212 protein-coding genes and 1 tRNA gene (1 of these 213 running past the window's edge) are annotated in these 225,652 nt (G+C 65.2%); 89 read left to right on the top strand and 124 right to left on the bottom strand.

Annotated features, from left to right (window positions below):
* The 6 genes in view from OEW28_RS05150 to OEW28_RS05125 are tightly spaced (at most 4 nt apart) and all read left to right on the top strand, a layout consistent with a single transcriptional unit that may run on beyond the window.
* Positions 1-1,593: the 3' portion of a molybdopterin-dependent oxidoreductase gene (locus tag OEW28_RS05150; protein WP_263733631.1), read on the top strand. Its footprint begins 1,137 nt before the window's first position; 1,593 of the gene's 2,730 nt are visible here — the last part of the coding sequence; its start codon lies beyond the left edge, outside the window; it ends in the stop codon at positions 1,591-1,593.
* A complete protein-coding gene (locus OEW28_RS05145) occupies positions 1,590-3,062 on the top strand; it encodes a 6-hydroxynicotinate reductase (protein ID WP_263733630.1) in 1,473 nt (490 codons plus the stop codon). The genes OEW28_RS05150 and OEW28_RS05145 overlap by 4 nt, the downstream gene beginning before the upstream one ends.
* Positions 3,063-3,066: 4 nt before the next feature.
* Positions 3,067-3,912, top strand: a complete 846-nt coding sequence (locus tag OEW28_RS05140) for a UPF0280 family protein (RefSeq protein WP_263733629.1) — start codon at positions 3,067-3,069, stop codon at positions 3,910-3,912.
* Positions 3,905-4,489: an amino acid synthesis family protein gene (locus OEW28_RS05135; RefSeq protein ID WP_263733628.1), complete on the top strand. Its 585-nt coding sequence runs from the start codon at positions 3,905-3,907 to the stop codon at positions 4,487-4,489. The genes OEW28_RS05140 and OEW28_RS05135 overlap by 8 nt, the downstream gene beginning before the upstream one ends.
* Positions 4,486-5,070 (top strand): amino acid synthesis family protein, encoded by a 585-nt coding sequence (locus OEW28_RS05130; protein ID WP_263733627.1) that lies wholly within the window; start codon positions 4,486-4,488, stop codon positions 5,068-5,070. Before OEW28_RS05135 ends, OEW28_RS05130 begins: the two co-directional genes overlap by 4 nt.
* The gene (locus tag OEW28_RS05125) at positions 5,067-5,492 is read left to right on the top strand and encodes a MarR family winged helix-turn-helix transcriptional regulator (RefSeq protein ID WP_263733626.1); all 426 of its coding nucleotides are present in this window, start codon (positions 5,067-5,069) and stop codon (positions 5,490-5,492) included. Before OEW28_RS05130 ends, OEW28_RS05125 begins: the two co-directional genes overlap by 4 nt.
* 3 nt (positions 5,493-5,495) lie before the next feature.
* Here the strand turns inward: OEW28_RS05125 and OEW28_RS05120 are convergent, their stop codons facing one another.
* From OEW28_RS05120 to OEW28_RS05100, 5 genes are all read right to left on the bottom strand, one after another.
* Complete coding sequence (locus tag OEW28_RS05120) at positions 5,496-6,674, bottom strand: amidohydrolase family protein (protein WP_263733625.1); 1,179 nt, start codon at positions 6,672-6,674, stop codon at positions 5,496-5,498.
* A gap of 79 nt (positions 6,675-6,753) precedes the next feature.
* Complete coding sequence (locus OEW28_RS05115) at positions 6,754-7,572, bottom strand: ABC transporter permease (protein WP_263733624.1); 819 nt, start codon at positions 7,570-7,572, stop codon at positions 6,754-6,756.
* Positions 7,569-8,459 (bottom strand): ABC transporter permease subunit, encoded by an 891-nt coding sequence (locus OEW28_RS05110; protein ID WP_263734378.1) that lies wholly within the window; start codon positions 8,457-8,459, stop codon positions 7,569-7,571. The genes OEW28_RS05115 and OEW28_RS05110 overlap by 4 nt, the downstream gene beginning before the upstream one ends.
* A gap of 16 nt (positions 8,460-8,475) precedes the next feature.
* Positions 8,476-9,615, bottom strand: a complete 1,140-nt coding sequence (locus OEW28_RS05105; RefSeq protein ID WP_263733623.1) for an ABC transporter ATP-binding protein — start codon at positions 9,613-9,615, stop codon at positions 8,476-8,478.
* 72 nt (positions 9,616-9,687) lie between these two features.
* Positions 9,688-10,773 carry a polyamine ABC transporter substrate-binding protein gene (locus tag OEW28_RS05100; protein WP_263733622.1) on the bottom strand — a complete coding sequence of 362 codons (1,086 nt, stop codon included), beginning with the start codon at positions 10,771-10,773 and terminating at the stop codon, positions 9,688-9,690.
* Between the two features lie 15 nt (positions 10,774-10,788).
* Between OEW28_RS05100 and OEW28_RS05095 the strand changes: the two genes are divergently transcribed.
* Both OEW28_RS05095 and OEW28_RS05090 read left to right on the top strand, forming a co-directional pair.
* Positions 10,789-11,598, top strand: coding sequence for a GntR family transcriptional regulator (locus tag OEW28_RS05095; protein ID WP_263733621.1), 810 nt, complete (start codon positions 10,789-10,791; stop codon positions 11,596-11,598).
* A gap of 134 nt (positions 11,599-11,732) precedes the next feature.
* A complete protein-coding gene (locus OEW28_RS05090; protein WP_263733620.1) occupies positions 11,733-13,133 on the top strand; it encodes an aspartate aminotransferase family protein in 1,401 nt (466 codons plus the stop codon).
* A 61-nt stretch (positions 13,134-13,194) separates the two neighbouring features.
* Here the strand turns inward: OEW28_RS05090 and OEW28_RS05085 are convergent, their stop codons facing one another.
* The 12 genes from OEW28_RS05085 to OEW28_RS05030 all read right to left on the bottom strand — a co-directional run bounded on the left by OEW28_RS05085 (position 13,195) and on the right by OEW28_RS05030 (position 24,485).
* Positions 13,195-13,686, bottom strand: coding sequence for an A24 family peptidase (locus OEW28_RS05085; RefSeq protein ID WP_263733619.1), 492 nt, complete (start codon positions 13,684-13,686; stop codon positions 13,195-13,197).
* A 3-nt stretch (positions 13,687-13,689) separates the two neighbouring features.
* On the bottom strand, positions 13,690-14,490 hold the full coding sequence (locus tag OEW28_RS05080) for a helix-turn-helix domain-containing protein (RefSeq protein ID WP_263733618.1): 801 nt from the start codon (positions 14,488-14,490) through the stop codon (positions 13,690-13,692).
* A gap of 309 nt (positions 14,491-14,799) precedes the next feature.
* Positions 14,800-15,807, bottom strand: coding sequence for a type II secretion system F family protein (locus tag OEW28_RS05075; protein WP_263733617.1), 1,008 nt, complete (start codon positions 15,805-15,807; stop codon positions 14,800-14,802).
* A 12-nt stretch (positions 15,808-15,819) separates the two neighbouring features.
* Complete coding sequence (locus OEW28_RS05070; RefSeq protein WP_263733616.1) at positions 15,820-16,788, bottom strand: type II secretion system F family protein; 969 nt, start codon at positions 16,786-16,788, stop codon at positions 15,820-15,822.
* On the bottom strand, positions 16,775-18,178 hold the full coding sequence (locus OEW28_RS05065) for a CpaF family protein (protein WP_263733615.1): 1,404 nt from the start codon (positions 18,176-18,178) through the stop codon (positions 16,775-16,777). The genes OEW28_RS05070 and OEW28_RS05065 overlap by 14 nt, the downstream gene beginning before the upstream one ends.
* Positions 18,179-18,189: 11 nt before the next feature.
* The gene (locus OEW28_RS05060) at positions 18,190-19,395 is read right to left on the bottom strand and encodes an AAA family ATPase (RefSeq protein WP_263733614.1); all 1,206 of its coding nucleotides are present in this window, start codon (positions 19,393-19,395) and stop codon (positions 18,190-18,192) included.
* Positions 19,396-19,435: 40 nt separating this feature from the next.
* Positions 19,436-20,119 (bottom strand): TadE/TadG family type IV pilus assembly protein, encoded by a 684-nt coding sequence (locus OEW28_RS05055; RefSeq protein ID WP_263733613.1) that lies wholly within the window; start codon positions 20,117-20,119, stop codon positions 19,436-19,438.
* Positions 20,116-20,625 (bottom strand): TadE/TadG family type IV pilus assembly protein, encoded by a 510-nt coding sequence (locus OEW28_RS05050; protein ID WP_263733612.1) that lies wholly within the window; start codon positions 20,623-20,625, stop codon positions 20,116-20,118. The genes OEW28_RS05055 and OEW28_RS05050 overlap by 4 nt, the downstream gene beginning before the upstream one ends.
* 4 nt (positions 20,626-20,629) lie before the next feature.
* Positions 20,630-22,099, bottom strand: a complete 1,470-nt coding sequence (locus OEW28_RS05045; protein ID WP_263733611.1) for a pilus assembly protein TadG-related protein — start codon at positions 22,097-22,099, stop codon at positions 20,630-20,632.
* Between the two features lie 78 nt (positions 22,100-22,177).
* Positions 22,178-22,984 carry a Flp pilus assembly protein CpaB gene (gene cpaB, locus OEW28_RS05040; protein ID WP_263733610.1) on the bottom strand — a complete coding sequence of 269 codons (807 nt, stop codon included), beginning with the start codon at positions 22,982-22,984 and terminating at the stop codon, positions 22,178-22,180.
* A gap of 113 nt (positions 22,985-23,097) precedes the next feature.
* On the bottom strand, positions 23,098-23,310 hold the full coding sequence (locus tag OEW28_RS05035) for a Flp family type IVb pilin (RefSeq protein WP_263733609.1): 213 nt from the start codon (positions 23,308-23,310) through the stop codon (positions 23,098-23,100).
* A gap of 419 nt (positions 23,311-23,729) precedes the next feature.
* Entirely contained in the window at positions 23,730-24,485 is a 756-nt protein-coding gene (locus OEW28_RS05030; protein ID WP_263733608.1) for a sulfite exporter TauE/SafE family protein, read from the bottom strand.
* A gap of 161 nt (positions 24,486-24,646) precedes the next feature.
* Between OEW28_RS05030 and OEW28_RS05025 the strand changes: the two genes are divergently transcribed.
* Positions 24,647-26,311 (top strand): acyl-CoA dehydrogenase family protein, encoded by a 1,665-nt coding sequence (locus OEW28_RS05025; RefSeq protein ID WP_263733607.1) that lies wholly within the window; start codon positions 24,647-24,649, stop codon positions 26,309-26,311.
* A gap of 11 nt (positions 26,312-26,322) precedes the next feature.
* Here OEW28_RS05025 and OEW28_RS05020 read toward each other — a convergent pair whose 3' ends face one another.
* Positions 26,323-27,525, bottom strand: coding sequence for an MFS transporter (locus OEW28_RS05020; protein WP_263733606.1), 1,203 nt, complete (start codon positions 27,523-27,525; stop codon positions 26,323-26,325).
* 133 nt (positions 27,526-27,658) lie between these two features.
* On the opposite strand from OEW28_RS05020, the gene OEW28_RS05015 reads away from it, so the two are divergent.
* Positions 27,659-28,060, top strand: a complete 402-nt coding sequence (locus OEW28_RS05015; protein WP_263733605.1) for an META domain-containing protein — start codon at positions 27,659-27,661, stop codon at positions 28,058-28,060.
* Here OEW28_RS05015 and recO read toward each other — a convergent pair.
* The 3 genes from recO to OEW28_RS05000 form a co-directional block, all read right to left on the bottom strand.
* Positions 28,051-28,773 (bottom strand): DNA repair protein RecO, encoded by a 723-nt coding sequence (gene recO, locus OEW28_RS05010; RefSeq protein WP_263733604.1) that lies wholly within the window; start codon positions 28,771-28,773, stop codon positions 28,051-28,053. The genes OEW28_RS05015 and recO overlap by 10 nt on opposite strands.
* 77 nt (positions 28,774-28,850) lie before the next feature.
* Positions 28,851-29,735: a cation diffusion facilitator family transporter gene (locus OEW28_RS05005; protein ID WP_263733603.1), complete on the bottom strand. Its 885-nt coding sequence runs from the start codon at positions 29,733-29,735 to the stop codon at positions 28,851-28,853.
* Positions 29,736-29,805: 70 nt separating this feature from the next.
* Entirely contained in the window at positions 29,806-30,276 is a 471-nt protein-coding gene (locus tag OEW28_RS05000; RefSeq protein ID WP_263733602.1) for an SH3 domain-containing protein, read from the bottom strand.
* Between the two features lie 160 nt (positions 30,277-30,436).
* On the opposite strand from OEW28_RS05000, the gene OEW28_RS04995 reads away from it, so the two are divergent.
* From OEW28_RS04995 to rfbB, 4 genes are all read left to right on the top strand, one after another.
* Positions 30,437-31,423: a 2-hydroxyacid dehydrogenase gene (locus tag OEW28_RS04995; protein WP_263733601.1), complete on the top strand. Its 987-nt coding sequence runs from the start codon at positions 30,437-30,439 to the stop codon at positions 31,421-31,423.
* Positions 31,424-31,427: 4 nt separating this feature from the next.
* A complete protein-coding gene (locus OEW28_RS04990) occupies positions 31,428-31,871 on the top strand; it encodes a DMT family transporter (protein WP_263733600.1) in 444 nt (147 codons plus the stop codon).
* A gap of 79 nt (positions 31,872-31,950) precedes the next feature.
* Positions 31,951-32,520, top strand: coding sequence for a dTDP-4-dehydrorhamnose 3,5-epimerase (rfbC, locus tag OEW28_RS04985; protein ID WP_263733599.1), 570 nt, complete (start codon positions 31,951-31,953; stop codon positions 32,518-32,520).
* On the top strand, positions 32,517-33,557 hold the full coding sequence (rfbB, locus tag OEW28_RS04980) for a dTDP-glucose 4,6-dehydratase (RefSeq protein WP_263733598.1): 1,041 nt from the start codon (positions 32,517-32,519) through the stop codon (positions 33,555-33,557). The genes rfbC and rfbB overlap by 4 nt, the downstream gene beginning before the upstream one ends.
* A 37-nt stretch (positions 33,558-33,594) precedes the next feature.
* Here the strand turns inward: rfbB and OEW28_RS04975 are convergent, their stop codons facing one another.
* A complete protein-coding gene (locus tag OEW28_RS04975) occupies positions 33,595-35,106 on the bottom strand; it encodes a DegQ family serine endoprotease (protein ID WP_263733597.1) in 1,512 nt (503 codons plus the stop codon).
* 262 nt (positions 35,107-35,368) lie between these two features.
* On the opposite strand from OEW28_RS04975, the gene rfbD reads away from it, so the two are divergent.
* Both rfbD and rfbA read left to right on the top strand, forming a co-directional pair.
* Entirely contained in the window at positions 35,369-36,238 is an 870-nt protein-coding gene (gene rfbD / locus OEW28_RS04970) for a dTDP-4-dehydrorhamnose reductase (protein ID WP_263733596.1), read from the top strand.
* Positions 36,235-37,128 carry a glucose-1-phosphate thymidylyltransferase RfbA gene (gene rfbA, locus OEW28_RS04965; RefSeq protein ID WP_263733595.1) on the top strand — a complete coding sequence of 298 codons (894 nt, stop codon included), beginning with the start codon at positions 36,235-36,237 and terminating at the stop codon, positions 37,126-37,128. Before rfbD ends, rfbA begins: the two co-directional genes overlap by 4 nt.
* Before the next feature lie 16 nt (positions 37,129-37,144).
* Here the strand turns inward: rfbA and OEW28_RS04960 are convergent, their stop codons facing one another.
* The 19 genes from OEW28_RS04960 to ruvC all read right to left on the bottom strand — a co-directional run bounded on the left by OEW28_RS04960 (position 37,145) and on the right by ruvC (position 54,673).
* The gene (locus tag OEW28_RS04960; protein WP_263733594.1) at positions 37,145-37,432 is read right to left on the bottom strand and encodes a DUF1330 domain-containing protein; all 288 of its coding nucleotides are present in this window, start codon (positions 37,430-37,432) and stop codon (positions 37,145-37,147) included.
* 169 nt (positions 37,433-37,601) lie between these two features.
* Positions 37,602-38,492, bottom strand: coding sequence for a bifunctional methylenetetrahydrofolate dehydrogenase/methenyltetrahydrofolate cyclohydrolase FolD (gene folD, locus OEW28_RS04955; protein ID WP_263733593.1), 891 nt, complete (start codon positions 38,490-38,492; stop codon positions 37,602-37,604).
* Between the two features lie 3 nt (positions 38,493-38,495).
* The gene (locus tag OEW28_RS04950; protein ID WP_263733592.1) at positions 38,496-38,807 is read right to left on the bottom strand and encodes a chorismate mutase; all 312 of its coding nucleotides are present in this window, start codon (positions 38,805-38,807) and stop codon (positions 38,496-38,498) included.
* Between the two features lie 74 nt (positions 38,808-38,881).
* Positions 38,882-40,558 carry a formate--tetrahydrofolate ligase gene (locus tag OEW28_RS04945; protein WP_263733591.1) on the bottom strand — a complete coding sequence of 559 codons (1,677 nt, stop codon included), beginning with the start codon at positions 40,556-40,558 and terminating at the stop codon, positions 38,882-38,884.
* A 194-nt stretch (positions 40,559-40,752) separates the two neighbouring features.
* Positions 40,753-41,535: a methyltransferase domain-containing protein gene (locus tag OEW28_RS04940; protein WP_263733590.1), complete on the bottom strand. Its 783-nt coding sequence runs from the start codon at positions 41,533-41,535 to the stop codon at positions 40,753-40,755.
* A 209-nt stretch (positions 41,536-41,744) separates the two neighbouring features.
* On the bottom strand, positions 41,745-43,655 hold the full coding sequence (gene ftsH, locus OEW28_RS04935; protein WP_263733589.1) for an ATP-dependent zinc metalloprotease FtsH: 1,911 nt from the start codon (positions 43,653-43,655) through the stop codon (positions 41,745-41,747).
* Positions 43,656-43,729: 74 nt separating this feature from the next.
* A complete protein-coding gene (gene tilS, locus OEW28_RS04930; protein ID WP_263733588.1) occupies positions 43,730-44,980 on the bottom strand; it encodes a tRNA lysidine(34) synthetase TilS in 1,251 nt (416 codons plus the stop codon).
* Positions 44,977-45,825: a tol-pal system protein YbgF gene (gene ybgF, locus OEW28_RS04925; RefSeq protein WP_263733587.1), complete on the bottom strand. Its 849-nt coding sequence runs from the start codon at positions 45,823-45,825 to the stop codon at positions 44,977-44,979. Before ybgF ends, tilS begins: the two co-directional genes overlap by 4 nt.
* A 13-nt stretch (positions 45,826-45,838) precedes the next feature.
* On the bottom strand, positions 45,839-46,363 hold the full coding sequence (pal, locus tag OEW28_RS04920; RefSeq protein ID WP_263733586.1) for a peptidoglycan-associated lipoprotein Pal: 525 nt from the start codon (positions 46,361-46,363) through the stop codon (positions 45,839-45,841).
* An 87-nt stretch (positions 46,364-46,450) separates the two neighbouring features.
* The gene (tolB, locus tag OEW28_RS04915; RefSeq protein WP_263733585.1) at positions 46,451-47,782 is read right to left on the bottom strand and encodes a Tol-Pal system beta propeller repeat protein TolB; all 1,332 of its coding nucleotides are present in this window, start codon (positions 47,780-47,782) and stop codon (positions 46,451-46,453) included.
* 128 nt (positions 47,783-47,910) lie between these two features.
* Positions 47,911-49,107, bottom strand: a complete 1,197-nt coding sequence (locus OEW28_RS04910) for a hypothetical protein (protein ID WP_263733584.1) — start codon at positions 49,105-49,107, stop codon at positions 47,911-47,913.
* 5 nt (positions 49,108-49,112) lie between these two features.
* Positions 49,113-49,595: an ExbD/TolR family protein gene (locus tag OEW28_RS04905; protein WP_263733583.1), complete on the bottom strand. Its 483-nt coding sequence runs from the start codon at positions 49,593-49,595 to the stop codon at positions 49,113-49,115.
* 3 nt (positions 49,596-49,598) lie between these two features.
* Complete coding sequence (tolQ, locus tag OEW28_RS04900) at positions 49,599-50,294, bottom strand: protein TolQ (protein WP_263733582.1); 696 nt, start codon at positions 50,292-50,294, stop codon at positions 49,599-49,601.
* Between the two features lie 129 nt (positions 50,295-50,423).
* On the bottom strand, positions 50,424-50,825 hold the full coding sequence (gene ybgC / locus OEW28_RS04895; protein WP_263733581.1) for a tol-pal system-associated acyl-CoA thioesterase: 402 nt from the start codon (positions 50,823-50,825) through the stop codon (positions 50,424-50,426).
* Positions 50,826-50,838: 13 nt separating this feature from the next.
* Positions 50,839-51,753: an N-acetyl-gamma-glutamyl-phosphate reductase gene (argC, locus tag OEW28_RS04890; protein WP_263733580.1), complete on the bottom strand. Its 915-nt coding sequence runs from the start codon at positions 51,751-51,753 to the stop codon at positions 50,839-50,841.
* 3 nt (positions 51,754-51,756) lie between these two features.
* Positions 51,757-52,374 carry a DUF2927 domain-containing protein gene (locus OEW28_RS04885; protein WP_263733579.1) on the bottom strand — a complete coding sequence of 206 codons (618 nt, stop codon included), beginning with the start codon at positions 52,372-52,374 and terminating at the stop codon, positions 51,757-51,759.
* Positions 52,375-52,475: 101 nt separating this feature from the next.
* Positions 52,476-53,501 (bottom strand): Holliday junction branch migration DNA helicase RuvB, encoded by a 1,026-nt coding sequence (gene ruvB, locus OEW28_RS04880; RefSeq protein WP_263733578.1) that lies wholly within the window; start codon positions 53,499-53,501, stop codon positions 52,476-52,478.
* A gap of 3 nt (positions 53,502-53,504) precedes the next feature.
* Entirely contained in the window at positions 53,505-54,173 is a 669-nt protein-coding gene (gene ruvA / locus OEW28_RS04875; RefSeq protein WP_263733577.1) for a Holliday junction branch migration protein RuvA, read from the bottom strand.
* Complete coding sequence (gene ruvC / locus OEW28_RS04870; RefSeq protein WP_263733576.1) at positions 54,170-54,673, bottom strand: crossover junction endodeoxyribonuclease RuvC; 504 nt, start codon at positions 54,671-54,673, stop codon at positions 54,170-54,172. The genes ruvA and ruvC overlap by 4 nt, the downstream gene beginning before the upstream one ends.
* Before the next feature lie 350 nt (positions 54,674-55,023).
* On the opposite strand from ruvC, the gene OEW28_RS04865 reads away from it, so the two are divergent.
* Complete coding sequence (locus OEW28_RS04865; protein ID WP_412174790.1) at positions 55,024-55,176, top strand: DUF1127 domain-containing protein; 153 nt, start codon at positions 55,024-55,026, stop codon at positions 55,174-55,176.
* A gap of 76 nt (positions 55,177-55,252) precedes the next feature.
* Here OEW28_RS04865 and OEW28_RS04860 read toward each other — a convergent pair whose 3' ends face one another.
* On the bottom strand, positions 55,253-55,600 hold the full coding sequence (locus tag OEW28_RS04860) for a hypothetical protein (RefSeq protein WP_263733574.1): 348 nt from the start codon (positions 55,598-55,600) through the stop codon (positions 55,253-55,255).
* Positions 55,601-55,698: 98 nt separating this feature from the next.
* A complete protein-coding gene (locus tag OEW28_RS04855; protein ID WP_263733573.1) occupies positions 55,699-56,568 on the bottom strand; it encodes a 50S ribosomal protein L11 methyltransferase in 870 nt (289 codons plus the stop codon).
* A gap of 195 nt (positions 56,569-56,763) precedes the next feature.
* Between OEW28_RS04855 and OEW28_RS04850 the strand changes: the two genes are divergently transcribed.
* Together OEW28_RS04850 and OEW28_RS04845 are read left to right on the top strand one after the other, a co-directional pair.
* Entirely contained in the window at positions 56,764-57,198 is a 435-nt protein-coding gene (locus OEW28_RS04850; RefSeq protein ID WP_263722741.1) for a carboxymuconolactone decarboxylase family protein, read from the top strand.
* Between the two features lie 72 nt (positions 57,199-57,270).
* Positions 57,271-57,945, top strand: a complete 675-nt coding sequence (locus OEW28_RS04845; protein WP_263733572.1) for a TetR/AcrR family transcriptional regulator — start codon at positions 57,271-57,273, stop codon at positions 57,943-57,945.
* A gap of 3 nt (positions 57,946-57,948) precedes the next feature.
* On the opposite strand, the gene msrA is transcribed toward OEW28_RS04845, so the two are convergent.
* The 3 genes from msrA to OEW28_RS04830 form a co-directional block, all read right to left on the bottom strand.
* Complete coding sequence (gene msrA, locus OEW28_RS04840) at positions 57,949-58,611, bottom strand: peptide-methionine (S)-S-oxide reductase MsrA (protein ID WP_263733571.1); 663 nt, start codon at positions 58,609-58,611, stop codon at positions 57,949-57,951.
* A gap of 99 nt (positions 58,612-58,710) precedes the next feature.
* A complete protein-coding gene (locus OEW28_RS04835; protein ID WP_263733570.1) occupies positions 58,711-59,946 on the bottom strand; it encodes an MFS transporter in 1,236 nt (411 codons plus the stop codon).
* Positions 59,947-60,001: 55 nt separating this feature from the next.
* On the bottom strand, positions 60,002-62,197 hold the full coding sequence (locus OEW28_RS04830) for a primosomal protein N' (protein ID WP_263733569.1): 2,196 nt from the start codon (positions 62,195-62,197) through the stop codon (positions 60,002-60,004).
* An 87-nt stretch (positions 62,198-62,284) separates the two neighbouring features.
* Between OEW28_RS04830 and fsa the strand changes: the two genes are divergently transcribed.
* Genes fsa through OEW28_RS04810 form a run of 4 tightly spaced genes read left to right on the top strand, consistent with a single transcriptional unit; the run spans position 62,285 to position 65,362 of the window.
* On the top strand, positions 62,285-62,938 hold the full coding sequence (gene fsa / locus OEW28_RS04825) for a fructose-6-phosphate aldolase (protein WP_263733568.1): 654 nt from the start codon (positions 62,285-62,287) through the stop codon (positions 62,936-62,938).
* Between the two features lie 55 nt (positions 62,939-62,993).
* On the top strand, positions 62,994-63,701 hold the full coding sequence (locus OEW28_RS04820; RefSeq protein ID WP_263733567.1) for a DUF484 family protein: 708 nt from the start codon (positions 62,994-62,996) through the stop codon (positions 63,699-63,701).
* Positions 63,701-64,630, top strand: a complete 930-nt coding sequence (locus OEW28_RS04815; RefSeq protein ID WP_263733566.1) for a tyrosine recombinase XerC — start codon at positions 63,701-63,703, stop codon at positions 64,628-64,630. Before OEW28_RS04820 ends, OEW28_RS04815 begins: the two co-directional genes overlap by 1 nt.
* A gap of 39 nt (positions 64,631-64,669) precedes the next feature.
* Positions 64,670-65,362 (top strand): CDP-alcohol phosphatidyltransferase family protein, encoded by a 693-nt coding sequence (locus tag OEW28_RS04810; protein ID WP_263733565.1) that lies wholly within the window; start codon positions 64,670-64,672, stop codon positions 65,360-65,362.
* A 26-nt stretch (positions 65,363-65,388) separates the two neighbouring features.
* On the opposite strand, the gene OEW28_RS04805 is transcribed toward OEW28_RS04810, so the two are convergent.
* Together OEW28_RS04805 and ileS are read right to left on the bottom strand one after the other, a co-directional pair.
* Positions 65,389-65,847, bottom strand: coding sequence for a methylated-DNA--[protein]-cysteine S-methyltransferase (locus OEW28_RS04805; RefSeq protein WP_263733564.1), 459 nt, complete (start codon positions 65,845-65,847; stop codon positions 65,389-65,391).
* Positions 65,844-68,783 (bottom strand): isoleucine--tRNA ligase, encoded by a 2,940-nt coding sequence (gene ileS / locus OEW28_RS04800; protein ID WP_263733563.1) that lies wholly within the window; start codon positions 68,781-68,783, stop codon positions 65,844-65,846. The genes OEW28_RS04805 and ileS overlap by 4 nt, the downstream gene beginning before the upstream one ends.
* A gap of 233 nt (positions 68,784-69,016) precedes the next feature.
* On the opposite strand from ileS, the gene OEW28_RS04795 reads away from it, so the two are divergent.
* Positions 69,017-69,433, top strand: a complete 417-nt coding sequence (locus OEW28_RS04795) for a group III truncated hemoglobin (protein ID WP_263733562.1) — start codon at positions 69,017-69,019, stop codon at positions 69,431-69,433.
* Here OEW28_RS04795 and OEW28_RS04790 read toward each other — a convergent pair.
* From OEW28_RS04790 to OEW28_RS04780, 3 genes are all read right to left on the bottom strand, one after another.
* Positions 69,430-72,204 carry a DUF2339 domain-containing protein gene (locus tag OEW28_RS04790; protein WP_263733561.1) on the bottom strand — a complete coding sequence of 925 codons (2,775 nt, stop codon included), beginning with the start codon at positions 72,202-72,204 and terminating at the stop codon, positions 69,430-69,432. The genes OEW28_RS04795 and OEW28_RS04790 overlap by 4 nt on opposite strands.
* Positions 72,205-72,275: 71 nt before the next feature.
* Positions 72,276-73,271 (bottom strand): YcjF family protein, encoded by a 996-nt coding sequence (locus OEW28_RS04785; protein ID WP_263733560.1) that lies wholly within the window; start codon positions 73,269-73,271, stop codon positions 72,276-72,278.
* Between the two features lie 58 nt (positions 73,272-73,329).
* The gene (locus OEW28_RS04780) at positions 73,330-74,745 is read right to left on the bottom strand and encodes a YcjX family GTP-binding protein (RefSeq protein WP_263733559.1); all 1,416 of its coding nucleotides are present in this window, start codon (positions 74,743-74,745) and stop codon (positions 73,330-73,332) included.
* A 94-nt stretch (positions 74,746-74,839) separates the two neighbouring features.
* On the opposite strand from OEW28_RS04780, the gene truA reads away from it, so the two are divergent.
* Entirely contained in the window at positions 74,840-75,607 is a 768-nt protein-coding gene (truA, locus tag OEW28_RS04775; protein ID WP_263733558.1) for a tRNA pseudouridine(38-40) synthase TruA, read from the top strand.
* Between the two features lie 43 nt (positions 75,608-75,650).
* On the opposite strand, the gene OEW28_RS04770 is transcribed toward truA, so the two are convergent.
* From OEW28_RS04770 to acs, 8 genes are all read right to left on the bottom strand, one after another.
* Positions 75,651-77,705 (bottom strand): 3'-5' exonuclease, encoded by a 2,055-nt coding sequence (locus OEW28_RS04770; protein ID WP_263733557.1) that lies wholly within the window; start codon positions 77,703-77,705, stop codon positions 75,651-75,653.
* On the bottom strand, positions 77,698-78,099 hold the full coding sequence (locus tag OEW28_RS04765) for a response regulator transcription factor (protein WP_263733556.1): 402 nt from the start codon (positions 78,097-78,099) through the stop codon (positions 77,698-77,700). The genes OEW28_RS04770 and OEW28_RS04765 overlap by 8 nt, the downstream gene beginning before the upstream one ends.
* A gap of 1 nt (position 78,100) precedes the next feature.
* Positions 78,101-78,604: a hypothetical protein gene (locus OEW28_RS04760; RefSeq protein WP_263733555.1), complete on the bottom strand. Its 504-nt coding sequence runs from the start codon at positions 78,602-78,604 to the stop codon at positions 78,101-78,103.
* A gap of 8 nt (positions 78,605-78,612) precedes the next feature.
* A complete protein-coding gene (locus OEW28_RS04755) occupies positions 78,613-80,436 on the bottom strand; it encodes a DUF294 nucleotidyltransferase-like domain-containing protein (protein WP_263733554.1) in 1,824 nt (607 codons plus the stop codon).
* A 59-nt stretch (positions 80,437-80,495) separates the two neighbouring features.
* Entirely contained in the window at positions 80,496-82,253 is a 1,758-nt protein-coding gene (locus OEW28_RS04750) for a sodium:solute symporter family protein (protein WP_263733553.1), read from the bottom strand.
* A 15-nt stretch (positions 82,254-82,268) separates the two neighbouring features.
* Positions 82,269-82,526: a DUF4212 domain-containing protein gene (locus OEW28_RS04745; protein ID WP_263733552.1), complete on the bottom strand. Its 258-nt coding sequence runs from the start codon at positions 82,524-82,526 to the stop codon at positions 82,269-82,271.
* Between the two features lie 62 nt (positions 82,527-82,588).
* Positions 82,589-83,266 carry an adenylate kinase gene (locus OEW28_RS04740; RefSeq protein WP_263733551.1) on the bottom strand — a complete coding sequence of 226 codons (678 nt, stop codon included), beginning with the start codon at positions 83,264-83,266 and terminating at the stop codon, positions 82,589-82,591.
* A 4-nt stretch (positions 83,267-83,270) separates the two neighbouring features.
* Positions 83,271-85,244 carry an acetate--CoA ligase gene (gene acs, locus OEW28_RS04735; RefSeq protein WP_263733550.1) on the bottom strand — a complete coding sequence of 658 codons (1,974 nt, stop codon included), beginning with the start codon at positions 85,242-85,244 and terminating at the stop codon, positions 83,271-83,273.
* Positions 85,245-85,678: 434 nt separating this feature from the next.
* Between acs and OEW28_RS04730 the strand changes: the two genes are divergently transcribed.
* Positions 85,679-86,173 (top strand): HugZ family pyridoxamine 5'-phosphate oxidase, encoded by a 495-nt coding sequence (locus tag OEW28_RS04730; RefSeq protein ID WP_263733549.1) that lies wholly within the window; start codon positions 85,679-85,681, stop codon positions 86,171-86,173.
* Positions 86,174-86,295: 122 nt separating this feature from the next.
* Here the strand turns inward: OEW28_RS04730 and OEW28_RS04725 are convergent, their stop codons facing one another.
* Entirely contained in the window at positions 86,296-88,593 is a 2,298-nt protein-coding gene (locus tag OEW28_RS04725) for a right-handed parallel beta-helix repeat-containing protein (protein WP_263733548.1), read from the bottom strand.
* Between the two features lie 251 nt (positions 88,594-88,844).
* Between OEW28_RS04725 and OEW28_RS04720 the strand changes: the two genes are divergently transcribed.
* Positions 88,845-89,711, top strand: coding sequence for a CHAD domain-containing protein (locus OEW28_RS04720; protein ID WP_263733547.1), 867 nt, complete (start codon positions 88,845-88,847; stop codon positions 89,709-89,711).
* Here the strand turns inward: OEW28_RS04720 and OEW28_RS04715 are convergent.
* Positions 89,708-91,288, bottom strand: a complete 1,581-nt coding sequence (locus tag OEW28_RS04715; RefSeq protein WP_263733546.1) for a lysine--tRNA ligase — start codon at positions 91,286-91,288, stop codon at positions 89,708-89,710. The genes OEW28_RS04720 and OEW28_RS04715 overlap by 4 nt on opposite strands.
* 110 nt (positions 91,289-91,398) lie before the next feature.
* On the opposite strand from OEW28_RS04715, the gene OEW28_RS04710 reads away from it, so the two are divergent.
* Together OEW28_RS04710 and OEW28_RS04705 are read left to right on the top strand one after the other, a co-directional pair.
* Positions 91,399-91,821: a tellurite resistance TerB family protein gene (locus OEW28_RS04710; protein ID WP_263733545.1), complete on the top strand. Its 423-nt coding sequence runs from the start codon at positions 91,399-91,401 to the stop codon at positions 91,819-91,821.
* 112 nt (positions 91,822-91,933) lie between these two features.
* Positions 91,934-93,193: a D-amino acid dehydrogenase gene (locus tag OEW28_RS04705; RefSeq protein ID WP_263733544.1), complete on the top strand. Its 1,260-nt coding sequence runs from the start codon at positions 91,934-91,936 to the stop codon at positions 93,191-93,193.
* An 18-nt stretch (positions 93,194-93,211) separates the two neighbouring features.
* Here OEW28_RS04705 and OEW28_RS04700 read toward each other — a convergent pair whose 3' ends face one another.
* The 3 genes from OEW28_RS04700 to OEW28_RS04690 all read right to left on the bottom strand — a co-directional run bounded on the left by OEW28_RS04700 (position 93,212) and on the right by OEW28_RS04690 (position 96,401).
* Positions 93,212-94,681: a D-alanyl-D-alanine carboxypeptidase/D-alanyl-D-alanine-endopeptidase gene (locus OEW28_RS04700; protein WP_263733543.1), complete on the bottom strand. Its 1,470-nt coding sequence runs from the start codon at positions 94,679-94,681 to the stop codon at positions 93,212-93,214.
* A gap of 69 nt (positions 94,682-94,750) precedes the next feature.
* Positions 94,751-95,359, bottom strand: a complete 609-nt coding sequence (locus OEW28_RS04695) for a nicotinate-nucleotide adenylyltransferase (protein WP_263733542.1) — start codon at positions 95,357-95,359, stop codon at positions 94,751-94,753.
* Between the two features lie 106 nt (positions 95,360-95,465).
* Positions 95,466-96,401 (bottom strand): carbon-nitrogen hydrolase family protein, encoded by a 936-nt coding sequence (locus tag OEW28_RS04690; protein WP_263733541.1) that lies wholly within the window; start codon positions 96,399-96,401, stop codon positions 95,466-95,468.
* A 143-nt stretch (positions 96,402-96,544) separates the two neighbouring features.
* Between OEW28_RS04690 and ettA the strand changes: the two genes are divergently transcribed.
* Positions 96,545-98,200 carry an energy-dependent translational throttle protein EttA gene (gene ettA / locus OEW28_RS04685; protein ID WP_263733540.1) on the top strand — a complete coding sequence of 552 codons (1,656 nt, stop codon included), beginning with the start codon at positions 96,545-96,547 and terminating at the stop codon, positions 98,198-98,200.
* A gap of 45 nt (positions 98,201-98,245) precedes the next feature.
* Here the strand turns inward: ettA and OEW28_RS04680 are convergent, their stop codons facing one another.
* Both OEW28_RS04680 and OEW28_RS04675 read right to left on the bottom strand, forming a co-directional pair.
* Positions 98,246-98,503: a hypothetical protein gene (locus OEW28_RS04680; RefSeq protein WP_263733539.1), complete on the bottom strand. Its 258-nt coding sequence runs from the start codon at positions 98,501-98,503 to the stop codon at positions 98,246-98,248.
* 121 nt (positions 98,504-98,624) lie between these two features.
* Positions 98,625-99,017 (bottom strand): GFA family protein, encoded by a 393-nt coding sequence (locus OEW28_RS04675; protein WP_263733538.1) that lies wholly within the window; start codon positions 99,015-99,017, stop codon positions 98,625-98,627.
* Between the two features lie 155 nt (positions 99,018-99,172).
* Between OEW28_RS04675 and OEW28_RS04670 the strand changes: the two genes are divergently transcribed.
* Positions 99,173-99,472 carry a DUF4342 domain-containing protein gene (locus OEW28_RS04670; RefSeq protein ID WP_263733537.1) on the top strand — a complete coding sequence of 100 codons (300 nt, stop codon included), beginning with the start codon at positions 99,173-99,175 and terminating at the stop codon, positions 99,470-99,472.
* Positions 99,473-99,491: 19 nt separating this feature from the next.
* Here the strand turns inward: OEW28_RS04670 and OEW28_RS04665 are convergent, their stop codons facing one another.
* Positions 99,492-100,364: a MurR/RpiR family transcriptional regulator gene (locus tag OEW28_RS04665; protein WP_263733536.1), complete on the bottom strand. Its 873-nt coding sequence runs from the start codon at positions 100,362-100,364 to the stop codon at positions 99,492-99,494.
* A 156-nt stretch (positions 100,365-100,520) separates the two neighbouring features.
* Here OEW28_RS04665 and OEW28_RS04660 point away from each other — a divergent pair, with 156 nt between their 5' ends.
* The 8 genes from OEW28_RS04660 to OEW28_RS04625 all read left to right on the top strand — a co-directional run bounded on the left by OEW28_RS04660 (position 100,521) and on the right by OEW28_RS04625 (position 109,598).
* Complete coding sequence (locus tag OEW28_RS04660; protein WP_263733535.1) at positions 100,521-101,306, top strand: N-formylglutamate amidohydrolase; 786 nt, start codon at positions 100,521-100,523, stop codon at positions 101,304-101,306.
* A 1-nt stretch (position 101,307) separates the two neighbouring features.
* A complete protein-coding gene (locus OEW28_RS04655) occupies positions 101,308-101,814 on the top strand; it encodes a TRAP transporter small permease subunit (protein WP_263733534.1) in 507 nt (168 codons plus the stop codon).
* A 1-nt stretch (position 101,815) separates the two neighbouring features.
* Positions 101,816-103,141 (top strand): TRAP transporter large permease, encoded by a 1,326-nt coding sequence (locus OEW28_RS04650; protein WP_263733533.1) that lies wholly within the window; start codon positions 101,816-101,818, stop codon positions 103,139-103,141.
* A 52-nt stretch (positions 103,142-103,193) separates the two neighbouring features.
* Positions 103,194-104,234 (top strand): TRAP transporter substrate-binding protein, encoded by a 1,041-nt coding sequence (locus tag OEW28_RS04645; protein ID WP_263733532.1) that lies wholly within the window; start codon positions 103,194-103,196, stop codon positions 104,232-104,234.
* A gap of 114 nt (positions 104,235-104,348) precedes the next feature.
* Positions 104,349-105,713: a glutamine synthetase family protein gene (locus OEW28_RS04640; protein ID WP_263733531.1), complete on the top strand. Its 1,365-nt coding sequence runs from the start codon at positions 104,349-104,351 to the stop codon at positions 105,711-105,713.
* Positions 105,714-105,750: 37 nt separating this feature from the next.
* Positions 105,751-107,139, top strand: coding sequence for an aldehyde dehydrogenase family protein (locus OEW28_RS04635; RefSeq protein WP_263733530.1), 1,389 nt, complete (start codon positions 105,751-105,753; stop codon positions 107,137-107,139).
* A complete protein-coding gene (locus tag OEW28_RS04630) occupies positions 107,136-108,284 on the top strand; it encodes an iron-containing alcohol dehydrogenase (RefSeq protein ID WP_263733529.1) in 1,149 nt (382 codons plus the stop codon). Before OEW28_RS04635 ends, OEW28_RS04630 begins: the two co-directional genes overlap by 4 nt.
* 75 nt (positions 108,285-108,359) lie before the next feature.
* Entirely contained in the window at positions 108,360-109,598 is a 1,239-nt protein-coding gene (locus OEW28_RS04625; protein ID WP_263733528.1) for an NAD(P)/FAD-dependent oxidoreductase, read from the top strand.
* A gap of 21 nt (positions 109,599-109,619) precedes the next feature.
* Here OEW28_RS04625 and OEW28_RS04620 read toward each other — a convergent pair whose 3' ends face one another.
* The 4 genes from OEW28_RS04620 to def (OEW28_RS04605) all read right to left on the bottom strand — a co-directional run bounded on the left by OEW28_RS04620 (position 109,620) and on the right by def (OEW28_RS04605) (position 111,888).
* Positions 109,620-109,862: a GlsB/YeaQ/YmgE family stress response membrane protein gene (locus OEW28_RS04620; protein ID WP_263733527.1), complete on the bottom strand. Its 243-nt coding sequence runs from the start codon at positions 109,860-109,862 to the stop codon at positions 109,620-109,622.
* Positions 109,863-109,902: 40 nt separating this feature from the next.
* On the bottom strand, positions 109,903-110,799 hold the full coding sequence (fmt, locus tag OEW28_RS04615) for a methionyl-tRNA formyltransferase (RefSeq protein ID WP_263733526.1): 897 nt from the start codon (positions 110,797-110,799) through the stop codon (positions 109,903-109,905).
* A 67-nt stretch (positions 110,800-110,866) separates the two neighbouring features.
* On the bottom strand, positions 110,867-111,370 hold the full coding sequence (def, locus tag OEW28_RS04610) for a peptide deformylase (RefSeq protein ID WP_263733525.1): 504 nt from the start codon (positions 111,368-111,370) through the stop codon (positions 110,867-110,869).
* A complete protein-coding gene (def, locus tag OEW28_RS04605) occupies positions 111,367-111,888 on the bottom strand; it encodes a peptide deformylase (protein WP_263733524.1) in 522 nt (173 codons plus the stop codon). The genes def (OEW28_RS04610) and def (OEW28_RS04605) overlap by 4 nt, the downstream gene beginning before the upstream one ends.
* Positions 111,889-112,005: 117 nt before the next feature.
* Between def (OEW28_RS04605) and OEW28_RS04600 the strand changes: the two genes are divergently transcribed.
* Positions 112,006-113,178: a MalY/PatB family protein gene (locus OEW28_RS04600; RefSeq protein ID WP_263733523.1), complete on the top strand. Its 1,173-nt coding sequence runs from the start codon at positions 112,006-112,008 to the stop codon at positions 113,176-113,178.
* Positions 113,179-113,256: 78 nt separating this feature from the next.
* Here the strand turns inward: OEW28_RS04600 and OEW28_RS04595 are convergent, their stop codons facing one another.
* Positions 113,257-113,607 carry a hypothetical protein gene (locus OEW28_RS04595; protein WP_263733522.1) on the bottom strand — a complete coding sequence of 117 codons (351 nt, stop codon included), beginning with the start codon at positions 113,605-113,607 and terminating at the stop codon, positions 113,257-113,259.
* 136 nt (positions 113,608-113,743) lie between these two features.
* Positions 113,744-114,106 (bottom strand): response regulator transcription factor, encoded by a 363-nt coding sequence (locus OEW28_RS04590; protein ID WP_263733521.1) that lies wholly within the window; start codon positions 114,104-114,106, stop codon positions 113,744-113,746.
* 163 nt (positions 114,107-114,269) lie between these two features.
* Between OEW28_RS04590 and OEW28_RS04585 the strand changes: the two genes are divergently transcribed.
* On the top strand, positions 114,270-115,439 hold the full coding sequence (locus OEW28_RS04585; RefSeq protein ID WP_263733520.1) for a lytic murein transglycosylase: 1,170 nt from the start codon (positions 114,270-114,272) through the stop codon (positions 115,437-115,439).
* A gap of 59 nt (positions 115,440-115,498) precedes the next feature.
* Here the strand turns inward: OEW28_RS04585 and OEW28_RS04580 are convergent, their stop codons facing one another.
* Together OEW28_RS04580 and smc are read right to left on the bottom strand one after the other, a co-directional pair.
* On the bottom strand, positions 115,499-116,584 hold the full coding sequence (locus tag OEW28_RS04580) for a Hint domain-containing protein (RefSeq protein WP_263733519.1): 1,086 nt from the start codon (positions 116,582-116,584) through the stop codon (positions 115,499-115,501).
* Positions 116,585-116,832: 248 nt separating this feature from the next.
* Positions 116,833-120,288: a chromosome segregation protein SMC gene (gene smc, locus OEW28_RS04575; RefSeq protein WP_263733518.1), complete on the bottom strand. Its 3,456-nt coding sequence runs from the start codon at positions 120,286-120,288 to the stop codon at positions 116,833-116,835.
* 204 nt (positions 120,289-120,492) lie between these two features.
* Here smc and OEW28_RS18890 point away from each other — a divergent pair, with 204 nt between their 5' ends.
* The gene (locus OEW28_RS18890; protein WP_412174775.1) at positions 120,493-121,338 is read left to right on the top strand and encodes a GNAT family N-acetyltransferase; all 846 of its coding nucleotides are present in this window, start codon (positions 120,493-120,495) and stop codon (positions 121,336-121,338) included.
* A 110-nt stretch (positions 121,339-121,448) separates the two neighbouring features.
* Here the strand turns inward: OEW28_RS18890 and OEW28_RS04560 are convergent, their stop codons facing one another.
* A complete protein-coding gene (locus OEW28_RS04560) occupies positions 121,449-122,495 on the bottom strand; it encodes an NAD(P)/FAD-dependent oxidoreductase (protein ID WP_263733517.1) in 1,047 nt (348 codons plus the stop codon).
* Positions 122,496-122,539: 44 nt separating this feature from the next.
* Between OEW28_RS04560 and mnmD the strand changes: the two genes are divergently transcribed.
* Positions 122,540-123,226, top strand: a complete 687-nt coding sequence (gene mnmD, locus OEW28_RS04555; RefSeq protein ID WP_263733516.1) for a tRNA (5-methylaminomethyl-2-thiouridine)(34)-methyltransferase MnmD — start codon at positions 122,540-122,542, stop codon at positions 123,224-123,226.
* The gene (locus OEW28_RS04550) at positions 123,223-124,140 is read left to right on the top strand and encodes a DMT family transporter (RefSeq protein WP_263733515.1); all 918 of its coding nucleotides are present in this window, start codon (positions 123,223-123,225) and stop codon (positions 124,138-124,140) included. The genes mnmD and OEW28_RS04550 overlap by 4 nt, the downstream gene beginning before the upstream one ends.
* Here the strand turns inward: OEW28_RS04550 and OEW28_RS04545 are convergent.
* Entirely contained in the window at positions 124,115-126,043 is a 1,929-nt protein-coding gene (locus OEW28_RS04545) for a lytic transglycosylase domain-containing protein (protein ID WP_263733514.1), read from the bottom strand. The genes OEW28_RS04550 and OEW28_RS04545 overlap by 26 nt on opposite strands.
* 150 nt (positions 126,044-126,193) lie before the next feature.
* On the opposite strand from OEW28_RS04545, the gene dapA reads away from it, so the two are divergent.
* The 4 genes from dapA (at position 126,194) to OEW28_RS04525 (ending at position 130,974) form a co-directional block, all read left to right on the top strand.
* On the top strand, positions 126,194-127,069 hold the full coding sequence (gene dapA, locus OEW28_RS04540; RefSeq protein WP_263733513.1) for a 4-hydroxy-tetrahydrodipicolinate synthase: 876 nt from the start codon (positions 126,194-126,196) through the stop codon (positions 127,067-127,069).
* Positions 127,070-127,187: 118 nt separating this feature from the next.
* On the top strand, positions 127,188-127,601 hold the full coding sequence (locus OEW28_RS04535; RefSeq protein WP_263733512.1) for a RidA family protein: 414 nt from the start codon (positions 127,188-127,190) through the stop codon (positions 127,599-127,601).
* Between the two features lie 85 nt (positions 127,602-127,686).
* On the top strand, positions 127,687-129,240 hold the full coding sequence (locus OEW28_RS04530; protein ID WP_263733511.1) for an AMP-binding protein: 1,554 nt from the start codon (positions 127,687-127,689) through the stop codon (positions 129,238-129,240).
* 78 nt (positions 129,241-129,318) lie between these two features.
* On the top strand, positions 129,319-130,974 hold the full coding sequence (locus OEW28_RS04525) for an amidohydrolase (RefSeq protein ID WP_263733510.1): 1,656 nt from the start codon (positions 129,319-129,321) through the stop codon (positions 130,972-130,974).
* 41 nt (positions 130,975-131,015) lie between these two features.
* On the opposite strand, the gene OEW28_RS04520 is transcribed toward OEW28_RS04525, so the two are convergent.
* The 4 genes from OEW28_RS04520 to OEW28_RS04505 form a co-directional block, all read right to left on the bottom strand.
* Positions 131,016-131,675, bottom strand: coding sequence for a hypothetical protein (locus tag OEW28_RS04520; protein ID WP_263733509.1), 660 nt, complete (start codon positions 131,673-131,675; stop codon positions 131,016-131,018).
* A 176-nt stretch (positions 131,676-131,851) separates the two neighbouring features.
* A complete protein-coding gene (locus tag OEW28_RS04515; RefSeq protein ID WP_263733508.1) occupies positions 131,852-132,622 on the bottom strand; it encodes a sulfite exporter TauE/SafE family protein in 771 nt (256 codons plus the stop codon).
* Positions 132,619-133,419 (bottom strand): pyrroline-5-carboxylate reductase family protein, encoded by an 801-nt coding sequence (locus tag OEW28_RS04510; RefSeq protein WP_263733507.1) that lies wholly within the window; start codon positions 133,417-133,419, stop codon positions 132,619-132,621. The genes OEW28_RS04515 and OEW28_RS04510 overlap by 4 nt, the downstream gene beginning before the upstream one ends.
* 9 nt (positions 133,420-133,428) lie before the next feature.
* On the bottom strand, positions 133,429-133,872 hold the full coding sequence (locus OEW28_RS04505) for an ion channel (protein WP_263733506.1): 444 nt from the start codon (positions 133,870-133,872) through the stop codon (positions 133,429-133,431).
* 179 nt (positions 133,873-134,051) lie between these two features.
* On the opposite strand from OEW28_RS04505, the gene smpB reads away from it, so the two are divergent.
* Both smpB and OEW28_RS04495 read left to right on the top strand, forming a co-directional pair.
* Complete coding sequence (gene smpB / locus OEW28_RS04500; protein WP_263734376.1) at positions 134,052-134,522, top strand: SsrA-binding protein SmpB; 471 nt, start codon at positions 134,052-134,054, stop codon at positions 134,520-134,522.
* Positions 134,523-134,585: 63 nt separating this feature from the next.
* Positions 134,586-135,503 carry a sulfotransferase domain-containing protein gene (locus OEW28_RS04495; protein WP_263733505.1) on the top strand — a complete coding sequence of 306 codons (918 nt, stop codon included), beginning with the start codon at positions 134,586-134,588 and terminating at the stop codon, positions 135,501-135,503.
* 10 nt (positions 135,504-135,513) lie between these two features.
* On the opposite strand, the gene OEW28_RS04490 is transcribed toward OEW28_RS04495, so the two are convergent.
* Entirely contained in the window at positions 135,514-136,938 is a 1,425-nt protein-coding gene (locus OEW28_RS04490; protein WP_263733504.1) for an amidohydrolase, read from the bottom strand.
* Positions 136,939-137,065: 127 nt separating this feature from the next.
* Here OEW28_RS04490 and sseA point away from each other — a divergent pair, with 127 nt between their 5' ends.
* Both sseA and OEW28_RS04480 read left to right on the top strand, forming a co-directional pair.
* Positions 137,066-137,917: a 3-mercaptopyruvate sulfurtransferase gene (sseA, locus tag OEW28_RS04485; protein ID WP_263733503.1), complete on the top strand. Its 852-nt coding sequence runs from the start codon at positions 137,066-137,068 to the stop codon at positions 137,915-137,917.
* 10 nt (positions 137,918-137,927) lie between these two features.
* Positions 137,928-139,109 (top strand): amino acid aminotransferase, encoded by a 1,182-nt coding sequence (locus OEW28_RS04480; protein WP_263733502.1) that lies wholly within the window; start codon positions 137,928-137,930, stop codon positions 139,107-139,109.
* A 151-nt stretch (positions 139,110-139,260) separates the two neighbouring features.
* On the opposite strand, the gene OEW28_RS04475 is transcribed toward OEW28_RS04480, so the two are convergent.
* Both OEW28_RS04475 and OEW28_RS04470 read right to left on the bottom strand, forming a co-directional pair.
* The gene (locus tag OEW28_RS04475) at positions 139,261-140,574 is read right to left on the bottom strand and encodes an ammonium transporter (RefSeq protein WP_318527493.1); all 1,314 of its coding nucleotides are present in this window, start codon (positions 140,572-140,574) and stop codon (positions 139,261-139,263) included.
* Positions 140,575-140,603: 29 nt separating this feature from the next.
* Complete coding sequence (locus OEW28_RS04470) at positions 140,604-140,942, bottom strand: P-II family nitrogen regulator (protein WP_263720599.1); 339 nt, start codon at positions 140,940-140,942, stop codon at positions 140,604-140,606.
* A gap of 258 nt (positions 140,943-141,200) precedes the next feature.
* Between OEW28_RS04470 and OEW28_RS04465 the strand changes: the two genes are divergently transcribed.
* Complete coding sequence (locus OEW28_RS04465; protein WP_263733500.1) at positions 141,201-143,366, top strand: transglycosylase domain-containing protein; 2,166 nt, start codon at positions 141,201-141,203, stop codon at positions 143,364-143,366.
* A gap of 19 nt (positions 143,367-143,385) precedes the next feature.
* On the opposite strand, the gene OEW28_RS04460 is transcribed toward OEW28_RS04465, so the two are convergent.
* Positions 143,386-143,994: an MlaC/ttg2D family ABC transporter substrate-binding protein gene (locus OEW28_RS04460; protein ID WP_263734375.1), complete on the bottom strand. Its 609-nt coding sequence runs from the start codon at positions 143,992-143,994 to the stop codon at positions 143,386-143,388.
* Complete coding sequence (locus tag OEW28_RS04455; protein ID WP_263733499.1) at positions 143,984-144,724, bottom strand: MlaA family lipoprotein; 741 nt, start codon at positions 144,722-144,724, stop codon at positions 143,984-143,986. The genes OEW28_RS04460 and OEW28_RS04455 overlap by 11 nt, the downstream gene beginning before the upstream one ends.
* Before the next feature lie 283 nt (positions 144,725-145,007).
* Here OEW28_RS04455 and OEW28_RS04450 point away from each other — a divergent pair, with 283 nt between their 5' ends.
* The 5 genes from OEW28_RS04450 (at position 145,008) to OEW28_RS04430 (ending at position 148,525) form a co-directional block, all read left to right on the top strand.
* On the top strand, positions 145,008-145,472 hold the full coding sequence (locus OEW28_RS04450; protein WP_263733498.1) for a RidA family protein: 465 nt from the start codon (positions 145,008-145,010) through the stop codon (positions 145,470-145,472).
* Complete coding sequence (locus tag OEW28_RS04445; RefSeq protein ID WP_263733497.1) at positions 145,472-146,245, top strand: glycerophosphodiester phosphodiesterase family protein; 774 nt, start codon at positions 145,472-145,474, stop codon at positions 146,243-146,245. Before OEW28_RS04450 ends, OEW28_RS04445 begins: the two co-directional genes overlap by 1 nt.
* Positions 146,246-146,289: 44 nt before the next feature.
* Entirely contained in the window at positions 146,290-147,468 is a 1,179-nt protein-coding gene (locus tag OEW28_RS04440) for a GNAT family N-acetyltransferase (RefSeq protein ID WP_412174774.1), read from the top strand.
* Positions 147,469-147,540: 72 nt separating this feature from the next.
* Positions 147,541-148,155: a glutathione S-transferase family protein gene (locus tag OEW28_RS04435; protein WP_263733496.1), complete on the top strand. Its 615-nt coding sequence runs from the start codon at positions 147,541-147,543 to the stop codon at positions 148,153-148,155.
* A 1-nt stretch (position 148,156) separates the two neighbouring features.
* Positions 148,157-148,525, top strand: a complete 369-nt coding sequence (locus tag OEW28_RS04430; RefSeq protein ID WP_318527492.1) for a 4a-hydroxytetrahydrobiopterin dehydratase — start codon at positions 148,157-148,159, stop codon at positions 148,523-148,525.
* 10 nt (positions 148,526-148,535) lie between these two features.
* Here the strand turns inward: OEW28_RS04430 and OEW28_RS04425 are convergent, their stop codons facing one another.
* Complete coding sequence (locus OEW28_RS04425) at positions 148,536-149,021, bottom strand: peroxiredoxin (RefSeq protein ID WP_263733495.1); 486 nt, start codon at positions 149,019-149,021, stop codon at positions 148,536-148,538.
* A 74-nt stretch (positions 149,022-149,095) separates the two neighbouring features.
* The gene (locus tag OEW28_RS04420; protein ID WP_263733494.1) at positions 149,096-149,581 is read right to left on the bottom strand and encodes a peroxiredoxin; all 486 of its coding nucleotides are present in this window, start codon (positions 149,579-149,581) and stop codon (positions 149,096-149,098) included.
* Positions 149,582-149,659: 78 nt separating this feature from the next.
* Here OEW28_RS04420 and OEW28_RS04415 point away from each other — a divergent pair, with 78 nt between their 5' ends.
* Genes OEW28_RS04415 through OEW28_RS04400 form a run of 4 tightly spaced genes read left to right on the top strand, consistent with a single transcriptional unit; the run spans position 149,660 to position 152,732 of the window.
* Entirely contained in the window at positions 149,660-150,865 is a 1,206-nt protein-coding gene (locus OEW28_RS04415; protein ID WP_263733493.1) for an NAD(P)/FAD-dependent oxidoreductase, read from the top strand.
* 13 nt (positions 150,866-150,878) lie between these two features.
* Positions 150,879-151,508 (top strand): glutathione S-transferase family protein, encoded by a 630-nt coding sequence (locus OEW28_RS04410; RefSeq protein ID WP_263733492.1) that lies wholly within the window; start codon positions 150,879-150,881, stop codon positions 151,506-151,508.
* A gap of 16 nt (positions 151,509-151,524) precedes the next feature.
* Positions 151,525-152,088 carry a 16S rRNA (guanine(966)-N(2))-methyltransferase RsmD gene (gene rsmD / locus OEW28_RS04405; protein ID WP_263733491.1) on the top strand — a complete coding sequence of 188 codons (564 nt, stop codon included), beginning with the start codon at positions 151,525-151,527 and terminating at the stop codon, positions 152,086-152,088.
* Positions 152,085-152,732: an HAD family hydrolase gene (locus OEW28_RS04400; RefSeq protein ID WP_263733490.1), complete on the top strand. Its 648-nt coding sequence runs from the start codon at positions 152,085-152,087 to the stop codon at positions 152,730-152,732. The genes rsmD and OEW28_RS04400 overlap by 4 nt, the downstream gene beginning before the upstream one ends.
* Before the next feature lie 40 nt (positions 152,733-152,772).
* On the opposite strand, the gene map is transcribed toward OEW28_RS04400, so the two are convergent.
* Positions 152,773-153,558, bottom strand: coding sequence for a type I methionyl aminopeptidase (gene map, locus OEW28_RS04395; protein WP_263733489.1), 786 nt, complete (start codon positions 153,556-153,558; stop codon positions 152,773-152,775).
* A 146-nt stretch (positions 153,559-153,704) separates the two neighbouring features.
* On the opposite strand from map, the gene OEW28_RS04390 reads away from it, so the two are divergent.
* The 4 genes from OEW28_RS04390 to OEW28_RS04375 are packed head-to-tail and all read left to right on the top strand — an operon-like array spanning position 153,705 to position 156,656.
* Positions 153,705-154,436, top strand: a complete 732-nt coding sequence (locus tag OEW28_RS04390) for a competence/damage-inducible protein A (protein ID WP_263733488.1) — start codon at positions 153,705-153,707, stop codon at positions 154,434-154,436.
* Positions 154,433-155,140, top strand: coding sequence for a GNAT family N-acetyltransferase (locus OEW28_RS04385; protein ID WP_263733487.1), 708 nt, complete (start codon positions 154,433-154,435; stop codon positions 155,138-155,140). The genes OEW28_RS04390 and OEW28_RS04385 overlap by 4 nt, the downstream gene beginning before the upstream one ends.
* A gap of 59 nt (positions 155,141-155,199) precedes the next feature.
* Positions 155,200-155,733, top strand: coding sequence for a peroxidase-related enzyme (locus OEW28_RS04380; RefSeq protein ID WP_263734373.1), 534 nt, complete (start codon positions 155,200-155,202; stop codon positions 155,731-155,733).
* Entirely contained in the window at positions 155,730-156,656 is a 927-nt protein-coding gene (locus OEW28_RS04375; protein WP_263733486.1) for an OmpA family protein, read from the top strand. The genes OEW28_RS04380 and OEW28_RS04375 overlap by 4 nt, the downstream gene beginning before the upstream one ends.
* Before the next feature lie 17 nt (positions 156,657-156,673).
* Here the strand turns inward: OEW28_RS04375 and OEW28_RS04370 are convergent, their stop codons facing one another.
* The 6 genes from OEW28_RS04370 to ilvD (OEW28_RS04345) form a co-directional block, all read right to left on the bottom strand.
* Complete coding sequence (locus OEW28_RS04370) at positions 156,674-157,579, bottom strand: LysR family transcriptional regulator (protein ID WP_263733485.1); 906 nt, start codon at positions 157,577-157,579, stop codon at positions 156,674-156,676.
* Between the two features lie 141 nt (positions 157,580-157,720).
* Positions 157,721-159,742, bottom strand: coding sequence for an NADPH-dependent 2,4-dienoyl-CoA reductase (locus OEW28_RS04365; RefSeq protein ID WP_263733484.1), 2,022 nt, complete (start codon positions 159,740-159,742; stop codon positions 157,721-157,723).
* 74 nt (positions 159,743-159,816) lie between these two features.
* Positions 159,817-160,182, bottom strand: a complete 366-nt coding sequence (locus tag OEW28_RS04360) for a hypothetical protein (RefSeq protein ID WP_263733483.1) — start codon at positions 160,180-160,182, stop codon at positions 159,817-159,819.
* A gap of 16 nt (positions 160,183-160,198) precedes the next feature.
* Positions 160,199-160,972 carry a DUF6478 family protein gene (locus OEW28_RS04355; RefSeq protein ID WP_263733482.1) on the bottom strand — a complete coding sequence of 258 codons (774 nt, stop codon included), beginning with the start codon at positions 160,970-160,972 and terminating at the stop codon, positions 160,199-160,201.
* An 82-nt stretch (positions 160,973-161,054) separates the two neighbouring features.
* Positions 161,055-161,678, bottom strand: coding sequence for a cation transport ATPase (locus tag OEW28_RS04350; RefSeq protein WP_263733481.1), 624 nt, complete (start codon positions 161,676-161,678; stop codon positions 161,055-161,057).
* Positions 161,659-163,392 carry a dihydroxy-acid dehydratase gene (gene ilvD / locus OEW28_RS04345; RefSeq protein WP_263733480.1) on the bottom strand — a complete coding sequence of 578 codons (1,734 nt, stop codon included), beginning with the start codon at positions 163,390-163,392 and terminating at the stop codon, positions 161,659-161,661. Before ilvD (OEW28_RS04345) ends, OEW28_RS04350 begins: the two co-directional genes overlap by 20 nt.
* A gap of 230 nt (positions 163,393-163,622) precedes the next feature.
* Here ilvD (OEW28_RS04345) and ilvD (OEW28_RS04340) point away from each other — a divergent pair, with 230 nt between their 5' ends.
* Positions 163,623-165,461: a dihydroxy-acid dehydratase gene (ilvD, locus tag OEW28_RS04340; protein ID WP_263733479.1), complete on the top strand. Its 1,839-nt coding sequence runs from the start codon at positions 163,623-163,625 to the stop codon at positions 165,459-165,461.
* Between the two features lie 357 nt (positions 165,462-165,818).
* Here ilvD (OEW28_RS04340) and OEW28_RS04335 read toward each other — a convergent pair whose 3' ends face one another.
* The 6 genes from OEW28_RS04335 to OEW28_RS04310 form a co-directional block, all read right to left on the bottom strand.
* The gene (locus tag OEW28_RS04335; protein WP_263733478.1) at positions 165,819-166,529 is read right to left on the bottom strand and encodes an aspartate/glutamate racemase family protein; all 711 of its coding nucleotides are present in this window, start codon (positions 166,527-166,529) and stop codon (positions 165,819-165,821) included.
* A 1-nt stretch (position 166,530) separates the two neighbouring features.
* The gene (locus tag OEW28_RS04330) at positions 166,531-167,289 is read right to left on the bottom strand and encodes an ABC transporter ATP-binding protein (RefSeq protein WP_459542644.1); all 759 of its coding nucleotides are present in this window, start codon (positions 167,287-167,289) and stop codon (positions 166,531-166,533) included.
* Positions 167,290-167,292: 3 nt separating this feature from the next.
* On the bottom strand, positions 167,293-168,078 hold the full coding sequence (locus OEW28_RS04325) for an ABC transporter ATP-binding protein (RefSeq protein WP_263733477.1): 786 nt from the start codon (positions 168,076-168,078) through the stop codon (positions 167,293-167,295).
* A complete protein-coding gene (locus OEW28_RS04320; RefSeq protein ID WP_263733476.1) occupies positions 168,075-169,043 on the bottom strand; it encodes a branched-chain amino acid ABC transporter permease in 969 nt (322 codons plus the stop codon). Before OEW28_RS04320 ends, OEW28_RS04325 begins: the two co-directional genes overlap by 4 nt.
* 55 nt (positions 169,044-169,098) lie before the next feature.
* On the bottom strand, positions 169,099-169,968 hold the full coding sequence (locus OEW28_RS04315) for a branched-chain amino acid ABC transporter permease (RefSeq protein WP_263733475.1): 870 nt from the start codon (positions 169,966-169,968) through the stop codon (positions 169,099-169,101).
* Between the two features lie 77 nt (positions 169,969-170,045).
* Positions 170,046-171,233: an ABC transporter substrate-binding protein gene (locus OEW28_RS04310; RefSeq protein ID WP_263733474.1), complete on the bottom strand. Its 1,188-nt coding sequence runs from the start codon at positions 171,231-171,233 to the stop codon at positions 170,046-170,048.
* A gap of 174 nt (positions 171,234-171,407) precedes the next feature.
* On the opposite strand from OEW28_RS04310, the gene OEW28_RS04305 reads away from it, so the two are divergent.
* From OEW28_RS04305 to OEW28_RS04295, 3 genes are all read left to right on the top strand, one after another.
* Complete coding sequence (locus tag OEW28_RS04305) at positions 171,408-172,118, top strand: GntR family transcriptional regulator (RefSeq protein ID WP_263733473.1); 711 nt, start codon at positions 171,408-171,410, stop codon at positions 172,116-172,118.
* A 415-nt stretch (positions 172,119-172,533) separates the two neighbouring features.
* A complete protein-coding gene (gene arsB / locus OEW28_RS04300) occupies positions 172,534-173,562 on the top strand; it encodes an ACR3 family arsenite efflux transporter (RefSeq protein ID WP_263733472.1) in 1,029 nt (342 codons plus the stop codon).
* Positions 173,563-173,883: 321 nt separating this feature from the next.
* Positions 173,884-174,447: a hypothetical protein gene (locus OEW28_RS04295; RefSeq protein WP_263733471.1), complete on the top strand. Its 564-nt coding sequence runs from the start codon at positions 173,884-173,886 to the stop codon at positions 174,445-174,447.
* Between the two features lie 352 nt (positions 174,448-174,799).
* On the opposite strand, the gene OEW28_RS04290 is transcribed toward OEW28_RS04295, so the two are convergent.
* Positions 174,800-174,875: transfer RNA gene (locus tag OEW28_RS04290), tRNA-Lys, on the bottom strand.
* 106 nt (positions 174,876-174,981) lie between these two features.
* Here OEW28_RS04290 and dapF point away from each other — a divergent pair.
* A complete protein-coding gene (gene dapF / locus OEW28_RS04285) occupies positions 174,982-175,821 on the top strand; it encodes a diaminopimelate epimerase (protein ID WP_263733470.1) in 840 nt (279 codons plus the stop codon).
* Positions 175,822-175,827: 6 nt separating this feature from the next.
* Complete coding sequence (gene mtaB, locus OEW28_RS04280; RefSeq protein WP_263733469.1) at positions 175,828-177,081, top strand: tRNA (N(6)-L-threonylcarbamoyladenosine(37)-C(2))-methylthiotransferase MtaB; 1,254 nt, start codon at positions 175,828-175,830, stop codon at positions 177,079-177,081.
* A gap of 15 nt (positions 177,082-177,096) precedes the next feature.
* On the opposite strand, the gene OEW28_RS04275 is transcribed toward mtaB, so the two are convergent.
* Positions 177,097-177,723, bottom strand: coding sequence for a TetR/AcrR family transcriptional regulator (locus OEW28_RS04275; protein ID WP_263733468.1), 627 nt, complete (start codon positions 177,721-177,723; stop codon positions 177,097-177,099).
* 186 nt (positions 177,724-177,909) lie between these two features.
* On the opposite strand from OEW28_RS04275, the gene mbfA reads away from it, so the two are divergent.
* The 9 genes from mbfA (at position 177,910) to OEW28_RS04230 (ending at position 185,983) form a co-directional block, all read left to right on the top strand.
* On the top strand, positions 177,910-178,887 hold the full coding sequence (gene mbfA, locus OEW28_RS04270; protein ID WP_263733467.1) for an iron exporter MbfA: 978 nt from the start codon (positions 177,910-177,912) through the stop codon (positions 178,885-178,887).
* Between the two features lie 36 nt (positions 178,888-178,923).
* Positions 178,924-179,619 carry a nitroreductase family protein gene (locus OEW28_RS04265; protein WP_263733466.1) on the top strand — a complete coding sequence of 232 codons (696 nt, stop codon included), beginning with the start codon at positions 178,924-178,926 and terminating at the stop codon, positions 179,617-179,619.
* 87 nt (positions 179,620-179,706) lie between these two features.
* Positions 179,707-180,636, top strand: coding sequence for an AEC family transporter (locus OEW28_RS04260; protein ID WP_263733465.1), 930 nt, complete (start codon positions 179,707-179,709; stop codon positions 180,634-180,636).
* A gap of 14 nt (positions 180,637-180,650) precedes the next feature.
* On the top strand, positions 180,651-181,484 hold the full coding sequence (fghA, locus tag OEW28_RS04255) for an S-formylglutathione hydrolase (protein ID WP_263733464.1): 834 nt from the start codon (positions 180,651-180,653) through the stop codon (positions 181,482-181,484).
* 6 nt (positions 181,485-181,490) lie between these two features.
* Positions 181,491-182,915 carry a Si-specific NAD(P)(+) transhydrogenase gene (gene sthA, locus OEW28_RS04250; protein ID WP_263733463.1) on the top strand — a complete coding sequence of 475 codons (1,425 nt, stop codon included), beginning with the start codon at positions 181,491-181,493 and terminating at the stop codon, positions 182,913-182,915.
* Positions 182,912-183,358: a YaiI/YqxD family protein gene (locus OEW28_RS04245; RefSeq protein WP_263733462.1), complete on the top strand. Its 447-nt coding sequence runs from the start codon at positions 182,912-182,914 to the stop codon at positions 183,356-183,358. The genes sthA and OEW28_RS04245 overlap by 4 nt, the downstream gene beginning before the upstream one ends.
* A gap of 64 nt (positions 183,359-183,422) precedes the next feature.
* A complete protein-coding gene (locus tag OEW28_RS04240; protein ID WP_263733461.1) occupies positions 183,423-184,391 on the top strand; it encodes a DMT family transporter in 969 nt (322 codons plus the stop codon).
* A 57-nt stretch (positions 184,392-184,448) separates the two neighbouring features.
* The gene (locus OEW28_RS04235) at positions 184,449-185,072 is read left to right on the top strand and encodes an HAD family hydrolase (protein ID WP_263733460.1); all 624 of its coding nucleotides are present in this window, start codon (positions 184,449-184,451) and stop codon (positions 185,070-185,072) included.
* Positions 185,069-185,983 carry an ornithine cyclodeaminase family protein gene (locus OEW28_RS04230; protein ID WP_263733459.1) on the top strand — a complete coding sequence of 305 codons (915 nt, stop codon included), beginning with the start codon at positions 185,069-185,071 and terminating at the stop codon, positions 185,981-185,983. Before OEW28_RS04235 ends, OEW28_RS04230 begins: the two co-directional genes overlap by 4 nt.
* 37 nt (positions 185,984-186,020) lie before the next feature.
* On the opposite strand, the gene OEW28_RS04225 is transcribed toward OEW28_RS04230, so the two are convergent.
* Complete coding sequence (locus OEW28_RS04225; RefSeq protein ID WP_263733458.1) at positions 186,021-187,259, bottom strand: MFS transporter; 1,239 nt, start codon at positions 187,257-187,259, stop codon at positions 186,021-186,023.
* 179 nt (positions 187,260-187,438) lie between these two features.
* Here OEW28_RS04225 and zapE point away from each other — a divergent pair, with 179 nt between their 5' ends.
* Positions 187,439-188,524 carry a cell division protein ZapE gene (zapE, locus tag OEW28_RS04220; RefSeq protein ID WP_263733457.1) on the top strand — a complete coding sequence of 362 codons (1,086 nt, stop codon included), beginning with the start codon at positions 187,439-187,441 and terminating at the stop codon, positions 188,522-188,524.
* A gap of 140 nt (positions 188,525-188,664) precedes the next feature.
* A complete protein-coding gene (locus OEW28_RS04215; RefSeq protein WP_263733456.1) occupies positions 188,665-189,564 on the top strand; it encodes a bestrophin family protein in 900 nt (299 codons plus the stop codon).
* Here the strand turns inward: OEW28_RS04215 and OEW28_RS04210 are convergent.
* The 10 genes from OEW28_RS04210 to OEW28_RS04165 form a co-directional block, all read right to left on the bottom strand.
* Entirely contained in the window at positions 189,557-190,579 is a 1,023-nt protein-coding gene (locus OEW28_RS04210; RefSeq protein ID WP_263733455.1) for an LLM class flavin-dependent oxidoreductase, read from the bottom strand. The two genes, OEW28_RS04215 and OEW28_RS04210, sit on opposite strands and share 8 nt — an antisense overlap.
* A 113-nt stretch (positions 190,580-190,692) precedes the next feature.
* Positions 190,693-191,964, bottom strand: a complete 1,272-nt coding sequence (locus OEW28_RS04205; protein WP_263733454.1) for a bifunctional folylpolyglutamate synthase/dihydrofolate synthase — start codon at positions 191,962-191,964, stop codon at positions 190,693-190,695.
* A gap of 85 nt (positions 191,965-192,049) precedes the next feature.
* Positions 192,050-192,976: an acetyl-CoA carboxylase, carboxyltransferase subunit beta gene (gene accD / locus OEW28_RS04200; RefSeq protein WP_263733453.1), complete on the bottom strand. Its 927-nt coding sequence runs from the start codon at positions 192,974-192,976 to the stop codon at positions 192,050-192,052.
* An 89-nt stretch (positions 192,977-193,065) separates the two neighbouring features.
* A complete protein-coding gene (locus OEW28_RS04195; RefSeq protein ID WP_263733452.1) occupies positions 193,066-194,367 on the bottom strand; it encodes an NAD(P)/FAD-dependent oxidoreductase in 1,302 nt (433 codons plus the stop codon).
* Between the two features lie 92 nt (positions 194,368-194,459).
* A complete protein-coding gene (locus tag OEW28_RS04190; RefSeq protein ID WP_263733451.1) occupies positions 194,460-196,133 on the bottom strand; it encodes a hypothetical protein in 1,674 nt (557 codons plus the stop codon).
* 73 nt (positions 196,134-196,206) lie between these two features.
* Positions 196,207-197,184, bottom strand: coding sequence for a hypothetical protein (locus OEW28_RS04185; protein ID WP_263733450.1), 978 nt, complete (start codon positions 197,182-197,184; stop codon positions 196,207-196,209).
* Between the two features lie 12 nt (positions 197,185-197,196).
* A complete protein-coding gene (locus tag OEW28_RS04180; protein ID WP_263733449.1) occupies positions 197,197-197,871 on the bottom strand; it encodes a 4'-phosphopantetheinyl transferase family protein in 675 nt (224 codons plus the stop codon).
* Entirely contained in the window at positions 197,871-202,466 is a 4,596-nt protein-coding gene (locus OEW28_RS04175; RefSeq protein WP_263733448.1) for a MupA/Atu3671 family FMN-dependent luciferase-like monooxygenase, read from the bottom strand. The genes OEW28_RS04180 and OEW28_RS04175 overlap by 1 nt, the downstream gene beginning before the upstream one ends.
* Entirely contained in the window at positions 202,463-203,458 is a 996-nt protein-coding gene (locus tag OEW28_RS04170) for a glycosyltransferase family 2 protein (protein WP_263733447.1), read from the bottom strand. The genes OEW28_RS04175 and OEW28_RS04170 overlap by 4 nt, the downstream gene beginning before the upstream one ends.
* A 4-nt stretch (positions 203,459-203,462) precedes the next feature.
* Positions 203,463-209,849 carry a type I polyketide synthase gene (locus tag OEW28_RS04165; RefSeq protein ID WP_263734371.1) on the bottom strand — a complete coding sequence of 2,129 codons (6,387 nt, stop codon included), beginning with the start codon at positions 209,847-209,849 and terminating at the stop codon, positions 203,463-203,465.
* 411 nt (positions 209,850-210,260) lie between these two features.
* Between OEW28_RS04165 and OEW28_RS04160 the strand changes: the two genes are divergently transcribed.
* Positions 210,261-211,259, top strand: coding sequence for a glycosyltransferase family 2 protein (locus OEW28_RS04160; protein WP_263733446.1), 999 nt, complete (start codon positions 210,261-210,263; stop codon positions 211,257-211,259).
* Between the two features lie 52 nt (positions 211,260-211,311).
* On the opposite strand, the gene OEW28_RS04155 is transcribed toward OEW28_RS04160, so the two are convergent.
* The 4 genes from OEW28_RS04155 to OEW28_RS04140 all read right to left on the bottom strand — a co-directional run bounded on the left by OEW28_RS04155 (position 211,312) and on the right by OEW28_RS04140 (position 215,597).
* Positions 211,312-212,484, bottom strand: coding sequence for a prenyltransferase/squalene oxidase repeat-containing protein (locus tag OEW28_RS04155; RefSeq protein ID WP_263733445.1), 1,173 nt, complete (start codon positions 212,482-212,484; stop codon positions 211,312-211,314).
* 15 nt (positions 212,485-212,499) lie between these two features.
* Positions 212,500-213,651: a non-hydrolyzing UDP-N-acetylglucosamine 2-epimerase gene (gene wecB, locus OEW28_RS04150; RefSeq protein WP_318527490.1), complete on the bottom strand. Its 1,152-nt coding sequence runs from the start codon at positions 213,649-213,651 to the stop codon at positions 212,500-212,502.
* Entirely contained in the window at positions 213,648-214,457 is an 810-nt protein-coding gene (locus OEW28_RS04145) for a WecB/TagA/CpsF family glycosyltransferase (RefSeq protein ID WP_263733444.1), read from the bottom strand. Before OEW28_RS04145 ends, wecB begins: the two co-directional genes overlap by 4 nt.
* A 291-nt stretch (positions 214,458-214,748) precedes the next feature.
* The gene (locus tag OEW28_RS04140) at positions 214,749-215,597 is read right to left on the bottom strand and encodes a glycosyltransferase family 2 protein (protein ID WP_263733443.1); all 849 of its coding nucleotides are present in this window, start codon (positions 215,595-215,597) and stop codon (positions 214,749-214,751) included.
* Here OEW28_RS04140 and OEW28_RS04135 point away from each other — a divergent pair.
* Positions 215,586-215,744, top strand: a complete 159-nt coding sequence (locus OEW28_RS04135) for a hypothetical protein (RefSeq protein WP_263733442.1) — start codon at positions 215,586-215,588, stop codon at positions 215,742-215,744. The two genes, OEW28_RS04140 and OEW28_RS04135, sit on opposite strands and share 12 nt — an antisense overlap.
* 22 nt (positions 215,745-215,766) lie before the next feature.
* Here OEW28_RS04135 and OEW28_RS04130 read toward each other — a convergent pair whose 3' ends face one another.
* A complete protein-coding gene (locus OEW28_RS04130; RefSeq protein WP_263733441.1) occupies positions 215,767-217,665 on the bottom strand; it encodes a hypothetical protein in 1,899 nt (632 codons plus the stop codon).
* A gap of 554 nt (positions 217,666-218,219) precedes the next feature.
* Between OEW28_RS04130 and OEW28_RS04125 the strand changes: the two genes are divergently transcribed.
* Positions 218,220-219,629 carry an oligosaccharide flippase family protein gene (locus OEW28_RS04125; RefSeq protein ID WP_263733440.1) on the top strand — a complete coding sequence of 470 codons (1,410 nt, stop codon included), beginning with the start codon at positions 218,220-218,222 and terminating at the stop codon, positions 219,627-219,629.
* 45 nt (positions 219,630-219,674) lie between these two features.
* On the opposite strand, the gene OEW28_RS04120 is transcribed toward OEW28_RS04125, so the two are convergent.
* Both OEW28_RS04120 and nth read right to left on the bottom strand, forming a co-directional pair.
* Positions 219,675-220,664, bottom strand: coding sequence for an adenosine kinase (locus OEW28_RS04120; RefSeq protein ID WP_263733439.1), 990 nt, complete (start codon positions 220,662-220,664; stop codon positions 219,675-219,677).
* The gene (nth, locus tag OEW28_RS04115; protein WP_263733438.1) at positions 220,661-221,305 is read right to left on the bottom strand and encodes an endonuclease III; all 645 of its coding nucleotides are present in this window, start codon (positions 221,303-221,305) and stop codon (positions 220,661-220,663) included. Before nth ends, OEW28_RS04120 begins: the two co-directional genes overlap by 4 nt.
* A 109-nt stretch (positions 221,306-221,414) precedes the next feature.
* On the opposite strand from nth, the gene OEW28_RS04110 reads away from it, so the two are divergent.
* The 3 genes from OEW28_RS04110 to OEW28_RS04100 all read left to right on the top strand — a co-directional run bounded on the left by OEW28_RS04110 (position 221,415) and on the right by OEW28_RS04100 (position 223,895).
* Entirely contained in the window at positions 221,415-222,257 is an 843-nt protein-coding gene (locus OEW28_RS04110) for a bifunctional helix-turn-helix domain-containing protein/methylated-DNA--[protein]-cysteine S-methyltransferase (protein ID WP_263733437.1), read from the top strand.
* A gap of 107 nt (positions 222,258-222,364) precedes the next feature.
* Complete coding sequence (locus OEW28_RS04105) at positions 222,365-223,030, top strand: OmpA family protein (RefSeq protein ID WP_263733436.1); 666 nt, start codon at positions 222,365-222,367, stop codon at positions 223,028-223,030.
* Positions 223,031-223,124: 94 nt separating this feature from the next.
* Positions 223,125-223,895, top strand: a complete 771-nt coding sequence (locus OEW28_RS04100) for an FCD domain-containing protein (protein WP_263733435.1) — start codon at positions 223,125-223,127, stop codon at positions 223,893-223,895.
* 12 nt (positions 223,896-223,907) lie between these two features.
* Here the strand turns inward: OEW28_RS04100 and OEW28_RS04095 are convergent, their stop codons facing one another.
* From OEW28_RS04095 to OEW28_RS04085, 3 genes are all read right to left on the bottom strand, one after another.
* Entirely contained in the window at positions 223,908-224,351 is a 444-nt protein-coding gene (locus OEW28_RS04095) for a GNAT family N-acetyltransferase (RefSeq protein WP_263733434.1), read from the bottom strand.
* Positions 224,352-224,449: 98 nt separating this feature from the next.
* Complete coding sequence (locus OEW28_RS04090) at positions 224,450-225,004, bottom strand: F0F1 ATP synthase subunit B (RefSeq protein WP_263733433.1); 555 nt, start codon at positions 225,002-225,004, stop codon at positions 224,450-224,452.
* 4 nt (positions 225,005-225,008) lie between these two features.
* Positions 225,009-225,584, bottom strand: coding sequence for a F0F1 ATP synthase subunit B' (locus OEW28_RS04085; RefSeq protein ID WP_263733432.1), 576 nt, complete (start codon positions 225,582-225,584; stop codon positions 225,009-225,011).
* Positions 225,585-225,652 lie beyond the last annotated feature (68 nt).

Here is a 225,652-nt window from a genome sequence, read left to right as displayed (position 1 = left end):
ATCCTGGGGCTGCCGAAGGACCGGGTTCGCATCGTGCCGACCGCCGTAGGGGGCGGCTTCGGGTCGAAGCTGGATCTGTCGGTGCAGCCCTTCCTTGCCATCGCCGCGCTGAAGCTGGGCCGCCCGGTCCGCATCGCCTACAGCCGGGCGGAATCCATGGCCGCGACCACCAAGCGCCACCCGTCCGAGATCACGCTTCGGATCGGGGCCACGAAGGACGGGCGCATTTGCGGATTCGACTTCTTCGGCACCTTCAACACCGGCGCCTACGCGTCTTGGGGACCGACGGTCGCCAATCGCGTGCCGGTTCACGCCTCCGGCCCCTATCGCATCGCGGACTATCGCGCGATTTCGGAAGGGATCTACACCAACAATCCGCCCGCAGGGGCTTTCCGGGGGTTCGGCGTTCCTCAATCGGCCATCGCGCAAGAGGTGCTGTTCGACGAACTGGCCGAACTGCTTGGCATTGATCCGCTGGACTTCCGGCTTGGGAACGCGCTCCATAACGGCGCGCCGACCGTATGCGGCCAGGTGTTTTCCCAAGGCGTCGGCATCGGCGCCTGCCTGCGCGCGCTTGAACCCGGATGGAAGCGGGAACGCGACAGCGCGCGGGCCTTCAACGCGACGAGCATCGGGACGAAACGCGGCGTCGGCATTGCGGCGGGATGGTACGGTTGTGGCAACACGTCGCTGCCGAACCCGTCCACCATCAAGGCGGGCATCCGCGCCGATGGTCGGCTGTTTCTGCACCAGGGCGCGATGGACATCGGCCAAGGCGCCAACACCGTCATAGCCCAGATCTTCGCCGAGGTGCTTGGGGTGCCCGTTTCGCAGCTTCACCTCGTCGGGCCCGACACCGATGTAACCCCCGATGCGGGCAAGACGTCGGCCTCTCGGCAGACCTTCGTCTCGGGCAATGCCGCGCGCTTGGCGGGCGCCGCGCTGCGCGCCGACATCCTGCGACGCGCCAACGCCGGCGGCGACGCACGTCTTGGCTTCGGGCCCGGCTACATCGAGGTCCGGGACACGGGTGGAATCCACCGGCTGGATCTGACCTCGCTTATCCCGGATGAGGAAGGCTATGTGCTGAAATCGCAGGAAACCTACGACCCGCCGACCAGGCCGCTGGATGCCGACGGACAGGGCCATCCCTACGCCCAGTTCGGCTACGCCGCCCATCTTGCGGTGGTCGAGGTCGATATCACGCTTGGCCTGGTGCGGCCGCTGCACTTCGTGGCGGCGCATGACGTCGGCCGCGCGATCAATCCCCTCCTGGTCGAAGGCCAGGTGCATGGAGGCATCGCCCAGGGCCTGGGCATGGCCCTGATGGAGGAATACATCCCCGGCCGGACCGAAAACCTGCACGACTACCTGATCCCCACGATCGGCGACGTGCCCCCGATCGAAACCCTCATCGTCGAGGAACCCGACGCCCACGGCCCCTACGGCGCCAAGGGGCTGGGCGAACACGTCCTGATCCCCACGGCGCCCGCGATCCTGAACGCGATCCGCCACGCCACCGGCGCGCGGCTGCGGCAGGTTCCAGCCACGCCCGACCGCGTCCTTGCGGCCATCAGGGAGGCAAACGCATGACCCAGCGCGCAGATCGCATGGCCGACAAGATCCGCTGCGACGCCTGCCCGGTGCTCTGCTACATCGCCGAGGGTCGCGCGGGGGCCTGCGACCGCTACGCCAACCATGGCGGCGAACTGGTGCGCCTTGATCCGCTGACCGTGATCGAAACCGGCGCGGAGACCGTCCCCTTCCTTGCAACGGATGAGGAATGGGACGGCGACATCCTGCGCGCGAACCGGCCCTTCATCACCGCGGTGGGCGCGGGCACCACCTATCCAGATTACAAGCCCGCGCCCTTCATCGTCAGCCAGGAGATCGAGGGCGTCGACATGGTCACGGTCGTGACCGAAGGCATATTCAGCTACTGCGGCGTCAAGGTGAAGATCGACACCGACCGCCATATCGGTGACGAACGCGCGGTCGTTCGGTCCGCGGGCGAACCGATCGGCCATGTCATGACGTCGGAATATGGGTCCAAGATGCTGTCTTTGGGCGGGGTCGAACACCTGACCGGGGGCACCAAGGCGGAAGGCCGCGCGACCTGCGACGCGCTTATGGCGCTTTGCAACCGCGAGGCTGTCGAACTGACCGTGGATGGCGGCGCGACCGTCATCGTTCAGGCTGGCCATGCGCCCATCATCAACGGCGTTCAGGAAAGGCTGATGCGGGTTGGCTGCGGCTCTGCCGCGATCGGCATGTTCGCCAGGCAATGGGCGCCGCATGTCGATGAGGTCATCGTCGTGGACGACCACATCACGGGCGTCCTGTCCGAACACCAGGCGGGGCGGATGCTGGACGTTCCCGCCACGGGCATCCGGGTCAAGGGACGGAAATCGACGCCCGGGCGCTATTTCCAGGTCGCGCAGCCCGGCACCGGCTGGGGCGGCACGGACGTGGAGGACCCTCTGACGATCCTCAAGCCCGCCGACCCCAAGATCGCATGGCCCGGGCTCAGGTTGCTGATGGTTTCGACCACGGGCGAACAGTGGGCCTATTTCGTCCTGGACGACGACCTTGTCCCGCAACCGGCCAAGATCACGGCACCGCTGCGCGCCTCGGTCGAACGGGTCGCAGAAAACTGCGAACCGTCGGTCTGCTCCGTCCTGTTCATGGGCGGCGCGGGCGGGTCGCTGCGCGCGGGCGTGACGGAAAACCCCGTCAAGCTCACCCGTTCGGTCAAGGAGGCGCTGACCCATGTTTCCTGCGGGGGCGCCAAGGCCTATGTCTGGCCCGGCGGCGGGATCACGGTCATGGCCGACGTGATGGACATGCCGACCAACTCCTTCGGCTACGTTCCGACCCCCGCACTTGTCGCACCGATCGAATTCACGATGCGCAAGTCCGACTACGCCGCGCTTGGCGGGCATGTGGACCGCATCGTTTCGGCCAAGGACGTCGTGAAACCAGGCATCCGCAAGGTCGGACCCTCGCCGGGTCACCCCGATCCCCGGCACGCCAGGAACTTTGACTGGCCGAAGGGGGGCTGAACCCATGCCCGCCACCGCCGCCCGCCTGCCCGGAAACCGCCTGCACCTGCAGCACGGGCCCATAGACCTGGTGATCGGCGCCGACGGACCGGGGCGAGAGGCCGCCTTTGACGCCGCAGTCCGTCGGTTCGCGCCCCTGCTGGACGAGCTTGTGGCGGAACTGCCGCTGCTGCGCCGGCCTTGGGGCGGCCCCTCACCCCAGGGGCCGGTCGCGCGGCGGATGGCCTGCGCGGTTGCCCCGCACGCCCGGCGCGCATTCATCACGCCGATGGCCGCCGTCGCCGGCGCCGTGGCCGATGAAGTGCTCTCGGCCATGGTCTTGTCCGGAGGACTTGCCCGCGCCATGGTCAACAATGGTGGGGACATCGCCATCCACCTTTCACCGAGTCAAAGCTATCGCGCCGCCATGGCGGGGGTCGACGCCGCGGTTCTGGGCACCCTGGACATCCGGGACGGCGACGGGATCGGCGGCATCGCCACCTCCGGCCGTGGCGGGCGCAGCCTCTCGCTTGGCATCGCGCAGTCCGTCACGGTTCTGGCAAGCTGCGCTGCCGCGGCGGATGCGGCTGCGACGCTGATCGCGAATGCGGTGGACCTGCCGGGGCACCCCGCGATCACCCGCGCGCCTGCCCGTGACCTTCAGCCCGACAGCGATCTGGGCGACCGGCCCGTCACCGTGCATGTCGGCCCGCTGGGCGCGGACGAAACCGCCGCCGCGCTTGACCGCGGGCTGGCCGAAGCCAGCGCGATGCGGGCGGCTGGCCTGATCGCCGGGGCTGCGCTATTCCTGAACGGGGCGGCCCGCGTGATGGCCCCCGCACCAGAAACGGAGACTTTGGCTCATGCCTGAACCCGAAATCCGGAAGTTCATGACCGTGGTCGAGGAGATCCACCACGAAGGCGGACCGCGCGCCCAGCAGCCCTTGATGCGCGCGGCGGCGCTGGCCGTCGTGAAAAATCCCTTCGCGGGGCGCTACGAGCCAGAGATCAAGGGCTTCATGGAGGACCTGAAACCGCTTGGGCTGATGATGGCCCAACGGCTTCTCGAGGCGTTGGGGGGCGACCCGAGGTCGGTCGAAGGCTACGGCAAGGGCGCGATCGTCGGCGCGGCGGGCGAACTGGAACACGGCGCGCTCTGGCATGCGCCGGGCGGCTACGCGATGCGGGAGGTCTTGGGCGGGGCCAAGGCCATCGTGCCCTCGGCCAAGAAGGTGGGCGGTGTTGGCGCTCGGCTGGACGTGCCCGTCACCCATGTCAACGCAAGCTACGTGCGCAGCCATTTCGATTCGATCGAAGTGGGCCTGAACGACGCTCCGCGCGCCGACGAGATGGTTCTGGTGCTGGTCATGACCACGGGTCCACGCATCCATTCCCGCTCCGGCGGGCTGGAGGCATGGGAGGTAAAGGGGGAGGACGGGCTGAGATGAAAGCCGATATCCGCAAGATCGCCGTCTGGGTCGAGGAGACCCGCAAGGAAATGGGCCGGGCGATTGATCCGGCCACCCGCAAGGCCGTCGCGGTGGCGGTCATCGCCAATCCCTTCGCGGGCCGGTATGTCGAGGATCTGTCCGACCTGATGGATATCGGCGCCGAGCTTGGCGGGCTTCTGGGCGAACGATGCGTCAAGGCCCTGGGGATCGAGCCGCAACAGGCCGAAAGTTACGGCAAGGCGGCGATGGTCGGCGAAAACGGCGAGCTGGAACATGCCGCCGCCATCCTGCATCCCAAGCTGGGCACTCCGCTGCGGGCGACCGTGGAAAAGGGTGCCGCTCTGGTGCCGTCATCCAAGAAGATGGGCGGGCCGGGACAGGACCTGGACGTTCCGCTTGGGCACAAGGACGCGGCCTATGTCCGGTCCCATTTCGACGGGGTCGAGGTGCGGATGAACGACGCGCCCCGCGCGAACGAGATCATGGTCGCCGTCGCGGTCACCGACAGCGGACGGCCGCTGCCACGGGTCGGGGGACTGACGGCCGCCGAGGCCGAGGGCAAGGACGGCCTTCGGTGAGCGATGAGGCCCGCCCCTACCACCTGGACGACCAGGTGGGCTACATCCTGCGGCTTGTCAGCCAACGGCACGCCTCGCTGTTCCTTGCCCGGTTCGGACAGGACCTGACGCCCACGCAGTTCGCGGCGATGGCGCGGCTGGACGAGGTGGGGCAATGTTCGCAGAACGAACTGGGCCGCAGGACAGCGATGGATGTGGCGACGATCAAGGGCGTCGTCGACAGGCTGCGCGCAAAGGGCCTGGTCGAGCAGACCGCGGACCCGGGCGACAAGCGCCGCAGCCTTTTGTCGCTGTCAGCGGCGGGTGCCGGGATGATCGCGGCCTTGCACCAGATGGGCCATGCCGTGACCGAGGACACGCTGCAGCCGCTGAATGCACAGGAACGCCAGGACCTTCTGGCGCTGTTGCGAAAGATGGTCTGAGCGTCAGGCCCCTGCGATTTCGGGGATCTTCCACGCGGGCGGGGTGTTGCGGCTGCGCTGCGACCGCACCTCACCGTCGATGATGGTCATGCCGACGCCCGGAAGGTTGCCTAGCTGCACCGATTCCAGGATCGTCCTGCCGCCGGAATGCTGTGCCTGATCCATAAGCACGAAATCCGCTGCGTAGCCGCGTTCGATCAGCCCCACGTCAAGCTCGCGCTGGCGCGCTGTGTTGCCGGTGGCGAAGCAGAAAGCCACTTCGGCCGGCACGTTGCCCAGTGACGACAGCATCGCGACCATGCGCAGGATCCCCAGCGGCTGCACGCCCGACCCCGCCGGGCCATCGGTGCCCAGGATGATCTGGTCCATCTTGCCCAGTTCTCGCGCGGTGTTCAGCGTCAGCAACGCGGCACGCTCGTTGCCGTTGTGGACGATCTCAAGCCCCTTCAGGCAATTTTCGCACAGGCAGACGATCTGGTCGTCCGGCAGGGCCGAATGGCCGCCGTTGATGTGGCCCACGACGTCGGTCCCGGTTTCAAGGACCATGTCGGCATCGATCAGGCCCGATCCGGGGATCGAGGGGCCACCGGTGTGGATCGTGGACTGGATGCCGTACTTGCGCGCCCAGTCGACCATCTGGCGGGCCGTCTTGCCGTCCTTGACGGACCCCAGGCCGACTTCGCCCAGGAACCTCACACCGGCGTCGGCCAGATCCTTGAAGTCGTGCTCTTCCATCCCGTGTTCTATGACCGGCGCGCCCGCCAGAACCTTGACACCAGAGGGGCGGAAATTTTCGTACCAGCGCTGCGAGGCGATCGCCATCGCCTTGAGCCCGACGATGTCCTTGGGCCGGCCCGGCATGTGGACCTCTCCGGCCGAGATCATCGTGGTGACACCGCCGTGAAGGGTCGAGTCGATCCAGTGAAGCTGCTGTTGACGGGGCGTGTAGTCGCCGACGACGGGATGGACATGGCTGTCGATCAATCCGGGGGCAAGGGTGGTGCCCTGCGCGTCGATCAGGGTGGTTGCGCCCTCGGTGTCCAGGTCCGATTCGCGGCCCCAGTCCGAGATCCGGCCATCCATCGCGACCAGGCAATCGGCATCGTAGATCGGATGTTCCAGCTTGCCTGACAGCATCAAGCCGATGTTGCGAATGACGAGCTTCCTTGCCGCGTGCTCCATGATCGCCTCCCCGAAACCGGCTGGATCATTGGTACGCTAACACATGCCAGCCCCCGATCAAGGGGCCGGCCTGCAGGTGTCACTGCTGCAACGCCTTCTGTTCGTCCGCGCGCTGTCGCGCGATGCTGCGCTTGGATATGAGCGAAGCGCTGATCACCCCGATGGTGACGATCGAGATCAGGATCGTCGAAAGCGCGTTGATTTCCGGGCTGACCCCCAGGCGCACGGCCGAGAAGATCTTCATCGGCAGCGTCGTCGAGGATGGACCGGCCACGAACTGCGAGATCACGAGGTCATCCAGCGACAGCGTGAAGGCGAGCAGCCAGCCCGAGATCACCGCGGGTGCGATAATCGGCAGTGTCACCGATTTGAACGCATCGAAGGGCGTGCAGCCAAGGTCCAGCGCCGCTTCCTCCAGCGACTTGTCGAAGGTCGCCAGGCGCGAGGACACCACGACCGAAACGAAGCACATCGTGAAAGTGATGTGCGCCAGGATGATCGTGAAAACCCCGCGGTCCAGCCCCAGCGAGATGAACAGAAGCAGCATCGCAAGGCCCGTGATCACCTCTGGCATGACAAGCGGGGCGTAGATCATGCCCGAAAACAGCGTGCGTCCCCAGAAGCGGCCTGCGCGGACCATGACATAGGCGGCCATCGTGCCCAGGACGGTCGCGACCGTCGAGGAGACCACCGCAACCTTCAGCGTGACCCAGGCTGCGCTCAGGAACGCCTCGTTGTGGATCAGCTCACCGTACCACCTTGTCGAAAACCCCGCCCAGACCGTGACCAGCTTGGATGCGTTGAAGCTGTAGATCACAAGGATCAGCATCGGCAGGTATAGAAAGGCGAAGCCAAGCGTCAACGCGGTTGCGTTGAACCAGGAAAAGCGGCGGTTCATTGGTTCGCCTCCCTCTGTCTCTGCTCGTTGCGCTGGAACAGCACGATGGGCACGATCAGGATCAGGAGCAATACGACGGCCACCGCCGATGCCACCGGCCAGTCCCGGTTCGAGAAGAACTCTTCATAGAGCACCTTGCCGATCATCAGCGTATCGGACCCGCCCAGAAGCGAGGGGATGACGAATTCGCCAAGCGCCGGAATGAAGACCAGGAAGCATCCGGCAATCACGCCGGGGATGGAAAGCGGAAAGGTCACCAGCCAGAACGCCGAAATCTTCGAACATCCCAGATCCTCTGCCGCCTCTATGAGCGACTCGTCCAGTTTCTCGAGCGCGGCGTAGATCGGCAGGATCATGAAGGGCAGATAGGAATAGACGATGCCGATATAGACCGCATTCTGCGTGTTCATGATGGCCAGCGGCTCGTTTATGATCCCGGTCCACAGCAGGAACTGGTTCAGGAAACCCTCGTTCGAAAGGATCCCGATCCACGAATAGACGCGGATCAGGAACGACGTCCAGAACGGCAGGATCACCAGCATCATCAGCGTCGGTCGCCACTCTTGCGAGGCCTGCGCCATGCCGTAGGCGATGGGATAGGCGACCACGAGTGTCAGCACTGTAGAGATCAGCGCGATCTTCAGGCTTGAGAGATAGGCCGTGTAGTAAAGCGCGTCCGTTGCCAGGAACGCGAAGTTTTCGGCATCAAGCTCTGAAACGAACTCCTTGAAGCCTTCCCAACCCGCCGAGATGTCCAGCGTGGGCGTGTAGGGCGGAATCGAGATTGCATAGTCCGACAGCGCGATCTTCAGCACGATCGCGAAGGGGATCAGGAAGAACAGCAGAAGCCAGGCGTAGGGGGTGAGGATCAGGAACAGGCGGCGCAGGTTCATGGCCGCCCCCTCAACCCAGAAGGACGACGCCGGCGGTGTCCGTGAAGGACAGCCAGACCTTGTCGTCCCAGGTGATGTCGCGCCGGGCGATGCGGCGGTCGTTGGCGACCTGCGCCTTCATCATGCGGCCGCCGGGCAGTTCGACCTTGTAGGTCGAGATGTTGCCCAGGTAGGCGATGTCGTGCACCACGCCCTCGATCACGTTTGCGCGGTCGGCAGGGGGCTGCGTGGCGATGGCCACCTTTTCCGGCCGGATCGCGTAATGCACCCTGCTGCCCTTGGCCACGCCTTCGCCGACAGTGCCCAGCAATCTGGGCTGACCCTCCGCCCACTCGATCGAAACCTTGCCGTCCACCGTGTCGATGACGTTGCCTTCGATGATGTTCACGTCCCCGATGAAGTCCGCGACGTAGACAGAGTTCGGCGTCTCGTAGATGCGGTCGGGGGTGTCGATCTGGACCATCTTGCCGTGGTCCATGACCGCGACGCGGCTGGCGACGGTCATCGCCTCTTCCTGGTCGTGCGTCACGATCACGAAAGTGGTGCCGGTCTTTTCCTGGATGTCCATAAGTTCGAACTGCGTGTCCTGGCGGAGCTTCTTGTCGAGCGCGCCCAGCGGTTCGTCCAGAAGCAGCAGCTTCGGCGCCTTGGCGAGCGAGCGGGCAAGGGCGACGCGCTGGCGTTGGCCGCCGGAAATCTGGTGGGGCTTGCGCTTGGCGAATTTCTCAAGCCGAACAAGGCGCAGCATGTCCTCGACCCTGGCCGGGATCTGGTCCTTCGGCATGTCCGAGCGGCGCAACCCGAAGGCGATGTTGTCCCACACCGAAAGGTGGGGAAACAGCGCATAGCTCTGGAACATCATGTTCACCGGGCGCTTGTTCGGCGGAACCGGCGCGATGTCGACGCCATCAAGCAGGATGGTGCCCGAAGTCGGCGCTTCAAATCCCGCAAGCATGCGCATCAGCGTGGTCTTGCCGCACCCCGAAGGCCCGAGCAGCGCGAAGAATTCCCGCCGGTATATGTCAAGCGTGATGTTGTCGATCGCGACGAAGTCACCGAACTTCTTGGTGACGTTCTTGAACTGAATCAGCGGCTTTTGTTCGGGATCGTTCCAGGGTGCGAAGACGAGGCGCGTGCCGGGCTGAGCCATGATGTTTTCAATCCTCATTCACGAGAAAGCCCCGCGCCGAAAGGGCGCGGGGCGATTTTTCAAGCGTGACGATCAGGTCCCGGACTTGATCTTGGTCCAGAGCCGCGTGACGTTGCGGTTGACCTTCGGATCCCAGGTCGTCGTCGTGTAGAGATTGCTGACGGTTTCCTCGTCGGGATAGATCGCGGTGTCGCCGATCACGTCTTCGTTCAGGAACTCCTGCGACGCCTTGTTGCCGTTGGCGTAATAGACATAGTTCGACGCGGCGGCCGCGTTCTGCGCGTCCATTATGAAGTTGATGAACTTGTGCGCACCGTCCGCGTTGGGTGCGTCGACCGGAATGGCCATCTGGTCGAACCACATCAGGGCGCCTTCCTTCGGAATGTGGTACTCGATCTCCACCCCGTTGTCGGCTTCGGCGGCACGGTCGCGCGCCTGCAGGACGTCACCCGACCAGCCGAAAGCGACGCAGATATCGCCGTTGGCCAAGGCGTTGATGTATTCCGAGGAATGGAATTTCTGCACGTAGGGTGCAATCGCCGTCAGGACCGGCTCGACCTTCTCGATCGTCTCGTAATCCTGCGCATCGGACTCCTCGCCAAGGTAAGTCAGGGCGGCGGGGATGATCTCGGTCGGGGCGTCAAGCATGTGGACGCCGCAGGAGGCGAGCTTTTCCATGTTCGCCGGATCGAAGACCAGCGCCAGCGAATCGACGGGTGCGTCTTCGCCCAGCACTTCCTTGACCTTGTTGATGTTCACGCCGATGCCGGTCGAACCCCACATGTAGTTGACCGAGTACTCGTTGCCCGGATCGTACTTTTCGGTCCGCTCCTGGATCGCGTCCCACATGTTGGAAAGGTTCGGAAGCTTCGACTTGTCGAGCTTCTGGAACGCTCCGGCCTGGATCTGCCGCGACAGGAACGTGCCCGAGGGTACGACCACGTCGTAGCCCGAACCGCCGGCGAGCAGCTTGGTTTCAAGAATTTCGTTCGAGTCGAAGACGTCGTAGATCAGATCGATCCCGGTTTCTTCCTTGAACTTGGTCAGCAGTTCTTCGTCGATGTAGTCCGACCAGTTGTAGACATGAACCTCCTCGGCGCTTGCCGAGAACGCCCCGACTGCCACGATCGCGGCAACGGACAGCAGTGTTCTTTTCATCTTGAGCTCCCTGTAGTGTCGTCAGCAGGGCTATCCTACTGCCGACATTTGATCAAAATCCCAGCCAAAATACAATATGGTAAATTTCGGACGCAACAGCTACTGTGTTCGCCCAAAACCACCATACTGATGGTGGGCAGCCCCTCCTACGAAAGGCGAAGCTCGTTGAACGCTGATTTTCACAAGCCTCCAACTCACGAAATCGTCTACCGCAAGATTCGCGAGATGATCCTGTTCGGAGAACTCGCTCCGGGTCAAGCGGTGACGATTCAAGGACTTGTGACGGATCTCGACGCGGGCATGACGCCGGTGCGCGAAGCCATTCGGCGGCTGACGGCCGAGGGGGCATTGCAGTTCCAGGGCAACCGCCGCGTCAGCGTGCCCGAGCTGACCCTTGCGCAACTGGACGAACTGGCCTTCGCGCGACAGGCAATCGAGCCGCAACTGGCCTTTCTGGCTGCGCAGAAGATCACGCCCGCAGCAATATCGCGCCTTGAATCCATCGACGATTCGCTGAATGCGGCGGTGCGCCGGGGTGATGTGAAAGCCTACCTGGAACATAACCACCGTTTTCACACAACGCTGTATGAACAGGCAGAGGCGGGCATTCTTTTTGCAATCGCCCAGATGCTCTTGCTGCGTGGCGGCCCGTCGCTGCGTGTCGTCTGCGGGCGACTGGGCACGAACGGTCTGCCGGACAAGCATCTGCAGGCGCTGTCGGCCTTGCGGTCGGGCTCGCCCGAGGCCGTGGCGAACGCGATCCGGGATGATGTGAATCAGGGAATCGAACAGATCCGCATGACGCTTTCGCCCCCCGGCGTTTGATCAAATCGGGTTGACATCCGGTATTTTGATCATATTCTAGCGGCAATCGGCCAGCGCTCCGAATCCGGTGTGCCCGGGCGCGTCGGACAGTTCTCCGGCGCCGGACTGGCCGGCACTCATGCCAGGAGCCCGCCATGACGACGATCACCAACCACATGCCGACCAAGGAGCTTCAGGCTCTGGACGCCGCCCACCACATGCACCCCTTCACCGAGGATGCGGCGCTGGCCAAGAAGGGCGCGCGGATCATCACCCGCGGCAAGGGCGTGTTCCTGACCGACAGCGAAGGAAACGAGATTCTGGACGGCATGGCCGGACTCTGGTGCGTCAACCTCGGCTACGGCCGCAAGGAGCTTGCCGAGGTCGCGGCGCGCCAGATGGAAGAGCTGTGCTACTACAACACCTTCTTCCAGACATCGCACGTGCCCGCCATCGCGCTGGCCGCCAAGATCGCGGAACTTGCTCCGGGCGATCTGAACCACGTGTTCTACGCGGGCAGCGGATCCGAGGCGAACGACACCAACATCCGACTGGTGCGCCGCTACTGGGACGTGAAGGGCAAGCCGGAAAAGAACATCATCATCAGCCGCAAGAACGCCTACCACGGCTCGACCATGGGTGGCGCCTCGCTTGGCGGGATGTCCGGGATGCACGCGCAGGGCGGCCTGCCGATCCCGAACATCGCGCACATCAACCAGCCTCACTGGTACGCCGAGGGCGGCGACATGACGCCGGAAGAGTTCGGCTTGGCCCGCGCGCGCGAGCTTGAGGCGAAGATCGAGGAACTCGGCGCCGATCGCGTCGCCGCCTTCATCGGCGAGCCGATCCAGGGCGCAGGCGGTGTGATCGTGCCGCCGTCAACCTACTGGCCGGAAATCCAGCGCATCTGCGACAAGTACGGCATCCTTCTGATCGCGGACGAGGTCATCACGGGCTTTGGCCGCACCGGAAACTGGTTCGGCAGCCAGACCATGGGCATCAAGCCGCACATCATGACCATCGCCAAGGGCCTGTCGTCGGGTTACGCGCCCATCGGCGGCTCAATCATCTGCGACGAGGTCTACAACACCGTCGCGGGGTCCGGTGACGACTTCAACCACGGCTATACCTATAGCGGTCACCCCGTCGCGTCGGCCGTCGCGCTGCGCAACCTTGAGATGCTGGAAGAGGAAAACGTGCTCGACCATGTCCGAAATGTTGCACATCCTTACCTGATGGAGCGCTGGCAGGGTCTGACCGATCACCCGCTGGTGGGCGAGGCCAAGCTTGTCGGGCTGATGGGCTCCATCGCGCTGACCCCGAACAAGGAGACGCGGGCAAAGTTCGCATCGGACGCGGGCACGGTCGGCTACATGACGCGCGAACGCTGCTTCGCGAACAACCTCGTGATGCGCCATGTCGGCGACCGCATGATCATCTCTCCGCCGCTTGTGATCAAGCCGTCCGAGATCGACATCCTGATCGAGCGTGCGACGAGGTCGCTGGACGAGGCCTATGCGAAGATCAAGGCAGAGGGCCTTCTGAAGGCAGCCTGAAAAGCGACAGGCCCGTCCCCCCACCGGACGGGCCTGCTGTCCCCACCCTTGGGGCGTTCCGTCAGCCGGGTGCCAGAAAGATGACGACGAAAGGGTGCGCCAGACCGGCAAGCCCGATCGACACCCCCATCGGAAACTGCCTTCCAGGCCGCATGGATGCCCAACCGGTCTGGGCAAAGATCGGAATGCGTTTCATCGTCAGAACGGCGGCGATCCCGACGAACATCGACAGTGAAAACACGTGGGCGAAGGTCCCCAGCGTCGAAACCGGGATCAGCAGCATCAAAGCGGACAACAGCTTCACGTCTCCGCCGCCGAACGCCCGGAAGTGGAAACCGACCAAACCGATCGCAAGGACGATCGCCGCGACCAGAAGCCGCCAGAAGAGATCGTGGGGCGGAAACGCCAGGCTGAACAGCACGAAGGTCGCGACCACGATCAGGCTCAGCACGTTTGGAATCCGCAGGAAGCGCAGATCGAACCAGCCCGCAGTGATCATCACCGGCGCGACTGCGATCAGTGGAACGAAGGGAAGGAAGGCGCCGGTGACCATGTCCTACGCCCGCCGAAGCGTCACGTTCGCCTTCTGATCGCCCTGGTCGAGCAGGCGGAAGACAAGTTCTGCCAGCGAACGGGTGACCGTCTTGGAATAGATGCTGCGCAGGTGCGAACGCACCGTCGCATCGGAAAGGCCCAGTTCACCCGTGACGCCTTTCACGGACAATCCCCGGCTCAGCATCACGCAGACCCGAAACTCGGCCCTGCTGAGCCCCGCGGGATTGGAGACATCGAGGATCTTGCCATGGACGGCGTTCGGCGCCTTGGGGGCGTCCTTGATCTTCTTTTCAACGACTTGCGCCGTGACCAGGCCGACCTTGCGTCCCGTCCATATCCTGACGATCGACGGGAGCAACATGTCCAGAAGCGCCTGGGCGTCATCATCCAGCCGATCATGGAAATGCAACTCGATGTGGTCCCGGAACGAAGGGTCCGAGGTGAGAATCAGCACCGCCATTTCACGCATGTGGCGGGCGACCTGCCAGACGTGCAGGCCAACGCCCGCGACCGGATCGGATTCGTCCGAATGCTCGGTCGCCAGCCAGATCGAGGCCGGACGGGCCGTCTGCAGATGGGCGCCAAACAGGTTCGTCGCATGGCTGCCGCGCAGCGGACGCGCCGCAGGATCGCCCGCGCGTTCATCATGCAGGGCGACGATCTGGGGGAACGGCCTGCCGGGATAGGTGCGCACGATCGCGCCCGCCTCTGCGCCCAACCCCCGCACGAGCGCCGCGAACGCGACATCAAGCGAGGCGTTGCCATGCAACCCCTCGCTCCAACTGGCGACAACCTCGATCAATCGAACCGGGTCGACCGGGCCTGCCGGCGCATCTGTCCCTGGAGCTTTTCTCAACACAACCAAAGCACCCTCCACGCCCCGCGATCCCGAGAAAGGGTCAGCCAACAATGCTGCCACAGACTCGTGAAGTTCTGAATTCCACTACCCAAAAGTAGCGTAAGTTCGCCTTTCGGAAGGGTCAATGATCTGCGGCAGTTGGGACCGAAAGCGCCCCAAGATTCAACCTTGGGGCGATATTATGTGCGATTTTCGGGATCAGTTGGTCAGATCCGGATACATTGTTACCGGACAGGGCCTTTCGCGGGCGACTCAGCCCGCCCCGGCCACGTTGCGCAGATAGCGGATCACCACCGGTCCAAGAACCAGCAGCACAAGCGCCGGCAGCATCAGCGAGGCCAGTACCGCTGACATTTTGACGGGCAGCTTGTTGGCCTTTTCCTGCGCGCGCATTTCCCGAGCGTGGCGCATCTCGGTCGCATAGGTCGTGAGCGCGTCGGAAATGCTGGTGCCGAACTGGATGGACTGCATCACGACACTCGCGAAGGACCCCACTTCCGGCACGCCCGTGCGCTCTGCAAAGTCCATCAGGGCCCTGTCCCTGGACCGCCCGGCCTGGATTTCGCGCTGCGTGATCAGCAGCTCTTCCGAAAGAACCGGGGCCGTCGTGACGATCTCATTCGCCACGCGCGTCATGGCCGCGTCGAAGCTCAGCCCGCTTTCCACCGATATCTGGATCAGGTCCAAGGCATTCGGAAACGCCTCTTCGATCTGACGGCGGCGCTTCTCAACGCGGGCGCGCAGCCAATAGTTGGGCCCGTAGAACCCCGTCCAGACCAGTGCGGCGATGCCGGCCGTGATCTTCGCCTGCGACAGTTCCGCAAAGTTCCTCATTACGGCGTCAGGCAGGGGAACCAGCACCGCGCGCGAATTGTAGATCATGAAGATGTAGATACCCGGAAGCAGAAAGCCCATGACCAGGCGGAACACATAGTAGTTGCGCAGCGCGTTCGGCCTGTTGAAACCGGCCTGCGCCAACTGGCGCTGGATCTGCGTGCGCTCTTTCCTGTCGACCGGCACGATCGCTTTCATCAGGCCGGTCGGGTCGTTCTGCACGAAATGAAGGATGTCGGCGTCGCGCCGTTTCGTGCGTGCGCGCCCGCCGGCCCCCGCCATGCGGCGCGCGACGGGGTCCTTCTGTGCAATGGTCCCGAAAAGCCCGTAGACGAACAGCATCACCCCCAGACCGATACCGATGACCAGAAGTGTCTGCAAAAGCGTGGGATCTTGTGCGATCCGTGTTGTCAGGGCCTCAAACATCATACTCTCCAATCAGATGCGGAAGTCGACAAGGCGACGAAGCACCAGATAATTGACCACGACCAGCGTGCCGACGATGATCGCGAAGGGTTGGAACAGCGGGTCATCAATCACGCCCATGTAGTAATTGGGCGACGTGAACTGCGTGAACAGAACGATGAAGACCGGCAATGCGGACAGGAAGACCGACGTCAGCCTGCCTTCGGCCGAAATCGCCTGGATCCGGCGGCGCATCGCCATCCGTGCACGGATGACCGTCGAAAGCGTGTTGAGAACGCGTGCAAGGTCGCTGCCCGTGCCATGCTGGATCGCGATGCTGATCGCGAGATAACGCACATCTTCCTGATCGATCCGGTCCGCGAACTCGGAAAACGCGTCGGGCAGGTCGTCGCCATAGCTGACCTGATCCAGGACGACCCCGAACTCGGTCGCGATGGGGTCCGACATCTCGTTCGCGACGGACGCGATGGTGGCGTTTATCGGATGCCCGACCCGAAGCCCGCGCGCCATGAGGTCAAGCGCATCGGGAAGTTGGGCGACCATCGCCTCCATCCGTTTGTTGCGCAATGCCCGGAAGATAACGATCGGCGTCACCAGGCTGACCGTCAAGGCAATCGCCGCCGCTGGAAGCGCGCCAATGAAGGGGGCCGCCGCGACGGCAAGCACGATCGTCGCCGCAAGGCTGCCGCTCAGGACGACGGCGGGGTTGATGGTCAGTCCCGCCTGGCGAAGAACGACGGGAAGATTGCCGATCAAGGGCAGGCGCGCAAGCGCCCAGCGATCCACCGAGGGCCGGAGCAGCCGCAGCATCTCCTCGGTCGTCGCACCCGACGCGATCATGCGCATGCGCCGGCTGCGCGCGGCGCCCTTGGTTTCCGATCGCGACAGCAGCTGCCGGATGCCTTCATAGGTAATCAGGACACCGATGAAGATCCCGATGTAGACCAGCGCCTCGAGTTCAAAGCTGTCAAGTCCGCGCATCCTGGCCTCCATCCCTGCGGATGAACAGGTCCTGGCGCAGATCGACGCCGGCCTGCTGAAGCAGCTCCGCGCAGCGGGGCCGGATGCCGGTCGCCACGAAGTCGCCCAGCACCTCCCCGCTTTCGGACTTGCCAGAGCGCTTGAAGACGAAGATGTCCTGCATGGTCAGCGTGCTGCCTTCCATGCCGGTGATCTCGCTGACGCTGACGACACGGCGCTTGCCGTCGCTCATGCGGTTCAGCTGAACCACCATGTGCAGACCCGAGGCGATCTGTGCACGGATCGCGGAAAGGGGGAAGTCGATCCCCATCATCGTCACCATCTGCTCAAGCCGGCCAAGGGCATCGCGCGCCGAGTTCGCGTGGACGGTGGTCATCGACCCGTCGTGGCCCGTGTTCATGGCCTGCAGCATGTCGAAGGTTTCCGCGCCGCGGACCTCGCCCACGATGATGCGGTCGGGGCGCATCCGAAGCGCGTTGCGCACCAGGTCGCGCTGCGTCACCGCGTTGTTTCCGCCGGGGCTGGCCGGGCGGGTTTCAAGGCGCACCACGTGATCTTGCTGCAACTGAAGTTCCGCCGCATCCTCGATCGTGACGACGCGTTCGGTTTGGCCGATGTAGGACGACATCGCGTTCAGCATCGTCGTCTTGCCAGAGCCGGTGCCGCCGGAGATCAGCACGTTCAGGCGAGCCTCGACCAGGCCTTTCAGAAGCGCGGCCGCCGGCGCCGTCACCGACCCGATATCGATCATGCGCTGCATCGTCAGCGGATGGCGCGAGAACTTGCGGATGGAGAGCGAGGGCCCGTCGATGGCGCAGGGGCGAATGATCGCGTTGACCCGGCTTCCGTCCTCGAGGCGCGCATCGACCCACGGCTGGCTTTCATCGACCCTGCGCCCGATCCGCGACACGATCTTGTCGATGATGCGCAAGAGATGGCGTTCGTCGCGGAAGCGAACCTTGGTCCGCTCAAGCTTGCCGAAGCGCTCGACATAGACGCTGCGATGGCTGTTCACCAGGATGTCGTTGATTGTCGGGTCGGCCAGCAACGGCTCAAGCGGGCCGAAACCGAGAACCTCGTCAAGAAGTTCGTCGATCAGCTGGTTAAACTCTTCCGAGCGCATCGGCCGTTTCTGCTGCGACAGCACGTTGGACACCAGCGCCGCGACCTCGCGCCGCAACTCTTCCGGCTGGACTTTGTCGATCACGGCCAGGTTCAGGCGCTCAAGCAGGACTTCGTGCAGCTGGCTCTTCAACTCAAGCCGTTCGATCAGCTCGTTGTCTGCCTCGGTCGGCTGCCAAAGCGGTGCGGTCTGCTCATCCGTTTTCTTGCCGATTTCGATGACATTGCTGGCAGCGGCCGGATTGCTTCTCGTGAAACTCTTGAACACAGGCAGACCTCCTATCTGGACGCCTCGACCCGCGCCGCGGCGGGAAGGGCTTTCGTTATGGCTTTGGCGAGATGACCGATCGCCTTGGTCAGCGGTGAGCGGCCTGCGACGGCAGTCAGCGGCTTGCCCTGATCGACGGCCGCGCGCGCGGCCTTGTCATCAAGGGGAAGCCAGAATTCGAGCTTGCTGTCGAGCGCAGCGGCGGCCTCCTTGTGCACGCTCGAGCGGATCAGGGGCCGGTGTTCTCGGTTCAGGACGACGGTCATCGGCAGGCCGATGTTCACGGTCTTGAAGAAATCCATCAGCCGCCGGGCATGCCGCACCGACGGCACGGCCAGATCGGTCACGATCAGAAGCTCGTCGGCCTCTTCGATGACCGGCTCGACCCAGCTGACCAGAGCGCGGGGAAGATCCACCACGACGTAGTCGTTGGTCTGCCGAAGCAGGTCGATGATCGTCGCGACCTGGTCGTTGCGCAAGGCATCTACGGGCGCGAACTTGGATGGCGCTGGCAGAACGGAAAGCCCGCCAGTGAACTTGGTCATCGACTGTTCCAGGAAGCGCAGATCCGGAACCGTTCCATCCTGCGCCAGTTTCAGCATGGAGTCCTGTTCTTCCAGATCCAGCGCGGTGCCGATCGTTCCGAACTGCAGATCGAAATCAACCAGCGCGACGGTATGCTTGTCGGCCTTGTGAAGAAGACCGCCCTTGCCGGTCAGCGCATCAGCCAGGTTCAGCGCGACCGTCGTGGCCCCTGAGCCGCCGCGCGCCTGGGCGACGGCGATCACCCGCCCGATACGCCCCGAGCCGCGCCGGGTATCGGGAACCGCCCGTGCGCCCAGACGCTCAAGCTGCTCGGTCAGTTCGGCACCGGTGATCGGATAGGGCAGCACCTCGTCAACGCCCGCGCGGGTCAGCTTGCGCGCCTCTGCAAGCGAGATGTCGCTGGACGCGAGCGCCAGCAGGATGGTGCCCTCGCGACGGTTCTTCGCCAGGTCCTCGATCGCCCTAAGATCCGCTTCGTTGCCGGGGTCCGTATCGAAGATGATGAAGTCGTGCTCTTGCGCGAACTTGACGGCCTGCCCGTTCAGCTGGGTCAGGCTGGACGACTTGGTATCGACCTTGAGCGCGGGATCGCCGCCAAGCGCCGTCCCAATGGCCTGCGACACCGCCGCATCCGGCGTGATCACGAGGATGGATTTCAGTGGAACCTTCATGCCTTGGCCTTTCCTGTCGATGTTCCGCACCCGCCCCCGGTCATCCGTTTTCCCCCTGCGCCAGATCCTCGGCCGGCAGCGAAACGCTGAGCGCCGGGAACTGGATCGTGCTTGCAAAGGTCGACGTCCCGCCGGCGATGGAAACGAAGCCGGCGATTGGCGTCACGAAGTTGAATGTCAGATTCTGAACCTGCGCCGTCACGATCGGCACGTAGGGCCCACCCAGGAATCCCAGCCGCAGGCTGTCGCTGCCCAGAATCGCGGTGTCGTCATAGGTGATGCGCACGTTTGCCGCGGTGGCGTTCGCGGGCATCAGGTCGTCGATGTTGTTCCAGATCTCGATCGCGGTCGTGTTGCCCACCGCGATGCCTTGGGCAAGGCTGCAGGTCGACTGCGCCTGCTGCAGGCAGATCGTGCCGGACTGATTGCAGGCGGTGCCGAAGCGCGGCGGGATCGTGTCGTTGTTCAGCGGATCGCGGCTGGTCGTGTTGGGCACGGTCGCAGTCCCGGTAACGCCCGCGCAGGCGGCCGGGCGGACCGCCGCGATGCGCACCGCCCGCTGCATCGCCTTTTCGGCGGTGACGACATCGTAGCCAAGCCGCCCGAAGTCGATGATGCCCAGGAAGACCAGCAGAAACACCGGAATCACGATCGCCAGCTCAACCAGCGCCGCGCCCCGGTCAAGACGGATGAACCCGCGCAGCATGTCGTACGCGCCCCTCATGTCCCGAACACCTTGGTTGAATCGCTGATGGTGGTCGTCAGGCCCGAAAAGCTTTCGCCCCCCAGAAGCTCGAAAACCGAGGAAAACGGGAAGTCGATCGTCAGCGTTGCCGTCACCCGCACCACCGCGGGGTCGACGTGATAGGTCCCGGCCGGGCAGCTGTAGGTCGCTTGCACCGAACTGAGCGTAATGCCCGAGGGAAACAGCGTCACGCCGCTGACGCTTTGGCCGACGATGGCGGCAAGCGTGCCGCTGTAGCCATTCAGGTTCGCCGGGGCCACGTCGCACAGGTTGATGGGCAGATGCCGCGACATGTAGCGGGTCGCGTCACGCACACCGGAAATCGCGCTGTGGTAGTTCTTCATCATGCGCGTGCCCTCGACGATCACCGCGAAGAAGATCAGAAGGATCGGCAGCGCGAAGGCGAACTCGACCAGGATCGCCCCGTCATCCTTTCGCAGGAACCGCCGAAGTCGTCCGAGTATGTTTGTGCGCGTGCAGGTCATGGCGTCACCGATACAACTGCACGACTTCGTGGAACACGCCGCTGCCCGAATTGCCGTTGCCTCCGGCCGATCCGATGACCTCGCCATAGATCGAAAGTTCAGGGGCGGGACCGACGGGCTGCAGAAGGAACATGCGGACATATTCCTTGACCGGGATGTTCGTTGCGCTTCCGCGCAGATCCTCGGCAACGGTGCCTTGCGAACAGTCGACCGCCGCGATGATCAGTTCCCGGCGCGCGGGATCAGGGAAAGGCGCGGCACCGCACATCGGGCGCCCGGTTTCGGCCTTGCCGGAAGGAAGGATCGCGGGCGTGGTCGAGGAATAGTTCCCGGCCAGTTCCGACAGGTACAACTCATATCGCGTGGTCGCACTCCCATGCGGAACTGGCGAGGGCGGATTTCCCGGTGTGCCGTAGTTCGTGTTGATGTAGTTTGTGCGACCGGTCGACCAGATGCCATCGCCGTAGCGCGTGCACGTACCGGCGGCGAAGCAGTCATCCGGCGGCAACGGAACCGTGTTCGGCGACGGGTTCGAATTGTTGTTGATGCAGGCGTTTCCGTTGTTCGCCACAAGCCCCTTGATGACGCCAGGCGCCGGCGCATACACGATGCCGTCCCTGGCTGGGTTCAGGTCACCGGGCCACATGTCGAACCGCGTGTTCAGCGAATTGGTCAGGCCGTTCTTCTGCCCCGGCTCGGTGTCGACGCCGCGCTGGCGGAAGCACTGGGTGATCGACCCCGCAGCCCCCAGGACGCAGCTCAGCCCCTGCGGGCCCGACAGCCCCCCGCAGTTGCCCGTGGAATCGATCGCAAGCGTCGATGGCTGCAGGAAACCGAAATCACCTGGCCCCCAGGCAGAACCGTTGCCGCCCGCGCGCATCAGGATCGTGCGCCCTTCCCATGTGTTCGCATCGAAGTTCGGCGGCATGCAGAACATCATCGGGGTGATGTCGCAGGCATATGTCGTGAAGCCCGCGACGGCCTCGGCCCCGAATGTCGGCGTTCTCTGGGCGAACCCCAGAAGCGCAAAGAAGGCACGGCCAAAGGTGAAGGGCACAGTCTTGGGCGTGACCTGGACACGGGCATAGACCGCATCATTGTCCGTCGTGGCCGAATTCGCCGAAGTGATCGCGGTCGTGTCCAGCGCTGGAAGCGAACGCAGGAAGGTCAGCGTGAAATCGTCCGCGTTCAGAACCTGGCCGGTGTTGTCATCCGCGAAGGTCTGACGGTCGGTAAAGAAATTCGTGGCCGCGGCCTGCGCCCGCGCCCGCGCGCCGTTTTCCCCGTCAAGCTCGCCTGCGGCGGTCAGCGCGACATGGTCGGCGAAGGACTGCAGTTCGGATGTCGTGGCGGCCATGCGACCCAGGTCGTAGGACAGCGCGATCATGCCCAGGATGGTCCCCAGCGACACCGCAACGATGACCAGGATCGCTCCTTCCTCGTCCTTGGCAAATCTGGCGGCAGTCCTGCGCATAGCATCGCTCCGTTTGACCAATCCCGTCCGCTGCCCATCCGGATAGCGGTGCCAGAGGGTGTTCGTCCCTCCGGTTCGTCAGTTGCTGATTTCCACCTCTGAAAGCTCGTTGCCGCGCCGCACCTTGATGCGCGTCTTCTGGACCTCTTCCTCGGTCGGCGATTTTTCCTGAAGGATGTCCGACAGGCGGATCGAGTTCAGCGGCTGATCGACGACGCTGTCGAGCGTGCGCAGGGTCAGGCTCAGCGTGCCGGCATTCTGCGCCAGCGCGAGTTTTTGGCTGTTCTCGGGCGAAACCTCGACCGTGACGGTGCGGGCGACGATCGGGCTGTTGGATTCCTCGTTCGCCAGCTGGTCCACGCCGATCACGCGAACGTTCTGAAGGATCGTGACGGCGCGCATGTTTTCGCCGCCGCCCTGGGTCAGCACGATATCGACCGTGTCGCCCGGCGTGACGAAACCGCCGACGCCCGTCACCGCGTCCACGCGGATGGACATCGCACGGCTGTTTTCACCCAGCGTCTGGACGATCGTGACCTTTTCGCCAAAGTTCGACACCTTGGACGCAAGGATCAGCTCTCCTGCAGACATGGAATTCTTGGCGCGGCGCGGTTCGCCGCCCGCCTGGGGCAGAAGCATGTCGACGTCGGTGAAGGCACCGACCGGCAGCGCCTCGCGCGGCCAGGACACGATCTGCAGCATCTGGGGTTCGAGCGCCTGGCCGAACTTGATGTCGCGCCCGGCGACGATCGCCGTGACCAGTCCGTTTGTCGGATCGGTCGAGGCCGTGGCAGCCGTCTGGCGCAGGTATTCGCGGGCCCCGTAGGCCGATCCACCTGCGACAGCGATGCCCAGAAGTGCGACGAATACGGATTTGAGCGCCATTTGATTAATCCTTCTGCTCTTTTAATGTCGGCACTCGCAGCCGACTGAAATGTTGGAAACGGGCGATGACGCCCGCCTCCCAAGTTTGGTCTCTTGAACGGCGAGCCTTAGGTTCAGCAGGTGCCGGTGTCGCCGGTCAGGCCGCCGCCGCCGGTCATCTGGTTGCACGCCGCATCCATCTGCAGGTTCACGTCTTCAGCCAGACCGCCAAGAACGGTCACACCGACGGTCACGGCGAGGATCAGCGCGATGCCGTATTCGACAAGGGTCACACCTTCATCGTCCTTGCGGAAGCGGGCGAAAAGTTTGGTCAGAGCGTCACGCATTTGTTTCTCCCTCAATTGCGTTCCGAAAAAATGGCCGGAGATCCGGCGATGGGTCAGAACCGGAAGCAACCCTCACGGCTCCTGATCATCATCGCGCTTTGTTCACGGCGGCGCATCACCAGAACCGATGAATTTTTCCCCTGTGGGTTGTTTTTCTGCATACGCGATATTCCCTGACATGAATTTTGCCCCCTCTGACCTATCAATCGGCGCGCCAGACGGACGGAATCGGGCCAAATCCCCGTGGAATCACGATTCGGAGCAAGCAAGGACCAACCCCACTTTATCTATATTGGAAACAATCCGAACAACGAACCCGGATCGAAAACAAAAGGGCGGCGATGTTTCGCCACGGTAACGATGTTTCATGGATTCCACTGCAAAACCGGCCGTTCAGCGCGGACGCCGGCCCCTGGCCCTCAGGTCAGGGCGCGGCGGATCAGGTTGAGTCCGGTGATGGCAAGTACGACCAGCGTCCAGCGGCGAAAACGCTGGGCGTCCAGCCTGTCCTGGATGGCGAAGCCCAGCCAAAGCCCCGCCAGCGCCGGCGCGACCAGCAAGCCCGACAGCGACAGGCGCCCCGAGGTGATGACGCCAGAGCTTGCATGACCAACAAGAAGCGCGACCGAACCGATCGTATAGACCACGCCCTGAACCCGCACGCTTTCGCGCTTTTCGGCGCGCAGCGACACCAGAAGCGCGATGGTGGGCGGCCCCCAGACCCCGGACAGCCCACCGTAGATGCCGCCGACCATGCCGGTCAGAACCTCGGCCAGGCCGCGTCTTGCGGCATGGAACCGGAACTGGTGGCCAAGAAGCTGGCTAAGGGCAAAGGCCACGATGGGCAGACCCAGGGCGCCCAGAAGCAATGCTTGCGGGATCATCGGCACGGCCTGCGCCGTCAGAAGAACGAAAACCACCAAGGTCGCGATCATCCGCCAGTAGTCTCTGACCGAAACACAGGCCGCCCGAGCCCCCTGCCTGAGCGCCTGCACCACGTTGGTCAGCAAGGTCGGCAGGATCAGGGCGACCAAAGCCTCTTGCGCGGGCATGATCGAGGCCAGTCCCGAGATCAGGATCATCGGCATGGCAAACCCCACCGCGCCCTTCACGACGCCCGCGAACAGCGTGATGCCCGCAGCCAACAGGAGGATCGTGAATTCGGGTGCAGCCATGTAAAGCGTCCTTTCGCGGCTTCTATACATGGCAATGGCGCGCCCCACAGCCGAAATCCGGCGCGACACTTTAGTACTGCTTCCGGTCGCTTCACGAATTAATATTGCGCCGCACCTGCGAAATGGCTAGGACAGTGCAACTGCAGAAAAGGAGCCGACCGATGGCGCATGACGGGGCCGATATGCCGATGACCGCGATCCTTTCCGACCTTGGCGCGCTGACGGGCGCCGCGCTCCCGCAGGTCGAGGCCGTTCTGGCCGACGCAACCGCCAACGTGCGCGCCATGGTCGACCGCGACGGCAAGGTTTCCGGTGCCGCGCTCGAGGCCAACCAGTTCGCGGCCCACGCGCTGTCTTGGCTGGCCACTTACGTCGAATCCCTGCGCCAGTTGAATGCCTGGGCAGACCGGATCGCCGGTGAGGGTGCGTTCGGCGAGATGGAGCAGCTGATCCTTCAGATCGGCTTCGGTGAATACCTGGCCCAGATCGCGGGCGGCATCCCGATGAGCCAGGGAGAGGTCGCGCGGCTGTCCGATATGGCCGTGGCCTGGGCGCCCGACGGCGCTTCCGCGACGCTGATCGCCCAGGGCAATACGCCCGCCGCCCGCGCGCGACTTGTCGCGCTGATGCGGGACAACCACGGCCGGGCGACCTTCGGCGCCTCCGGTCTGGACGACGAGCTTGAGATGATCCGCGACCAGTTCCGCCGCTACGCAGACGAGCGCGTTGTGCCGAACGCGCACGACTGGCACCTGAAGGACGAACTGATCCCGATGGAGGTCATTCGCGAACTGGCCGAACTTGGCGTCTTCGGCCTGACGATCCCCGAGCAATTCGGCGGGCTCGGCCTGTCCAAGGCCTCGATGGTCGTGGTCAGCGAGGAACTGAGCCGCGGCTACATCGGCGTGGGCTCGCTTGGCACCCGGTCCGAGATCGCGGCCGAACTGATCCTGTGCGGCGGCACGCCCGAACAGAAGGAGCAGTGGCTGCCGAAGCTCGCCAGCGGTGAAATCCTGCCGACCGCGGTCTTCACCGAGCCCAACACCGGCTCCGACCTCGGATCCTTGCGCACGCGCGCGGTCCGTACAGAGGACGGGTGGGAGATCACCGGCAACAAGACCTGGATTACCCACGCCGCGCGCACCCATGTGATGACGCTTCTGGCCCGGACCGATCCGGCGACCACCGATTACCGCGGGCTGTCGATGTTCCTGGCGGAAAAGGCGCCGGGCACCGCCGACGCCCCCTTCCCCACCCCCGGCATGACCGGCGGCGAGATCGAGGTGCTGGGCTACCGGGGCATGAAGGAATACGAACTTGGCTTCGACGGGTTCAAGGTCAAGGCCGAAAACCTCTTGGGCGGGCAGCCCGGCCAAGGGTTCAAGCAACTGATGCAGACCTTCGAAAGCGCCCGCATCCAGACCGCCGCCAGGGCCATCGGCGTGGCGCAATCGGCGCTGGAAGTCGGCATGAAATATGCCGAGGACCGCAAGCAGTTCGGCAAGAGCCTGATCGAGTTCCCCCGCGTTGCCGGAAAGCTTGCGATGATGGCGGTCGAGATCATGATCGCGCGTCAGCTGACGTATCATTCGGCCTGGCAGAAGGACCACGACAAGCGCTGCGACCTGGAGGCGGGCATGGCCAAGCTGCTGGGCGCGCGCGTGGCCTGGGCCGCCGCGGACAACGCGCTTCAGATCCACGGCGGCAACGGCTTTGCGCTGGAATATCAGATCAGCCGGATCCTGTGCGATGCGCGCATCCTCAACATCTTCGAGGGCGCGGCCGAAATCCAGGCGCAGGTGATCGCACGGCGGCTTCTGGACTGAAGCCACCGCTCCTAGGCGTAGCGCGCGCCCAGTCTTGGGTGCAGGCGCGTCGCGACCGAGGCGGCAACCGCCAACCCTGCGCCGCACGCGATGAAGACGCCCGGAACCGGTGACACCAGCAGCACCAGCCAGGCAAAACCCGGCGTGAGGATGCCTGAAACGTCGCGGAAGCTGGCATAGACGGCGGCCATTTCGGACCTTTCGGCGGGACGGACGGCCATCAGGAAGGGCAGCCCGCCGAACGTGTCCAGCATGACAAGGAAGAACGACGCCGCAAGAAGCGTGATCAGCGAAAGCGGCGGCCAGACCGGCGCGAACCCGGCGGCGACGAACAGGCCCGCCGCGGCACCGAAGGAAAAGATCACCGACCGCCTCAGCCCCCGCCGCTGCATCCAGCGCAGCATCAGCGGTGACAGGAACAGGAACGCGTTCGAGATCGAATAGGCAAAGCTCGCCACCTGGTCGCCCAGGCCCGCCTCGATGCAGTAGATCGGCAGGTAGACGATGTAGACCCACCAGCCCACCGACCTCAGCACCGCGAACAGCCAGCCCGCGACCAGACGCGGCTGCGCGAAGAAGCGGCCGAGGAACGCCAGGGGATTGGGCGCGGGCGTCCTGGCGCGGGTGATGGTCTTGCCGTTGCCCATCCGCATCGCCCAGAAAGCGACCGTCAGGATCACCGTGAACCCCATTGCGATGAGAAACGGCAGCGGTTCCCACAGCTTCCACAGCCAAACGCCGGACATCGGTCCGATGGTCCAGGAAATCGCGCTGTAGGACAGCTTGCGCGTCTCGACCCGGCCCAGTTCCTGCCGCGCGATGAAATCCAGCAGATAGGCGTTGATGCAGGTGAACGAGGTCATCGTCGCCCAGCTTGTCAGCAAGAGCCCGACCGGCGTCAGCAGCGGCCCGCCGATCACGGCGCAACCGGGCCCCGCGATGTAAAGCGCCATGCCAATCGAATACAGCCAGCGCCGGGCGATGAAGCGCCCGATCCAGGGCAGCAACATGCCATAGCTGAACGACAGGATCCCGGCGTAGAAATAGAGTCGGCTGACGCCCTCTGCATCCCCAAGGGCCTGGTAGATCACAAGCGGCCAGACAGAGGTGAGAATGCCGCGCACGGCGGCCTCGATCCCGGCCAACAAAGCGAAGCCCTGCACACCGGGCACGGGTGCATGGCGCAGGAATGTAGGTATGTAACGGCCGATCATATGCGTCTCCTGCCACCCGTCAGACCCGAAGCGGAAGGCGAAGTCGCAGACGTTTTCGACACGCCAGCGTCGCAACAGAAGCAAAGCGACGGGACGGCTGGCGGAACCGTCCGTGACGCGCTAGGCTGGACTCATGCGCAATCTCGTTGTCACAGCCTTCGCGCTGATCTTAGCCACCAGCGCCTGCACCGCCCAGGAGACCATGGCCCCCATACCGGAAAGCGATGCCGTCTGGGGACTTGTCACTCTTGACGGCGCGCCGTTCGAGGCCCGCGCGACGATTGGCTTTCCGGAACCGGGACTGATCGCGGGCGAAGCGCCCTGCAACAGCTACAGCGGCGAACTGAGGGGCAGTTTCCCGGCCTTTGAGCTTGGACCGCTGCGCGTGACGCGCCTCGCCTGCACCCAGTTGGAGGCCGAGCGCGCCTTCTTTACGGCGCTGGCAGTCATGACAGAGGCCGAGGCTGCCGACGATGCCCTGATCCTGTCCGGGCCAGAGGGCCGGCGGATGGTGTTCAACCGCCTTCAGCCCTGACGCGCCAGAAGTGCTACGAACCGGTGGCGCGCCTCTGGCAGGGGCCGCGTTCCCAGGTCGGACGCAAGCCGATGTTCCAGAAACCAGCCGGTCGTGCCCAGCCCGGCAACGACTTCCTCGGTGGTCGCGGCCCCTTGTCCCAGCAGACAGGGCGGCAGCGGCAACAGGCGGTCGGCCCATTGGCCTGCCGCATCCCGCCCGACCGCCCGGCCGGAACGCGGGCTGACATAAGCCAGGTCTTCCCGGCTGCCCGTGACGGCGCAGGACGACAGGTCAAGCCCGTAGCCAAGCTCTTCAAGCAGCATCGCTTCCCACCGCAGATAGTGCGTGAGCCAGTCCGGCGTGCTGCCAAGCGCGTCGAGCAGCGCGATACTGGACCGGTAAAGAGCGGGATGCGCCTCCCTTTCTGGCAGGGCAAAGCGCAGAAGCGCGCAGACGGAATTCAACCCCGCCAGCGCCAGCCTGTCCGACAACACGCCGCTACGCGCGCGAAGCGGCTCAACCACGAAGGCCCCGATATGCTCGTCCAGCCGTGCTCGCCATGTCACGTCAAGCTGCGCGCCGGGTTGCAGAATGGGCGCCACACGCCGTGACGCGCCGCCGCGCACGACACCCGCGTGCCGTCCGTGATGGGCCGTGAACACCTCGATGATCGCGCTGGTCTCGCCATGCGGGCGGACCGACAGAAGCGCGCCTTGGTCCCGCCATTCCATGCGCCCCACCTCCTGCCAGCGACTATTCCCTCACCGCCGACCGAAGTCCACGGCGGAAGCAGACGGGCGCCGAAACCTCAGCTTTCGCCCGCGACGTCCTTGTGCACGATCACCTCGCATTGCGGGTAGGTCAGGATGATCTTCCGCCTCAGACCGGCGCCGATGGCGTGTGCGTCCCGAAGGCTCTGGTCCCCGTCCAGCTCGATATGGATGTGGACGAAGACCCGGCTGCCCGCCATCCGGGTCTTCAGGTCGTGAAAACCGCGCACCCCCGGCCAGTCGCGGGCGATCGCCGCGATCGCCTCCACCAGGTCGGGATCCGCCGTGCGATCCATGAGCGCGTCCCAGGCACCCTTTCCGATCCGCATCGATCCGACCAGCAGGATGGCCGCCGAGGCCAGCGCCACGACGCTGTCGACATGGGCCAGGCCGAAACGCTGCGATGCCCACAGCGCCCCGATCGCCCCCAGTGTGGGCAGCAAATCGGACAGGTAATGCAGCGAATCCGCCGCCACGACGCGGCTGCCGGTCCGGCGCGCGACGCGCCGCTGCCAAAGCACAAGCATAAGCGTCAGCAGGACGGACAGCCCCATGACCGCAATCCCCTGTCCCTGCGCGGCGATGCGGGACTCCATCAGGCCCAGAAGCCGCGCCGTCGCCGCCCAGGCGATCACCGTGCCGGACACCGCGATGAAGACCGATTGCGCCAGTGCGGCCAGATCCTCGACCGAGGTATGGCCAAAGGCATGGTCTTCGTCCGCCGGGCGTGCCGCGTAAAGAATGGCAAGCAGCCCGCCAAGCGACATCATCAGGTCCAGCGCGTTATCCGCAAGCGAGGCCGCGACCGACAGCGAAGAGGTCAGCCCAAGCGCCCAAAGCTTAAGCGCGACAAGCGTGGCGGCGACCGCGACCGAAGCGAGCCCCGCCGAAATGTTCAGCCTGGTATTCTTCTGACCGGCCATCGTAACGCCCCTCCGCAGACAGGCGTGGTCATAGCGCCCTCCGGCCGCACAGGCCAGAGGTCCGATCGCCTCAATCGCGCAGTTCGTCAGGGTCCACGCCCCACAGGGCAGACTTGGGCACCCAGCCGTCTCCGCCGTCTGCCGAAATCTCGCACCAGTCGGTTTCGCAGGTATGAAGCCGGGCGATCACCCCCGCCTGGGCCTTGGCCACGACCGGCGCGCCTGCGTCCGGGCGCGTGTGCAAGGACGCCATGTTCGCCTCGACCAGCACGGTCCTGACCCCGGAAAGCAGCGAATAATGAATCCAGCCGCCTTGCCCCTCGTTGTCTTCGACCCGGCGCCAGTGTCCGAATTCGGCTGTGATGCGCAGTGGCATCGACCGGTGGGTAAAGACCCAATCGATCCGATGCGACAGGCTGGGGCCCCGCCGGACATTGCCTTCGCTGGTCTTCAGCGAAACGTAGCGCGGCAGCGGCAGGTTCGTGACCGGACCCTTCGCGCCGTCCCCTTGGGCTGCCGCCACGGGAAGCGAAAGCGCCATTGCGACTGCAAATGCGATAGCGACGAGTCTTGCCCGTTTCATCTGCCTGTTCTCATGCCCTCGCGCCGCCACCGGCGCCCTTTTCGGGGCTTGTGACTTGCCCCGTTCCCCTGCACTTTGCCAATTAAGAGCGCGCCGCGAAAGAGAGGAGAAGCCCCCGATGCCTTCACAACGTCTGAGTGTTGTCGTCACGCGACGCCTGCCCGAGGTGGTCGAGACACGCATGAAGGAACTCTTCGACGTGGAACTGCGTGACCCCGACACGAAGATGACCCGCGACGAGCTGTCCTCCGCGATGCAAAGGGCCGATGTCCTGGTGCCCTGCGTGACCGATCACATCGACGCCAACCTTCTGGCCGGCGCGGGAGAGAAGCTGAAGCTGATCGCCAACTACGGCGCGGGCATCGACCACGTCGACGTGGCCTCGGCCCGCCAGCGCGGCATCTTGGTGTCGAACACGCCCGGCGTCGTGACCGAGGATACCGCCGACATGACCATGGCGCTGATCCTGGCGGTCACCCGGCGCATCCCCGAGGGGCTGGCCGTCATGCAGTCTGGCGAATGGAAGGGCTGGGCCCCGACCGCCTTCATGGGCGGGCGCGTCGGCGGGCGCCGGCTGGGCATCCTTGGCATGGGCCGGATCGGCACCGCTGTCGCCCGCCGTGCCCGCGCCTTCGGCATGCAGATCCATTATCACAACCGCCGCAGGGTCCGCCCCGAGCAGGAGGAGGAACTTGAGGCGACCTACTGGGAAAGCCTTGATCAGATGGTCAGCCGGATGGATGTGATTTCCATCAACTGCCCCCACACGCCCGCCACCTTCCACCTGATGAACGCGCGGCGGCTGAAGCTGATGAAGCCGACCGGCGTGATCGTGAACACCTCTCGCGGCGAGGTCATCGACGAAAACGCGCTGACGCGGATGCTGCGCTCGCACGAGATCGCGGGCGCCGGGCTTGACGTCTATGAACACGGCGTCGAAATCAATCCCCGCCTGCGGGAACTGCCCAACGTCGTCCTTCTGCCCCACATGGGGTCCGCCACGGTCGAGGGCCGGATCGAAATGGGCGAGAAGGTGATCATCAACATCAAGACCTTTGCGGACGGCCACCGCCCGCCCGATCTGGTCGTTCCGGGGATGCTTTAGGGTCATGACACAGGGCGTCTGGCTGCCGGTCCTGCTGATCGTCCTTGGCGGGGCCGCGATCGCAGTGCAGGCGCCGGTCAACGGCGCCCTTGGCAGATCGCTGCAAAGCCCGCTGGCGGCCGCCGCGGTGTCTTTCGGGATCGGGTTTGCCTGTCTTCTGGCACTTACCGTGATGTCGGGCAGCGGCGCGCTTGGCCAACTGGCGGGCGCCCCGGCATGGCAGCTGGCCGGAGGGCTTCTGGGCGCGTTCTACGTCTGGGCCATGGTGTCCTCGATCTCGACCCTGGGCGTCGTCACCGCGCTGGCCGCCTTGATTCTGGGCCAACTGGGCGCGGCGCTCGTGATCGACCACCTAGGCGCCTTCGGCCTGGCGGTGCAGCCGATTTCGCCCAAAAGGATCGCGGCCGTCGCATTGGTCGCAGCCGGGCTTTTCCTGTCGCGCGTCTGAGCCTGGCCACGCAAGGACCTTTCCCGGCTGGGTGCCAAGCCCTAAGAGATGATGAACATCAACAAGTCCAGGAACGGACATGCAGATAGAACAGACCGATCTGGAAGGGGTCATGATCCTGACGCCGCGCCGCTTCGGAGACGCCCGCGGCTGGTTTTCCGAAGTCTGGAACGCCCGCGTGCTGGCCGAGGCCGGAATCGCCACCCAGTTCGTTCAGGACAATCATTCCTATTCGCGCGACGCCGGCACGGTGCGCGGCCTGCACTACCAGTCGCCGCCCCATGCGCAAGCCAAGCTCGTCCGGTGCGGACGCGGGCGGATCCTTGACGTCGCGGTGGACATCCGCTCGGGGTCGCCCACCTACGGCAAATGGGTGGGGGTCGATCTGTCTGCCGAGGATGGCCGTCAATTGCTGATCCCCGCGGGGTTCCTGCACGGCTTCATCACGCGCGAGCCCGATTGCGAGGTGCTTTACAAGTGTTCGGATTTCTACGCGCCCGAGTGTGACGGAGCCGTCCGTTTCGACGACCCCGGTATCGGCATCGACTGGGGCATCGACCCGGCAACCGCGATCCTGTCGGACAAGGACCGCGCCGCGCAGTCCTTCGGCTCATTCCAGTCCCCCTTCACCCATGAGGCCCGCGGATGAAGATCCTCGTGACAGGGGGGGCTGGCTTTATCGGGTCGGCGGTCGTGCGCCACGCGATCCGCGCGGGCCATGCCGTCGTGAACCTGGACAAGTTGACCTATGCGGGCAGCCTTTCGAACGTGGCCGAGGTGGCGGACAGTCCGCGCTACAGCTTTGAGCAGGCCGATATCTGCGACAGGGCGCGCGTAGATGCAATCCTTGACCACCACCGGCCCGACGCGATCATGCACCTTGCAGCGGAAAGCCATGTCGACCGGTCCATCGACGGCCCTGCCGCCTTCATCGAAACCAACATCACCGGCACCTACACGATGCTGGAAGCCGCCCGCGCCTACTGGGCGGCTGCGGGCAAGCCTGCAACCTTCCGCTTCCACCACATTTCCACCGACGAGGTGTTCGGATCGCTCGGCGCGACCGGGCAGTTCACCGAGGACACGCCCTACGATCCCCGTTCGCCCTACTCCGCCTCCAAGGCGGCGTCCGACCATCTGGTCCGCGCATGGCATGAAACCTACGGGCTGCCGGTCGTGCTGACGAACTGTTCGAACAACTACGGCCCCTACCACTTCCCCGAAAAGCTCATTCCCGTGGTGATCCTCAAGGCGCTGGCCGGCGCCCCGATCCCCGTCTACGGCGCGGGCGACAACGTGCGGGACTGGCTTTACGTCGAAGACCACGCCGACGCGCTCTTGCTTGTCGTACAGAAGGGCCGGGTCGGGCGCAGCTACAACATCGGCGGCGAAAACGAAGCGACGAACCTGCAGATCGTGCGCCGGATCTGCGCGATCCTGGATGAAAAACGCCCCGGAAACCGGCCCTACGCTGAACAGATCAGCTTCGTCACGGACCGTCCGGGGCATGACAAGCGCTACGCCATCAACCCCGACCGCATCCGCAACGAACTGGGCTGGCGCCCCTCGGTCACGCTGGACGAGGGACTGGAAACAACGGTCCAGTGGTTTCTGGACCATGAGGGTTGGTGGCGCGCGCTCCAGAACCGCGACGGCGTTGGCCAGCGGCTTGGCGCCTCGGGATAGGTGATGGGGCGCAGCGCGCAGCCACGCCCCGACCACTTCAGCCGACGTGGAACGGGACGGCCACGAACGATCGTGCCTGACCGCGCGCGATCATGAGCAGCGCCGCCTCGCGGTGCTTGGCCTTGGCCTGATCGATTGCGGTGGCAACCTCGTCCGCAGTGGTGACGGGCGCCTGGTTCACCGACAGGATCACGTCGCCCTCGCGGATGTCCTTGTCGGCCGCCTCGCTTCCCGGCTCGACGCTGGAAACGATCGCGCCCTTGGTGCCTTCGGGCAGGCCAAGCGCCTCACCGTCCGACGGGGTCAGCGTCTTGACCGATAGGCCAAGGTCGGCAACAGCGACGCCCTGGCCGCTCTGGTTTGGCGCGGCAGCGATCTGATCGCCGTCCAATTTTCCGACCGTGACCGTGAGCTCGGACTGATCCCCGCCACGCAGCACCACCAGGGCCGCGTCCTGGCCCGGACTCAGGTCGGCGATGGCGCGCGAAAGGTCCTTTGGCGTCTCGATCTCGATGCCGTTGACCTTGAGGACAAGGTCCCCGACCTGGACGCCGGCAGCCTTCGCAGGCGAGTCCGGCTGGACCGAGGCGACCAGGGCACCGGCGGCCTGTTCAAGCCCGATCGCTGCCGCGATCTCATCGTCCACGGGCTGGATCGTCACGCCGATGAAGCCGTGCTCGATCGTGCCGTGTTCGATGATCTTGGCAACGACCTGCTGGGCGTGGGCCGCAGGGATCGCGAACCCGACCCCGACGTTTCCGCCGTTCGGGGAATAGATCGCCGTGTTGATGCCAACGACGGTGCCCTCGTCATCCACAAGCGGGCCGCCGGAGTTGCCGTGGTTGATCGCCGCGTCGACCTGGATGAAGTCGTCATACGGCCCCGAATGAAGATCGCGACCGCGGGCGGACACGATCCCGGCCGTCACCGTCGTGCCGATCCCGAAGGGATCGCCGATGGCAAGGACCGGATCACCGACCCTCAGCGCATCGCTGTCCCCCCAGCGAACGGTTGGCAGGCTTTCCGATGCCTCGACCTTGAGCACGGCGATATCGCTTTTCGTGTCGGTGCCGACAAGAGTTGCCGGCATTTCGCGACCGTCGTCCAGCGCAACGGTGATCCTTGTCGCACCGTCAACGACATGGTTGTTCGTCACGACATATCCGTCCGCCGAAACGATGAAACCGGATCCCAGGGCCCGGCCTTGCGGCGGCTGTTGAGGCGCCGGCCCCTGCCCCCCCGGCAGACCGGGGATGTTTTCGCCGAAGAAGCGGCGGAAGAACTCTTCTGGCGGGAAGCCCTGGGGGCCACCCTGATCCCGCTGCGAGACGGGGCGGACCATTTCGGTCGTGATCGTGACCACGGCGGGTTTGTTCGCCTCGACGATATCGGCATAGGACACAAGCGGATCGCCGACAGAGGCGGTGGCGGGTCCGGTGACATATGGAATGGGTGCCAGCGGCGCACCAAGCGCCGCGACGACGGCAAGTGTCGAAAGGCCGGCAATGACGCGCTTGCGGCCAGCGGAGGAAACTGTTTTTCCGATCATCTTCTCTTTCCTGCGAGACGGTGGAACTCGATGGCATCCTGCACCGCAAGGACGGTGGAGTGGTGTTGCCGGTCGTGGTCTCGCGCGCGGCCGGGCGCCATTCGAAGCCCTAGATCGGCATTGTTTTCGCATTTGGGAACGATGTGTCGGAATTTTCGCGAATGCGTGATGGATCGTGTTCCGGCGCGAGCGAGACCGGCGAATTTCATTTCCATCACCGGCTTCGCGTGCCAGAACTCGAACGTCCGCAGGTGAGGAAGGCATGCGACTACTGGTATTCGGTGAAACGGGGCAGGTCGCCCGCGAACTGGCGCGCAAGGCCGCCGGGCGGGGGCATCGGCTTGAAAGCCTCGGGCGGGGTGCCGCGGACCTGACCGATCCGGCCGCCTGCGCGGCTGCGGTCACCGCGAGCGCAGCGGACGCCGTCATCAATGCCGCCGCCTATACCGCCGTCGACCAGGCCGAGGCGGAGCCGTCGATCGCCCATACCGTCAATGCAGAGGCGCCCGGGGCCATGGCGCGGGCGGCAGCGGCGCGCGGCGTGCCGTTCCTTCATATGTCCACGGACTATGTCTTTGACGGGTCAGCCGATCGCGGCTGGAAGGAAAGCGACGCGACCGGCCCGCTTGGCGTCTATGGCCAGACCAAGCTGGCCGGTGAACATCAGATCGCCGCTGCCGATGGCAGGCATGTCATCCTGCGCACCTCCTGGGTCTTTTCCGCGCACGGCAGAAACTTCGTCAAGACGATGCTGCGCTTGGGCTTGGAACGGGAAGAGATTTCCGTGGTCGATGACCAGCGGGGCGGCCCGACCCCGGCCGACGACATCGCGCAGACCTTGCTGTTGTTGGCCGAAGGACTGTCGGCGGGCAGGCCAGGCGGCACCTTCCATTACGCCGGAGCTCCGACCGTGAGTTGGGCCGACTTCGCCGAGGCGATCTTTGACGCCGCTTTCCCGACCAGAAAGCCGCGCATCCGCCGCATCCCGTCCAGCGCCTATCCGACGCCGGCGCGACGGCCCGCCAATTCAGCGCTCGACTGCACGCGAATACGAGAAACACACGGCATAGGCCAACCCGACTGGCGCGCAGGGCTGGCGCGGGTGCTCAAGGAACTGGAGTCTGCACAATGACCGCGACAGGCCGCAAGGGCATCATTCTGGCGGGCGGATCGGGCACGCGGCTTTACCCGATCACCCATTCGGTCTCCAAGCAGATGCTGCCGCTCTACGACAAGCCGATGATCTACTACCCGCTTTCGGCCCTTATGCTGTGCCACATCCGCGAGGTCGCGATCATATCGACCCCGCGCGACCTGCCGCAGTTCCGCGCGCTCCTGGGCGACGGCTCGGCTTGGGGAATGCGCTTTGATTACATCGAGCAGCCCTCGCCCGACGGGCTTGCACAGGCGTATCTGCTGGCCGAAGACTTTCTGGGCGGCGCGCCATCGGCCATGGTGTTGGGCGACAACGTGTTCTTCGGACCGGGGCTTTCGGACAAGCTGAAAGCGGCGGACCGGCAGGAACGGGGCGGCACCGTCTTTGGCTACCGCGTCGCAGACCCGGAGCGTTACGGCGTGGTGGAGTTCGACCGTGACGGCCGCGTCCTGTCGATCGTCGAAAAGCCACGGCACCCGAAAAGCAACCATGCCGTCACCGGGATCTACTTCCTGGATGGAACCGCACCAGAACGGGCCCGCAGCATCCGCCCCTCGGCGCGCGGAGAGCTTGAGATCACCGATCTGCTCAATCTCTACCGGGCCGAAGGGCAGCTGAACGTCGAGCGCATGGGGCGTGGCTACGCATGGCTGGACACCGGAACCCACGAAAGCCTGCTGGAAGCGGCCGAGTTCATCCGCACGATCGAGGCACGCCAGAACCTGAAGGTCGGCTGCCCCGAGGAAATCGCGTTCCTGAACGGCTGGATCGCGGCCGATGCACTGCGCGAACTTGCCAAGCCCTACCTCAAGACCCAGTACGGCAGGTATCTTGCCCGTATCGCCGACGAGGCCGAAGCGGAATGATCAAGCCGTTTCGGCGTCACACCCCTTCGATCACGATGATGTCGTTTTCGCTGGATTCCGTCTGAAGCTTCTGCGCTTCGCGGTATTCCGGCGAATTGTAGCAGGCCAGCGCCGCGTCGTAGCTGTCGAACTCGATCACCACGTGGTGTTCGCGCGCATGACCGACAAGGCATTGGAAACGCCCGCCCCTGACGATGAAGCGGCCTCCGAACCTGGCAAACGCAGCCGCGTTAGCCGCCTTGTAGCGCTCATACGCATCCGGATTCTTAACGGTGATGTGACCGATCCAGTGCCCCTTCGCCATATCCCGACCCTCGCACGACTGCGGCGGGGATCCAGTCTGACACAGGTCGGAACGATGCGTAAGATCGGGGGCTGGGGCGACCGATCAGCGCCAGCCAGCAATGCGCGACCTTAGCAAAAGGAAAACCCCGGCAGCAGCCGGGGTTCGACGTCTTTGCGGTGTCTTTGCCTCAGGCGGTGAGCCCTTCGGGTTCGGCCAGGCCATTCGCCCGGCAGCACGCGGTCAGCGTGTTCGCCAGCAGGCAGGCGATAGTCATCGGCCCGACACCGCCGGGAACCGGGGTGATCGCACCCGCAACCGTGGCCGCGCTGGCAAAGTCCACGTCGCCCACCAGCACGGTCTTGCCGTCGCGCTCGATCCGGTTGATGCCGACGTCGATCACGGTGGCGCCCGGCTTGACCCAGTCGCCCGGGATCATCTCGGGGCGGCCAACTGCGGCGACCAGGATGTCGGCGCGGCGGCAGACCTCGCCCAGGTCCTTGGTGCGGCTGTGCGCGATCGTCACGGTGCAGCTGTCGCCCAACAGAAGCTGCGCCATCGGCTTGCCGACGATGTTCGAACGGCCGACCACGACGGCGTCCATCCCGGCGAGCTTGCCGTGATGGTCACGCAGCATCATCAGGCAGCCGAGCGGCGTGCAGGGCACCATGCTTTTCTGCCCGGTTCCCAGAAGCCCGACGTTCGAGATGTGGAAGCCATCGACGTCCTTCGCGGGATCGATCGAGTTGATGACCAGGTCCGAATCCAGATGTTTCGGCAGCGGCAACTGGACCAGGATCCCATGGACTGCCGGATCGTTGTTCAGCTTGTCGATCAGCGCCAGAAGGTCGGCCTCGGACGTTGTCGCGTCAAGCTTGTGCTCGTAGGAGTTCATGCCCGACTCGACGGTCGACTTGCCCTTCGAGCGGACATAGACCTGGCTGGCCGGGTCTTCGCCGACCAGAACCACGGCAAGACCCGGAGTGATCCCATGATCGGTCTTGAGCCGCGCAACGTGTTCGGCCACCTGGCCCCGCACCTTGGCCGCAAAGGCCTTGCCGTCGATGATTTGCGCCGTCATGTCCTAATCCCTCTTCAGCGTGTCCGGGCCAAGCCGGCGTTCTTCCCGCGCGATCGACCATTCGATGAGCCGCCGCCACAGTTCCTCGACCAGCGCGGGGTCCAGGCCATCGGCCTGCGCACGCGCCGTCACCTTGGCCACAACCTCCTCGACCCGTTCCTCGATCCGGGCGGGAAGGCCGTTGGCCTTCTTGAGTTCGCAAGCGCGGTCGATATATCCGGCGCGCTCGACAAGCTTCGCGACCAGCTCGGCATCCAGCCTGTCGATCTCTGCCCTGAGTTCGGGCATCGAATGGCAATCCGCCGGCGCCTTCATCGCTATCGCTCCACAAGATCAGATCGGGCGCGTAATAACGCGCCCGATCCGTTATCGCAACTTGGGACCGCCGATCAGAACAGACCTTCGACGTTGCCCTCGTCGTTGATGCGGATGACCTCGGCGGCCGGGGTCTTGGGCAGACCCGGCATGGTCATGATCTCGCCGCAGATGACGACGATGAAGCCCGCGCCGGCCGAAAGCCGGACTTCGCGCACCGGGACCGAGTGGCCGGTGGGCGCGCCACGGCGGTTCGGGTCGGTGGTGAAGCTGTACTGGGTTTTCGCCATACAGACCGGCAGGTGGCCGTAACCGGCGTCTTCCCAGGTCTTCAGCTGGTCGCGGATCGACTTGTCGGCCAGCACTTCGTCGGCATGGTAGATGCGCTTGGCGACTGTTTCGATCTTCTGGAACAGCGGCATGTCATCCGGATACAGAGGCGCGAAGTTCGCGCTGCCGCCTTCGGCAAGCTCGACGACCTTGTTCGCCAGATCCTCGATCCCCGCGGAACCGTTGGCCCAGTGCTTGCAGAGGATCGCTTCCGCACCCTGCTCGGCGACATAGGCCTTGACCGCCGCGACTTCGGCATCCGTGTCCGAGTAGAAGTGGTTGATCGCGACGACGACCGGCACGCCGAACGACTTCACGTTGGCGATATGACGGCCCAGGTTCGGGCAGCCCTTCTTGACGGCCTCGACGTTCTCGGCCCCCAGGTCGGCCTTGGCGACGCCGCCGTTCATCTTCATCGCGCGCACGGTGGCAACGATGACGGCAGCGGCAGGCTTCAGCCCCGCCTTGCGGCACTTGATGTCGAAGAACTTTTCAGCGCCGAGGTCTGCGCCGAAGCCGGCTTCGGTCACGACGTATTCGCCCAGTTTCAGCGCGGTCTTCGTCGCGATGACCGAGTTGCAGCCGTGCGCGATGTTCGCGAAGGGGCCGCCGTGCACGAAGGCCGGGTTGTTTTCCAGCGTCTGCACGAGGTTCGGCTGCATCGCGTCCTTGAGCAGAACGGTCATCGCGCCGTCGGCCTTGATGTCGCGGCAGTAGATCGGCGATTTGTCGCGGCGGTAGGCGACGACGATGTCACCGAGGCGCTTTTGCAGGTCTTCCAGGTCCTTTGCAAGGCACAGGATCGCCATGACTTCCGAGGCCACGGTGATGTCGAAGCCGGTCTGGCGCGGGAAGCCGTTCGACACGCCGCCAAGCGACACGACGATATCGCGCAGCGCGCGATCGTTCATGTCCATGACGCGGCGCCAGGAAACGCGGCGCTCGTCGATCTGAAGCTCGTTGCCCCAGTAGATATGGTTGTCGATCATCGCCGACAGCAGGTTGTGCGCCGAGGTGATCGCGTGGAAGTCGCCGGTGAAGTGGAGGTTCATTTCCTCCATCGGGACAACCTGGGCGTAACCGCCGCCCGCCGCGCCGCCCTTCATGCCGAAGTTCGGCCCGAGCGAGGCTTCGCGGATGCAGATCACGGCTTTCTTGCCGATGCGGTTCAGACCGTCGCCAAGGCCCACGGTGGTCGTGGTCTTGCCTTCACCGGCCGGCGTCGGGTTGATCGCCGTGACCAGGATCAGCTTCCCGTCCGGGCGCCCTTCGAGCGAGCGGATGAAGTCCTGGCTGACCTTCGCCTTGTCATGGCCGTAGGGCAGGAGGTGCTCGGTCGGAATGCCAAGCTTGTCGCCGATCTGCTGGATCGGCTGTTTTTTCGCTTCACGCGCGATTTCGATGTCGGTCTTGAACGCCATATTCCTCGTGTCTCCCTGCGGTAAGCGTCGGGTTCCGCCCCTCTTAGCTGACGGAATGCCGTCGTATTCGGAGATTTCCGACACTTAATTTGTCGGAATCGCCAGCGGCAAAGAACTTCATGAAAGCTTCACCGTCGCGCCGTTCACGATCGGAAACGGACGTTCCGATCTGGCACGCCCCCCCTGCGCCTGGCTCAGCGTTGAAGGACGAAGAACAGCCTTCGGAACGGAAACAGGACCGATCCGTCGGATTCGACCGGATAGGCCGATGCCAGGGCGGCTTCATACCGCGCCAAGAAGGCGGCAAGCTCTGTGCCGGAAAGCTTGTCGGCAAACGGCCGCATGGCGGTGGATTCGGTGAAGCGTCGGACCGGGTGCCCCCCATCCGTAGGCGCGAGCCGCTGCACGTAGTCGGTTTCCCAGACATCCGCGCTGCCAAGCGGCGCCAGCATCCTGTGATACTCGACCGGTGCCGAAACCGGCGCCTTCCAGCCGGTGAAGTCGAAACGGTCCGGGAACATTTCGGCCGCGAATTCCCGCAGGAAGCGGTGCGACGGCGCGCCGTACTGGCGCGGCATCTGCACGGCCAGCACGCCGCCGGGTGCAAGAGATTCGGCAAGCCTGGACACAAGCGCCCCATGGTCTCCGAGCCACTGCAGGGTGGCGTTCGAAAAGACCAGCGCGGGGGCGGCTGCGGGCTCCCACCCGGCGATGTCGGCCGCGAGCAGTTCGTCGTAGTCCTCGGTCTTCGCCGCTTCCGCCAGCATCGCCGGGGATGCATCCACCCCGGTGATACGCCGGCCCGGAAAACGGTGACGAAGCGCGGCCCCAACCGAACCCGACCCGCAGCCAAGGTCCACGATGTCCCCCTGCACTCGGATGTCGCCCACGCGATGCATCAGATCCAGCGCGGGCCTGAGCCGCAGATCGGCGAAGCGCGCATAGGCCGCGGGATTCCAGTCAGAGCTTCCGGTCATGCTGCGCCATTCCTTCCGGCAAGGTTCCGGCCGCATGGTCGGACGCCGAACAGTAGGGGCTTCATGGCCCGGCTTTCAACCCATCTCTTGCACCGAAGTCCCGATGTTTCCCGAGGGCGGCTTCACGGACCGGAACGACAGAGACGCACCCGGGTCGGCACATGCGAAAGGCCCCCGCGGGGGCCTTTCACCAGATCGTTTCGACCGCGTTACGCCGAGGGTTCGGGCTCCATCCCGCCCTTGGGCGATTTCGGCTTGGTCTTGGGAATGGCCGTGACGCTGGGGGCGTTTCCTTCGTCGGGCTTGTCGCCGTCATCGTCGTCGGAAACCGGGGGATCGCCGCGCATCACGCGCTTGATCTCGTCACCGGTCAGGGTTTCGTACTCCAGAAGCCCCTGCGCCAACCGCTCGAACTCTTCTGAGTTCTCTTCGATGATCCGCGACGCGGTGGCATAGCCTTCGTCGATGAAGCGCTTGACCTCTTCCTCGATCAACTCCTTGGTATGCGCCGAGACCGAGAAACCGCCGGTGTTGCCGCGATACCCTTCGTGGGCTTCGGAATAGTCGATGTTGCCGACCTTGTCCGACATGCCCCAACGCATGACCATCGCGCGCGCAAGGCTCGAGGCCTGCTGGATGTCGCCCACCGGACCGGACGACACGCTGTCGGCGCCGTACTTGTAGATCTCGGCCGCCTTGCCCGCCATGGTCATGGCGATCTTTTCGCGCGCCTCGTCCTTGAGCATCTGCAGCTTGTCCATTTCCGGCAGGCTCACGACCATGCCAAGCGCGCCGCCGCGCGGGATGATCGTCGCCTTGTAGACCGGGTCGGTCTTGGTCAGCTTCAGACCCACGATGGCGTGGCCGGCTTCGTGATAGGCGGTCTTTTCCTTCTGGTCCTGGGTCATGACCATCGACCGGCGCTCGGCACCCATCATGACCTTGTCCTTGGCGCTTTCGAAGTCATCCATCGTGACGAAACGCCGGCCGACGCGCGCGGCCATCAGCGCTGCCTCGTTCACGAGGTTCGCAAGGTCCGCGCCCGAAAAGCCCGGCGTGCCGCGCGCGATGATGCGCAGGTCCACGTTGGGCCCCAGGGGCACCTTGCGGGCATGAACACCCAGGATCTTTTCGCGGCCCTTGATGTCGGGATTCGGCACGGTGATCTGGCGGTCGAAGCGGCCAGGACGCAGCAGCGCGGGGTCCAGGACGTCGCGACGGTTGGTCGCGGCGACGATGATCACGCCTTCGTTCGCATCGAAGCCGTCCATTTCGACCAGCAACTGGTTCAGTGTCTGTTCGCGCTCGTCGTTGCCGCCGCCGATGCCGACACCACGGGCACGACCCACCGCGTCGATTTCGTCGATGAACACGATGCAGGGCGCGTTCTTCTTGGCCTGCTCGAACATGTCGCGCACGCGGGACGCGCCGACGCCCACGAACATCTCGACGAAGTCTGAGCCGGAAATGGTGAAGAAGGGCACACCCGCCTCGCCAGCGATGGCGCGGGCCAGAAGCGTCTTACCGGTGCCCGGAGGGCCGACCAGAAGCGCGCCTTTCGGGATCTTGCCACCGAGGCGCGAGAACTTCTGCGGGTTGCGCAGGAATTCGACGATCTCCTCAAGCTCTTCCTTGGCCTCGTCGATGCCCGCGACATCGTCGAAGGTCACCCGGCCCTGCCGCTCGGTCAGCAGCTTGGCGCGGCTCTTGCCGAAGCCCATCGCCCCGCCCTTTCCGCCACCCTGCATCCGGTTCATGAAGAAGATCCAGACTCCGATCAGAACCAGGAATGGCATCCAGAAGCCGAACAACGACAAGAAGCCGGACTGTTCCTGGCGCTTCGCGATCACGTTGACGTTCTTGTCGATCAACTGGTCCGTGATGGTTTCGCCAAGCGGGCGGATCGTGGTGAGCTGCTTGCCGTCCGTCGTTCGGATCTGCACCGTCTCGCCGTCCAGCGTCACACTTTCGACTTCGCCCTTGTCCACGCGCTGAATGAACTCGGAGTAGGAAATGGTGTTGGCCCCCACGCCGGTCGGGTCGCCCTTGAACAGGGTGAACAGCGCCAGGACGAGCAGGAACAGCACGACCCAGAAGGCCAGGTTTCTCGCGTTACCCAAGGGGAACCTCCAAAAAATTCCTTATCCGCTCGCGCGGCGGTCTTGTCCTTAAAATAGAGATATGCCGGTCAGGTTCAATGCGCGAAAATGGAAGAGATGAAGCTCTGGACGCTGAACAGCGGTTCCGCGCGCCAATTGCTGCCAAACAAGGCGATTGGCGCGGCGACAAGCCGCGCGCCGCTCCACACCGCAGGTGATGCGACCAGAGTGGCGTAGGGCAGTCCCGAAGCGCGCGGATCATCAAGCTGCGCCATCCCCTCGGGCCCCAGTGCCCTGATCTCTGCCCCCTGCAAAGCTGGACCAGCCATGCGCCAGCGCCCATCCCAGACCTCTCCGACGGGAACGGTCAGGCCCGCCACCGCCCGATGTTCCCGCGCGACCCGATAGGCGCGCCCGGTCGCCGAAAGAAGCGTGCCCGCCAGCGTCCTGCGCCCGCCCCGCGCCAGCGCCGCCGCGGCTTCGGTCAGCGGTTCGAACCGGGGGCGGTACTCGGCCGAAGCGACAAACCGGACCGCGTGCGCCAGAAGCCTCAGGCGAACTTCTTCGGGCGCGGCATCGAAACCGTCGCGGGCAATCACCACGTCTCCCGCCTCGATCGTGCAGGCGACGCGCGCAAGATCGGCCACCGCGCTATCCAGGGCCGAACGCGCCCGCGCCATCCGCCCTGCCGTTTCCGTCAGACGGGGAACCGTCAGGCCGAGGGGGGCGAGCAGGTCCAGCGCCTTGCGCGCCCTGACGCGGTCATAGCGTTCGTCGGCGTTCGTCGGATCCTCGACCCAGCCGACGCCCCGGGCGGACAGGTCGTCGCGCAGTGCCTGCCTGCGGACACCCAGAAGCGGCCGCACCCATTCGATGCCGTGGGACCGCCTGCGCGGCGCCATCCCCGACAGGCCGTCCACCCCGGAGCCCCGCGCGAGCCGCAGAAGAAAGGTCTCGGCCTGATCGTCGCTGGTGTGGGCCAAGGCCACCGTCCCGATTTCGCTGTCCCTCGCCCAGTTGGCGATCAGGGCCTGCCGCGCGCGCCGCGCCGCGTCCGACAGGTTGCCGCGGCCGTCCCAGCCGGTCCATCGCAGCGTCGCATGATCGACGCCAAGTTGCGCACAGAGCGCCGCCACCAGAGCGGCTTCCTGCGCGGATTCGGGGCGAAGGGTGTGATCGACGGTCACGGCGGCAAGCTTGGGGCCGCCCTCGGCGCGCAAGTCGGCCAGAAGACACAGAAGCGCGGTCGAATCCCCGCCTCCGGAAACGGCAACGCCCAGGCGGTCGGGCCGCCCGGGCGCAAAGAAATCCCGCAATGCGTCCTTCGGATGCACCGTGGCCGTCACTGGCACCCGAGGCTTTGCATCGTGGACGCCGCTTCTGCCGCCTCCTGCGACTGCGGGAACCGTCGCGGCACCTCGCCAAGGGTCACGCAAGCCTCCTGGACCTGGCCGAGGATCCCCAAGGCTGCTCCCAGCCGCAGCAACGCAGCCGGAGCTTTCGGCCCGTCGGGCGCGCCCGAAAACGCGTCCAGATAGGCCCGCGCCGCGCCTGATGTGTCGCCCAGCCCGGCAAGCGCCTCGCCACGCAGGAACTGCGCGTCACCCATCAGCGGACTGCCGGGATAGGTCTGGGAAAAGGCCGCGAATTGGTCTGCTGCGGCCTGATACTCTCCGCCGTCCAGAGCCGCCTTTGCGCGCTCGAAATCAGCTTTCTCGCTGATCGCAAGCTCGGGCGTGCCTCCATTTGCCGCAGCGCTTGCCGCCGGCGCCGTCGATGGCGCGGGTGCCGCGACGGCACCCGCCCCCGCCGACCCGCCCAGCATGCCGGTGATCGGCATGTTCGACACGTCGCAACCCTCTTCAAGTTCGCAGATGCGGAACTCGAGGTCGCCAATCCGGTTGGTCCCGTCCGTCACGACGCGGTCGATGCGGTTCTGCAACTCTTCGGTCCGCGCGGTCAGGCGGACGATCTCGGCCTCCATGGCGTTCATGCGATCCAGCGCGCTTGTGCCGCCGGCCGACTGCATCGCCGTCTGACCGCCGGTCACAAGCTCGGACCTGAGCGATTGCAGGTCCTGCGCAAGCCGCATCAGCTCCGACCTGAGTTCGGCCAGCGTTTCGGCATCCTGGGCGGCAGCCGGAAGGGCCGCCGCCGCGAGCAGGGTGGAAAGAACCAACGCCCGGATCATGCGATGACCCGTATCAGACGCCGCCGCCCACGGTGATCACCGTCACCGCGCGCCGGTTCTGTGCATAGCAGGTTTCGTCCGAGCAGATCGCAAGGGGACGTTCCTTGCCGTAGGAGACGGTGCGAAGGCGCGCGGGCGACACGCCCTGTGCGATCAGGAATTCCTGCACGGCGTTGGCGCGGCGCGCGCCAAGCGCAATGTTGTATTCCCGCGTGCCCTGTTCGTCGGCGTGGCCTTCGATGACCGCGTTGTACTGCGGATGCTGGTTCATCCACTGCGCTTGCCCCGCCAGGACGTTTTGCGATTCCATCGTCAGGATCGACTGGTCGACCGAGAACCGGACCGTGTCGCCGATCGTCTGATTGAAATACGCCGGAGAGTTCGGGTCGTTCGGATCGCCGAGCGAGGCGGTGTTAATCCCGCCCGCACCGCCGGCGCCACCGGCACCCGCCCCGCCCGCACCGAACCGGTCGGGATTGTTACAGGCCGAAACACCCAGTGCGCCAGCCAGAAGAAGGATCATCGAGAATTTGTTCATTGCCTTGCCGCCTCTAGTTTATGGCTCGATGGCCGTTACCTTATCATTCCGCCCGGCACTTGGGAACGCCGTGCCGGGCTTTGTTCTTCAGGGCAAAAGCGGAGACCAAGCGGGGTCTGACGCCGCGCCCTCGGTCGGAACCGCCCGCAGGTTCCGGCCCGAGATGTCGACCGAATAAAGCTGTGCGGATCCGCCTGCACCCGCGCTTTCGCGCGTGAACATGATGACGCGCCCGTTGGGGGCCCAGGTGGGCCCCTCATCCAGGAAGGATGCGGTCAAAAGCCGCTCTTCGCTGCCGTCCGCGCGCATGACGCCGATATGGAAGCGGCCGGCGTTCTGCTTGGTGAAGGCGATCAGGTCGCCGCGCGGGCTCCAGACCGGCGTGCCGTAGCGACCCTCGCCAAAGCTGATGCGCGTTGGTTCTCCACCGCCGACCGGCATCACGTAAAGCTGCTGGGTTCCTGACCTGTCGCTTTCAAACACGATCCGGCTGCCATCGGGCGAAAACGACGGCGCCGTTTCGATCGACGGCGCGTTCGTGAGCCGCACGGGCTGGTTCGACCCAAGAGCCAGGGCGTAGATGTCGGTATTGCCGCCCTGTTCGACCGAATAGATCACCGTTCCCCCGTCGGGCGAGAAGCGCGGCGCAAAGGTCATGTTGCCGGACAGATCGGCAAGCGGCCGCGACGTGACCGACGCTATGTCCAGCATCTTGATCCGCGGAAAGCCGGTCTCGTACGAGGTATACAGAACCCGGCTGCCGTCCGGCGAAAAGCGTGGTGCCAGCACGATGGCCGAACTGTCGGTCAGGTACTGAACGCTGGCGCCGTCATAGTCCATGATGGCCAGACGCTTCAGCCGCTGGTCTTTCGGACCGCTTTCCGAGACGAATACCACCCGGCTGTCGAAATAGCCGCTTTCGCCGGTGATACGCGAATAGACCTGGTCGGCCACCTTGTGTGCGATCCGCCGCCAGTTGTCGGACCCGCCCCCGAACTGAAGCCCGTCGCCCATGGGCTGTCCCGAAAACACGTCGAAGAGGCGGAACTTGACGTTCAGCCGCCCGTCGGATCCCAATGCCACCGACCCCGTGACCAGCGCCTGCGCGTTGATGGCCTTCCAGTCCGCATAGGACACCGGCGCGTCGAAGTTCGTGACCCGCGCGATATGGGCGGACTGGGGAATCTCTCGGAAAAGGCCAGTGCCCGCCAGGTCCGCCGCCACCACGCGGGTGATCTGGTCGGCGAACTCTGCCGCCGAGGGGTTTTCAGCGATGAACGCGGGGGCCGCAAAGGGCAATGGTTCGATCACGCCCTCTTCGATCACGATGCGCAGGGGACCGTTCTGCGCCATCGCGGGCATCGCGACAGGGGCAAGCACGGCCAGGGCCAGGCAGAGGTTGCGTAGGATCCGGGACATTCTTCCTCCGGCAGAGGGTTGGGTGGGGCTTTGCGATGTCCTGACGGTCATCGCAATCGGGGCCGCGTCGCGCAAGCCCGCTGTGGACAGTTGGGCGGCTGGCCGCCGGGCGGATGACGAAAGAGTGATCATCTCAGCCTCATCTTTTCGGGGTTGAAGACGATCTCGATCTCTTTCCATTGCTCGTACTTTTCTCGCGGAAGCGGGTAGCCCTCGCCGGCGCAGCGCAGGATCGCGCGGCGGCCGGCCTCGAACGCCTGCTTGGCCGAGGTCTCGTCGCCGCCCTCGTAGCTCACCATCCGGATCGAGCTGGAGTCGGGCTTGCCGTCGGGGGACATGCCCACCGAAACCGTCACGATCGTGCGCAGCGCATCGGTGGACAGCGCGCCAACATTCCAGCACTGCTTCACGGCGACCACCAGCGCGTCCTTTTCGCCCCCTGTCATCGGCGGGCCACTGGGTGCGGTGCCGGTGCCGGGTGCCGGCTCTTCGGACGCCGCACCTGCCAGCGCTTCGGCCAGGGCATCGGCGACGGCGTCGGATTGGCTGGGGCTCTCTGCCTCGGACGCCGGCTCGGCGGGCTTCGCCGCAGCCGTCGTTTCGGGCTGCGCTTCTGGCGTCTTCGGCTTCTCGGGCCGCGCCTTTGGGCGCGCCGAAGTCAGAGGCGCGGCAGAGGCCACCTCTTCGGTATCCTTGTTTTCTTCGGTCTCCAGGACCTCTCCCGCCTCTTCGGGCGCAGCGGCCTCCTGTGTTTCCTGCGGCTGCGCCTCCTCTGCCGGTGCCTCCACCGTCTGTTCCACGGTGTCGGGCGCTGGCGCAGCGTCTGGCTCGGGCGCCTCGGTCGGAACCGGCGCCACGCGCGGTGCGGGCCGCGGGGTGGGCCGCTTGGAAACCTCGGTCATGATGGTCGCAGACGGTTCCTCGACCGGGGGCATGATCGGGCTGGGCGGTGTGTCCGTGACCTCCGCCGCGGGAGGCGTCAGTTCCGTCACATCGGGGGCAACATCAGGCTCGGGCTCGGCGACCGGAGGTTCCGGCGTCACGGTTTCGGGCTCGGCCTCGTCGACGGGTGCGGGCGCGGGCTCTTCGGCCGCGGGGGGCGCGGGCAAGGACGGCTGTGCCGGCGTTTCTTCCGGGGCCCTGGGTGCGGCGGCGACCATCGCTTCGTATTCCGCCGCCGAGATCAGCGAAACCTCGGTCGCGACCGAAGTCGGAGGCATATCGTGCGAAAAGAAGATCCCGCCCACCAGCAACCACAGGATCACCCCGAGGTGAAATCCTGCCGATACGATGAAGCCGATGCGTTTGGATCTGTCGCGGGGCATCTGCCCTAGTTCCCGCCCTGAGCGCCGAAACTGGGGCCACCCGCGTCCGTCACCAGCACGATATTGCCGAATCCGGCAGAGTTCAGCGCGCCCATGACCTGCACCACCCGCTCATAGGGAATGGTGCCGTCGGCCCGCAGGAACAGCTTGTCGCTGGTGCGCTCCGCCGAGACCGCCATGAGCTTGCCGATCAGCTCGCCCTCGACGATGGGTTCGTTCTGGATCGAGATCGTGCCGTCCGCCTGCACCGAAATGGTCAGGGGTTCTTCCTGTTCGGTCGCAACCGCCTGAGCGGCGGTCTTGGGCAACTCGAGCGGCACCCCCACCACCTGAAGGGGCGAGGCCACCATGAAGATGACCAGAAGCACAAGCATCACGTCGACGAAGGGCGTGACGTTGATTTCGCTCATCATCTGCGAACTGCCGCGACGGCCTCGGCGACGGTTCCGCCCGCCCCTGCCGCCACCCTTGATGACACCGGCCCCCATGGCTCAGGCGTCCAACTGGCGCGACAGGATCGTTGAGAATTCGTCCGCGAAGGCCTCGTACCCCGCGACGATGCGGTCGCCGTCGGTCGACAGCTTGTTGTAGAAGATCACGGCGGGGATGGCGGCCAGAAGGCCGAGCGCAGTCGCCAGAAGCGCCTCGGCGATGGTGGGCGCCACGACCGAGAATGACGTGCTTTGCGAAATCGCGATCTGTTCAAAGGCGACCTTGATGCCCCAGACGGTGCCGAACAGGCCGATGAACGGCGCGGTCGAGCCCACGGTCGCCAGAACGGGCAGCCCGCGCATCACATCCTCGGTCGCCTTCTGGATGGCAACGTCCATGGAGCGGTCGATGCGGGCCTGCGCGCCCGCGATCAGTTCGCCGTCCTGCCGGTGGGACCGGCGCCATTCGACCATGCCGCTGGCAAAGATCTTTTCCGACGCGCCGTCGGGCTGGCCGCCGATACGTTCGAACAGTTCATCCAGCGGCTCGCCGGACCAGAAGGCCCGGTCGAAGACCGCTGCCTCGCGCCGTGCGGTCCGGTACGAGATGAACTTCTGAACGATGATCGCCCAGGACCAGACCGAGGCCACGGTCAGGATGATCATCACAAGCTGAACGGTCAGCGTCGCGCGCATGAAAAGCGCAACCAAGGAGAAGTCGATCTCCTGCGCCATCGCAAGGGTTTCGGTTTCCATCAGGATCTGCTCGCCGGTTAGGCCGCGTTTCAGGCGGCTCTGATTTGACGTGATATTATCTTGCTTTCTTGGACGATGCCAACAGATTGCCGTGACCGGCCGTAACGCAATCCGCCTGAACGGGCGCTATCAGTGCTGCGAAGGCTCCATCTTTCGGCGAAGTTCCGCCGGTATCCGCGCGGGCTGGCCTGCGTCGGTCAGGCAGACCAGCGTGACCACCGCTGCGAAAAGCCGCTCACCGCCGCGCAACACATCCTGCTCCAGCACGATCCGCGCGCCGCTTGTCGCCTGGGGACGGGTCAGCACCGTAAGCTCGTCGTCGAACTTGCCGGGACGCAGATAATCAGCCTCGATCCGGCGAACGGCAAAGACGATGCCCGCCTCGGCCTTCAGGCGGGCCTGATCGATGCCAAGCGCGCGCACCCATTCGCTGCGCGCGCGCTCGATGAACTTGAGGTAGTTGGCGTAGTACACGATGCCGGCAAGGTCGGTGTCTTCGTAATAGACGCGCAGACCGAATTCGTGGACCATTCCATCAGGCGCGTCAGAGACCGCGCCCCTCCTCGATGCCCAGCATGATGTTCAGGTTCTGGACCGCCGCGCCGGACGCGCCCTTGCCAAGGTTGTCCAGCACCGCGATCAGCGTTGCGGCGCCGGTTTCGGGGTTGCCATGCACCGACAGCTCCAGCCGGTTGGTTCCGTTCAGCCGCTGTGGCATGACCCGCGGCTGGTCGGCCGACGCCGGCACGACCGAAACGAAGGCCTCGCCCGCATAGGCATCCGCCAGTGCGGCTTCGGCGGCCGCGATCCCGTCGCTGCCCAGCTCGAGCTCGACCGCAACCGCCATGCCCTGCGCATAGTCCCCGACAGACGGAACGAAAACCGGCGCGCGATCCAGAAGCCCGTGAAGACGGATTTCCGGAAGGTGCTTGTGCGCTTGCCCCGTGCCATAGAGGAACGATCCCGAGACCTTGCCGCTTTCGAATTCCTCGATCATCGCCTTGCCGCCGCCGGTATAGCCGGACACCCCGGAAATCGAGGGTGGCCGCGACGGATCGATGATCCCGGCTGCGACCAGCGGCCGGATCAGCGCGATGGCGCAGGTCGACCAGCAACCCGGGTTCGACACCCGTTGCGCACCCGCGATCGCCGCGCGCTGGCCCGATGCCATCTCGGCGAAGCCGAAGACCCAGTCCGGATCCACGCGATGCGCGGTCGAGGCGTCGATGACCCGGGCGTTCATCGCCTTCAGGTCCGGCGCGACCTCGTGCACCGCCGGATCGGGAAGGCAAAGGATCGACACATCGGCCTCGGCGAAGGCGTCCAGCCGCGCGGCGCGGTCCTTCCGGGCCGTCTCGGACAGGGAAATCAGACGGATGTCGTCACGGCCCTGAAGACGCTCGCGGATCTGCAGACCCGTCGTTCCCACTTCGCCGTCGATGAACACCTTCTTCGCCATCTGTCACACTCCAATCCGTGCCGTAAGCCGCAGCGCATGCGAGGGGTCGCGCGCCGCCGCCGGCAGAACCGGATCGTAGGCCGCGCGGATCACGCCCGCCACGTCGGGGCGCAGTATCACATTTTCACCGACCTGTGCGAGGGGGGAACGCGCCTGGAAAGCGCGATCCGACCAAAGAAGGATGATTTGCGCGGCAAGACCGAGCGCCAGCACCTCGGCCGGAAGGTCCGACAACTCCCGGTCCATCCGCACAAAGGCGACGCAGGCGCGGATGGCGCCGTCCTGCTCGAACCGGAAATGCCGGTACTGGTTCGCGCCATCGGCCTCAAGCTGGGCGACAAGCTCCGGCAGGCCGGGCACCAGCCGGTCCAGGTCCGGCACCTCAAGCAGTTCCGACCAGTCCCTGAAGAAGAAGATCATCAGGTTGGCCCCCTGGTCCGGGTCGGTCTCTGCCATGCGGTGTCCGGCCAGCGTGACCACCGCCTCGATCGCGCCTTTCACGGTCTTGAGCGTCGCGTCATCGACACCGAACACCACGGGAACGATGGGACGCACCCAGCGGGCAAAGACGTAGCCGTCCGCGCTGCGGGTGAAGAGGGCCTCGATCTCATTGGCTTTCATGGAAGGTCCTTTCGCTTCGGCCTCGCTTGCGGCAAGCCCGGAGGGGATTCAAGCGGCCTTGGCCAGGCATGCGCGGCCCCGATGGCTGACAGAGGGCGCGATCACTTGCCGAACAGGTGCCCCTGCCCGGCGCCGCGCGGCTGCGGAAGCCCCAGGTGCGCCCAGGCCTTCTGCGCCAGCATCCGCCCGCGCGGCGTCCTCTGGATCAGACCCTGCTGCAGCAGGTATGGCTCGATCACCTCTTCGATGGCGTCGCGACTTTCCGAAAGCGCGGCCGATATGGTTTCGACACCGACCGGCCCGCCCGCGTAGTTTTCCGCGATCAGCGTCAGATAGCGGCGGTCCGCGCCGTCAAGGCCAAGGTGGTCGACACCCAGACGCGTCAGCGCCCCGTCCGCGATCTCACGCGTCAGCCGTCCGTCTCCCTCGACCAGCGCGAAATCGACGACGCGGCGCAAGAGCCGCCCGGCGATCCGCGGCGTTCCGCGGGCGCGCTTGGCGATTTCGAGCGTGCCCGCGGGTTCCGAGGGCACACCCATCAGCCGCGCACCACGCCCGACGATCAGGTCCAGTTCGTTCACGGTGTAGAACTGAAGCCGCGTCGGGATGCCAAAGCGGTCGCGCAGGGGCGTGGTCAGAAGCCCGAGCCGGGTCGTCGCCCCGACAAGGGTGAAGGGCTGAAGCTCGATCCGCACGGTGCGCGCCGCCGGCCCCTCGCCGATCACCAGGTCCAGCTCGAAATCCTCCATCGCGGGGTAAAGGACCTCTTCAACCGCGGGATTCAGGCGGTGAATCTCGTCGATGAACAGGACGTCCCTGGCCTCAAGATTGGTCAGGATCGCCGCCAGGTCGCCCGCCCGCGCCAGGACCGGGCCGGAGGTCATGCGGAAGTTCACGCCCAGTTCCTTGGACATGATCTGCGCCAGCGTGGTCTTGCCAAGGCCGGGGGGGCCGTGAAACAGCGTGTGGTCCATCGCCTCGCCGCGCCGCCGCGCGCTTTCGATGAAGACGCGCAGGTTCGCCCGCGCCTCCTCCTGGCCCACGAATTCGCTGAGGGCCTGCGGCCGCATCGGGCGGTCGACATCTTCGGGTTGGGGGGCCGCGCGAAGCGTTGGATCGGGCTCCATGGCCTACCCTTTCGGCGCAAGAAGTTTCAGCGCGGCGCGGATCAGCGCCGGCGTGGCCGCGCCATCGTTTTCGCCCGACGCCTGCGCCACGGCTGCCGCGGCCTCCCCCTGCCCGTAGCCAAGATTGACGAGGGCGGACAGCGCGTCGGCGGTCGCGGCCGCCGCAGGTGCGGGCCGCGCCACCGGTTTCGCCCGGCGCGGCGCCGGTGCCTCGATCACCTCGTCCGAGGGTGCCACGTCGACCGTCAGCGCGCCGCCCAACGCCATGACCGTCGGCGCCTTGTCCTTGAGCTCCATCACCACCCGCTGCGCAAGCTTCGGGCCCACGCCAGGCGCGGCCTTCACCGATGCCGCGTCCCCAAGCGCGATCGCGCGCGCCAGACCCTCGGCCCCGAGCGTCCCGAGGATCGCCATTGACGCCTTGGCGCCCACCCCCTGCACGGTCATCAGGAGCCGGTGCCATTCCTTTTCCAGAAGCGTCGGGAACCCGAACAGCTGAAGCAGATCTTCGCGGACCAGAAGGTCGGTATAAAGCGCCGCAGCCTCGCCCACCGGCGGCAGGGCGGCGGCGGTCCGTTGCGATACATGGACCACGTAGCCCACGCCCCGCACGTCGATCAGCACATGGTCCATCGAACGATGCAGGATGATGCCGGCAATCCGTCCGATCATGTCGACCCCTTCAGCGCCGCGGCCAAGCGGCCCGCGCTTTGCAGATGATGCGCGTGGCAGATTGCGACGGCCAGCGCGTCGGCCGCATCGGGCCCCGCCAGGTCTACGCCGGGCAACTGGAAGCGCACCATGTGTTCCACCTGCCCCTTGGCCGCGTGCCCGACCCCCACCACGGCCTTCTTTACCGCGTTGGGGGCGTATTCCCCTACGGTCAGACCGGCCTGCGCGGGCGCAAGCAGGGCTATGCCCCGCGCCTGCCCAAGCTTCAGCGTCGCGACGGCATCCTTGTTGACGAAGGTCTGTTCGACCGCGGCCGCATCGGGTGCGTGGCGCTCTATCACATCCGTCAGGGCCGCATGCAGAGACTTCAGCCTCTGCGCCAGGTCGGCCCCCTCGGAATGAATGATCCCGTTTGCGACATGGCTGAGTCGCGATCCTCTGGCCTCGATCACACCCCATCCGAGGTTTCTAAGCCCCGGGTCGATCCCCAGAACGCGCATTGTTCACCCTGCTCGTGTTGCTTTTCGGACACGACTAGCACGAAGCGCGAACATCGCAAAGCCAGAATGGCAGGCGCCGCCTTTATGGTCCGCGCGACCAAGCGGTCGGAATTCGCCTTCGCATGTGCAGAAAACGACAATTTTCGCACTTGCAGAAACCGTTTTATTACTGGAAGTTAACACCGATATGACCCATGCATTTGCTGCATGGCGGAACTGCAAGGCCATGCCTTGCCGTTCCATTTTGCCTTCTCTAAATCGGCCTCAGCAGCAAGGACATTCCCTTGCAACAAGATTTTCTGAGGACCACGAAAATGACGACCTACAGCAACACCCGCACCGCCTCCGGCATGCACACCGGCTTCTTCGGCAGCCTGGTTTCCATCGTCGCCAACTGGAACGACGCCCGCGTGACCCGCAATGCGCTTTCGCGCCTTTCGGACCGCGAACTGGACGATATCGGCCTGTGCCGCGGCGATATCGAGGAAATGTCGCGCCGCTGATCCATTCAGCCAAGCCAAACAAAAAGGCCGTGTCCGGGATGCCGGGCACGGCCTTTTCTGCTCGATGTGCGGCGGATCAGCGTATCACGCCGCGGATGATTTCGGACAGCCAGACGGTAGCCTGACCTGCTTCCAGCACATAGGCGCCCGCCCGATCCAGCGCGTTGCCCTGCTGCAGCATCGCGATCCGGTCCTGGTAAAGTTCGGGTCCGATCGTCGCCATGACGCCAGCCTTGATCAACAGGACTGTCACGCAAACCAGCAATGCCGGCATCAGCCACGTCGCACGGCGGCGCTTCTTGCGCAGGGCGTTGTAGTGGAACATGCCCAAGGTTCCCTGCGCCTCGAAGCCTCCGCCGGCAGCATGAACCCGCTGGATACGGTCGACGCGTCCGTAGAAGTTTTTCATGTTGGGATCGACCACGGCCAATCTCCTGCACTTGCCTTGGCGCCCTTCGCCGACGTTCAAGCTGCGTTCAAAATGCGGCGAAAGTAGGGCATATGCCTTGAAGCCGCTTTGATTTAGCCCCTCTTCAGGACCAATGTTGTCCATTCAGCCAATTCGTCGCGATCCGTGACATTCAAACCTGTCAAATTGTAGGCTTCGGCCACAGAATCGGCCTGAGTGTTGAGGATTCCGGACAGGATCGCACGCCCTCCGCTGGCCAGAGCCCCGGCAATCGCAGGCGCAAGCTCGATCAGCGGCCCCTTCAATATGTTGGCGAAGATCAGGTCATAGGGCGCGCCCGCGCGCAGGTCGGGGTGATCGAAGCCGGCAGCCTCGACGCAGTGCACGCGGCCTGCCATTCCGTTCGCGGCGACATTGGCCGCAGCGACTTCCACGGCCACCGGATCAATGTCGGAAGCAATCACGGGTTCGGGCCAGATCGCCGCCGCCGCCATCGCCAGAACGGCCGTCCCGCAGCCGATGTCCGCCACCTTGCGGGCGCGGAAGCCCTGATTCTCCAACCGGTCAAGCGCCAGAAGGCATCCCTTGGTGGTGGCGTGGTGACCGGTGCCAAAGGCCATTGCCGCCTCGATCAGCAAGGGAACGCAATCCGTAGGCACCTTGTCGGCGTCGTGGCTTCCATAGACGAAGAAGCGCCCCGCTTCGACCGGCTGAAGTTCGCGTCTCACATGCGCGACCCAATCGGTGTCGGGCACCTCGGATACCGCGAAGGGCCGCGCGTCGTGGGCCATGGCAATCAGGGCAAGCACGATTTCGTCGGGCATCTCTTCGAAATAGGCGCCGACTTCGTAACGACCCGATCCGTCCTCGATCTCGAAAACGCCGACGCCCGACGGCTCTGGCTCCAGGTTCTCAAGCGCCTCGGCAAGGGCCTCAGCGGGTTCGCGGGCATCCAGGGTGGTGAGGGCGGAATAGACGGGCATTGGGGCCTCCGGCGCCGGTTGCATCTTCCGGCCTTAGGCCGCGCCCTGCGGGAGGTCAAGCCGGACCCCGGACAAGACCATCTCCCGCTATCAGATCACGGAGTCGTGAATTGTTTTCTTACAGTGTAAGTTTTAACAATTTCATACAGCCTTACGACGTAAGGCAATCACCGAATCCAGAAAGGAAGGCCGAAGATGACCCGCTTCACCACCGCCGCTTTCGTTTTCTCCACGCTGCTTGCCGTACAGCCCGCGATCGCGGACGACGCCGAGGTCAAGGCGACCCTCGACGACGTTCAGGCCACGTTCGGGGGCGTGCCGACCTTCATGGCCTCGGTCTCCCAGGCGGCGCTTCCGGGCCTGTGGAAGCAATACAAGGAGCTGGAACTCTCGCCAGATACGGCCCTTGATCCGAAGACAAAGGCCCTGATCTCGCTCGCCGTCGCGGCGCAGATTCCTTGCGACTACTGCATCTGGGCCGACACCGAGTCCGCCCATGCGGCCGGCGCGACGGACCAGGAAATTGCCGAGGCCGTCGCCATGGCCGGCATGACCCGCAACTGGAGCACGATCTTCCACGGGATGCAGGTTGACTTCGAAACCTTCCGCAAGGAGCTTGGCGGAAGCTGAGCGCTGGCCCGACACATGCCCCCGGCGCGCGCGCGCGCCGGGATTTCAGCGTCAGAGCGAGACAGGGGACCGATGCCGGAGACCAGCCAACACCGGGGAAGGAAAAGGCGCGAACCGCTCAACGCCGAGCGGATCGCGCAAGAGGCCATGGCCCTGGTGGACGAGGCCGGGCTGGACGGATTCAGCTTCCGCAATCTCGCCGCCCGTCTGAACTGCCAGGCCATGAGCCTGTACCACTATTATCCGTCGAAGGCGCATCTGTTCGAGGCGCTGGTCGGGATCTGCATCAGCGAGACCCCGATCCCGCCCGAAGGCGCCCCCTGGCGGGCACGTATTTTCGATTTTTGCGCAAGCTACCGGCAGACGGCGCTTCGACACCCCGGCTTCATTCTCTACTTCGCGACGTTCCGGCTGAACAACGCAGCCGGCATGGCCTTCCTTGAGGACATCGTAGGGATGATGGCGGCCTCGGGCCTTGGCGGACGGGCGCTGGCGCTACATTTCCGCGCGATCGGCTACTATGTCACCGGCGCTGCGATCGACGAAGCGATGGGCTATGCCAAGGGACCTTCCGCCGTGGAGCCGGTGCCGGGCGAAAGGGCGCGGGCCGACTTCCCCGCGATCACCGCGATCGGCGCCTATTTCGGCAAGGATCACCATCGCGCCATGTTCGAACATGGCCTGAACATCCTGCTTGACCGCATGGAGGCGGACGCGGCCAGCACGCGATCCAGCACCAGCCGATAGATCTTATGCCCGCGCGTCGGGCAGGCCGATCGGGCAGGACACGCCGGTGCCGCCGACGCCGCAGTAGCCGCCCGGGTTCTTCGCCAGGTATTGCTGGTGATAGTCTTCGGCGAAATAGAACGTGCCCGCGGGCGCGATTTCCGTGGTGATGGGTCCGTATCCGGCGGCCTTCAGACGCTCGGCATAAAACGCGCGGCTGGTCTCCGCCGCCTCGGCCTGCGCAGCCGTGTATGTGTAGATGCCCGAGCGGTACTGCGTGCCGATGTCGTTGCCCTGACGGTTGCCCTGCGTCGGGTCATGCCCTTCCCAGAATACCTTCAGGAGGTCTTCGTAGCTGACGACATCCGGGTCGTAGATCACCCGCACGACCTCATTATGGCCGGTCCTGCCCGTGCAGGTTTCCTGGTATGTCGGGTTCGGCGTGATCCCGGCCGCGTAGCCGACCATGGTCAGCCACACGCCGTCGACCTGCCAGAACTTCCGCTCAACGCCCCAGAAACAGCCCATGCCGAACATCGCCTCTTCCATGCCGTTCGGCACAGGCGATTTCAGTGGCAGCCCGGACAGGAAATGGAACTCCGCCGTCGGGATCGGCTCATCCCGTCCCGGCAGGGCCTCTTGCGCTTCCGGCATACGGGCAAGGCGTCCGAACAAGGCGCTGAGCATTGGCATACCTCCTGATTGCAGCTTACGGGCGAATATAGGCAGTGGCGCGGACCTGTACCATCTGCGCGCGATCACTTCGGCGCGAAGATCGCGCTTGGACTATTCCGCAGGGGCCAGACGCGGCCGGGTCAAAAGCGTTTCGTGACCGGGTTCGGGATGGCGCGGTATCAGGAACGAAAGCGCAAGCGACGCGCTGGATATGCCCGCTGCGATCAGGAAGACCGCGGCAGGCGCGACGATCCAGACCAGCCCCAGGACCACCGGTAGCACGACGGCGGAAATGTGGTTGATGGTGAACGCCACAGCCGCGGTGGGTGCGATATCCTCGGGCGCCGCGATCTTCTGGAAATAGGTCTTCAGCGCGATCGCCAGCGCGAAGAACAGGTGGTCTATAACGTAAAGCGCCGCCGCCAGCAGCACGCCCCACCCAAACATGTAGATGCCTCCATAGGCCAGGAAGACGCAGACAAGGCCGGTGTATTCGAACATCAGTGCGCGCCGCTCGCCCCATTTCGCGACGACCCTGCCCATGATCGGGGCAAAGATCATGTTCGCAACAAGGTTGATGAGGAACAGGCCCGTCACCTCGTCAACCCGAAAGCCAAAGCGTTCGACCATCATGAAGCCGGCGAAGACGACAAAGATCTGCCGCCGGGCGCCCGCGAAGAACTGCAGCAGATAGTACAGCCAGTAGCGGCGGCGCAGGACCAGGCGCTTGATCTGCGGGTGCGGCGCCTCGAAACGGGGATACAGCACCAGGCACAAAAGACCGACCGCCGCCGTGAACCCGCCCGAAACCAGATAGACGAAATTGTACGACAGATCGAAGCGGCGCCAGGTCAGCACGATCAGCACATAGGCGACCAGCGTCGCCGCCGATCCGGCCGCCGCGATCCAGCCCAGCGTCTGCGGCGCATGCTTGCGGTCAAGCCACTGAAGCTGCAGCGACTGGTTCACGGTTTCGTAGTAGTGAAACCCGACCGACGACAAGAGCGTGATGACCAGGATCCCGCCGAGCGAGGGGAACCACGCCGTGATCGCCGTCGCCACCCCCAGCAGGACCAGCGACGACAGCGCCAGGACCTGTTCGCGCACGAAGATCAGGACGGCGATAACGCCGATGGCCAGAAACCCCGGGATCTCGCGCACGGTGTGCAGAAGACCGATGTCGGCCCCGTCGAACCCCGCGACCGAGATGACGAAGTTGTTGAGAAGCGCGGACCAGGTGGAAAACGCCACCGGCATCGCCGCTGCCATCACGAACAACAGTGCCTGCGGCCGGCGCCACACCGGCAGCCCTGCGGTTTCGCGAAGAGGAAGGACCGGATGCGCCATGCGTTCGCAATATCCCGGCCCGCGCCGATTTGCGAGGGGGAAACCGAAAGGCGCCCTACCAGAAACTTTGCGGGTCGATGTCGACCTGAAGCCGCAGGTTGTTGGGCGGCCTCAATTGTGCGACCCAGTCCGCAAGCGCCGCCTGCAAGGGTGCGCCCTTTGCCGCCTTGACCAGCAGCCTGACACGGTGCCGCCCCCGGACCCTGGCTATGGGTGCAGGTGCGGGACCGAAGACCTGCGCGCCGATCTTGCGCAGTGGCGCGTCGCGGCGGGCAAGTTCGTTGGCGAAGTCGAACACGCTTTGCACGTCGGGCGAGGACAGGACGATGCCCGCCAACCTGCCGAACGGCGGCATCCCCGCCGCCTGCCTCTCCGCGGCCTCGGCGCGCCAGAACGCCTCTTCTTCTCCAGACAGGATCGCGCGGATGACGGCATGTTCGGGCTGATAGGTCTGCAAGAGCGCGACACCGGGCCGCTCGCTCCGGCCCGCACGGCCCGACACCTGCCGCATCAGCTGAAAGGTGCGTTCGGCCGCGCGCAGGTCAGAGCCCTGAAGCCCCAGGTCCGCGTCGATCACGCCCACCAGCGTCAACAGCGGAAAGTTGTGTCCCTTGGCGACCAATTGCGTGCCGATGATGATGTCGGCCCCGCCCGCCGCGATTTCCCCGATCTTGTCCTTCAGCGCGCGGGCCGAGGTGAAAAGGTCCGACGAGAGGACCGCAACACGGGCCTCGGGAAACCGCTCTGCCACCTCCTCGGCCAACCGCTCGACACCTGGGCCGACAGGTGCCAGCCGCCCGGCAACGCCACACGACGGGCAGCTCTCTGGCATCGGCTTCGTCTCGCCGCACTGGTGGCAGACAAGCCGCTTCAGGAACCGATGCTCGACCATGCGCGCGTCGCAGTGCTCGCAACCGATCTGGTGGCCGCAGGCGCGGCAGATCGTGACCGGCGCATACCCCCGGCGGTTCAGGAACAACAGCGCCTGCTCGCCCGCTTGGATCCGGCCGCGGACGGCGGCTGCCAGCGTCGGACCGATCCAGCGGTTCGCCTCAAGCGTTTCGGCCCGCATGTCGATCGCCCGCATCTCGGGCAGTTCCGCCGTCCCGAAACGCGATGTCAGGTCGATCCGCGCGTATTTCCCCGCCTCGGCGTTCGCCCAGGTTTCAAGGCAGGGTGTGGCAGAGGCAAGCACCACCTGCGCGTCGCACAGCGAAGCGCGCAGCACCGCCATGTCGCGGGCATTGTAAAGCGCTCCGTCCTCCTGCTTGTAGGAGGTGTCGTGTTCTTCATCCACGACGATCAGCCCCAGGTCGCGGAACGGCAGGAACAGGGCAGAGCGCGCGCCGACAACCAACCCCACGCCCCCTTCGCCGGCCATCCGCCAGAGCCGCCGCCGCTCGGTCTGCGTCACGCCGGAATGCCATTCGCCGGGACGCGCGCCAAAGCGGTCCTCGACCCGCGACAGGAACTCGGCCGTGAGAGCGATCTCGGGCAGCAGGACCAGCGCCTGCCGGCCCTGCCGCAAGCATTCGGCCACTGCCTCGAGATACACTTCGGTCTTGCCCGACCCGGTCACGCCCTTCAGCAAGGTCGTGCCGTAGCGCCCAGACCGGATCGCGCCGCGCAATCTGTCCGCGGCACCGGCCTGATCCCCGACCAGCGTCTTTCCCGGCAGTTCGGGATCGAGCCGCGGATAGGGCACATCGCGGGGCGCGTCCTCCTCGGCCACAGCGCCCTGCTTGACCAGCCCCTTGACGACGCCGGTCGACACCCCAGCCAATCCAGCCAGTTCTCCCAAGGTAAAGGCCGCGCCGCCGTAGTCGTCGAGAACCTCCATCACCCGGGCGCGGGCGTCGGTCATGCGGTCGGGCGACGACCAGCCCTTGCGATAGACCCTGCGCGGCCCCGGCGGATCCGCAAGCCCCGGTGCACGCGTGGCAAGCCGCAGCATCGCGGGCATGGACGTCAGCGTGTAGTCCGCCGCGCGCGCAAGGAAGGCGCGCATGGCCGCACCCATCGGCGCCGCGTCCAGCACGCGCGTCACCGACCGGATCTTCGCGGGGTCGAAGCCGCCTTCGCCCGGCCCCCAGACCACGCCCATGACCCGGCGCGGGCCCAAGGGGGCCTCGACGAAGGCGCCGGCATGACATCCGCCCGGCGGCGCGCGGTAGTCAAGCGTGCGGCCCAGCGGCTCGGTCGTGAGGACCGCCACCAGATCACCTTGCTCGAAAAAGTCCGGCCCCGTCACCACAGCCCCCCGAAGAAGGGTTCCGGCGCAGGCCCGCTTGCGCTAGAAGGGCGCCGGAAAACAGCTGCCAGCCGGGGAACCGCCGCCATGAAATTCTTTGTCGATACCGCCGACACCGCCGCCATCAAGGAACTGAACGACCTTGGCATGGTCGACGGCGTCACCACGAACCCCTCGCTGATCCTGAAGTCGGGTCGCGACATCATCGAGGTGACGAAAGAAATCTGCGACATGGTCTCGGGCCCTGTTTCCGCCGAAGTCGTGGCCACCGAGGCCAAGGAGATGATCGCCGAGGGGATGAAGCTTGCCAAGATCGCGCCGAACATCGCGATCAAGGTGCCGCTGAACTGGGACGGGCTCACCGCCTGCAAGGCTTTCGCATCCGAGGGCCACAAGGTCAACGTCACGCTTTGCTTCTCGGCGGCGCAGGCGATCCTTGCGGCCAAGGCCGGGGCATCCTTCATCTCGCCCTTCATCGGCCGGATCGACGATATCCACTACGACGGGACCGACCTGATCGAGGACATCCGGATCATCTACGACAACTACAGCTTTTCCACCGAAATCCTCGCGGCGTCGATCCGGTCGGTCAATCATGTCATCGACTGCGCAAAGATCGGCGCCGACGTCGTGACGGCGCCGCCCTCGGTCATCAAGTCGATGGCGAACCACGTCCTGACCGACAAGGGACTGGAGCAGTTTCTGAAGGACTGGGCAAAAACGGGGCAGAAAATCCTGTAAGACCCGTGTATAGTCCCGGAAAAACCAGTCTGATCGGGCAGATAAAGGGACGGACATGACGGAAACCGCGGCCATCGCAGCGGAATTGCGCGCCAGGATCATGGCGAAGCCTGAAGCGATTCTCGAGGATCGGGACCTGATGCGCGCGCTCATCTCCGCAAATGAGCGGGCGATGGGCGCGAATGTCGTGGACCTTCGCGGCATCGCCATGGAACGGCTTGAGGCGCGGCTGGACCGGCTGGAGGACACCCACCGCAGCGTGATCGCGGCGGCCTATGAAAATCTGGCCGGAACCAACCAGATCCACCGTGCGATCCTGAAACTGCTGGAACCCCTGACCTTCGAGGAGTTCCTGTCCTGCATCGCGAACGACGTGGCCCAGGTCCTGCGCGTGGACTCGATCCGTCTGGTGCTGGAAAGCAGCCATGCGGACGAAGGCGCCGCGCTGGCGCAGTTCCGCGACATCGTCTTGATCGCCGACCCTGGCTTCGTCGAGGACTACATGCGCGGCGGCCGCCCGGCACCCGCCCGTTCCGTCGTGCTGCGGCCGGTGCAGCCGGAACTGTTTGCCTTGCACGGCGACCGGGCCGAATGGATCGGGTCAGAGGCGCTGATGCGGCTTGACCTTGGCGCGGGCCGGATGACCGGGATGCTCGCGCTTGGCTCGGAAGACGCCGAGCAGTTCCGCCCGAGCCACGGCACCGACCTCCTGACTTTCTTCGCCGGCGTTTTCGAAAGAGCGATGCGCCGCTGGCTCGGCTGATGAGCGTGCTGCCTTCACCCGCCTTGCGTGATGCGCTGGCGGGGTGGCTTTCGCACCTGAAGGCTCTGGACGGCGCTTCAGCAAACACCCTGCGCGCCTACCAATCCGACCTGTCCGGGTTCCTTGCGTTCCTGTCTGCGCACAACGGCGACGCCGTCGGAATGACGCGGCTGAAAGCGGTGTCGCAGTCGGACATGCGGGCCTTCCTGGCACATGTCCGGGCAGGCGGCGCATCGGCGCGGTCGGCAGCGCGCACATTGTCCGCGGTCAAGGGCTTCTTCCGCTGGCTCGCCGAGCGCGAGGGGTTCGACCCCACGGCAGTCCTTGCCGCGCGCAGCCCCAGATACCAACGCAAGCTTCCCCGCCCGCTGAGCGAAGACGCCGCGCGTTCTGTCATCGGGACGGTCGCAGACATTGCGCGTGAAGACTGGATCGCGGCCCGCGACGCGGCTGTCGTGACGCTGCTTTACGGCTGTGGGCTGCGCATTTCGGAAGCCCTGTCGCTGACGGGGGCCGAAACCGAGTTGCCATCGGCCCTTCGTATTCGCGGCAAGGGCGGCAAGGAACGGATCGTGCCGGTCTTGCCGGCGGCGCAGTCGGCGGTTCGGGACTATGTCCGGCTCTGCCCCTTCCCGGTAGCGGACGAGCCCGCGTCACCGCTGTTCCGGGGCGTGCGCGGCGGACCGCTGAACCCCCGGCTCATCGCCCGCGCGATGGAACAGGCGCGCGAAGCGCTTGGCCTGCCCGCCAGTGCGACGCCCCATGCTCTGCGCCACAGCTTCGCCACCCATCTGCTGGCCGCCGGAGGAGATCTGCGCGCCATTCAAGAGCTGTTGGGCCATGCCTCTCTCTCGACCACGCAGGCCTATACCGCGGTGGACGCCGCGCGGCTGATGGAGGTCTACGAAAAGGCCCATCCCCGTGCCTGAGCGGTTGCGCCACGACCTGATTTGCGCCAAGAGGGTGCGATGACTTCTGCGATAAAAGCCCTTCTTGTTCACCTTTTTACGGCGACCGGCGCTGTGCTGTCGATGCTGGCGATGCTGGCCGCGGCTCAGGGCCAATGGAGCATGATGTTCCTTTGGCTCGTGGTCGCGCTGGTCGTGGACGGGATCGACGGCCCCCTTGCACGGCGCTACCATGTCAAGACCGAATGGCCGACCTACGACGGCGTCCTGCTTGACCTGATCATCGACTACCTGACCTATGTCTTCATTCCGGCCTTCGCCCTGTTCCAGTCGGGGCTGCTTCCGGGATGGACGGGCTGGCTTGCGATCATCGTTATCACCTATGCCAGCGCGATCTACTTCGTCGACACGCGGATGAAAACCAAGGACAACTCCTTCGCGGGGTTTCCGGCTTGCTGGAACATGGTGGTTCTGGTGCTTTTCGCGCTTGAACCCAACTTCTACCTGATCCTGGGCATCGTCGTGGCGCTGGCCGGGACGATGTTCACGAACCTCAAGTTCATTCACCCCGTTCGCACGCAGCGCTGGCGCGGCCTGTCCTTGCCGATCGCGCTGGCCTGGACCGGTTTCGCCGGCTGGTCGGCCTGGTTGGATTTCACATCCGGCAACATCGCGCACTGGGGGCTGGCCATCACCTCGATCTACCTCTTGGTCGCGGGCGTGGCGCAGCAGATGTTCCCCGAACGCGAATGACCCGGCGGGGCGCAGACGCGCCCTGGTCAGATCAGAAGCGAGGCCGCGCCTTCGTGTTTCAGAAGGGCGACCTTCGTTTCGACCCCGCCGGGTGCTGAGAATCCGCCAAGACCCGTCGCCCCAAGAATGCGGTGGCAGGGCACGACGACCGGAATGGGGTTGGCCCCGCAGGCCTGTCCGATCGCCTGGGCCGAAGCGCCCAGGTCCTTCGCCAGATCGCCGTAGGTGCGGGTTTGCCCAAAGGGAATGGCGCACATAGCCCGCATCACCGCGCCGGTCAGCCCCTGCGCATAGGCAAGCGGCAGTTCGAATTCCTGCTGCCGCCGCGCGAAGTATTCGCCCAGTTGCCGGCACGCCTCGTCAAGCAGGGGCGACCCGCTGTCCGCGACTTCCGCCCCGCTCCATTCCAGCCGTGTGATGGCCCCGCCCGTTTCCGTCAGGACCAGCCGGCCAAGCGGCCCGTCAAAGGCCGCCTGCGAAGTCATCCAAGGACGTCGTTGCAGCGGTGGCAGGTGCCGGGATGGTCGTGGTTGCCCACGTCCGGCAGAATCTTCCAGCAGCGCTGGCACTTTTCGCCCTCCGCCTCTTCGAACACCACGCCGACGCCGGGAACTTCGGGCAGTCGGAAGGCCTCTTCCGGGGCGGGATCTGCGGTCAGCTGGATGTCCGAGGTGATGCAGACATCCGCGAAATCGACCGACTTGAGCGCGGCCAGCACATCGGCATCTTCGACATGCACGACGGGCGCGGCCTCAAGCGAGGCGCCGATGACCTTGGCGGTGCGCTGGATCTCAAGCGCGGCGTTGACGACGCGGCGCACGCGGCGCAGCGCGTCCCACTTGCGGGCCAGGGGTTCGTCCAGCCAGTCGGCGGGCGTCTCCGGCATGTCGATCAGGTGGACCGAGGAGGCCTCGCCCGGGAAGCGGCATAGCCAGACTTCCTCCATCGTGAAGACCAGGATCGGGGCGAGCCAGGTCGTCAGGCGGTGGAAGAGGATATCGAGCACGGTGCGGGCCGCGCGGCGGCGCAGCGCGGTCGGCGCGTCGCAGTAAAGCGCGTCCTTGCGGATGTCGAAATAGACCGCCGAAAGGTCCACCGTGCAGAAGGTGAAGAGCGTCTGGAACACGCCCTGGAAGTCGTATTTCGCGTAGCCCTTGCGCACGACATGGTCGAGTTCCGCCAGCCGGTGCAGAACCCAGCGTTCCAGTTCCGGCATGTCGGCGGGCGCGACCCGCTCCTCCTCGGCGAACCCGGCGAGGTTGCCCAGCAGGAAGCGCATCGTGTTGCGCAGGCGGCGGTAGCTGTCGGCGGTGCCCTTCAGGATCTCTTTCCCGATCCGAAGGTCCACGGTGTAGTCCGACTGCGCCACCCAAAGACGCAGGATGTCGGCGCCGTATTCGCTGATCACCTCTTGCGGCGCGACGGTGTTGCCCAGTGACTTGGACATCTTCATGCCCTTTTCATCGAGCGTGAAGCCATGGGTCAGCACGCCGCGATAGGGCGCGCGGCCCTTGGTGCCACAGGACTGAAGCATCGAGGAATGGAACCAGCCGCGGTGCTGGTCGGTGCCTTCAAGGTAAAGATCGGCCAGCCCGTCCGCGGTTCCGTCAGGGCGGTCGCGCAGGACGAAGGCATGGGTCGATCCGCTGTCGAACCAGACGTCGAGGATGTCGAAGACCTGGTCGTAGCCGTCGATGTCGACGATGCCGGACAGGAACCGTTCCTTGGCGCCCTCGACATACCAGCAGTCCGCGCCCTCGGCCTCGAAGGCGGCGGTGATGCGGGCATTGACTTCGGCGTTCCTCAGAAGGAAGTCGGCGTCGGTCGGCTGCGCGCCCTTCTTCACGAAGCAGGTCAACGGCACGCCCCAGGCGCGCTGACGCGACAGCACCCAGTCCGGCCGCGCCTCGATCATCGAGTTCAGGCGGTTGCGGCCCGTGACAGGGGTCCACTCAACCAGCTGGTTGATCGAATTCAGCGCCCGTTTGCGGATCGTGTCGCCGTAGGTCGACATGCCGTCATCCAGCGTCTTGTCGATGGCCACGAACCACTGCGGCGTGTTGCGGTAGATCAGCGGCGCCTTGGACCGCCAGGAATGCGGGTAGGAATGCTTGACCTTGCCCTTGGCGAACAGCGCGCCCGCATAGGCCAGCTGCTTGATGACCGACACGTTGGCCGGGCCTTCCTTGCCGTCGGGCTGGATGATCGCCTGCCCCCCGAAAAGCGGCAGCGATGTGCGGTAGGTCCCGTCCTCCATGACGTTGTAGGTCATGGGCAGGCCGAACTTCAGTCCAAGCTGGTAGTCGTCGTCGCCGTGGCTGGGCGCGGTGTGAACAAAGCCCGTGCCCGCATCGTCGGTGACGTGATCGCCGGGCAGCATCGGCACGTCATAGTCCCATTCGCCGCCGGCGCCGTCCACGCCGCGGAAGGGGTGGGCAAGCGTCAGCGATCCCAGTTCCTCGGCGGTCACGTCGCGCAGGCGCGTATGGCCCTCGACCTTGGCGGCGGTGAAGATGCCTTCGGCCAGCTTGTCGGCGACGATCAGCTTTTCGCCGGTCTTGGCCGAGGCGTTCTCGGCCACCGCGCCGACCTCGTAGAGACCATAGGCGATCTCGGGGTTGTAGGCGACGGCGCGGTTCTGCGGGATCGTCCAGGGGGTCGTGGTCCAGATCACGACGGCCGACTGAAGCAAGTCAGTGCGGATGCAGCCGTCCATGTCCTTGAACTCGGAGGCCGCGGCCACCGGGAACCGCACCCAGATCGTGTGGCTGGTGTGGTCGTGGTATTCGACCTCGGCCTCGGCGAGCGCGGTCTTTTCGACCGGCGACCACATCACGGGCTTCGAGCCCTGGTAGAGCGAGCCGTTCATCACGAACTTCATGAACTCTTCCGCGATCACGGCTTCGGCGTGGAAGTCCATGGTCAGGTAGGGATCGGCCCAGTTGCCGGTGACGCCCAGGCGCTTGAACTCCTCGCGCTGGATGTCGATCCAGCCCTCGGCGAACTTGCGGCATTCCTGGCGGAACGCGACGGTTTCGACCTCGTCCTTGTTCAGGCCCTTGGCGCGGTACTGTTCCTCAATCTTCCACTCGATCGGCAGGCCGTGGCAGTCCCAGCCGGGGACATAGCGCGCGTCACGGCCCATCATCTGCTGGGACCGCACCACCATGTCCTTCAGCACCTTGTTCAGCGCATGGCCGATGTGCAGGTGCCCGTTGGCATAGGGCGGGCCGTCATGCAGGGTGAAGGGGGCGCGGCCCTGCTTTTCGCGCAGGCGATCGTAGACGCCGATCCGTTCCCAACGGGCCAGCCAGTCAGGTTCGCGGGCGGGCAGGCCCGCGCGCATGGGAAAATCGGTTTCGGGAAGGAAGACGGTGTCGCGGTAGTCGGGTGCGGTCTTTTCAGGCGTGTCGGCGCACATCTTGGGCGTCCTTGGCAAGGGGATCGGATCAGGGGCGGCGCGAGGGCTCATACGCCTTGTCCCGGCGACTGAAGGCTCAGTGCGCCGGGCAGGTAATTCGAATGATGATCGCGGATATGCGCCTCATGTCCGGGGCTTATATTCAGGCCGCTTCCGATGGTAAAGGGGCGCGGCAAAGCGTCCCTTGCCTGTGCCGCGCATTCGGCGCAGGAATGGGGCCGAAAGGACCTGCCATGCCGCCGCCAAGCCCCCTGCCCCCGCGCTTCGAGATCACGCCGGAAGAAATCGAGACGGTCGTGACCGAATTCTACGCCGCGATCCGGGAACATCCCGGTCTTGGCCCGGTCTTCGCGGCACATGTGAAGGACTGGCCCGCGCACGAGCGGAAGATCATGGCCTTCTGGCGCAACGCGATCCTTTACGAAAAGGGCTATGACGGAAATCCGCTGGCGGTTCACAAGGCGGCAGGCAATGTCCGGCCCGGCATGTTCGACCCTTGGCTCGGGCTTTTCGACAGCGTCCTGCGCCGGAACCTGAAGCCCGAAACCGCCGCCGCATGGTCGGCGCTGGCGCATCGGATCGGCCAGGGCCTGCGCTACGGCGTGGTCGAGGCGCAGAAGTTCGACAACGGCGTCCCCCGGCTGCGCTAGCTGCGGCCACCGCCTTGAGCCTTTGCGACCCAGCGGTTCAGCAGGCCAAGCCCGATCAGTGCAAGACCCAGCGCCAGAAGCGAGAACACCCGCGTCAGCCCGGTCAGCCCGGAGATGTCGATCAGGAAGACCTTGGCGATGGTCAGCGCGATCACCGTCATCGCGCCGCGGCGCAGCCCGACCGAGCCGCGCGCAAGCGACTGGTACAAAAGCCCCGCGCCCACGACCATCAGCGCGATCGTGTAGCTGTAAAGCTCGCCCTGCAGGACGCCGGAAACACTGATGTCGGGTCCCTGCCAGAGCCTGCGGATCTCAAGCCCGGCGTAAAGCGAAAGCAACGCCACGCCGCCCGCGCCCAACAGGATGCGAAGCAGCTTGTGCAAATGGCGCAGCCGCGTCAGCGCCAGCAGGATCAAGAGGCCCGGAACCGCGTAGGCCACGAAAAGCGTGTCGAGGATCGGCGGGCCAAGGACATCGCCGCTGCGCCCCCCCATAAAGCCGAACAGCGGATTGGCAAGAAGGGTCGCAAGGGCCAGGCCGCCCGCAGCAAGCAACCCCGCGACGACCGCGATGGTCCATCGCAGCCATCGCATCGCGCCGCCCAACTGGACGCGATGCAACTGGGCAAGCATGGTGATGAGCCAAGGCATCGCGTTCAGCGTCAAACCCCAGTGAGAAATGAAGTCGTCCCCGCCCCGCTCAAGCAGCCAGCGCAGGATCATCACGTTGGCGAACAGCGCCGCATACCCTGCGAACGCACTTTCCAGGAAAACCTTGGCGGTCTTGCGTTCCAGATCGCGCAGCAGGTGCAGCGCGGCCCCAGCCGCCGCGACGGCGCCCGCGTAGGATGCGACGACCTCCCACAGCGGACCACGGTCCACCGCCCACTCAAGGCCGGGGTCGATCACCAGACGCCAGGTCAGTACAAGTGCAGCGGCCTGGATAAACCAGCCCATCTCGGGCAGGCGGAACCGGCGGTCCAGCGCGGCCGCGACGACGATCAGGACACCAAGGGCAAGGCTCAGCGCGCCTTTCGTCAGGATCAGGAACAGCGCAAGCGCGATGAGCGACAGCGTCGACAGGACCGCATATGCGGCGCGGCGCCGGTCCTCGCCATCCGCGCGGGCGAACTGCATGGCCATCCCGGCCATCAGGGCGCCAAGCGCGATGACATGCAGGGCCCAAGGGTAGCTTCCAAGCACCCGGGACGGCGCCCAGAACAGCTCAAGCACCAGCGCGGTCAGGGGCGCGACCAGCGCTGCCCCCGCAGCCCAACCCGCGCGCCAACGGCTTGCCCGCCCGCTTTGCCGCGCCGCGGCCAGCGTGATCGCCGTTCCGAGCCCCAGCAGCAACGCGGCAGTCATCGGCGCTGCGCTTTCGGGTTCGCGATAGGCGATCGCCTTGGCGGCATACTCGGTGGCCAGCGGCCAGCGGTTCAACCCCTCGAACCCAAGGCGCAAAAGGAAGCCTGCCGCCGGGATCGCAGCCAGATCGCTTAGCGCGGGGGCACCCTCGGCCCAGACGACCAGCGCCAATGCGAGCACCGTCAGGCACAGGAGGACCAGAACGCTTTCCGCCGCCGTCGCGGTCGCCATGCCGCTTAGCCAGACGGTAGAAAGCGCGACGGCGCCCCCGGCAAGCAGCGTCGGGAAGTGGGGCTTGGCGGCGCGGGCAAGGACGGCCTCTGCCAGCGTCGTGCCCTGATGATCCGGCATGAAGCCGCGTGCGGGAATGCAGACCGCGAACCCGGCAAGAGCGACCAGCGTCAGCGCCGCCCAGCCCGCGCCGCCGGTTCCCATCAGCACAAGCCAAGTGCCGCCATAGCCAAGCGCGACCGCAAGGACAGACACCCAGGCCCATCGGCGGATCGTGTCGACCGTCAGGCCAACGGCCGCCACGATCGCGTAGTAGCCGTACAGCCAATAGGGCGCCTCGCCGTCGCCACCGACCAGGAAGGGCGCGGCGGACGCACCGATCAACCCGACGGCCGCAAGGAAGGGGCCGTGAAACCAGCCCAGAACCACGGCCAGCGCCGCAGTCAGAAGAAGACCGGCAAAGGCCGTTTCAGACCCGATCAGATCGTAGAGCTGCCGCGCGGCAAGAACCGCCGAGAAGATCGACACAAGCCCCGCGCCCGACAAGGTCGAGGGGACATGGGCGGTGACGACGCTGACCTCATCCCCCCAGCGGCGGCGCACCCATTCGCCGCCCGCGATCAGCGCAAGCCCGAACAGGATGGCCCCGATCACGCGCGCCGGCGGCGGAAGCAGGCCGTTCTCGACGCCGTATTGCACCAGGAACACCCCGGCCAGCGCCAGCGAAAGCGCCGAGACGACATAGACCCAGTTCGACACGATCCACTCCCCAAGCGGGGAAACCCGGTCAGGCACGGGCGGGTGTGCCGGTGGAAGTACCGGGGTTGCATCCCCCGGGGGGGGCAGATCCGACCAGGGGCCGGAAATCGTTGCGGGCGTCTTGGCGGGTTCGTCCAAAGGGGGCGCGGTGGGCGGTTGCTGGGTCTCGGGTTCCGCGGTCACGAATTCGGGCTGGGTAGCCTCTGGCTCGGGCCTTTCGGGTTCTTCATCCGGCCGGGCCGGGGCGGCTTGGGCATTCAGGCGACCCAGGTCCCGGCGAAGATCCAGCAGGCGGCCTTCGAGCGTCGCCATCCGGCGCCTGAGGCCCGAGACCGACACGAACAGAACGATCAGAGCGACAGGCAGGGCAATGAGCAAGCCGAAGGCGACAAGCCCAAGCATGATCTCGAAATCCATCGCCCCTCTCCGCTCGCGCCGGTTTTCCCGGCCCTTGGGCTATTGATACCCGAACCGCGCCTTCGGGGAAGTCAGGATTTTTCCGACCCGCCTCCGCCGAACAGGCCCGCGAGCCCCCTTGTGACCAGATTTGTCACGCGCGGCTTGGGCAAGGCGCGAAACGGCATCGGCCGGCAAAGCTCCATCGCGGCCACGCCGACGCGGGCGGTCAGGGCGCCGTTTATCACGCCTTCGCCGAAGCGGCGCGACAACTTCGACAGAAGCCCGCCGCCTGCGACCGACTGGATCATGTCGTCGCCGACGGCGACCGCGCCGGTGGCGACAAGATGGCCCATCACCCGCCGCAACAGCCGCCAGCCGCCAAAGGCTCCGGTTCGACCGCCGTAGATCTCGGCGATGCGGCGGATCATGCGCAGGTTGGCGAACAGCGCCGCCGCGACGTCGGCCAGCGCAAGGGGGACGATCGCCGTCACCGCCGCGACCTGCCTGGCCGAAGCCTGGATCTCTGCCCGCGCGGCAAGGTCAAGCGGACCCATCAGTTCACGCTCGGCCATGGCCAGAAGCGTGTCCGCATCCAGTATGTCCGGGCCCTGCTCTTTCAGCCGCGCGATCCCCCAGGCCGTATCCTCACGCCCGGCATAAAGGCGTTCAAGCGCCGCGACCGTGCCACGACCGGCCTGAAGATCACCCGTTGCGATCACGGCGTCGACCGACCGGGACAAGCGGTCGATCCGCGCAAGCCGCAGATAGGCAGACATCTCCCTGATGGCCAGAAGCACCAGGGCAAGCACGAAGGCCGCGATCAGAAGCGCCGCGATCAGCCCCAGGACCGGGCTTGAAGCCAGCAACCCATCGACGAACCGCCAGGCCATCACCGAGGCGATGAAGGTGACAAGCGCCAGCAGCGCTGTCAGGGCGAACCGCCCCAGGGCGGACCCGCGACGGCTTGCGACGGCGACCGCCCGGACCATCGCCCGCCCTTCGACCGGCTCGTCGGGGATCGGCGGCGCCGCCCCGGGGTCCAGCGGGGCGGGCGCGTCATGTTCGATCAGGACAGGTTTCTTCATGTGGTCGCGCCCCTTTCGCTTCGGCCGCAGCACCTGCGCAAAGCCCGGTTTTCCCGCATCACAACAGATCCCCGATCAGGAACTCCGCCGCACGGTCCAGCCGGATATGCGGCGGCCCATCGCCGGGCCGCAACGACAGCCGCGCGGGCGCAAAGGCCATCACGGCGTAGTCGGCATCCAGCCAATGTTCCGCGCCGCCATGCGCCTCGGCCAGCATCGCGGCGGGCGACTCGGGCAGTTCGCCGGGGAACAGGGCCGCTTCGCGCCCGCCCGCAAGCAACCGGCCACGCACGCAGTCGACGACCTCGCCCCCCCTTTCGTGGCTTTCCTCGACCGTCGCGCGAAGAGCGGCAATGGCCATCGCCGCGGTGTCGGCCCCGGCAAAATCCGCACGGTCACGCGCGCTGCGCAAAAGCGCGGCAAGGAACCGCGTCAGCCTTGCGTGCTGGGAATGGTGCAGATGATCGGCCTTGGTTGCGGCAAAGAGGATGCGTTCCACGCGCCGCCCGCCCAGAAGCCCCGCCAGCCATCCCGGACGCCCGGGACGGAATGCGCCCAGAACGGCCTCCATCGCGCCGCGCAGATCCTCGACGGCGCGGGGGCCCGAATGGATCGCGCCCAGCACATCCACCAGCACGACCTGCCGGTCGATGCGGGCAAAATGATCGCGGAAGAAAGGGCGCACGACCTTGGACTTGTAGGCCTCGTACCGGCGCGCCATTTCGTGCCAGACAGAGCCGCGCGGCGCTGCTTCGGTCCGGGGCAAGGGCGCGAAGGTCAGCACCGGCGAGCCCTCAAGTTCGCCAGGCAGCAGGAAACGTCCCGGCCCGCAGTCGGAATACCCTGCCGCCCTGGCCGCCTTCAGGTAGCTATCATAATGGCCCGACAGCGATTTGGCCTGCACCTCGTCGAAAGGCGCCGCGGGGTCGATCGCCTGCAGCGCCTTCAGGTATCCGGCCGCCTCGGCCCGTGCGGCGATGCGCGTCATAACCTCGCGCGACCAGCGGCCAAAATCCATGTCCATCAGACCGAGGTCGAGAAGCCATTCGCCGGGATAGTCGACGATATCGATGTTGACGCGCCGCTCACCCCCAAGCCCCGCCAGAAGTCCCGATGGCGCGACCCGCAGCGACAGCCGCAATTCGCTGACCGCGCGGGTGCTTTCCGGCCAGTGCGGGTCTGGCCCGGTCAGCGCTGCCAGATGGGTTTCGTAGTCGAAGCGCGGGACGGTGTCGTCGGGCTGCGGCTGCAGAAACGCGGCAAGGATGCGCCCTTCGGCCACGGCGCGAAGCCCGCTCATGCGGCCGCGTTCCAGAAGGTTGGCGACAAGCTGGGTAATGAAGACGGTCTTGCCGGCGCGCGACAGCCCGGTGACGCCCAGGCGCACGGTGCGCGTGCCGAACCCTCCGGTCAGCCCCTGCCCCAGCGCTTCGGCCCGCGCCGTCAGATCGTCCACGAAATCGCCGATGCTCAAGGTCGTCCCCCTGTCGCTTTCGATCACCATAGGACGGGGTCGCGGCGGGTGGTAGAGGCGTTGCCAAGTGCGTGCCGCCGGGGTAGGTCGGGCCATGCCCCGTTATGCGTTGAAAATCGAATATCATGGCGGCCCCTTCGCGGGCTGGCAACGTCAGGCCGAACAGACTTCGGTCCAAGGCGCGGTGGAAGCGGCGCTGGCGAAGCTGGAGCACGATGTGCCCTCGATCGCGGCGGCCGGCCGCACGGACGCGGGCGTTCACGCCACGGGCCAGGTCGCGCATGTGGACCTTGCGCGGGACTGGGACCCTTTCCGCCTGTCCGAGGCGCTGAACCATCATCTGCGGCCGGCACCGGTGTCGATCCTGACCGCCGCCCGCGTGCCGAAGGATTTTCACGCGCGCTTCTCGGCGGTCGAGCGGCGCTACCTGTTCCGCCTTGTCGAACGCCGCGCGCCGGTCACGCATGACGCGGGGCTGGTCTGGCAGGTGCGCGGGCCGCTCGACGCCCGGGCGATGCGGGCGGGCGCGGCCCATCTTGTCGGTCTGCATGACTTCACCACATTCCGCGCGGCGCTCTGCCAGGCGAAAAGCCCGGTCAAGACGCTGGACGAAATCAGGATCGAGACGCACGACATCCCGCATGGGCGCGAACACCGGTTCTTCCTGCGCGCCCGCAGCTTCCTGCACAATCAGGTCAGGTCGATCGTGGGAACGCTGGAACGGGTCGGCGCGGGAAGCTGGCACCCCGACGAGGTCAAGGCCGCGCTGGACGCCCGCGACCGCGCCCACTGCGGCCCCGTGTGCCCGCCGCAGGGCCTGTACCTTGTCGGGGTCGGCTACCCGGAAGACCCTTTCAACTGACGCGCCGGCGCAGCCCTGTCTGCACAAGGAAAGCGTCGGCGCCCTAGGCGTTCAGGTCTTTCAGAAGGCGCCCGTGCTTCTTCACCTCGGCCAGAACGTCGCCGAACGTCCGTATTCCCTGCGCTTCCAGCATCGGTAGCAGTTTCAGGAAGGCGTCGGCGGTGGCCAGCGTATCGCCGATCGCCGTGTGGCGCGCCTCTTCGGGAATGGTGATGCCCAGCCGGTGCGTCAGGGCGTCAAGGCTGTGGGTTTCCCCCTGGCCGAAGACGACCGCCGACAGCAGCACCGTATCCAGGATCGGGTTGTCGAAACGAAGACCGATGTCGACTTCATGGCGGCGCAGGAACTCCATGTCGAACGGCGCATTGTGCGCGATCAGCACCGCGCCCTCGGCAAAGTCGTGGAACCTGCGTCCGATCTCTCCGATCCTGGGCGCGTCGGCCACCATGGCTTCGGTGATGCCGTGAACCTCGGTCGCGCGTGGCGGGATCGAGCGGCCGGGGTTGACCAGCAGGTCCAGGGCCTCGCGCTCGACCCGGCGGCCGTTGACGATGCGGACGGCGGCAAGCTGAACGATCTCGTCCCCCTGGCTGGGCAGCAGTCCGGTTGTCTCGGTGTCGAAGACGACGTAGGTCAGATCGGTCAGCGGCGTTTCCATCACCGCGGCGTTGCGCGCCTTGGACAGAAGCTCGAAGTCATAGACGACACTGCGGCTTATGGGGGCCGGACGGCGGGCCGCGCGGCGGGCGTCGCGCAGCGGAAGGCGGATCGCCGCGCGGCCATGCGCGCGGCGTTCGGGCCAGCATTCGGTCGCATGGGTGTCCAGCACCGTCCGCCCCGTGACATCGGGCGCTGCGGGGTCGACCGGGCGGGCGAGCCAGGTATCGAGCCAGCCCACCGCCACCGGCTCGCCTGTCCAGACAAGGTCGATCACCGCCCCGGCGCCGTCCTCTGCCATGACCAGGTCGAAGGCGCGTTGCCCGGTCAGTCCGGCCACGGCCTCAGCAAGACCCGAGATCAGCGCCACGATCTCGAACCCGTCGCAGCGCAGGATCAGATCGGGTGCCTTGGAGGTCATCGAAAGCCCGCCAGCCTCGGCCCGCGCGCGAAGAGAGTCGGTCAGGTCCGTCGCGCGCACCATGGGCAGCGGCCACCAGCCCGCGCGCTCGGCATCGTAGCGCGCGGCCAGGTCGTTGATCGCGCGCGCAAGCGCGGTCGCGTCCTCGACCATCGCCGCGGAAACCTCGGGCGCGTCTTCACCCTCGGCAATCACGCTGATCGCCGTTTGCAGGTTCGCGGCGGGACGGCGGATGCGGTCGAAGACCTCGGCCAGCAGCCGCTCGCGCGCAGCATGGGCGGCCAGGTCACCGGTGACGTCGCGCAGAGTCAGAACATACCCCCCGTCAGGGACAAGGCGCATGCGGGCCGCAAGAACGCGCGCGCCCGCAACTGTCGCGCACAGCAGGTCCGAAACCGCTTCGGCGTCGCCGATGGCGACAAGCCGGTCATGCGCCTGCCGGACGGGGCCTTCGCGCAGATAGGCGAAAACCTTGCGGTCCAGTCCCGGCGTGGCACCGGCCCCCAACAGGTCGACGGCCTGGCCGTTGTAGAAGACAAGCTGATGATCGGCCGAACATTGCAGGACACCAACCGTCACATCGGCCAGAAGCGTTTCAAGCCGCGCCTTTTCGTCGGCCAGCCGCACGGTTTCGCGCTGCACGGCCTCGGCCAGCGCGTTCCGGGTTTCGCTCAGCGTTTCGGTGACCGCGGCGGCGGCTGGCGCAAGGTCGCCCAGATAGCGCGCCACGGTTTCGTTCAGCGTCGCCCCGCCCGCATGGGCTTCGGCCCGCATCCCGCCCGCGATGCGGCCGATGGCGCGGGCGACGTTTTCGTCGAACAGGAACCAAACCCAGGCACACAGGCCCATAATCGCAAAGCCTGAGACCAGGCCGGCCATGACGAATGCCGACATGGGACCCGCGCTTTCGATCCGGTGGTATCCGACCCACAGTCCCAGAACGATCGCGGCCGTGCTACCCACCGCCAGAAAGGCAAAGAACAGAAAGACCCTGAGCCTGAGGCTCAGTTTCTCAAGCATCTGCGTTCCCCTCGTCAGAGATCAGCCGCCTGAGCTCCTCGCGCAGTTCTTTCAGTTCGAAGGGTTTCGCGATGAAGCCGTCGGCCCCCAAGGCAAGCCCCTTTCGCCGCTCCATCGCCGAGCCGCGGGCCGTCATCATCAGGATCTTGACCCCGCGCAGGTCAGGGTCCATGCGGATGTCCTGACAGATCTCGTAGCCGGAGACTTCGGGAAGCATCACGTCCAGCAGAACCACGTCCGGACGATCCGAACGGATCCGGGGCATCGCCTCGGAGCCATTCGCGACGCGGTCGTGCGCGTAACCCTCTCGCGTCAGCAGATAATCAAGCGCGATGGCGATATTGTCTTCGTCCTCGACAACCAGAACCCGTGGCTTCGTCGCGCTGTCCGCCATGTCATCCTCCCGCGCAGGCCGTGGCCAGAAGGTCGTCCTCCGGTCCAGGCGTCACCCATTCGGCGTCCTCGATCCTGCCACCCGGGAAGACGTCGGTCCGACGGCCGTTCGCGCAATCGAAGGCGAACGGCAGCTGTCTGACCGGTGTCCAGCGTTCGATGAACATCACGGGGGCGACGAACTGTTGCGGCTCGGTCTCGGAATGGATGGCAGACCCGAGATCGACCGCAAGGAAGCGCCGGACGATCGGGAAGGCATAGGTCCAGGGCTGGTAGAACGCTGCGTCGGCCGGAGCGGAGACGATGCGGACGCTTTCGGGCAGCGCATCGCGAACGCGGGGATACCACGCGTATTCGTTCCAGACCGCGAAGACGAACATCGCGACGCCAGCCGTCGCCGGAACCGCCCACCTGGGCAATTTCACGCGCAGCACCCTGGCGACCAGCAGCAGGATCCCTGCCCCGCCGACACCCGCCGTCACCATCGCAACAAGATCCCAGATCATCGTCCGTCCTATCCCAACATGCCTTTGCCCTGCCCCACAGCCGACTGCATGGTCCTCACGACGACGAAGGCGTCGCGCAGATGGCTGCGCTCGAAGTCCGACAGGTCGGAGGGGGCAAGGTAATTATCGGGCTTCCGCCCTGCCTTGACCTGCCGGGACTGGTTTTCAAGCCGGGTTTCCGCGATCAGGTCGTAAGCCTCGGTCAGGTCACGCGCGCCCGAGGCGGAAATCACGCCAGCCTCTGCCGCGGCCAGCAGGCGCGCGCGGGTGTTTGCAGGCGCCAGCCGTCCCTGCAGCGCATAGACGCGCGCCAGGTCCGCGACAGGCACCACCCCGTTGTGCTTCAGGTCGATGTGATTGCGATGCTCGCCCGAACGGATCGTCGCGAACCCCCGCAAGAGGCCAAGCGGCGGCGTATGCTTGAGCGAGTTCGAAACCATGTGCGCAACGAAGATCGAGTTCTTCGACGCCGACTCAAGCGTCTGGGACTGCAGGTCTCCGAACAGGCTGGCCGCGCCGCCGATCGGGCGCAGATCGAACATGACCGAGGCGAGCATCTGCGCCTCTGGATTGGGCGTGGCGATCCAGCCGCGGAAGTAGTCGCGCCAGACGCTGACGGGCTGACACCAGCGCGGGTTCGTCGCCATCATGTCGCCCGGGCAGTAGACGTAACCGCAGGCGTTCAGCCCGTCCGAAACCCGCACGGCCAGATCGCGGAAGTAGCCCATGTCATCCGCGGTCACGGAATCGTCGAGCATCAGGCAGTTGTCCTGGTCGGACACGCCGGTCTGTTCCTGCCGCCCCTGCGAACCGCAGGCCAGCCAGAGATAGGGGACAGGTGGCGCGCCCAGTTCCGCCTCGGCCAGGGCCAGAAGGCGGCGCGTGACCGCGTCCGCAATGTCGGTGACAAGGCGCGTGACCACCTCGTGCGCGTTGTTGCCGCCCACAAGCTGCACCAGAAGCGAAGGGATGCGGGCTGTCACCGCCGCCATCTCCTCGACGGTTTCGGCATCCGACAGATCGCGGATCAGGACGGCTGACGACAGTGCCTGGAAACGGGTCAGGTCGGTCTGGGTGATCATGCCGGCAAACCGGCCATCCCGCACGACGGGCAGGTGGCCGATCTTGCGCTCCAGCATCAGGTGGAGAATGTCGGTGCCAAGCGCCTCGGGCGTCAGCGTCACCGGATCGGAGGTCATGACGGCGCGCACCGTCGCCGTTCCGTCCAGACCCTCGGCCAGGACGCGATTCGACAGGTCCCGCGTCGTGACGATCCCCAAGAGCCGTCCCGCATCGTCGGTCACGCCAAGGCTTGAGACATGCGCGTCGCGCATCTGCTGCGCTGCGCTCGTCACGGTCGTGTCCGGACCGCAGGCGATCGGGTCGCGCGCCATCAGATCGGCGACCTTGCGCGCGCTCAGGTCATTGGCGCGCGCCTCGCTTCCGCGCGCGCGGTTGAAAAACCGTTCGAAGGCGGGAAAGCCTGTAATCAACCGACGCAGTTCAGTGACGGGCAAAAGCAGCAGCCGGCTGTCCTCGGTCGTGCGCGCCGTCGTCACCGCCAGGCCGTCACGCAAGAGCCCGCGTTCGCCGAACGAGTTGCGCGCACCCAGAAGCGAGACAAGGCCGCCGTTCCTGTCCAGTATCTCGACGCCCCCGGCCTCGATCAGGAACAGGCCGGACATCGGATCGCCGAACGCGTAGATTTCGGTCCCGGCCGGGGTTTCCCTGCGGCTGAAGGAACCGGCGACACGCGCCAGTTCGTCCCGCGGCAGGCTGTCGTAGGGGTGTACGGTTGCGAGAAACGCGGCAATCCCTTCAACGTCGCTCAACCGAACCTCCTACACAAGGATGGCGCGCCCCCGAGGGGACGCGCCGTGTTTCAGACCGATCAGTGACCGGTGGCCGCACCTGCGCCCTTCGGGACGCGGATCGATTCCACCAGTTCCTGAATCTCGACCGGCGGTTCCTCGGTGGCGTTGGACACCACGTAGGCAACCACGAAGTTGACGATCGCACCAACCGCGCCGAACGAGGTCGACTTGATCGACAGGAGCAGCGGATCGGCGTCGGTGAAGCTGTTGGTGTCGGGGATGAAGAACCAGCCCTTGTGAAGGAAGATGTAGACAACCGTCACAAGCAGGCCAGCCAGCATCCCGGCAACGGCGCCGGTGTTGTTGATGCGCTTCGAGAAGATCCCCATGAGGATCGCCGGGAAGAGCGAGGCCGCAGCAAGACCGAAGGCGAGCGCCACCGTCTGGGCCGCAAAGCCCGGAGGGTTGAGGCCGAGGTAGGTCGCGACCGCGATGGCAACACCCATCGAGATACGCGCCGCCAGCAGTTCGCCCCGTTCCGAGATCTTCGGGTTGATCGCGCCCTTGATCAGGTCGTGGCTGATCGCCGACGAGATCGCCAGCAGAAGGCCCGCTGCGGTCGAGAGCGCGGCGGCAAGACCACCGGCGGCGACCAGAGCGATGACCCAGCCCGGCAGGTTCGCGATTTCCGGGTTGGCCAGAACCATGATGTCGTTGTTCACGGTCAGCTCGTTGGCGTCCTTGTCGCCGACATACTGGATCATGCCGTCGCCGTTCTTGTCGTCGAACTTCAGCAGACCGGTTTTCGCCCAGTTGTTCACCCAGGTGATGTCCTTGCCCTGGGCATCCACACCAGCTTCGATTTCCGCGAGCGTCAGGGTGGCTTCACCCACGCCGTTCGGATGGAAGGTGTTGATGAGGTTCAGACGCGCCATCGCCGCAACCGCCGGGGCGGTCAGGTAAAGCAGCGCGATGAACACCAGCGCCCAGCCGGCCGAGGAGCGCGCGTCGGCGACCTTCGGAACGGTGAAGAAGCGGACGATCACGTGCGGCAGACCGGCGGTACCGATCATCAGCGAAGCCGTGAACAGAACCATGTTCAACGTCGTGTCGGACTGGCTCAGGTAGGATTTGAAGCCGAGATCGGTCACGAGCCCTTCAAGCGTCGACAGAAGCGGCTGACCCGTCGCGACATCGTTCGAGAACAGGCCCAGGCCCGGGATCGGGTTGCCGGTCAGCTGCAGCGAGATGAAGACCGCCGGGATCGTGTAGGCGATGATCAGGACGACATACTGGGCGACCTGCGTGTAGGTGATGCCCTTCATGCCGCCAAGAACCGCGTACATGAACACGATGCCCGCACCGATGTAGAGACCGGTGGAATTCTCCACTTCCAGGAAGCGGGAGAATGCAACGCCCACGCCGGTCATCTGGCCGATAACGTAGGTGACCGAAGCGACGATCAGGCAGACCACCGCCACAAGGCGCGCCGTCGGCGAATAGAAGCGGTCGCCGATGAACTCCGGCACGGTGAACTTGCCGAACTTGCGCAGGTACGGTGCCAGGAGCATCGCCAGCAGCACATAGCCGCCGGTCCAGCCCATCAGGTAGGCCGAGGTGTCGTAGCCGCCGAAGGCAATGAGGCCGGCCATCGAGATGAACGATGCCGCCGACATCCAGTCAGCGCCGGTGGCCATGCCGTTCATGACCGGGTGAACGCCGCGGCCGGCGGCGTAGAATTCGCTCGTCGAGCCCGCGCGGGCCCAGATGGCGATGCCGATGTACAGCGCGAAGGTCGCGCCGACGATCAGCAGGTTAAGGGTATACTGATCCATTATCCCCGCTCTCCCTTATTCTTCCACGCCGTGTTCACGGTCGAGCTTGTTCATGCGCGCGGCATAAACGAAGATCAGAACCAGGAACACGAGAATGGAGCCCTGTTGGGCAAACCAGAAGCCAAGATCGGTTCCGCCGACCCCGACACCCGACAGCATCGGGCGCAGCAAGATCCCAAAGCCGAAGGACACCAAGCCCCAGACGATCAGGAGAACCCTGATCAGCCGGATATTGGCAGCCCAATAGGCGTTGGATGAAGATTTATCCGCCATGTTGTTACTCCCTGAACTCCCTCGTTCGTTTCCGGCCCCCCCTCACGGGGAACCGGCCTCCCCTAAGCCGAGACGCGCCCGACGATGGCGCCAAGCCCTTCGGCGATCGCCTCGATGGTCCCCATCGCGTCGATTGTCTCAAGAACCCCCATCGCCCGGTAGTGCGCGATCAGCGGAGCCGTCTGGGCGTGATAGGCTTCCAGCCGCGCACGCACCGTCTCGGCATTGTCGTCGGCGCGGCGCTTGAACGCCGTGCCGCCGCATTTGTCACAAGTGCCCGCCGTCGCGGGCTGCTTGAATTCGTCGTGATATCCCTCGCCGCAGCCGGCGCAGGTGTAGCGGCCGGACACGCGGCCAACCATCGCCGCGTCATCGACCTCGAGGCTGATCGCCGCGGTCACGCGGCCGCCGGCGTCGGCCAGCAGCTTGTCCAGCGCCTCGGCCTGGCCTGCCGTGCGCGGAAATCCGTCCAGTATGACGCCGCGTGCGGTATCTGGATCGGCCATGCGGTCCTTCAGGATGGCAAGCACGATTTCGTCGCTGACCAGACCGCCCGCCTCCATCACCGTCTTGGCCGCAAGGCCCGCGGGCGTTCCCGCGGCCACGGCGGCCCTGAGAAGATCCCCGGTGGACAGTTGGACCAGCCCGAACTTTTCTTCAAGCATGCGGGCCTGCGTACCCTTCCCGGCCCCCGGAGGGCCAAGAAGGATCAGGACGGCGGGTGCTGTGGAAACGCTCATGCCCTCAGCCCCGGTTCATGCGGTTGTCGATCAGGTCATCCACGACCGACGGATCCGCCAGGGTCGAGGTGTCGCCCAGAGCCCCGAAGTCGTTTTCCGCGATCTTGCGCAGGATGCGGCGCATGATCTTGCCCGAACGGGTCTTGGGCAGGCCCGGTGCCCACTGGATCAGGTCGGGAGAGGCGATCGGCCCGATCTCGGTCCTGACCCACTTGACAAGCTCCTTGCGCAGCTCCTCGGTCGGTTCCACATCGTTCATCAGGGTGACATAGGCGTAGATGCCCTGTCCCTTGATCTCGTGCGGATAGCCGACGACGGCGGCCTCGGCGACCTTGGCATGCGCAACCAGCGCGCTTTCGACCTCGGCGGTGCCCATGCGGTGGCCCGAAACGTTGATCACGTCATCGACCCGGCCGGTGATCCAGTAGTAGCCGTCCTCATCCCGGCGGCAGCCGTCGCCGGTGAAGTAGTAGCCCTTGTATTGCTCGAAATAGGTCTGCTGGAAGCGCTCGTGGTCGCCCCAGACCGTGCGCATCTGACCGGGCCAGCTGTCGGCGATGCACAACACGCCCTCGACCCCGTTGCCCTCAACCAGTTGGCCACCTTCGGCGGTCAGCACCGCAGGCTTCACCCCGAAGAACGGCAGCGTGGCCGCGCCCGGTTTGGTCTCGATCGCGCCAGGGAGCGAGGTGATCATGTGGCCGCCGGTCTCGGTCTGCCAGAAGGTGTCCACGATGGGGCATTTGCCCTTGCCGACGTACTTGTCGTACCAGACCCAAGCCTCGGGGTTGATCGGTTCGCCGACCGAGCCCAGCACACGCAGCGACGACAGGTCATGCTTTTCCACCCACTCCGGCCCCTGGCCCATCAGAGCGCGGATGGCGGTCGGCGCCGTGTAGAACTGATTGACCTTGTGCTTTTCGCAAACCGCCCAGAAACGGCCCGCGTCCGGATAGGTCGGCACGCCCTCGAACATCAGCGTCGTGGCGCCGTTCGCCAGCGGGCCGTAGATGATGTAGCTGTGGCCGGTCACCCAACCCACGTCGGCCGTGCACCAGAAGACGTCACCGTCCTTGTAGTCGAAGGTCATCTGGTGGGTCATCGAGGCATAGACCAGATAGCCGCCCGAGGTGTGGACAACCCCCTTGGGCTTGCCGGTCGAGCCGGAGGTGTAGAGGATGAACAGCGGATCTTCCGCCCCCATCGGACGCACCGGGCAGTCGGGCGCCGCGGTTTCCATCAGCGCCAGCACGTCGACGTCGCGACCATCGACCCAGCTGGTCTGGTCCCCGGTGTGCTTGACGACAAGGCAGCGCACCTTGTCCTTGCAGTGCAGAAGGGCCGCATCGGTGTTGGCCTTCAGCGGCGTGCGCCGGCCGCCGCGCGGAGCGCTGTCGGCCGTGATGACCAGCTTGGCGTCGCTGTCATTGATCCGGTTGGCAAGGGCGTCGGGCGAGAAGCCCGCGAAGACGATCGAATGAATGGCTCCGATCCGCGCGCAGGCCAGCATCGCGTAGGCGGCCTCGGGGATCATCGGCAGGTAGATCACGACCCTGTCGCCACGCATCACGCCCTGGCTGAGCAGGACGTTGGCCATGCGGCAAACCTTTTCGTGCAGCTCGTTGTAGGTGATGTGCTTGGCCGGGGTGCTGGGGTCGTCCGGCTCCCAGATGATCGCGACCTGATCGCCACGCGTCGGCAGATGGCGGTCGATGCAGTTCGCCGCGACGTTCAGCACGCCGTCCTCGAACCACTTGATGGACACTTCTCCGAAGTTGAAGTTGGTGTTCTTCACCTTGGTGTAGGGCGTGATCCAGTCGATGCGCTTGCCCTGCTCGCCCCAGAAGGCTTCGGGATCCGACATCGAGGCGGCGTACATCGCCTTGTAGGCATCAGGCGTAACCACTGCGTTTTCAAAACCAGGAGGAATGGGATGCTTTGAATTCGCCTCGGCTGAACCCTGATCTCTACCGGCCATCGCATGATCCTCCACTTGTCATTTGCGCCCCACGGGACACCTCACGCCGCCGCTTGGCTGATCACGGGCACCAGGTGTCACGCGGCCACTGTAAACCAATTGTCGAATATTACGTAACCCATTTTATTGATTGCGTTTTCCTGTTAATTCTTTCACAGGCAATCTAGGATATCTGTAAATTTATTGACTGATCCTCGAATTCTCATTGGATTTACCGCATCATGTCTGTTGCGGTCGCGGCCGGTTTTAGGCGGAATGCCGCCGGAAGCGGGCGGAGCGTCGAATCCCGCGGCAAAGGGGGTATTGAATGTCGAACAGATGCAACAGTGCCTGTTAGCGATCACGCGAATCAGTGATTCGCCTGACGTCGCGGATGGCGAAGGCAGCTTGCCAGGCCCAGGCGCGCCGTCGAACCAGCCAGGTGGAGTGCCGGAATGACCGACAAGCCCTCACCCATCAGGGAAACCGACGACGAAGCGCGGGAACTGGCCCAGGAACTGATGCGTTCCGCACGCTTCGCGGCTCTTGGCGTGCTGCATCCCGACACTGGCACCCCGCATGTGACCCGGGTCGGGTTCGGCCTTGCGCCTGATGGCGCGCCCGTCACTCTGATCTCGGATCTGTCGGTGCACACCCGTGCGCTTGCGGCGGACCCGAGGGCCTCGCTCCTTGTCGGAGAGCCGGGATCACGCGGCGACCCGCTGACCCATCCACGCCTGACGCTTTCGGTACGGGCACGTTTCGTTGATCGCCAGGCGCCGGAGCATTCGGCGATCCGTGCCAGATGGCTATCCGATCATCCGAAGTCCGGGCTTTACGCCGATTTCGCGGATTTTCATTTCGTTGTTTTCGAGATCGAAAGCGCCGCATTGAACGCCGGCTTCGGCAAGGCTTTTCTGCTGCTTCGTACAGATTTCGCGGCCGGATGAGCGTGCAGGGCCCAAACTTGCCCATGTGACAAAGCAAAAGGCCGGCTGCGTTGCGGATGCATCGCGCGATCCGCATCGCCACCGGCCATCTGTGTTACAGCGACGGTCGCGCCCGCCGATGGTCAGGTCGGATTGTCCATGCGCACCCTGACGTGAACACGCCCCTTCGATAGATTGGCCCAGTGCAGCGTGACCTGCTGCTTGGCCGCCCCCTGTTCTACTGTCACATAGGGCATGTCAGCGCGCCGTTCGCCGGTATTTCCGGTGATCACTCCTTCCGAGACGATGGCGTCCACGTTCCGGGCCCACCCGCCGAAGGGCAGACGCGCCGAAGGATCGATCGTCCAGGTCGTCGCGGTCGTCGATTGCACATGTTCGACCGTCACGGGGTTGGCGATCGGCCAGTCGACCGAACGGAACGTGTTACCCTGGACCAGGATGTTTTCCATCCGGCTGTTGTCCAGCTGGGCATAGGTCGTGTCCACCTTGTCCACCCGGTCGATCGACCCGTTGAAGACCTTGAAGGTGTTGCCCGTCAGGTTCAGCCCCTCGATGAAGTGTCCCGGACCGTAGGGCTTGAACACGATCCAGCTGAACCATCTGGCCACATCCGAGGCGACGAAGGTGTTCCCTGTGATCGTCAGCCCCCCGAAGGAGAACTGGTTGGCAAAGCCCGGATCGGATTCGTATTCGTTCGTGACCTCGATAAAACAGTTGTCGACATAGTTACCGGTGATCGTCGTGGACAGGTTGCTGCCGGCCAGCACCAGGCCGGCCAGCCGCACACTGTTCGACTGGTTGTCGCCCTGGAAGAAGTGGTTGCCGATGAAAAGGTTGTTGTTGCCGCCGACGACGCCGAAATGCCGGAAGCGAACCGCGCGGCATTCCCGCACCTTGACGTCGTTCCCGTTGGTGTTGAACAGGATCGAAACGCGGTCCTGCGCCGGCAGCGACACTTCCGCGGACAGGAACTGGCAGCGGTCGATCTCCATGCCCTGGCATCCATCGCCATGCGAGGTGATGCCCCGATCCCGCGGCTGGTTGATGGCACAGTCCCGGATCAGGAAATTCTTGCCCGATGGCGGCAGCAGGATGCCGCTCGCATCGCCGTTGCACTGGATTTCGACTTCCGCCAGCGACATCTTGTCCAGTGCGGAGAAGCCCGAGAAGTCCAGCACGTACTTGAACCGCGTGAAGGTGAACGTCTGCGTGCCCGCGGCATCGTGCAGCGGCTTGCTCAGCTTCAGCGTGCCGGCCCCGACGTTGACCGAGGTCACATAGACCTCGCGCCCGACGCCATTCCCCTGAACCAGCGATCCGGGCGCGATCCCGGCTATGTTCGCGACAGAGGTCAGCGTCGTATCGCTCGACGTGCTGTAGGTCGCAATCGAGGTCACGACGGTCGGAGCCCATGCGGGCCCGTCCTCGACCTCGAACTGGCCATTGCGGATCACGCGCCGGGTGAAAAACGTGGTCTTGTTGCTGACCGCGGCCTGCATGTCGATCGGCGCCGTGACGTTGACCCTTCGGCCGCCCATGTCGAGCGAGTCGTGGTCAGTGAAGTTGATCAGCGCCTGGAACGCCTTGCGGAACCCTTCCTCTTCGTCACCGAACGCGTCGATATAGGCGTCAAGCGTGTAGTTCCGGGTGATCGCCAGCCGCCTGTTGACGGGCATGGTCAGGGTCCCCTGAAACCGCACGGGCGCTTCAAGCGTCACATCCGCGTCCAGAAAGTAGCTGCCTGACGAAACAAGCAGCGTCCGCCCCGATGCCGCGGCGGCGGCGTCCGCGGCATCGAATGCGGCGGCGTCGTTCGTTGCGCCGTCGCCCTTCGCGCCATAATCGCGCACATCCACCCAATCCATGAGGTCGCGCAGGAAGGCCGAGGTGACGTCCTCGACCTCGATGTCGTCGATCCGAACGACGCCGCCGTTGGCCCCCGTCAGGTCAAGGCCCACATGGCAGAAGATCGCCGACGCTCCCCAGGCCATGTCCACGCCCTGGCGCGCGCCGGTCCCGATTATTGCCTGGACGGTTTCGACCTTGCCGTAGGCGGTCAGTGCCACGCCAGGGCCGGTCTCGGCCACGCCGGCCAGGTGCGCGTTGCCCGACGTGCCTGCCCAAGCGGCAATTCGGACCGCGGGCAGGTTGCCGCTGATCGCCTTCACGCGCGCCGTCACGCGCAGGTAGCAACCGGGCAGGACGGGAGTCTCGACCATGCAGCGCAGCTTCTGCGTCGTATCGGTCTTGATCATCTCAAGGCAGGCGCCGAAATCCTGGTCCGCCGTGACCAGCGCCGCGTTCGCGGACCCCTCGTAGGTGGCCGATCCCGGCGTGCCATCCTCTCTCGACCACATGTCGAGCCCGTCTTCGAAAGCAGGCGGCATCAGCGCCAGCCCATCCGTGATCGCCTTGTTCATCCCGTGAATCCCCTGTGATCGCCACCCTTCGGGACAAGTGGTCCGCTACCCCCCAAAGGGGGCTTCAGCCGCCATCTGTCGCGAAATGGAACACTCGTGCCGAAGGCGGGGACGTCAGCCCCCGGGCATGAGTGCTATCATCAGACTCCTATCGCGCGGATGAAGCCACCGCGCGCCGTCACATGGGCGTTACCTGGATGTTGTCAAATACGCCGGTCGCAATCTTCCGCGTCAGATAACACGGATCAAAAATGCCATTCGCCTTCCCGGACAAGGACGAGTCCATCACGAAGTCGGTCCGCCGCCTTGCCCGTAACCGCATCGAAGCCTCTCTGGCTCTGATCGCCGACGCAGAGCGCCCGCAGCAAGAACGCGTTCGCGAACTGCGCAAGAACATCAAGAAGACGCGAGCGCTGATCCGGCTGGTCCGTCCCAATTTCAAGGGTTTCGAGCGCGAGAACCAGGCATTGCGCGCCGCCGGCCGCGTGATCTCGGACCTGCGCGACAGCCATGCGCTTGCGGAAACTTTCGACGCGCTATCGCGCCGCGTCTATGTCCCGTTCGAGGCGCGCGAGGCGCTGCGCGATGCCGTCGTGCAGCCTCCGGCGCAACCAACCCCCGAAGAGGCAGAGGCGGCACTGGCAGAACACGCGCGGCTCTTGCAGGAAATTTGCGAACGATCCCGAAACTGGAAGGTCACGGAAAAAGGCTTCGACGCGCTTTTGCCGGGATTGGAGCGCAGCTGGATCGCGGCCCAGAAGGCAATGGACGCCGCCCGGAAGGCCCCTGGTGGCGAGACACTTCATCAATGGCGCAAGCGCGCCAAGGACCATTGGTATCACGCGCGCCTGCTTGCGCCGATCTGGCCCGAGATGATGGCACATCATGTTGCCGCTGCAGATGCCCTGGGGGAACGGCTTGGCGAAGCTCGCGATCTCGCGTTCCTGATCGAGGCCTTTGAAGGCGTCGAGGGCGGATCGGACTTCATCGCCACCGCGCAGCAGGAAAAGGATCGCCTGCTATCAGCGGCCGATGCCCTGGGATCGCGCTTCTTCAGCGAACCGGCAAGCGGCCTGTCCTGCCGCTGGCACGGCTGGTGGAAGGTGTGGCGGCACTAGGCCGCCATGTCCCCAGACAGCGCCTTTTCGATCAGGGCGATCGTTTCCGAAATCCCGTAAAGCGCGATGAAGCCGCCGAAACGCGGTCCCTGGGACGCTCCCAGAAGGACCTCGTAGAGGGCCGTGAACCAATCGCGCAAAGGCTCGAACCCGTGCTCCTTGCCGACGGCGAAGACCGTCGACTGCAACGCCTCCGCGTCAAGGCCGCCGTCCCATGCCCTGAGCCGCGCGACGAGATCCTCCATCGCGGCCCGTTCCTTGTCGCTCGGCGCCCGGAAGTTGCGCGAGGGCGCGACGAAGTCGTTGAAATAGCGCACGGCGAATTCCGCCGCCTGGTCAAGCTGCGGGTTGTTGTCCGGCGTCGCTTCGGGCGCGTAGCGGCGGATGAAGCCCCACAGCCCGGACTTGTCCTTGGCGCCGGCAACGCTGGCAAGGTTCAGAAGCATCGCGAACGGAACCACCATGTCAGAGGCCGGCGGGTTGCCGTTATGGATGTGCCAGACCGGGTTGGCTAGCTTGCCCGCCTGGTCCTGATCCGGAAATGCGCGAAGCTGCTGGTGGTACTCGTCCACCGCCTTGGGGATCACATCCCACCAGAGCCGCTTCGCCGTCTTGGGCTTCTGGTACATGAAGTAGCCAAGGCTTTCGGTCGAGGCATAGGTCAGCCATTCGTCGATGGTCAGGCCGTTGCCCTTGGACTTCGAAATCTTCTGCCCCTGCTCGTCCAGGAAAAGCTCGTAGGTGAAGTGCTCCGGGGCCTTCGCGCCCAGAACCTCGCAGATACCATCATAGATCGGCGTATTGGTCGAATGGTCCTTGCCGTACATCTCGAAGTCGACGCCAAGCGCCGCCCAGCGGGCGCCGAAGTCGGGCTTCCACTGCAGCTTCACGTTGCCGCCCGTCACGGGCAGCGTCCATTCCCGTCCATCTTCGTCGTCGAAGGTGATCTCGCCCTTCGCGGCGTCGACGTTCTTCATCGGCACATAAAGCACGCGGCCGGTCTCTGGGTGGATCGGCAGGAAGCAGGAATAGCTTTGCTGGCGTTCCTCGCGCAGCGAGGCCAGCATGATCTTCATGATGTCGTCGTACTTCTCGCAGCAGCGCAGAAGGATCTCGTCGAACTGGCCGGACCTGTAGAAGTCGGTCGCGCTGATGAACTCGTACTCGAACCCGAAGGTATCCAGGAACCGGCGCAACATTGCGTTGTTGTGGTGCCCGAAGCTTTCGAATTCGCCGAACGGGTCGGGAACCGAGGTCAGCGGGCGCTGAAGGTTTTCCTTCAGCATCTCCTGCTGGGGCACGTTGTCCGGCACCTTTCGCATCCCGTCAAGATCGTCGGAAAAGCAGACGAGCCGGGTCGGAATGTCCGAGATGATCTCGAACGCGCGGCGGATCATCGTCGTGCGCTGCACCTCGCCGAAGGTGCCGATATGGGGAAGGCCCGAAGGGCCATAGCCCGTTTCGAACAGGACGTAGCCCTTTTCGGGCGCCTTCTTCTCATAGCGTTTGAGCACGCGGCGCGCTTCCTCGAAAGGCCAGGCTTTGGAGTTCATCGCGGCATCGCGCAAAGAAGACATGACAATATTTCCCGAAACCGCGGCATCGCATGTGCCGCAAACTCCGTCTCCTATTGAACGGGGGACGGATCGTCAATAATTTGCCCCTCGGCATATCAAGGACTTTGAACGTGACGCACACCCTTCCCGCCTTCACCCCCCAGGATGCGCTTGTCGCGATCATGGTCACCGTTTCAATCTCTGATCAAACCATCCGCACGTCGGAACTCGTGGCGATCGAACGCCAGGTGAACCACCTGCCGATCTTCGCCGACTACGACATCGACACGATCAAGGAGGTCGCCCAGACCGTCTATCGGCTGATGGAAGATGATGACGGACTGGACACGCTTTTCGCGATGGTGCGCGATGCTCTGCCCGACAGGCTTTGGGAAACCGCCTACGCCCTTGCCTGCGACGTCGCCGCGGCCGATGGCATGTTGGGCCAGGACGAACTGCGCCTTCTTGCCGAGGTGCGGCACGAACTGAACATCGACCGCCTGCACGCCGCCGCGATCGAGCGTGGAGCGCGCGCAAGACACCTCACGCTCTGATTGCCGGCCACCAGTCCACCTGCAAGGCAACCATGAGTCCAGCAGCCCCGCTCGATTGCGGGGTGCCTTCTGCTATGCTAGCGGCGCGCGAAATCTGGATCGGGATAAAGCCATGAGAATCATTGTGATGGGCGCTGGCGTGATTGGCGTCACAACGGCCTACTACCTTGCCAAGGCGGGGGCGGAAGTGGTTGTTCTGGACCGGCAACCGGGACCCGGCCTGGAAACCAGCTACGCCAACGCGGGCGAGCTTTCCTATGGCATGTCTTCGCCCTGGGCTGCACCCGGCGTCCCGATGAAGGCGCTGAAATGGCTTTTCATGAAGCGCCGGCCGCTTTTCATCTGGCCGCTGATCAGCCCGCGCATGTGGAAGTGGGGCGCGCAGATGCTGATGAATTGCAACGACGCCTCCTACGCCGTGAACAAGTCGCGCATGGTCCGCATTTCGAACTATTCGCGCGACGTCATGCCCGACCTGATCTCCGAAACGGGCATCGAATACGACGGCCGCGAACAGGGCACGCTGCAGCTTTTCCGCACGGAAAAGCAGATGAAGGCGTCGAAGGCGGACCAGGATATCCTTGCCGAGTTCGACAGCCCTTTCGAGGTGCTCGACCCCGACGGCTGCATCGCCGCCGAACCCGCGCTTGCCCTTGTTCGGGACAAGTTCGTGGGCGGCCTGCGCCTGACCGCCGACCGGACCGGCGATTGCCGCATGTTCACGATGGCACTGGCGGAAAAGGCCGCAGCGCTCGGCGCTCGGTTTCACTACGGACAGAAGATCGAAATGATCCGGATCGAGGGTGACCGGGTCAAGGGCGTCAAGACGGACAAGCTGGGCCTTGTCACGGGCGATGCCTATGTCTGCGCACTGGGCAGCCACGCCCCCCGGCTGTTGGACCCGATCGACCTTCGCCTGCCGGTCTATCCGGTCAAGGGGTATTCGGTGACGTTGCCGGTGACGGATGACGCGGGCGCGCCGCAATCGACCATCATGGATGAAACCCACAAGGTCGCGATCACGCGGCTGGGCGACCGCATCCGCGTGGCGGGCACGGCGGAGATCGCGGGCTATTCCAACCGGCTCGGCCCCAACGCGACGGCCACGGTCAGGCATGTGATCGGCGATCTGTTCCCGCAGGGCGGAGACATCGACCGGGCGGAGGGATGGACCGGCCTCAGGCCGATGACGCCCGACGGCACGCCCATCCTTGGCCCGACACGATACCCGAACCTGTTCCTGAATACCGGACACGGAACGCTTGGCTGGACGATGGCCGCCGGATCGGGGCGCGCAGTGGCCGACCTCGTGCTCGGGCGCACGCCCGACATCAGCTTCGACGGCCTGACCGCGGCGCGCTACGGACTTTGACCGGGGTCGCCCTGCGCCCTACGCGCCGTGGATCTTGGACCAGCGGGCGATCAGGTCGTGCTGCAGGACCCGCGCCCGTTTCACCCAGGCCTTCCCACCCTTCGGCCTTTCGCGCTCCGCCTCGCTGAGCGCGTCGCGCCTTTGCGTGTCCGCAGAGAAGATGGCGAACGCCATGTCGCGCCCGTTCGGCGCCGTGAAGTACCCGGCCAGCGCGGACACGAAGTTGAGCGTTCCGGTCTTGGCCTTCACCGTCGCGGGGAATCTCTCGCCGTTCTGCTCGATGCCCATGTCCTTCATCAGGCCGGCCAGCCGTGCGCCCGGCCCCAGACGCACAAGCGCCTGCGCCATCGCCGCAGCCGAAATCCGGGAAGTCCCGCCAAGCCCGGAATGGTCGACGAAATTCGCGCCCCTGACGTCCGCGCGGCCCTGCAGCCAGGCTGCCATCTCCGGCCCCGAATCCGCGTGACGGTTGACGCCGCGCCGCGAGGAAGCGGCCATCCCCACGGCCTCTGCCGTCAGGTTCGTGGAATAGCGCATCATCTGGCGCAGCACATCCGAAAGATCGTCGCTGCCATGCTCGACCAGGACCGTTCCCGCGGGTTTCGCATCAACGGTTTCAGGCGGCGGCAGCTTGATCCCGGCCCCTGCCGACAGCGCACGGAAGACATCGCCAGCGTAAAGGTCTGGATGACGGACCGGCAGCCACCGGCTTCCCCCGCCGCCCAGGGCGTTGCGCGAAACGCTCCAGTCCTCGAAACCGCCCTGTTCGTCGTAGGCGTATACAGGCAGATCCCGTTCAGCCAATCGTACGCGGGCGACGGTCACAGGCGGAACGAAGCGGCGGTCCTCGGCATTCATGCCGATCGAATAGTCCTGGCCCTTGCGTTTCCAGGTGAAGTTCACCCGGTTGAAGTTCAGGTTCAACCCGGCCACGGCAGGATTGTAGCCCAGCCAGTCGGGCTGATCCGGGTCGATCTCGCGCACGTAGGGCAGCGCGCCACCCCACACGCGAAACCGCCCGGAAATCCCGCGAACACCCAGCTTTGCCAAGGCGTAGACCATCTCGGCCAGGCCATCCGTGGTCAGCGTCGGATCGCCGCCACCGGCAAGCACAAGATCGCCGTCTATGGTAGCGCCGTTTACCGGCCCGGTCGCGATCAGGCGCGTGGAAAAGCGATAACCCGCCCCCAGATGCTCCAATGCGAAGAGCGACGTGATGGCCTTGGCGGTGCTCGCAGGCGGCATGCCAAGGCCGGGCTCCATAGCCTCGATCAACTGTCCGGTTTCAAGATCGCAAAGCGCGAAAGTTGTCTGCCCGCCCAGCTTCGCCTTCGCGACCAGATCAGCGGCAGAGCCCTTGGGGACTGAGGCGCTGGCCGGCAAGGCCGCTGGCCGCGCGACCGGGCGGATCCCTGTCAGCGGCGCGTCGGCGAAGGCGCGGGTTGCAAGACCCGATGCCAGCAGTCCCACGAATAGCCGCCGATCCATGCGCTCTGCCCCTCCCCGGCGTGGCGCCGTTCCAATCTGCCCGGACTATCCCCCTGCCCGCGCCCGCGTTCAAGCCCCCTGGCGCCAATCGCCCCGCGCCCGGATCGCGCTTGACGACACATCGACCATCGGGACATCCAGAAAGCACCAGGCGGGCGGATGCGCCTTGGGCAACAGGCGAGCAGCCTCTCCGGGAAGCCGGTAACGGTCGAATTCCTCTGCCGCGCGCGCGCCCCGGGCGGCAAGCCGCGCGCCGGGGCGGGCAAAGACCCCGATGGGGACGTTCCGCATGATCCATTCCCAGTCCTGCCAGCGGTCGAACTGCACCAGGTTGTCGGCCCCCATCAGCCAGACGAAGCGGACGCCGGGATAAAGCGCCCCAAGCCGGCGCAGTGTCTGGGCCGTGTACCGCGTACCAAGGCGCGCCTCGAGATCGCTGATGATGACCCGCGGATCGTCCATCACCGCCCGCGCCCGCGCGATCCGGTCCGCCATGGGCGCCGGCTGGCGCGCCTTCAGCGGATTGCCAGGCGACACCAGCCACCAGACACGATCCAGGCCGATGCGCTTGATCGCCTCGCGGGTGATATGCGCGTGACCGGCATGGGCCGGGTCGAAGGACCCGCCCAGTAGGCCTATGGTCTGGCCCGCAACGGCTGTTGGAAATCCGGCCCTCATCCCCGCCTCGATCTGCGCGCAACCTTACTGTCGCCCGCCAGTGCCGAGGTCAAGATGCTTGCGCGCCGAGCCAACGGCTGGCACGCGGGGCCTGCCGACCGCACGCCTACCCTTCGAAGCGCACCGGCACCTGGCGCGCGCGATGGACCTCAAGCGTGAACACGTCGGGCCGGGCATAATGGCCCGCGACATCGAACTTCCGGCGCGAGGCGCGCGCCTGCGCGACATCGATCTCTGCGGTCAGAAGCCCCTTTTCACGCCGCATGGGACCCGCAATACATCCGCCGAAGGGCCGGTAGACCACCGCATCCCCGGGATTGATCCAGCCCTCGGTCTCCTGGAACAGCTCCTCTCGGAACGGCAGGTCGGCCGGAATATCCGACAGTTCCAGCGCGGTGGCGCAACCGACGACCCAGCACCCGCCCTCGCGCGCGATGTGCTGCATGGTGGCCAGCCAGGTGTCGCCGCTGTCCCAGGTCGGGGCCAGGTAGATGTCGATGTTCTGCGCGTAAAGCGCGAACCGCGCGAGCGGCATGTAGTTTTCCCAGCAGATCAGGGCGCCGACCCGGCCCACCGCGGTCTCCACGACATTGAGCGTGGAGCCGTCGCCAAACCCCCAGACCATGCGCTCGGGGTTTGTCGGCATCAGCTTGCGGTGATTGTTGAGGATGCGGCCATCCGCGTCGATGATCGCCACGCTGTTGAAAAGCGTGCTGCCGCTGAAGCGCCCGTCGACCTCCTGGTGTCCCATCACCACCACGACGCCATGTTCGGCCGCCGCCTGGCGCAGTGGCGCCAGGTCATCGCGCTCCAGATCGACCGAATTCGCCTGGGATCGCGCGAAGAGCGTGTCCGTGGCCAGCATCCCCGCGCCGGGCTTCAGACGCCAGACATAGCTCGGGTATCCCGGCAACCAGACCTCGGGGAAGACGATCATCCGGCAGCCCTCTGCCGCGGCCTTCCCGACAAGCTCCACCGCCCGCTCAAGCGATGCGGCCTTGTCGAGATAGACAGGCGGAACCTGCACCACGGCAAGTTTCATCACCACACCCTCCCTCTGCTGGACCCAGTGTAGGGCAAAGGGCGCCCTACGACAAAACATGCGCCGACTTAGCCCCGTTGCGCCGCCCCCTTCGCCCGGATAGAACGCCCCAGACCCGGATTTCAGCGCGACGAGGCACTCTCATGGCATCTTACCAATTCGTCTATCACATGGATGGCGTCTCCAAGACCTATCCCGGCGGCAAGAAGTGTTTCGAGAACATCCGCCTGAACTTCCTGCCGGGCGTCAAGATCGGCGTCGTGGGCGTCAACGGCGCCGGTAAATCGACGCTTTTGCGCATCATGGCCGGCATCGACAAGGACTTCTCGGGCGAGGCCTGGGCCGCCAAGGGCGCGACCGTCGGCTACCTTCCGCAGGAACCCCAGCTTGACGAAAGCCTGACGGTGCGCGGCAACGTGATGGAAGGCGTGAAGGCCAAGCAAGCCAAGCTGGAGCGCTACAACGAGCTGGCCATGAACTACTCGGACGAAACCGCCGAGGAGATGGCGCAACTCCAGGACGAGATCGACGCCGAGAACCTCTGGGATCTCGACAGCCAGGTCGATGTCGCGATGGAGGCGCTGCGCTGCCCGCCGGACGACGCGCAGGTCGACAGCCTTTCGGGCGGCGAAAAGCGCCGGGTCGCGCTCTGCAAGCTGCTTCTGGAAGCGCCCGACATGCTGCTGCTCGACGAACCGACCAACCACCTGGACGCGGAAACCATCGCCTGGCTGCAAAAGCACCTGATCGAGTACAAGGGCACGATCCTGATCGTCACCCACGACCGCTACTTCCTAGATGACATCACCGGCTGGATTCTCGAACTCGACCGCGGCCGGGGCATTCCCTACGAGGGCAACTATTCCGCCTGGCTCGAACAGAAGGCCAAGCGGCTGGAACAGGAAGCGCGCGAGGACAAGGCCCGCCAGAAGGTGCTGGAAAAGGAACTCGAGTGGATCCGCGCCGGCGCCAAGGCCCGTCAGGCCAAGCAGAAGGCGCGTATCAACGCCTACGAGGAAATGGCGTCGAAGTCCGAACGCGAAAAGATCACCTCCGCCCAGATCGTCATCCCCAACGGCCCGCGCCTTGGCGGCAAGGTGATCGAGGTCGAGGGGCTGAAGAAGCACATGGGCGACAAGCAGCTGATCGAGGATCTGTCCTTCGCGCTGCCGCCCGGCGGCATCGTCGGCGTGATCGGCCCGAACGGCGCGGGGAAAACCACGCTCTTCCGCATGCTCACGGGTCAGGAACAGCCCGACGCGGGCGCGGTCAGCTACGGCGACACCGTCAAGCTGTCCTATGTCGACCAGTCGCGCGACGCGCTTGATGCGAACAAGACGGTGTGGGAGGAGATCTCGGGCGGGGCCGAACAGATCGAGCTGGGCGACGTGACCGTGAACTCCCGCGCCTATTGTTCGTCCTTCAACTTCAAGGGCGGCGACCAGCAGAAGAAGGTGGGGCTGCTTTCGGGCGGTGAACGCAACCGCGTTCACATGGCGAAACTGCTGAAATCGGGCGGCAACGTGTTGCTGCTTGACGAACCGACCAACGACCTTGACGTTGAAACGCTGCAGGCGCTCGAAGCCGCGCTGGACGATTTCGCCGGCTGCGCCGTCATCATCTCGCACGACCGCTTCTTCCTTGACCGCCTCTGCACCCACATCCTCGCCTTCGAGGGCGAGGCCCATGTCGAATGGTTCGAGGGCAACTTCGAGGCCTACGAGGAAGACAAGATCCGCCGCCTGGGGCCGGACAGCGTCGAGCCGAAGCGGGTGAAGTACAAGAAGTTCACCCGTTGAGCCATAGAGGGTGCCTGCGTTGAACATCCAACGCAGGCCCTTGGGTCAGAGGCAGAGAAACAGGTGCTCGGCCACGTAATCCGGCAGTTGCCGGGTGGATGCGTATTCCGCACTCTTGCTTGTGCCAATCGCGCAGATGCGGTCCGCTTCCTTCTGCGCAACGGCCATTTGTTCTTTGGCCGGGGCCAAATTCGACGTCTGCACCTTAACGCTGGCACCATTGTAATCACTGACGGTGGCCGTCGTCGGCACGCATCCCGACAGCACGGCGAGCGCAAGAACAACCCTAATTGTTACTTTCATTTTCAATTCCTTACGTCATTCAAGGTTGGGCCCCCAGGCGAAATCTGGCGAATGGCATGGCAAGGTCAAGCACATAATGTTGCGGCGCAGAGAAGCGGTCCGGCGGCGTGTCGCCACTCCCTCACCCCTCTTCCCGCCCCGCCCCCTCCCGGTTCCGTTCATAGCTGCGCTTGACCGGAAACGGCGGCAGCCAGCTTGCGCGTCGGATGGTCCAGAGCTCGTAGGTGGGGACAAACCAGTCGGGCGCGTCGAGTGCGCCGAGGTTCACCTCCACCTCGTCGCCGCTTCGGCTGAAGACCGACGATCCGCAGCGCGGGCAGAAATGCCGTCCGGCAAAGGCCCGCGTCCGGCCCGTCACCGTCACCGCATCCTCGGGGAAGATGGCCGAGGCGTGGAACAGCGCTCCGTGATGCTTGCGGCAATCCAGGCAATGGCACAGGCCGACCCGCCAGGGCCGCCCCCGCGCCTCGATGCGGACATCGCCGCACAGGCATCCGCCGCTGACCGGGTCCATTCTGCATCTCCTTCAAACGGTGGCGCGACGGATCAGTTGTAGCCCGGCGCGTCCGCTTTGCAATCGCGCGGCCCGCGTCCCGCCTTGATCCCCGTCAAGGACAACCGACCCGACTCGCCTCAGCCTGACACCATCTCATGAAACGGAGCTCTCAGATGCCGGACGATGACTGGAACACCGACCATCACAAGAAGCGCAGCTGGACCGAAGAGATCGAAGTGGCGGGGGATGAGCTTGTGGCCCGCGTGAAGGAGCTTGCCGCCGACGCACAGGTCAAGCGCATCCGCATCACCGAACCCGATGGCGATCTCGTGCTCGAGGTGCCGCTGACCATCGGCGCGATCGCCGGGGGCGCGGTCGTTCTTGCCGCGCCGCTTCTGGCCGTGATCGGCGCGCTGGCCGCATTCGTCACCAAGGTGAAGATCGAGATCGTGCGCGACGAGGGCAAGGGCTGACCGCGCCGGCTCCGGACGCTTACTTTCCGCGCCGGAAGAACCGCGCGCGGGCATAAAGTTCCTCAAGCCGCTTCATCCGCGCCTGGGTGTCTTCCCACGTCAGGCGCTGGATTTCGGCCATCAAGGTTTCCACAAGCACCTGGATCGCGACGGTCGAGTCCCAGGCAGAGGGCACCTCGATATGCGCCGATAGCCTGAAGCGCGCGCGCTCGGCGGCGGGCGAAACCCATTGATCGGTGATCAGCACGACCTCTGCCCCCTGGTCGGCCGCCATTTCAACAAGCGTCAGCACGTTGTTTTCATAGCGCCGGATATCGAAGGCCAGAAGCACGTCACCCGGCGCCATGTCGATCAGCGCGGGCGGCCAGGCGTTCGACATGTCAGAAATCAGCGTCACGTTCTGGCGGATCACTTTCATATGCGTCACGAAGTAGTCTGCCATCGCATGGGTGATCCGCCCGCCCATCGCGTAGATCTTTCGGTTCCGATCTGCCATCAGCGCCGCGATGGCGTCGAACTCGGCGTGGTCGATCTGGCCCAGGGTCGCCTGCAGGTTCCCCACGACAGAGTCGGCGAAGCGGTTGAGGATATGGGTATCCGGCACACCGCCCGCCCACCGGTCGTGCTTGACAAGAGGCGAGATCAGACGCTCCTCAACCTCGGCCCGGACGGTGGCCTGAAAATCCGGGTAGCCCTTGTAGCCAAGCTTCTGCGCCAATCGCACCACGGTCGGCGTCGACACCTCGGCCTCTCTCGCAAGAGCCGTGATCGAACCGAGAACGGCAACGGGGTAGTGCCGCGTGATGTGCAAGGCCAGCTGTCGCTCGCTTCGCGTGAGGGTGTCGAACCGCGCCCGGATCTGTTGCTCCACCGTCTGCGCGCTGCCCGGCATGATCCAACTCCTTTTCCGAGCGGCTTTCGGCCACCTTCGTGGCCCATCCCCGGTGCCCACGGAAAAGATTGTAACAGAAATTTCCGACAAGAAAATATCTTGACAGAAATGCGCCTGCGGGTGAGCCTTGGGCCGTGAATCGGGGGATGCCGCGCAATGACGGCGACAGACGGGCCACTTCCAGTCGTCACGATTGAGAACCGCGAAGGCGGCGGTCCGTTTCTGATCGTGTGCGAACACGCCTCCAACCACTTTCCAAGCGCGTTCGGAACCCTGGGGCTGTCCAAGTCGGCCCGGGTCGCGCATATCGCATGGGATCCGGGCGCTCTGGCACTGGCGCGGGCCCTGTCCGGGGCGCTTGATGCGCCGCTCGTGTCCGCGGGGATCTCACGTCTGATCTACGATCTGAACCGCCCGCCGCACGCACCGGGCGCCATGGCCGCGAAAAGCGAGCTTTTTGACGTTCCCGGAAATGCCGAAATCTCGGGCAACGAACGCGCGCGGCGCACCGAACAGATCTACCTTCCCTTTCATGCGGCCCTGCACGACGCGATCGCACATCGACTTGCGGCGGGTAGGCCGCCGGTCATCGTGACCGTCCACAGCTTCACCCCCGTCTATTTCGGCAAACGGCGGGACGTCGAGCTTGGCATCATCCATGACGCGGACCCGGAATTCGCAGAGGCCGTTCTGGCAGAGGCAGAGGGGCGCACCGGGCTTATTTGCCGGTTGAACGACCCGTATTCCGCCGCCGACGGCGTCACCCACACGCTCAGGCTGCAGGCGACGCCCTACGGGCTGGCCCACGTCATGCTTGAGATCAGGAACGACCTGCTTGGCGACGGCGCGGCGGTCGCAGAGATGGCCGCGCGCCTTGCCCCGGTGCTGCGCGCGGCGCTTTCGCGGATGGTGGCGAAGACAGGGGAAAGGGCGGCGCACTGACATGCCGAACTGGATCAAGACCTATGTGCGAACAGTCGATGCGGTGAACTACCGCGTCGGGCGCATGTCCATGTATCTTCTGTTCCTGCTGATGGGCGTCCTTCTTTGGTCTTCGATCAGCAAGCTTATCAATCAGAACGCGATCTGGACCCTTGAAATGGCCCAGTTCATCATGGTCGCCTATTACATGCTGGGCGGCCCCTATTCGCTCCAGCTCGACAGCAACGTCCGCATGGACCTGCTTTACCATAGCTGGTCGGACCGCACGCGGGCCTGGGTGGATGCCTTCTCGGTCTTCGCGCTGCTGTTTTATCTTGGCGTTCTTCTCTACGGCGCAATCGAAAGCACCGCCTATTCGCTGGAATACGGCGAACGCAGCCCGACGGCCTGGCGCCCCTACGTCGCGCCGATCAAGATCATCATGTGCGTTGGCATCTCTCTGATGCTGCTTCAAGCCATCGCCTTTTTCTTCAAGGACGTGGCCAAACTGCGCGGAGAGGAGCTCTGACATGTCATACGACATGATCGCGATCATGATGTTCTCGACGATGATGCTGATGATGATGACGGGGCAGCGCGTCTTCGGGGCGATCGGCTTCGTCGCCGTGCTTGCGTCGGTTTCCCTCTGGGGTGTCGGCGGTTCGGATCTGGGCTTTGCCGCCGCGATGAAACTGATGAAGTGGTATCCGCTGCTGACGCTGCCGATGTTCATCTTCATGGGCTACGTGCTGTCCGAAAGCCGCCTGGCGGACGACCTTTACCGCATGTTCCACGTCTGGATGGGTCCGGTGCCCGGCGGGCTTGCCATCGGCACGATCCTACTGATGGTAGTGATCTCGGCGATGAACGGGCTGTCGGTCGCGGGCATGGCGATCGGCGCCACCATCGCGCTGCCCGAGCTGCTCAGGCGCAATTACGACAAGCTGATGGTGACCGGGGTCATCCAGGCCGGATCGAGCCTTGGCATCCTTGTCCCGCCGTCGGTGGTACTTGTTCTTTACGCGATGATCGCCCGACAGCCGGTCGGCCAGCTGTGGCTTGCGGGCGTGTTCCCCGGCCTGATGATGGCGACGCTCTTCATCCTCTACATCTGGCTGCGCTGCAAGGTGACGCCCAGCCTGGGCCCCGTTCTGTCGGCCGAGGAGCGCGCGCAGATCACGCGCGCCGAAAAGCTGCGGCTATTGCGGGCTGGCCTTCTGCCGCTGATCATCTTCGTGTCGATGATGGTGCCCTTCGTGACGGGGTACACGAGTCTGGTGGAAAGCTCGGTCGTGGGTGCCATGGCCTCGGTTCTTGCCGCGATCATCAAGGGGCGCTTCACGTGGGCCGTGTTCGAAACGGCGACGCGCGAAACGCTGGCGATTTCCTGCATGTTCATGTGGATCATCCTTGCCGCACTCGCCTTCGGCGCGGTGTTCGACGGACTGGGCGCGGTGAAGTCGATCGAAGGCTTCTTTGTCGACCGTCTGGGCCTGTCGGCATGGCAGATCCTGATCATGATGCAGCTGAGCTACCTGATCATGGGTACCTTTCTGGACGACACCGCGATGCTGGTCATCGTGGCGCCGCTTTATGTGCCGCTGGTCAAGGCTCTTGGCTTCGATCTGATCTGGTACGGCGTGCTTTACACGATCACCTGCCAGATCGCCTACATGACGCCGCCCTTCGGCTACAATCTGTTCCTGATGCGGGCGATGGCACCCAAGGAGGTGACCATCCACGACATCTATCGCTCCATCGTTCCCTTCGTCTGCGTGATGATCCTGGCCCTGGCCATCGTCATGGCCTTCCCTGAAATCGCGCTTTGGCTGCCAAACCACGTCTATTCCCGTTGACCCCAAGGCCCACGCAAGAGGGGCGCCCTGTAACCAGCAAGGAGAGAGAGAGATGACGACGACAAGACGGAAGTTCCTGACCTCTGGCGCCGCGGTGGGCGCTTCGGCGCTGGCCGCCCCGGCTGTTCATGCCCAGTCCGCGCCGATCAAGTGGCGCATGCAGACCTATGCCGGACCCGCGCTGGCGGTCGAGGTCGTTGACCAGTGCATCAAGGATTTCAACGAGATCGCCGATGGTCAAATGGAGATCGAGCTTTTCTACGCCGACCAGCTGGTGCCAACGGGCGAGCTGTTCCGCGCCATGCAGAAGGGCACGATCGACGCGGTGCAATCGGACGACGACTCCATGGCCTCCCCGACCGAGGTGACGGTGTTCGGCGGCTACTTCCCGCTGGGCCTGCGCTATTCGCTGGACGTGCCCGCGCTGTTCAATCACTGGGGGCTCGACGAGATCTGGAAGGAAGAATACGCCAAGGTCGGCGTCAAGCACATCTCTGCCGGGTCCTGGGACCCGTGCAACTTCGCGACCCACAAGCCCATCACCTCGCTTGCCGACCTGAACGGGCTGCGCATCTTCACCTTCCCGACCGCTGGCCGGTTCCTGTCGCGCTTCGGCGTCATTCCGGTCACGCTGCCCTGGGAGGACGCCGAGGTGGCGCTTCAGACGGGCGAGTTGGACGGCATTGCCTGGTCGGGCATCACCGAGGACTACACCTCGGGCTGGGCGAACGTGACGGAGTACTTCCTGACCAACAACATCTCTGGCGCCTGGATCGGCCATTTCTTTGCCAACATGGACCGCTGGAACGAAGTGCCGCCGCATCTGCAGAAGCTGATGCAGGTCTGCTTCGACAGTTCGCACTACTATCGCCAGCACTGGTACTGGAACGGCGAGGCCAACCTGCGCGTGAACGAAACCAAGCTGAAGTCCACCACCATTCCCGACAGCGAATGGCAGACGGTCGAGGACGAGGCCCACAAATTCTGGGACGAGATCGCGGCTGAAAGCGAATTGAAGGCGAAGGTCGTCGACATCTTCAAGCGCTACAACGAAACCATGGTGAAGGCCGGCAAGCCTTACCGCTACAGCTGAGGAAAAGCGGGGCGGCGGCCATCTCGCCGCCCCTTCCCAAGAATTTGATCAAATAATAGAGTGCATCGACAGCGGCGCGAATCCGCCCGCCCTGACGAACGAGGAGAGCCACGAATGCCCGCAAACCTGACCTTTGACGCGCTCAAGCAGGCCGTCGCCGCAGGTGAAATCGACACTGTCCTGGTCTGCATCGTGGACATGCAGGGGCGGCTCATGGGCAAGCGCTTCGTGGCCAAGCACTTCGTCGATGGCGGGCATGAGGAAACCCACTGCTGCAACTACCTGCTCGCGCTGGATGTCGAGATGTTCACGGTCCCCGGCTACAAGTCCGCCAGTTGGACGAAGGGTTACGGCGACTACATCGTGAAGCCCGACCTGTCGACGCTGCGCCGCGTGCCCTGGCTTCCCGGCACCGCCATGGTGATGTCCGACCTCCTTGACCACCACACCCACGAAGAGGTCGCCGTGTCGCCCCGCGCGATCCTCAAACGGCAGGTCGCGCGCGCCAAGGCGATGGGCTTCGACGCGATGATGGCGACCGAGCTTGAGTTCTTCCTTTTCGCCAACAGCTATGACGCCATCAACGAAAGCGGCTACCGTGACCTTCAGACGCTGGGCCGGCACAACGTCGATTACGCGATCTTCGGCACGACGAAGGAAGAGGGCGTGATGCGCGCGATCCGGAACGGATTGTGGGACGCGGGCGTGCCGATCGAATGCTCCAAGGGCGAGGCCGAGATCGGCCAGGAAGAGGTCAACGCCAAGTATTCCGACGCGCTGGACACCTGCGACAACCACACGATCATCAAGAACGGCGTCAAGGAAATCTGCCATCAGCACGGGCACGCAGCGACCTTCATGGCAAAGTACAGCCACGAACGCGCAGGATCGTCGAGCCATGTCCACCAGTCGCTTTGGAAGGACGGCAAGCCCGCCTTCCTGGACCCGAAAGCCCCGCACGGCATGTCGGACCTGATGCGCCACTACGTCGCCGGACAACTCGCCTACGCGCGTGAGATCACCCCGCTTCTGGCCCCGTACATCAACAGCTACAAGCGCTTCGTCGTGGGCATGTTCGCCCCCACCAAGGCGGTCTGGAGCCTGGACAACCGCACCGCTGGGTTCCGCGTCTGCGGCGAGGGAACCAAGGGCATCCGGGTGGAGTGCCGGATCGGCGGCGCCGATCTCAACCCCTACATGGCCTGCGCGGGGCTTCTCGCCGCGGGGCTCGCGGGGATCGAACAGAAACTGGAACTGGAAGCCGCCATTTCGGGCGACATCTACCACGCCAAACGCGTGCGCGAGATCCCGAAGACACTGGGCGAGGCGGCCGATCTGATGTCCAAGTCCAAGATGCTGCGCGCGGCTTTCGGGGATGAAGTGGTAGACCATTACGTCCACGCGGCGCACTGGGAGATCGCCGAACAGAACCGCGTCGTGACGGACTGGGAACTGAAACGGGGCTTCGAACGGCTCTGAGAACACGACCGGCGCATCTGCGCCAAGCGAGGACCAAATGACCAGGATCATCCAATGTATCTCGCCCGTCGACGGGCGGGTCTATGCCGAACGGACAGCGCTGTCGCACGAGGCCGCCGCCACCTGTGTCGCGCGCGCGAAATCGGCGCAGGCGGCCTGGGCGGCGCGGCCCCTGGACGAACGCATCGCACTTGTGCAGGCGGGCGTCGCCAACCTCAACGCCGACAAGGAACGCATCGTCGAGGAACTGGCCTGGCAGATGGGCCGCCCGACGCGCTTCGGCGGTGAATTCGGCGGGCTGAACGAACGGACCAACTTCATGGCCGGTATCGCGGCCGAAGCGCTGGCCCCGATGACGGTCGAGGAAACCGACCGCTTCGCCCGCCGGATCGAATTTGCGCCCCACGGGGTCGTCTTCGTCATCGCGCCGTGGAACTATCCCTACATGACCGCGATGAACACGATCGTTCCGGCGCTGATCGCCGGGAACGCTGTGATCCTGAAGCATGCGAGCCAGACGCTTCTGGTGGGTGAGCGCATCGCCGAGGCCCTGCACAGCGTTGGCATCCCCGCCGAGGTGTTCCAGAACGTCGTTCTTGACCACGCGGGCACCGAAAAGCTCATCGCGGACCGGTCCTTCGGCTTCGTGAACTTCACGGGTTCCGTCGGCGGAGGTCAGGCGATCGAGCGCGCCGCCGCTGGCACCTTCACCGCACTCGGGCTTGAGCTGGGCGGCAAGGACCCGGGCTACGTGATGGAGGACGCCGACATCGACTGGGCGGTCGACACGCTGATGGACGGCGCGATGTACAACGCCGGCCAGTGCTGCTGCGGGATCGAGCGGATCTACGTCAACCACAAGCTCTTCGACGACTTCGTCCACAAGGCCGTGGCCTGGGTCAACACGCTGAAGCTCGGGAACCCGTTCGACGCCGAAACCACGCTGGGGCCCATGGCGAACAGGCGCTTCGCGGAAACCGTGCGCGCCCAGACGGCCGAGGCCGTGTCTGCCGGCGCAACCCCGCTGATCGAGCGGCAGAACTTCCCTGCCGACGATGGCGGCGCCTACCTGATGCCGCAGGTTCTGGTCAACGTCGACCATTCCATGCGCGTCATGACCGAGGAAAGCTTCGGCCCCGTCGTCGGCATCATGCCCGTCAAGGACGATGCCGAGGCGCTTCGGCTGATGAACGACAGCCCCTATGGCCTGACCGCCAGCCTGTGGACCAAGGACGAAGACCGGGCTTGGTCCATCGCTCGCCGCATCGAAACCGGCACCGTCTTCATGAACCGCGCCGACTACCTTGACCCGGCGATCTGCTGGACCGGCTGCAAGGACACCGGCCGCGGCGTCGGCCTGTCCAAGCTTGGCTATCAGTCCGTCACCCGTCCCCGTTCCTACCACTTCCGCAAGGTGAAAGCATGACCGTCCCGACCGCAAACTGGTCCTACCCGACCGCCGTCAAGTTCGGCCCCGGCCGCATCAGGGAACTTGCAGACCATTGCAAGGCGGCTGGCATCAAGCGCCCGCTTCTTGTCACCGACAAGGCGCTGGCCAGCCTGCCGATCACCGCGCAGGCGCTGGACATCCTGGACGCGGCGGGCCTTGGGCGGGCCGTCTTTTCCGAGGTAGACCCGAACCCGAACGAGATGAACATGGAAGCCGGGCTCAAGGTCTACCGTGCAGGCGGCCACGACGGCGTCGTCTGCTTTGGCGGCGGTTCCGCGCTGGACCTTGGCAAGATGATCGCGCTCATGGTCGATCAACCCGTCAGCGTCTGGGACCTTGAGGACATCGGAGACTGGTGGACCCGCGCCAATGCCGCCACTATCGCCCCCATCGTCGCCGTGCCAACCACAGCGGGCACCGGGTCCGAGGTCGGCCGCGCAGGGGTTCTGACCAATTCCGCGACCCACAAGAAGAAGATCATCTTCCACCCGAAGCTGCTGCCCGCGGTCACGATCTGCGACCCGGAACTGACCGTCGGCATGCCGAAGTTCATTACCGCCGGCACCGGCATGGATGCGCTTGCCCATTGCCTTGAAGCCTATTGCTCGCCCTTCTACCACCCGATGAGCCAGGGCATCGCGCTGGAAGGCATGCGGCTGGTGTTCGAAAACCTGCCCAAGGTCTACGCCAACCCCACCGATCTTGAGGCGCGCGCACACATGATGTCGGCCGCCGCCATGGGGGCGGTCGCCTTCCAGAAAGGCCTTGGCGCCATCCATTCGCTGTCCCATCCCGTGGGCGCGGTCTACAATACCCACCACGGCACCACGAACGCGGTCGTCATGCCCATGGTACTGGACTTCAACCGTCATGCGATCGAAGACCGGATCGGAAAGGCTGCAGCGTATCTTGGCATTCAGGGTGGCTTTGACGGCTTCCGCGCGCGGATCATGGATCTGCGGGCAGCGCTTGGCATCCCCGAGAACCTGAGCGCCATGGGCGTCGATTCCGCCCGGCTGGACGAACTGACCGAAATGGCGCTTGAAGATCCCTCCTGCGGCGGCAATCCGGTCGAGATGACGCGCGAAAACACGCGCGCGCTTTATCAGGCCTGCATGTAGATCAAGGGCGCGACAGGGGGGGCATTGGCCCCCGCGCCTGACGGCTGAATTCGGTCAGCGGCCGAAAGGGGGAACATGTCCGAATCCGCAAAGATCGCGGTTGTCGGCGCGGGCGTGGTGGGTCTTGCCATCGCGCACCGCTTGGCATCGGGCGGGCACGAGGTCGTTGTCATCGATCCCGAACCGCCGGGCTCTGGCGCGTCCTACGGCAATGCCGGCACAGTGGCGGACTATGCCGTGCAACCTGTCGGCACGCCTGACGTCCTAAGAAATCTGCCCTCATTGCTGTTCGACCGGAATTCACCGCTTGCGATCCGCAAGGCGGCCCTGCCGACGCTGGCGCCCTGGCTCTTGCGCTTCGCACGGCAATCCCTGCCTGGGGCGGCACGGCGCAACGCGCAAGCGCTGGCGACCCTGTTGTCCGACGCCGCACCGCGTTGGCAGGCCCTTGCGGCGGACATAGGCGCGGCGGAGATCCTGCAGGATCGCGGCTGCCTGTACTGGTACCGGACCGATCGCGCGCTTTCGGCGGCAGAGTCTGACTTGCGCTTCCGACAAGCCTGCGGCGTTACCGTCGAGCGCCTGACGCCAGCCGAGTTGGCCGCACTTGAACCCGGCCTGCCGGTCGACGGCGGCGGAGCGGCGTTCTTTCCCAATGCCCTTTTCATGACCGACCCGGGCCGCATGGTCGGAGAGCTTGCCAAGGCGACCGCCGCCCGTGGCGCCAGCTTCCTGACCACGCGCGTGGCTGGCCTTCGACGGACCAGCGGCGGGGTTCGCCTGTCGGGGCCGGGCCTGGATGTGACCGTCCGCCATGCGGTCATCGCGGCTGGCGCCCACTCTCGCGCGCTGGCTTGGCAGGCGGGCGACCGGATCCCGCTTGATACCGAACGCGGTTACCACCTTGAATGGAACATGGACCGATCGCCGGTCACCCGCCCTGTCTGCCCCACCGATCGCGGCTTCTACATGTGCCCGATGGCGGGGCGTCTGCGTGTCGCGGGCACGGTCGAGCTTGGCGGGCTGAAGGCGCCGCCCTCGCCCCACAGGAAAGCACGGCTTCTGGAAGGCGCCCGCGAAATCTTCCCGAACCTTCCACCTCCTGACCGAGACTGGATGGGTTTTCGCCCCTCGATCCCAGACAGCCTGCCCGTGATCGGCCCGTCCCGCGAGGGGGATGACGTCCTTTTCGCATTCGGGCATGGCCATATCGGACTGACGCTGGCGCCGATCACCGCCGCGATGATCGAAGGCTGGATCCATGGCAACACGCCCGCGGAAGGTGCCGATGCCGTGCGCGCCGACAGGTTCTAGTTCCGGCGGGCCGAACCGGGTCTAGTGCCGCCTTGGCCCGTATGTCTGCCAGAGCCAGATCAGGAGCATCGCGCCAAGCACCGCGCCGACAAATCCCGCGGCGAAGCCAGTGACCGCGATCAGGCCGCGCAAGGCCAGGCCGCCGATCAGCGCGCCAAAGACACCGATTGCCGTCGTCGTCAGGATGTCGGCTTCGATCTTCATGAGCCGGGTCGCCAGAAAACCGGCAGCAGCGCCAATGATGATAAGGGCAATGATGTGCATCGCGTCCTCCACGGCGCGCATTATCGCGCGAAGCAGGCGTTCAGACCAGACGTTCCGGCAAGGTCAGACCGCGCAAAAGCTCATCCGTTCCCATAGGCCGCCTACCCTCGCGCTGCGCCTGGGTGATTTCCACTGCGCCGTCGGAGCACGCGATCGTCAGCCCACCCAGAACCTGCCCCGGCACGCCTGAACCCTTGGCCAAGCGCGACCTGAGCAGCTTGATCCGTTCCCCGGCAATCTCGGTCCAGGCACCGGGAAATGGCGACAGCGCCCGGATCTGCCGGTCCACCTCGACCGCCGGGCGCGACCAATCGACCCGCGCTTCGGCCTTGTCGATCTTCGCCGCGTAGGTCACGCCAACCGCATCCTGTGGCGTGGGCACCAGCGTATCAAGCCGATCCAGCGCCTCGACGATGAGATCGGCACCCATTGCGGACAATCTGTCGTGAAGGTCGGCGGTGGTTTCTTCGGCCCCGATCTTGGTCCGCGCCTCGATCAGCACGGGCCCGGTATCCAGCCCGGCCTCCATCTGCATGATCGCGACGCCGGTTTCGGCGTCTCCTGCCATGATCGCGCGATGGATGGGCGCCGCCCCCCGCCAGCGCGGCAGGAGCGAGGCATGGATGTTCAGGCAGCCCTTCGCTGGCGCATCCAGAACGGCCTGCGGCAAGATCAGCCCATATGCCACAACCACGGCCACATCCACGCCAAGCGCCGCAAATTCGGCTTGCTCAGGCGCGCCCTTGAGCGAGGCGGGATGGCGCACTGGCAGTCCAAGCGCCTCGGCCCTTGTCTGCACCGGTGAAGGGCGGTCCTTCTTGCCGCGGCCTGCCGGGCGCGGCGGCTGGCAGTAGACGCAGACCACCTCATGCGCCGCGTGAAGCGCCTCAAGCGCGGGCACCGAAAACTCCGGTGTTCCCATGAAGACGACCCGCATGTCCTGCCCCCTTCTTGGTCGCGCGAAAACCCCCGAACGGGGTCCGGGCGGTCTTCGGCGGTTTCGCTCAGACGCGCTTCTTCAGCTTGTCCGCCTTTGCCACCAGCATCTTTTTCCTCAGCGGCGAGAGCCGGTCAAAATACATCTTGCCGTTCAGATGATCGATCTGGTGCTGGACGCTCGTGGCCCAGAGGCCGACGAAATCCCGATCCTCGATCTCGCCCGCCTCGTTCAGGAAGCGGACCGTCACCGCCCTCGGCCGCTCGATCACGGCAGAAACGCCGGGCAGGTTCGGGCTGGCCTCTTCGTGCCGCCGCATCTGGATCGACGAATGGAGAACCTCGGGATTGGCCATCTTGACCGCCTGCCCGCGCTTGTCCGAACAATCAACGACCGCCAGCCGCAACATCATCCCGATCTGTGGCGCCGCCAGACCGTAGCCCGGCATCGCATCCATGGTTTCCACCATGTCTTCCCAGACCATTCTCACGGTTTCGGTCACCGCCTGGACCGGCTCAGCCGGGGTGCGCAGCCGCTTGTCGGGCCAGGGAACGAACGGGCGGACGGTCACGCGCGCGCCCGTTCCCGCTTCAGCTTTTCCATCTTCCGCGTGATCAGCTGACGCTTGAGCGGGGTAAGGTAGTCGATGAAAAGCTTGCCGTCCAAATGGTCGATCTCGTGCTGGGCGCAGGTCGCCCAGAGGCCCGAAAAATGTTCTTCCTGCGTCTTGCCCGCCAGGTCGAGCCAGCGGACACGGACCTCGGCCGGGCGCGTGACTTCGGCGTATTGTTCCGGGATGGACAGGCAGCCCTCCTCGTGCACGTTCGTCAGGTCCGAGCGCCAGGTGATCTCGGGGTTGATCAGCACCATCGGCCGGGGCGCGGCGCCTTCCTCCTTGACGCAGTCCATGACGAAGATGCGGCTCATCTGCCCGACCTGCGGTCCCGCCAGGCCGACACCGGGTGCGTCGTACATGGTTTCCAGCATGTCATCAGCAAGCCGACGCACATCGTCCGTGATTTCGGTCACGGGGGCGCACAGCTTTTTCAGGCGCGGATCGGGATGGATAAGGATCGGACGTATGCTCATGCGGCTGATTTAGGGCATGGCCCGGCGCGGTGCAATGGCCTGAGACGCTGGCGCGTCCGGCACTTGCGTCCGGCTACGCGTCGGCTAGGGTACGCGGCGCATCATCGGAGGCCAGGCATGTCATTCGACGACATCATCGACTATCGCGGCACCCACTCCAGCAAGTGGGACACCATGGAAAAATCCATGGGCGTCTCTGCCGAGGACGGGCTTGCGATGTGGGTCGCCGACATGGATTTCCGCCCGCCCGAGGGCATGCTGCGCACCGTGATCGACACCGCAGAGCGTGGGCTTTTCACCTATTTCGGCGACACGCGGGAATATGACGGCGCGATAGCCTGGTGGATGCAGACCCGGCATGGCTGGCAGGTCGACCCGGCTGCCATCCTCACGACCCACGGCATCGTCAACGCGGTTTCGATGGCGCTGGAAACCTTCACGCGCCCCGGCGACGGCGTGATCCTTATGACCCCTGTGTACCATGCATTCGGACGCGTGATCCGCGCCAATGACCGCAAGCTGGTCGAATGTCCGCTTGTGCTGCGCGACGGGGTTTACGCCATGGACTTCGAAACCTGGGACGGCATGATGACCGGAGAAGAGAGGATGCTGATCCTCTGCTCGCCCCACAACCCCGGTGGCCGCGTCTGGACGCGCGCGGAACTGCGGGCCGTCGCCGACTTTGCCCGTCGCCACGATCTGATCCTGGTTTCGGACGAAATACACCACGATCTTGTCTATCCGGGGCACAAGCATATCCCGATGACAGTCGCAGCGCCGGAAGTCGCCGATCGCCTCTTGATGATGACGGCGACGTCCAAGACCTTCAACGTCGCGGGCATGCATTGCGGCAACGTGATCATTCCGGACCCGAAGCTGCGGGCCGCCTATCAGAAGCGGCTGGCACAGCTTGCGATCTCGCCGAATTCGATGTCGATGCGCATGACGCCCGCTCTTTACTCGCCCGAGGGCGCGCAATGGGTCGATGCGCTTTGCGCTTATCTCGATGCCAACCACAGGCTGTTCGTCGAGGGCATCAACGCCATTCCGGGGCTGAAGGCGCAACCGATGCAGGGAACATATCTTGCCTGGGTCGATTTCGCAGACACCGGCATGACGCATGCTGAATACTCGGCACGCGTTGCTAAGGACGCGAAGATCGCGGCAAGTCCTGGCGCGGTGTTCGGGCGTGGGGGCGAAAGCTTCCTGCGCTTCAACATCGGCACGCAGCGCGCGAGGATCGAAGACGCGCTATCGCGGATGCACCACGCCTTCCGGGACCTGCAATAACCGTATTCAGCGCCCCTGGCGGCGCAGCCGTCGCGGCAAGACGGTCAGGTCCTTCGCTTTGCGAAAGGCCCGGAGCCCCTAGGAGCGTGGCAGGTAGCCGACCGGCCCGTTTTCGTCACGGACGTAGTCGATGGGCGCGCGGTCCAGTGCGGCCGTCGACCGTTTCATCACGCAGATCAGCTCGCCCTCTTCGACCTCGGACGCAATGATCAGGCACTGCCAGAGGTGCCGCGATCCATCGTAGATATCGACCAGCCCGCGCAGTTGCAGCACCTGATCGGCGTCAAGCGCGAATCCGTCCTCCCAGAAGCGCAGAATGGGATACACTTCGTCCCCGACCATGACGCGCAGCCGAGATCGCTTTCTGAGATCTCTCTTGCGCGCCTCTTCCAGCCCGGCGCGAACCTCTTTCGGCAAGATATCCGTCATCATCCACCCCCCATGAACAACAGCCTTGCCCCGATGCTTCGTCAAATCAAGTTAAGGATATGTGACGGCCGGGATTTTCATCATTCGCCGCGCTGAAACGGGCGTTGACCCCAAGCTGAAAACAATTGTGGGACGCTCAGCTGCGCGTGCCATAATGTTCGACGACGGTGACGAGGTCATCCGGCGACGTGCCGCTGGGAAGGACGGCGCAGGCGTTAGGCGCCAGAGCAAAGATCGATCCGTCAGAAAAGAAGGTGGACGAGGTCACGAAGATGACGCGCGTCTCCGGCCTTCGGTAGCTTGCGTAATCCGCGACCGCCAGCGCACTTCCCTCTTCCAGGACGACATCCAGGACGATGATGTCATGGGTCCGCTCGGATATCGCCTCTGCCGCTTCCTCCTGGCTGCCCGCCAACTCCACCGCGAAGCCGCGCCGTTCCAGATGTCGCTGCCATAGCCAGCGCAGACTGGCATTGCTTTCGACAATCAGCACTTGCATCGACATCCCCCTGCGGCGTCGGCCTTATGGGCCGAACGCCTAGCTGCCTGAATCTTTCAGCACGAAAGGTTAAGCTATCGTTAACACACATTGGCTGACAGGCCAGCATGTTGCCATGGGCTGTCGGCACGCTAATCTTCGCACCGCCGTATCGGAGGTACAGATGTTTTTGAGAACCGCGTTTCTTGCCGGATTGTCCTTGATCCCCGCCCCCGCAATTGCCCAGTGCGGAGGAGATTTTTCCTCATTCATCAATGGATTGAAGTCAGAAGCCGTCGCGAACGGGCACGCCCCCAAGACTGTCGACGCCTTCTTTGCCCCAATCCGGCTTGATCAGAAGGTGATCAAGGCGGACCGGGCCCAGGGCTTCTTCAAGAAGACCTTCATAGAGTTCTCTCAAGCCGTGATCAGCAAGAACCGGCTTGATCACGGGCGCAACAATGCACGGAAATACGCCGACGTCTTCGACAGGATCGAACGCGACTTCGGGATCCAAAGGGGGGTGCTGCTGGCGTTCTGGGCGCTGGAAACGGACTACGGCGCGGTTCAGGGTGACTTCAACACCGCGAACGCGCTTGTCACCTTGGCCCATGACTGCCGCAGACCGCACCTTTTCCGCCCTCAGGTGCTGGCCGCAATCGAGCTTTTCGAGCGGGGCGATTTCGACCCCGCGAGCACGACCGGCGCCTGGGCCGGCGAGATCGGCCAGGTGCAGATGCTTCCCGAGGATATCCTGCGCAACGGCGTGGATGGCGACGGCGACGGGCATGTGCGGCTGAAAACCTCGGCCGCCGATGCGTTGATGAGCGGCGCGAAGATGATCAAGGGCTTCGGCTGGCGTGCGAACGAACCCTGGCTGCAAGAGGTCACGGTTCCCGAAGATCTGGACTGGCGGCTCACCGGGCTGGATCACGAACTGCCCGTCGACGAATGGGCAAGGCGTGGGGTCAAGGCGCACTCGGGTGAGCTTGCGCGGAACCTGAAGGGGTCGATTCTCCTGCCGGTGGGACGCAAGGGACCGGCCTTCATCGCCTATCCGAACTTCCATGTCTATCTGAAGTGGAACCAAAGCTTCGTCTACGTCAACACTGCCGCCTATTTCGCGACCCGGCTCGACGGGGCGCCGGTCTTCGATGCGGGCAACCCTGAACCGGGGCTTGGCGACAAGGAGATGAAGGCACTTCAGCAGAGGCTTGCCGCGCGCGGTCACGACGTCGGCAAGATCGACGGGATCCTTGGAGAGAAAACGCGCGAGGCCGTACAGAAGGAACAAGAGCGGCTTGGCCTTCCCGCCGACGCCTGGCCGACGCGGGCGCTTCTGGACCGGCTCTGACCGGGCGCAAGCAAAAAGGGCCGGCAATGCCGGCCCTTTCGTCACAATCACAAGGGTCGTCAGGCGACGGCTTTCGCGGCCTGGGCTCCCAGCGGGGCCATTTTTGTCCACAGCGCCTCGGCCTCTTTCGCTGTCAGCGTGCGGCGCGCGGTCGGGCCATAGAACGTCCAGTCACCCGCGAATTCCGGGAACGCACGCTCCATGTCGGCGCGGGCCTCATCGGTCAGGCTGGCGATGGCTGTGTCGCCGGGGAACAGGCTTTCCGTCTCGGCCCCGTTCGACAGCACGATGTCGTGACGGTCAAGCATGAGGTGGAAGTATTCTACCGCCTCGGGCTGCGGGACATGCGGGGCGGCAACCTTCACATGCTTTGCAGCGACCAGAACCTCGGGCTCGCCGAACAGCATCTCGGCTTCCCAGCCACGAACCAGAACGCGGTGCTGCGGCGAAACCCAAAGGTCGGACTTCGGCAGCCCATCGCCCATTGCGCCGGCAGGGATGCAGACCGGGCGCATTTCCGGGCGGAAGCGCAGTTCGCTGTCGCTCAGAACGCGCGACGCGGCGAAGCGCACCGTCGCCACACTGCCCGAAGCGGTCAGCACCTCGTCGCCTTCCTTCAGGCTCTCGACAGGGACCTCGCCCGAAGGCGTCGCGATCAGAGTGCCACGCAGGAAGCAGACGGGCGGCGGCGTGGTCGTCGTGGATGTCAGCGGAATTGCGCCGGTACCAAACGCTTCCATCTGCGCCTGCGTCGCCGTTCCGTCGTTGACGAAGAAGAACTGCGTATTGTTGCTGTTGCCAGAAGGCAGGCCGATGACTTCGATCAGCGTTACCTCTTTGCCAACCAGCCCGGTTTGGGTTTGCTGGCCGTTCGTCTGAGAGTTGTCGGGCAACGTGCCCGACAGAACGTAGATGAAGTTGTACTCGACGCCGTCGATCCACACCGTGGTGTCCGGGTCGGCGGTCGCGCCATCAATGTAGTCCAATTGCAGGTCGCCGGTGGTGTTGCTGCCCAGCGTGCCCGATTCAAAATAGATCTGTGTGACGGGGACGCCGCCGCTCCCACTGGTTTTGATCGGGTTAAGCGTGGCGTTGTTTGCGGTAACGCTATCCGCGCGCACCCAGAATGAGTCGGAAATTGCCATGACTGTTCGCCTCCTCAACAATACGAGTCCGGATCGGAGGCGCGCTCCGTCCGGCGATTCCAGAAACCTTCGCCCACTTCTTGACCGGCAAATCGGTCGATTTTGTGACTGGCGCCAGCTTCTGACTGCTCGGCGCAACAAAAGCTCAAAAAGCAAATAAAGTATATAACATAATCCCTAGGGAGGGCATCAGGCTCGATTTAAGGGCGAAACTGTGACTGGAAATACATCCTGCCGCTGCGCAAGCGTCACGCCACCAGCGCCTCGGCCCGCTTCAGGTCGACGCTGACAAGCTGGCTGACGCCCTGCTCCTGCATCGTCACGCCGAAAAGGCGATCCATGCGTGCCATGGTCACGGCGTGGTGGGTGATGATCAGGAAGCGCGTGTCGGTGCGCCGCGTCATCTCGTCCAGAAGGTCGCAGAAGCGCGTGACGTTGGCGTCGTCCAGCGGCGCGTCGACCTCGTCCAGCACGCAGATCGGGGCCGGGTTCGCGAGGAAGACCGCGAAGATCAGCGCCAGCGCCGTCAGCGTCTGTTCGCCCCCCGACAGAAGCGAAAGCGTCGCCAGTTTCTTGCCCGGCGGCTGGCACATGATCTCAAGCCCCGCCTCCAGCGGGTCGTCGCTTTCGACCAGGACAAGGTTCGCCTCGCCCCCGCCGAAGAGATGGGTGAAAAGCGTGCGGAAGTTCGAATTGACCTGCTCGAACGCGGTCAGAAGGCGTTCGCGCCCCTCTCGGTTCAGGCCGGCGATGCCGGACCGCAGCTTCTTGATCGCCTCTTCCAGATCGGCCTTTTCCTTGACCAGCGTATCGTATTCGGTCTGAACCTCCTTGGCGTCCTCCTCGGCGCGCAGGTTCACAGCGCCAAGGGCATCGCGCTGGCGGCGCAGGCGGTGCACGTCGGTGTCCAGGGATTCGGCCGACGGCATGGTCTCGGGGTCCGCATCCAGGCTTTGCAGAAGCGTTCCGGGCGTGTTTTCGGTTTCCTCGCGGATCCGGTCGGCGGCGGCCGTCACCGTTTCGCGCGCGGCGTCCGCCCGGGCTTCAGCCCGCGCACGCGCCTCGCGCGCCTCGGATGCCGCGCGCTCTGCCTCGCGCTCCTGATCGGCGACAAGGCGCATGAGGCTTTCGCCCTCCGCCAACCGGTCAGCGGCGGCGCGGCGGCGGATTTCGGCGGTTTCGATCGCCTCGTTCAGCTCTTCCCGCTTTGCCGCGATCTCCTCTGGCGCAGCCTTGGCCTCGGCAAGCTCCTCTTCGCTGGCGGCCTTGCGTTCCGCAAGCTCTGCCGTGCGTTTCTCGGCGGTATCCAGGCGATGGCGCCAGCCGGAAAGTTCCTTGGTGATTTCCTGGCGGCGGCGCAGGCGCGCCTCGCCCTCGCGGCGGATTTCGTCGTGATGCGCGCGCTTGGCCATCATCGTGACCCGCGCGGCCTCGACAGTCAGCTTTACATCCTCGACCTCGACCCGCGCGGCTTGCAGGTCGGGCAGCGCAGCGACCGACGCTTCGGCTTCCTTGAGCCGCGCGCGCGCGCCCATCGCCTCTTCCTCGTGGCGCGACATCGCCAAGCGGGCGCTTTCCAGCTTGCCGGCGGCAATCGACCTGTCGGCTTCAGCCTTCGACAGCGCGCGGGACGCCTCGGCCATCCGGCGGTCGGCCTCGCGCCGGGCCTCGCGCGCGGCCCTGTCGGCGTCCGAGGCGGCGGCCATCTGCCGGGTCAGGTTTTCATGGGCCTGGCGGGCGCCCTCGGCGCGAACACTCGCCGCGTCAAGATCGCGCTTCAGTTCCTCAAGCCGGTTCAACTGCTGCAGACGCAGGGCGGACGCCTGCGGGGCGTCCTCGGCCGCGGCGCGGAAACCGTCCCACCGCCACAGGTCACCCTCAACCGAGACAAGGCGCTGACCCGGTTGCAATTGCGGCTGAAGCCGCGCGCCGTCATTGCGTTCGACCAGACCGATCTGGCCGATCCGGCGCAACAGGACCTCTGGCACCGAAACCACGTCGCCCAGACGCCGCACACCGGCGGGCAGCGCCTGCGCCTGGTCATAGTCGGGGATCGGCGCCCAGCCCGAGGCAGCGTCGCCCGGAACCTCCGGCGCGCGCAGATCGTCGGCAAGCGCCGCGCCAAGGGCCTTTTCGTATCCCTTTTCGACCCGGACACGGTCCAGAAGCTGCTTTCCCGTCGCGGCCTCACGTTCGACGAGCCTGGACAGCGCCGTGACTTCGGCGCGCAATGCGCCCGCCTCGCCCTCGGCCTCGGACCGCGCGGCGCGGGCTTCGGACTCACGGGCCTGCGCCTCGCCGCGCGCCTCGTCGGCTTCTATCAGCCGCTCTTCGGCCGCCTCGGCCGCGCTCGTCGCCTCTTCCTGCGCTTCGCGGGCGGTTTCATAGTCGTCGCGCGCCCGGTCCAGCGCGGATTGGGCCTCTGCCGCCGCGGCGCGTGCGCGCGTGGCGTCTGCCTCGCCCTTGTCCAAAGTGGAGCGGCTGTCGGCAAGCAGCCTGTGTGCGGACTGGTGGCGCGCGGCAAGCCGGGCCACGTCCTCGTTCAGCTCGGACAAGGCGGCTTCGCGTTCGGACATGACCGAGGACGCCGCCTGCGCGGCCTCCATCGCATCGGCCAGCCGTGTTTCGTGTCCCTCAGACGCCTTGGCGATCTGGCCCTGCTCCCACTCCAGCCGGCTGATCATTTCGCCCGCATCGCGGTTCAGGCCCGCCTCGCGCTCGATGTCGCGCGCAAGCTGGACGATCCGCGCGGACAAGGCGTCGATCGTCTGACGGGCACGCGCCTCCTGATCCGACAGCGTGTCGCGCTGGACCGACAGGCGCTGCAACACCGCGCTTGCGATCGCCTCTTCTTCCCTCAACGGCGGCAGAAGCGACTCCGCCTCTGCCCGACCCTTGGCAGCCGCGCGGGCGGCCGCCTCAGCCGCAGACGCGCCCTTGGTGCGCTCGGTCAGATCCGCCTCGGCCCGAAGCCGCGCCTCGTCCGCCTCGCGCCAGCGGCGATAAAGCAGCATCCCTTCCGCCCGGCGCAACTCGGCGCCGATCTCGCGGTAGCGCGCCGCCTGCCTGGCCTGGCGGGCAAGTTGCGACAGTTGCTGGGCGAGCTGCTCGACCACGTCGTCCACGCGCGCAAGGTTCTGTTCGGCGGCGTTCAGCTTCAGCTCGGCCTCGTGGCGCCGCTGGTACAGACCGGAGATCCCGGCGGCTTCCTCAAGGATGCGACGACGGCTGCGGGGCTTGGCGTTGATCAGCTCCGATATCTGCCCCTGACGCACCAGCGCCGGCGAATGCGCGCCGGTCGAGGCATCGGCGAACAGCATCTGTATGTCGCGGGCACGCACGTCCTTGGCATTCGCCTTGTAGGCAGACCCCGCGTCCCGCGTTATGCGGCGCGTGATCTCAAGCTGGTCCTGGTCGTTGAAACCCGCCGGCGCCAGGCGCTCGGTGTTGTCGATGGTCAGCGACACTTCGGCGAAGTTGCGCGCAGGGCGGGTGGCCGCGCCCGCGAAGATCACATCCTCCATCCCGTCGCCGCGCATCGCGGTCGGTCGGTTTTCCCCCATGACCCACCGCAAGGCTTCAAGCAGGTTCGACTTGCCGCAGCCGTTGGGCCCGACGACGCCCGTCAACCCTTCGTGGATCAGCAGATCCGTAGGGTCCACGAAGCTCTTGAAGCCGTTCAGTCTGAGGCGGTTGAAGCGCAAGGGAAAGGTATCCGTTGATTCCAGATGTTCGCCAATCCTTGGGCGTAGGGGGGCTTGAGTCAATGACGTCACCCCGGATATCGGTCATTTCGCGCGGTTTTCCACAAGATATGGCGGATTTCCGCGCTGTCGCTCTTGGCACGGGGTCTTGACCCGGAGCACCCCCGCGCGCCTAATCGCCGCGAACTGGCAGCGGGGGCGGACATGGACGGCGGATCGGGGCGGTGCCTTTGCGGTGTGGTGCGCTATGCGTTCGACGGCGCGCCCAACTGGCAGGGACATTGCCATTGCGACAGCTGCAGGCGTGCGACCGCGTCCCCCTTCACCAGTTTTCTGGCGGTGGATCATGTCCGCTTCCGCTGGACAGGCGATGCGCCGGCGATGCGGGAAAGCAGCCCCGGCGTGGCGCGATTCTTCTGCCGCGCCTGCGGCACGCAGATGGCCTATCAAAGCCCCACCCGTCGCAATGAGATCGACCTGTACGCCGCCACACTCGATGATCCCGCAGGCTTTGCGCCGACCTTCCACGCGCATTGGAACGAGCGCGTGCCCTGGATTCATTTGGCCGACGGGTTGCCCGTTCAGCGCAAGCCCCGCCGGCTGTCGCCGGATGAGGACATGGGGACGGTCCTGTCCCTGGTCCGCCATGCCTTCGACTCCATGGATGGCCGCATCGACCCGCCTTCGTCCATGCATCGCCTGACGCCCGGCGCCATCGCCGAACAGGCACGCGCCGGAGAGGTTTGGGTCATCGAGGATCTGGGCAGCCCGATTGCCTGCATCTTTCTGACGCTTCAGGGCGACCGGCTGTATCTGGGCAAGCTTGCCGTCGATGACCGCTTCCGCGGGCAAGGGCTTGCACGCGAACTGGTAGACCATGCGGCAAGCCGCGCAAGGGCGCTTGGGCTGTCGATGCTTGAGCTTCAGGTCCGCGTCGAGCTGACCGAAAACCAGCACGCCTTCCAATCTATGGGGTTTCAAAAGACCGCAGAGACCGCCCACGACGGATATGACCGCCCAACCAGCCTGACCTTTGCGCGACGGGTCTGAAGCGCGCTGAGCCAAGCGCGGAAAAACAGCGCGGGTGCGCCAGATCGGCTCCCTGCTCTGCCTGCGTGTCGTCCCAGCCGGCCTGACTGTACCCCGCCAACGCCTTCGCGCTACAGGTTGTCCTCCACCCGGAAACCCGCGGGGATCGCATCACGGCCTTCCAGCACAAGGTCGGCCATGACCTCCGCGACCTTCGGGGCCATGCCGAAGCCGATCTTGAAGCCCCCGTTCGCGATGAAGTGCCCGTCCCGGCCCGGCCAGCCGCCAAGCATCGGCGCCCGGCTTTTCGATCTGGGCCGGACACCTGCCCAGCGTTCCAGCAAGGGTGCGCGGGCCAGCGCCGGGCACAGGATCCGAACCTTGTCGATCAGGGGTTGCAGCCGGTCGTCGACCGCTCGCCCATCCTCGAACTCGCGTTCCGAGGTCGACCCGACCGCGACCGTGCCATCAGAATGGGGAACCACGTGCAACCCGTCCGCGAACAGCTGCGGCCTGCCCGCGGCGTCGCAGGCAAAAAGCGCGGCCTGTCCCTTAACGCCCGCGCCGACCGCGCGGCCGAACGCGGCCGACAGGTCGTCCAGGCCCGGCGCCCCCGTCGCCCAGACGACCCGCCCATCTGGTTCTGCCGCTGCGTCGATCTCGACCGCGCCGCCATTGGCGCGGATCGCGGCGACCAGCGCCTGGCTTGCGCGACGCGGGTGCAGGCGGGCGGAAAGCGTGTCCTCGATCAGCCATCCGGTCGCGCTTTCGGGCGCCCAGCCGTGATGCGCGTCGCCCCGCACCAGCCGCCACACGGCCTGCCCCCGCCACAGATCCTCTGCGCCACGGCCGCGTTCTTGCGCCAGCGCCAGCGCCGCGTCGTCACCGACTGGCTGCAACCGGCCCAGGCGGCCATAGCCGGGATCCACGCCGCCCGCCCGCGACACGCCCTGCCAGAAAGCCTCGGCCATGAGCAGGCTTTCCAGCTGAAACTGCTTTTTCGGGTTCCACTGTTCGGGGACATGCGGGGCAAGCGCGCCGACGATGCCGCCGGAAGACCCCGCGCCGATCCGCTCGCGCTCAATCAGGCGGACGGCCGCGCCGCGGCGGCAGCATTCCCAGGCGATGGCAAGCCCGAAGATGCCCCCGCCCATCACTGTGACTTCCGCGATTGCCACCGGTCCGTCCTTCGCCTAACTCCTGATCCGAAGGGTTAGGACAGATGCCGGCGAAGGACCAGAGTGAACGGGTGGACTGGCAACGGGGCGGCACACCGGTCTCGAGCCTGTTCGACGACCCCTATTTCTCGTTGACCGATGGGCTGGCTGAAACCCGTCACGTGTTCCTGGCCGGCAATGGCCTGCCCAGCCGCTTCCGCGACGGTTTCCGCATCGCCGAGCTTGGTTTCGGAACAGGGCTGAACCTGCTTGCAACCTTGATGGCGCTGGAAGCGCAGGGCGCGCCGGGGCGGCTTTTCTACACAAGCTTCGAGGCATTTCCGATGCCAGCCCCGGACATGGAGCGCGCGCTGGCGTCTTTCCCTGAAGCCGCGTCCCGCGCCGGGCCGCTTCTGACCGCCTGGCGCGCGGGACGGCGACGCTTCGCCCTTGGCCCGGTCGAAGTCGAGATCGTTGAAGGCGACGCGCGCCAGACCCTGCCGCGATGGACGGGCCGGGCGGACGCCTGGTTCCTGGATGGCTTCTCACCGGCAAAGAACCCCGAGTTGTGGGAAGACCGCCTGATGCGCGAGGTCGCCCGCCACACGGCAGAGGGCGGCACCTTCGCCACCTACACCGCCGCCGGATTCGTGCGCAGGTCCTTGCAGTCGGCGGGCTTTCAGGTAGAGCGCACCAAAGGCTTCGGCCACAAACGCCACATGAGCCGTGGCAAGCTTTGCGGAACGACATGACCCCCACCAACCAGCGCGCCGGCATTTTACTGATGATCGGGGCCGCCCTGATCTTCTCGGCGCAGGACGCGCTTTCGCGCCATCTGGCCGAAACCTACAACGTCTTCATGGTGGTGATGATCCGCTACTGGTTCTTTGCCGCCTTCGTGACATGGGTCGCCTATCGGCAGGCGGGCGGGTTTCGCGCCGCGGTGCGAACGGGTTATCCCGCGCTACAGATCTTTCGCGGCGTCCTGCTGGTCGCCGAGATCTGCGTGATGGTCGTGGCCTTCACGCGTCTTGGCCTGATCGAGGCCCACGCGATCTTCGCTGCCTATCCCCTGATCGTGGCGGCCCTTTCGGGTCCGGTTCTGGGCGAAGCGGTCGGCTGGCGGCGATGGGCGGCGATCGGCGTGGGTTTCGTCGGTGTGCTGGTCATCCTTGATCCGGGCGTGACGGTGTTTTCACCCAATGCGCTGATACCGGTCGTGGCATCCTTCATGTTCGCGCTTTACGGGCTTCTGACCCGCTATGTCGCGCGCAAGGACAGCGCCGCCGTCAGCTACTTCTGGACGGGCATCAGCGGGGGCGTCGTGATGACGTCGATCGGCCTGTGGTTCTGGGAACCGATGACCCCGGCGGACTGGGGGTTCATGGCCATGCTGTGCATTTCGGGCGCCACCGCGCATTACCTTCTGATCCGGGCCTATGCCGTTGCCGAGGCAAGCTCGATCCAGCCCTTCGCCTATTTCCAGCTTCCCGCCGCGTCTTTCCTGGGGATCTTCATCTTCGGCGAGACGCTGCGGACGAACGTCCTGATCGGCGCCGGCATCGTCGTCGCCGCCGGGCTGTTCACGCTCTGGCGTGCCCGGGTCCGTTCATCCCGAGCCGCGCGTCAAGGCGCAGGCCTCAGCGGCCCTTCAACAGATCCGTGAACGACTTGTCCGCCGTGCCGCCAAGACGCATCCGGTAAATCGGCAGGCTTTCGGCGACGCGCATGACGTAATTCTGGGTTTCCCGGAAAGGGATCGCCTCGATCCAGTCGACCACGTCCACCTGGTCCGACCTGGGGTCGCCAAAAGCACCGATCCATTGGCGCGGTCGGCCCGGCCCTGCGTTGTATCCAGCGGCCACAAGCACCGGCGAAGACCCGAACTCCGCGACCAGGCCGGCCAGGTAGGCGCTGCCGATCTGCGCGTTGTATTCCCAGTCGCTGCTCAGCTTGGCCAGGTCATAGCCGATCCCGATGTCGCCCGCGACCTTCTTGGCGGTGGCGGGCATCACCTGCATGAGCCCGCGCGCGCCCACATGCGAAACGGCCGTCGGGTTGAACTCGCTTTCGCGCCGCGCGATGGCAAGCGCCAGTTCGGGTGCGATCGGCAGCTTCAGCTTCTCGATGCCGTTCGTCGGAAAGTAGGCGGTCGGCAGGATCACTCCCTTGTCGGCCGCGGCCTTGGCCAGCAGCAGTGCGGTGTTCGCGTCGCGCCAGTCAAGCGCCAGGCCGGCCAGCCGCGCGATGTCCTGCCCCGGCAGGCTTTCGGACAGGTGCAACAGGAACCTCAGCGCCAGCGTCCTGTCACCCGACGCCTGCAAGAGCTGGGCGGCCTGGAACACGGTTGACCCCGCGAAGGACGCGCCGCGCCAGTCCGGATATGTCTCGCCCCCAGCCATGCCTTGCGGCAGCGGCAACCCGACCTTCTCCGCCGAAAGAAGGCCGTAGAACGCGGTCTGGTAGCGGGCGCCTTCGGCATAGGCGGCCTGCGCTTCGGCCTTGCGTCCCATCGCCTCGTAGGCGCGCCCTTCCCAGTAGTTTGCGCGCGCCAGGCTGATCGGGCTGGAAACAGCGGCCTCGAACCGGGTGAAGTGCTTCAGTGCGGTTTCAGCCTTGCCCAGTTTCCGCAGTGCGATGTAGCCGGCCAGCCATTCCAGGTCGGCGTAATCCTCGCCCGAGGTCAGATGATGTTCGGCGGCAAGACGGTAGGCGCGGCCTGCGTCCCCTTCGCGCATCTCCTTGCGCGCAAGCTTGCGGCGCCAGTCTGCCCACTGGTCCGGGTCGCCAAGCGCGGCAACGTTTTGCGACCGCTCCAGCAGCAGCTCGTCCGCGCTGTCGTAAAGGTCACGGCGGATGCGCCAGCGAAAGCGATCGTAGGCCAGCCCGCCTGAACTCACTGCTGAATCAGGCAGCGCTGCGATCAGCCCGTCCACGCCCTTTTCGTCGTCCTGAAGTGCGATGCGCGCCGCAGCGACCGCGCGCGTGTAGGGGCTTGCCAAGGCCAGCATCCGCCGGGCGTCACCCGTCAACCCCGCCCGAAGCAGAACCGCAGTCCGGCCGTCGTGATGATCGGCCAGCACCGCGCCATAGCGGTCAAGGAAGGCCGCATGTTCGTCGGCGGTCAGCGACAGGCTGCGCCAGGCCCGAACGATTTCGTCACGTGCCTGGCCGTGGGCCCCGCTGGCCTCAAGCGCTGCGGCATAGGCCAGGCTGCCCGTGCCGGTCTGGGGCGCCTGGGGGCGGAAATAGGCGATGACGGCCGCGGGATCCTGGCCGGCGGCGATAGCCTCGCCCTTCTTGCGCAGAAGCGGCAGGCCGGGCCAGTCCGGGAACCGCGACAGGAATGCGACATAGTCCGAAAAGCCGCCTTCGCCATCGCGAAGCCGCTGCCACTCGACGATGGCCTGCGCAAGCGGACCCGATCGCGCCGCCTGCCCCATCGCCGCGGACCAGTCCCCCGAGGCTGCCGCGCGCATCGCAAGCGCCATTATCGCGGGATCGTCCGCACGCAACGGAGATGTGAAGGAAAGCGTCAGGGACGCGGCAAGGACTAGGCTGCGGATCATGGTTTTCTGCGACTGCTTCGTGTTTTTCCGCAATCCTACCGGCCCTACGCGCGACCGCAACACACAAACTTGGCAATCCCCTCGACTACGGCTAGGTTCCGCCCGTTTTCAACCGGGCGATTCAAGCCCAGACCATCAAAGGAGCGTGTCATGTTCAAAGGGTCCTTCCCAGCCCTCGTCACGCCGTTCAAGAACGGCGAGCTGGATCTGGACACGCTCAAGAAACTCGTGGACTGGCATGTCGCCGAAGGCAGCCACGGCCTCGTACCGGTGGGCACGACCGGCGAAAGCCCGACGCTTTCCCACGAAGAGCATATCCGCGTGATCGAAGAGGTGGTGAAGGCCGCCGCCGGCCGAATCCCGGTGATCGCCGGAGCCGGCTCGAACTCGACCGAGGAAGGGATCTTCCTGATCCGCGAGGCCGAACGCGCGGGCGCCGACGCCGCGCTGGTCGTGACGCCCTACTACAACAAGCCCACGCAGCGCGGTCTTTACGCGCATTTCAAGGCGATGCACGACGCAAGCAACCTGCCGATCGTGATCTACAACATCCCCGGCCGTTCCGTCGTGGACATGACGCCGGAAACGATGGGCGAGCTGGCCAAGCTGCCCCGCATCGTCGGCGTGAAGGACGCGACCGGCAAGATCGAGCGGGTCAGCCAGCAGCGCGCCGCCTGCGGCGCCGATTTCATTCAGCTTTCAGGCGAGGACGCGACCGCGCTTGGCTTCAACGCGCATGGCGGCGTCGGCTGCATCTCGGTCACCGCTAACGTCGCGCCCCGGCTTTGCGCAGAGTTCCAGGACGCGACGCTGCGCGGGGATTACGCCAAGGCGCTTGAATACCAGGACCGGCTGATGCCCCTGCACGAGGCGATTTTCATCGAGCCGGGCCTGTGCGGCGCGAAATACGGGCTTTCCCGCCTTGGACTGTGCGCCGAGGACGTGCGCCTGCCGTTGACCGGCCTGCTCGACGCGACGAAGGCCCGAATCGACGCCGCGATGCGCCACGCCGGGCTGATCAACTGACAAGCCGAGCCGCGCCCCCGATCCGCTGAACCGCCCGACCCGGCGGTTCCGCACCCACATATCTGGCGACGATTTGGCCGAGTCCGTGCTACCCTGCCGGGAAGGCGGGAGATCGCACATGGGATATGACCGGGAATTGATCTCGAACGGCAACCCGATGGAGGCGGTGGTGGGGTTTTCCCGCGCCGTCCGCGTCGGCCCCTACATCTCGGTTGGAGGGACCGCACCCGTGGGGCCGGACGGCAAGACCGTGGGGATCGGCGATGTGGCAGCCCAGACAAGACGCTGCATCGAGATCATAGAAGACGCCTTGATCAGCGCCGGATCGGGCCTGGGCGACGTCGTGCGGACCCGCGTGATCCTCACGGACATCACGCGCTGGAAGGAAGCGATCGACGTGCGCAAGGAATATTTCCGCGACATCCGCCCGGTGGACACGATCATGGCCGTCACCCGTTTCGTGAACCCGGAATGGCTGGTCGAGCTTGAGGTCGACGCGATCATCGCCGGCTGGCGCGACCAAGGCGGCTGACCCGGCCGGTTTGACGCCGCCTGCGGTGAAAACCGTGGTGCTCTTGCCGCAGTTGTGCGGATGCGGTTGCCGGAAGGAGATTGCCATGTCGACGTTTTCCAGCCCGTTCGGAGAGATCGAGACAAGCGGCCTGACCATCACGCAGCGGGTGTTCCAGGGCCTGGCCGATCGCGATCGCGATGCCATGATCGACGGGCCGACCGGGCGGCGCGTCACTGCGGGGGAACTGGTCGACGGCACCCGCGCGCTTGCCGGCGGCCTTCGCCAGCGCGGCATCGGGCCGGGCCGCGCTGTCGCCATCATGCTGCCGAACCTGCCGGAGTATTTCGCGTGCTTTCACGGCACGGCCTGGGCGGGCGCGACTGTCACAACGGTAAACCCGACATACACCGCGGCAGAACTGCACCACCAGTTGACCGACGCCGGCGCAGAGATCCTGATCACGCTGCCGGCCTTTGCCGAAACCGCCATCGCGGGTGCCGAGGGAACCCGCGTGCGCGAAATCTTCGCCCTGGGGGACGCCGCCGGGACCGCGCCCTTCAGCGAACTCATGGGACCGCCCTTGGTGCAACAGGTCCCTGTGGACGTGGAGAACGATACGCTTGTCCTGCCCTATTCATCGGGAACGACGGGCCTGCCCAAGGGCGTGATGCTGACCCACCGGAACCTCGTGGCGAATGTCGATCAGACCAATCACGCCCGCCCGATCGCCGCCGAGGAATGGACGGTGGGCTTTCTTCCCTTCTTCCACATCTACGGTATGACCGTGCTCATGAACCTTTATCTGGCGGCGGGCGCCGGCGTCGTCACGATGCCGCGGTTCGATCTGGAGTTGTTCCTGAAGCTCCTTCAGGACCACCGAACGAAACAGGTCTTTGTCGTGCCCCCCGTGGCATTGGCGCTGGCCAAGCATCCGTTGGTCGACAACTACGACCTGTCGTCGCTCCAGTATGTGTTTTCGGGGGCCGCACCTCTTGGTGCACCGCTGTCCAACGCGGTCGAGGCGCGGTTGGGCGTGCGCTGCGAACAGGGTTACGGCATGACCGAGATGAGCCCTGTCAGCCATTTGAGCGCCCGGATGCGCGGGCGCCCCGGCTCGGCGGGCCAGACGGCGCCCTCGACCGAATGCCGCATCGTCGATCCGGAAACCGGAAGCGACCTTGGCGTCGGGGAGGTTGGCGAGCTTTGGGTGCGCGGGCCGCAGGTCATGAAGGGCTACCTGAACAACGCCGAGGCCACGGCCGCAACCCTTGTTCCGGGCGGCTGGCTCAGGACCGGGGACATCGCGGCTTACGACGAAGACGGTTACCTTTTCATCCACGACCGCCTGAAGGAATTGATCAAGGTCAAGGGTTTCCAGGTCGCCCCAGCGGAAGTCGAGGCAGAGTTGCAGTCGTGTCCGGGCGTCGCCGATGCGGCCGTCATCGGCGTTCCGGATGACGAGGCCGGAGAGGTGCCGGTGGCCTTCCTCGTGCGCGCGCCGGGCGCCACCGTCGATGCGGATCAGGTGGCGGCGCATCTGTCCGCGCGGCTTGCGCACTACAAGCTGCCCCGCACCATCCACTTCGTGGGCGCGATCCCAAAATCGGCCTCGGGCAAGATCCTCAGGCGGATGCTCAGGGCGGAACTGACCGGCTAGTCCGGAAATATCCCTTTTGGGGAATGGCAGGGGCCACGGCTTGACGATACCCCTTGGGTATTCATACCGGAGGCCGCGATGACACCGCATATGATCCTGACCAATGCCCGCATCCTGACAATGGACCCGGACTGCCCGAAAGCCGAGGCGATCGCACTGTCGGGCGACCGGATCGCCGCCATCGGCGGAAGGTCCGAGATCGAGGCGCTGGCAGGCCCCGCGACCGAGGTCGTGGACTGCATGGGCGCGACCGTGATGCCCGGCTTCGTCGAAAGCCATCTTCACCTGGTGCTTGGCGGCACCGAGCTTGCGCATCTGCAACTGACCCATGTCGAGGGCGAAGAGGCGCTGGCCCGCGCCTTCCACGATTTCGCGGCCCGAAACCCCGATCAGCCGCTGCTGATGGCGCAGGGCGGGCATTACGCGATCCTAGATCACCCGATGACGCGGCATGACCTGGACCGGATCATCGCCGACCGTCCGATCGCCATAACGGCGCATGACCATCACACGGTCTGGGCCAATACAGCGGCCTTGACCGCCGCCGGGATCCTGCACGGCGGCAAGACCCCGCCGGGGCACGAGATCGTCATGGGACCAGACGGCACGGCGACCGGCGAGCTGCTGGAGTTTGAAGCTTTCGCTCCCGTCGTCGCGCTTGGAGGAGAGTCCCGGCTTTACCTTGGCATCGCAACGGGTGGCGAACCCTCGCCCTGGCCATCAGAGGCGGAGCAGGCGATCGACCGCGCCAAGGCCGCCCGCGGGCTTGCCCACGCCGCGCGTCACGGCATCACCTCGATGGTGAACATGGACGGCAACCGCTACACGCTGGAGCTTTTGCGTGGCCTTCAGCGTGAGGGCGCTCTGACCGCCCGCGTCAAGGTGCCCTTCCACTTCAAGCCCCACATGGAGCTGTCCGAACTTGACCGGGCGGACCAGATGACGAAGGATTTCGACGACGACTGGCTATCGTGCCGTTTCGTCAAGATGTTCATGGACGGGGTTTCGGACAGCCGTACGGCCTACATGCTGAACGACTATCCGGGACATCCGGGGCACCGTTCCGAGCCGCTATTCCCCGGCCCCCGCTTCAACGAGATCGCCTCTGAGGCCGACCGGCGCGGGATGCAGATCGCCGTTCACGCGATCGGGGATGGCGCAATCCGCACGACGATCGACGGCTATGAGGCCGCGCAGAAGGCGAACGGCCGCCGCGACAGCCGGCACCGCATCGAACATATCGAACTTATCGACCCCGCCGATGTTCCGCGCCTGGCCGCCTTGGGGATCACCGCCTCGATCCAGCCTGTCCATGCGCCCGGCGCGATGGATTTCGCCCTGCAGCCCACGTTGGACACCATCGGGCGCGACCGGTGGAAAGACTTCTTCCTCTGCCGCACGCTGGTCGAAGCCGGCGCACGCATCGCCTTCGCCTCGGACTGGCCGGTTACGGACGTCTCGGTCCTGCGTGGCATCGGCGCGGCCATGACACGCCCCATCTATGAAGGAACCAGCGATCAGCGCATCCCCCTGGCGGACGTGCTGCGTGCCTATACGGCGGACGGGGCATGGGCCGCCCATTGGGAAAATCTTACCGGCACGCTGAAACCCGGCATGGCCGCCGATGTCGTGGTCCTGTCCGACGATATCGAAGCGGTGCCGCACGAGGACATCGCCAAGATGTCCGTCAGGCGCACGATCTGCGGCGGCAAGACCACCTATATCTCAGAGTAGCGGCGGCAACCGCTTGCGAAGCAAGGTCTGCGCGCCCCGGGCTATTGATAGTAGACGCGGCAGTGCGCCAGATCCTTGTTGTGCTCGTAGGTGCACTTCGTGGGCATTGTGACCGGCGGGGCTGATGCCGCGACAGAGCCTGGGCTGCCGCCTGCCGTTGTCTTCGCAGCCGGAGCCCGGCCTTCGATCAGGGTCCAGATGCGCGATGCCAGCTCCTGCGAAAGCTCGCGCAATTCGACCTCGGGCTCCTCGAGCGTGGCAACCGCGATCAGACCACCGGGCACCCAGCCACCACCGCCCGCGCTCACTTGGGTCGGCGGCAACAGAACCGTGCCCGACCGCAGGTCCCTGATCATCACCCGCGCCTGCAACACGCTTTCCCCGCCAAGCATGAACGCCTGTCCGGCAGAGATGATGTTCACCGCCTCAAGCTCGATGTGGACCCGCGCGCTGCGGTCGCCTTGTCCCGCACCGATCAGCACATCGTTCGCCGCCTTGCGTACGGCGGTCTCGATCTGCGCCGTCGACAGCGGCCGACCCTTGCTGGCCGGGCCGATCATGGAAACGTCCACCGAAACCTGCGTGATCTTGATGCTTCGCTGCACGGCTTCGTCGATTGCCGCACCTTGCGGCGCCGGCCCCGCGCATCCAAGCACGATGATCGGCAGGCAGATCCGGGTCAATCTGGAAAGAACCTTCATTTGGCACCCCCCTCTTTCATGGGCGTGCCCGAACTGAATGACAGCATGTCCGCTCCCGAGCACGCCTGTCCGCAAATTCAGGTTAGGTCAAACTTTCTGCAATTGGAACAACAACTTAATGTCGTCTCATTGCCGCCCTCACAACCAGGGATGGCAAGGCCGCGGGGCCGTGCCGGCTATAACCCGCCCCAGAATGCACGCACCGTCATCGCAGTCCCCATAGCGATGACGCCCCAGCGCAGGACCGCCTGCGGAACGGAACGCGATGCCACACCACCGACATAACCGCCGATTGCGGCGCCTGCGGCCACGGCGATGGCATGGGGCCAGGACACAGCGCCACCCCAGACATATATCCCCGCGGCGATCAGGCTCATCGCGCTGATGACGGCATTCTTCAGCGCATTGGCCTGAAGGAAGTCGCCGTAACCCACCAGGACAAGCGCGGCCAGCATGATCTGTCCAAGGCCCGCGCCGAAATAGCCGCCGTAGACCGACATCAGGAACAGCCCCGCCGCAGCGATCCAGCGCCGGCCGGGTCGCGGCCTGAGGAAACGGACCGCAAGCCGCCGGATCGTCGGCGCCGCGGTGAAGATCAGGGTCGCGGACAGCAGAAGCCACGGCACCGCCGCCTCGAATGCCATGGCGCCCATCACGGTCAGAAGGACGGCCCCCGCCGCACCGCCCAGAACCCCGAGGGCCAGGGGCTGCAACAATCCCCGCCCGACCGCTCGAAGCTCCGCACGATAGGCGGGAAGGGCCGCGATGTTGGATGGAATCAACGCCACGAAATTCGTGGCATTGGCCGCCAGCGGCGGCAGGCCCGACAGGATCAGCACCGGAAAGGTGAAAAAGGATGCCCCGCCGGCGACGGCCGACACCGCGCCCGCAAGAAGCCCGACAAGCAAAAGCAGAGCCGCCCCCGGAAGCGTCAGGTCTGCGCTCACGCTTCCCCCTCACCGATGCTGGCCGCGCGCGCCGCCGCAGCGTCAAGGCCCTGCGATATCGCCCGCGCGATGCCCGCGTCCCTCATCGCGACGATCCCCGCGGCAGTGGTGCCCGCGTAGTCGACCATGGCCTGCACCTGATCCGCGGGGCTTGCGCTTTCTTCGGACAGGATCGTTCCGCTGGCCAGGAACAGTTGCCGCATCGCGCGTTCCGCGACAGCGACCGCGATCCCCCTGTCTGTCGCGTGACGGATCATCGCGTCGGCGAACAGGGCAACGAAGCCGGGCACCGGCCCCGTCATCGCGGTGAACTGATCGATCTGGTCTTCGGACGGGACCTCATCCGTCAATCCCACGGCCTCGAACACCGACCTGACCGTCGCACGGTCTTCAGGCGAAACCTCCGCCGAGGCCACCCAGGGCGAATAGGCAAGTCCGCGCGCCGCAGCCGGGCTTGACATGGCGCGCACGATGCGCGCCGCGCCGGTCAGGGCCGCTAGCCGCTGCAGCGTCACACCGGCCATCACGGAAATCACCAGCCGGTCACGCGCCGATATCCCGATCTTGCCGGCCAGCGCGGGCGGCACCGACAGCACGACCGTGTCGCAGGCCGCCGCCAGCTCCGTGTTGTCCGCCGTGACCGTCACGCCCTGCCAGTCAGCCAGTGCGGGCGCCACGCCCGACCGCGCCGATATCCACAGGTTTTCGGGCGCGACCGCTCCTGCCGTCAGCATCCCGCGCGCGATGGCGCCGCCAAGCTGGCCGTTTCCGCCGATGATTCCGATCTTGCCCTTCAAGACCATAGTCTAGTCCCTTCTCCGCTTTCCTTCGAGCTGGCTCAACCGGATGTGGCGCAGCACTTCCACCAGCATGGCCGTCAGAAGCCCCATGTTCAAAAGCCCGTTCGCCGCCGCCATGCCGCCAAGCAACCGCCATTCATGCGGAAGCAGGATGTCACCGAACCCAAGCGTCGTGAACGCGACAAGCGAGAAATAGACCGATGCCTCCATCGTGATGAAGATGTCGAGCGCCCTGAGCGCCAGGGCCCAGATCCACACGCCGGCCGTGACCATGCCCAGCACCCAGACCGCCGCCACCGCCAGCACCAGCGCTAGCTTCGGGCGGTGCGGTTCCCTGACCAGCCAGGTGTGGTGCCGAACCAAAAGAACCTCGAACGCCCAGAACGCCAGACCGGAAACCAGCACCGACGTCAGCATGAGCGCTGTGCCCAACGCGATTTGAACCAACATACCTGGCACCCCGCTACAATCGCGCAAGCGCGGCCGCACGGCCCTTGCTACGCGCCTTGCCCGCGATGTTAGCGAAGCGGCAGGTGGGCGCAACGGGTCGAAACCCCGGCGTCCCTGGCGGCCCCCGCTTCACCCCCCGTCTGGACTTGTCCGCGCCGCTCGCCTATCTCCTGCGGATCATGGCCCAGAAGTCCGACCCGAATTACAAGATCATCGCCGAAAACCGCCGCGCGCGGTTCGACTATTTCATCGAAAGCGATCTTGAGGTCGGGATCGTTCTGACCGGGTCCGAGGTCAAGGCGCTTCGCACCGGCCAATCCAACATCGCCGACAGCTACGCCTCGGTCGAGGATGGGGAGCTTTGGCTGATCAACGGCTATATCGCCGCCTACAAGGAGGCAGGCGTCTTCGGGCACGAGGAACGCCGCCGCCGCAAGCTGCTGGTATCCAAGCGCGAGCTTTCGCGGCTCTGGCAGGCCGTGGGACGCGAGGGCATGACGCTTGTGCCGCTGGTCATGTATTTCAATCACAAGGGCCGGGTGAAGCTGAAGATCGGCGTCGCCAAGGGCAAGAAGGTCGCCGACAAGCGCGCGACCGAGGCCAAGCGTGACTGGAACCGGCAAAAGCAGCGCCTGCTCAAGCAGGGTTGAAGCTGCTTTGAGCGATCCGCGGGCCGTGTTACGGTTTCCGATCCTTTCGGGGGGATCCACCAGATGGCCACGGAATTGCCGATCCGTTCGGACGTCTACGACGGCCCGCTGACCACTTCGTCGATCTGGGAAAAATTTTCGCTGAGGGCGGGCGACGTGATCGTTTCCACCCCGCCCAAGAGCGGAACCACCTGGACGCAGATCATCGTCACCAGCCTGATCGCGGGGCGTCCGCTCAGCCCACGGGAGATGGGCGAAGTGTCGCCCTGGCTTGATTGTGCGCTTCATGACCCCGAAGAAAGCAAGGCCCTGTTGGACGCGCAGGACATCCGGCGCTGCATCAAGAGCCACACGCCACTGAGCGGAATCGCCTATGATCCGCGCTGTGCCTACATCGCGGTCTACCGCCACCCCTTGGACGTGCACTTCTCGATGCGGCACCACGCGGCCCACATGGAAAGCGACGTGATGCGGGTGCGCTATCCCGGCGACGTCCGCCTTGCGTTGCGCATGTTCCTGGACGACGAACTTTATGGCGGGTCCTGCGATGCGCTCGACCTGCATTCGATCGCCTACCACTACGCCTCGTTCAAGAAATGGGAGAGGCTGGGCAATATCCATTTCTTCCACTACGCCGACATGGTGGCCGACCTGCCCTCGGCTGTGCGGAGAATGGCGCGCATCCTTGGCATGGACGCACCGGCCTCGCTGCTCGATGAGATCACCCAGGGTACGACATTCGCCAACCTCAAGAAGATGGCAGCCGCTTCGGATCAGCGGGCGACCGGAGAGCCGGACTTCTACCTAAGCGCCAATTTCTTCAACAGCGGCGCTTCGAACAAATGGGAAGGCCAGCTGTCGTCAACCGACCTGGCCGAGTTCGAAAAGCGCATTCGCCAGCTTCTGCCAGAAAAAGATGCCGCCTGGCTGCTCTGGGGCAGCCGTGCCACGCCTGGTCTGGCGGAAGGAACGCCATCCTGACCCAGGCCGGTCAATTGCTCGCGCGGGGCACCAGCGGCGGCTGCACATCGTCAGGGATCGGGCAGATGTAGGGTTCGCGCGCCAGCCTTTCGGCATGTTCGGCCTGCGCCTGACGCAGCAGCCCATGGTCCTTGAACAGCTTTTCTGCGCAGCGCGCCATTGCCTTTGCTGCATGCGCCATTCCCTTGTGCGCCGCCGGCGCCTTGCCCTGCGCCGTGATCTGCCAGCTATGCGCAGGCGTGCCGATCGCATGCGTAGCCGCCAGCACCTGCACCAGCGGCACCGCCCAGCTGACATCGGCGACATCGGTCGAACCGATCATCACCTCGCCCTGAGGATAAAGCCCGACGACGTAATCGCACAACGGCTCGTCATTGCGTGGCACCATGCCGACGCGGTGGTAGGGCTGGGTCAGGTCGGCCTCGGACAGCGTGGCCTGGATGCGGGCTGCATAGTCTCGGTCGATCGCATCGAAGGCGACGCCGCCCAGCTCGTCGAGCGCGGATTGCATGACCCGTTCCATGACGCCATTGCCCAGCATGTTGGACACGGCTGAAAAAACCTTCATTTCGACCGTCGTGCCGGTCATCAGCGCCGCGCCGCGGGCGACGTCCTTGACCCGCTCGACGATCGCCAGCATGTCCGCCAGACGCAGGGCGCGGATGGAATAGCGGACCTTGGCACGGGCCTGCACGACGTTGGGCGCCGTGCCGCCAGTTTCAAGATAGGCGTAGTGGATCCTCGCGTCCTGAGGCACGTGTTCGCGTAGATAGTTCACCCCGACCGAGGTCAGTTCGACCGCGTCCAGCGCGGAGCGGCCCAGATGCGGCGATGCCGCGGCATGGGCGGCGCGGCCGGAGAAGGTGAAATCCATCCGCGTGTTGGCAAGGCTGAGCGCGTCATCGACACGCGTCATGCAATCCGGGTGCCAGGTGATGGCGGCGTCCACGCCTGCGAAGGCGCCCGCGCGCACCATGAAGGTCTTGGCGGCGCCCCCCTCTTCGGCCGGACATCCGTAGTAGCGAACCCGACCCGGCGTGCCGGTCGCCGCCAGCCAGTCCTTCAGCGCTGTGGCTGCCAGAAGCGCAGCCGAACCCAGCAGGTTGTGGCCGCAGCCATGGCCATTGCCACCCGGTTCCAGTTCCTGGGGATAGTCGACGCCGGCCACCTGGCTCAGTCCCGGAAGCGCGTCGTATTCGCCCAGGATCGCAATCAGCGGACCGCCCTCGCCCGCCTCGCCCATGACGGCGGTAGGGATGCCCGCGACGCCTTCGCTGACCCGGAACCCCTTTTCTCGCAGCATCGCGGTGTGCTCGGCGCAGGAACGGTATTCGTCATACAGCGTCTCCGGCATGCCCCAGACCCTGTCGGACAGGCCGATCAGGTCCGGCGCATGCGCCTCGACCATGGCCCAGATCGCTTCCTCGTTGCGCATGATGCCTCCTCCGACGGTTCGCGTGATGATTGACCTGCACCCGCGTTCCGCGCAAGCGGCTGGCAAAGCGGCCTTGCACGGTTTCGCCCTGCCGCGTATTTCGTGGGTACCGGACAAAGGGGGGACCATGGCCCAGAACGATCCCAGGACGCTCGTTTCGACCGATTGGCTCGAGGCGCATCTGAAGGACCCCGACCTCAGGATTCTGGACGCGTCGTGGTACCTGCCGGAGGCCGGACGCAACGCCAAGGCCGAATACATGGCCTCCCACATTCCCGGCGCGCGCTTCTTCGACATCGACGAGATTTCGGATCAGCGGTCATCCTTGCCGCACATGGCGCCGCCACCGGAAAAATTCATAAGCCGGATGCGCGCGATGGGCGTCGGCGACGGACATCAGGTCGTCGTCTATGACGGCGCGGGGCTTTTTTCCGCCGCGCGGGTCTGGTGGACTTTTCGCCTGATGGGCAAGACCGACGTGGCCGTGCTGGACGGCGGATTTCCCAAGTGGGCCGCCGAAGGGCGCCCGGTCGAGGACATGCCACCCATCTTGCGTGACCGCCACATCACCGTCAGCCGGCAGGCGCATCTGGTCAAGGATGTGACCCAGGTCGCGTCCGCCTCGAAACTTGGCGATTACGAGATCATCGACGCCCGCTCTTCGGAACGGTTCCGCGGCGAAGCCGCAGAGCCGCGCCCCGGCCTGCGATCCGGCCACATCCCGAACTCGAAAAGCGTGCCTTTCGGCCGGCTTCTGAACGCGGACAAGACGATGAAGTCCCCGATGGAGATTCGCGGCGTCTTCGAAGACGCGGGCGTCGATCTGCGCAAGCCCGCCATCACCAGCTGCGGTTCGGGCGTCACTGCCGCGATCCTGAGCCTGGCGATGGAGCGGATCGGAAAGACCGACCACTCACTCTACGACGGGTCCTGGTCTGAATGGGGAATGTATGGCGACCTCAAGGTCGCGAAGGGATAGGAGATTCCCGATGTTCGGAAACCTGAAACCGCAACCCGCGGACAAGATCCTGCAACTGATCGGCCAGTACAAGGCGGACCCGAGGACCGACAAGATCGACCTTGGCGTGGGTGTCTACAAGGACGCGACCGGCCTGACCCCCGTCATGCGCGCGGTCAAGACGGCCGAGAAACAGCTGTGGGAAACCGAAAAGACCAAGTCCTATACCGGGCTGGCCGGTGAGCCCGAGTACAACGCTGCCATCGCGGAACTTGTTCTGGGCGGCACCGTGGCGGGCGACCGCATATCCTCGGTCGCCACGCCCGGCGGTACCGGCGCCTGCCGTCAGGCGTTCGAGCTGATCCGGCTCGCCTCGCCCGAAGCTTGCGTCTGGGTGTCGGACCCGACCTGGCCCAACCACCTGTCAATCCTGAACCACCTGGGCATGACGATGCGGCCCTACCGCTATTTCGACGCGGAAACGCGCGGCGTGGACTTTGCGGCGATGATGGACGATCTGGCCGGGGTCAAGGCGGGCGACGTGGTGCTTTTGCATGGCTGCTGCCACAATCCGACGGGCGCGAACCTGACCCTGCCCGAATGGCAGGCCGTGGCCGCGCATCTGGAAAAGACCGGCGCGATTCCGATGATCGACATCGCGTATCAGGGCTTCGGCGACGGGCTGGACGCCGACGCGGCAGGCGTGCGCCTGATCGCCCAGCACCTGCCCGAGGTGCTTATCGCGGCGTCCTGTTCAAAGAACTTCGGCATCTACCGCGAACGCACCGGCGCGCTGATCGCCCTGTCCGATCCCGCCAGGCGCGAGGTGACGCAAGGCACGCTTGCCTTCCTGAACCGCCAGAACTTCTCCTTCCCGCCCGACCACGGCGCGCGGCTGGTCACCATGATCCTGACCGACCCCTCGCTGCGCGCCGACTGGCAAGCCGAGCTTGAGGATGTGCGCCGGGGCATGCTGGCACTGCGCGAGCAACTGGCGCAGGAACTGCGCGCGCTGTCCGGTTCCGACCGATTCGGCTTCATCGCGCAGCACCGCGGCATGTTCTCGCGCCTGGGCGCCACGCCCGAGCAGGTCGAGCGGCTCAAGACCGAACACGGCATCTACATGGTGGGCGATTCCAGGTTGAACATCGCCGGGCTGAACGCCAGGACCGTGCCGATCCTGGCACGCGCGATCCTTGATGTCGGCATCTGAGCCGCGGCGCCGTCTGCCCTTGACGTCCCGAAAGTCGGCCGAGGGCATCGCGCAGTTGACTGTTCTCTGACAAGAACGAAAGCGGCCCCGGGTTCCGGGGCCGCTCATCCTTCCGCCCAAGCCGAAAGCCGCGGGCGAAAGGGGTCTGGTATCAGGAGTGATAGGCGCTTTCGCCGTGCGAGGTGAGGTCAAGGCCGCGGCGTTCGTCATCCGCGGGGACACGCAGGCCGATGGTCTTGTCGACGATCAGGTAAAGCACGGCCGAAACCACGGCGCACCAGATGATCGTGATGCCCACGGCCTCGATCTGGATCCAGGTCTGTCCGGCGATCGAATAGTCGTCGCCACCCGTGCCGCCAAGGCCCGGCGCGGTGAAGATGCCGGTGCCGACGGCGCCGATGATCCCGCCCACGCCGTGGATACCGAAGACATCCAGGCTGTCATCATAGCCGAACTTGTTCTTCACGACCGCGACGAAGAAGTAGCAGACCGAGGAGGCAAGCGCGCCCAGGACGATCGCGCCGACCGGTCCGACCGAACCCGCCGCCGGGGTGACGGCGACCAGGCCCGCGATCATGCCCGACGCCGCGCCGAGCATCGATGCCTTGCCGCGCAGCACTGCCTCGAGCAGCGCCCAGGCCAGGATCGCGCCCGCCGTCGCGGTGAAGGTGTTGATCATCGCAAGCGCCGCGCCGCCGTTGGCTTCCAGGTTGGAACCCGCGTTGAAGCCGAACCAGCCGACCCACAGGATGCCCGCGCCGACAAGCGTCAGCGTCATCGAGTGCGGGGCCATCATGTCCTTACCCAGCCCGATGCGCGGCCCCACGAACATGGCGCCCACAAGGGCCGCGATGCCTGCGTTGATGTGAACCACGGTGCCGCCGGCGAAGTCGAGCGCGCCCATGTTGAAGATCAGGCCCGAGGCGTCCCAGACCATGTGCGCGACCGGGAAGTAGACCAGCGTCACCCAGAGGGCCGAGAACAGCATCACCGCGCTGAACTTGATTCGCTCGGCGAAAGCGCCGACGATCAGCGCGGGCGTGATCGCCGCGAAGGTCATCTGGAACGCGATGAAGATGTATTCGGGGATGACCACGCCGTCGGTGAAGGTCGCGGCCATGCTGTCAGGCGTCACACCCGCCAGAAACAGCTTGCCCATGCCTCCCCAGAAGGGGCCGGTGCCGCCGCCGAACGCGAAGGAGTAGCCGTAGACGACCCAGATCACCATCACCATCGCGGCGATCATCGTGCACTGCATCAGGACCGAGAGCATGTTTTTGGCGCGCACGAGGCCGCCATAGAACAGCGCCAGCCCCGGCACGATCATGAACAGAACAAGCACGGTAGCCAGAAGCATCCACGCCACGTCCCCCTTGTCCATGACGGGTTCGGCGTCCTGGGCAAAGGCGGGGGCGGCGGCCAGTAGGGCAGCCGCGAACCCTGTAAGTTTCGTCAGTTTCATCATGGTTTTTCCGCTTTCGAATGGGGTGAGGCCTAGAGCGCGTCGTCGCCGGTTTCACCGGTGCGCACGCGCTGGACCGCCTGAAGGTCCAGAACGAAGATCTTCCCGTCGCCGATCTTGTCGGTGCGGGCGGTCTTGGCGATCGTTTCGACCACCTCATCCGCGATGGCGTCGGTAACCGCGATTTCCAGCTTCATCTTGGGAACGAAGTTCACGGCGTACTCGGCGCCACGGTAGATCTCGGTATGACCCGACTGGCTGCCGAATCCCTTGATCTCGGACACCATCATGCCGCGCACGCCGATGGCAGTCAGCGCTTCGCGCACCTCTTCGAGTTTGTACGGCTTGATCGCCGCGATGATCAACTTCACGTCTCCCTCCTTGCCTGGGACATGGCCCCAAGCGGGACCGGACGCCCTGATCGAAAATTCTGCGGCGCAGCAACACAAGAAAAGGCACGGGCTCGCAGGGGGGCAATGCGCGCATAATCACAAATATTTGGCGCTTTCTTAACCGTTTGCCCAATTTTTGATCAGGCAAAAAACCGCCGAACCGTCTCATGCTCTCCACATTCGCCGCGCCTGAGGCTATGTTCGCGCAAAATCGGGCAGGCATCGAACGGACAGAAGATGAGCGTAAAGGGCGGACGGCGCCCCCCATTGGTCGCCGACAAGCGTCACAGCAAGCAGCCGCAGAAACCCAAGGCGGCTCCGAAGCGCACGACCGCGCGGCGCCCGCGCAAGCGCGCCAGTTGGCCTGTCCGCCTGATCACGGGAACCGTCGGCCTTCTGGCCCGCACGGCCTGGGCGATCGGATGGCGGGCGGGCTTCGCCGTTGGCAGCGTCCTGGCGCTGGCGACACTGTTCTTCTACGCCCAGCTTCAGCCGCTTGGCGCCTATGTGGACGCGCGCACCAAAGGCTCGGTCACGCTTCTGGACCGGGACAGTCAGGTATTTGCATGGCGCGGCGAAACCTTCGGCGGCCAGATCGATGCGGCCTCGGTTTCGCCCTACCTGAAGAACGCCGTCATCGCGACCGAGGACAAGCGGTTCTACGGCCACCTCGGCATCAGCCCGCGCGGCATCGCCAGTGCGATCCGGATCAACCTGGCCGAAGGGCGCGGACCACTTGAAGGCAACGGAGGCTCGACGATCACGCAGCAGGTTGCGAAGCTTCTCTGTCTCGGCGTGGAATACGACCCCGCCGTATGGAAGACCGAGGGCGACTACGAAGACGACTGCCGCCGGGGCGGGGTCTGGCGGAAGATCAAGGAAGTGCCTTTCGCGCTTGCGCTTGAAGCCAAGTTCTCGAAGGACGAGATCCTGACCCTCTATCTGAACCGCGCCTACCTGGGCGCGGGCGCGCGCGGCTTCGAAGCTGCTGCACAACGCTATTTCGGCAAGTCGGCCAACACGGTCGATCCGGCAGAGGCGGCGATGCTGGCGGGCCTTCTCAAGGCGCCCACGCGCTACGCTCCGACCGCCAACCTCAAGCGCTCGCAGGACCGCGCCGCCGTCGTCCTGGGGCTGATGCATGATCAGGACTACCTGACGGACGCGCAGTACAATGACGCGATGGCGCACCCGGCCCGGCTGTCGAAGGCGGCCGCTGCCCGAGCCGGCGGATACTTCGCGGACTGGGTGATGGAGTCGGGACCCGCATTCCTGACCTCGGACACGACCGAGGACGTCATCATCCAGACAACGCTTGACCAGCGCATCCAGAAATCCGCCGAAGAGGCGCTGCACCAGATCTTCTCGACCCGGCTGAAGGAGGGTTCGAAGGCCCAGGCCGCAATCGTGGTCATGAGCGCGGACGGCGCTGTGCGCGCGATGGTCGGCGGGCGCGACACGCAGGTGACCGGCGCCTTCAACCGCGCCACCCAGGCCAAGCGCCAGACCGGATCGACGTTCAAGCCCTTCGTCTACGCGGCCGCGCTGGACATGGGCTGGAACCTGAACACCATTGTCGAAGACGCGCCGCTGACCCTGCACGTGCCCGGATCGGGCGAGTGGTCACCGAAGAACTACGAACGCGACTACCGCGGCCCGATCACGCTGACCGAGGCACTGGCCCATTCCGTCAACACCGCGACCGTCAGGGTGTCCGAGGCCGTGGGACGCGATGCCGTCCGCGGTGTCGCCAACAACTTCGGATTCGAAGCCGACCTGGCCGAGGGGCCTGCGCTGGCGCTTGGCGTTTCGGAATCGACGCTGCTTGAGATGACGGGGGCCTATGCGGGCATCCTGAACGGCGGCACGTCGGTGCGCCCCTACGGAATGCTGGAATTGCGCCTGCGCGGCGAGGACACGGCCCTGGCCGGACAGGAAGGCGGCATGGGCGAGCGCGTGATCTCTGAAGAGGCCGCGCGGGAACTGACCTACATGATGTACCAGGTCATCGAAAGCGGAACGGGACGGCGCGCGCGGCTGGACGGTCGGCAGGCTGCGGGCAAGACCGGCACGACTCAGGCCGCACGGGACGCATGGTTCATCGGCTTCACCGCCGACTATGTGGCGGGCGTCTGGATGGGCTATGACGACAACACGCCGCTGTCCGGCGTCACCGGCGGCGGCTTGCCGGCCGAAATCTGGCACGAAGTCATGGTCCGTGTCGAAGAGGGTGTGCCAGCCACGCCCTTGCCCATGGCCAATCCGGCCGACTATGTGAACGAGCCGGTCTACGACCCCTATTACCAGCCCGTCCCGGGACAGGGGCAGGTCAGGCAGCGTCCGCAGGGCCCCGAGGGGTTCCTGGTCGATCTGCTGGGTGCGATCCTGCGCGGCGGCAACTGAGTTTGCCGCCTGCAGCGCTTCAGCCAGCCCGGCGAAGCGCGGCCGTCAGGGCGGGGATCGAGCCGTTGGCCTGATCCAGCATGGCGCCGATCTCGGTCCGTTCGGTCGCCAGCATGTTCACGCCTTCGATGATCAAGTTGAAGAACAGGTCGCGCCCGGACTTGTCGAAGACATGCCAGCGAACGTCGAACGGGCTTTGCCCCTTCAGCTTCGCGACCGACACCACTTCGTAGAAGCTCTTCAGCTGCCGCGCGTCGGTCACCTCGATCTGGCCGCCGATGAATTCGCGGAAACGCTTGCCGTACTTGCGGGCGATGTAGCCCTGGAAGGCGACGGTATAGGCCTCAACATCCGATCTGGCGGCCGCGCGCCCCGCGGGTCCAAGCGCGCTTTGGGCGATGTAGCGGACGTCGGCGTAACGGGCGAAGATCCGCTCGAAATCCCGGATCATCGCGTTTTCGGACTTGCCCGACGCGATCACGGCATTGATGTCGCCAACCAGCCTGCCGACCAGGGTGCGGGCTTCGTTCACGTTCAGCGCGGCCGCAGGCACGCCTGCCATGGCGGCTGCAAGTCCGCCCGCGGCGGCGACCAGCAGCTTGCGGCGGTTCAGGTGATCACTGACCATAAGGATCCTCGTAGGGGTCGAAGACATAGATATCCTCCCCAAGTTCATATCGTCTGTTCTGAAGATAGATGATCCGCGCCTGAGCGTAACCGTCCGCGCTTTCATAAAGGATCGATTCCACGAGATCGGCATTAACCTGCCGAGACGCCGCCGACGACGCGGCGGCGGCCGCGATCGCGAAGTTCGAGGCGGGGTTCGGAATGATCGCGGTCAGCGGATCGATGGCAAGGTCAACGACCATGCCCAGTGCGTCACGCTCGGTCGACGGCCCCAGGATCGGAAGGACGATGTAGTCACCCTCGCCCGACCCCCAGACCGCGAGCGTCTCGCCGAAATCCGTTTCGTCCTTTTCCAGGCCCATCGCCGTTGCCGGATCGAAAAGCCCGCCGATCCCGACGGTGGTGTTGACGACGAAGCGGACCGTGGTTTCGATCGCAGGCCCCGGCTTGCCTTGAAGCACCCGGTTCAGGACGTCGCCCGGCGAGGCAAGGTTGGACGCGAAATTGATGAAGCCCTTGGCCACGGGGCGCGGAAACGTGGGCACGATGCCCTTCTTTTCTCCGTCACCGAACAAGGTCCGGTCGATCGAGACGTTGGTGTCGTGCACACCACGGTTCTTGGTCTCGTAGGGATCGCTGTATTCCGCCCCTTCCGGCAGGTGCGCGCAGCCGGCAATGATCCCGACCGCCGGGATGAGCCCGAGGCGTGCGCTACGAAACAAACTGGACATGAAACCTGACACCGGAAACTTCCTGCTTTTGGGCCATCTGCCAGAATAGACAGGTTCAACCTGCCCGGGCAATCTTTGGACCCGCAATATTTGCCGCAGGCGGACGATTCAAGGCTGCACCGCCGAATTTGCCATGAATCCGAGGAAAACTGGGGCGCGCGTTGCCTCTGTGCAAGGCCGATCCGGGGGTCAGGACGCAACCGCAGGTGATCGCGTCGCATTTTCCCTTTCCCCGCGCAGGACGCCTCGTTAGCTTCCGCGCGAGATCAGACAGGAGGAACCCATGACCGGAAAGATTGACGCTCGCCTTGGTGAGCTTGGTGTGACGCTGCCGGACGCGCCTGCGCCCGCCGCCAACTACGTGCCCTTTGTCCAGGTCGGCGACCTTGTCTTCGTGTCGGGGCAGATCAGCCAGGGGCCGGATGGGCTGATCAAGGGCAAGCTGGGCGACGACATGGATGTCGCCGCCGGCGCGGACGCGGCGAAGCGCTGCGCGATGAGCCTGCTTGCACAGGCCCGTGCGGCCTGCGGTGGCGACCTGGATCGCGTGGTGCGCGTCGTGAAGCTGACTGGCTTCGTCAATTCGACCGCAGACTTCACCGATCAGCCCAAGGTCATCAACGGCTGCTCGGACTTCCTGGTCGAGGTGCTGGACGATGCCGGCCGGCATTCGCGCTCGGCCGTATCCGCCGCCGCGCTGCCTTTGGGCGTCGCGGTCGAGATCGAGGCGATCTTCCAGGTGAACTGATGCCAAAGGCCGTCCCATTGCCCGCAGCGTTCCTGCGCCTGCCAATCGCGCATCGCGCCTATCACGACAGGGCTGCGGGGCGGCCTGAAAATTCCCGCGCGGCGGTCAGCGCCGCCGTCGCCGCGGGCTACGGCATCGAGATCGACATCCAGCCATCCGGCGACGGCGTCCCGATGGTCTTTCACGACTATGACCTGCGGCGGCTGACCGGCCGTCCGGGGCGCGTGCGTGGTCACGACGCCGGCGAACTGGGTGCGATGCGGTTGATTGACGCCCAGGACGGCATCCCGACCCTTGTCGACATCCTGGACATCGTGGCCGGGCGCGTCCCGATCCTGATCGAGATCAAGGACCAGGACGGCAATATGGGCCCCGATGTCGGCCCGCTGGAACAGGCCGTCGCCCGCGCGCTTCATGGATATGCGGGCGACGTGGCCCTGATGTCATTCAATCCGCATTCCGTTGCAGCACTCGCCGCATTCGCGCCCGAGCGTCCCCGAGGGATCACCACAAGCGCCTATGGCGACGACTGGCACCTGCTGACGCGGGCGGTGCGGGATCACTTGCGCGACGTCCCCGACTATGACCGTGTCGGGGCTTCGTTCATCTCGCATGAGGTGGCGGACCTTGGGCGCCCGCTGGTGTCCGACCTGAAGGCGGGCGGCGCCGCGATTCTGTGCTGGACGGTCCGTTCGCCAGAAATCGAGGCGGCCGCGCGCGTCTACGCCGACAACATCACCTTCGAAGGCTACGCGGCTGCCATCCCCGCTTGACGCCGCCCCCGCAGACCCCACCTTTTCAGGGAAAGGAGGCTGCCTTGCCCGACGGATCCGGTACCGAGATCGAGGTTTCCCTGCTGCCGGGCTTTTCAGCCATCGACGCGGCGGAGTGGGACGCCTGCGCCTGCCCGGAGGCCGGCCGTGGCCGCCCGGTCGATCCCTTTACCACGCACCGTTTCCTTTCCGCGCTGGAACGCTCCGGCTCGGTCGGTTCGGGCACCGGCTGGGATCCGCGCCCGCTTGTGGCCCGATCGCAGGGTCAGGCCATCGCCGTCGCTCCCCTGTTCGTCAAGTCGCACAGCCAGGGCGAATACATCTTCGACCACGGCTGGGCTGACGCGCTGGAGCGCGCGGGCGGGCGCTACTACCCCAAGCTGCAGATCGCGGTTCCTTTCACGCCCGCGACTGGCCGGCGCTTCCTGACCCTGCCCGGGTGGGAGGGCGCGGGCCGCGCGGCCCTGATCGAAGCCACCGTCCGCGTCGCCGCGGAAGCGGGCCTGTCGTCCCTTCACGCCACTTTCTGCACGGCGGAAGAGGCCGAGGCAGGCGCGTCGATGGGCCTTCTGCACCGCGTCACGCAGCAATATCACTGGGAAAACGACGGCTATGGCGATTTTTCGGACTTCCTCGCCGCGCTCACTTCGCGCAAGCGCAAGGCGATCCGGAAGGAACGGGAGGTCGCGCAGGCCTTTGGCGGCACCATCAGGCGCATCACGGGGGATGAGATCCGGCCCGAACACTGGGACGCGTTCTGGGCCTTTTACCAGGACACCGGCAGTCGAAAGTGGGGCCGCCCCTACCTGACGCGACCCTTCTTCGACGAAGTGCACGAAACCATGCGCGACGATGTGCTTCTGGTTCTTGCCGAGCGCGGGGGGCGCCCCGTGGCGGGTGCGCTGAACTTCATCGGACGCGACACGCTGTTCGGTCGCTACTGGGGCGCGCTGGAGGATCACGCCTGCCTGCATTTCGAATGCTGCTACTATCAGGCGATCGACTTCGCGATCGAGCGGGGCATGTCCAGGGTCGAAGCCGGCGCGCAGGGCGAACACAAGCTGTCACGCGGCTACCTGCCGTCGGAGATTCACTCGCTGCACTGGATCGCGGAACCGTCGTTCCGCGACGCGGTCGCGCGCTATCTTCGGGCCGAACGCGCCGCGATCGGGCAAGAGATCGAAGTGCTGACCGACTACGGCCCCTTCCGCAAGGGCCCCTGACCCCGACCTCCCCCATTGATGTTTTTCTGCTCCGGCGGAACAATCCACGCGTGTCTATTGCCGGAGGAAAGCATGGCCGACCTGATCCTGTATTCGAATCCGATGTCGCGCGGACGCATTGCGCGCTGGATGCTCGAGGAAATCGGCCAGCCCTACCAGGTGCGATACCTTGACTACGGCGAACAGATGAAGGCCCCGGAATACCTGGCCATCAACCCGATGGGAAAGGTCCCCGCCCTGGTCCACGGGGACAGGGTGGTTACCGAATACGCGGCGATCTGCGCCTATCTCGCGGATGCCTTCCCCGACGCCGGCCTGATGCCGGAAGACCGCAGCGCATACTACCGATGGCTGTTCTTCGGCGCCGGGCCGCTTGAGGCCGCGATCATCGCCAAGGCGCTGGACTTCTCGGTTCCCGAAGATCGTCGTGGGATGGTGGGTTTCGGGACGCTTGAAACAACCTACGCCGCGCTGGAAAGCCAGCTTGCCAAGACGCCCTACCTTGCGGGGGAAAGGTTTTCCGCCGCTGACGTGGCGACGGGGTCCCAGATCGGCTACGGGCTGCAATTCGGAACCATCGAGCCACGTCGGGCATTCAGCGATTACTGGGACCGGCTGAAGGAACGCCCCGCGCTACTGCGGGCGAACGCGGCCGACAACGCCGCCATGAAGGAAAAGGAGCTCTGAGATGGCAGAACTGCTGACGAAGGCAGAGCGCACGGACGACCTTCCCGCTTTGGGGGAAACCGGCTGGCGCGCAGTGCCGGACCGTGACGCGATCAGGAAGATTTGGAAGTTCAAGAGCTTTTCCGAAGCCTGGGGCTTCATGTCACGCGCGGCGCTGGTGGCCGAAAAGCTGAACCACCACCCTGAATGGACCAATATCTACAACACGGTGGACGTGACCCTGACGACGCACGATTGCGGCGGGCTGTCCGGGTTGGACCTGACACTTGCGCGCCGCATGGACAAGCTGGCGGGACAAGCCGACGTGCAACAGGATCATTCGGAACCCGTGACCTGCCTTTGCGAGTTGCATGCGAAAAAGGGGGCCTAGGCCCCCTTCTTCAGATCTTTTCCAACAGCGCCTCGCCGACCGAGATGTCGCAAACGCCGGGTTTGTCGACATTGGCCGCGGTGATGACGCCGTCCTCAAGCACGACCGCGTAACGGTTCGAGCGGCCGTGCAGCCCGATCGGCGGCGCGGTGAAGTCCATTTTCAGCTCGCGGGTGAAGCTGCCGCCTGCGTCGCCCAGGAAGGTGATGCCGGCGGCCGTTCCGCCCGTCGCCTCGCCCCAGGCCTTGAGCACGAAGGGGTCGTTGACCGAAACGCAATAGATGTCCTCGACGCCTTTCGCCCGAAACGCGTCCGCGGTGCGCACGAAGCTTGGGACATGGATCGTCGAGCAAGGGCCGGTGTATGCGCCCGGTAGAGCAAACAGCACCACCTTGCGCCCCTGTGTCAGCTCCGAAAGCTGCACAAGCTCGGGCCCTTCGGCCCCCATTTTCACAAATGTTGCCTCGGGCAAACGCCCGCCAACCTCTATCGTCATAAAAGTAGCCTCCGCGCGTTGATCTGCATGCCGAAGATAGGTCAGCCAATGGCGAACCGCCAGCGGCTTGGAATTCAGATCGCCTCCAGCAGCGCCTCGCCGCCCGAAATGCTGCAACCGCGATCGGGTTCGGGATGCCAGACCTTGACCACGCCGCTCTCGGCCATCAGCGCATAGCGCTTCGATCGGTCGATCAGGCCACGATCGGGTGCGCTGTAGATCATCCCGATGGCGCGAGTGAAGTCGCCGGCCGGGTCGGCCAGCATCGTGATCCCGGCCGCCTGCGCGCCCGTCGCCTCACCCCAGGCTTGCATGACGAAGGGGTCGTTGACCGCGAGGCAGATCACCTCGTCCACGCCCTTGGCTGCAAAGCCATCGCGCGTCCGGATGAAGCTTGGAACATGCGAGGTCGAGCAGATTCCGGTGAAAGCCCCCGGAAGCCCGAAGATCACGACGCGGCGGCCTTTCAGACGTTCGCGCAAGCTGACCATCGCGGGGCCTTCGGCACCCATTTCCAGCAGCATCGCTTCGGGCAGCAGCGTTCCGACCGAGATTGCCATGCGAATCTCCCAAGAGTTGCGTTTGACTGACCGAGCGATATAGGGTCGCGCGCGGCAGGGACCAGAGGAGAATTGCGCATGTCGGGAATCGTAATCGTGGGCGCGGGCCAGGCCGGCGCCTCTCTGGCTGCGAAACTCCGCAGCCTGGGCTACCAGGGCGCGATCACGATGATCGGAGAGGAACCCGCCCCGCCCTACCAGCGACCGCCGCTGTCCAAGGGCTATCTGCTTGGCGAGATGGAACTTGAGCGCCTCTACCTGCGCGCGCCCTCGTTCTGGGAGGATCAGGGCGTGACCCTGAAGCTTGGCGCCAGGGTCACCGCGATCGACCCCGCGGCAAGAACCCTGACGGTGGACGGTGAGACCGTTGATTATGACCAGCTTGCGCTGACGACGGGGTCCGTTCCCCGCCGCCTGCCCGCCGCGATCGGCGGGGATCTCAAGGGCGTCCATACCGTTCGCACGCTTGCCGACGTAGACGCGATGGCGCCAGAGTTCCAGCCGGGTCGCCGGCTGCTGGTGATCGGCGGCGGCTACATCGGGCTTGAGGCGGCCGCGGTCGCGTCCAAGCTCGGGCTTGACGTGACGCTCGTGGAAATGGCCCCCCGCATCCTGCAACGCGTGGCCGCGCCCGAAACTTCGGCCTGGTTCCGCAGGGTGCATGGCGAACACGGGGTAAAAGTCCTTGAAGCCACGGGGCTAGAACGCCTGCTTGGCGACACCCGCGTCACGGCGGCGCGGCTCTCGGACGGAACCGAGCTTCCCGTCGATTTCGTGATCGTCGGCGTCGGCATTGCGCCGGCGACCGAACTGGCCGAGGCCGCTGGCCTCGCGCTCGAAAACGGCATCAGGACGGACGAACACGGGCGCACGTCGGATCCCGCGATCTGGGCCGCCGGCGACTGTGCCTCATTCCCGCATAGTGGCGGACGCATCCGGCTGGAAAGCGTCGGCAACGCCATCGACCAGGCCGAACTTGTGGCCGAAAACATGCTGGGTGCGCAGAAGCCCTATGTCGCCAAACCCTGGTTCTGGTCGGATCAGTACGACGTCAAGCTGCAGATCGCCGGTCTGAACGCCGGCTACGACAGGATCGTGACGCGGCAGGGCCAGGACGGAAGCGTCAGCTTCTGGTACTATCAGGGCGACAAGCTGCTGGCGCTGGACGCCATGAACGACAGCCGCGCCTACATGGTCGGCAAGCGCCTGATCGAGATGGGCAGGTCGCCCGATCCCGCAGCCGTCGCCGATCCCGCGACGGACCTGAAGGCGCTGCTGAAGTAAGCCGGTACATGCGATGGGCCTGACTTGCCATTACATCGACGGCTCGCCCTTCGCACGAATGATCCGCGTGGTCGCGCGCGAACTTGCGCTCGACATGACGGAAGTGGAGATATCGGAGTTCCCACCTTCCCCCGCCTTCTTCGGTCTGAACCCGCTTGGCCAGGCGCCGGTGCTTGTCCGTGACGGGACGGCGCTTTTCCCGACCGAGATCGCGCTCATGGCACTTGGTGAGGCGGCAGGGCCCTCCGCACCGACTGGCCTGCGCGATGTCTTGCCCGGTCTCTCAGAGCGGCAATTGCTTGCGGTCGTCCTGTCGCTTGGCGATCAGATTGCCGCCTTGCGCTACCGGAACTGGGCCGGGCTTGCCGCCTCTGGCCCCAATCGGCTGGGCTTCGATCTTGACGAACGGGCTGGCGCGCGCATTTCCGCAACGCTCGACTGGCTCGAGGCGCGGATCGGACCGAATGGTTTTCGCGATGACGGGATCGGTTTCGCCGACGTCGCGCTGGCGTGCCTTTTGCTGTGGACCGAGTCGCGCGGCCCGATCCCCTGGCGGGGTCGCAAGGGCATCGAGATCATGGTAGAGCGGATGGCCGCGCGGCCAAGCTTCGCGTCAACTGCGCCGCGGGACTGGCCGAATTGAGTTGGAGAAGCAGACGATGAGGATCATCGGGGGCTCCCGCAGGGGCCTGAAGCTGGCCGAAGTGGGCGCGGGCGACGAGGCCGCGCATCTCAGGCCCACGACCGACCGTGTCCGCGAGGCGATCTTCAACCTGCTTCTGAACGCGGGACGCGGCGACCCGGTCACCGGCGCGCGGGTTCTCGACCTGTTCGCCGGGACGGGGGCGTTGGGGCTTGAGGCATTGTCTCGGGGGGCGGCGCGCGTGGCCTTCGTGGATGACGGCGCCGCGGCGCGCGCGCTTCTGCGCCGTAACATCGAAAAGATGCAGGCCATGGGCGTCACCGATGTCTGGCGACGCGACGCAACGCGCCTGGGCCCCAACCGAGGACCGGGCTACGGGCTTGTCTTTCTTGATCCGCCCTACGGCAAGAAACTGGGCGAGGCCGCACTCGCCTCGGCGCTGGCGGGCGGCTGGCTCGTTCCGCGCGCGCTGGTGGTCTGGGAGGAGGGCGCCGCGCCCGATGTGCCGCAGGATTTCGAATTGATTGACCAGCGGCGCTATGGCGACACCGTCGTGACGATCCTCAGGGCCCCGGCATGAGACCGGCCGCCGTCCTGTTCGACTGCGACGGGGTCATCGTCGACAGCGAACCACTGACCGACCGGATCATCGCCGCGAACCTGACCCGAAACGGTCTGCCAATGGAGCCGGACTTAGTCAGGGCGCTATTTCGCGGCGGGACGATGCTGGGCGTTGCGGAAGCCGCACGCACGCACGGGGCGCGGATTCACGACGGCTGGGTGGACGATGTCTATGCCGAAATCTTCGAGGCCCTTGCCGCGGGAACCCCGCTGATCGAGGGGATCATCGGGGTGTTCGATGCGCTGGATGCCGCTGGCATTCCCTTTGCAGTGGGTTCGAACGGGCCGCACCGCAAGATGGCCGTCACGCTGGGCCAGCACCCGGCTCTGCACCTGCGTTTGCAGGGCCGCATCTTTTCGCGCGAGGATGTCGCCCGTCCGAAACCGGCACCCGACCTTTATCTGCACGCGGCAAACCGGCTCCGGGCCGAACCCGCGCGCTGCGTCGTGATCGAGGACAGCGCGACCGGCGCGCGCGCCGCGCTGGACGCCGGGATGGCGTGTATGGGCTACGCGCCCCACGACGACGGCGCGGCGCTGGCGGCGGTCGGCGCGCGTCCGTTCCATCGCATGACGGACCTGCCCGCGCTGCTCGGCCTTTGATTTCGGCGTTGTGCCGACGCTACGCAAGGGCGCTGCGGCGTCACCAGGTGGGGTGGAAAATTCCTGCCGGGGACAGCGTGAAGATGTCGCAGCCGTCGGCGGTTACGCCCACGGAATGTTCGAACTGCGCCGACAGCGACTTGTCCCGCGTCACGGCCGTCCAGTCGTCGGCCAGAACCTTGGTTTCGGGCCGTCCGAGGTTCACCATCGGCTCGATCGTGAAGAACATACCCTCCTCAAGCCGCGGACCCGAGCCGGGGCGGCCGTAATGCAGGACATTCGGCGGGGCGTGGAACACCCGCCCCAACCCGTGCCCGCAGAAGTCGCGCACCACGCTCATCCTCTGCGCCTCGACGTAGTTCTGGATCGCGTGACCGATGTCGCCGAATGTCGCGCCCGGACGAACGGCGTCGATCCCCTTCATCAGCGCGTCATGGGTGACCTGGATCAGCCGCTCCGCCTTGCGGCTCAGCGACCCGGCGACGTACATCCGGCTGGTGTCGCCGAACCACCCGTCCACGATCACGGTGACGTCGATGTTCAGGATGTCGCCATCCTTAAGCACCTTCGGACCCGGAATGCCGTGGCAGACGACATGGTTCACGCTGATGCACGAGGCATGCGCATAGCCGCGATAGCCGATGGTGGCCGATTTGGCGCCGGAACCTTCGATCCTCGTTCGGATGTAGTCGTCCAGTTCCCCGGTGGTGACGCCGGGCGCGACCATCGGCGCGACCTCGTCCAGGATCTCCGCCGCAAGCTTGCCTGCCGCGTGCATCCCGGCGAAATCCGCCGCTTCATGGATCCTGATGCCATCCTTCGTCATGCGGCCGCGCGGGTCATCCAACGGCTTTCCCCTCTCTTTATTTCGGGCTCTAGATAGTAAAGAAATGCACCCTTGGCCAGAGCCAGCCCTTTTCCGGCGTCCTGCACCCGCCTATACCGGTTCCGCACCGCCTCAAGGAGGATCCCATGACCAACCCGACAGCCGCGATCCTGATCATCGGGGACGAGATCCTGTCCGGCCGCACGCGCGAGGGCAATGCGCATTTCCTGGCGGGCGAACTGACGCGCGTGGGCATCGACCTGAAGGAAATCCGCATCGTCGCCGACGAGGTGGCAGCCATCGCGAACGCTCTGAACACCCTGCGCGGAACCTATACCCATGTGTTCACCTCGGGCGGGATCGGCCCGACGCATGACGATATCACCGCCGACGCCGTGGCCCATGCCCTTGGCGTGCCGCTTGACGTGCGCGAAGACGCACGGGCGCTTCTGGCCGCGCATTACGCAGCCAGCGGGCTGGAGTTCAATGCCGCTCGCCTGCGCATGGCGCGAATCCCGGCGGACGCGGTTCTGATCGAAAACCCGATCTCCGCGGCCCCCGGCTTTTCCATCGGCAACGTTCATGTCCTGGCCGGGGTTCCCAGCATTTTCCAGGCAATGGTCGCCTCGGTGCTGCCGCGCCTGACCGGCGGCCGGCCGGTGCTCAGCCAGACGCTGCGCATCGACCAGGGCGAGGGCGTGATCGCCGAAGGCCTGGCGGGTCTGGCAGCTGAATTTCCCGATCTGTCTATCGGCTCCTACCCCTTCATCCAGAACGGGGCCTATGGCACCAACATCGTGATCCGCGGCACCGAGGCCAGGCAGATCGACGCCGCGATGACCCGGCTGTCGACGCTGTTTCCGAAGGAGGCGCGGTGACCGACATCCTGGCCCTTACCGACGCGACCTGGCCCGCTGCCGCGCGCCATCAGGCGGGGGCGTTCACCGTGCGCGAAGGGAAGGGCGGCGGGCAGCGCGTGTCCTCTGCCACCGCGGCGGACGGCTGGACCGATGCCGACATCGACCGCGCCGAGGCTTGCCATCGCAGGCTTGGCCAGACGCCGCTGTTCCTGATCCGGCCGGACGAAAAGGCGCTGGATACCGCGCTTGAGGCGAGGGGCTACAGCTTGAAGGATCCGGTGAACGCCCACGAGGCGCCCCTGTCCGAACTGGCGGCAGAGACCCCGGCGTTGTCCACCTTCACGATCTGGCCCCCGCTTGAGATCCAGCGGGAAATCTGGGCCGAGGACGGGATCGGCCCTGCTCGCATCGCGGTGATGGAGCGTGCGACCGGACCCAGGACCGCGATCCTGGGCCGCGTGAACGACCGTGCGGCGGGGGCCGCCTTTGCCGCCATCCACGGCGACACAGCGATGCTCCATGCACTCGTGGTGGTTGAACGGGAGCGTCGGCAAGGACTCGCCGTCAAGATGATGCGAGCCGCAGCCCTGTGGGCACAAGATCACGGGGCTTCGCGCCTTGCCGTATTGGTGACTGCGGCGAATGGGCCCGGTAACGCGCTCTATGCTTCCCTGGGAATGCGGATTGTGGGACAGTATCATTACCGTATCCACAGAACCTGAACAGGTCGGAAGAGCAGTTGAAAGACGAACAGAACAGCCCCACCGCGCTTGACCTGCCCATGGTCACGCCGCTGCCGGACGGCACCCGGAAGTATTTCGACATCTGCGCGGAAAAGCTCGGGCTCGTGCCCAATGTGCTCAAGGCCCATGCCTTCGACATAGGCAAGCTGAACGCGTTCACGGCGATGTACAACGGCCTGATGCTGGCCGACAGCGGGCTTTCCAAGCTTGAGCGCGAGATGATCGCGGTTGCGGTATCGTCGCTGAACCGCTGCTGGTATTGTCAGGTCGCCCATGGCGCCGCGGTGCGCGAGCTTTCGGGCGACCCGGTTCTGGGCGAGGCGCTGGTGATGAACTGGCGCGTGGCGGCGTTGAGCCCGAGGCAGCGCGCGATGCTGGAATTTGCCGAGAAGCTGACTTTGGCATCCTCGCGCATCGAGGAGACGGATCGCCAGGCGCTGCGCGATGCCGGCTTCAGCGACCGCGACATCTGGGACATCGCCTCGGTCACCGGGTTCTTCAACATGACCAACCGCGTGGCCTCGGCGACCGCGATGGAACCCAATCCTGAATATCACGGGGCCCACCGGTGAAAGCCGGGGCGCTTGCGCTCTGCCTGATCGCGGCGCCGTTGGCCGGCAATGCCGCGCCGACACTGTCGCTTCCCGAAGGCGCCGTCGAATCCGGCGGCAGCGTCGCGCCGATGGAGGGGTTCGCCCTGCCGGTAGGACCCTGGACGAACGGCGAGCTGCCCACCCGTGCCGTTCAGGGCCAGGTGACGCGGACCGCCTGGCGGATCGAAGGCACGGAAACCACGATGCAGCTATTTGCGGCACTGCGTTCGCAACTGCTGGAAGAGGACTTCACACCGATTTTCGAATGCCAGGCCAGTGCCTGCGGCGGGTTCGATTTTCGCTATGCGATCCACACCCTGCCCGAGCCGCAGATGCACGTGGATCTTGGCGATTTCCTTTACCTCAGCGCCGAACGCCAGGCCGCCACGGGACCCGAGTTCGTGACGCTTCTGGTCAGCCGCTCAAGCCAGCAGGGATTCGTTCAGCTCAGCCGCATCGGCGCGGCAGAAACCCGACCGATTGCGATCGCGCGGGCCGTCGCCGCGGCGGCCAAGGGGCAGCCCCCGTCGCTTGCCGAGGCTCTGGAACGGGATGGCGCGGTGGCTCTGGAAGACCTGGTGTTCCAGACCGGCTCCTCCCAGTTGGGCGAAGGCGACTTCGCCTCGCTCAGTCTGCTTGCGGATTATCTGGTCGCGCATCCAGGGGCCTTGCTGACCCTGGTCGGCCACACCGATGCGGAGGGTAGCCTTGCGGCAAACATCGCGCTTTCGGAAAAACGCGCCCGATCGGTCGTCGATCGCCTGATACGGGATTTCGGCGTCAGCCCGGCACAGCTTGCCGCGGACGGAGTCGGGTACCTGGCCCCGCGCGCCTCCAATCTGACCGAGGATGGCCGCCGCAAGAATCGTCGGGTCGAAGCGGTTCTCGCCTCGCCCCGATGATCGCGCAGGAGGCCAGCTCACCAGTTCGTGGGGCCCTTTTCGGCGAATGCCGCTGACAGGAAGTCGATGAAGGCACGCACCTTGGGTTGCGTAAACCGCCCCGGCGGATAGACCGCGTAGATGCCCAGCGTCTCCACCGGCAGGTCGGGGATGGCCTCTTCCACCAGGCCGTGACGCATCGCTTCGGCGTAGAGGAACGAAGGGAGATAGGCGATGCCAAGTCCGGAAATCGCCGCGTTCAAAAGCGACTGCCCATCATTCACGGTCAACCAGCCGGCGGTCCGCACCTGACGCTTTTCGCCCGACGGCGCGGTGATCTTCCACACGTTGCCGGACGCCTGGTTCGAATAGTGCAGCAGCTTGTGTTCGTTCAGATCATCAATCTTGGTCGGACGCCCATATCGTTCGAAGTAGGACGGCGACCCGATCATGCGTTTGGCGGTGTCTGTCAGCTTGCGGGCCCGAAGCGTCGAATCCTCAAGCTCTCCGACACGGATCGCCATGTCGAATCCTTCCGAGATCAGCTCGACGTAGCGGTTGTTCAGGACCATGTTCACCGTGATCTCGGGGTACTCCAGCAGGAAGTCGCCAAGAATCGGGGAAAGCAGGTTCACGCCAAAGTCGGTCGCCACCGAAATGCGCAAAAGACCCGAGGGCGCGGACTGCATCGAGGTCACAAGCGCATCCGCCTCTCCGGCATCGTTGAGCACGCGTCGCGCGCGATCGTAATAGGCAAGGCCGATTTCGGTCGGCGAAACTCGACGGGTCGTGCGGTTCAACAGCCGTGCACCAAGCCGCGCCTCAAGTGCGGACACATGCTTGGAAACGGCGGATTTGGAGATCCCCATCTTCTTGGCGGCGTCGGTAAATCCCCCTTGATCGACAACTGTGGCAAACGCCTCCATCTCGGTCAGCCGATCCATTGTACACCCTATCTCGACATTCGCCCGCCAAGGTCAGGTATCGGCTCCAATTCAGGCAAGAATTGGGTACGACGCAGACAAGAGTTTGGTTTTGTGTTGTCCGATCGCAAGAAGCGCCCAACGAACGCCACAGCTTTACCACTAAAGCCTCGCACCAAGGCGGGTTCCCTGGTCAATCGCGTGCTTCGCATCCAGTTCCACCGCGCGCTCCGCGCCGCCGATCACGTGGGGTTCGATCCCCTTTTCCCGCAGCGCCTGCGCCAAGTCCGTCTCGCTGTACTGACCCGCGCACAGAATTACGCCGTCGGCCTCGATCAGCGTCGGATTTTCGCGTGCGGGGCCGAATGTGACATGCAGCCCCCCCGCGTCGATCCTTTCGTAGTTGACCCCGCCCAACATCCGGACCCCCTTGGCGCGCAGAGTGGCGCGATGGATCCAGCCGGTGGTCTTGCCCAAGCTCCGCCCGGGCCGTTCCGGCTTCCGTTGCAGCAGGGTCACTTGCCTTCTGGGCGGCGCGGGATCGGGCTCGCGCACACCGCCCCGATGCTCGGCCGGGTCGATCACGCCCCATTCCGCCTGCCATGCACCCGGCGAAAGCGTGGGGCTGGGGGCGTCCTCGACCAGGTATTCCGCGACGTCGAAGCCGATCCCGCCAGCCCCGACGACAACGGCCCGCGGCCCGATCTTCGCCCTTCCCGACAGAACGTCAACATAGCTGAAGACAGGGGCGTCCGGGGTGGCGGGAATGGCGGGGTCGCGCGGTCGCACGCCGGTTGCGATCACGACGTCATCAAACCCGTCCAGCAGGCCCGGTTTTGCCCTGACACCCAGCCGCAGCGTCACCCTGCGACGCTCCAGCATGGTGCCGAACCAGTCCAGCAGGCCGTCGAACTCCTCCTTGCCCGGAATCCGCCTGGCAAGATTCAGCTGACCGCCGATCCGATCCGATTCTTCGAAGAGGGTTACGTCGTGGCCACGTTCGGCCGCCGCCAGCGCGCAGGCCAGTCCAGCGGGCCCCGCGCCGACAACGGCGATGCGCCGGACTTCGCCTGCGGGTTTCAGGACAAGCTCGGTCTCGAAACAGGCGCGCGGATTGACCAGGCAGGTCGAGATCTTGCCGCCGAACGTGTGATCAAGGCAGGCCTGGTTGCACGCGATGCAGGGCGCGATCTCACGGGCGCGTCCGCTTGCAGCCTTGCGGATGAAGTCCGGGTCGGCAAGGAACGGCCGGGCCATGGACACCATGTCGGCGCAGCCTTCTGCCAGAACCCGCTCTGCCACTTCCGGCGTGTTGATGCGGTTCGAGGCGATCAGGGGAATCGCGACCTTGCCCATCAGCTTGCGCGTCACCCACGCGAATGCGGCACGCGGAACCGAGGTGGCGATGGTCGGAATCCGCGCCTCGTGCCAGCCGATTCCGGTGTTGATGATCGAGGCCCCCGCCGCCTCGGCCGCCTTCGCAAGCGTTTCGACCTCTTCCCAAGAGGAACCGTCAGGCAGCAGATCGATCATCGACAGCCTGAAGATGACGATGAAGTCCCGGCCCACGGCGGCGCGGACGCGGCGCAGGACCTCGACCGGGAGGCGCATCCGGTTTTCGTAGGACCCGCCCCACTGATCGGTCCGCCTGTTCGTCCGAGTGACCAGGAACTGGTTCAGCAGGTAGCCTTCGGATCCCATGACTTCGACCCCGTCATATCCCGCCTCCCGTGCCCTGGCTGCGGCGGTCGCGATGTCGGCGATCTGCTTTTCAATGCCTGCCTCGTCCAGTTCCCGCGGCGCGTAGGGGGATATCGGGGATTTTATAGGTGATGGGGCGACGCAGTCGGGTCCATAGGCATAGCGGCCTGCGTGCAGTATCTGCATCGCGATCCGCCCGCCCGCACCATGGACCCGCTCCGTCACGACACGATGGTTCGCCATGTCCTCGGAGGAGAAAAGACCCGCCGCACCTGGGAACACACCGCCTTCGCGGTTCGGCGCCATGCCCCCCGTCACCATCAGGCCGACCCCACCGCGCGCACGGGCCGCATAGAACTCGGCCACCCGATTCCAGTCCCTGGTCTCCTCAAGGTTCGTGTGCATCGAGCCCATAAGGACCCGGTTGGGCAGGATCACATGGCCCAGGTCAAGCGGGCGCAAAAGATGCGGATACTGGGTCATGCGGGCCTCCGGGCGGGCGCAGAATGCCCCGCCGCACGATCGCTGTCACCCCGAACGCGGCGTCACTTCCGCAATCATCCCCGACCCGCGGCAAGGTGCCGCCGGACGGCCTGCTTCAGGATATCCAGTTCCGCCCGCAGCTGCGCGATTTCTGCACGCAGTTCCGACTCGGCGGGTTGCCCCGCGATCAGGGAAAAGTGCCAGAGCGGCAAGCCACCGCCGCGCGTGCGCACGACGAAGGTCCGCACCCCGTCCGCGATGCAATCCGAGGGGATGGGAAGACGCGCCGCCCATCTGCGATCCCCGGACTGCTGGACCTCAAGCCCGCCAAGAACCCTGTCGCCAAGAAAGATCTCGATCTCGGGCGCGGTGTCATCGTCGGTTTCGATCTGCCCTTCCCAGACGCCGGCATTGAGACTGGACTGCGTGATTGCGAACATGGGTCAGGTTGTCTCCTCAGTACTCGGCGCGGATCATCCGCATCACGGTCAGGTCGCGCAGCACGATGCGGTTCATGGCCGGGTCCTCGAAGAAAAGGTCGATCCAGGCACGATCCATCTGATCGGAGGGAACATCGGCATAGGCCAGGTCAAACTCGACCTCTGCGGGGGTGCCGCCCTGATTCAGTTCGCGCGTGATCTGCGCGGTGTTCGGGCCGTGGCGCAGGTTCAGCCTGGCATAGACCTTCATCGGCCGCTCGGCCTCGAACACGGTTTCCAGACGCAAGACATGGCGCGCGCAAAGCCCCTTCATGCCGTCGTCGGGAAGGTCGATCACGAGGGAAAGGAAGCTTCCGGCGAACTCGAACACCTCGGTGACGTAGCCGTGAGGATTCAGGTCGCCGGGACGGTCATTCGCCACCTGGCGCAGCGCGATCTGGCCCAGTGCGCAGTCGTGATAGAACTTGCAGTCCCGGCTTAACGTCGCGTGGCGCGGCGCAGGCGCAAGTCCCGAGGGACGCACCGGCCCGCTCCACAGATCCGGACGCCAGACCCAGTCCATGCCAGCCCGGCGCAGGATGCGCGCCGGCTGCCCGCCGGCATGCGCCAGCCGCCGCTCCACGACGCCGAGCGCCACATCGATCTCGGCGCGAAGCTGCCGGCCCGAGGCGCGCATGGCGCGAAGCGTCGCAAGGTTTGCACGCTCTGCAACAAGGCTTGCCCGTCGCCACCGCGCGGCCAGGCGCCGCTGCAGTATCTCTCCGATGAAACCTGTCAGCCTGCCTGTCATGCCCCGCATTCCGCTGCGCGTCTTGTCAGCACGCTTCTAAGGGCCATCGGGCGCTCATTGCAACTGCTGCTTCGCCGCCCGCTCAGGAATTCGCCGCCTCGACACGGGATACGAACTTGTTCAGCAGCCCGCGCTTCGCGCCCTGATCCAAGGGCGCATCCGCCAGTCCGAGCACCGAGAGGCTGATCATCCTGCCCTTGCGGGCAAAGATCGCGCGCCAGTATTCCGGTTCCACGGGGTAACCTGCGAAGGGAGAGCGATCCTCGACAAGGATGTAGAGAACATCCCCGGCGGCCACGATCTTGGTCACCCGAACGCTGCGGGCATCGCCGCTGCGCGACAGGGCCTTGCGACCGGCCTCGGTGACGAAGAAATCGGCCATCCTGAGGAACTCTTCCTTCAGGTTCTCACCCGGTGGCGCCCCAAGCAGCACGGTCGCGGTCAGGATCGCGCGCGATCGCGGCCCCCTGCCCGTTCCGTTGAGCGCAGCGCAAGTTCCCAAAAGGACAAAGGCGCTGTCCTGCCCGTCGCGAAGGGAACGGCTGTCCACGCAATATCCCGACGGCCCCGAGATCACCACCGAACCGTCCGACACCGCGACCTTGCGGGGGGCGGACTCTTGCGCCGACGCGGCGGCGGCCAGCAAAACCGCCGCCCCGATCAGGAAAGGCCGCAGGCCGGGGAAGCTACTGATCCATGTAGACATGGGTTTCGGCCCGCGCCCCCGGATGCGTCACTGCCCCCTTGCGTGCACCGCCGACAAGCTTGGCATATTTCCACAGCGCGCCCGACGCGTAATCGGTCTTGCGCGGGCCCTGCCATTCGGCCTTGCGCCTGTCCAGTTCGTCGTCCGACAGATCGATCGACAGTTCGCCGGTATTGGCGTTCAGCGTGATCACGTCGCCATCGCGCACGAGCGCGATCGGCCCGCCATGTGCCGCCTCCGGTCCGACGTGGCCCACGCAGAAGCCCCTGGTCGCACCTGAGAACCGGCCGTCGGTGATCAGCGCCACCTTCTTGCCCATGCCCTGACCCGACAGCGCGGCCGTGGTCGCCAGCATCTCGCGCATGCCAGGACCGCCCGCTGGACCTTCGTTGCGGATGACGATGACCTCGCCCTCCTTGTACTTCCGCGCTTTCACGGCTTCGAACGCGTCTTCCTCGCATTCGAAGACGCGGGCGGGACCCTTGAAGACCTGTTCCTCTGGTGTCATCCCGGCGACCTTCACGATGGCCCCGTCCGGCGCCAGGTTGCCCTTCAGCCCGACGACCCCGCCGGTGGGTGAGATCGGCGCCTCGACCGGGTAGATCACCTTGCCGTCCACCGCGCGGTCCACAAGGTCAAGCTCTTCGCCGATGGTTCGCCCCGTCGCGGTGATGCAATCTTCGTGGATCAGGCCCGCCTTGCGCAGTTCGCGCATAACGACCGGAACGCCCCCGGCCTCATACAGGTCCTTGGCGACATATTCGCCGCCGGGACGCAGGTTCACGAAATACGGCGTGTCGCGGAAGATGTCGCAGACGTCGAACAGGTCGAAGTCGATCCCTGCCTCGTGCGCGATCGCAGGCAGGTGCAGGCCGCCGTTGGTCGATCCGCCGGTGCAGGCGACGACCCGCGCCGCGTTTTCCAGCGCCTTGCGCGTCACGATATCGCGGGCACGGATGTTCCGTTCGATCAGGTTCATGACGGCAACGCCCGAAGCCTCGCCGTACTGGTCGCGGCTTTCATAGGGTGCGGGCGCGCCGGAGGAATTCGGCAGCGCAAGGCCGATCGCCTCGGACACGCAGGCCATTGTGTTGGCGGTGTACTGCCCGCCGCAGGCCCCGGCCGAGGGGCAGGCGACGCGTTCGAGAATATCAAGCTCCGCGTCGGACATTTGGCCCGCCTGGTGCTTGCCGACCGCTTCGAACACATCCTGCACCACGACGTCGCGCCCGTTCAGCTTGCCCGGAAGAATCGAACCGCCATAGATGAAGACCGAGGGCACGTTCAGGCGGACCATTGCCATCATCATACCCGGCAGCGACTTGTCGCAGCCAGCAAGGCCCACGATCGCGTCGTAGCAGTGGCCGCGCATGGTCAGCTCGACCGTGTCCGCGATCGCATCACGCGACGCGAGAGACGAGCGCATGCCCTCATGCCCCATCGCGATCCCGTCGGTGACGGTAATGGTGGTGAATTCGCGCGGCGTGCCGCCGCCCGCCTTGACGCCCATTTTCACCGCCTGCGCCTGCCGGTTCAGCGCGATGTTGCAGGGCGCGGCCTCGTTCCAGCAAGTCGCCACGCCGACCCATGGCTGGTGGATCTCTGCCTCGGAAATCCCCATCGCGTAGAAATAGGACCGGTGCGGCGCGCGGGCCGGACCCTCGGTCACATGGCGGCTGGGAAGTTTTGACTTGTCGAAGCGGCGGCTGTTCATCGGGTCACTCCTCGCGGCCTGCTGTCTACCGGCTTACTGGCGGGAAGGCCTCGGGGCAAGAATGTTCGGGTGGATCACGGCGATCACACTCTGCCATCGTCCATGTGACGCCGCTCTGGTAAATGCGCCAATGGCCGCGTAACTAAGGTCCGTCAGTCTTCGGCACCTGCGTCGCGGCCAATTCAGTCCGGCGCGGTCCGGGACGCATGGCCTTGATGGAGTCGCTCAACATGCCCAGCTACCGTTCCCGCACTACAACCCATGGCCGCAACATGGCGGGCGCACGCGGCCTATGGCGCGCCACCGGCATGAAGGACGGTGACTTCGGCAAGCCGATCATCGCGATCGTCAATAGCTTTACCCAGTTCGTGCCGGGCCACGTTCACCTGAAGGACCTGGGCCAGCTTGTCGCGGCCGAGGTCGAAGCTGCGGGCGGAGTCGCGAAGGAATTCAATACCATCGCCGTGGATGACGGCATCGCGATGGGCCATGACGGCATGCTCTACAGCCTGCCCTCGCGCGAACTCATCGCCGACAGCGTCGAGTACATGGTCAATGCCCATTGCGCCGATGCGATGGTCTGCATTTCCAACTGCGACAAGATCACTCCGGGCATGCTGATGGCCGCGATGCGCTTGAACATTCCCGCCGTCTTCGTCTCGGGTGGGCCGATGGAGGCCGGCAAGGCCGTGATCAAGGGCAAGGAGATTGCGCTGGACCTGGTGGATGCGATGGTTTCCGCCGCCGACGAAAAGTACACCGACGAAGAGGTCGAGGCGATCGAAAAGGCCGCCTGCCCGACCTGCGGGTCCTGTTCGGGCATGTTCACCGCCAACTCGATGAACTGCCTGACCGAGGCGCTTGGCCTGTCCCTGCCGGGCAATGGATCCACACTTGCCACCCATGCCGACCGCAAGCGCCTGTTCGTCGAGGCCGGACACCTGATCGTCGACATCACGCGCCGCTACTACGAACAGGATGACGCAAGCGTCCTGCCGCGCAACGTCGCGAACAAGAAGGCGTTTGAAAACGCGATGGCGCTCGACATCGCGATGGGCGGGTCCACCAATACGGTGCTGCACATCCTTGCCGCCGCGCACGAAGGCGGGATCGACTTCGGCATGGACGACATCGATGCGCTGAGCCGCAAGGTGCCCTGCCTGTGCAAGGTCGCGCCGGCCAAGCAGGATGTGCACATGGAAGACGTGCACCGGGCGGGCGGGATCATGGCGATCCTGGGCCAGCTCGACAACGCCGGCCTTCTGAACCGCGATTGCACCACCGTGCATGCCGCCACGATCGGCGCCGCGCTGGATCACTGGGACATCAGCCGCACGAATCATGACAACGTGCGCCATTTCTTCATGGCCGCTCCGGGGAACCAGCGCTCGGCCACCGCATTCAGCCAGGCGTCGCGGTATCACGAACTTGATCTCGACCGCGAAACCGGGGTGATCCGCAGCGCGAAGCACCCGTTTTCGAAGGACGGCGGCCTGGCCGTTCTGAAGGGCAACGTCGCCTTGGATGGCTGCATCGTGAAAACCGCGGGCGTCGACGAATCGATCCTCGTCTTCAGCGGTCCGGCGCGTGTCTTTGAATCGCAGGACGCCGCGGTTTCCGCGATCCTGACCAACAAGATCAGCGAAGGCGATGTCGTCGTGATCCGCTACGAGGGCCCCAAGGGCGGCCCCGGCATGCAGGAGATGCTGTATCCGACGAGCTATCTGAAATCGAAGGGGCTCGGGAAGGCCTGTGCGCTGCTGACAGACGGACGGTTCTCGGGCGGCACCTCGGGTCTGTCGATCGGTCACGTAAGCCCGGAAGCGGCCGCTGGCGGCACCATCGGGCTGGTGCGCGACGGCGACATGATCGACATCAACATTCCCGACCGCAAGATCAGCCTTCGCGTCACGGAAGCGGAACTCGCGACGCGCCGGGCCGAACAGGACTCGAAAGGGTGGAAGCCGGCCGCGCCGCGCAAACGCCAGGTTTCGGCGGCGCTGAAAGCCTACGCCCTGCTCGCGACATCTGCCGACAAGGGCGCCGTGCGGCAACTTCCGGCGGATTGATCCGGCCCATCTGACCCGAGAATGATGCAGCGCCCCGTATCCACGCGGGCGCTGCACGCTTTTGTGGCCAGGGAAAGAATATCGAACTCGAGCGAGCCGCTGACCAGGGAATCAGTTCAACCACGCGCCAAGCAGGACCACAGGCCGGTGGCGCGGGCCGCATGGGCAAAACGCCTTGACGGCCAGCGCCCCGCTGCCGAAGCTGCGGTCCCGCACGCGAATGGCAAAAGCATTGCAGATGGCTGACAGCTTAAACTTGAACAGAGAAAGGCGACTGGACCGCGCATGCTCTTTCGTTGTGCATCTTGACGGGGTTGCTTCGATGCATTTGCGCGGCTCTCCGCCCCAAAAGCCAAGTCAGGCAAGAGCGGCGAGCTTTTGAAGTGGAGGGGGGGCATAACCACCCAGGCGCGACGTGCGCAGCCTCAATCCGACCATGGCTTCTGCAAGGCGAACTGCGCAGGACACGCCGTCGAGAACCGGCAACCCGTGTTCATCCGACAGCCGATCCGCCAGATCGGCCATGCCGGCACAGCCAAGGACGATTGCCTCGGCACGGTCCTCGGCGACTGCGCGGCCAATCTCTTCGCTGATCCGGTCACAGGCCGCCGAACCGGCATGTTCCAGCTCGAGAACAGCCACCTCCGACGAGCGCACCCGGGCGCAGCGCGCCGCGAGACCATATCGGATCAGGTTGTGTTCCAGCGCGGGAACCGAGCGCGCAAGTGTCGTCACGACGGAGAACTTGTTGGCGACCAACGAGGCGAAGTGATAGGCCGCCTCGCCGATCCCGACGACGGGGCGGTCGGTAAGACAGCGCGCAGCGTCAAGCCCCGTGTCGTCGAAGCAGGCGATGATGAAAGCGTCGGCATCCGCTGCGTTCTGAACAAGCTGAAGCACACCGGGAACGCTCATCGCCTCGTCATAGTAGCCCTCAATGGAAACCGGGCCGCGAAGGGGGTTGACCGCCACGACCTCGGTCCCCGGGCTGGCGGCGGCACGCGCGGCCGCCCCGATCTTTTCGGTCATCGAGGCGGTGGAGTTCGGGTTGATTACCATAAGGCGCATGTCAGAGCTCCCCGCCCAGATAGGCGGCCTTGATACGTTCGTCGTGCATGAGGTCCGCCGACTGCCCCGACAGCACGACCTGTCCTGTCGAAAGCGCATAGGCGCGGTTGGAGATGGACAGCGCCATGCGGCTGTTCTGTTCGACCAGAAGCACGGTGACGCCCTCGTCCCGGCTGATCGCGACGATGGCGCGCGCGATGTCCTGCACAAGCTTGGGCGCGATCCCGAGACTTGGTTCGTCAAGAAGCAGCAAGCGCGGCTTGGCCATCAGCGCACGACCGATCACCATCATTTGCTGTTCGCCGCCCGAAAGCGTGCTGGCCTGCTGGTTGAACCGTTCGCGCAGCCGTGGGAAACGGGTCAGCACGCTTTCAAGCGTCTGTTCGATACCCGCCTTGTCGGTCCGCGTGAAGGCGCCCATCAGCAGGTTGTCCTTCACGCTCATCAGCGGAAATACGCGGCGGCCTTCGGGCACCATGGCAATGCCCCGGCGCACGATGTCGGCCGCGGGCCGGCCATCCAGGCGTTCGCCAAGGTAGGTGATCTGGCCGGACTTGATCTTGCGAAGCCCGGTGATGGCTCGAAGGATCGAGGACTTTCCCGCTCCGTTCGCGCCGATCAGCGCGACGGTTTCGCCTTCCATAAGCTCGATCGAGACGCCCTTGAGCGCATAGACATGGTCATAATAAAGCTCGACATTCTCGAAACTCAGCATCTTGCGGCCCGATGCCTGGGCGGGGTTCGGTGCGGTTTGGGTCATGGCTCACATCCCGATCGCGGCGTCCTCGGAACCAAGGTAGGCCTCGATGACGCGCGGGTTTGCCTGAATTTCGGAGGGAGTCCCCTCCGCGATCTTCTCGCCGAAGTTGATGCAAACGATCCGGTCCGAAATCTTCATGACCGCCGGCATGTCGTGTTCCACCAGAAGAACGGTCAAGCCGCGTTCGTCGCGCAGCCGCCGGACAAGCGCGACCATCCGCATGGTCTCGTCATGGTTCATGCCCGCGAAGGGTTCGTCCAGCAGGATCACTTCCGGATGGGTGGCAAGGCCGATCGCCATGCCAAGCGCCCGAAGGTGCCCTTGCGGCAGGTTCGAGGCCATTTCGTTTCGGATCGACTGAAGCCCCAGGAAGTCGATGATGTCATCGGCAGAGCGCGCAAACTCCGCTTCGTCCGTACGGGCCTGCCCACTGCCGAAGAAGAACCCCAGAAGCGATGCCTTGGACCGCAAGTGATGCGCAACAACGACGTTTTCGCGCACAGTCATCGACCGGAAGATCGTCGTTTCCTGGAAGGTACGGACAACCCCCAGCCTGGCCACCTTGTGCGGCGGCAGGCCGGAGATTCGGCTGCCCTTGAACAGCACCTCGCCGGAGGTCGGGTTGATGAAGCCCGCGATCTGTTTGAACAAGGTGGATTTGCCCGCGCCGTTCGGCCCGATGACCGACAGGATTTCGCGGGGCGCCACGTCGAAGCTGATCTCGCTGTTCGCGGTCAGTCCGCCAAAGCGCTTCGTTACCCCCTTTATCTGCAGAATGGGTGCGGTCATTGGCGGCTCTCCTTCTTGTCGAAGAGGCTCAGCAGGCCGTTCGGTAGAACCAGCATCAGCGCAATCATCGACCCGGAATAGATCAGCAACTGGTACTGCTTGGCGACCGATAGCAGATCCCACCCGAAGTAGAGCAGCAGCGTTCCCAGCATCGGCCCGAAGACATAGCCCAGCCCGCCAAGGAAGCAGTAGAGCATGAAGTTCACGCTGTCGGTGACGACGAAGGACGACGGGTAGATCGACTGGGATATCGCCACGAACATCGCCCCGGCAATCCCCCCGAAAAACGAGGAGATCGAATAGGCCAGCACGCGCAGCATGGCCGTGTTCACGCCGATCGACGCGGCCAGCTCTTCGTTCTGCTGGAGCGAGCGGCACAGATGGCCCAGGCGCGAGTTCACGATGCGCCAGAGGACAAGGTAGGTCAGCGCCATCAGCGCCGCCCCCATGAGGTAGAAGGCGAGCTTCGGATTGGCGAGACCGGCGAAGTCAGGGATGATTGTCAGACCCAGGATCGACAGTTCGCCCGGCAGCGGGATCGAGGTGATCCCCTTGGCGCCGTTCGTCACGGGTAGGGCAAGGGCAGTCAGGCGCGCCACTTCGGTCAAGACGAGCGTGACCATCGCGAAGTACACCCCCCGAAGCCGCAGTATCGGCAAGCCGATAACGACGGAGATCAGGGCGCAGGCGACCCCGGCCAGCGGCAGCGTCACCCAGAAGCTGAACCCCGCCTTCATCACCAGGATTGCGGAGACGTAGCCTCCGACCAGCGCATATGCGCCCTGACCGATATTGATGCGACCGATGTAGAAGGTCAGCCAGACGCCCGCAGCGCCGACGGACAGAAGCGCGACCGAGGTGAGCGTGTAGTAGAAGTCCCAGCGGCCGGTCACCGCGATGAACACGGGGACGAGCACGAACACACCCAAAAGAAAGGCGCCTATGCCGATCAGTCGAAGGGCCATGGTCCCACCCCTGGTCGTTTGCGATTCAGTTGTAGGGGATTGAACGGTCATGCGATCACCCCCACGGCTTTCCCATCAGGCCCTGAGGCCGGATGGCGAGGAATACCATGAGCGTCGCGAAGATCACGAGGTAGGTGATGTCGCCGTATGCCGCCAGGAGGGTCAGCCCGACCGATTCCATCATGCCAAGAATGAAACCGCCCGCGATGGCGCCCGAAATCACACCCGCACCGCCGATCATGATCATCAGGAAGGCCTTGACCGAGGTTGGCCCGCCCATCCCCAGGTTGATGCCGGTGATCGTCACAAGCAGACCGCCAACAAGCCCGGCGAGCATTGCGCCAAGCGCGAAGCCGATCATGGAATAGCGGTCGACATCGACGCCCATGAGTTGCGCCGCCATCCGGTCCTGCGCCAGCGCGCGCATCGCTCGCCCGGTGCGGGAATACTGCATGAACAGGATGAAGCTGACGATCAATGTGATTGCCAGGATCCCGATCAGGATGCGGTCGTAAGGCATGATGATCCGCATGTCCCAGTTGAACACGCCATTCACGATTTTGGGCACGCCTCGTTGCTTTTCGCCGAACAGAAGGAGGATTACTGCATCGAGGAAGAAGGCAATCCCCGCTGCAAGGAGCATGGTGGACTCTTCGCGTTTCGATCGCCGTATGACCGGACGGAACAGGAATTTCTCGATCAACCCTCCGAGAACCGCAAGAACCGCTGCGGAAGCGACAAGGCCGACGATGAAGGGAAGGCCGAACTGTGCAACCACCGTATAGGTTACAAAGCCGCCAAAGACATACATCTGGCCATGGGCGAAGTTCAGGACGTTCATCAGCGAAAAGATCAGCGTCAGTCCAAGCGCGATGAGGGCGTATTGTGCCCCCAGGTAGAGGCCATTGGCCAGTATCTGTTCCATCGGATCCTCGTTCACAGAAGGCTGGAGCCCGCAAGCAAGGAAAGGGCTGCGGGCCCCTGACACGCGGCTTTAGGTCGTCAGTCGACCTGCGCGACGAACAGCGTCTCGAACTTGCCGTCCCGGAATTCGTTGACGACGAGCGGAACGGAAACCTGCCGCTTCTGACCGAACGATGTGGTCCCGACGTAGGTCAACTTCGCGTCGCCCACCATGAACGGATTCGGCGCCTCGAACGTGTCCATCGTCGCCTTGAACGCCTCCACGTCATCGATCGCGGCCGGGTTCGCCTTCAGCGTCTCGAGGATGTATTCAAGTGCGTAGACCTTGGTGTTCGACTCGTCGTTGTACTCGCCGAACATATTGGTGTAGCGATCGACGAATTCGCGCATCGCATCGCTGGCGAGTTCGGGAGTTGACGCCCCACCGACCGAGATGAACCCGTTTGCAAGGTCGCCCGCGCCTTCCATCAGCACCGTCGCGTCCTGCGCTGTCTCGGTCGAGATCAGACCGGTGTATCCGAGTTCACGGGCCGAGCGGATCAGCTGCGGTGCGTTCGCCGGCGAAACACCCGACAGGACCAGAAGATCCGGTGCGGACTGGATGACGGGAAGCAGCACGGGGGTGAAGTCGGTCGTGTCCACCTGGTAGGTGACGCTGTCCGACACGACTTCCAGACCAAGAGCCTTGGCCGCTTCCACGCCGCCGTCGCGCTGCGACAGGGGATCGGATTCGTTCGCGGCCACGAAGGCGACCTTCTTGACGCCGGCGTTGTCCATCAGGTGCTTGTAGATGGCCGGACCCGATTGGTAGTTGGCGACCATCCCGAGGATCGCGTTCGATGCGGGCGGGGTGTAAAGCTCCTTGGGGAAGGCATAGGGAAAGTACATGATCCCATTCTGTTCGGCCACAGGGCGAACCGCAGCCGCGCCGTCATCGACGTTCGGGCCGACGACGTAGTGGATACCGTCCTGAGCCATCTTTTCCATTCCGGCGATGGCGCGCTTGGGGTCCTTCTGGTCGTCGAAAGGAACGATCTCGACATCATAGGTCGTGTCGCCGATCGTCACGCCACCAAGTTCATTCAGCCAGGCCGCCCGCGTTTCCATGGAACGCTGGTTCGAAATGCCCCACGCCGCCGCAGGTCCTGAGGTTACCCCGACGAAGCCGATCTTGAGTTTTGCATTCTCTGCCCATGCCGCAGAGGATGCCGTGACGGCAAGCGCAATGGACAGCCCCGTCGTTGCAAGGAAAACGCGTCTCTTCATTGTGATGCTCCCTGTTTTCGGTCTGCGGCACTGGAGTCCGCGACAAGCTCATTGACGAATGCGCTGACAATATTGTCAACAAAAATGTTCGCATGGCCTGCACTGCGCCACTTGATGGTCAATGTTGTTCCCCTGTAGTCTGAAAAACGATCAGTTTTGAAACGGACATCTGGAATGGCTACCGTCGGCACTGCCGTCGAACATAATTCACGGGAAGACGAACTAGGCGAGGACGAGATCGTCGATCGCATCTTCGAAGCCATCATCGACCAGCGGCTGCCGCCGGGAATGAAGCTATCCGAAGCGGCGCTGTGCGAAGCGTTCGGCGTCGGACGCATGCGCATACGTCAAAGTCTTTTGCTTTTGTCGAGCCGAGAGGTGGTGAACCTTCAGCCAAACCGCGGCGCATTCGTGGCCTCGCCTTCCGCCGAGCAGGCGCGTGAGGTTTTCGAGACCCGCCTCATGATCGAACCGAACGTGGCGCGCCTGGCTGCGGAACGCGCCACGCCTGCCCATCTTGAGCTTCTGGCGCGGCACCTCGAGCTTGAGGCAGAGGCGCTCCGCAATAATCGGCGACGCGATTCGATCCGCCTGTCAGGACAGTTCCACGTCCATCTTGCCGATGTTGCAGGCAATAGCGTTGCCCTGCGGATGGTGAAGGAGTTGGTGACACGAACCTCTCTTATCATCGGGATCTTCAGCAGCGGTGGGGTGTCGAACTGTCGGGACGAAGACCATGGGGAAATCCTCGATGCGCTGCGCGCCCGCGACAGCAACCGTGCCGCACGGTTGATGTCGAGTCATCTCGAACACATCCAGGCCCATCTCGAACTGGGCGGGCAGGTTGAACCGCCGAGTGATCTGGTCGCAATTTTCCGCAGGTAGGCAAGTCCGTAGGCGAGCACGAACGTCCCCGCCACGGCGGTCTCGGAAATCCGTTCTGACCGCGATTGGCTGCACACTTTGCAGAAGAGTTTTCAAGGGCGTCGCTGCGCGTCTTCGGCTTTGGCGTCAGCCCGCATAAACCTTATGCAAGGCCTTCTGGTCTGGTGACGCCACCGGGCGGGCTGGCCGACCTGTGTCTCGTGCCGCAGATATGCAACGCCCGCCGCTGGGGATGCGGCCTGACGCATTTCCTGCGCCTGACCGAGACCGAGGCCCATTGCCCTCCCCTAAGGCGCGCGCTCCCCCGAAGACGGCCGGGGGCGCGGAGCCCTCGAACTGCCCAAGCGCTCGCCACAGCGTGGCCCGTCAAAGCCGCCTCTCGACTTCGCCCAATGGGAGCCGTATTCGTCGCCACATGAGCATCTTCGAACGATATCTTTCGCTTTGGATCGCGCTGGCCATGGCGGGCGGCATCCTCCTTGGCAGCGTCGCGCCAGTTCTGATCTCGGCAATTGCTGCGGCAGAGGTGGCAAGCGTCAATCTCGTGGTGGCGATCCTGATCTGGGCGATGGTCTACCCGATGATGGTGGGGGTCGATCCGGGCAGTCTGAAAGGCGTGTCGAAGCAGCCGAAGGGATTGGCGATCACGTTGACGGTGAATTGGCTGGTCAAGCCATTCACGATGGCCGCGCTCGGTGTTCTGTTTTTCGAATTCGTCTTCGCGGACTTCATCGCGCCCAAGGATGCGCAGCAATACATCGCCGGGCTCATCCTGCTTGGCGCTGCACCCTGCACAGCCATGGTCTTCGTCTGGTCGCAACTGACCCATGGCGACGAAAGCTATACGCTCTTTCAGGTCTCGATTAACGACCTGGTCATGGTCTTCGCCTTCGCGCCTATCGTAGCGTTTCTTCTGGGCGTCACGGATATTGCGGTGCCGTGGGAGACGCTCGTTCTCTCCGTGGTCATGTTTGTCGCCCTGCCTCTTGCCGCCGGTGTCTGGACGCGGAAGAGGCTCGGAAGTGCGGCCCGCATCGATGCGTTCCGCGAAAGGATCAAACCATGGTCTGTCGTCGGCCTGATTGCCACGGTAGTGATCCTGTTCGGCCTGCAAGGAAAGGTGATCCTCGATCGGCCACAGGTCATCGCAATGATCGCAGTGCCGATATTGATCCAGTCCTACGGTATCTTCGTGCTTGCCTATGCGTCCGCATGGGCGCTGCGTGTCCCCCACAAGATCGCGGCTCCCTGCGCCTTGATCGGAACATCGAACTTCTTTGAGCTTGCCGTCGCGGTGGCGATAAGCCTTTTCGGTCTGAACTCCGGAGCCGCACTCGCCACAGTCGTCGGTGTCCTGGTCGAGGTGCCGGTCATGCTGTCTCTCGTGGCTCTGGCCAACCGCACGCGCACGAGCTTTACACGGCGCTCGGCTCAGCCGCGGTAGTTCTTGTTCTGAAAAAACACCGGACAAACACGGCAAGCACCTCGGCAATCCCGCGATGCGACAGGGATGGTGCATCCGCTAGCTGTGAGCCGCTTTCATGGGTTGATGAGCAGGACACCCGCAACTGCGTGTTCGTCGTCTTGAAGCCCTTGCAAGTCCTGTCGACTGACTTGCCTCACAAGCATTTCCCCTTTGAACCAGCTCTTTGCTGCTCTGCTGTTTGCGCTGGCTCACGAAGCCCGCCACAAAAACGCCTCATTGGGGGCGCCTAATTGACAATGGAATTGGCATTTTCTTGTTAGCACAAAACGGAGATTCCCCATGAGAAAGGTTATCAAGCGCGCCATCTTTGCCTTTGCAATCAACACCGCACTTGCGACATCTGCTCTGGCGATTGGCCTCGACCTGGGCGGTGCGAAGGCCGAGGTGAATGTTGGCGGAGGCGGCGTTGATGCAAGCGCCAGCGTCGGCGGATCCAGCGGCGTCAATGCGGATGTGAACGTTGGCGCAAGCGGAACCTCCGTCGAAGCAAGCGTCGGGTCGAGCAGTTCGACCACACCCGGAACCGGAACGCCCAGCACGCCGGGCACGACCCCAACTTCGCCCGTTGCCGGCACTCCGGGCGCCACGATCCCGCCGGCAATCCTCGCAACCTATCTTGCCTCTCTTCCCGGCAAGATGGTCGTCACCTCTGATGGACGGGCGCTCGGCTACGTCGAAACGGCGTCGATGTCTCCGAACGGGCGGCCGGTCGTAAGCGTGAGGTTGCTTGAAACGATCAAATCCAGGACCCCCGTCGTTCGCATCATGCTGCACAGCCTTCCCAAGGAAGACGACACCGTGCGCGTCGGGATGACCATGGATCAGCTGGTGCGCCAGCTCTGAGCATGCACCAGCCTCCGGGGCCGCTGGTGGCCCCGGAGCAACCTTGATCGGTGTCGCAATCAGCGCACCAGCTCTGATCGCAAAGGCTGTTCAGGAAGCCGACTTCGACCGCGCTGTGCATCGGCTGGGAAGCTCTCGTGCTGTTGCACTGGCCGAAGCGGGCGCGAATCCCTTTTCAGATCGGCGCCTGGACGTGTCATCGGAGCCTATCCGAGGTCGCGCACCATGTCGAAGAAGCGGACCGCAAAAGGCGCGTCATCGGGACAGAACCGGACCGGAACTCTGCAAACGCGCCGAAGCCAGCTTGCAAGCTGGCTGGAATCTGTTGATTTCTATGGTTTTCTTTTGAAGGTGGTGAGCCCGACAGGATTCGAACCTGTGACCCACTGATTAAAAGTCAGTTGCTCTACCAACTGAGCTACGGGCCCATCACAGGGCGCCTCTCTATGGGGACCGTCCGAAGTGGTCAAGAGCAAAATCGCAGAAAAATCCGTCCACTGGCAAATTCCCTGTGCTGGGCGTATATCGCGGGGCATGAGACACACCCGCCCTGAGAACGCCCTGCCGTTCATGAAGATGCACGGCGCCGGAAATGACTTCGTGATCATCGACTCACGCGGGCGGCAGGCCGTGACCACGCCTATGCTGGCAGCGGCCCTGGGCGACCGCCACCGCGGCGTGGGCTTCGACCAGCTGGCCGAGATCCGCGACGGCGAAGACGCAGATTTTGCACTGGATTTCTGGAACTCGGACGGCAGCCGCGCAGGGGCCTGCGGCAATGCCTCCCGTTGCGTGGCGGATCATGTCATGACCGGGCTGGGCCGCGACAGCGTGACCTTCACCACCGAACGCGGCAGGCTTGCGGCTCTTCGCCGGCCCGACGGGCTGGTGAGCGTGAACATGGGGGCGCCGATTCTCGACTGGCGGGCCGTGCCCCTGTCGCAAGAGGTCGACCTTCTGCACCTGCCCATCGTCGGCGATCCGGCGGCCGTCGGCATGGGCAATCCGCATTGCGTCTTCTTCGTTCCCGACGCCGAGGCGGTGGATCTGCCCAACGACGGCGCGGCGATGGAACATCATCCGTTGTTTCCCAAGGCAACCAATGTCGAATTCGCCAGCCTGACCGGACCTGACCGCCTGCGGATGCGGGTATGGGAGCGCGGCGCCGGCATAACGCTGGCCTGCGGCTCGGGCGCCTGTGCGACCGCGGTTGCGGCGAACCTGCGCGGCCTGACCGGTCGGCAGGTCACGCTCGACCTGGACGGCGGGACGCTTGAGATCGACTGGCGCGACGATGGTGTCTGGATGACGGGACCGACCGCGCATGTCTTCGACGGCTGGCTGACGCCCGCCTTCATCGCGGCACAGGGCTAGCCGCCGATGCGCCCGCCCGTGTTTTCCACCCTTGGCTGCCGTCTCAACGCCTATGAGACCGAGGCGATGAAAGAGCTTGCCGCGGCGCACGCGGTCGAAGGCGCCGTGGTCGTGAACACATGCGCCGTCACGGCCGAGGCCGTGCGCAAGGCCAAGCAGGAGATCCGCAGGCTATCGCGGGAAAACCCCGGCGCGCCGGTCATCGTCACCGGCTGCGCGGCGCAGACCGAGCCCGAGACCTTTGCGGCGATGCCGGAGGTGACGCGCGTCATCGGCAACCACGAAAAGATGCAGCCCGAGACCTGGGCCGGACTGCGCGCCCCCGACCTGATCGGCGAAACCGAGCGCGTGATGGTCGACGACATCATGAGCGTCACCGAAACCGCGGGCCACCTGATCGACGGCTTTGGCCGCCACCGCGCCTATGTGCAGGTGCAGAACGGCTGCGACCACCGCTGCACCTTCTGCATCATCCCCTACGGAAGGGGCAATTCGCGCTCGGTCCCGGCGGGCGTCGTCGTCGAGCAGATCAAGCGGCTTGTCGGCAAGGGCTTCCACGAGGTCGTGCTGACCGGTGTCGACCTGACCTCCTGGGGGGCGGACCTTCCGGGCGAGCCGCGGTTGGGCGACCTGGTGATGCGGATCCTGCGCCTGGTTCCCGACCTTCAGCGCCTGCGCATCTCCTCGATCGACTCGATCGAGGCGGACGACAACCTGATGCTGGCCATCGCGTCCGAGCCGCGGCTGATGCCGCATCTGCACCTGTCGCTTCAGCATGGGGACGACCTGATCCTCAAGCGGATGAAGCGCCGCCACCTGCGCGACGACGCTATCCGTTTCTGCGAAGAGGCGCGGCGTCTGCGACCGGATATCGTGTTCGGCGCCGACCTGATCGCCGGCTTCCCGACCGAGACCGAGGCGATGTTCGACAACACGCTGAAGCTGGTGGGGGACTGCGGCCTTACATTCCTGCACGTGTTCCCGTTCAGCCCGCGAAACGGCACACCCGCGGCGCGTATGCCTCAGGTCAGGGGCCCGGCGATCCGCGATCGCGCCGCCCGGCTTCGGGCCGCCGGAGAGGATGCGCTGAACCGGCACCTGGCCAGCCAGATCGGTCAAACGCATCGCGTCCTGACAGAATCTCCGCGCATCGGGCGGACCGAGCAGTTCACCGAAGTCACCTTTTCGTGCGATCAGCCCGAGGGCGTGATCGTGGAAACCCGGATCGCCGGCCTTGCGGACGGACGGCTGACGGCCTGACTCGAAAGCCGCGACCTATACGCGCCGGGTCCCATATCGCGCCAGGAACATCTCGACCGCGCCACGGGCGATCCGGTCCTGCGCGGACTGATCGAAGTCGCGTTTCACGCCAAGGCAGACGCAGGGAAAGATATCCGCCTTGCACAGTTCCGCGAACTGGTCGGCGGCAAGATCGATGTCGTCGATGCGCAGCTCTCCGCGTTCGACCGCGCCCGTCAGATATGACCCAAGCCGTTCACGCAAAAGCGCCGGACCGTTTTCATAGAATTCACGTCCCAGTTCAGGAAACCGCTCTGATTCCGCCACGCTGATGCGAAACACGTTGCGGCCGAAATCCGAAAGCGAAAAGGCGATGATGCGCCGCGCGGCCTCTGGCAAAACGATCTCTGGCGGGTCGGACAGGTCGACCACGGCCTCGGCCTCGTCAGCCTGGCGGCGGCATTCGCGCGTCGCGACCTCGACGAACAGGATACGCTTGTCGGGGAAGTAGTTGTAGAGCGTGGCCTTCGAAACCCCCGATTCCCGCGCGATGTCATCGACGCTTGCGCCTTCGTATCCATCACGCAGGAATACGACACGCGCGCCTTCCAGAACCTGATCGAACTTGCGCCCCTTGCGGATTGCGATCGCTGTGACTGCCAACTCATCTTCCCTTGCGCCGATCTCTTCGGCTGGCCGATGATAACCGCTCGCCTTCCCCAGGGGCAAGCCGCGCGGGTCGTTTTGTCGCGGCGTGCCGGCGACGCGACGCGGCACGGACCGCCTGGCGGCCCTTGCCCACCCCACCGGGCGCGCCTAGTCTTGCCCCGTTCCCAGTCGGAGACGGACATGATCCCCGGTCTAGCCAATCGCCGCCGCTTTTCGGACCTGAGCGAACAGGAAATCCTGGCCCTGGCCATCTCGTCCGAGGAAGACGACGCGCGGATCTATCGCAGTTACGCCGAACGCCTGAGGCAGGATTATCCCGCCTCGGCCGCGATCTTCGACGCGATGGCCAAGGAAGAGGACACCCACCGTCACTGGCTGATCGAACGGCACCGCGCGCGGTTTGGCGAAATCATTCCCCTGATCCGGCGTGAACATGTCGCGGGCTTCTATGCGCGCAAGCCGGTCTGGCTTGTGGAAAACCTGACGCTGGACCGCATCCGCGCCGAGGCCGAGGCGATGGAGCGCGACGCCGCCGCGTTCTACACCCGCGCGGCGCAGCGGACCGAAGACGCCGACACGCGCAAGCTTCTGGGCGATCTGGCGGCGGCCGAGGCCAAGCACGAGGCGAAGGCCGGAGCACTGGCCGACAAGCATCTGGATGATGAGGCACGGGGCGAGGAAGACCGCGCCGCCCACCGGCAATTCATCCTGACCTGGGTCCAGCCGGGGCTGGCGGGGCTGATGGACGGTTCCGTGTCGACACTTGCGCCGATCTTCGCGACGGCCTTTGCGACGCATGATCCCTGGACGACGTTCCTGGTCGGGCTTGCGGCCTCGGTCGGCGCCGGGATCTCGATGGGCTTCACCGAAGCCGCGCATGACGATGGCGTTATTTCCGGGCGCGGCTCTCCGGTCAAGCGCGGTATCGCTTCTGGCGTCATGACCACGCTCGGGGGGCTTGGCCATGCCATGCCCTACCTGATCCCTGATTTCTGGACCGCAACCACCCTTGCCATCGCCATCGTGTTCGTCGAGCTGTGGGCGATCGTCTGGATCCAGAACCGCTTCATGGAAACCCCCTTCCTGCGCGCGACCTTCCAGGTCGTGCTGGGCGGCGCGCTGGTCTTTGCCGCTGGCGTTCTGATCGGGGGCGGCTAGACGGGCCCAACCTTCCGGTTTGCCAAGGGGAGACAGATGTATTTCCGCGACAAGGTCAGCTATCAGCCCCTGCCCCTTCCCGACCGCGTCAGCCTGTCCGATGATGCGGCGCTGGATCAGGCCGAGCGGTTTCGCGACTACATGAAGAAGCGCCACAGCGTGCGCGATTTCCGCCCCGACCCGGTTCCTTCCGATATCATCGCGGCCTGCGTCGAGGCCGCGGGAACCGCACCGTCCGGCGCGAACCACCAGCCATGGCATTTCGTGGCGATCTCCGATCCAGGCATGAAGTCGCAGATACGTGCCGCCGCCGAAGAGGAGGAGCGCGCGTTCTACGAGGGCGGCGCGGGCGACGAATGGCTGAGCGCGCTTGAGCCGATCGGGACGGGCGCGTCGAAACCGCATCTGGACATCGCGCCCTGGCTGATCGTCATTTTCGCGCAGCGTTACGGCATGACGAAGGACGGGCACCGGTACAAGAACTACTACGTCCCTGAAAGCGTGGGCATCGCTACGGGCCTTCTGATCGCGGCGCTGCACCATGCCGGGCTTTCGACGCTGACGCATACGCCCAATCCCATGAAGTTCCTCAACGCGCTTTGTGCGCGGCCAGACAGCGAAAAGCCGGTGATGATCCTGGCCGTGGGACACCCCTATGACGATGCGACGGTGCCGGCGGCAGCCAAGATCAAGAAGCCGCTTTCCGAAATTCTGACGCTTCACCGGGGATGAATGCTGGCCCCGCGTCGCGCCGGCGTGCTAGTCAGCCCTGACAGCGCGGACAGGACTTGGGGCCCGTCGGCCTTGCAATGGATTTAGATGCTCGAGATCTTTCTCAAAACCTTGCCGTTCTTCGCGCTGATCGGTCTTGGCTGGGGTGCGGGACGCGTGCGCTTCTTTCCCGATGCGGCCACCGAATACCTCACGCGCTTCGTGTTCTACTTCGCGCTGTCGGCGATGCTGTTCCGCTTCGCGGCCAACCTGTCGCTGGCCGAGATCTTCGACGCAAGGTTCGCGGCCGCCTACCTGGCGGGCTGCTTCGTCGTGTACCTGACAGCCACGATCGTCGCACGGCTGCGCAAGGTCCCCGCGACCGAGGCCGCGGTCGAGGCCCAGTGCGCGGTCATCGGGAACACCGGATTTCTGGGCGTGCCGCTGCTGACGGTCCTGCTTGGACCCGCGGCCGCCGGTCCGATCCTGATGGTGCTGGCCATCGACCTGATCGTCTTCTCAAGCCTCATCACGCTGATCATCACCGGCGCCCGCGAGGGGCATCTGTCGCCGCGCATCTTGAAGGTTCTGTTCGTGGGGCTGATCAAGAACCCGATGATCGTGTCGATGGCCGCGGGGCTGACCCTTTCGGCCGCGGGGCTTGCCCTGCCCGCCCCGGTCGAAGAGTTCACGGCCATTCTTGGCGCGGCAGCGACCCCCTGCGCGCTTTTCGCCATAGGCGCATCGCTGGCGTCGAAAACGGCCGAACGGCTGTCGGTTGCGCTGTGGCTGTCGTTCTCCAAGCTGGTATTGCATCCGACAGCCGTTGCCGTTGCCGCGCTGTTGGTTTTTGACGTAGAGCCTTTCGCGGCGGGCGTGATGATCGCGGCAGCCGCGTTGCCCGTGGCCGGAAACGTCTACATCCTGGCCCGCAACTACGGGGTCGCGCCGCAGCGCGTGTCGGCCTCGATCCTGATTTCCACGATGTTCAGCATCGTGACCGTATCCTTGGTGGTCGGCTGGATCACCGGAGCTTGATGAAAGGAAGACCCATGCAGACCGTATCGGAAAACAAGTGCTTTGGCGGCATCCAGGGCGTCTACAGGCACGCGTCCGAGGCTTGCGGCTGCGACATGACCTTTGGCCTGTTCCTGCCGGGCGAAGCGGCCCATGGTCCCGTCCCGGTTCTGTGGTACCTCTCGGGTCTGACCTGCACCCACGAAAACGCGATGGTCAAGGCCGGGGCCCAGGAATGGGCGGCCGAGGCGGGCATCGCGCTAGTCTTTCCCGACACCAGCCCGCGCGGCGAAGGCGTGGCCAACGACGAAGCCTATGACCTCGGCCAGGGTGCGGGCTTCTACGTCAACGCGACCGAGGAACCCTGGGCGCCGCATTTCCGCATGTGGGACTACGTGACGGAAGAGTTGCCGGCGATCATCACCGCGAACTTCGCCGTCGCCGAGGACCGGCAGGGCATCACCGGCCACTCCATGGGCGGCCACGGTGCCTTGACCATGGCGATGCGACTGCCCGGCCGGTTCCGGTCGGCTTCCGCCTTCGCGCCGATCGCCAATCCCACCCAGTCGGACTGGGGGCGCAAGCAGCTTGGCGCCTACCTTGGCGCGGATGAAAGCCGCTGGGCCCAGCATGATTCGACGCTTTTGATGCAGCGCCTGGGCTTCGACGGTCCGATCCTGATCGACCAGGGATCCAAGGACCAGTTCCTGGACCTTCTCAAGCCCGAAGCGCTGGCCCATGCGATGATGGAGCGGCGGCAGAACGGCCAGTTCCGCATGCAGGCTGGTTACGATCACAGCTACTTCTTCGTCTCGACCTTCATGCGCGACCATATCGGCTTTCACGCCGAAGCGCTGTTCCAGGACTGATCCACCATGAGCGCGTATGACCTCATCATCATCGGCTCGGGGCCTGCGGGCAAGGCCGCGGCGATCCAGGCCGGCAAGCTCAAGCGCAAGGTCCTGGTCGTCGACCGCAAGGACCGGCTTGGCGGCGTTTCCGTTCACACCGGAACGATCCCGTCAAAGACGCTGCGCGAGACAGTGCTGAACCTTTCGGGTTGGCGGGAAAGGTCGTTCTACGGCCGTTCCTACAGGGCCAAGGAAGACATCAGTTCCAAGGACCTCAAGACGCGCCTGCACAAGACGCTCGACTACGAGGTCGACATTCTTGAGCACCAGTTCAACCGCAACCACGTGGAAACCCTGCTTGGCAGCGCGCGCTTCACCGGGGAAAACGAAGTCGAGGTTGCGACCCATTCGGGCGAAACCGTGCGCCTAACCGCCAGGAAATTCCTGATCGCGACCGGGACCCGCACCTACCGGCCCAAGGACGTGCCCTTCAACGGCAAGACCGTCGTGGACAGCGACGAATTCCTGGAACTGGGCCAGCTGCCCCGCAGCCTTTGCGTGGTGGGCGCGGGCGTCATCGGCGTGGAATACGCAACGATGTTCACCGCCCTGGACGTCCATGTGACCCTGATCGAACCGCGCGAAAGCTTCCTTGATTTCATCGACCGCCACACGATCGAGGAATTCACCCACCAGATCCGCGAAAACGGCCTTGACCTTCGGCTCGGCTCCACGATCGAAAAGATCGAGGACGAAGGCAATCACGTAGAGGTCAGCCTGAAAAACGGCCGCCACGTGCGCAGCGAGATGCTGCTTTACGCGGCGGGCAGGATGGGCGCGACAGACGCGCTGAACCTTGCCGCCGTCGGGCTTGAGACTGACCATCGCGGCCGGCTTGAGGTCGACCGCAAGACCTACCAGACCAAGGTGGCGCACATCTACGCGGCAGGCGACGTGATCGGCCACCCCTCGCTGGCCTCGACTTCGCTTCAGCAGGGGCGGGTTGCGGCCTGCCATGCGCTTGAAACCCCGACGCTTCCGGAAAGCCCCTGGTTCCCCTACGGCATCTATTCGGTTCCCGAAATCTCGACCTGCGGCATGTCCGAGGAAGAGGTGCAGGCCCGCGGCATCCGGTACGAGGTCGGCATCGCGCGGTTCCGCGAAACCTCGCGCGGGCACATCATGGGGATCGAGCATGGCATGCTGAAGATGCTGGTCAGCCTCAAGACCCGCCGCCTTCTGGGCGTGCAGATCGTGGGTGAGGGCGCGACCGAATTGATCCACATCGCGCAGGCGGTGCTGAACCTGAAGGGTACGGTCGACTACTTCGTCGAAAACACCTTCAACTACCCGACGCTTGCCGAGGCCTATCGCATCGCCGGGCTTGACGCATTCAACCGCATGCCGATCCCGGAGGCCTACAAGGTGTCGCGCAAGGGCAAGACATGACCCTCTACGTCGACGCCGACGCCTGCCCGGTCAAGGAGGAATGCATCCGGGCCGCCGAACGGCTGGGCGTGCCGGTGAAGATGGTCTGCAACGGCGGCATCCGCCCCTACCCCAACCCCCTGGTCGAGACTGTCTTTGTTACCGAAGGGCCGGACGAGGCGGACAAATGGATCGCCGAGCGGGCCGGTGGGGGCGATGTGGTCATCACCGGGGACATTCCCCTGGCGGCGAAATGCGTGGCCGCCGGGGCCAGGGTCCTGAAGCACACCGGCGAGGCGCTGCACGAGGGCAACATCGGCGTGGTCCTGGCCACACGCGACCTCATGGCCGACCTGCGCTCGGCCGATCCGTTCCGCCAGGGCGGCGGGCGGGCGTTTTCGAAACAGGACCGGGCGCGGTTCGCCTCTGCCCTGGACAGGCTCCTGCGCGCGGCGGCGCGTTAGGACCGGGCGTATTTCGGGAACGCGCCGCTTGCGTCGGCGCGATGTTCCCTGTCTCATGCCACCCATGCGGACGCCTCTTTCAGACAATCCGTCACTGCTTGGGGCGCTTAGCGCCCTTGGCGCGGTCTTCTGCTTTTCCATCAACGACATGGCGATCAAGTTCCTGTCTGACAGCTACGCGCTGCACGAGGTGGTCCTGGTCCGGTCGCTGATCGGCATCACGGTGCTGGTCGCGGTGCTGCTGCCCTTTTCCGGCGGCTTCACGGCATTGAAGACACGGCGCCTGGGAATGCACCTGGCGCGCGGCGCCTGCGTTGTCTTCGCGAACATGACCTTCTTTCTCGGGCTCGCCTCGCTTCCCCTGGCCGACGGCGTGGCGATCTTTTTTGTCTCGCCACTGATCATCACGGTCTTCTCCGTCATCTTCCTGCGCGAAAGGGTGGGACCCAGACGTTGGGCCGCGCTGGCCATGGGCTTCGTGGGTGTGCTGATCGTGCTCCGTCCGGGAACTTCCGTGTTCCAGCCCGCGGCACTCCTGCCGGTGGTCGCGGCCTTCGGCTATGCCACCTTGCACATGCTGACCCGCTACATCGGCCGGACCGAAAGCGCGCTTTCGATGTCTTTCTACATCCAGCTGACTTTCATCCTGGTTTCCTCGCTGACGGGGCTTGCGATAGGGGACGGCCGTTTCGCCGGGACCGGGGATCCCTCGCTTGATTTCTTCCTGCGCGCGTGGTCCGTGCCGTCCGGATCGGACTGGCTGGTTCTTGCCACCGTGGGCGCCACCTCGGCTTTCGGGGGGTTCTTCATCAGCCAGGCCTACCGCGTGGCCGAGGCCGCGGTCGTCGCGCCGTTCGAATACGCCGCCATGCCGCTGGCCGTCGTCTGGGGAGTCGTCGTCTTTGGCGACTGGCCGGATGCCATAGCGCTTATGGGCATCCTGCTGATCATCGTTTCAGGCCTGACGCTGGTCTGGCGTGAGGCTCGGGCCCGCCGGCAAAAGATTCCCGAAACTCCGCGCTACCGCCGCTAAGCGGGGTTTCATCCCGCCGTCCCCTGTGATCAGATCGCGCTCGAGCAGGGAGGCGCCATGACGATCGAGGCGGTGATTTTCGACATCGGCAACGTGCTGATCGAATGGCAGCCGGAACGCTTCTACGACACGATCATGCCACGCGAGGATCGGAAGGCGATGTTCGCCGAGATCGACCTGCACGGCATGAACGACCAGATCGACAGGGGCGCGGATTTCCGGGACACGGTCTATGCCTGGGCCGAGCGGCACCCCCGCTGGCGCGGTCCGATCCGCCACTGGCACGACAGCTGGATCGAAATGGCGTCCCCGGAGATTCCCCATTCGGTCACGATGCTGCGACGGCTTCGCGCGCGGGGCGTGCCCGTCTTTGCGCTGACCAACTTCGGGATCGGCAGCTTTGCCCAAGCCAAGACGCGGTACGATTTCCTGTCCGAATTCGACCGAGCCTATGTCTCGGGCCACATGGGCGTGATCAAACCCGAACCGCGGATCTATGAGATGGTCGAGGAGGACAGCGGCATCGCGCCGGAGCGGCTGCTGTTCACCGACGACCGGCACGACAACATCGCCGCCGCCGCGCTCCGCGGTTGGAAGGTGCACCGTTTCGACGGGCCCGAAGGCTGGGCTGCACGGCTGCTGGCGGAGGGATTGCTGAAACCGGAGGACATTGCGCAATGACGATCGACATCATCGGCCCGGAAGCCGAGGCCAAGCTTGACTGGGTCGCGTTGACCAAGGCGCTGGAGGCCGGACACAGCCTGCCCCGCGCCGAGGTGGGTGACACCTTCCTGCGCCGCGGGCCCGACACGCTTTTGACCCGCTCCGCCTGGATCGACGGCATGGGGCTGGCGGTGAAGGCGGCGACGATCTTTCCGGGCAACGGGCAATACGGGGTGCCGAACCTTCACGGTGCGGTGGCATTGTTCGAGGACGTCAAGGGCATCCCCGAGGCCTATATCGACTTCGCTCTGGTGACGAAGTGGAAGACGGCGGCGGACAGCCTGCTTGCTGCGCGCCACCTGGCGCGCAAGGATGCCGAAAGTTTCCTGCTGGTCGGTGCCGGCACCGTCGCCCGGTCCATGGTCGACGCCTATTCGGCGGTGTTCCCCAACGCCCGGTTCCATGTCTGGACCCGCTGGGCGGAAACGGCACGCGCCCTCGCCGAGGAAACCGGCGCCACGGCCGAGACCGACCTTGAAACCGCCGTGCGCAAGGCGGACGTGATCGCCACCGCGACAATGGCCACCGCGCCGCTGATACGGGGCGAATGGCTGAAGCCCGGCACGCATCTCGACCTGATCGGCGCCTACCGCAAGGACATGCGCGAATGCGACGACGAGGTGATGCGCCGCGCCCGCGTCTTCGTCGATTCGCGCGCGACGACCATCCACCACATCGGCGAGATCATGGACCCGATCGCGTCCGGTGCGCTGACCGAAGCGGATATCCTTGGCGATTTCTACGACTTGGCCTCGGGCGCCTTCGAGCGCAGGTCCGATGACGAGATCACGCTTTGCAAGAATGGCGGCGGCGCCCATCTGGACCTGATGACGGCGCGCTACATTCTGGATGCCTGCAAGGGCGCCTGACGGCCTGGCCGTGGCCGGGGCAGGTTGCCCCGGCGCCTCAGGCGGGTTGGGCCGACGGTAACCTTTCCCGGATCGGCAGGTGGACCAGCGCCGAAAACGCCCCGACGCCCACCCCGATCCACCACACCGCGGTGTAAGAGCCATAGACGTCGTACATGCGCCCGCCGAGCCAGACGCCAAGGAACCCGCCCAACTGGTGGCTCAGGAACACGATCCCGTAAAGCGTGCCCATGTAGCGCAGCCCGTAAAGATGCGCGACCAGGCCCGAGGTCAGCGGCACAGTCGCAAGCCAGAGCGCCCCCATGAGGACCGAGAATATCAGCACGGTCGCCGGCGTGATCGGAAGCGAGATGAAGCCCGCGGCGACAACGGTGCGCGCAAGGTAGATCCCGGCCAGAAGGTTCTTCTTGCTGTAACGCTTGCCCAGCCACCCAGCCGTGATCGTGCCCACGATGTTCGCCATCCCGATCACCGATATGGCGATCGCCCCCAACGCCGAGGTCGTGGTGATGCCCAGTCCGGCAAGCACGCCGTTCGGGGCGATCGCGCCGCACATCTCGGTCACCATCGCGGGGAAATGCGCGGTGACGAAGGCTAACTGATAGCCACAGGAAAAGAAGCCGAGGAAGATCATCGAATAGGACGGATCTCGGAAGGCCCTCGAAAGGACCTCGCCCATGCTTTCCTCAAGCTCCGCCCGGCTTGCCGGTTGCGGGGCGCGCATCATCGGCAATGCGAACAGGCTGGCCAGAACCGCACCTGCAAAGATCAGGAAAACCGTCTGCCAGGGAAAGTGCCCCAGAAGCAGCTCTGCCACCGGCGCGCCGAAAACCTGGCCCGCGGATCCAGCCGCCGTGGCGATGCCAAGCGCGATCGAGCGGTTTTCGGGATGGGCCGCGCGGCCCACCACGGCCAGGATCACGCCAAACCCGGTGCCCGCGATGCCGAAGCCGACCAGGATCTCAAGCATCTGGTGCTGGCCCGGCGTCACCGCGTAGGAAGACAGGACCAGCCCGGCCGCGTAGCACAGCGCGCCCAACACGATCGCGCGGCGGTCGCCGAAGCGTTCGGCGACCGCGCCGAACAGCGGCTGGCCGATGCCCCAGGCAAGGTTCTGGACCGCGATCGCAAGCGAGAAATCGGCGCGCATCCATCCGAATTCGGACGCGATGGGGATCTGGAACACGCCGAAGCTGGCGCGGATCGAGAAGCCGATCATGATGATGATGCACCCGGCGATCAGGACCGGGGTGACAAGGGGTGCGCGGGCGTGCATGCGATCTCCAGCGTTCAAGCGGCGCGACACTGTCCCGCGTTGGCGGAATGGTCAAATTTTCAATTGTGATGCAAACAATTCAGACTTGGAATGCGTTGCCTCGGGCACGCACGCGCGCTTGCCGACAAGATGCGGCCGTCGCCCCTTTTCACTTGGCCCAGCGCGGGTTATCGGAAGGCATGCGCGAAACGCTGACCCAGATCTACGACCGGATGACGCATGAGGGCGCGCTGCGTCAGGATGCGGCTCAGCGTGCGCTCATGCCGGAACTTGAACGCATCCGCGCCGCGCTGGAAGCGACCCCGACACGAAAGAAGGGACTTCTTGGCGGCCTGTTCGGCAAGGCGCCCGAGGCGGTGCGCGGGCTTTACCTGTGGGGCGGGGTCGGGCGCGGCAAGTCGATGCTGATGGATCTTTTCCATTCGCATGTCGCGATCGAAGCCAAGCGCAGGGTCCATTTCCACGCCTTCATGCAAGAGGTTCAGACCGCGCTCCACGCCGCGCGCAAGACCGGTGTGGACGACGCCATCCGCCCGGTGGCCGATGAGATTGCAGGCAAGCTCAAGCTGCTGTCGTTCGACGAGATGCAGATCACGGACATCGCGGACGCGATGATCGTGGGGCGGCTCTTCCAGATGCTGTTCGACCGCGGCGTGACGGTCGTGACGACATCGAACCGTACGCCGGACGATCTTTACAAGGACGGCCTGAACCGCCCGCTTTTCCTGCCCTTCATCCAGCTTCTGAAAGAGCGGATGGAGGTGCGCGAGATCGAAAGCGAAACCGATTACCGCCAGCACCGGCTTGAAGGTGCGAAGGTTTATTTCGCACCCGCCGACCGGGATGCGAAGGCGGCGCTTGAACAGATATGGTCAGAACTGACCGGCGGCGGCGCCGACGCCGAGCTTCGGCTGATCGTCAAGGGGCGGGAGGTCGTGATCCAGGATTATCACGCGGGCGTCGCGCGGGCGTCCTTCTGGGATCTCTGCGGTCGACCGCTGGGCCCCGCCGACTACCTGGCGATCGCGGACGCGGTCAGGGTCCTGATCCTTGAGGACATCCCGCGGCTCTCCTCGGAAAACTACAATCAGGCCAAGCGTTTCGTGACCCTGATCGACGCGCTCTACGAATCAAGGACACGCCTTGTGTGTTCGGCCGCGGACGTGCCCGAAAGGCTTTACATGGAGGGCGAAGGCTCGTTCGAGTTCGAGCGCACGGCCAGCCGCCTGCGCGAAATGCAGGCCGCCGACTGGGGCACAGCGTAGGGCCGCGATCCTGTGGCACCAGTCCGCCCACTCCGACCGGGGGCGCCGCGCGCAAAAGGCGCGCCAACCGTCGCCTTTCATCGCGTGCCGCCGCCCAGAAGGGCGCAGAACAAGGGCGACCGCAACCAGGGACCGCCCAGATGATCGTCCGCGACGCACCAAGCCTTCCGCAGCTTCTTTTCGCGATCAAGGGGTCGATCATCATCCAGATCGCACCCAGGATGCTGTTCTTCGCGCTCTACACGGCGGCTGTCCTCGGCATCGACCGGTCGCTCTATCCGCTGCCGCATGTCTCGATCGCGGCGATGGGCATCTTCGGTGTCGCGCTGTCGCTGTTCCTGGGGTTTCGCAACAACGCGGCCTATGACCGCTGGTGGGAGGCGCGCAAGCTTTGGGGCGGCATGATCGCCGACGTCCGCAGCCTCGGGCGGGAACTGCTGTTGTTCCTTGGTGAAGGCCCGGCCCGCGCGAAGATTCTGAAGACAACCGTCGCCTTCGCGCATCTGCACCGCGGCTGGCTACGCCAGAGCGACACGGTGGCCGAGGCACGGCGCACCGATCCCGCTGCCGGCGACTATGCCGCGCGGCGCAATCCGCCCGACGCTGCCTTGCGCGAGCTGATGCTTGTGCTGGAAGCCGAAGCGGCGGCCGGGCGGCTTTCGGATATGGGCCGCAGGACGTTGGCCGAACGGCTGGCCTCGCTGACGCTGGCGCAGGCGGGATGCGAACGGATCGCCGGATCGCCCCTGCCCTTCGTCTACTCGCTTCTGGTGCTGAGGACGAGCTATCTGTACTGCACGCTGCTGCCCTTTGCGCTGATCGAAACGGCGGGCTGGTTCGCGCCGGTCGTTTCGGCCATCGTCGCCTATGTCTTCTTCGGCCTTTCCGCCGTGACGGATGAACTGGAGCACCCGTTCCGCGACGTCGTGAACGGCCTGCCGCTGGACGCCATGTGCCGGGTGATCGAAATTTCCGTGGCCGAGGCGCTTGGCGAAGCCGCAGCGGAACCGATGCGGCCGGTCGACGGCGTCCTCAGCTAATCATGTCCCGCACCAGGGGCGCGACCTGCGCGCCGTAAAGCTCGACCGACTTCATCAGCAGGTCATGCGGGATCGGGCCCGAGGAATATTTCATCTCGAACCTTTCAAGCCCAAGGGCACGGACCGTCGCAGCAATCTTTCGCGCCACGGTTTCGGGCGCGCCGACATAAAGCGATCCGTGGGCGATTTCGCGTTCGAACTGGTCGCGCGTCGTGGGGGGCCAGCCGCGTTCGCGCCCGATGCGGTCGTGCAGCGCCTTGTAGCCCGGCCAGATGCCTTCACGCGCGGCCTGATCGGTCTGGGCCACGAAGCCGGGCGAATGGACGCCGACCGGCAGCGGCGGGCGCCCCGCCTCGGCCAGCGCGCTGCGGTAAAGTTCGAAATAAGGACGGAAGCGCTGCGGCGATCCGCCGATGATCGCGAGCATCATCGGCATGTCGTAGTGGACGGCGCGCATCACCGACTCCGGGGTGCCACCCACCCCGATCCAGGCACGCAGGGGCTGCGCCGGTTGGGGATGGACGGGGTGCGACCTGAGCGGCGCGCGCGTGGTGCCCGACCAGGTCACCTTGGAGCTGCGCAGCAGCCGCGCGAAAAGGTCCAGCTTTTCGTTGAACAGCGTTTCGTAATCCGCAAGGTCCAGTCCGAAAAGCGGGAAGCTTTCGGTGAAGGAGCCGCGGCCCAGAATCACCTCGGCCCGGCCCTGCGACACTGCCTGAAGCGTCGAGAACCGCTGGAACACGCGGATCGGATCGTCCGAGGACAGAACCGTCACCGCGCTGCCAAGCTTGATCCGGCTCGTGCGCGCTGCGATCGCGCCCAGCACGACCTCGGGCGCCGAGATGGCGAAATCGTCGCGATGGTGTTCGCCCAGACCGAAGAAGTCGACCCCGACCTGATCAGCCAGAACCGCCTCTTCGATCACGTCGCGGATGACCTGATCCTGCGGTTTCAGCGCCCCGTCAGGGCCCAGCGTCACATCGCCGAAAGTGTCGAGGGCCAGTTCAAGGGTCATGTCGGTCACTCCGTTGGTCTGGACCAAGGGATAACCGGTGGCGCGGGCTGACGAAAGTGCGCGGACGCACAGGCAGGTCCGCGCAGGGGGCCGCCTTGCGCCCGCGGTTCAGCCTAGCCGTTCTCTCTCAGCACGCCGCCGGCAAGATAGAGCGAGCCGCAGATCAGGATGCGGGCGCCGGGATCCGCGGCGGCGATGGTCCGCACCGCCGCAAGGACGCTCTCGGCGGTGCCTGCCAAGATGCCCGCTCTGGCGGCGGCGGCCTGGGTATCCTCGGCCGAAAGCGTGTTCGCCTCGCCTGGGATCGACACCGCCGTCAGTGATTTCGCCTGTGCCGCGACGGGGCGAAGATAGCCCGCGATATCCTTGGTGTTCAGCATGCCAAGGATCAGGTGCGTGGGTTTTGCCGGCAACCGGGACAGCGTCGCCGCCACCGCCTGACCGCCGGCCGGGTTGTGGCCGCCGTCTAGCCAAAGCTCGCTGGAACCCGCGGCCTCGACCAGGGGACCGTAGGCCAGACGCTGCATCCGCGCGGGCCAGTAAGCCTGGGTCACCGCTGCCTCGCAGGCTGCCTCATCGGCTCCCAGATGCCGAAGCGCGGCCAGCGCGGCGCCGGCATTGTCGATCTGGTGCGGTCCCGGAAGGTTCGGCAAGGGCAGGTCCAGCAGGCCGTTCTCGTCCTGGAAGATCAGCCGCCCGCGCTCTTCCCAGACGTTCCAGTGCTGGCCGTGGACAATGAGCGGACAGCCAAGACGGGCGGCCTTCGCCTCGATCACCTCAAGCCCCGCGTCCTCCTGCGGTCCGACCACGCAGGGAATGCCGCGCTTCAGGATACCCGCCTTTTCGCCTGCGATCTCGGGCAGGGTGTCGCCAAGATACTGCTGGTGATCGATCGACACCGGCGTGATGATCGTGAGCCGGGGTTCGTCCACCACGTTCGTGGCATCCAGCCGGCCGCCAAGACCGACCTCAAGCAGCGTCCAGTCGGCGGGCGTGCGCGCAAAGGCCAGGATCGCGGCGCAAGTCGTGATCTCGAAATAGGTGATCGGAATCCCGCCGTTCGCGGTTTCACATTCTTCCAGGATTTCGGTCAGGTGGTCTTCGGAGATCAGCTCGCCCGCCAGGCGGATGCGTTCGTGGAACCGGGCGAGATGCGGAGAGGTATAGGCGTGCACCCGTCCCCCCATCGCCTCAAGCCCGGCGCGGATCATCGCCTGGGTCGAACCCTTGCCATTGGTGCCCGCGATGTGGATCACCGGGGGCAGCTTGCGTTCGGGATGGCCGAGCGCATCGAGAAGCCGCCAGACCCGATCGAGCGTCAGGTCGATGATCTTGGGATGAAGCTCCATCATCCGCGAAAGGATGAGGTCGGAACCCTGCGACATGTCAGCCTCGTAGCGCTTGGCCGGGGTAAGGCCGGGGGGCCGTCTGCCCCCCGGCCCCCCCGAGGATATTTGGGAAAAGAAGAACTTACTTGGTGTCCGCCTTGGGACCTTCGGCCTTGGGCGCCTCGGACTTGGGCGCCGGCAGGTCGCCCTTCACCGCCGGGGACTGGCGGGTCAGCAACCTTAGGATCGTCACCAGCTCTTCGCGCAGTTTCTTGCGGTGCGTGACGCGGTCGAGCATCCCGTGGTCAAGCAGGTACTCCGCGCGCTGGAACCCTTCGGGAAGCTTTTCCCGGATCGTCTGTTCGATCACGCGCGGGCCGGCGAAGCAGATAAGCGCGTTGGGTTCGGCGATGTGAACGTCGCCCAGCATGGCGTAGGACGCGGTGACACCGCCCGTCGTCGGGTGGGTCAGCACGACGATATAGGGAAGCCCGGCTTCCTTGAGCATTTCGACCGCGACCGTCGTGCGCGGCATCTGCATGAGCGACAGAATGCCCTCTTGCATCCGTGCGCCGCCCGCGGCGGAGAACAGCACGAGCGGGCGCTTGAGTTTGACCGCGCGTTCGGCCGCGGCAATGATCGCATTGCCGACATACATGCCCATCGAGCCACCCATGAAGGAAAAGTCCTGGCCCACGGCGATGATCGGGGTGCGGGAAATCTCTCCCTCGGCGACCAGCATCGCCTCCTTTTCGCCAGTGCTCTTCTGTGCGGCCTTCATGCGGTCGGGGTATTTCTTCTGATCGCGGAAATGCAGCGGGTCTGCGACAGGATCGGGCACCTTGACCTCGGAAAAGATGCCGCCGTCGAACAGGGCCGCGAAACGGGCGCGCGGCGTGATCGCCATGTGATGATCGCAATTGGTGCAGACGTTCAGGTTGTCGCTGAGCTCGCGGTGGAAAAGCATGGTTCCGCATTCGGAACACTTGGTCCAAAGGTTCTCCGGCACCTCGCGACGCGAGAAGAGCGAGTTGATCTTCGGGCGGACGTAGTTGGTGATCCAGTTCATCTCTTGTGATCCCGCTCTTCCTTTTCAGGCGTTCCAGATAGTCCGGTCAGGGGCGAAATGCAATCGGACAGGTCATGAGGCGATGACGCCTACAGGCCGAACCTGTCGCGCAAACGGTAGGCGGCGACCATCGGCGCAAGAAACCAGGGGCGCCCGGAATAGAGAGGCCGCGTCGGGAAACCGGGGCCTTCGTGGCCGCAGTCCGCCTCGGCCAGCCCGGCTGCGCGGCGCCCCAGCTTCATGCCCAGGTAGCTGGCCATGCCGACGCCCGAGCCGCAGTAGCCCATCGCGTGCATGATGCCGTCGGTTTCGCCCACATGCGCGAGCGTGTCGAATGTGTATCCGACAAAGCCCATCCAGGAATGGCTGACGCGGGTTTGCGAAAGTTCTGGGAAAAGCCGGGTCAGTTCGGCGTGAAGGGGATACGCGCTTTTGCGCGGGTCGGTCTCGGAAACCGAAACGCGCCCTCCGAACAGGATGCGGCTCCGATCCGGCGAGGGGCGGTAGTAGTAGACAAGCTTGCGGGTGTCGGTCACCACCCGGTCTGTCGGAAACAGGCGGTCCATCAGGTCAGGCGCGATGGGTTCGGTCGCGATCATGTAGGACCCGATCGGAATGATCCGTCGCTGGTGCCAGGGCGACAGCGCACCGGTATATCCGTTCGTGGCGATGATCGCGCGTCCGGTGCGTATGCTGCCGCGTGGCGTGCGGATCGAGATCACCCCGGTCTCTCTCTCAATCGAGGTCGCGGGGCAATGGGGGACGATTGCGGCTCCGGACGACTGGGCGACACGCAGCAGGCCGGCGTGATAGCGCGCCGGGTCGATGCTGGCATGATGGGGGAAGACGCATCCCCCGGAATAGGCGGCAGTGCCAAGCTCAGCGGCCATGTCGTCCGGCTGCACCATGAAGGCGTCGGTTTGAAAGACGGGGTTCCCGGCCGCGCAATCGCGCGCGAGGGCAGCGTAGGATCGGGGCAGGTGCGCCCCGTGGAAACGGCCGACGACCCGGAAATCGCAGTCGATGCGCTCGGCCCTGACAAAGTCGCCGACGAAGGCCAGCGAAGCCTGGCCATCGTGCAGGATCGCCCTGGCGGTATCCGCGCCGTGGTGCCGGGCCAGCGCCGCGAAGCCCGGCTTGACGCTGGTCGATATCTGCCCGCCGTTGCGCGTGGAACATCCCCAGCCCGCCGCTTCGGCATCCAGGACGACGGTCGACAGCCCCGCCCTCGCCGTCTGCACGGCGGCATGAAGGCCGGTGTAGCCGGACCCTATGATCACGACATCCGCAGCGGATGGCGGGGCAGCCTGCGGAAGGTCGGGGCGCGGCGTGCGGTCCCACCAATAGGGCGCGGCCTTGAAATCGGACGAGAAAAGACCGTTAGCCTTCATCCAGCGGCCCTGCCCCGTTGCCCCACCCGCGCGAAGTTTCGCGGGCTGCGGGCCGCTTCGTCAAGGCCCATCAGCAGCTTGGATCCGGGCGATCAGTCGCGCGTTCTCGTCAAGCGCGCCGCCGGCTGGGTTCGGCCTTGCCCGACGCCGGCGTGTCGCGCTTGTCGATGCCGCGGCGGCTGCGCCGGCGCAGGCCCGACGCCCGCCGCGCCACGGCAAGCGAACCCGGCGAGCGCTCCGGCGATCAGCCAGGTCACCGGCACGATCGTGGCGTTCGGGATCGCGTCAAGGATGTTGGCGGCCTGTATCATGCACAGGCCGCAGGCCGCGAAGGTCAACTGCGTGGCCCTGCGCCGCCACGCCAGCGCCATGACGGGAAGGGCGAAGAGCCCGTACTTGCTGAGATAGCCGACCCATCCATAGACGCCGATCGTGATGATCCAGTCGCCATCGGTGACGCTCCTGTCCTCTCCGGTGTCGGGGTCGAAGATCCGGTTGCGCCCCCAGCTTCCCCAACCGAACATCGGCTTGAGGTTGGCGCGGTCCAGCAACGCATCTTCGTTGTCCAGCCGGAACTTGAAGGATTCCGCGCGATCGACATCGACTGCCTTGGCGAAGTCGTACACACCTTGCACGGGGGCAAGGCCGCTGCCACGCAGAACCGGATAGATCGTCACGAACGCGATGGCGACCGCCGCGAAGAGGACGACCGACCGCTTGCCTGCAATCATCAGGATCAGTCCGAACACGGTCGCGATGGCAAGCGCGCCAAGCGACTTGGAAAGGACCAGCGCAAGGAAAAGCCAGGCGGAGCCAAGCAGCCAATGCACGCCGGAGTTTCGCACGTCTTGGCGTGCGCGCCATAGGGCGATCGCGGCCAAAAAGGTCTGGGCCAGGAAGATCGACAGCGCCAGGCCGTGCCCAAGAAAGACGATCGGACGGTAACCGCTTTGGCGAATGTGCTGAAGGAACGAGTGCTGGAAGAAGCCATAGATCCAGGTGTTCAGCTGCGGGCTCATCCTGACCTCGAACAGGGCGGGAAGAGAATAGAACAGCCCGGCAATCGCCAGGACGAGAACAAGGTGGCCAAGTTCCCGCGTCCCGCCCAGATAGCGCCATCCGATGACGAAGGGCAGCATGTGGACCCCGACCGTCATCGCCATCGAGGCGGCATCGTACAACCGGAGCCCCGGCAGCATCGTGGGACCGAAGAACAGGGGTTCGGGGTTCGAAAGCACGGTCGCGACGGGCGAGATCATCGTCAGAGCCAGAAGCGCCAGAAGGACGGCGCGCAGGGCCGCGCTGGACTGCGCCGTCCCGGATGGGCTCGACAGGGGGGCTGTCCCAAAGGGCGGGGCCGAAAGGGTCGCGGGAAGGGCTGCGTCGTTGTCCGGCCCTGCGGTTGACCCTTGAACCCTGGCGCGGACGGGTTGGCGGGAAAACATCGGCGACGCCCGCGGCGGCATGTCCCCCGTTTCGGCGATCTGGGCCGCCTCCGGTTCGATGCGCCTTTCCGGCATGCGGCGGGCGTTGTTCGCGCGGCCATCCACCATCAGCAGGCACATGATGCCCGTGAACAGCGACGGCAGCAGGGACTTGTCCAGCGTCGGCAGCATCGGCAGGTTGATCCCCGTCTGAACCGGCAGGATCAGGTATCCCCCGATGATCGAGATCGCGATGGCGAAGGATCTGGGCAGGGCGGCGAACAGGAAGATGATTACCACCGGCCAGCAATAAAGCACGAGGAAGGCGAAGGTGTTGGGCATCAGAACTCTGCCTTTCGATCCGCTTCGTCGTTCCGCCTATCGAGGGGCTGACGTCTGTGGCTGCTATCGCCGGTCAAACCCGTCCAACTCCTGTTTCCGGCAAGCCGCCGACGACCTCTTCGATCATCGACCATAGTGCCGCGCGATCCAGTTCGTCGGGCAGATCGGCAGGCGTGCCATCGGCCCTGCGCATTTCCGCGTCAAGTCCCGGGGGCCTTGTCCGGTAAAGAACCGCATGATGCGCAAGCGCCACCACGAATGCCCCCAGGTCCCCGATGTGGATCCTGTCCAGTTCCCCCGTCGCGGTCCTGGCAAAGAAATCCTCGCGGCTCGCGATGCCAGCGACCTGTCCGGCTTCGGCGGCGCGGGTCACGCGACCCAGGACCTGGCCAGCCGGGATCACGTAGATCGGAGCGCCGCCCAGATAGGCTGCCGCGCCGCGCAGGATGTCATCGATCCAGTAGCGCGGAAGGTCGCCGTCCATACGCTCCAGCCAACCATCCTCGACGCTCAGCCAATTCCAGGTCTCGTAGAGGTAGACCCGCGTGTCGGGATTTCCCCGGCGGGCAAGCTCTGCCCACAGCGCGACATAAGCGGCACTGCCCTCTTCCCGGATCGAGGTCCGGATATCCACTCGTTCGGTCATGATGAACGCGTCGTAGTCGCTGCTTTCAAGCGCCTCCTTGGCGGGGCGGAAGCGGCCATGGGCATTGTCTTCGGCATATCCCTCGATGGGAATGTCATCTTCCCAGTGCGCGCGCAGCGTGGTGCCGCGCCCTATCTGGCTTTCGTAGCGATGGCCCGGCCCGGCGAGCTGGGCAAGCATGGCGGGCATGTCGTGGCCCACCAGGCTATGCCCCAGGTGAAACACGCGTAGCGGCCCGCTGGGCGGCGCAAGCGGGCGGTCGTAAAGGCCTTGGAACTCGGACCGGGGCATTGGCCGGCGCGCCGGGGGCAGCGTCGGATCGCGGCGCAGCCGATGCCAGGCCAAACCGCCGGCGACAAGCGCACCGGCGGCGGCAAGACCGAAAAGGATCAGGTTTCTACGCATGTGCCTGCCCTCTCAGTGCCCAAGCGGCACTGAAAAGGCCGCGATGATCATGCCGTGGCGCCAGCCGGCCTGGCCCGCCATCGTCTCGCCCGCGGCGAATGGGCCGGCGGGCTGCATGAAGCAGGCTGTCAAGCGGCCGGCACCCCCAACCGTGATGCGCAGAGCCTCATGGCCGAAAAGCTTGCCGGACAGCGGGTACTGGCACTTGTAGGCGGCTTCCTTGGCCGCGAAGATCAGCCGTGCCGCGCGCCCGGGATCCGGTGTCGTGGCGCACCAAGCGCGCTCTTCCGCTCTGCAGATGAGCCCAAGAAGCCCTTCGGGAAGCGGTTCATCAGGCTCGGCGTCGATGCCGATCGCCGCCACCTGGTCGGTGCGTGCCACGGCGGCCAGCGCCAGGCCACCGGCATGCGTGATCGATCCGGTCAGCCGCGCAGGCCATTCGGGCGACCGGTCGTGTCGCATCGGTATGGCGCCGGGCGTCTGGCCAAGCTCGGCCATCGCCCTGCGCGCGGCCAACCTGCCCGCCGCGAATTCGGCGCGCCTGCGTGGAACCGCGCGTCGCATCGCGTCGGCCTCGACCGGCCAGAGCCCGGCATCATCGGGACCGATGCGGCTGGCGCAGACGGCGACCGGGCCCGGAAGCAACCCGCGTGTCAACTCGACCATCTCTGCCTGCGCGGCCGGCATCATGCCCCCCGGTTCGCGCGAAGCGCGCGGCGCTTTGACATCGCGTCGGACCTCTGCGCCGCGCGATCGTTCGCGCCCCCGGCAATGTGGATGCGCGGCTCGAAGGCTTGCGGCGTTTCCAGGTGCCGCGCCAGGGCCGAAAGCGTGGGGAACCGAAAGATGTCGGTGATCGACAGTGTCGACGCCCCCATCGCATCCCTGATTTCGCGATGCGCCTGCACCGCCAGAAGCGAATGCCCACCGAGGGCAAAGAAATTGTCCTCCGCGCCCACAGCCGGAAGATTGAGAATGCGGCGCCATATGCCCGCGATCGTCTCCTCCGCACCGGAAGACGGTGCCACGCGGATGGCTTCGGCAACCTTCGGCGCGGTGACGGCGGCGGGCGCGGGCAGTGCCTTGCGGTCGACCTTGCCATTCGGCGTCAGCGGCATTTCGTCCAGCGGCACGACATGGGCGGGGACCATGTGCGCCGGCAGGCGCACCTTCAGATGCGCCCCAAGCGCCTCGGGCGAAAGGCCCGGCTCCGTGGTCACATAGGCCACCAGCCGCACGTCACCCGGCACGTCTTCGCGCGCCAGGACGACAGCCTGCCGCACGCCCTGCATCTCGACCGCGGCGGCCTCGATCTCGCCCAACTCGATCCGGTAGCCGCGGATCTTGACCTGGTGGTCGATGCGGCCGAGGAAATCGAAGCGCCCATCGGATCGCTGCCGCACCAGGTCACCGGTGCGATACATCCGCCCGCCCGTGAAGGGATCGGGGCGGAAGCGGTCGTCAGTCAGCCCGGTTTGCCTCCAATAGCCGCGCGCCACGCCATCGCCGCCGATCCACAGCTCGCCTGCGACGCCCATCGGTGCAGGATCGCCAGAGGCGTCGAGGACGTAGAACTGCGTGTTGGCGATCGGGTGCCCGACCGGAGAGACCGCCATGCCCGGCTCGGCCAGGTCGACCGCCGACCAGATCGTGGTTTCCGTCGGGCCGTACATGTTCAGGATGCGCGCCTCCGTCGCGGTGGCAAGGTCGGCGACCAGCGCGCCGGGCAGGGCCTCGCCCCCGATCATCAGCTCCTTGAGCGACGCAAGCGCCGACCGCGACTCCGGGTTCATGGCCAGCATTCGTGCCATGGATGGGGTGCATTGCAGATGGGTGACCCCGTGGCGCGCGATCTGGGCGGCGATCGAGAAGTCCTTTTCCGTTTCGGTCGCGGCCGCGTTGGTCCGACGAAGAACCTCTGCCAGCGGCACCAGCCCCTCAAGCACCGTCTGAACGGGAATGCCGTAGTCGATCAGACAGGCGACCTCGCCCACGCCGATGCGCTTCAGTTCCTCGACTCTTGCCACGCAGTCCTCGACCGTGCCGAACAGGCCGGAATCCTCGAAATAGCGTTGGAAGGCGAAGTCCAGCACACCCTCCATTTCCTCCTCGGTCAACGAGCGCAGGTCGATCTCCATCGGGTTGGTCATGCCCTGCGGCTTCTTGAAGGCCGGAAAGGCCCAGGCGTATTGCTTGATCAGCCCCGCCGCCGAGCGCAGGTAATCCTTCATCGGTCCCCGCGCCGTTTCGCGCGCGTGATCGCGATTCGCCGCAACGTAGGTGTGCAGCATGAGGGTGACGGTGTGATCGGCCGGATCGTGTCCGGCTTCGCGCAGGGCTTGGTGGTACAGCTTGATCTTGCCCCCCACCTCGTCGACCGACTGGCCAAGCAGATGGGTGAGGATGTTCGCGCCCGCCGCCCCGGCCTCGCGCCAAGTTTCGGGATTGCCCGCGGTCGTGACCCAAATCGGCACTTCTTTCGACACGGGCCGGGGCTGGGTCACGACGGCAAAGGGCTTGCCCGAGGCCGTCGGGAACTCGACCGCCTCGCCGCGCCACAGACGGCGGACCTTGTCGATCGCGTCGAACATCGCGGGCTTGTTCTCGGGGGGCGTGTTTTCGGGCCTGAGCACGAAATCGTCGGGCTGCCAGCCCGAGGCGATGGCCAGCCCGGCGCGCCCGTTGGTCAGGTTGTCGATGACCGCCCATTCCTCGGCGATCCTGGCCGGGTGATGCAGCGGCGCGACGCAGGACCCTGCCCGCACCGCAAGGTTGCGCGTGACCGCCGCCACTGCCGCGCCCGTGACCGAGGGGTTGGGATAGGGGCCCCCGAAGGCGTGGAAGTGCCGCTCGGGCGTCCAGACCGCGCAGAAGCCGTGCCGGTCCGCGAATTTCGCGCCCTCAAGCAGAAGGTCGTACTTTGCAGGCCCCGCCCCGTCGTCATTGCCCCAGTAGTAAAGGCTGAAGTCCATGCCCTTGGCGGACACCGGCGTTCTTCCCCCCGACACCAGCGCCCGGTCCGCGTCCCCCATGATCACCACGCGGAACCCGCGCGCAAGCGTCCAGAACAGCTCAAGCACCGAGATGTCGAAGGAGAGCGAGGTCACGGCAAGCCATGTGCCCGGGGGATCGCAGCGGATATGCGCATCCATGCCGGTGAAGAAGTTCTGGACGTTGCGATGTTCGATCATCACGCCCTTGGGCCGTCCGGTAGAGCCCGAGGTGTAGATCATGTAAGCCAGGTCATCGCCCGTGACCCCGCTGCCGGGATTGTCGCCCGATGCCTTTGCGATGCGCGGGTCGTCGTCCAGCCGCAGGATGGCGGCGGCGCTATGCGGAAGCGTTTGCGAAAGCGCGCGTTCGGTCACGATGACAGGACAGGCGGAATCCTCGACATAAAGCGCGAGACGGTCGGCGGGATAGGATGGGTCCAGCGGCACATAGGCCCCTCCGGCCTTCTGGATCGCCAGCGCGCCGACCATCAGCAAAGGCGAACGTCCCGTGCAAAGGCCGACCAGCGTTCCCGGCCCGACGCCCATGTCCATCAGCACATGCGCGACCTGGTTGGCGCGCGCGTTCAGGTCGCCATAGCTCAGCTTCTTGTCTTCGTGGATAAGGGCGACGGCATCCGGCGTGCGCGCGGCCTGCGCCTCGAATGCCTCGTGCACGCAAAGGGCGGCGTCGTAGCCGGCTGCGGTGCGGTTCCAGTCCTTGGTAAGCAGGGTGCGTTCGCTTTCGGGCATCGCGGACAGGGTCGTCAGGACCGGGTCGCCATGTGCCGCACCCAGGGCGTCTGCCAGATGCGCGATGCGCGCCGCCAGGATTTCCGCGCAGCCGGCGTCAAGCCGCGTCGCATCGAAATGCAGGGCCGCACCGTCGCCCGAAATCGCCAGCGTCAGGACGCTACCTGTCAACGGCGCGTCCGCCCCAAGGCTCAGCGCGATGTCTGGCTGCGTCACCCGGCCCATGTCCGGGTCGCGCAGCGGCAGATCGGTCGCGAATGCGGGCCACCTCATCGCGCGGGCAAGATCACGCTTGAACGCGTCCAGGAAAGAGCCAGCCGTCGCTTTTTGCCCCGCGCGAAGGGGGACCCAGTGCGAAAGGTATCCGTCGGCGGCAGGCGCTCCGGCAAGGCGCAGCGCCACGTCGACAGGCTCATCTCCGCCGTAGGCTCGGGCGAAAAGCGCCAGCGCCGCCGCGCCCCGCGCCGGGTCGCCATCCGCGATGTCGCACCCGATCCGCTGCCAGTCGGGGGCATGTTCCGGCTCGGCCGCCAAGGGCAGCGCGGCAGGACGAAGCGCGCGCAACCGTTCGCGCCAATGGCCGTCGCCGGAGGCAATCGCGGCCATGGCCGCGCTCAGATGGTCTGCCTCGTCCGGTTGCAGCGCGGGAAGCGTCTGCCCCACAGCGGCAAGAGAAATCGGGCAGACCGCGTTCCCGTCCATGTCCCTCAGCGCCCCGATGGTGACCGCCCCGCGACCACAGGCAACTGTAAGCCCCGCCCGATCCGCCGCCAGGACGGTGCCGGCCGGGCTGGCGTCGCCCGGCGCCGTTTCGGCAGAGCCGACGGCCAGGACCCGCCCCGCTGCTACGATCTTGGGGAGCGCCAGCGGATTCCAGTAGCCGCCATGGTCAAGCGCATGGACAAGACGCACGACATCTTCGCCGGAATGTGAGAAATCCAGGCGCGCCGCGGCGCGCGGCCGGTCGGCGCGGGCATGCCAGCTGCGCAGCGCAAGGTCCTGGTCGCGCGGGTGAAGATCGTCCGCGCCGATCGCGGCGACCAGCGTGCCAAAGCTATCTATCGCCGCCTCGAAGCACTTCGCGTTCAGCGTCAGCGCGGTTTCCGCGTCCGCAATGTCGAATTCGCGCGTCTCCAGGATCGCGCCTTCGTCGATGCCGCCTTCGATCAGATGCCAGGCGACCCCGTGGCGCTTTTCGCCTTCCAGGATTGCCCAGACCGGGGCGTTCAGACCTGCGTGCCGTGGCAGGGGTCCATCGTGAAAGTTGATTGCCCCGCGTTTCGCGGTCTGGATCAGAGGCTCGGGCAGGACGTGCAGGTTCGCGACCGAAAACAACCAGTCGCAGGACAGGTCGGCGCTTCGCTCCGCCAGCCCTGCATCCTGCGCCTCGACCCGAAGCCCGCGATCATTCGCCCAGCGGGCGATCTCGGGATTTCGCGTGACGATCGCCGCGATCCCGTGTCCCGCGGCCAGCCAGGTTTCGGAGCACTGGATCAACAGGGATTCGTTGCCGACGAACAGGCCGGAAAACCGCGTCATGTCTTGCTCCCAACTGGCGTTTGCGTCCTGGTTCCCCGTTCGGGCGCGACCGCCCTGCAGCCCGCCTTCATCCCATGCGCCAACAGGTCGCGCAGGAAGTACGGCGGATTTTGCTGGGCGCATCTGCCGACCAGACGCCTCAGCCCTAGAAGAAGCCCCCCCGCCACGCGCGCGCCCGTCGCCGCGAAGGCATAGGCCCGGCCGTGGTTCTTGGCGAAATAGCGCCAGCGGCTGTCGAACCAATAGGCCGGAACCCGCGCCAGCGATTTCATCCCCGTCGAGACCGATCCGATGTGGGTCACCTCGCTGCGCCGGACATGGTCCGTCGCGTAGCCCGCCCGCGCAAAGCGAAGGCACAGGTCGGTTTCCTCGAAATACAGGAAATACGCTTCGTCAAACAGGCCGATGCGATCCAGCACCGACTGCCTCAGCATCATTGAGGCGCCCGTGACCCAGTCCACGCGCGTGGCTTCTGTCGGCGTCGGCAACGGCACGATCCGGTTGGCCAGAAGCCGGGATATCGGCCCCGTCTTGGCCGCGTCCTCGAACTCGGATCCGATGCTGAAGAACCGGAAGGCAGAGGCGTGCGGGACCCCGTCGGGCCCATGGACGTAGCTGCCGGCGACGCCTGCTTCGGGGTGGCGCTCCATGTGGGCCACCAGCGCACGGATGGCGCCGGGCGCGGGGAACGCATCCGGGTTCAGGACGTGGACGTAGTCAGGCTTGCTTCCGTCCGGCAGACCCGCGCGGATGCCGACGTTGTTGCCTGCGCCGTAGCCGCCGTTCCGTCCGGACTGGATCACGCGCACCCGGTTCCAGCCGCGCCGCGCGATACCGGCGCGCAAAATGTCCTCGGACCCGTCGCCCGAATCGTTGTCGACGATGGTGATCGCACCGGGTATCCCCTCCATCGCGGCCAGAGCGGCTTCGGCCGCGGCCAGCGTCATCTCGGCGGTGCGCCAGTTCACGATGATCACAAGAACGCTTGCCATAGCCCTACTCCGCCGCTGCGCGCCACTGGCGCTCATCTGGCTGGGCGTGGTCCAGCACCTCCCGCAGCTTCTGGACCAGAACCCTGACATTGGGTTCCAGAACCATCGTGTCGTGGTCACCCGGCACTTCGATCACAGTCAGGTCAGAGGCGTGGCGCCCGATGCCGTTGTCGTCCAGGACATAACACCTTTCGGCATCGACCCAACGCCCGCCCAAAGCCTTCCAGCGCTTGACATTGCCCGTCCGCAACAGAACCGTCTTGCCCGTCCGTGGCGCCAGTTCAAGCTTGACCACCGCCCTGAGGAACGCCTTTTCGACTGCGGTCAACAGCGCCTCCGGGCCGGTTCCGGGTCCGGCGGCAGCGCGGGCGCGCTCTGCCGCTTTCCAGGCTTTGCGCTCTCGGTACCATTGCAGAAGATAGGCGGGTCCGCCTTCAATCAGCTGGTTCAGCTTGATCATGACCCGGTCGGCGCGGCTTAGCTCCGGACGCACCGGAAGCGGGGTATCAAGCAGAACCAGAAGCGACACCTCGTCGCCCTCGGCCTCGATCTGGCGCGCGATCTCCCAAGCGGTCAGTCCGCCACCCGAGTAGCCGCCCAGGACGTAGGGGCCCTGCGGCTGGACCTGCCGGATTTCCGCAAGGCAGTCCCGTGCCGCGTCGACCAGGCTTTCGTGCGGCGCGTCCTCGTCGTAAAGGCCCCGCGCTTGCAGGCCGTAGCACTTCCATTCATCGCCCAGAAGCTTGGCCGTGCCGCGCAGATTCAGGATGTTGCCGGACATGCCCGCCACCAGGAAAAGCGGCGGCCTTGTTCCGCCTTCATGCTGGTTCATGGGCACGATGTGCGTGAAGCGCCGGGACGGTGCCTGCGCGACCGCAGTTCCCGCGCCCCCCTTTTGCGGTCCGACGCGCTCTTCGATGAGCGCGGCACAGGTGGCGATCGTCGGCGCCTCGAACAGGACGGATATGGGGAAATCGACCGCGTAGGTCTTTCGGATCATCGCGAACAGCCGTACCGCGATCAGGGAGTGGCCACCGAGGTCAAAGAAACTGTCCTCGACGCCGACCTGTCCGACGCCAAGCAGGTCCTGCCAGAACCCGACCAGCGTCCGCTCGATATCGGTGCGCGGCTCGACATAGGCGCTGTCGAGTTCGGGACGCTCAAAGCCTGGCCCCGCCGCGCCCTCGGTGTCCGGCGACTGGCCAGCCTGCGCGACAAGCGTCGGCAGGTCCATCGACGAAACGACGACCTGCGGCAGCCCCAGGGCAAGCGCTCGGCCGAACGCCTCGGCGCCTTCGCGTGCGGGAATGCCTTGCGTCAGGTTGTGGCGTAGCCGCGCTTCGGCGGCAGAGACGGGATGCGCCGCGCCGTCGCCACCATCCGGGAACTCCACGTCGCGCGACGGAGTCGCTGGCGACAATCCGAAGCCATGCTCAAGCCTGCGGATCGCAAAGCCCCGGACGCTGATGCAGATGTTGCCCTCGGCATCCAGGATGTCCACGTCGAAAAGCGCGGCAGGCGCGTCGGCGCGATTGTCGCCCGCATTGCGCACCCAGCTCGCGATGTCGGACGGCAGCGGGCGGAAGACCGAGATCGAAGCGTAGGACATCGGGACCCACAGATGGGTCGGCTCATACCCATCGATCAGGTCCATCGCCCAGCCGGTCGCAAGGTCCATCAGCGCGGGATGGATAAGGTGTCCCTTTTCCATGTCCGAGCGGAAGGAAGGCGGCAGCGCCAGGTGCGCGATGCCTTCATCCTTGCCGTAGGCGCGCCGGTCCAGCACGCGCCAGCGCGGTCCGAACGCCAGATGCTCTTCCTGCGGCGACCTCAGCCCCTTGCCGGTTTCGGCCTTCGTGGTGCATCGCGCAAGGATCGGCTGCACATCGACCTGCGCGGGCGCCCTGGACGCCCTGGACAGGCGCCCCTCGGCATTCAGTCCGTATCCACGTCGGCCGTCGACCTCGACGTCGCTGCGAACCTCGAAGCGATAGCCTTCGGCATCCGGCGCCAGCGTGACCCGCACCTCTCGGGGCTTTCCATCCTGCACCACCAGCGGGCTGAGGAAGGAAAGGTCGCGGATCTCGAACGGCCCGGCCTCGCCCTGCAGCATCAAGGACTGCGCCGCAAGGTCCAGGTAGCCCGTACCCGGCAGGATCGCCCGCCCGTCCCTCGTGCGGTGACCATCCAGGAACCAGCGTGACTCGTCCCAGGCCGCGGTGAAAACCCGGTTGCCGTCCCCGTCAAGCGTGCGCGCGTCAAGCATCGGCGCGTCGACCGGCTCTACTGGCGCGTCGACCGGACCGGCCAGCGCCTCGGCCGCCATGCCCACGTCCGACCAGATGCCCCAGTTGATCGCGCTGACCCGCGTCTTGCCGCCCGAACGCGACCTGGCATAGGCATTCAGGAATTCGTTCGCGGCGACGTAATCGACCTGGCCCGGCGGAGCGATGATCGTCGACGTCGAAGCGAAGAGCACCATCAGGTCAAGACTGCCGTCCGGAAAGACCTGGTCCAGAACCAGTGTGCCATGAACCTTAGGCGCAAAGACGTCGTCCACGCTTTCGATCGTCTTGGCCAGCATGGGCGCGTCGTCGACGACGCCGGCTGCGTGGATCAGGACATCGATCCGTCCGAATGCCTGCTCGACCTCGTGCCTGACGGCCTTCATGTGTTCCAGGTTGCACACGTCGCCGGCGACGATCAGCGGCTTGGCTCCCAGCGCCTCGAGCTTCTGCACCGCCCTGATCCGCCGGGCGGCGGCGTCCTTCGGCGGGGCCGAGCGCAGATAGGCTTCCCAGGTGTCGCGGGGCGGCAACGCGGTCCGGGTCAGAAGCGCGACCCTTGCGCCCCGTTCACCGACCAGACGTTCCGCCATGGTCTGGCCGATCCCGCCGAAGCCGCCCGTGATCAGGCAGACCGCGCCCTCTGGGATCGGCGTCTGGACGGGGTCAAGGGCGACGGGCCGCCAAGTCAGTTCGTACCTGCGGCCGTCGCGCAGCGCGGCGGTCAGGTTCGCTGGCGCTGCGATCAGATCCTCGATCACCTGATCGGCCAGCCTGTCCAAACCGGACTCCCGCGCCGGGCCGGTCGGCAAGGCAACGTCAAGCGCGGCACAGGTGACGCCCGGAAACTCTCTCGGGATCACGCGCAGGGGTCCGAATGCCGTGGCCTTTTCGGGATCGGGCAGTTTCTCGGAACGCACCTGCTGTGCGCCTGTCGAAACGCAGGTCAGGTGCAGCGGCTGCGGCAGATCGGCTTCCGCCATCGCCAGTGCCAGCGACAGCAAGGCCTGGAAGCCCTGCTCCTGGTTGCGCATGAAGAAGTTGGAGCCCAGCCGGAAGGTTGGCCTGTCTGTCACGAGCCACAGGTGCGCGATGCGGTCGGGCTTGAAGCCTTCGGCCGCCAGCACCTGCAGCAGGCGGTCATAGTCCACGCGTCCGCGCTCGGGCGAGATGCTGTAGCTGTCCTGCCCGAGCTTCGCAAAGGAAAAGCCCACCCGGACCTCGACCGCCCTGTGACCTGCCCCGCGCAGCCGCGCCACGATCCTGTCAGAAAGCCCGACGTCGTCGGCAAAGACAAGCCAGTCGTGGCGGGTGGCCTCGGCAAGCTGGTCGGCTTCCGCCTCGCAATCGGCGGCGCGCGGGCGCCAGTGCGGCTTCCAGCCCCAGTCGACGATGTCCTTGATCCGTTCCGGCCAGGCTTCTTCCGCGACCGGTTCCGCATGGCCGGGCTCGATGAAGTAGGGTTGGCGCTGGAAGGGATAGGTCGGAAGCGGCAGGCGATTGCGCCGGGCCTCGCCCCAGATCGGCGCCCAGTCGACGGGGACGCCAAGCGCCCACAGACGGCCAATGGTGGTCATGAACCAGATGTCGTCGGCAAGCTCGTGGTCGGGGTGGCGCAGCGACGACAGGACCTGGTTCGCCGGCACGCCGTTCGCCTGGATCAGCGACGACAGCGCGCGGCCCGGCCCGACCTCAAGGTAGACCCGGCCCGGCTTTTCCATCAGCGTTACCGCGCAATCGGCGAACATGACGGTGTTGCGCAGGTGCTGAACCCAATAGCCGGGGTCCGTTGCCTCGACCGCGCTCAGCAGCTTGCCGCTACGGTTCGAAATGATCGGAAGCCGCGGCTCGGAAAGCCGGATCGCGCGCAGGTAGTCGCCGAACCGCTCAAGGATCGGCGCAAGCATCCGCGAATGGGCGGCGATGTCGATCTGAACCCGCTGCGGCTCAAACTCGTGCGCGCGCAGGGTCTTTTCCAGCTCGTCAAGGGCGGCCTGGGGGCCGGAAACCACGCACAGATCCGGCGCATTGACCGAGGCCATGTCCAGATCGGGCCCCAGCATCGGCGCAAGCTGTGCCGCGCTCATGGGCACCGACAGCATTCCGCCCGGCGCGATGGTGTCGAACAGCTGGCCGCGCAGATGGACAAGACCGATGCAGTCTTCGAACGACATGACGCCCGCCAGGCAGGCGGCGGTGTTTTCCCCCATGGAATGGCCGACAAGAACCGCAGGTTCGACGCCCCAGCTGATCCACAGCTGCGCCAGCGCGTATTCGGTGATCATGATCAACGGCAATTGCACCGAGGGGCGCTTCAATCGCTCGGCCGCCTCGTCGTGGCCATCGGCCGTGGGCAGCCAAAGCGCGCGCAGGTCGTAGTCAAGCTTGGGCTGCAGGTGGTCGATGCCCCTGTCCATCCATTCGCGGAAGACCGGTTCGGTTTCATAAAGGTCGCGCGCCATGCCGGCGTATTGCGCGCCGCCACCCGGGAACATGAACACGATCTCGGGATTGTCGCCAATATGCGCATGGGTGAAGACGCGCCGCGGCTCGCCGCTTTCCAACAGTTTGACGGCTTCCTCATGCGTCTCGGCCACGACAACGCGGCGTCGGTCGAACGCGCGGCGGCCTTCCTTCAGCGTCCAGGCGATGTCAGCCAGCGGCTGTTCGGGATGCGCCCGCAGGTGCGCGGCAAGGTTTTGGCTGGCCTCGTCAAGCGCGGACCGGGACCGGGCGGACAGCACCAGCAGATGGAACGGCCAGTCGCTGTCTTCGGAGGCGGGGCGGATGGGTGCCTCTTCCAGCACGGCATGGGCGTTGGTGCCGCCGACGCCCAGGCTGTTGACGCCGGCCCGGCGCGGCGCGCCCAGTGCCGGGAAATCGCTGAGCCGGTCGTTCACGCGGAAGGGCGAGGTTTCGAAGTCTATGGCCGGATTGGGCTTTTCATACCCAAGCGAGGGCGGAAGCTGCCGATGGTGCAGCGCAAGCGACGTCTTGATCAGGCTGGCAACGCCCGCAGCGGTGTCCAGGTGGCCGATGTTGGTCTTGACCGACCCGATGCGGCAATATCCGGCCTTGTCGGTCGTATTGCGGAAGGCTTGGGTCAAGGCCGCGACCTCGATCGGGTCACCCAGATAGGTGCCGGTGCCGTGACACTCCACATAGCCGATCGTGTCCGCGCCGACACCGGCGACGGCATGAGCCTCGGCCACGGCGCGGGCCTGTCCATCGACCGAGGGCGCCAGGTATCCCGCCTTGTCGGAGCCGTCGTTGTTGATCGCGCTGGCCTTGATCACTGCCCAGACGTGATCTCCGTCCGCGACCGCATCCTTGAGCCGGCGCAGCACGACACAGCCCGCGCCCGAGCCGAAAACGGTTCCCTGCGCGCGGTGGTCGAAGGCATGGCAATGCCCATCGGGCGACAGCACCTCGCCCTCGGCATGAAGGTAGCCGCGGGCATGGGGGATCTCGATCGTCACACCGCCGGCCAGCGCCATGTCGCATTCGCCGTTCAGCAGAGCCTGCGACGCCATGTGCACCGCCACCAGAGAGGTCGAACATGCAGTCTGCACCGACAGGCTGGGCCCGGTCAGGTTGAAGATGTGGCTGACGCGGGTGGACAGGAAATCCTTGTCGTTTCCGGTGTGCCGCAACAGGAACATGCCCGTGGATCTGACCAGATCCGGGTTCGAGCAGAGGTTGAAATAGAAATAGCTGCCCATCCCGCAGCCTGCGTAGACGCCGATCGGGCCCTCGAAACCCTCGGGCATGTGGCCGGCATTCTCCATTGCCTCCCAGGCGGTTTCCAGGAACTGGCGGTGCTGCGGGTCCATGATCGCCGCTTCCTTCGGCGACAGGCCGAAAAAGTCGGCGTCGAAGCGTTCGAAGCCCTCGAGCGTGGCGGCGGCGGGGACATAGTTCGGCGCGCGCATCCGTGCAGGGTTTTCGCCCGCGGCCAGAAGTTCCGCTTCGGTCAGGCGGCGAATGGATTCGACGCCATCCCTCAGGTTCCGCCAGTAGTCGTCGATCGAGGCCGCACCCGGCAGATGCGCGGCCATTCCGACGATGGCGATGTCATTCTCGCCGATCACGGGGTCTTCCGACATATTCGCCATTCACTCGTACTTCCCACTCAGGTTGAAATCTTAGCATCTGGGCGATCGGCTCCAAGTCTTTGGCGCGGAGATGCCGGATCCGGCCGCATGGATTTCGGCGGAAGGCCATGATTCCATTGGATCGATGGCAGTGGCGCATGGGGACTTCCTGCTTGTGGCTGCGTCAGGTTGTCGACGTCCGACCGACAGTGCCGCGCGGACAACAAATTGTGGCCCAGCAAGAAACGAAAGGCCAGCAGCGCGACGGTCCGACTCACTGCGGCAATGCCATCGCGGGCCTGACAATTCGGGCGGCCCTGACGCCAAGTGCTTTTCATATGGGAAAAATCGCTGGACAGCGCCCTTCATGGGCCTCTTCACTGCGCCAGATCGAACGGCGCCAGAGGGGAAACGATAGCGGCCATGACCAGCACCGAGTCCATCGAATCGGGGGCCGGGCAACCCACTGTTGCCGCCGTCGTGATCGGGCGGAACGAAGGCGCACGGCTGGTGGCCTGCCTCGCGTCGGTTTCCACGAATGTCTCGCGCTTCGTCTACGTCGATTCCGGATCGACCGATGGGAGTGTCAGCGAGGCCCGCCGCGCAGGCGCCCTGGTGGTCGAGCTGGACATGTCGCGCCCCTTCACGGCGGCGCGCGCACGTAACGCGGGCCTTGCCGCGCTTGGGCCCGGCGTCGACCTCGTGCAATTCGTCGACGGTGACTGCCGCCTTGCCTCAGGCTGGATCGACCGGGCGGTCGGGTTCTTCGCCGCAACCCCCGAAGCGGTCGCCGTATGCGGTCGGCTGCACGAAATCGACGTCGAGGCCTCGATCTACAACCGGCTGTGCGACTGGGAATGGGACACGCCCGTTGGACGCGCCGAGGCTTGCGGGGGCATCGCCATGATGCGCGCCCGAAGCCTGGCCGCGGTGGGCGGCTTTCGCGAGGACCTGATCGCCGGCGAAGAACCGGACCTATGCCAGCGCCTGATTTCCGAAGGCGGGGAAATCTGGCGGATCGACGCACCGATGGGCTTCCACGACGCGGCGATCCACCGCTTCGGGCAATGGTGGCGGCGAAACGTGCGGGCCGGCCATGCCTTTGCTCAGGTCGGAGGGCTCCACCCCGGTCTTTACTCGGCCGCGCGGCGGCGCATGGTCTTCTGGGGCGCAGTCTTGCCTGTTGCGGCCATGGCGGGGGCGCTGTGGCTCCCGCCAGTTGTCCTGCTGGTCGCCGCTCTCTACGCGGCGTCCTGGGGCCGCGCGACACTGCGGTTCGCCCGCATTGGCTACGCGCCCGTGAATGCGTTCAAGGCGGGCCTGCTTCTTACGCTTTCGAAGTTCTGCAACTTGCAGGGCGCGCTGACCTATCACCTGCGCCGACTTCGCGGGAAAACCAGCCGCATCATGGAATACAAGTGATCGATCCCGCCGACAGCTGGACGGGGAAAGCTCCGGACTTGATACCGCAAGGCTAACCCGCGAAAAGCTCTGCTTCCGGCAGTGCCCGGTCGCCCTTGTGCCAGCGCTCCCTTTCAAGCAGCGCATCGACGAAGAACTTGGTCGCCCAGTTCGGATACTGAAGCGGCGCGTAGGCGCCCTGGATCGGATAGGATCCCGCGATCGCGCCGCTGTGGCGCATCGTGCCCTTCAGCGCCTGGGTGGCTGCGACTTGCGCGATCAGACGCTCGGCCAGGGGAACGTAACGTTCGTTGCCGGTCGCGGCGGCAAGGCGCAGAAAGACGATGGCGATCTGCGCGCAGCCCGTCAGGCAGATGTGCCTTGATCTGAACCCCCAGTCGGGGCCCAGTTCGGCCGCAAGCCAGCCGTGGCGGTCATAGGCATCGGCAAGCGGGTCGGCGGCGCGGACGACGCTTTCCAGGATGTCGCGCCGACCTGTCAGCTGGTGAATCTGGAACAGCCCGCGCATCACATAGGCGGTACCGTGCGTGTTGGCGTTTCCGCCTGGCTTGAAGGCATTCTGCGTGAAGAACCCGTTGGGCTGCTGATGGGCAAGGACCCAGTCGGCATTGGCAAGACCCGCGGCCTCGGCCCCCGCATCCCCGGCAATCCGGCCATAGGCCACGAGCGCCCAGGCAGAGCGCACATTGTAGGCATGAAGCATCCGGTGACTGACGTGCCGCGCGAAAGCCCCCTCTTGGTCAAGCGCTTCGCGAAGGAAGTCCGCCGCCCGTTTCGCCGATGCGCGGATTTCGGGCGTGGGCGAACGCCGCAGCAGCGCGTTGAAGCCCAACAGGATCATCCCCGTGTCGAACACATCCGGTTCGTCCCGAAGGCCCAGCTCGTATCCCGCGAATCCGCCGTCGGGGCGCTGCACGCCGGTCAGCCACTGTCCCATGCGTCCAGCGGCGTCAGCATAGCGCGCCTGTGCAAAGCGGTCACCAAGCGCCAGCAACGTGGGAATGATGTAGCCCGTGGTTTCGGGATAGGGGGGCATCCAGCCCCGCAGGAAGCGATACCCCTTGGACGATGCCTCACCGCCGCAGGCATCGATGGACCGCAAGAGCCAGTTGGCGCCAGCGGTCAGGTGCGCGGCATGGTCCGTGTCCTCGGGGCGGGCCGCAAGAATGGGACGAAGGCCGGACGCCGTGTCGGACAGAGCCCTGCCCAGAAAATGCAAGATCACCGCCGCCCCCGCCACTCAGGTTCCGAATGCGCGCGATCTTGATTGCACGGCACCGGCCAGGATCGCATCCGCGATCTGCCGGGCTGCCGTGCCGTCGCCGTAAGGATTGGCAACCCTGCTCATCGCGCGATAGGCCTCGGCGTCGTCCAGAAGCCGGGCGGCCTCCGCGACGATGCGGCCGCTGTTCAGGCCGATCAGCCGGGCGCATCCGGCCTCAACCCCCTCGGGCCGTTCGGTCGTGTCGCGCAGTACCAGGACGGGCTTGCCCAGGGCCGGAGCTTCTTCCTGCACGCCGCCACTGTCCGTCAGCACGATCACGGACCGGCCCAGCATGGCCACGAATTCAGCATAATCGAGCGGTTCAAGAAGGCAGATCGCGGGATGCTCGCCCAAGGCCGCACGCACCGGCACGGACACGCGCGGGTTGGGATGCACCGGCAGTGCGACGACGACGTCGCCGCGATCGGCCAGTTCGCGGGCAGCGCGGCAGATCGCGTCGATGCCGTCGCCCCAGTTTTCACGCCGGTGAGCGGTCATCAGGATCAGCCGGCGCCCCTGATCAAGAAGCGCGCGAAGCTTGGGGTGATCCGGCAGCGGCGACACCTCGGCCGCTGCAAGCCGGTCGCGCACCGAATGAAGCGCGTCGATCACCGTGTTCCCCGTCAGGTGGATCGTCCGGGGATCGATGTTTTCGCGCAGCAGGTTGTCGCGCGCCGCCGCTGTCGGGGCGAAATGCATGTCGGCGATGACGCTGACGATGCGGCGGTTGGCCTCTTCCGGCCAGGGCGAGAGGATCGTGTCGGTCCTGAGGCCGGCCTCGATGTGACCGACGGGAATGCCGCGGTAGAAGGCGGCCATCGCCGTCGCCATGGCGGTGGTCGTGTCGCCCTGCACCAGGACGCGGTCGGGTCGCTCTTTCTCAAGCACTTCGCCGATCCGGTGAAGGACGTCGGTGGTGATGTCCGTCAGCGTGGGCTTATCGCGCATCAGGTGAAGGTCGATGTCCGGCACAAGGCCGACAAGTTGCATCACCTGGTCAAGGATGTGGCGATGCTGGGCCGTCGTGCAGGCGATCACCTGAACGCCCCGGCGGGTCCTGAGTTCCTCGACGACGGGAAAGCACTTGATGGCCTCAGGCCGGGTTCCGAAGACGACGAGAATTTTCATGATGCAGGCGGCCGTTGTTCGTTTTGATCATTGCGGGACGGCTGTGCCAGCTTGCGCATGAACGCCCCCAGAAGAAGCATACCGAACCGAGTGTTTGTAGAAAGATAACGCCAGAACAGGCGGCGGGGCTCCTGCAGGGCCCGGAACAACCACTCCATGCCGATAACCTGCACGAACCTTGGCGCCCGCCGCACCTTGCCGGCCAGCACGTCGAAGGCGCCGCCCACGCCAATCTGGAAGGGGACGCCAAGGGCATCGCGGTGATCGAACAGGAAGCGTTCCTTGATCGGGCTGGTTATGCCGACGAACAGGCAGTTCGCCCCCGAGGCCCGGATCTCCGCAACGATCGCCGCTTCGTCCTGCTTGGTGAAATATCCGTTGCGGTATCCGGCGATCTTGAGGCCCGGATGGGACTTGCCAAGCCGCTCTGCCACAGTCTCGACCACCTCCTGGCGGGCGCCCAGGAAATAGGGTCTGAAGCCGGCACGCTCGCACAGGTCCAACGTGCGCATCATAAGATCGACGCCGGTCACGCGCCCGCCGGTGGGGATGCCCAGCAGGCGGCACCCCAGCATGACGCCCGCGCCATCGATGCAGACGATGTCGCTCTCGCGCACGTAACGGGCCAGGTTCGGGTCCGCGCGCATCTGGATGATCTTGGCGACGTTGATGTCGGAATGCTGAAGGCGCTGCCTGTCGCGCATGGCGCGGTTCGCCAGAGCCAGCGCGCGATCCATGTCGACGAGATGGAAGGGCGCCCCCAGAAACTCGCCACGAGAAAGGCCGTGCTCCAGCGCCTTATACATGAACAGTTTCCCCCTTTTCGACGAAACTGTTCACCAAAATGCACTGATTCTCGAGTCGGCCGCGCCGCCGGTCTGGCTGGGAAATCCACGGCGGTCGAACGCGTGGTACCGAATGATGATGCATTTCAACCCCTTGCACTCGCACAACGCTCCGATGGACTCAAAACACCAGCCATGGACCAAGTTTCGGTGTTTTCGGCCTCTCCGGCAAGCGCGCTTCCCGGCGTTTTTTCCAATCGGGCGGGGCCGGGCGGCGGTCGATCTGGACTGCCCCGCATGCCCCGCGCCCACTCATCGCCCTCGGCTCCACTCGTTGCCCTGCGGACGCGTCCGCACCAGCACGTGAACGGTGGAATAGACAGCGAAGGCGATCGGATCGGTCATCGCCAGCTTCAAGGTATCGGCCGCGCCCAGACCCGCCTTGCCTTCGTTCGCGAGGATGGCGGGGTAAAGCCGCGCGATCTCGGCCACGCCGGCATCCTGGCGTCGTCGGACGCGCACTAGGTTGCGCAGCCCCTCGGCCATCGGCCAGTGGAAGCGTGCAGCGACCTCAACGCGCTCTTCGGGCGCGAACTGAAGCCGGACGAAGGTGTCGTCGGATATGATGTCGGGAAAGGCGCCCCACCGGGCGCGGCCTGCTGCGTTGACGGCGAAGAATCCGGCACCGACAGCCCCGCTTTTCATGAAGGGAAGGCGGCACCAGAGCCGGGCGTAGGCCCGCGTCAGCCATGACCTTGCCCGCGCCACCGTCAGGCGCCCGGTTGCGTAAAGCGGGCGATCTTGCGCCAGCGCCTGAACCACTTGCCGCAACAGGTCCGGCTCGCAGACGATGTCGGCATCCAGATAGGCGCGCATCGTTCCATTCGCCGCAGCATCCGCGCGATTCAGCGCGCCCGGTTTGCCCGGCAGGGGACTGGACAGGCAGGTCACCGTCCAGCCCCGCGCTGCGAAGCGCGCCACATGCTTTTCCACGATCTCCTCTGTCCGGTCGGTACAGGCGTTGGCGGAAACGATGACCTCCACCTCCGCGGCGACGGGTGCCTGCGCCAGCAACGAAGCCAGGCAAGCGCCGATGTAGCGTTCCTCGTTACAGGCAGATATGATGACGCTGAGCGTTGCGTCCGAGGGTTGGCCAGTCATGCTGCGGAGGCCCTTCAAGCTGCGCTGCCGCAGCGTATCGTCACGGTGGTGGAATGGGAACGGCACCGCATCGACTGGCGGCGGCGGCAAGAGCTGGCACTGGGCAAGACCGTCACCATCACGCCCGAAAACCGGTTTGGGTCGTGATTGTCGGGCAACGCGAAACGACTCACTGTCGGATCAGATCGGTCACGGGTAGGGTCTGCCCGTTCGCGAATTCGGCGGTTTCGATATCAACCAGATAGTCGTCGCCCTCGGGTCCGGACAGCAGCAGGCCCTCTCCATGTGGATGCGCGCTGTAGTCCTGCGCAACGCCCGACAGCACGATCCTGTCGTCGCCATCGCCGCCGTTCAGCCCGTCCGAACCGGCGCCCGGAATGAACCTGTCATCACCAGCGTCTCCGATCAGGTAATCCTCTTCCGGCGTGCCGATCAGCGGCCCCGCCGACGCCCCGGCAGAGCGGATCACGCCGTACTGAAACTGCGGCCCGCCGCCGTCGCCCCACCACGATCCGCCGTCAGCCGAAAGTTTCCGGATCACTTCCGATCGGGGTGTGGTGTCACCGAGATAGGCATAAAGCCCCCATGATCCCCACTTGGACGCGCCATCCACTTCCGTAAACTGCATGAAGGGCCCCTGCCCGACCTTTTCCCAGCCTTTCCAAAGCGCCTCGTACAGCGCCCCCATGTCGGCGCTGCGCACATAGTCGCGCATGAAGTCGGTGAACTGATCGACCTCCTGTTCGCTCAGCCCCTCGATCGCGTAGAGTTGGTGCAGGTGCTGTCCGCCCTCGTAGGCGGTCAGCCGCAAGCCATACCGATCTGCCACCTGTCTTTGCCGGGCCAGGAAATCCATGGTTCCGGGAATGGAGTCGCGCACATCCGGATCCTGCATGCGCCGCGTCAGCCATGCGGCCGCCTGCTGGGAAGAATCCTTCAGCTTCGCCCGCAGGACATCCCGAATGTCCGGGTCGCCGATGATGTCGTAACCGAAATAGGTGGTGACGGCGAACTCCTCGAAGACGTCGGCGGGGCGCACATAGGCATCTGGTTCCTCTTCCTGCCAGACGCCGGCGGTCAGAAGCTCTTCGGTAAGCCAGCTGTTGACGGCCTGGCCTGCCAGCACGTTGATCAGGCGCGCGGGCGCATCAGCCCCAAAGACATCTTCCCAGATCAAAGCCATCTCGGTCGCGCGCTTGGCATGGTAGTAGATTCCAGCCTCCCGGCCCCATTCGTCCCGCGCACGGCGATCGACCCAGTAGAACTGGCGGAACCCCCCGTTCCAGACTTCGTTCGAGAATTCGACGCGGACCTTCAGTCGTGGGTCCAGAAGATCGCGAACCGAGGCCGCGAAGGCGCGCACGTAATCGTCGTCAGCCTGGTGCGGCAGGGTGAACCAGGGCTCGGCGCCAACCTCGTTCGCAAGCCGGACCATGATTTCCAGGGGAACGCCCTTGTGAGCCCAAGTGGCGTCCTGAAGCTGGGGCCGGTCATCCCAATGTTCGATGTCGGACCCGTTGGTCTTCATCCAGTCCATGAAGCGCAACTGCCGGGCATCGTCGATGACCTGCAGCCAGTCGGGGTTGAAGATCGCGCCGGCCCTGAAAAGCGGCAGCCGGTCTTCGCGCACGATCGACAGGCCGTGGATGTAGTCGCCCGTTGCGTGCGGGTCGGTTTCGAGAATTTCGATCCAGAAGCCCGTTCCCTCGGGATTGTCGAACACGATGCGTCCGGGTTCGCTGAGAACCACGGCCGCACTGCCGCCCAGTTCGACGCGCCCCGTCCCTTCGTAGGTCAGGACGTAGCGTCCGGCGCGCGACGCCTTGGCCTGGCTGTTTTCCGACCAGTCGAATCCGGCGCGAAATATCCGTGCGCCCGGCGGAAACCGGCGCGGCCATCCGCGAGCGTCCAGATAACCGCCCAAGACCAGCTCATCATGTGTCACCGTTTCCCAGTTCTGGCGATCACCCGCGAAGAAAGGGCGCATGGTCCGCGCCACGTCTAGGAAAGGCATCGCGCTGCCCCAGTCGGCAACATCCGCCAGGTTGAAGGCAAGAACGGGATCCATCGCCCCTTGAGCGGGGCCCGGCGCCTCTGCCCTTGCATCGATTGCAACCAATGCCGGGAATAGGGCAGCCCAGGCCGCCGCAAGCATCATACTCAGGCGCACCACTAAACTCCGCGACCAGTATCAACCCTTCAAACATGATGGATGCGTTCGTTGCGGGTGTCCATCCGCGAGAGGAGGCATATCTCGGAACCACCCGGATGCAGGGGGAACGCACCGCCAATCCGTCAAAAGCGGGCAAGATTGGACACAAAGGCCCGTCAAATTCAGATATTGGCCGCATTTTCCTTGGCGCGGACACCCTCGACTCGGCATAGATGGGTAGTATTTCAGGGTTCAGGTGCGCCGCGCGCCAATAGACGCGCGCTGGTTGGGTACGAGGTCGGATTGTCGGACAATTGCTTGGCAAAGACACCCGCGATGCGGAACAGGAAGTGCGCGAACCAAATATTTCGCACGAACCGGCGTAGTGAGCCGGCCATGGCCAAAACTGTCCGCCAGCCACGCGCCAGCACACCCGACACGAGGCCGCGATGAGGTTCGCCCGGCGAGCGATGAGGTTTCTTGCGCCGGTGCGCTCTTCCTCGGCGCTTGGCGCCGCCGCCATGTCGGGCGAGCCGACGACGCCGGGCAAGATCACCGAGCGTCTTGCGTCGGGCGCGCTGCTGACCATCGGCGGGCACTTCGGCGGCCAGATGATCAGGCTCATCGGTAACCTGATCCTGTCGCGGATACTGTTCCCCGAGGCCTTCGGTCTCATGACACTCGTGACAGTCGTGCTGGTGGGCGTCGCGATGTTCTCCGACATCGGGATCGCGCCGTCGATCCAGCAAAGCAAGCGCGGTGACGACCCCGACTTCCTCGACACGGCCTGGACCTTGCAGCTGATCCGGTTTTCGTCGCTATGGGTCGTCTGCTGCATTCTTGCGTGGCCGGCAGGGGCGTTCTTCAACGAACCGATGCTGACGCAGCTCTTGCCGGTCGCGGCCTTGTCCCTGGTCATCGCCGGGTTCCTTCCCACCCGGATTCATACCGCTTCGCGGCATCTGCTGATCGGTCGTCTCACGGCCATCGACCTGGCTTCCCAGGCGATTGGGCTGATCGCGATCATCGTCCTGGCCCTGATCACGCGCTCGGTCTGGGCGATGCCGATCGGCAACGTATTCGGCGTGTTCATAAAGCTGATCCTTGCGGACCGCTATCTGCCGGGTGCGCGAAACAGGTTCCGCTGGGAAAAGGAAGCACGACACGAGCTTGTGCACTTCGGAAAATGGATATTCCTGAGCACCGCCTGCAGCTTTCTGCTGTCGCAAAGCGACAAGATCATTCTTGGCAAGTTCATATCGATCGAGGGTATCGGGATCTACAACGTCGGCTTCTTCATGGCCACCGCGCCGATGGCGATCGCGATCGCGATCAATAGCCGGTTGACTCTGCCCTTGTGCCGCGACCATCCGCCGGGTCAAAGCGCAGACAATTTCCGGGTCGTCCGCCGCTTCCGCTTCCGCTTCAGTTTTGCGGCTTTATCGTGCCAGATCGTGCTCGCCTTGCTGGGCGTGACGATCATCGACATCCTCTATGACGACCGTTTCCTGGCCTCGGGCGGAGTCGTCGTCGCCGTCGCCCTGATGAACCTGCCCTACATCATCGGGATCACCTACGAAGGCCCGGCTCTTGCCGCCGCCGATTCCCGGGCGGTCTTCATGCTCAACCTCACGCGCGCGGTGCTGCAGACAGGGCTGTTCCTGGCTGGTGTAGAACTTGGGGGGCTGCAGGGTGCGTTCATCGGATATGCGCTGGCCCACCTTCTGTCGCACGGCGTCGTGATCCATGTCGCAAGGAAGCACAAGGCATGGGACCCGCTGCACGATGCCGTCATGCTGCTGCTGAGCATCGGGGGCGCCGCGCTTGCCCTTTGGGTCAATAGCGGCGCCATCCTGATGCTGTCGAATTTTGTCCGATAGCCGGACCAGGCGGATCGGAACGCAGCCCGACCGCTGACGCGTTCCTCAGATAAGACCTTCCGCCCGGAACAGCGCCTTTACATCCAACTCGGGCCGCGCGCCGAAATGGCTGATGACCTCGGCCGCAGCGACGCAACCCATGCGGCCGGCCTTATGAAGCGGCTGACCCGTCGCCAGTCCGTACAGGAACCCGGCCGCGAACTGGTCTCCGGCACCGGTCGCATCCACCGGAACGACGCGGTGCACCGGGACCTCGACCCGTTCTTCGCCGCGGATCAGGATCACGTCCGCCCCTGAGCGGGTGCAGACGATCATCTGGCAATCCTCGCGCGCGCGGGTCAGCGCCGCCGCAAGGTCGCCGGTCTGGTAAAGGGCGCTCCACTCATGCTCGTTGCCGATTACATAATCCATCTGGTCCCGCACGAGGCGCCTGAAATCCGCGCGGTGCCGATCCACGCAGAACGGGTCGGAGAGCGAGATGCCGGCCTTGCCCCCGCCCTTGTGGCAGGCTTCGGCTGCCTTCAGGAAGGCAGCCTTGCCGGCGTCCTTGTCGAACAGGTAGCCTTCGAGAAACAGGTAATCCGTGTTCCCGGCGACGCTTTCATCCAGATCCTCGGGCCCGAAATCCGCCCCGGCCCCCAGATAGGTGTTCATCGACCGCTCGCCGTCCTTCGTCACGAAGATCATGGACCGGGACGTCGGAAGCTCCGCCGAGGCGGAGGGCGGGTTTGGAAAGTCCGTACCCTCGGCCTCGAGCGATTTCGCGTAGAAGCGTCCCAGCGCGTCGTCCTTCACCTTGCCGACGAACGCGGTCCTGAGCCCAAGGTTGCCCAACCCCGCCAGCGTGTTGCCGACCGACCCGCCCGGCGCCTGGGTGCGATCCTTCATCGCCGCGTACAGCGTTTCGCCCCGTTCGCGATCGACAAGCTGCATGACGCCCTTCTCGATCCCCATCCAGTCCAGAAAGTCGTCGTCGCACTGGGTCAGCACATCGACGATGGCGTTGCCGATGCCGACCACCTGAAATCTGCTCACAGGGTTTTCTCCTCATAGGGGCAAAGGTCGCGAATGATGCAGGCACCGCATTTGGGCTTGCGCGCGACGCAGATGTAGCGGCCATGCAGGATCAGCCAGTGATGGGCGTGCTGCTGGAACTCCACCGGCACGTTGTCCTCGATCGCGCGCTCGACGGCATCCACCGTCTTGCCAACGGCGATGCCGGTGCGGTTGCCGACGCGGAAGATATGCGTGTCGACCGCCTGCGCGGGGAAGTGGAACCACATGTTCAGGACCACGTTCGCAGTCTTGCGCCCAACACCCGGCAGGCGCATCAGCGCGGCGCGGGACGAAGGCACCTGCCCTTCGAACTCTTCGACCAGGATGCGCGAAAGCTTCATGACGTTCTTGGCCTTCTGGCGGAACAGGCCGATCGTCTTGATGTGCTCGATCAACCCCTCTTCGCCAAGGGCAAGCATCCTTTCCGGCGTGTCGGCGGTCTTGAACAAAGCGCGCGTCGCCTTGTTGACGCCCGCGTCCGTCGCCTGCGCCGAAAGCGCCACCGCGACCAGAAGGGTGAAGGCGTTCACATGTTCAAGCTCACCCTTCGGCTCGGGCTCCGAGTCGCGGAAACGGGTGAAAATTTCCCGGAGCGTATGGTAATCGAGCTGGCTGGCCATGACCGGGATATGCCCCGGCGGAATGTTCCACCGCAAGCGCAAAGCGCAGTTTTCGGGTCGCAGCGGTCCTGCCGTTGCCTTACCTTCCGTGGGACAAGGAGAACGCGACATGCACGACGACAGCGCTTATCACTATCGCACCATCGCCCGCGCGCTGGAACATATCGACGGCGACGACGGACGCGGCCTGTCGCTGGACGATCTGGCGGCGCGGCTCTCGATGAGTCCGGCGCACTTCCAGCGGGTTTTCTCGCGATGGGTCGGCGTATCGCCCAAGCGCTATCAGCAGTACCTGACCCTGGACCACGCCAAGCGCCTGCTGGCTGATCACTTCACCCTTCTTGACACCGCGGCCGAGGCCGGGCTGTCGGGCACCGGGCGGCTGCACGACCTGTTCCTGACCTGGGAGGCGATGAGCCCCGGCGAATATGCCCGCGGCGGCGAGGGCCTGACCATCCGCTACGGCTGGTTCCCCACCCCGTTCGGCGAGGCGCTGGCGATGGGGTCGGACCGCGGCCTTTGCGGACTGGCCTTTGCCGAGGATTGCGGACGCGACGCAGCCATGGCCGACCTCAGCGGGCGCTGGCCCAATGCGCGTTTCACCGCAGATGCAGGCGCCATCACGCCCTGGGTTCAGGCCGCCTTCGACGGCAAGGGCGAGGCGCGATTGCACATGATCGGCGCGCCCTTCCAGATCAAGGTATGGGAGGCGCTTCTGGCGATCCCGTCCGGCCAGGTCACCACCTACTCGGAACTTGCCCGTGCCATCGGCCACCCGACAGCCGTCCGCGCGGTCGGCACGGCCGTGGGCAGGAATCCGGTCAGCTGGCTGATCCCCTGTCACCGCGCGCTGCGAAAATCCGGCGGCCTGGGCGGGTATCACTGGGGCCTTCCGGTCAAGCGCGCCATGCTGGCCTGGGAAGCGGCCCGCGCCGAGGCAAAAAGCGCCTGACACCCGCAGGCGGATTGCCGCGCAAGGGGCTATCGTCCAGGTGTTATTGCCTTACAGATGCGCTAGACCCCACCTGAAGACGACAAGTCACAGACGGGAGACGCTTCATGCGCATCACCACGATCATCATGGCTGCGACGGCCGGGGCCTTCCTTCTGGCCGCCTGTACGCCGCCCGAACAGTACAACCCCAACGATCCCAACCAACGCACGCGTGAGGGTGCAGCCGTGGGTGCCGGGCTTGGCGCGATCGCGGGTCTGATTTCGGGCGACACCGCGAAAGAACGTCGCAACCGGGCGCTTGGCGGCGCGATCATCGGCGGCATCGCGGGCGGCGTCATCGGCAACAACCTGGACAAGCAGGCTGCCGAGCTGGCGGCGAGCTTCGACAACGGCGCCATCGGCATCATCAACACCGGCAACGAACTGATCGTGCGCATGCCGCAGGACATCCTGTTCGCGACCGACAGCGCCGTGGTTTCGCCCGTTCTGCGCGGCGACCTGCAGACCCTGGCGGCCAGCATCAACCGCTACCCGGACACCACGATCCAGGTGATCGGCCACACCGACAACACCGGCACCGCGGCCTACAACCAGTCGCTTTCGGAACGCCGGGCGCAATCGGTCGCGGCGATCCTTCAGGGCGCCGGCGTCGCGGGCTACCGGCTTCAGGCCTTCGGCCGCGGCGAAAGCGAACCGATCGCCTCGAACTACACGCCTGAGGGCCGCGCTCAGAACCGGCGGGTGGACATTATCATCCGCCCCAACCGCTGAGCCGACACATCAGAAAAGGCCGGGAATTTCCCGGCCTTTTTGATTGCCCGCCTCCGAATGCGGTCATAAACTCTGACCAATTCAGGATGCGCCGATGCCCTTTCAGAAAATCGAACCGGAAAAACTTTCCGACACCGTCGTCCGCCAGATTGAGCGGCTGATCCTGCAAGGCGTGCTGCGGCCCGCCGAAAGGCTGCCGTCCGAGCGCGACATGTCGGAAAGGCTCGGCGTGTCGCGGCCCTCGCTGCGCGAGGCGATCGGTCATCTCGAAGACGCGGGGCTTCTGGTCACGCGCGCAAGTTCCGGCATCTACGTCGCAGACGTCCTGAACTCGGCGTTCTCACCTGCTCTTATCCAGCTTTTCGCGCGCCACCCGGACGCGGTCTTCGACTATCTCGACTTTCGCAAGGACATGGAAGCGCTGGCCGCCGAGCGCGCCGCCCGGCTGGGATCGGAAACCGATCTGCGGATCGTCGACGCCGTCTTTCGCAAGATGGAGGCCGCGCACGGCAAGCGCGATCCGTCCGACGAGTCTGCGCTGGACGCCGAATTCCACATGGCGATCATCGAAGCCAGCCACAACGTCGTCATGCTGCACATGATGCGCGCGATGTTTGGCCTTCTGCGCGAAGGCGTGTTCTACAATCGCCAGGTGATGTTCCGTCAGAAGACGACGCGCGAAGCGCTTCTGGATCAGCACCGCGCGATCAACACCGCGCTGCAGGCCCGCGATCCCGACGGCGCCCGCGCAGCGGTGGAACGGCACCTGACCTTCGTGGAAACGGCGTTGAAGGATCACTTCCGCACCGAGCGCAACGAAGCGGTCGCACGCCTGCGTTTCGCGCAGGAGGCAGAACGGGGCTGAACTGCGCCCGGATCAAAGGCGGATGTCGTAGGTCACCCAGCGGGTACGCTCTGCAAGGTGGTCGTAAAGCCCGCGGGCGCGGTAGTTGTCCTCGGCGGTGATCCAGCGGATGACGCTCCAACCCTCGGCGCGCCCCTCTTCCTGAACGGCCTCGATCAGCGCGGCCGCAGCGCCGCTTCCGCGCGACGCCGGATCGACGAAAAGATCATCCAGGAACCCGCCGGTGCTGGCTGCCAGGGGCCGCGCGAAGGCCCTGAAATGGGCAAGGCCAACCAGCCTTCCGCCCAACTCTGCGACACGCCCGCGGACTTCGTGGTCGGGATCGGTGAGCCAGGACCAGACACGGCCGCGCATCTCTTCGGACTGCTCCACCCGATAGAAGGCGGCGTAGCCCTTGTAAAGTTCCCCCCAGGCATCGCGGTCCTGCGGCTGAATCGTCCGGACGGAAATGGTCATCGGGTTCCCCTGCTGGTTTCACGAAAATTCGCAGCCCTTCGCGCAAAAGAAAAGCCCGGCCGTTCGGGCCGGGCTTTCGCAATGTCTGCAATAGCCGATCAGTGAAGCTTTGCTTCGACTTCCGCGATCGACGCCTCGACCAGCTTGCCGCGTTCGGCCGCCGTCATGCCCTTGGCGATAAGGTCGCCAGCCGCGGCAACGGCCACCGCGATCGCACGGTCGCGAACTTCGCGAACGGCGGAGGCTTCGGCGGATGCGATCTGGTCCTCGGCCGCGGCAAGACGCCGCGTGATCGAGGCCTTGAGATCCTCCTTGGCCTGCTCGGCGGCAGCCTGAGCTTCGCGCTTGGCCGTCTCGACGATGCGATCGGCCAGTTCCTGGACTTCCTTCTGCTTGCGCTCGTAGGACGCCAGGATCGAGCGCGCCTCTTCACGAAGCGCCCGCGCCTCGTCGAGATCGGACTTGATGCCAGCGGCACGCTTGTCAAGAAGTCCGCCGATCAGGGCCGGAACCTTGAAGTAGACCAGAACGCCGACGAAGAGCAGGAAGGCGATCGTGACGACGAAATCGGTGTTGCGAAGGCTGAAGAACGGGCCGGTCGCCGCCAGAGCCGGAGAACCGGCCAGAATGAGGGCAAGGGAAAGCTTTTTCATCATCTTACCCTTTCATCCGGTCGGATACCGCGGATGCGACCGACTTGTCATCAGCCGAACCGCCAAGCGCGGAAACCAACGCAGCCGCGGTTTCGTTCGCCACGTCCTTGACGCTTTCCAGCGCGCCGGCGCGAATTTCTTCGATCCGGGCAGCGGACTCGGCGGTCTTGGCCGCGATCTCCGCATCCGCCTTGGCGGTTGCGACGTCGAGGTCCTTCTGGATTTCTGCGCGTGCTTCGGCCACGATCTTGGCGGCCTCGGACCGCGCGTCGGCGATCGCCTGGTTGTAGGCCTTCTCGGCCTCGACGGCCTTCGCCTTCAGTTCCTCGGCCGCTGCGATGTCGCTGGTGATCGTGCGCTGGCGGTCGGCCAGGACGGCACCGATGCGCGGAAGCGCGATGCGCGACAGCACGAAGTAGATGACGATAAGCGCGACCACGAGCCAGAAGATCTGGTTCGCAAAGGTCGATGTATCGAGTTGCGGCATGCCCGCGGACTGCGCCGCGTGTCCCGCCGCCTCTGCGGCGTGACCGGCCGCTTCGGTCGCGGTATCGGCTGCCGTATGCGTGGTGTTCGCCATGTCGTCCCCCTGGAACCCAGTTTACATCGGGTGAGCGCCGCTTGGGCACCCACCCGACCGTAAGGATG

The organism is Albidovulum marisflavi (genome assembly GCF_025751435.1).
Taxonomy (GTDB): Bacteria; Pseudomonadota; Alphaproteobacteria; order Rhodobacterales; family Rhodobacteraceae; genus Albidovulum; species Albidovulum marisflavi.
Note: the sequence above shows the minus strand (reverse complement) of the source record. Positions and strands in the feature narration are given on the sequence as shown.

Excerpts from the sequence above, each read along its gene's own strand:
- OEW28_RS04730 (WP_263733549.1), top strand. The coding sequence starts at position 85,679 with ATGACCGACAAGCCCTCACCCATCAGGGAAACCGACGACGAAGCGCGG.
- sthA (WP_263733463.1), top strand. The coding sequence starts at position 181,491 with ATGAGCGCGTATGACCTCATCATCATCGGCTCGGGGCCTGCGGGCAAG.
- OEW28_RS04770 (WP_263733557.1), bottom strand. The coding sequence starts at position 77,705 with ATGCTTGAGAAACTGAGCCTCAGGCTCAGGGTCTTTCTGTTCTTTGCC.
- OEW28_RS04835 (WP_263733570.1), bottom strand. The coding sequence starts at position 59,946 with ATGGCGCATCCGGTCCTTCCTCTTCGCGAAACCGCAGGGCTGCCGGTG.
- OEW28_RS04085 (WP_263733432.1), bottom strand. The coding sequence starts at position 225,584 with ATGGCGAACACCACGCATACGGCAGCCGATACCGCGACCGAAGCGGCC.
- ilvD (WP_263733479.1), top strand. The coding sequence starts at position 163,623 with ATGCCCAGCTACCGTTCCCGCACTACAACCCATGGCCGCAACATGGCG.
- OEW28_RS04260 (WP_263733465.1), top strand. The coding sequence starts at position 179,707 with ATGCTCGAGATCTTTCTCAAAACCTTGCCGTTCTTCGCGCTGATCGGT.
- OEW28_RS04240 (WP_263733461.1), top strand. The coding sequence starts at position 183,423 with ATGCGGACGCCTCTTTCAGACAATCCGTCACTGCTTGGGGCGCTTAGC.
- OEW28_RS05000 (WP_263733602.1), bottom strand. The coding sequence starts at position 30,276 with ATGGCGCTTTCGCTTCCCGTGGCGGCAGCCCAAGGGGACGGCGCGAAG.
- OEW28_RS05035 (WP_263733609.1), bottom strand. The coding sequence starts at position 23,310 with ATGCGTGACGCTCTGACCAAACTTTTCGCCCGCTTCCGCAAGGACGAT.
- OEW28_RS04550 (WP_263733515.1), top strand. The coding sequence starts at position 123,223 with ATGACCCCCACCAACCAGCGCGCCGGCATTTTACTGATGATCGGGGCC.
- OEW28_RS04355 (WP_263733482.1), bottom strand. The coding sequence starts at position 160,972 with ATGACAGGCAGGCTGACAGGTTTCATCGGAGAGATACTGCAGCGGCGC.
- OEW28_RS04535 (WP_263733512.1), top strand. The coding sequence starts at position 127,188 with ATGGGATATGACCGGGAATTGATCTCGAACGGCAACCCGATGGAGGCG.
- OEW28_RS04665 (WP_263733536.1), bottom strand. The coding sequence starts at position 100,364 with ATGCCGGGCAGCGCGCAGACGGTGGAGCAACAGATCCGGGCGCGGTTC.
- OEW28_RS04545 (WP_263733514.1), bottom strand. The coding sequence starts at position 126,043 with ATGATCCGCAGCCTAGTCCTTGCCGCGTCCCTGACGCTTTCCTTCACA.
- OEW28_RS18890 (WP_412174775.1), top strand. The coding sequence starts at position 120,493 with ATGGACGGCGGATCGGGGCGGTGCCTTTGCGGTGTGGTGCGCTATGCG.
- OEW28_RS04370 (WP_263733485.1), bottom strand. The coding sequence starts at position 157,579 with ATGGATCGGCTGACCGAGATGGAGGCGTTTGCCACAGTTGTCGATCAA.
- OEW28_RS04400 (WP_263733490.1), top strand. The coding sequence starts at position 152,085 with ATGAGACCGGCCGCCGTCCTGTTCGACTGCGACGGGGTCATCGTCGAC.
- ilvD (WP_263733480.1), bottom strand. The coding sequence starts at position 163,392 with ATGAACAGCCGCCGCTTCGACAAGTCAAAACTTCCCAGCCGCCATGTG.
- rfbC (WP_263733599.1), top strand. The coding sequence starts at position 31,951 with ATGCAGATAGAACAGACCGATCTGGAAGGGGTCATGATCCTGACGCCG.
- acs (WP_263733550.1), bottom strand. The coding sequence starts at position 85,244 with ATGGCCGGTAGAGATCAGGGTTCAGCCGAGGCGAATTCAAAGCATCCC.
- def (WP_263733524.1), bottom strand. The coding sequence starts at position 111,888 with ATGAGCATACGTCCGATCCTTATCCATCCCGATCCGCGCCTGAAAAAG.
- OEW28_RS04590 (WP_263733521.1), bottom strand. The coding sequence starts at position 114,106 with ATGCAAGTGCTGATTGTCGAAAGCAATGCCAGTCTGCGCTGGCTATGG.
- OEW28_RS05130 (WP_263733627.1), top strand. The coding sequence starts at position 4,486 with ATGAAAGCCGATATCCGCAAGATCGCCGTCTGGGTCGAGGAGACCCGC.
- OEW28_RS04585 (WP_263733520.1), top strand. The coding sequence starts at position 114,270 with ATGTTTTTGAGAACCGCGTTTCTTGCCGGATTGTCCTTGATCCCCGCC.
- OEW28_RS05055 (WP_263733613.1), bottom strand. The coding sequence starts at position 20,119 with ATGAGGGGCGCGTACGACATGCTGCGCGGGTTCATCCGTCTTGACCGG.
- ileS (WP_263733563.1), bottom strand. The coding sequence starts at position 68,783 with ATGTGCGCCGACACGCCTGAAAAGACCGCACCCGACTACCGCGACACC.
- OEW28_RS04690 (WP_263733541.1), bottom strand. The coding sequence starts at position 96,401 with ATGAAACTTGCCGTGGTGCAGGTTCCGCCTGTCTATCTCGACAAGGCC.
- OEW28_RS04480 (WP_263733502.1), top strand. The coding sequence starts at position 137,928 with ATGTTCGGAAACCTGAAACCGCAACCCGCGGACAAGATCCTGCAACTG.
- ruvB (WP_263733578.1), bottom strand. The coding sequence starts at position 53,501 with ATGGAGCCCGATCCAACGCTTCGCGCGGCCCCCCAACCCGAAGATGTC.
- ruvA (WP_263733577.1), bottom strand. The coding sequence starts at position 54,173 with ATGATCGGACGGATTGCCGGCATCATCCTGCATCGTTCGATGGACCAT.
- OEW28_RS04490 (WP_263733504.1), bottom strand. The coding sequence starts at position 136,938 with ATGCGCAACGAGGAAGCGATCTGGGCCATGGTCGAGGCGCATGCGCCG.
- OEW28_RS05060 (WP_263733614.1), bottom strand. The coding sequence starts at position 19,395 with ATGAAGGTTCCACTGAAATCCATCCTCGTGATCACGCCGGATGCGGCG.
- OEW28_RS04795 (WP_263733562.1), top strand. The coding sequence starts at position 69,017 with ATGCCGCCGCCAAGCCCCCTGCCCCCGCGCTTCGAGATCACGCCGGAA.
- mnmD (WP_263733516.1), top strand. The coding sequence starts at position 122,540 with ATGCCGGCGAAGGACCAGAGTGAACGGGTGGACTGGCAACGGGGCGGC.
- OEW28_RS04390 (WP_263733488.1), top strand. The coding sequence starts at position 153,705 with ATGACCAACCCGACAGCCGCGATCCTGATCATCGGGGACGAGATCCTG.
- dapA (WP_263733513.1), top strand. The coding sequence starts at position 126,194 with ATGTTCAAAGGGTCCTTCCCAGCCCTCGTCACGCCGTTCAAGAACGGC.
- fmt (WP_263733526.1), bottom strand. The coding sequence starts at position 110,799 with ATGCGGGTCGTCTTCATGGGAACACCGGAGTTTTCGGTGCCCGCGCTT.
- ettA (WP_263733540.1), top strand. The coding sequence starts at position 96,545 with ATGGCATCTTACCAATTCGTCTATCACATGGATGGCGTCTCCAAGACC.
- dapF (WP_263733470.1), top strand. The coding sequence starts at position 174,982 with ATGAGACACACCCGCCCTGAGAACGCCCTGCCGTTCATGAAGATGCAC.
- zapE (WP_263733457.1), top strand. The coding sequence starts at position 187,439 with ATGCGCGAAACGCTGACCCAGATCTACGACCGGATGACGCATGAGGGC.
- OEW28_RS04105 (WP_263733436.1), top strand. The coding sequence starts at position 222,365 with ATGCGCATCACCACGATCATCATGGCTGCGACGGCCGGGGCCTTCCTT.
- OEW28_RS04230 (WP_263733459.1), top strand. The coding sequence starts at position 185,069 with ATGACGATCGACATCATCGGCCCGGAAGCCGAGGCCAAGCTTGACTGG.
- OEW28_RS04845 (WP_263733572.1), top strand. The coding sequence starts at position 57,271 with ATGCCGGAGACCAGCCAACACCGGGGAAGGAAAAGGCGCGAACCGCTC.
- OEW28_RS05005 (WP_263733603.1), bottom strand. The coding sequence starts at position 29,735 with ATGGCCGGTCAGAAGAATACCAGGCTGAACATTTCGGCGGGGCTCGCT.
- OEW28_RS04595 (WP_263733522.1), bottom strand. The coding sequence starts at position 113,607 with ATGACGGATATCTTGCCGAAAGAGGTTCGCGCCGGGCTGGAAGAGGCG.
- cpaB (WP_263733610.1), bottom strand. The coding sequence starts at position 22,984 with ATGGCGCTCAAATCCGTATTCGTCGCACTTCTGGGCATCGCTGTCGCA.
- OEW28_RS05045 (WP_263733611.1), bottom strand. The coding sequence starts at position 22,099 with ATGCGCAGGACTGCCGCCAGATTTGCCAAGGACGAGGAAGGAGCGATC.
- OEW28_RS04215 (WP_263733456.1), top strand. The coding sequence starts at position 188,665 with ATGATCGTCCGCGACGCACCAAGCCTTCCGCAGCTTCTTTTCGCGATC.
- OEW28_RS04815 (WP_263733566.1), top strand. The coding sequence starts at position 63,701 with ATGAGCGTGCTGCCTTCACCCGCCTTGCGTGATGCGCTGGCGGGGTGG.
- OEW28_RS04160 (WP_263733446.1), top strand. The coding sequence starts at position 210,261 with ATGACCAGCACCGAGTCCATCGAATCGGGGGCCGGGCAACCCACTGTT.
- OEW28_RS04095 (WP_263733434.1), bottom strand. The coding sequence starts at position 224,351 with ATGACCATTTCCGTCCGGACGATTCAGCCGCAGGACCGCGATGCCTGG.
- fsa (WP_263733568.1), top strand. The coding sequence starts at position 62,285 with ATGAAATTCTTTGTCGATACCGCCGACACCGCCGCCATCAAGGAACTG.
- OEW28_RS04725 (WP_263733548.1), bottom strand. The coding sequence starts at position 88,593 with ATGAACAAGGCGATCACGGATGGGCTGGCGCTGATGCCGCCTGCTTTC.
- OEW28_RS04170 (WP_263733447.1), bottom strand. The coding sequence starts at position 203,458 with ATGGCAAGCGTTCTTGTGATCATCGTGAACTGGCGCACCGCCGAGATG.
- arsB (WP_263733472.1), top strand. The coding sequence starts at position 172,534 with ATGAGCATCTTCGAACGATATCTTTCGCTTTGGATCGCGCTGGCCATG.
- OEW28_RS05075 (WP_263733617.1), bottom strand. The coding sequence starts at position 15,807 with ATGTTTGAGGCCCTGACAACACGGATCGCACAAGATCCCACGCTTTTG.
- OEW28_RS04805 (WP_263733564.1), bottom strand. The coding sequence starts at position 65,847 with ATGACTTCGCAGGCGGCCTTTGACGGGCCGCTTGGCCGGCTGGTCCTG.
- OEW28_RS04790 (WP_263733561.1), bottom strand. The coding sequence starts at position 72,204 with ATGGATTTCGAGATCATGCTTGGGCTTGTCGCCTTCGGCTTGCTCATT.
- OEW28_RS05050 (WP_263733612.1), bottom strand. The coding sequence starts at position 20,625 with ATGACCTGCACGCGCACAAACATACTCGGACGACTTCGGCGGTTCCTG.
- OEW28_RS05135 (WP_263733628.1), top strand. The coding sequence starts at position 3,905 with ATGCCTGAACCCGAAATCCGGAAGTTCATGACCGTGGTCGAGGAGATC.
- ruvC (WP_263733576.1), bottom strand. The coding sequence starts at position 54,673 with ATGCGCGTTCTGGGGATCGACCCGGGGCTTAGAAACCTCGGATGGGGT.
- OEW28_RS04905 (WP_263733583.1), bottom strand. The coding sequence starts at position 49,595 with ATGGGGGCCGGTGTCATCAAGGGTGGCGGCAGGGGCGGGCGGAACCGT.
- OEW28_RS04465 (WP_263733500.1), top strand. The coding sequence starts at position 141,201 with ATGAGCGTAAAGGGCGGACGGCGCCCCCCATTGGTCGCCGACAAGCGT.
- argC (WP_263733580.1), bottom strand. The coding sequence starts at position 51,753 with ATGGCGAAGAAGGTGTTCATCGACGGCGAAGTGGGAACGACGGGTCTG.
- OEW28_RS04180 (WP_263733449.1), bottom strand. The coding sequence starts at position 197,871 with ATGCCGGCCGCGCAGGCAGAGATGGTCGAGTTGACACGCGGGTTGCTT.
- OEW28_RS04365 (WP_263733484.1), bottom strand. The coding sequence starts at position 159,742 with ATGACCCAGTATCCGCATCTTTTGCGCCCGCTTGACCTGGGCCATGTG.
- OEW28_RS04760 (WP_263733555.1), bottom strand. The coding sequence starts at position 78,604 with ATGATCTGGGATCTTGTTGCGATGGTGACGGCGGGTGTCGGCGGGGCA.
- OEW28_RS04660 (WP_263733535.1), top strand. The coding sequence starts at position 100,521 with ATGACGGCGACAGACGGGCCACTTCCAGTCGTCACGATTGAGAACCGC.
- OEW28_RS04235 (WP_263733460.1), top strand. The coding sequence starts at position 184,449 with ATGACGATCGAGGCGGTGATTTTCGACATCGGCAACGTGCTGATCGAA.
- sseA (WP_263733503.1), top strand. The coding sequence starts at position 137,066 with ATGGCCCAGAACGATCCCAGGACGCTCGTTTCGACCGATTGGCTCGAG.
- OEW28_RS04675 (WP_263733538.1), bottom strand. The coding sequence starts at position 99,017 with ATGGACCCGGTCAGCGGCGGATGCCTGTGCGGCGATGTCCGCATCGAG.
- OEW28_RS04350 (WP_263733481.1), bottom strand. The coding sequence starts at position 161,678 with ATGTCTACATGGATCAGTAGCTTCCCCGGCCTGCGGCCTTTCCTGATC.
- OEW28_RS05100 (WP_263733622.1), bottom strand. The coding sequence starts at position 10,773 with ATGAAAAGAACACTGCTGTCCGTTGCCGCGATCGTGGCAGTCGGGGCG.
- OEW28_RS05140 (WP_263733629.1), top strand. The coding sequence starts at position 3,067 with ATGCCCGCCACCGCCGCCCGCCTGCCCGGAAACCGCCTGCACCTGCAG.
- OEW28_RS04295 (WP_263733471.1), top strand. The coding sequence starts at position 173,884 with ATGAGAAAGGTTATCAAGCGCGCCATCTTTGCCTTTGCAATCAACACC.
- OEW28_RS05030 (WP_263733608.1), bottom strand. The coding sequence starts at position 24,485 with ATGGCTGCACCCGAATTCACGATCCTCCTGTTGGCTGCGGGCATCACG.
- OEW28_RS04205 (WP_263733454.1), bottom strand. The coding sequence starts at position 191,964 with ATGTCGCAGGGTTCCGACCTCATCCTTTCGCGGATGATGGAGCTTCAT.
- OEW28_RS04175 (WP_263733448.1), bottom strand. The coding sequence starts at position 202,466 with ATGACGCGGTTTTCCGGCCTGTTCGTCGGCAACGAATCCCTGTTGATC.
- smpB (WP_263734376.1), top strand. The coding sequence starts at position 134,052 with ATGGCCCAGAAGTCCGACCCGAATTACAAGATCATCGCCGAAAACCGC.
- OEW28_RS04185 (WP_263733450.1), bottom strand. The coding sequence starts at position 197,184 with ATGCGTAGAAACCTGATCCTTTTCGGTCTTGCCGCCGCCGGTGCGCTT.
- OEW28_RS04380 (WP_263734373.1), top strand. The coding sequence starts at position 155,200 with ATGGTCACGCCGCTGCCGGACGGCACCCGGAAGTATTTCGACATCTGC.
- OEW28_RS05025 (WP_263733607.1), top strand. The coding sequence starts at position 24,647 with ATGGCGCATGACGGGGCCGATATGCCGATGACCGCGATCCTTTCCGAC.
- OEW28_RS04505 (WP_263733506.1), bottom strand. The coding sequence starts at position 133,872 with ATGTTGGTTCAAATCGCGTTGGGCACAGCGCTCATGCTGACGTCGGTG.
- OEW28_RS04315 (WP_263733475.1), bottom strand. The coding sequence starts at position 169,968 with ATGGAACAGATACTGGCCAATGGCCTCTACCTGGGGGCACAATACGCC.
- OEW28_RS04820 (WP_263733567.1), top strand. The coding sequence starts at position 62,994 with ATGACGGAAACCGCGGCCATCGCAGCGGAATTGCGCGCCAGGATCATG.
- OEW28_RS04885 (WP_263733579.1), bottom strand. The coding sequence starts at position 52,374 with ATGAAAGCCAATGAGATCGAGGCCCTCTTCACCCGCAGCGCGGACGGC.
- OEW28_RS04145 (WP_263733444.1), bottom strand. The coding sequence starts at position 214,457 with ATGTATAAGGCGCTGGAGCACGGCCTTTCTCGTGGCGAGTTTCTGGGG.
- OEW28_RS04425 (WP_263733495.1), bottom strand. The coding sequence starts at position 149,021 with ATGACGATAGAGGTTGGCGGGCGTTTGCCCGAGGCAACATTTGTGAAA.
- OEW28_RS04435 (WP_263733496.1), top strand. The coding sequence starts at position 147,541 with ATGGCCGACCTGATCCTGTATTCGAATCCGATGTCGCGCGGACGCATT.
- recO (WP_263733604.1), bottom strand. The coding sequence starts at position 28,773 with ATGGAATGGCGGGACCAAGGCGCGCTTCTGTCGGTCCGCCCGCATGGC.
- OEW28_RS04635 (WP_263733530.1), top strand. The coding sequence starts at position 105,751 with ATGACCAGGATCATCCAATGTATCTCGCCCGTCGACGGGCGGGTCTAT.
- OEW28_RS04130 (WP_263733441.1), bottom strand. The coding sequence starts at position 217,665 with ATGGATCCCGTTCTTGCCTTCAACCTGGCGGATGTTGCCGACTGGGGC.
- OEW28_RS04680 (WP_263733539.1), bottom strand. The coding sequence starts at position 98,503 with ATGAAAGTAACAATTAGGGTTGTTCTTGCGCTCGCCGTGCTGTCGGGA.
- OEW28_RS04750 (WP_263733553.1), bottom strand. The coding sequence starts at position 82,253 with ATGGATCAGTATACCCTTAACCTGCTGATCGTCGGCGCGACCTTCGCG.
- OEW28_RS04335 (WP_263733478.1), bottom strand. The coding sequence starts at position 166,529 with ATGCGCCTTATGGTAATCAACCCGAACTCCACCGCCTCGATGACCGAA.
- OEW28_RS05085 (WP_263733619.1), bottom strand. The coding sequence starts at position 13,686 with ATGGTCACCGGCGCCTTCCTTCCCTTCGTTCCACTGATCGCAGTCGCG.
- OEW28_RS04430 (WP_318527492.1), top strand. The coding sequence starts at position 148,157 with ATGGCAGAACTGCTGACGAAGGCAGAGCGCACGGACGACCTTCCCGCT.
- OEW28_RS04910 (WP_263733584.1), bottom strand. The coding sequence starts at position 49,107 with ATGCCCCGCGACAGATCCAAACGCATCGGCTTCATCGTATCGGCAGGA.
- rfbD (WP_263733596.1), top strand. The coding sequence starts at position 35,369 with ATGCGACTACTGGTATTCGGTGAAACGGGGCAGGTCGCCCGCGAACTG.
- accD (WP_263733453.1), bottom strand. The coding sequence starts at position 192,976 with ATGAACTGGATCACCAACTACGTCCGCCCGAAGATCAACTCGCTCTTC.
- OEW28_RS04630 (WP_263733529.1), top strand. The coding sequence starts at position 107,136 with ATGACCGTCCCGACCGCAAACTGGTCCTACCCGACCGCCGTCAAGTTC.
- OEW28_RS05145 (WP_263733630.1), top strand. The coding sequence starts at position 1,590 with ATGACCCAGCGCGCAGATCGCATGGCCGACAAGATCCGCTGCGACGCC.
- OEW28_RS04330 (WP_459542644.1), bottom strand. The coding sequence starts at position 167,289 with ATGACCCAAACCGCACCGAACCCCGCCCAGGCATCGGGCCGCAAGATG.
- OEW28_RS04305 (WP_263733473.1), top strand. The coding sequence starts at position 171,408 with ATGGCTACCGTCGGCACTGCCGTCGAACATAATTCACGGGAAGACGAA.
- rfbA (WP_263733595.1), top strand. The coding sequence starts at position 36,235 with ATGACCGCGACAGGCCGCAAGGGCATCATTCTGGCGGGCGGATCGGGC.
- OEW28_RS04225 (WP_263733458.1), bottom strand. The coding sequence starts at position 187,259 with ATGCACGCCCGCGCACCCCTTGTCACCCCGGTCCTGATCGCCGGGTGC.
- OEW28_RS04695 (WP_263733542.1), bottom strand. The coding sequence starts at position 95,359 with ATGAGGGCCGGATTTCCAACAGCCGTTGCGGGCCAGACCATAGGCCTA.
- tolQ (WP_263733582.1), bottom strand. The coding sequence starts at position 50,294 with ATGGAAACCGAAACCCTTGCGATGGCGCAGGAGATCGACTTCTCCTTG.
- OEW28_RS04700 (WP_263733543.1), bottom strand. The coding sequence starts at position 94,681 with ATGGATCGGCGGCTATTCGTGGGACTGCTGGCATCGGGTCTTGCAACC.
- msrA (WP_263733571.1), bottom strand. The coding sequence starts at position 58,611 with ATGCTCAGCGCCTTGTTCGGACGCCTTGCCCGTATGCCGGAAGCGCAA.
- OEW28_RS04495 (WP_263733505.1), top strand. The coding sequence starts at position 134,586 with ATGGCCACGGAATTGCCGATCCGTTCGGACGTCTACGACGGCCCGCTG.
- OEW28_RS04740 (WP_263733551.1), bottom strand. The coding sequence starts at position 83,266 with ATGAGCGTTTCCACAGCACCCGCCGTCCTGATCCTTCTTGGCCCTCCG.
- mtaB (WP_263733469.1), top strand. The coding sequence starts at position 175,828 with ATGCGCCCGCCCGTGTTTTCCACCCTTGGCTGCCGTCTCAACGCCTAT.
- OEW28_RS04525 (WP_263733510.1), top strand. The coding sequence starts at position 129,319 with ATGACACCGCATATGATCCTGACCAATGCCCGCATCCTGACAATGGAC.
- map (WP_263733489.1), bottom strand. The coding sequence starts at position 153,558 with ATGACGAAGGATGGCATCAGGATCCATGAAGCGGCGGATTTCGCCGGG.
- OEW28_RS04460 (WP_263734375.1), bottom strand. The coding sequence starts at position 143,994 with ATGGTCAGTGATCACCTGAACCGCCGCAAGCTGCTGGTCGCCGCCGCG.
- mbfA (WP_263733467.1), top strand. The coding sequence starts at position 177,910 with ATGATCCCCGGTCTAGCCAATCGCCGCCGCTTTTCGGACCTGAGCGAA.
- OEW28_RS04655 (WP_263733534.1), top strand. The coding sequence starts at position 101,308 with ATGCCGAACTGGATCAAGACCTATGTGCGAACAGTCGATGCGGTGAAC.
- nth (WP_263733438.1), bottom strand. The coding sequence starts at position 221,305 with ATGGCCAGCCAGCTCGATTACCATACGCTCCGGGAAATTTTCACCCGT.
- OEW28_RS04745 (WP_263733552.1), bottom strand. The coding sequence starts at position 82,526 with ATGGCGGATAAATCTTCATCCAACGCCTATTGGGCTGCCAATATCCGG.
- OEW28_RS05020 (WP_263733606.1), bottom strand. The coding sequence starts at position 27,525 with ATGATCGGCCGTTACATACCTACATTCCTGCGCCATGCACCCGTGCCC.
- OEW28_RS04640 (WP_263733531.1), top strand. The coding sequence starts at position 104,349 with ATGCCCGCAAACCTGACCTTTGACGCGCTCAAGCAGGCCGTCGCCGCA.
- OEW28_RS04140 (WP_263733443.1), bottom strand. The coding sequence starts at position 215,597 with ATGACTGGCCAACCCTCGGACGCAACGCTCAGCGTCATCATATCTGCC.
- OEW28_RS05115 (WP_263733624.1), bottom strand. The coding sequence starts at position 7,572 with ATGAACCGCCGCTTTTCCTGGTTCAACGCAACCGCGTTGACGCTTGGC.
- OEW28_RS04195 (WP_263733452.1), bottom strand. The coding sequence starts at position 194,367 with ATGAAGGCTAACGGTCTTTTCTCGTCCGATTTCAAGGCCGCGCCCTAT.
- OEW28_RS04785 (WP_263733560.1), bottom strand. The coding sequence starts at position 73,271 with ATGAAGAAACCTGTCCTGATCGAACATGACGCGCCCGCCCCGCTGGAC.
- OEW28_RS04530 (WP_263733511.1), top strand. The coding sequence starts at position 127,687 with ATGTCGACGTTTTCCAGCCCGTTCGGAGAGATCGAGACAAGCGGCCTG.
- OEW28_RS04100 (WP_263733435.1), top strand. The coding sequence starts at position 223,125 with ATGCCCTTTCAGAAAATCGAACCGGAAAAACTTTCCGACACCGTCGTC.
- OEW28_RS04090 (WP_263733433.1), bottom strand. The coding sequence starts at position 225,004 with ATGAAAAAGCTTTCCCTTGCCCTCATTCTGGCCGGTTCTCCGGCTCTG.
- OEW28_RS04990 (WP_263733600.1), top strand. The coding sequence starts at position 31,428 with ATGACACAGGGCGTCTGGCTGCCGGTCCTGCTGATCGTCCTTGGCGGG.
- OEW28_RS05070 (WP_263733616.1), bottom strand. The coding sequence starts at position 16,788 with ATGCGCGGACTTGACAGCTTTGAACTCGAGGCGCTGGTCTACATCGGG.
- OEW28_RS04855 (WP_263733573.1), bottom strand. The coding sequence starts at position 56,568 with ATGCCCGTCTATTCCGCCCTCACCACCCTGGATGCCCGCGAACCCGCT.
- OEW28_RS04975 (WP_263733597.1), bottom strand. The coding sequence starts at position 35,106 with ATGATCGGAAAAACAGTTTCCTCCGCTGGCCGCAAGCGCGTCATTGCC.
- truA (WP_263733558.1), top strand. The coding sequence starts at position 74,840 with ATGCCCCGTTATGCGTTGAAAATCGAATATCATGGCGGCCCCTTCGCG.
- OEW28_RS04650 (WP_263733533.1), top strand. The coding sequence starts at position 101,816 with ATGTCATACGACATGATCGCGATCATGATGTTCTCGACGATGATGCTG.
- OEW28_RS04620 (WP_263733527.1), bottom strand. The coding sequence starts at position 109,862 with ATGCACATCATTGCCCTTATCATCATTGGCGCTGCTGCCGGTTTTCTG.
- OEW28_RS04310 (WP_263733474.1), bottom strand. The coding sequence starts at position 171,233 with ATGAAGAGACGCGTTTTCCTTGCAACGACGGGGCTGTCCATTGCGCTT.
- rfbB (WP_263733598.1), top strand. The coding sequence starts at position 32,517 with ATGAAGATCCTCGTGACAGGGGGGGCTGGCTTTATCGGGTCGGCGGTC.
- OEW28_RS04580 (WP_263733519.1), bottom strand. The coding sequence starts at position 116,584 with ATGGCAATTTCCGACTCATTCTGGGTGCGCGCGGATAGCGTTACCGCA.
- OEW28_RS04865 (WP_412174790.1), top strand. The coding sequence starts at position 55,024 with ATGCACACCGGCTTCTTCGGCAGCCTGGTTTCCATCGTCGCCAACTGG.
- OEW28_RS04165 (WP_263734371.1), bottom strand. The coding sequence starts at position 209,849 with ATGTCGGAAGACCCCGTGATCGGCGAGAATGACATCGCCATCGTCGGA.
- OEW28_RS04645 (WP_263733532.1), top strand. The coding sequence starts at position 103,194 with ATGACGACGACAAGACGGAAGTTCCTGACCTCTGGCGCCGCGGTGGGC.
- OEW28_RS04850 (WP_263722741.1), top strand. The coding sequence starts at position 56,764 with ATGACCCGCTTCACCACCGCCGCTTTCGTTTTCTCCACGCTGCTTGCC.
- OEW28_RS04960 (WP_263733594.1), bottom strand. The coding sequence starts at position 37,432 with ATGGCGAAGGGGCACTGGATCGGTCACATCACCGTTAAGAATCCGGAT.
- fghA (WP_263733464.1), top strand. The coding sequence starts at position 180,651 with ATGCAGACCGTATCGGAAAACAAGTGCTTTGGCGGCATCCAGGGCGTC.
- OEW28_RS04600 (WP_263733523.1), top strand. The coding sequence starts at position 112,006 with ATGTCATTCGACGACATCATCGACTATCGCGGCACCCACTCCAGCAAG.
- OEW28_RS04210 (WP_263733455.1), bottom strand. The coding sequence starts at position 190,579 with ATGACCCTTGAACTGGCCCTCGACACTTTCGGCGATGTGACGCTGGGC.
- OEW28_RS04475 (WP_318527493.1), bottom strand. The coding sequence starts at position 140,574 with ATGATGAAACTGACGAAACTTACAGGGTTCGCGGCTGCCCTACTGGCC.
- OEW28_RS05015 (WP_263733605.1), top strand. The coding sequence starts at position 27,659 with ATGCGCAATCTCGTTGTCACAGCCTTCGCGCTGATCTTAGCCACCAGC.
- OEW28_RS04765 (WP_263733556.1), bottom strand. The coding sequence starts at position 78,099 with ATGGCGGACAGCGCGACGAAGCCACGGGTTCTGGTTGTCGAGGACGAA.
- OEW28_RS04450 (WP_263733498.1), top strand. The coding sequence starts at position 145,008 with ATGACCGGAAAGATTGACGCTCGCCTTGGTGAGCTTGGTGTGACGCTG.
- rsmD (WP_263733491.1), top strand. The coding sequence starts at position 151,525 with ATGAGGATCATCGGGGGCTCCCGCAGGGGCCTGAAGCTGGCCGAAGTG.
- wecB (WP_318527490.1), bottom strand. The coding sequence starts at position 213,651 with ATGAAAATTCTCGTCGTCTTCGGAACCCGGCCTGAGGCCATCAAGTGC.
- ybgF (WP_263733587.1), bottom strand. The coding sequence starts at position 45,825 with ATGATCCGGGCGTTGGTTCTTTCCACCCTGCTCGCGGCGGCGGCCCTT.
- OEW28_RS04410 (WP_263733492.1), top strand. The coding sequence starts at position 150,879 with ATGGGCCTGACTTGCCATTACATCGACGGCTCGCCCTTCGCACGAATG.
- OEW28_RS04995 (WP_263733601.1), top strand. The coding sequence starts at position 30,437 with ATGCCTTCACAACGTCTGAGTGTTGTCGTCACGCGACGCCTGCCCGAG.
- OEW28_RS05090 (WP_263733620.1), top strand. The coding sequence starts at position 11,733 with ATGACGACGATCACCAACCACATGCCGACCAAGGAGCTTCAGGCTCTG.
- OEW28_RS04625 (WP_263733528.1), top strand. The coding sequence starts at position 108,360 with ATGTCCGAATCCGCAAAGATCGCGGTTGTCGGCGCGGGCGTGGTGGGT.
- OEW28_RS04360 (WP_263733483.1), bottom strand. The coding sequence starts at position 160,182 with ATGTTCGCAATCACGCAGTCCAGTCTCAATGCCGGCGTCTGGGAAGGG.
- OEW28_RS05105 (WP_263733623.1), bottom strand. The coding sequence starts at position 9,615 with ATGGCTCAGCCCGGCACGCGCCTCGTCTTCGCACCCTGGAACGATCCC.
- OEW28_RS04810 (WP_263733565.1), top strand. The coding sequence starts at position 64,670 with ATGACTTCTGCGATAAAAGCCCTTCTTGTTCACCTTTTTACGGCGACC.
- tolB (WP_263733585.1), bottom strand. The coding sequence starts at position 47,782 with ATGTCCCGGATCCTACGCAACCTCTGCCTGGCCCTGGCCGTGCTTGCC.
- OEW28_RS04325 (WP_263733477.1), bottom strand. The coding sequence starts at position 168,078 with ATGACCGCACCCATTCTGCAGATAAAGGGGGTAACGAAGCGCTTTGGC.
- OEW28_RS04445 (WP_263733497.1), top strand. The coding sequence starts at position 145,472 with ATGCCAAAGGCCGTCCCATTGCCCGCAGCGTTCCTGCGCCTGCCAATC.
- folD (WP_263733593.1), bottom strand. The coding sequence starts at position 38,492 with ATGACGGCGCAAATCATCGACGGCAAGGCCTTTGCGGCCAAGGTGCGG.
- OEW28_RS04705 (WP_263733544.1), top strand. The coding sequence starts at position 91,934 with ATGAGAATCATTGTGATGGGCGCTGGCGTGATTGGCGTCACAACGGCC.
- OEW28_RS04420 (WP_263733494.1), bottom strand. The coding sequence starts at position 149,581 with ATGGCAATCTCGGTCGGAACGCTGCTGCCCGAAGCGATGCTGCTGGAA.
- OEW28_RS04320 (WP_263733476.1), bottom strand. The coding sequence starts at position 169,043 with ATGGCCCTTCGACTGATCGGCATAGGCGCCTTTCTTTTGGGTGTGTTC.
- OEW28_RS04455 (WP_263733499.1), bottom strand. The coding sequence starts at position 144,724 with ATGTCCAGTTTGTTTCGTAGCGCACGCCTCGGGCTCATCCCGGCGGTC.
- OEW28_RS04720 (WP_263733547.1), top strand. The coding sequence starts at position 88,845 with ATGCCATTCGCCTTCCCGGACAAGGACGAGTCCATCACGAAGTCGGTC.
- OEW28_RS04950 (WP_263733592.1), bottom strand. The coding sequence starts at position 38,807 with ATGAAGGCGCCGGCGGATTGCCATTCGATGCCCGAACTCAGGGCAGAG.
- OEW28_RS04190 (WP_263733451.1), bottom strand. The coding sequence starts at position 196,133 with ATGCCCAACACCTTCGCCTTCCTCGTGCTTTATTGCTGGCCGGTGGTA.
- ybgC (WP_263733581.1), bottom strand. The coding sequence starts at position 50,825 with ATGGTCCACGAATTCGGTCTGCGCGTCTATTACGAAGACACCGACCTT.
- OEW28_RS04125 (WP_263733440.1), top strand. The coding sequence starts at position 218,220 with ATGAGGTTTCTTGCGCCGGTGCGCTCTTCCTCGGCGCTTGGCGCCGCC.
- OEW28_RS04245 (WP_263733462.1), top strand. The coding sequence starts at position 182,912 with ATGACCCTCTACGTCGACGCCGACGCCTGCCCGGTCAAGGAGGAATGC.
- OEW28_RS04715 (WP_263733546.1), bottom strand. The coding sequence starts at position 91,288 with ATGTCTTCTTTGCGCGATGCCGCGATGAACTCCAAAGCCTGGCCTTTC.
- OEW28_RS04940 (WP_263733590.1), bottom strand. The coding sequence starts at position 41,535 with ATGACCGGAAGCTCTGACTGGAATCCCGCGGCCTATGCGCGCTTCGCC.
- OEW28_RS04415 (WP_263733493.1), top strand. The coding sequence starts at position 149,660 with ATGTCGGGAATCGTAATCGTGGGCGCGGGCCAGGCCGGCGCCTCTCTG.
- pal (WP_263733586.1), bottom strand. The coding sequence starts at position 46,363 with ATGAACAAATTCTCGATGATCCTTCTTCTGGCTGGCGCACTGGGTGTT.
- OEW28_RS04945 (WP_263733591.1), bottom strand. The coding sequence starts at position 40,558 with ATGGCGTTCAAGACCGACATCGAAATCGCGCGTGAAGCGAAAAAACAG.
- OEW28_RS05120 (WP_263733625.1), bottom strand. The coding sequence starts at position 6,674 with ATGGAGCACGCGGCAAGGAAGCTCGTCATTCGCAACATCGGCTTGATG.
- OEW28_RS04265 (WP_263733466.1), top strand. The coding sequence starts at position 178,924 with ATGTATTTCCGCGACAAGGTCAGCTATCAGCCCCTGCCCCTTCCCGAC.
- OEW28_RS04670 (WP_263733537.1), top strand. The coding sequence starts at position 99,173 with ATGCCGGACGATGACTGGAACACCGACCATCACAAGAAGCGCAGCTGG.
- OEW28_RS04110 (WP_263733437.1), top strand. The coding sequence starts at position 221,415 with ATGCACGACGACAGCGCTTATCACTATCGCACCATCGCCCGCGCGCTG.
- OEW28_RS04520 (WP_263733509.1), bottom strand. The coding sequence starts at position 131,675 with ATGAAGGTTCTTTCCAGATTGACCCGGATCTGCCTGCCGATCATCGTG.